The organism is Galbibacter orientalis DSM 19592, from assembly GCF_000260115.1.
Taxonomy (GTDB): domain Bacteria; phylum Bacteroidota; class Bacteroidia; order Flavobacteriales; family Flavobacteriaceae; genus Galbibacter; species Galbibacter orientalis.
In genome coordinates this window covers 288,357-519,042 of sequence record NZ_JH651380.1, presented here as the reverse complement: position 1 = coordinate 519,042, position 230,686 = coordinate 288,357, and the positions used below count along the sequence as shown (strand labels likewise).

The window sequence follows — 230,686 nt, the reverse complement described above, 5'->3', positions numbered from 1 at the left end:
ACACGAAATAGATGTGATAGCGCAAAAAGACAATAATCATTATATGATTGAATGCAAATACCATAGCGATCAAGGCCGAGTTTGCAACGTGAAGATTCCATTATACATCAATTCAAGATTTTTAGATGTAGAAAAAAATTGGGAACGCCAAAAAGGTCACGATACTAAACTTCACAAAGGAGGCGTCTATACAAATACACGATTTACAAGTGATGCGGTACAATATGGTAAATGCGTTGGGCTATTATTGACAAGTTGGGATTACCCAATGGATAACGGGTTAAAAGACAGAATAGATAAGTCGGGGCTACATCCATTAACAGCAATAACAACGCTTACTAAGGCCGAAAAAACGAAATTATTGGATAAAGGTCTTGTGCTCTGCAAAGAGCTTCACGAAAACCCAAAAGTTTTAGAACAAGTAGGAGTGCCAAAGTCAAGGCACAAAAAGATTCTCGAAGATTCAAGAGAACTATGTAGAATTCAATAAAGCACTACATACATTTTTAATTTAAAAATAGAACAAATGAAAACAGATGAACTGAAAGAAAAGGACAGTATAGATTTAGAGCCATTTTACCAAGCATTGGAAGATGACTCTAAACTACTTGAAGAAGCCCTTGAGATATTATTGGAAATGGTTCACTTTGAACCTAAATCAGTAAAGAAATTGGCTCTTTTTATTAAAGAGGATTCTCGTAATCTATATAAAGAAATAGTGGAATTGAGCAAATCAAAACAAGATAAAGGAAATACACCTTCTTGCTGTGGTGGACTCTAAATAAATACTATAAAGATGGATAACAATAAAATAAATATTCACTTTTTAGGTGCAGCAGGTACGGTAACCGGCTCAAAATATTTAGTGGACACAGGAGATAAAAAGATACTCATAGACTGCGGACTTTTTCAAGGGTTAAAAGAATTACGCCTTAAAAACTGGGAGTATCCACCCGTTAATGTTGCTGATATTGACGCTGTTTTGCTTACCCACGGCCATATGGACCATACAGGATATTTGCCGAGATTGGTAAAGCAAGGTTTCAAAGGGCCCATTTACGGCACCAATCCCACCTTGGACATCGCAAAAATCATATTGAATGATAGTGCCAAAATACAAGAACAGGAAGCCGAACGTGCCAATAAAGAGGGCTATTCCAAACACAGTCCCGCGGAACCACTTTACGATTTAAATGATGTAGAAAAAACAATCCCTTACTTCAAAGGAGTACCACCCTCGCAATGGTTACCCATTCTCAAAGATGTGAAAGCGAGGTTTCAATACAACGGACACATCCTTGGTGCCACATACATTGAGTTAGATTTACGCGGAAAACGTTTCGTGTTTTCTGGCGATATAGGCAGAACAAACGATTTATTACTGTTTCCGCCATTAAAGCCAAAAAAGGCAGATGTATTATTTATTGAATCCACCTACGGAGGAAGATTTCATCGTGATGAAGTAGAAGCACTTCCACAAATTGAAAAATTGGTCAATGAAACCATTAATAGAGGTGGCAGCTTATTTGTCCCAAGTTTTTCGGTAGAACGCGCCCAATTGATGATGCTTATTTTTTGGAGGTTACTCAAGGAGAACAAAATCCCCAAAGTACAAATGATTATGGATAGTCCAATGGGTGCCAACGTATTGGAACTGTTTCATAGAACTCGGGATTGGCACAGATTGGAAGACAACGAATGTGACGAAATGTGCTCACACTTTACAGTTGTTAGCAGTTATCGTGAAACAATGGAATTAAGAACAGATTACAAACCAAAAATCGTGATTGCAGGAAGCGGAATGCTCACAGGGGGAAGAATGCTAAACTATCTTGAAACACAGGCACAAAATCCAAATAACACCTTACTTTTTGTAGGCTATCAAGCTGAAGGCACTCGTGGCAGAAAATTATTGGAAGGTGAAAAAGAACTAAAAGTATATGGAAAATGGGTGCCGTTTAAAATGCAAGTAGTAGAAATTGAAGGGCTTTCGGCACACGCAGACCACGCAGAACTTATGGACTGGATGGATAAGATAAAAAACAAACCCGAACGTATTTTCATTGTACACGGTGAAAAAGAGAGTGCAGAAGCATTGCAAAAAGGCATCAAGGAAACCTATGGGTGGGATGCAGAAATTCCGCAATTATACACCATCGAAGAAATAGAATAAATCGAAAAATCACAACAACCAATAAAATATGGACACACACTCAAACATATTAAAATATAAACATCTCGGAATCTATACCCAAAACGAAAATGTAGTGTATATGCGCGAAGATTGCCACGTCTGTATTTCAGAAGGGTTTGAGGCACTTACCCGAATAAGAATATCCAATGCAAATACATCAATCGTAGCAAGTCTTAATGTCCTGAATTCTGATATTCTGTTGCCTAATGAAATCGGACTATCAGATGCTGCTGCGAAAAAACTCAATGTTTCCCCAAACGATACATTATATGTTTCCCATTTAGAGCCTATTGAATCCTTAAGCCACGTCAGGGCAAAAATCTATAACAAAAAACTGGATTATAAGGCCTATAACAACATCATAACCGATATCGTGGAAGGCGATTATTCCAACATCCACCTTTCGGCATTTATTACTGCCTGTGCTGGCGACCGAATGGATATTGATGAAATATCCGACCTAACGAAAGCAATGATTGCTTCCGGAAAGCAACTGAACTGGAACAAGGATATCGTGGTCGACAAACATTGTATTGGCGGATTGCCTGGCAATAGGACAACACCATTGGTAGTTGCCATTGTTGCCGCGTATGGGCTTACTATGCCAAAAACATCCTCACGGGCAATCACTTCGCCAGCAGGCACAGCAGATACAATGGAAGTACTGACCAATGTTACGCTCTCTTCCGAGGAAATAAAGACCGTAGTAGAAAAAGAAGGCGGATGTTTTGTTTGGGGCGGTACAGCGCAGTTAAGTCCTGCCGATGATGTGCTCATTAAAATTGAAAAAGCCTTGGATATTGATAGCGAAGGTCAGCTCATCGCTTCAGTACTCTCTAAAAAGGCAGCAGCTGGTTCTACTCACGTGGTCATTGATATTCCCGTGGGAGAAACCGCCAAGGTTCGCAGTACCGAAATGGCAGAAAAACTAAAAAATCATATGGAAACCGTTGGAACTGCTGTTGGGTTGAATGTAAAAGTTGTAGTTACGGATGGCACGCAGCCTGTTGGAAGGGGTATCGGTCCAACTTTAGAAGCCATAGATATATTAAAAGTTTTGAAAAATGAGGAAGATGCACCTAAAGACTTAACAGAAAGAGCATTGCTTTTAGCTACTGAACTATTAGAACTTTCTGGAAAAGTAGAAAAAGGAAAGGGACAGGAAACCGCACATAAAATTCTCAAATCTGGAAAAGCATATGAAAAATTCGTAGCCATTTGTAAGGCGCAAGGTCAATTTTCAAAACCAGTTTTAGCACCTTATAAAATTGAAATTAAAGCTGAAAAGTCAGGCGTTTTGCAACGAATTGATAACCGTAAAATTGCAAAACTGGCCAAGCTTTCTGGAGCACCACAATCTAAATCGGCAGGGATTCTTCTAAATGTGCATTTGGGAGAACAAATCGAAGAGAACCAACTGCTTTATACCATATATGCTGAATCCAAAGGTGAACTTAATTATGCCTTGGAATATGAAAACAACCATAACGACATCATAACTATAAATTAAAGAACATACTATGAAAACAATATTATTCAGTCTTCCCGGAAATGAAGAACTCACAGAACTAATGGCTACAAAAATGGATGCTGAAGTGGGTCAAGCCACATTAAGGAAATTCCCTGACGGGGAATCATACACGCGCATATTGTCTGATGTTAAAGATAAATGTGTGGTACTGGTATGCACCTTGCACGAACCGGACGAAAAACTGTTGTCACTATATTTTTTAAGCCACACAGCCAAATCATTAGGAGCTATGTGTACCTGTTTGGTAGCACCCTATTTGGCGTATATGCGGCAGGACAAAGTATTTAATGAAGGAGAAGGAGTGACTTCCGGTTTCTTCGGAAAATTGATTTCTGGTTTCGCCGATAGCATTACCACAGTTGACCCTCACTTGCACAGAATTAGTTCGTTGGGAGAAGTGTATCAAATTCCAAATAAAGTGATTCACGCTGCCGACGCAATTTCAGAATGGATTAAAGAAAATATCGAAAACCCGGTACTTATCGGACCTGATTCTGAAAGTGAACAATGGGTATCAGAAGTCGCCAAAAATGCAGGAGCACCATTTACGGTATTACAAAAGGTGCGTCACGGTGACCGTGATGTAGAAGTCTCTGTTCCCGATGTGGATATATATAAAGATGCTACACCCATTTTGGTAGATGATATTATTTCCACAGCCCGAACAATGATTGAAACCGTACAACATCTTAAAAAAGCAGGAATGAAACCACCTATTTGTGTAGGCATTCACGCCGTTTTTTCAGGAAACGCCTATCAAGATTTATTGGATTCCGGAGTAGAAAAAATAGTGACTTGTAATACCATCCCACACTCTTCAAATGGAATAGATTTAAGTGATATTATGGCAAAAGAGGTAAAAAAATTAATGCACCATATATGAGAAAACAAGGCTTTATAGTACTAATCACTTTATTCAGCATCACAATGACTGGACAAACTGAAATGCTCATTGGGCAGATTTCAGGCAGAGTTGTTATTCGGGAAAACTTTGATGAAAATGGTTCTTTTTTAAATAAACAAACTTTCAAAGCCAGTGAAACAATAAAGAAAAATGGATACTATGAAATTGAGGTAGTTACGGAATTGTTTGATAAAGACAAAAAATTGACCGATAAATACACCACAACCTATCGTTGCAAGCCTGATGAAGCAAGTGTAGTGGTAATGGCTTTCCCGTTTTCCAATCCAAAATCAAAGAAAACAGAAATCAACACCACTTCAAAGAAATTTAAAGAACTATACAATTTGGATAATCTGAAAAATATTGAATTGGAAATGAGTTTTGACTCGGGCTTGTTGAATTTTTTCGGTTCAAAAAGCATCATAAAAATTTACGATCGAAAATTAGAAGCTGGCAAAAACACTATTAAATCAAAAATAAATATTAAGGCCTATGCCTGGGGTATTCGCATCAAGCAATTCAATTATACTGTTATTGAAAAATTAAATGAAAAAGGATTATTGACTTTTCAGAAATTTTCAGAAGCAGATAACAGCTATTTTACAATAAACTATAAATAAAGACAGATGAAAAATTACGATACACTTTCTGAAGCCATAAACGATTTACAGGGAAATGGCTATACATATGATTTTAACCTAAAACCAGAATGTTTGGAGTGTGCCTCACTAAAAATTGAAATACACCCAGAAGATTTTAATGTTGACGAGATGCATCGTTTTGAGGGTATGAGCAGTACCGACGATAATAGTGTGCTTTATGCTATTTCATCAAAAAATGGGATTAAAGGACTTTTGGTAGATGCCTATGGCGTCTATGCCGAAAACATTTCGGAAGCTATGAGAAAAAAATTACGATAACACTTAAACAAGACAATAATGGAAAATCACGAACACCACAATCACGATGAAATGGACCATTCTAAAATGGACCATTCTAAAATGGACCATTCGAAGATGAAACACAAAAAAGAAGACCATTCTAAAATGAACCACAAAGGTGGGGACCATTCGGGTCACAATCCGGGTCACGGTCAAATGGGCCACGACCATCATAAAATGATGATTGCCGATTTCAGGAAACGGTTTTGGGTAACCTTAATCTTGACCATTCCCATCCTCATCATCTCCCCGATGATCCAAGGGTTTATTGGGTATGAGTTCCTGCTTCCCGGAAACCAATATATATTATTTGGCCTTTCTTCTGTAGTGTATTTCTATGGCGGCTGGCCATTTATTACCGGATTTTGGTCCGAAGTTAAAAAAGGTGCACCAGGGATGATGACCCTTATTTCTATGGCCATTACCGTGGCTTACGTTTATAGTTCGGCAACCGTGTTCGGCTTAGAAGGAGTTGATTTTTTCTGGGAACTGGCTACCCTTATCGCTATTATGTTGGTAGGACATTGGATAGAGATGAAAAGCGTCTTGGGAGCATCAAAGGCCTTACAGCTTTTGGTAAGTATGATGCCCGCAGAAGCCCATAGGGTAAAGGGTGATACCATAGAAGATATTCCGTTGGAAGATTTGTTAAAAGATGATGTCATATTAGTAAAACCAGGTGAAAAGGTGCCTGCTGATGGTATTATAACAGAAGGCACCAGCTACCTGAATGAATCTATGCTTACTGGGGAGTCCAAACCAGTTAAGAAAGAAATAGATGATAAGGTTATTGGAGGTTCGGTAAACGGTAATGGCAGCATAAAGGTAAAGGTTGAGCATACAGGAAAGGACAGTTATCTCAACAAGGTGATCACAATGGTTGAAGAAGCACAAAAGTCCAAATCAAAAATGCAAAACCTCTCGGATAGAGCTGCAAAATGGCTTACCTATATCGCATTAGGTATTGGATTTGGCACATTGGCGGTTTGGCTAATTTTAGGCTTCCCTTTTGTGTATGCTTTGGAGCGTATGGTAACGGTAATGATTATTGCGTGTCCGCACGCTTTAGGTCTTGCCATTCCATTAGTGGTCGCTATTTCTACTGCGGTTTCTGCACAGAATGGATTATTGATTAGAAATAGAACAGCTTTTGAAGAATCCCGAAAAATAACGGCATTATTATTCGACAAGACTGGAACATTGACCAAAGGTGATTTTGGTGTAACAAGGGTTGAGTCGGTCAATCAGAAATATCCACCTAAAGAAATTTTGAGGCTTTCAAGTGCATTGGAACAGAGTTCTGAACACCCTATTGCGGTTGGAATAATTAAAAAAGTAAAAGAAGATGAAGTTATTATTCCGAACCCTGAAAACTTTAACGCAATTACCGGTAAAGGAGTCGAGGCGAACGTAGAAGGGAAAGAAATAAAAGTTGTAAGTCCCGGATATTTAAGGGATGAAAAAATAACTATTCCAGAGGATGCCTATAGCGATGCCGCAGAAACTGTTGTTTTTGTCTTGATTGATGGAAAACTGGCAGGATACATAGCATTGGCGGACGAAATTAGACCGGAATCTGCCGATGCCATCAAAATTTTCAAAAAGAATAATATAAAAGTTTTAATGGCTACCGGTGATAATGAAAGAACTGCCAAAGCTGTTAGCGATAAACTCGGCTTGGATGGATACTACGCCGAAGTTTTGCCACATCAAAAAGTGGAAATAGTAAAAGAATTGGAAAGTAAGGGAGAGTTTGTGGCAATGACAGGAGACGGAGTGAACGATGCACCGGCTCTGGCTCAAGCCAATGTAGGTATTGCAGTAGGTTCTGGCACAGACGTAGCCGCTGAAACCGCGGATATTATTTTGGTAAACAGCAACCCACAAGATATTGCTAACTTGATTTTGTTCGGTAAGGCTACATACAATAAAATGATCCAGAACCTTGTTTGGGCAACGGGATACAACGTTATAGCCATTCCGTTAGCTGCTGGAGTGCTTTATTCTACCGGTTTTGTTTTGGGCCCAGCCGTTGGAGCTGTATTTATGAGTTTAAGTACGATTATAGTGGCTATCAATGCGCAATTATTAAAGCGAAAAATCGGTAAAAAATAAATGGACAAAAAAGAAAAACTCAACAGGATATTTTTAATCCTGTTGAGTTTATTTGTAGTGATGTTGGGCTATGGTATTTTATTGCCAACCCTTCCCTACTATACCGAAAGATTAGCTTTAGGAGATAACCTAGATACTGATTCGATTAACTTTCATATTGGTTTTTTGACCAGTATTTATCCGCTCTTCCAGCTTCTTTTCGTTGTACTCTGGGGCAGGCTATCCGATAAATACGGCCGTAAACCCATTATCATTGTTGGGCTAATCGGCTTTGTAATTATGCAATTACTTACCGGTCTTGCTACATCATTGACGATGCTATATGTTGCTCGCATCTTTGGTGGTATTTTCACGTCATCAGTTATTCCAGTTAGCAACGCATATTTGAGCGACATTACTTCTGAAAAACGAAGAACAAAAATAATGGGTTGGTCGGGTGTTGCCATTAGCTCTGGTGTTATTTTTGGTCCTGTCATTGGTGGCTTTCTGTCTCAAACTGACCTTCATTTAAAATATACGATAGGTCTGCTGCATTTAGACCGATTTTCAGTACCCTTTTTGTTTGCCGCTCTTCTAGGACTTATAGTCTTATTTGTAGTAGCAAAATGGTTAAAAAACACCACTCGCGTACATACGTTCACAACACAAAAAGCGAGCTTGCGATTCACATTTACCAAATATTTTGTCGTATTACTGGGTCTGTCGTTTGTCATCCAATTTGTAGTAACGCTGTTTGAAACTGTCTTTTCAATATATGGGAAAGATGAATTAGGATTTAACAGTAACCAAATAGGTATTGGTTTTATGCTATGTGGTTCAATAATGGCTGTTTTACAACCTTTGTTCGCTAATAATATTCCAATCTTAGAACATAATAGTTTATTTATGAGCAAAATATAACTGTAGAATGTTAAAAATGTTAAAGTTTATCCAATTAGGTGTCAGTCAATTTTCAACCCTCTTCAAGACGTTATAAACACTCAAAAATTGAAAAAAAGTATAGATCCTCTTTCTCCGCTGAGAGCGTAATAAGCTCCAACAAAATCCCGTAAACCATCAGTGTTTACGGGATTTTTCATTTTATACCATTTCATTTAAATTCAATTAATAGCAATAAAAAGTGGGGCAATTCGGTGTCTGTCCAATCCACAAAATAAGTGACACCGAATGAAGTGAAACCCCTTTATTTTAGCGCTATTTGGCGTTTTTTGGATTTTGTAATTCGATGTCTATTTTGTACCTTTTTTCAAAATTCGGTGTCACTTATGTAAATTCCTGTAAAGTTGACCCACCCATTCCTGTTTAAATTGAGCATAGTAAAACAGGTTCTAAAAAGAGCAGTTTTGTGCTTATAAAAATATAAAATTTATCATTGTTTTTTCTTTTTTTTCTCATGGATTCACCTTTAAGTTCCACTCTATGTGCTGCATGTACCAGTCGATCTAAAATAGCATCAGCAATAGTTTGTTCTCCGATAATTTGATGCCATCCCATAATTGGTAGTTGTGAGGCTATGATAGTAGCACGTTTTCCATGTCTATCTTCGATGATTTCCATAAAAGCTTGTCTTTTATTAGTATCAAGTTCTTGAAGTCCAAAATCATCAAGAATGAGCAAATCCTGTTTTTCTATTCTATCGATTTCTTTCATGTATGAACCGTCTGCTTTAGCTAGTTTGAGTTTAGCAAAAAGCTTATTGATATTGTAATATTTGACTTTATACCCTAGAGAACAAGCTTGGTATCCAATAGCTGAGGCAATAAAGCTTTTACCAACACCTGTGCTTCCTGTAATGAGTATGTTTTCCTTGTTTTTAATAAACTCGCACGATGTGAACCTAATTAATAGGTTTTTGTCAATCATTCGGCTGGATTCAAAAGATATCTCTTCTACAGAAGCTTTATATCTAAACTTGGCTGCTTTGGTTAATCGTTCTATTTTTCTATTGTGTTTATCATCCCATTCAGATTGTAATAAATACGCTACTAGCTCATCATTAGTATATGCTAGATGATTTGCTTCTAGTGTTGTCGTAAAGGCTCTATGCATGCCATATAGCCTTAGTTGTTTCATTTGTTGTAATGTTTGGTCATTCATAATTTATAATTAGTACTGATGCGTTAAGTTTTTGCATCAAATAAATTCCACAAATTTTGTTCTTTGACGTTTTGATTTTTTTGATCTTGAACTATTAGCTCTTTCAACGGTGTTTTATCGAAAGCTGACACCCCTAGTATTTGTATGATTTCGTAAATAGATAATGAGCTTTTCAGAGTAAGTTTGACCAGAGCTATAATCAGGTAGGTGCAGATCGCTGTCCAGATGTGGATATTAACTGCATTTTCCGAGTGTCCCCAAAGTGACTTAATGACTAGATTCTGTTTTATCCACTTAAAAAACACCTCTATCTGCCATCTATGGCGATAAAGTCGTGCAATTTCAAGTGCTGACACATCAAAATTATTGGCTAGGAAGAGCAGTTCGACCTCTTTTTCTTGGTCATAATATCGTACCAGTCTTAGCGGTTCAGGATAAAGTTTTTTAGACTTGTATCCGTTTAGTACAATAGTGTCATCCGCCAATAGCCCTGTCGAAGGATCGATGTTGAAATTACTTTCAATAATGGAGAAATCCATTGTGGATTTGGCTCTGGTGATAAAATATGCGCCACGAGTGTTTATGCCTTGTAATGCAGCAAAGTCAATATAGGCCCTGTCCATGATATAGATCGAATCGGGTGTCGTGATCAGGTTATCCAGCACGTTGCTGTCGTGATATTTACCATCAGTAACTAGAATAAATGCGGGAATACTACCTCTTAGATCCAACAAAGTATGTACTTTGACCGCTCCCCGGGAGTATTTACCGGGTGCCCAATTGAACAATTTGAGGCTGAGCGAAATGGTGGTGGAATCCAAGGCAAATACTTCACCTGCAATGTCTACTCCCGCAATACGTTCGTTACTGTACAGAGGTCTGATCTTACCGATCAGATAATTTCCAAAATCGGAGAAAATACGATAGTCACGGACTTCATTTGCCCTAGATAAAGTAGATTGATTTACATACTTGCGAATCCCTAGGTGATACAACTTATTCTGGTGTGCTTTCAAACATACGCAAATGTCCCGAAGCGAGTTGCGTGAAGTTAACTGCCCAAAAAACAGTTGAACAAACAGGTTCCAACAGTTAAATTCTCTTGTTCGGAAGTCTCCATTGTATTTTTCTACACATTTATCGAACTCGTATCTGTCAATAAACTGAAGAAGTTGAGAGAAAACATACTTTCCTGAATTCATAGCCACATTTTTAAAGTGACAAAGCTACAGGTAAATTCAAATCAAAAAATCAAAGAACGAATATAATATATTAATAAACAGATGATTATGTTAAGTTTTAAAAACTTAACGCATCACTAGTAATTTATAATGATTTAATTATTTATAATAATCGCCCCCTCTGATGTTTCCATGCTTAGGGATTGTAGATTCTGTATTGGTATCTTCCTGTATAAAATCCAATCCTTTTTCAAGAATACTTTTAACACTTTGATAATTGATGCGTTCATAATCTAAAGCTCGTTTACAAGCATTATCAAGACGTTCATTCCCAACTTTTTTAGCTAGCCCTAATACACCAGCACAAGATTTATAGGATTGTTCAGGATGTTGTCTTTTTCCTAATAATAAAGTGATGAAAGTTTTACAATGGCCTCCAATACCTTCAGCCCAATTTAAAAAGGTGTCAGGATTCCAATCAGCTACATAACGATGTGTTGAAGGCATATGCTCGCTATCGGTAGTGTAACCATGACGTTTTAAGCCTCTTTTATGAACAGCAATCCGTTTTTGCTTATAGTAAATTTCAACGGTGTCTTTTGTATAAATGATGCGAACCTTCTTTCCTATATAACGATAAGGAACGCTGTAATAATGCTTATCTTTATTAATGTGGATATGAGAGGTCTTATATACTGTTCCCATTAGGTAGGCACGTAGTTGATATTTATCTGTAGGCAATGGCAATAATTCTTCTTGCTCCAAAGATGTAAATAAATCTAACCTAGAACAGTCCCTTGCTTGAAAGTTAATTTTATTATGCTTCCCCGTGAGTTCTAATACAGCTTCATTTAAAGCACTTAAGGTATAATAATCATTCCCATTTAATGGAGCAAAAACTCTTGTGTAGATAATCTTTACAGCATTTTCTACTAGTGCCTTATCTCTTGGACGATAGGTTCTTGTTGGAAGTATCGTGGTATCATAATGAGTTGCCATAGCCAATAAACTCTCATTAAGGATAGGCTCATACTTGCTACTTTTTGTAACAGCTGACTTTAAGTTATCAGTTACTATTGCTCTAGGAACGCCTCCGAAAAAATGTAATGCACCTACTATGCACCCAATAAAATCCTCTCGTTTTGTGAACGACAAGCTTCTACATAGGTATAGCCGCTTGCTCCTAGTACAGCAATAAATACTTCCATTTCTTTTAGTAAACCAGTAGCGGGATCTATGATAGCTAATTTCTTTCCTGTGAAGTCCACAAACATTTTATCCCCAGCCTTATGGTTAAATCGCATGACTGGATTTTGAGTACGAGACCAAACTCTATACAAATGACAAAATCTAGAATAAGAGATAAATACCTTTTTATTTTGATAATAGTCCTCCCAGATCATGTAACGAGTAACTCCAACCTTTTAAGGCGTTTGCTTACCTCTGGGTATAACTTAAAAACATACTCATGACGAGTCGTTATGTGGGTCTCATCAATATGCAATAATATACGTAAATCTTCAAAACCAAGCTTATCAACCTCTTCACTTGTAAGCTTGCTCTTTAGTAATAATTCGATGTATTTGCGAACAGTATTCCTGGATATACCAAGTTGTTTACTGATGCTCCGCTTACTAACTCCTTGAGTATGTAAACGATATAGTTGTTTGATTTTTCGCATGTCTAAATGTATGTTTGCCATGGTTATTTTTCTTGATTATAACCATACAAGTTATTTAATACATGCTCTTTCTAGAGGTGGGTCAATTTAGACAGGAATACCCGGGTCACTTTAAATAGGATTCAGTGGGTCACTTTCGCAGGATTACATGGGTCAGTTTGGCAAGAATTTCCACTTTTCTTCTCTACAAACTTGGGAGGCTTTTTCTTGGGCTTCTTTTCCACAAACTTGGGTGTATCCTTGAGGGCTGCGCCTTCAAAAAGGGCTTTTAACATTGACAAAGTAGGTTTTGTCTGCGTCTTTTCTTGTTCTTTAATCACCGCAATCACATGATTGATTCTTTTTTTCACTAAGCTTTCTAAGGTCTGCATTTTAGAATCCATGCGTTCTTTTGGAGAGATCCCACTCGTTTCAAAAAATTCCAGCATCACTAATAAAGTCATGGATTGAGAACACCCCAATTGTTTGCAATAGCTCCTAAACTTCTTCATCACGGATTCCTTTATTTTAACCGTCACAAAGGGTTCTTTTTCGTATCCTTTATCCATTTTTTAGTAAAATTTGTATAGGTTTTACTGGGCTAAGCGGTTTTTTTAGTAAAAAACGAACTTTAGTCTCCCCCTATTGACATGTATTTTGATATGAATTCTAGGCAATCCCTATCAAATACTAACAATTCAAATCAGTAACCACGCGTCAGCGGGTTACCCTCTTGCTACTCCTTTTTGTCCCGCAGGGACAAAATTCATACATCCCACCATGGTGGGTGCCTTATTTCAATGGTGTTAAAATGGTCATATAAGGAAAGTCAAATCGTCCGTTTGGAAAGCTGTCAAAACGAACCTATTTTGATGACCAAAAAGGCTGTTACCTCATGTTTTAAAGATACTCATTTCAAGGGATTACGCATAAAAAATGCCCATCATAATTGATGGGCTTGATTGGTGTTATTTGCTATTTAGATACTGAAAACATACGTATAATTGTATAGATTTCGTATCGCTTCTTCTTCCAATAGGGATTCATAATTTACATAGTGTTCCCTAGCGTAGTGCTTTAATTGTTTCCCAAATCGACTTTCCACATCTTTTTTGGACATGGAAAGCAACCGATTTTGAGTTTCGTTATCGAGGTTATTGTAATTCAAATAAACCATAATCTTAAAATTTAGCCCTTACAAATCATATAAGTTGGGATCAAAATCATCTGGATAATTTCCTTGGTCTTGACATGCTTCCAGCCAAATTTCAAATTCTTTATTATTTTTTTCCATCATCTTTATTTTACAACAAACCATTATCCGCAAAACTGAAGTACTTCCCACAGGGGCTTAAAATAATATGGTCTAATACTTTCACATCAAGATACAAACCTGCTTTTTTGATTTTTTGTGTAATTTCTTTATCCTGTTCACTGGCTTTTAGCGTGCCACTGGGATGGTTATGACATAAAATTACAGCTGTAGATAGGCTTTTTAGAATAACAGCATATAAGATTCTGATATCCACTAAAGTGCCCGTGATACCGCCTATGGAAAGCGTATAGATTCCTTTTACCTTATTGCTATTATTTAACAATAAGACTTTAAAAGTCTCTTGTAAAGCGATGGTATTCATATCAAAGGATTGTAAAAGAATAGCAGCAGCTTTGCTACTACTGGAAATAGTTGTTTCACAACTGGTCAAAAAACTTTCTTTATACGAGAGTTGAATTTCATTAACTTTGTTTAACATAACTATTCAATTTTAAATTGATCCGAAATAGTTAAATACAGCAGGTCGGGGGACCTGCTGTTTTATTTTTTAACTTGCTTGGTTTCCACCAAGAAATAAAATCTCTGAGACGATAACCTCGGTTACATAGCGTTTTACACCTTCTTTGTCTTCATAGGAACGTGAGGATAGTTTTCCCTGTACGGCAATCTCTTTCCCCGTAAATACATAGTCTTCGATTAGGGAAGCTACTTTCCCCCAGGCTACCAATTGATGCCAATCGGTATTGGTTTGTTTCTCACCTTTGGAGTTTTTAAAGTTCTCATTGGTTGCTAGGGAAATTCTAGCTACTTTTTTGCCATTGTCTAAAACGGTTACTTGTGGTTCTTGCCCTACGTTTCCGATAAGTTGCACTTGATTTTTTAAAGTACTCATAATTAAAAAATTTAAAAGGTTCCTAAATGCCCTTTGTCTGCAAGCTTTTGAGTGAAGTACTTTATAAATGAAGTTTCTTGAATTTTTCACTAGACTAAAAAATAGTGTTCAACATTTCATTTAAAAGATTCATCCTATTAATAAGCTAACATTTTAAGGGGTGTTTGTTTGCCTTCTTGCGTGCATAGCACTTATAAAAGCAGTAGGTTCTGTCAAGACTTTTGAGCAGAAATCAGGAGTGTCTGCTGACGCCAGTAAATCCTAGGATTTACAAGGAAGTAGAAACCTTATTTCTAAGCAAAACTTGTTATAGTCTTGACAGGTTCTATAGGGGTTTAGGAATGCTTAGCCGATACATTTTTGCAGGCGTGTACGGGAAGTTAAACGCCTAAAAAAATGATTTCGGGTTAGCAATCCTTAGACCCACTACCGCTGTTTTTCGTTATCCCGAAAAACAGGTAACGGCTTCTTTTATTATAAAACCCTTAAAATGTGGGGAAGGCTCAATTTTTATTTTCAGGACTTTGCCGAGTAAATCCAAAAGAAGGATTTACCAAAAAGGCCTTTTTAGAAAATGAAAATGAGGAGCGCGGTGGATTTAAAAAAAATCTATCTTAAATAGACTGATTTATACTCTTAATTTTTTCAATAACGTATAGGATATTTTGAAACTTTCTCTAAAAGTTTTATATTCAAACTAAAATTAACAAACCATGGGAAAATTTGAAATAAACACCGATACATCTGATAAATATCGGTTTAATCTAAAAGCTACGAATGGACAAGTCATCTTAAGTAGTCAAGGGTACACTACTAAATCAGCTTGTGAGAATGGTATCGACTCTGTAAAGAAAAATGCTCAAGATGATGCAATGTTTGAACGGAATACCGCCAAAGATGGAAGTCCGTTTTTTAATTTAAAATCGAGTAATGGTCAAGTAATTGGCACTAGTGAGATGTATTCGAGTACTTCGGCCATGGAAACTGGAATCGCTTCTGTTAAATCAAATGCACCTGATGCAGCAATAGTAGATAATTCTTAACTATAAATACATAAACGCTCTCTTTTGCTATTACTATAATAGCGATCATGATAAGGCAGACTAACACCAATTAGTCTGCCTTTTTTGTTTACCTATTTTTTTCCTTCTTCAACGGATACTTTTCTAAACTCTTTAAAAAGCTTCGTAAGCTCTAATGAGGCTTTACGCGCTCTGGTTCCAGCTGCTTTATTTCCACTTTCTAGTTGCGAGTTTGCATCTTTTTGAAATGATTCGAATTCGGCTTCGATCTTTGAAATTAAATCTTTCATGGTACTTTTTTTAAATTCAGGATGCAATATAAATAGAAAAATGATTTTTTCTTACAGATCTTAAGATGTACATCAGTTACTATTTCTTAAAATTCTTAACGAAAAAGTTCAGTTTTACGAAGGGATGTTTTATAATCTCCTAACTGATTATTCCTCCACCCCTAATCCTAATAGAATTTCCAAAACGTAGGTATCCTTAAAACAGTTCCAATTGATTGCTTTGTTTTGCTTTCAGTTTTTGAGCCGCTATGTATTTTTTCCATTGCCTAGTTTGGCTCTCAAGGTTAAGGAATTCAAGGAGGTAGGCTACTGGGGTTGTACTGCTTAATTCTTCCTCATGCAACCACATAGACCGAAATTCAGATTTCACTTAATACTCCTTTGAGCGTTTAATTTTATAAAAATCATCCTACTATTTCTCTTTGTACATCCTAATCTATGGTACTATGATAAACTGAGTGCCATAGCTTACTCTATTTATACATCCTCGTAATTTGAGTTAAATTAATTTTTCAATATTGCTTCTTTCCCATAAATAAAATTATTTACTTGAGTTTCTTTTAGAACAGGATTGGCACCACTTTGAGCTGCAACTAAAGCTCCAATGCCACAGGCAAAGTCTAAAGCATGTTGCGGATTTTCTTCTTTCAATAACTTTATAATCAATGATGCCAAAAAAGAATCGCCAGCACCAACGGTATCTTTTACGGTAATTTTGTAACCACTATTGTAATAATATGTCCCTTTATACAACAATAACGCCCCGTGTCTTCCTTTGGTTACACAAAAAGAGGTTGCTTTTATCTGAGATCTTATATATTCCAAATTTTGTTCTAGTGAATTATAAGGTGATCCCATCATCGTACCAATTTCAAACAATTCATCATCATTAAACTTTATAAAATCGGCACTTTTTATTAATTCCAAAAGAACCTCTTGGTTGTAATATCCTTTTCTTAAGTTAACATCCAATACCTTATACTTGGATTTAGGAAGAAGATGCATTAAGGTCGCTCTGCTTTGCGTATCCCGACATATTAAACTCCCATAAATGAAAGCATCTGCCTGTTTCACAGATACGAGCATGGATGGGCTTAACGGTATTTTGTCCCAGGCCGCAGGGTGTTTAATTTTATAACTGGCAGATCCACTTTTATCCAACTTTACGTCTACAATACCTGTGGGGAGTTCGGCAGAGACTACAATGCTATTAGTGTTAATCCCTGCCGAATTTAAATAAGCTACAATCTTTTCTCCAAGAACGTCTTTACCTACACTACTGATCATGGTAGTGTCTGCACCTAAACTTTGAAGCCTCAAAGCTACATTTAGTGGAGCTCCACCAACTTTTTCACTGCCTGGAAATACATCCCATAACACTTCTCCAAAACATGTGATTTTCAAACTTCTATCCATTTGAAGTAATTTCTATTTTTATATATTGATTTTTAAAATCTTCCACTTTTCTATGTAGCAGTATAAAGCCATCAATAATGTTAGTATCCAGTGTTTTGTTTGTATACATTCCTACTAAAGTTAATCTGTGCTAATGGAATTGGGCAATACTCTTCCAAATTGGAGTCAAAATGTGCCTCTTCGTAATACCCTCTCTTTGATTTTTCAATTTGATAGTATGTATTAAGAACTTCATCGGCTATCCCCCACCTTACGAGATCAAAGAAACGGTTTCCTTCCATAGCAAATTCCAATCTTCTCTCAAAACGCATTGCCTTTCTGGCAAAGTCCTGTGTCCAATTACAGTTCACTCCATCTTCATATAACGCTACTTGTGTATTGGTAACATAACTGTCAATCAAAGTAGTACTTTGTCCGGCTCTTTGCCGAATCTGGTTCACGATCGGCAAAGCCTCCTTATGCCTACCTAGCTCAATAAGTGCTTCGGCTCGCATCAAGAGCACATCTGCATAACGGATTTGAATTCTATTCTTAGAATTGCCATAAAACGGATCGATGTTCACAAAACAATCACAATCCGGAGCTACATTTTCTTTTAAAGAGGCATAAAATCCGTAAGTGCTTGGGCTCCTGTTCCAACTCTCTTGATAAATATAAGAATCATTATATTTATACGGCAACCCAGGAATTGCTACCGTATGATATAGTCGTGGATCCACTGTGTTTGCATTCAGGTCATTATAATTCAAATCCGAATCATTAAAATTGTCGAGCATGGGAAGCCCATTTGAATTGGTCTTAAATGCATTCACTAAATTCTGACTTGGTTTTTGAAAATCACAACAGCCGAGTCCTTGGGGCGTGGATAGTACATCAGAGTAATTTAAACGTCCATGAAGTGTATTATCGTCATTTGAAAATTGAATAGAAAACACAGATTCAATACCATTTTCATAACTGCCAGGGAGAAAATTAAAACCATAGTCATCTTCCAATTGATGTTTTCCAATAACCTTGTCGGTAGCCTGAACAACTTTTTGCAATTTATCCTGATTGATGCTAACCACATTGTTATTCTCATCCTGTTCATAAGCTTGGTACAATCTCACTTTTGCCAAATAAGCATATGCTGCAGTACTATTTACCCTTCCTACCTGATCTTGGGTTGCAGGTAAGTTTGTCGCCGCACTCTCAAAATCTTGGGCTATGGCTTCCCATAATGCATCATTAGTGAGGGCTCGGTTTGATATATTTCCATATTCTTCAATAGAAACCTCTTCTGTTATATATGGTACGTATTTAAACATTTCCTTCAACATGAAATAAAAATGTCCTCTCAAAAAATGCATTTCGGCAATCCGGGTATCCTTTAATGGATATTCACTTTCATTAATCTGATCAAGTGCATTTAAAGCTTTATTGACACGAGAAATAGCGATGTATGAGTTGTACCAAAATTTGTCTAGTTCTCCAAAATCTGTTCGAATATTATTGGATACTTCAAAAAAGTGGAAAACCTGAATATCATTGGGCCCGCTTCCTCCTTTATAGGCATCGTCGGAACGCACATTTCCATATGGCCATAGACTGAAAGGACTGTCGTAATGATCATTTCCCAAGGCTGCATAAGCAGCAGTTACGAATCCATCAATATTATCGGGGTTTATCAATTCATTCTCTTCTAAGACTGCATTTGGGGTATTCTCCAAATAGTCTGAACAAGAAGAAACCAAAACCAAAGTCATTATACCTAAAATAGTAAAATATGTTATTTTCATAATGTTTATATTTTTTTAAAAAGTAAGATTCATTCCTATGGTTACTGTAAACGGCAATGGATATCCAAAGGCTGGATTTTCAGGATCTATTCCAGTGAACTTTTTACTATTTATGGTAAAAAGATTTTGTCCACCAGTATAAAACCTTATTTTACTTACCCCTATACGCTCAATGGTATTTTGAGGGAGCGTATATCCAATCTGTAAATTTCGAAGTTTAAAATAATCTCCGGGTTCAATATAATAGGTTGAAAATCTAGATTCTGCATTGTTGTCAATGGTAGTGAGTGCAGGTATATCGGAATCTGGATTGTTTGGTGACCAAGCATTAAGGAGTCTAGTTCCCTTATTGGATCCTACATCGTCTACACTCCAAAAATCGGTTTGGTATTTTCTTGAGTTAATGACATCCACATCGCCAACTCCGTCAAAAAACAAGTTCAAATCAAATTGTTTATACCCAAAACTCAAATTCAATCCATAGGTAAAACTCGGGTTTGGATTTCCTATCCAATCACGATCTTGATCGTCGATGACTCCATCTGAATTTAAATCCTTATATCGAATTCTGCCTAAGCCTTTTCCTTGTTGTTCGGCAGAATTTTGGAGTTCTTCTTCTGTTTTGAAAAGCCCATCAGTTACATAACCATACATTGAATTTATAGCTCGTCCAAGGATATTGTCGTCCGTACCGTTCCCACCATAATTGTTTTGAACCGCTATTGGTAGATAGGTAATCTTGTTTCTATTCAAGGCAAAGTTCCCAGATAGTTCATAGGTCAATCCATCCGTATTTCCTCCCCGATACAACAGCGCAAGCTCTATTCCTTTGTTCTCCATGGAAGCACCATTTACCCAACGATTGCCCCCTTCTCCGATTGCCCCTAAATAGGGTGGCAAAACTAAGATGTCTTCGGTTTCTTTGTAATATAAATCTAGCGAACCACTCAAACGTTGCTCAAAGAATCCAAAGTCCAGTCCTACATTGGTTTGTGTTGTTGTTTCCCATTTTAGATCGTCATTCCCTATTTGTATCGCCCTAAAACCAGATGGCAATAAGCCACTTCCAGCACCTGCGAGATCATAAGCTGTACCATATGATGTTTCCCAAGTAGGATTCCCTCCTGCATAATCGGCTATGTATAGGGAATAAATAGCGTTGTTATCTATTTCTTGATTTCCAGTCTGTCCCCACCCCAATCGTAATTTAAGATCGGATATCAAGGATGAGTTTTTCATAAAACTTTCGTTACTGATACGCCATCCGGCAGAAAAAGCTGGAAATGTCCCAAAGCGGTTATTGGCGCCAAATCGAGAAGAACCGTCCCTTCTTATGGTTGCTGAAAACAAATAACGGGCATCAAAATCGTAAGCTAGTTTACCAAAAAATGAAACCAAGCTATAACCTGTAGCACTACCACCAGTAAAAGATTCTCCAGTTCCGGCATCAGGATACATGTATTCGGGTGTTTCTAACAGAAAATCTTCCCTACGCAAATAGGTGCTTTCAAATTTCTCCCTGTACAATTCGGTACCTACCAGTACATTAAACTGATGCTTATCAAGAGTTAGGTCGTAAGTAGCCGTATTACTCCAGGTAATTTTATCGGTTTTATTTTGATCAATGGTTACCGCATTTTGATCATTCCTTAAATATCCGGAAACATAACTTCTTTGTAAGGTTCTTTTATAAAAATCCCCCTGGTCAATCCCCAAGTTTGTCTTTACATGCAAATTTTCAATAGGCTCTACATCAATATAAACATTTCCAAAAATTCGTTGAAATTCATACCCATTATCCTTATTGTATTCCAGCAACCGCACGGGATTCTGACGATCGTTCATCCCTCCTACAGGTCCTCCCCAGCCTTTTCCGTCAATTGTTCTAACGGGTATAATTGGCAAGGCTCTCAATGCTGGATCCAATACCCCAGGGTCTGATACTTCTTCGGTTCTATTGATAGTGAAATTCTCTCCAATAGTCAGTTTACCATTAAGAAGTTTATAAGAGCTGTTCATCCTTGCTGAAATCCTATTGAAGTTGGTCTCTTTAATAATCCCTTCATTATCGTAATAGCCCAGCGATAACAGATAATTCCCTTTTTCAGATCCATTGGATACCGACAAATTATAAGACTGGGCGATACCAAGTCTAGATATTTCATCGTACCAGTCCGTATTGGCTGACTTTAAAGTTTTTTCTCCGTCCAAATATTCTGGAACCATAATATTATTTAGAACTGGATTTCCTCCGTTTTCACTCCAATCAAATTGATAGCTCAAATTATTGGTATTGGGATCTATTCCGTCATTAATCATGGCCTGCCACAGTACCTGTCCATATTGATCTACATCCAACACATCCTGTCTATTGGCATATTGGGAAAAGGATGTATAATTTTGAAAATTCACCCTCATTTTTCCATGCTTACCTGTTTTGGTGGTAATTACAATAACGCCGTTGGATGCACGTGAACCATAAATACTTGCCGAAGCCGCATCTTTTAGCACCTGAATGGACGCTATATCGTTGGGGTTAAGTTCCTGCATCCCAGATTTGGTAGGTATCCCATCAATGATGTATAAAGGATCTAAATTGTTTAGGGTACCTACACCCCTGATTAATACTCTGGTATTTCCACCACTTGGAGATCCATCAGAAGTTATTTTCACTCCTGCTACCCTGCCCTGCATAGCCTGTATCGGATTGGCTTGTGGTTGTTTGCTCATCTCATCGATATCAACCACAGAAACTGCTCCAGTAATATCTGCTTTTTTCTGTGTTGTATATCCAGTCAGTACTACTTCATCCAGTTGTTGGGCGTCAATTTTCATAGCAATATCGATGGCATTACTGCCATTGATGGGTATTTCGACAGTAGAAAATCCTATATAGCTCATTACTAATGTAGCCTCTGTATTTACATTAGAGAGACTATAGTTTCCATCAAAGTCCGTTACAGTTCCCTTTTCTGTGCCTTTAACAATCACCGTAACCCCAGGCAAAGGCATTTGGTCTTCTTCAGAGGTAATAGTACCCCTTACTTCCATTTGTTGACTCCAAATCGACATAGATATCAACAAACAGAAGAACAATACTCCGTAATGTTTCATAAGTTTGAGTTTTAAAGTTTTAGTTCGCGTGCATTTAAATTATTTATGTAAAACGATTGGTTGGACAATGCTTTGAATTCTTGAAAGGGATTTTTGGGAAAAAATATTTCTGTCATAACGGATGCCCCATCATCAAAGAACAATTCTATGGAGGTTTTATCCAGTAGAAGAGTTACTTTTAATTTCTCTTCATTAGAAATTCTGGGGGCTATTGAAGTTTTTTCTGCAAATTGTTCATTGAAATTAACCCTCCCCGATTTCGACCTGTCGATATAGAATTGTTTCTGGGAGTGGTCGTATCCAAAAGTCAAACTATCCCCAATAGCATTGGTAAGTAAAAATTTATAGTCGTTATTTTTCAAGGTAGGGATCTCAAAAGACACTTCTGTTTTGGATAAGGAAATTTCATTTTTGGTAAGTATGACTTCACTATTTGACACTTCAATAGCTTCTTTTGATATACTTTTTTCAATATAGTTTTGCAACTCCTTTACGGGCGAAGAAAAAATCCTGTATTTTCCATCAAGTTTTTTTAATTTTAGCTCCCTAGCTATGGTCGAAGTACTTCTCCATGTTTCTGTTGGAACGACATTGGCATACTCCCAATTAGACATCCAACCTATAAAAAGAGTTCTGCCGTTCGGGGCATTATGCCAGGTAACACCGGCATAATTGTCCTTTCCGAAATCAATCCAAAAATCATGTTTCTCCCCTAGAGAGTTTACATAAGGCTCAGGGGTAAACTTGACCCCATCAAAATCGCCCACAAAATATTGCGTTCCTGACCCCCCGTTATATGCACCGGGATTTAAGCTTTGGATAAGCACCCATTTTTCATCATCAGTGCCAGCTACTTTCATTTTTATGAAATCGGGACATTCCCATACTCCGCCATGGGCTCCAATTCCTTCACCAAAATCTGAAACATGGTTCCAATCAATTAAGTTTTTGGAAGTGAAAAACATTGTTTTTTCATAAGTAGCCAAAACCAAAACCCACTGTTTATGAGCCTCATTCCAAATTATATTTGGGTCTCGAAAATCCTTTATCCCCGGGTTTTTTATAACAGGGTTGTTTTTGTATTTAGTCCATGTTTTTCCCTTATCAAGACTATAGGCCAATCCTTGGGTTTGGTAATCGTCTCTTCCATCTTTTTCGCCTTTAGGATCGTGGTAGGTAAACAAGGCCACAATAGGTGTCTCAGTGCCATCCCCAAAGCCGGAAGTATTATTTTTATCAACAACCGAATTCCCTGAAAATATATAACCTTTCTCATCTGGATACAGGGCTATGGACTCATAGTTCCAAGCAATCATGTCTTTGGAAGTGGCATGCCCCCAATGCATAGGTCCCCATGTATTTCCTTCAGGATAGTGCTGATAAAACAAATGATAGACACCGTTGAGATAGAACATACCATTTGGGTCATTCATCCAGTTTTTTTCAGGTGTAAAATGTAGGTTTGGACGGTAGTCCGTATCCTTCATTATGGAAGAAGTCTCAAATTTAGTTTCAGTTTTTGTTTGTCCGTTTTGACAAGCAATCAGTAAAATAACCAAACAAGTATACAATGTAATGGTTAGCATTTTAGTTTTCATATCCGATTAGATTTTAATTTAGTTTTTAAGGAAAGTTCCCCACTTAACTCTTCAAGTGTCTTGCCTTTAGTCTCAGGCATCATATATATAACAAAAAGAAGTTGTAGGAACATCATAAAGGCAAAAAATAAGAATACATATCCAGCTCCAATAGATGTAAACAATACGGGGACAATAGAAGGCACAATGGCGGCCAAAACCCAATGCACGGAAGATCCGAAAGCCTGACCAGAAGCCCTTAAATGGTTAGGGAAAATTTCAGATATAAAAACCCATATCACGGCTCCCTGTCCCACAGCATGAGATGCTATAAATAAAAACAGGAATATTGGTACCCAAATCCCTCCCCAATTAAAGAAAAATGCAAAGGCAACCAATAGGAGCGATATAATATAGCCTACAGAACCAACCAGCATCAATTGTTTCCTTCCGACTCTATCTATTAAAAAAACACCTATTAAGGTAAAAAGCAAATTGATTACCCCAACACCTATACTACTCAACAAAGAGGCATCCTGTTCTAATCCGGCTATTTCAAATATGCGGGGAGCGTAATATAGAAAAGCATTGATTCCAGACATTTGATTAAAAAATGCTATTAGAAATGCCAACATTAGTGGAAGTCCATATTTTTTCATAAATATCGACTCTCCCGTATTCTTCCTCTTATTCCCAGAATTAACCTCTAACCACAATTGGTCAACACTTACATCACTGCCAATAATATCCAATACTTTGGCCGCCTCTATTTTTTTAGATTTAGAAATTAACCAGCGTGGACTCTTTGGAATAATGACTACAAAGAGCATGTATAAAAAAGCTGGAATCGCCTCTACTCCTAGCATCCATCGCCAAGGTTGGCTTCCAACATCCTTTAGTAGGTAATTCGATAGAAAAGCCATTAATATTCCGAATACAATATTGAATTGATATAGGGATACCAAGCGCCCTCGGCTCTTTGGAGGAGCTATTTCCGATATGTATGCTGGAGCTGCAATGGTAGAAGCCCCAACTCCCAAGCCTCCTATAAATCTAAATACGGCGAAAGTTAAAGGGTCATTTGCAAGAGCAGAGCCTAGTGCCGAAACCAAGTATAAGGCTCCAATTATAAATAAGGTATTCTTTCTCCCAAATTTATTAGTCGGAATCCCACCAAATATAGCTCCAACTACGGTTCCCCACAAAGCCATCGCCATTACAACCGATCCGTGAAAAGCATCCGATGAATTCCATAATTCCTGTAGTTGTTTGTCCGCTCCTGATATAACTACTGTGTCAAAACCAAAAAGGAAACCTGCCAGTGCAGCACTAATTGACCAAACTATCAATTTATTCATATCATAATTTAAATGTTCGAAAACTAAACTATAACTAATAAACCAATAGCTATTTTAAGAAAAATTCAAAAACTTCTAAAATTGTTAATCAACAACACATTTAGGAGTAAGAATCTTATTTACAGTAAGTTAAAAGTTTTACATGCTTAATAACTATAACGTTATAGTTTTAACCATGTAACATCACTTTAGAAATTGATACATAAAAATAGGTAACTACAACGTTAAAGTAAACCGGTCGATTCTAGCCCCTATAGTGTTTTGGAGTCATTCCATATTTATTCTTAAAAGCAGTCGAAAAATAGCCAGGTGAAGAAAAACCAACCTCATAGGCTATTTCTGAAATTTGAAGCGAGGTATCTTGAAGAAGTTCTTGTGCTTTTTCCAAACGAAGCCCGTTTATATAATCACTCACAGAAACTCCTAATATAGCCTTTACTTTACGATAGAGTTGAACTCTTGAAATATGTAATCCCCTTGCCAATTCTTCTACAGAAAACTCTGGATTATTTAAATTATTAAGTAGATATTTATTCATTTTTTTAATAAAATCCTGTTCTTCCTTATCAAAGTCAGTGCTTGTAACGCTGTCTAATTTATTGGTATAGTAATACCGTAAACGTTCCTTATTGTATAAAACGGTCTTTAACACCTGTTTTAGTGCATCCATTTGAAACGGTTTGGTCATATAAAAATCTGCTCCAGCGGTCAATGCCTCTATATACGAATCTTCATCTGCCATTGCAGTCAATATAATTACTGGGATATGTGATGTTCTAAGATCCTCTTTCAGTTTCTTTGCCAATTCAAAACCAGAAGTTTCAGGAAGGTTTAAATCACAAATAATAACATCGGGTATTAAATCAAGTACTTTTTTAAACGCCCCATCCCCGTTGGATATATACATATTGAAATCATTTTTCAACTGTTTAACCAATAAACGACATAGGTCCATATTGTCTTCAATAATAAGTAAGTTGGGGAAATAATCCTGAACAACAGTAGGTTCCAACGCTAAGACCTCATATTCACTTCGCTTTAAAGGCTCTTGATCTCTAACTATGCTATTTATGTGATCAGTATATATTTCAACATGTTGTAAGTGTTCATACCCTTTAGGGATGGTAATAACGAATTCTGTTCCTTTTTGAGTATGTATATTTATAGTCCCTTTATGCAACTCTATAAATTGTTTGGCAATATATAGCCCCAATCCGGAACTTGGTCTTTCATTGTTACTGGCTTGTACAAAAGGGTTAAAAATGTTCTCTATATCTTCCTGTGGAATTCCAATCCCAGTATCCTTTATACTTATCTTTACTTTATCCACTTCCTCAATAGTCTCAACTTCAATCTTACCATGAGGTGGAGTAAACTTCATGGCATTGGAAAGTACATTGAAAAAAACTTTGTCCAATGCGTGAACATCAATCCAAAGAAAACAGGGATCTTTAGAATATTTTACCTTTAATTGGACTGAATTTTTGACTGCCTCTAATTTGAAATCATTAAGTACATGCTCTAAAATCTCTTTAACATCAATTTTTCGTGGTTTTAAGGTGATGGAGTCCGTCTCCAACTTTCTAAAATCTAATAACTCATTGATAAGCCTTATTAAACGTCTGGAATTGTTTAAAATAAGGTTAATTTCGAAAGAAGATTCACCTGCCAAAGCTTTATTTTGTTCAGAAATAGTTTCAATGGAACTGGTAATCAGGGTAAGGGGTGTTTTAAATTCATGCGACAATGCTGTAAAAAAATTAATTTTACTTTCATTGGACACTTTTAATTGTTGGGCAAATTTCTTTATCTGATTTCGCTGGGTTTTGATTTTTTCATTGATTATTTCTAATTTACGCTTGCCCCGACTGATCTTAATAGCTGAGTATATGCTCCATAGCGCTAAAGCCAACAACAAAATCAATAGCCCAATCATTAATTTGATCATACTGTTTTGTGATTGGTATGCTCTTACCTGTTCATCTATTACCTCTTGTTGTCCTTCAATGTCATTTTGTTGTTCTACGAGTTTATTAAACTGATTCTGCATCAAATCAACATTGACCGAATCGATTACTACTGTATTCAGCGTATTATTTTTGTTTACAAATTCCCCATTTACTATTTTTACGGCAAGATCAATGGCCTCGGCTCCTCCTGTTGGGTATAAAATAGTGGCTAATAGTATTTCATCCTTTACATACTGAATCCCTCCATTTGGTCCATACAACCCATCAACTCCTATAATTTTAACTTGATTCTGAATATTATGCTGTTGAAGTACTTCCCATCCACCTATCGCCATACGATCATTATGAGCAAATATATAGTCAGGATTCACACTGTCTAAAAGCTTATTCAAGGGGGCTTTTATAGAAGGTTTCTCCCAATCTCCATGTATGGTAGCTAACAGTTTTACTTTTTTTGAATGCTTCAGAACGGATTCAAACCCTAATTGACGCTCTTTTGCCGGGGAAGAAGCAATATCTCCAGTAATTTGTACCACCGTTGATTCTTCTCTAATTCCCGATAGGATGTACTTAGCTGCATCTTCTCCAATATCAACATTATTGGCTCCAATATAGGCAGTGTAATTGTTACTTTCTATCTTACGATCAATAACGATTGTAGGGATGCCAGCCTTTAAAGCGTTTTCAATTGCTGTAGTTACCGGTTTGGACTTAATAGGCGAAACAATAAGTACATCAACCTGCGCTTCCACAAAATCCTTGATTTGTTCGATTTGGCTTTTAACATTATTATTGGCGCTCTTGATCTCTAACTCAACACGGGGATATAACGAAGCTTGAACCTGCATGCTTTTTTCCATTTCCTTTCTCCAATTATCAGAACTCATAGCTTGAGAAAACCCTATATGAATTGTTTTTTTAGTTTCACGGGGAGTACAGGAAATAAATGATAGTATCAAAAATAAAAAGTAAAGTAAACAATGAATCCTCATACTTATGCCTTTAAAATGCCCAAGTTAATTAAACATTATGTAATTATTAAAAATAAATGTTATGTAGGATGATTTCCCTTTTAATGAAAAGTAATCAGGTTTCAATTTACTTCTCCTGTGTGGCAGCATATATTATAAAAAGCACATTTATACATATCAGCATCTTTGAAATTAATCTATGCCGAAAAAAGATCACAAATACATATGATAAGATACAAAATTCCAATATGGTATACAGATGTAACAAGGGCATATTATTAATTCCGTAGAAGGCAGTTAACATAGCAATTATATTAAAAAATAGGCGAAAAATCATATAAAAAACAACTCTTTGGGAGTGATTCCAAAAAGTCATTCTAAATATTCCTATGATTATTGGCAACAATACAATGCTAGGAGCAATTACTCCCATATACAGTGTTGACATATCAATCTATATTATTCTCGCTATAGAGTTCACCACCTTCATCACATTGCTGTGGACATGGGGTGCTAAAATTATAAATTGCTGAAGCAAGCTCAAGTTCGGCTTCATCTCCTAACTTTAGTATATCTTTCCCATATTGGGGTAAGGGAGTATTAGTATTTATTTCTCCTTCCATTTCCTCTTCTCCTGCTATTGGTACTAAGTAGACATGTATGTCACTAGCATCATGAGAATTCACATTACTTTTTGCCAAATACACCCTTAAGGAATGAATATTCTCTTTATTATCTTTAAGTGATTTATTATATAACTCTTTCCGCTCTAAAATATCTTTTATATCATCCAGTGGAATTCTAAACCCACGAAAATATTATTGTCTCTAACTTTTCTTTAGCTATATTTTTCTTATAGAATTAGCGCCAATTCTTAGTTTCATTTATGGCTTTTTTTAAGTTTACCGTTAAGATTCTAGCTTTATCCATAATGTTGTCTTAATAATTTAATTATTCATGATCTAGGTTAAAACTTAAAGTATAGCCATCAAAATAATAAATTTATTTAGTAAGGGGTTTTATAAACCTTATAGCTCTACACGCATCTGGATCACCAACAGGGATTACTACAACAGTGCTTTCTTCTTTTGAATAAATTTGCCAAGAGGTACCATAATTTTCAGCATGGGTTTGCTCTTCATTAAAGAACAGATTAACTGACAAAAAGGAAACGCTATCATGTGTTACTAATTTCCAATTTCCTTTAACATCTGTTAATTTTATTTTTTCTTTTTCATAAAAAGCGTCTAAATCCAATGTTCCAATGGGAACTTGTTTAATTTCAAAAGAACCATCCGACTTGATATTTAAAGATGCATTTTCTATAGTTTTATATTCTTTTAAAACTTCTTGAGTAAACATATCAGGGGTGTAATCTCCAGTTATAAAATTCTCTTTAGGTGCTATTCTTATAGGAGTTAAATCCGACTCTATATTGCATTTATTAACCCGCGAACAGCTAATAAAGAGTATACTAATTAGAAAAAATCGTAAAATAGCGAATCGATATAAGTCTGTTTTTTTCATACTATTTAATTTTTAATTTGAATTTAAATGTTTGTTTAATTGTTGACAATGGGCGATTTTTTCCGTTTTCGGATCTAGGATAATTCTCAGCAATATGTAAAATTAATGAACTTCTGCTAGTACCGTTACTTAATTCCACGTTGATCCAACCTACATCTGGGCTTGGAGAGTATTTAGCACTTGCGCCACCGATGAAGAACTGTACCCAATTGGCCTTAACATGTTTATTAAATGAATCTTGTACATTCGTATGATCGGGACTAAAAGCATATGATCCAGCAATAGTTTGATTTTGCTCAACAAATTCTTCAAAAGTAGCACCTCTTTTAGATAATTGATTTAGAAAATCTTTTTTTATATCAGAAGGAACATTACCCGCTAACATTTGTTTAGTCATGTCATAATCGAATGGAAAGTCTCTAATATTTGCTCCAGTTCCTGTGGCAAATTCATATAGCAAGATAGCCACGCCATTCTTACCATTATCTCTAAATTGCGTTATTTTTTCCGGTTCAGAGGTAATGTTGGCTTTTGGATTCATATATAGAGCCGTTTCTTTCAAGGCAAAAATAAAGGATTCATCAACTGCCTCCATCATTTCCTTTTCTAAATAATCTGGAATCTGGTCTTTTAGCTTATATACTTTTTCTGCATACTCTCTAGCTTTTTTAAGCCATGGTGAGTTTAAAGGATTAAAGTTTCCTGATTGTAGATAATCGTCGAAAGACTTGAGTTCGGAAAGGGTGATAGCTGTATTTGAAGGAGGGTTACCTATCATTTTACGAATTTCAGATTCTCTTAAATCCTCTAAAATTTTAGCCATATTTTCTGGACGGATATTTGGGATTAATCCAGCTGCAGCCATATTTATTAAATTTTGACAATGAATAGGATCAAAGGCTTTGATTGAACCTGAGATTTCAGCTGAATTCTGATTTGCGATTTGTAGTATATAAGAATTTGTTGCATAATTTGGAATACGGTATTGAGACAATATAGGTGGATATTCTAATATACTTTGTTGATTGTAAGAAATCAAATAGGCGGTCATAAGACCTATTTTATCTTGTGTTGAACGACTGTTATAATGAGAAATCCTATCTTGAACTAATTTATCAATAAGGATATCTGATTTCCAACCTACCTTCATTATACCTTTTTCGATTGCATAATTTTCACTACTTTTCAAATGGTGCTTTCCAAAACTAGAAACAGCTTTCACTCTTAATTCATCATGTTTAGCGATAGACCTAATATCTTTTATTCTAACTCCTTGAATCTTAAAATCTCCAATATCAGATTGATTAATCTTTCCTTGATTTATTTCAGCCTTTCTATACTTTAGCATCAGTAGTTCAGCAGTGTAATTATCCCGTAATCGAGCTTCTGTTGACGCCGTTTTATAGTAACTACTTGCTAAATCAGAAGCCTTATATTTTGTCCTCATTTTATTTTCTTCAAATGCTTTAAACATAGCTTTTTGCGCATTTCGAAACCCGCTAAAGCTTTTATGGAGTGTATTCTCAATAGCCTTCTCTAATGTGCCTTCTTGTTTTGCAAGCCATTCATTCAATGCCTTTTTTTGAGCCAATCTCATAGCATTATCAAGTGCCATTAAATCATTAATAGAATTAAATTTAATCGTATAATTAAAAGGTTCTTCTCTTGCAGCAGAAGATATTTTATGCTTTGTTTTCAATTTTTCTTCTACCGAAGTATTTTTATATTGTTTATATTGAGCCAAAAGGTTACTATTTTGTAAAAAACAGAAACAAATAAGAATAATGAAATTGTAGTTTTTTATCATGTGTTCGGGAGATTATTTCTTTATAATTTGTTTAGAATATTTTTCACCAGCTATCTGAATCTGAATAATATAAATTCCTGGAATTAGATTTTGACCTGGGATTATTAGAGTGTAATTTCCTTTTTGTTTTTCATCAATTACAGATGAACTATACTTTAACCTACCATAAAAATCGTATAAAGAGATGGATACCTCTGATGAGTTCTGTACTTGGTAAGTGACTAAAATGTCTTCAACAAAGGGGTTAGGGGATACTGTAATTGAAGGTGTTTCTCTTAAAGGTTCATCAGTGACACTTTCTATATTGATATCTTTATGAACAACCATAATTAGAGGAGGACCAGGTTCTGACCAATTCTTAATCCATGATTCTAAACGAGCGATCAAGAAGATATTCCCATTTAAGTTGTATGGTTTTAATGCTATGTAATTTATCTCGTATTCCAGTACTTCTTCATTGGGGTGGTCATAAAATTTTTTCTTCATTGGAATAGTCGCATTTGTTAATGAAAAAGAATTATCATCCCACAAAACTGGGCATTTAATTTGCTGATTGTCTATAGAAATATTTACTAAAGAAAGAGTTTCCTCGCCATCCTTTTTAATAAAGTTAATTGTTGTAGGTTGTACTTCCATTATTTCATTTCCAGAGAAATCCATTTCATATAAACTTCCCTTCCATTCTCCATAGAGAGAATCTAAATTGATTTTAATATTGGATACATCATTAATAATAAGAGTTTGATCTCTTACACTTTCTTTAGTTTCCACAATCTGATTTTGTAAACTTTTATTTCCTTCTCTTTCATATTCTTCCCATTGTTTAAGTAGTGTTTGACTATTATAAATTGGATTATCTCGAAGAATTGTTATAGCCTTTTCTTTATTTTCTTCTACTCCTAATCCAAAATAATAGCATTTCGAAAGCCAATGAATTGCCATCCCATAATTACTTTTTTCAAACCATTCAATGGCTTTTGAATAATCTTGTTCAACATCGCCCAATCCCTTTAAATATAGATATCCCAAGCTATATGCTGCTTTATCACTTCCCGCTGTATACGCAAAAGAAAACCATACCCGAGCCTTATTATAGTCTATAGGACATCCAATACCATCTTTATATAGTATTCCCATTATACAAGCAGCTTTAGAGTTTCCTTCAATTGCATAAGAGAGTACTTTGTTGAATACTTCTTTAGATTTCTCTACAGTTTGATTATTACTTTCTAAATAGTGTTCTATTTTCTTAAGTTCCCATATCATGCTAATCTTTTTCGATTGTTCAAATTGGGGAAATACAAATGGACTATACAATCCAAGGATTAATGTGATTAATAAATTCTTTCTCATGCTATAGTATTAAATGAAATTTATGGTTGTGAATTACTATTAAAAAATCAGTATAAATTATAAATAGGTAGTACTAATTGATTACTTATTTTTAAGTAAAAAATAGAAAATAAATAAATTCATAATAGAAGTTATTTGAAAGGAGTAATTGTAGTGAATTTGAATTTTTTTAAAATATTTCCTATGACCCTTATTAAGGATAGATCCTGAGAAATATTTTACAAAAAAAAAGATAATATGTATCGGGTAAAAATTGTGAATCCTCATATATTTATAATTTTAGCATATGAGGCTGAAGAAGTATATAATACTACAAATTACTCTAACAAATAGCAAGGTGTATATTATATCTAATTCTGGCTTCAATCCTCGAAAGCTCAATGAATTATTAAAATGGCAGGTCTTCTGACTTACTCCTTCCACCCAGCCTTCCCCTTTAAAAAAAAGTGGCCATTGAATGGGCTTCAGTATATGAGTTTACAGCTGCGGGACAGTTCCAGATTTAAACTGAATTCCCTTTTAATGTCTATACTTTACACAAGTAAGACAACCATTTTATATTCTTAAATTGAGAGCAAAAGTATTATTTTTAAGTTATATGTAAAAGATAAATTATAGAATTTATTTTACAAACACTTCATCTATTCCTTATTGACTTTATATATAATTGATACATAAAGTCATAACTATAAACTCAAGAAATGATTCATTATTATTTTAATGGTATCCCGACCTAAATCCCCTTCATTTTTACGGGGAAACCTCAAAAAAAGTACACTTCTCTATTATTACCATCTCTAAGTATATAAACTTACGTGAAATATGGAAAAGGTAAATTAAATAGAATGTCTTTTATCTTCCCTTTCAAGTTGCTATATCAAATATTTAAAAAGACTGAAAACCATCTACATATAAGTTACCATACAACTAAAAAATCATTTTATTAATGAAAAAAATTATAATCTTGGCTGTTATCTCTCTAATTATAGGTTGTAAGGAAAAAATAAGCAGTTGGTAGCGGCAGAACATAAAAATACAAGAATAAACAGGGAGAGTTAAGAACTTATAAAATCAAGAAAATCGAAGCCATTATTGATTCTTTTTTTGCTGGCGGAACTACTTCAAAAGAAACCAATAAGAAATTTAAAATAGTAAAAGACGTAATCCCTGTCCTTTACGCGAACTCTTCTTGAATTACCCTTTGGTGCGGAATTAACACATTACGAAGAATTTATCCGGATAAAGAAATTTTAAAACAACAAATTGAATTACAACTACAGCTAATCAATTAAAAAAATTTAATTATTTATTTAATAATCATTACAAAAATAAAATGGATTTAAAATTAAAAGGAAAAAGAGCATTTATTAGTGGCTCAACACAAGGCATTGGTTTTGCTATTGCACAACAATTATTAGAAGAGGGAGCTTCTGTGACAATTAATGGACGACAAAAATCAAAGACAGAACAGGCGAAAGAAAAACTACAAAAACAATTTCCTAATACTCAGGTTTCGGCAATTTCAGCAGATTTTTCAAAGAAAGAAGAAGTTGAAAACTTACTTAATCAATTAACTGATATAGCTATTTTGATAAACAATGTCGGAATCTTTGAAATTGAAGAATTTAAAAACATAAACGATCAAGATTGGTACAGATATTTTGAGATAAACGTAATGAGTGCTGTTCGTTTATCTCGAAAATTATTCCCGCAAATGCAAAACAATAATTGGGGACGAATCATTTTTATCAGTAGCGAATCAGGTGTAAATGTTCCTGAAAATATGATCCATTATGGAATGTCAAAAGCGGCTATGGCTGCCATTGCAAATGGCCTTTCTAAATTAACAAAAGGAACGGAGATTACGGTCAATACTATTTTGGGAGGACCAACCTATTCCGATGGCGTTGCAGCAACAGTAGCGCAAATTGCAGAAACACAAAACCTAGAATTAGAACAAATGAAAAATGCAATTGTACAACAGACCAATCCACACATTTTATTGCAGCGATTCATTGATCCAAGCGAAATAGCAAGTTTAGTAGCTTATTTAGCAAGCCCTCTATCCATTGCCACAAATGGAGCTTCTTTAAGAGCAGATTCAGGAGTATTGAAAACCATTTAAAAAGCAATAACAAACATTCAAAACGAAGTTCAGGTAAAAACTAATAGAATTTCCAAAACGTAGGTATCCTTAAAACAGTTCCAATTGATTGCTTTGTTTTGCTTTCAGTTTTTGAGCCGCTATGTATTTTTTCCATTGCCTAGTTTGGCTCTCAAGGTTAAGGATTTCAAGGAGGTAGGCTACTGGGGTTGTGCTGCTTAATTCTTCCTCATGCAACCACATAGACCGAAATCCAGTTTCGGTTATGGGCAACGGTTCAGGAGCTTTTACTGTTATATGCGAAATACCAGCAACTTTGTAATAATTTTTAGTATAGGTAATAAGTAGTGGAATTCCGTTCCATTGTGCATTAAACGTTATTGTTTTATCTACTGCTTTTCTAGTTGATTTTTTGTGAGATTCCATAGGTTACAAATGAAATAAAACTCCAGTTTTACAAGGCACTGGAGCGGCCTAACCGTGTATTTATACCATTGCATAAATTGCTTCAAACAGCGCCTTATCTAGTTTCTCTTGTTGGGAAAAACCCTTTTTAAGCTGTGTATGTAACACCCTATTAAAAGCATTGTAGCCAAGTCATAAATTTGGTGATTCACCAAGGCGTATGGATTCTTTATACAGGGTATCTAGTACCATTCTTGCTTTTTTTGAAGGATTATTGTTTTTAGCACTACACGCATATTGAAACAATTTTATACGATTCAGCACTTCGAAAACAAAGGCCTCTTCATCATTTATGGAAGCAGCGCTCATTTGTAGAAATTGATTTGAAATACTATAAAACTCATTATCCATAAACTTTTCAAAAAGCCATTCCAATTCAGGCATAATCAAATTCGTACTGTTTTTAGTGTGTCTAATGGAAAAGGCAATTTTTGACTGAGCTATATGAAGTCCATTTGAACAAATTTGTCTAAAAAATCCAAAATGTCCCGACGTTTTTTCACTCCCATCGTAAGAATTCTTAAAACGGAGCATGGGTAGTATTTGGTCTTGTTTATTTTTAAGTTCAAATAGATTGTCATTGTCGATGATAAAATCCATCACAAACGACCTGTCATTTCGATTGATGGTTCGTTTACGATACTTTAGATTGGCATCTACCAGAAGTTGTTCTGCTTTATGAAAAAATAGTTCATTGGGAATATGCCCATAACTTTTGGATACCACATTAACAATTTTGCCATTTGATACAATGACATTTTCAAGCCCTCTACGGGACTTAATTCCTGTAATACTTTCAAAAGATTTTATTGCTGATGGAATAAAAATCTCGTCCTGTTGTAAATGATTTAAATACATAATGTTAAAATTTTAGATTAAAAAAAGAAAAGCCCACTCTTGCGAGTAGGCTTTTTAATAAATAGAAAATTAAGTTTTACAACTCAAATTGAACAATCTGCTGTTCAATTTCCGCTTTACGCTGTTCTAAAGTGGATTGTAAATGCGAGGTCACCAATTTGATAAGATTTGAATTGGTGGTTTTAAATTCCAGATGACGGGAATCTCGAATAAAGAAACTACTCGAACCATCCTGATTGTAATTGAATTTGGTGAGTTCGGTTAAGGTCTCTGCCAAGCGTTCCCGCTGCGTTGCCAAACCTCGTAACTTTTCAAACTTCTGGATGCGATCATCCAGACTAATTTCAGGCTTTTGAGGAACAACCTTCGTTTCAGCTTTTACAGTTTTCTCAACTGCCTCTTGGGTCAATTTCTTTTGAACGTCCTTTTTAACGGTAGCACTTTGTTTTTTTGCTACACCGCTTGCTTTTGTTTTTGTTTCCATAATAATGAAATTTTTAGACCTGTCTACCGACAGGCAGGTTAAACAATATTTGAGCATAACCCAAACGGAAGGCAAAATTTTGGAGTGGAAAGGAAACGGAATAAAAAGAGACAACGGAACGGCTTTATGCCGTCCCTTTTCCGAGAAATATTTTGCGAGTTTAACTTTCGGAAATATTGGATAGATATATTTAATATGTTGTCATGTATAATTTGATGCTAAAAAGGAATAAGTGACCCACATCATAAGATTGGATGAATTTATATTAAACTAATATGTTAAATATATAGTATTGGTTTTAAATATTCTACCTTATTTATATGGCTAAATTGGTGTTAAAACTTATAATTAAATCCCAGTAATATGTTATCTCGATTGGAAGTAAATGTAACTTCCATATGTTTCTTTTGATATTCAGTCGTAAATAAATAACTACTTCCAACACCTATGACTGCTCCCGCTAAAACATCCAGTATATCATGCTGATCGGCGTAAATCCTACTAAATCCAGTGAACCCAGCTAATGCATAAGCAGGTATTCCATATTTCCAGCCATATCGTTTTTGAATAAAAGCCGCACTCTGAAATGTCGTGGAGGTATGCCCTGATGGAAAAGAATTATTATTAGCTTCATTGGGTCGTGGCTTACTAATGGCTAGTTTTAACCCAAAAGTCATGGCTTCGTTTACGGCAAAACCTTTTAGAAACTGCCAAGTTCCTTGTTTATCACCAATGACAAGGGTAGATCCTAATGAAATAGTAGGCATAGCATACAAAAGAATATCTCCTGAGATTTCAATCGCTTTTTCTTGTGAATACAATCTCAAATTCCAAAAGCAAATAAGACAAACAAAAAATATAAAGCACCTCTGAATTTTAAAATGGAAGGTTTTGGTAGGGGAATTAAAAAGAGAACACATAAATTTACGCTATCAGTTATGTAGTTTTAATAGTATAGGCATGAGTATTTCTTAGGATTAAGCTACTAAAAGTAAATCTTGATTCTAAAGACATTCTAAAGTTTAAGTGAATATTAATTGATTACTATAATTGAGTCTTTCAATAATTCAATAGATACCTCTATTTCTTCTAAAGTTTTATATTCACCATCCATTTGAGATTCAAAATACCTTCCTTCATTTCTTATTATATCTAGCTTATTTGTTTGATAACTAACCACTCCATTTAAACCTAGATGTCTTTTAAAAATTAACATTACCCCAAACCATACTAACTGTAGCTTCTGCATCTTTGGGATTATAAGAACATCCAAAAGACCATCTTGTAGTGATGCTTTTGGCGTAAGACTAAAATTATAGCCCAATTCATTGGAGTTTGATGCAAAAATTAAAAATGGGTCTTTATACTTTTTTGTTCCGTTAATGGTTACTACAAGAGAATCTTCATTCTTATTATTAAAAAAAGTAACAACACAAGCTTTTAAATAACTATTAAGGGTACGCCCAGTAAAACCTTCATACCTTCGTATTACTTTTGCATCAAATCCAAAGCCTGTATTACTAAAAAAATAAGTGCCATTGCAGCTTCCTACATCAATTCTGGTTGTTATCTCATGCTGAATCAGTAAAAGTGCCTTTTCAATATCTTTAGGTATTTTCAAATGAGAAGCCAATCCATTTCCAGAACCAATGGGTACAATCCCTAAGATGCATTGAGAATTCACTAAGACAGAAGCTACCTCATTAACGGTTCCATCACCACCACATGCTACAATAATAGTGGCACCTTGGCTAACAGATTCTTGGGTCAGCACTACAGCCTCACCTTTATACTTTGTACTCTTAACTCTCACCTCATAATGGTCTTTTGAAAAATAGCTGCTCAAAAGCGTTTCATCAATATGTTTATTCCCTTTTCCTGCAATTGGATTTACAATGAAATGAATTTTTTTCATTTGTTTAAACTTTTTAAAGTGAGCTTACCGCTGGTATATAAATCATCGGCAGTTTGATAAAAAGATATGGTCTGATTTAAATAGTCATTGGATAATGTTTGTTTCGTCAGTTCATTGGTTTTATCATCCCATGTATAAAAATTAGCAGTTTTTTGGTCTCCAAGGATCATTACATCATTTCCTTTTAAAAGTCCAAGTTTTCTATAATTTCCAATAAAAGCCCTTTCCCTATCTGAAGCTTTATTTGTGATATCCTGCCCAAAGAAGTTTGAACTATACTCCCAATTAAAATAACCGAATAGTGTTGGGAAAAGATCGATTTGAGAACAGAGTTTCTCAACCTTTTCTGAGTGTTTATTAGGCAGGTTGTAGATAATAGCAGGAATATGATAATTCTTAACATCTAATTCCCACCTTCCAGCACTACTGGCACAATGATCACTCATAATCACAAATACAGTATTTTTAAACCACGGCTTTGTTTTAGCTTTTTCAATAAACTTTCCAATCGCATAATCTGTATATTTAACGGCTCCATCGCGACCACTCCCCGACGGGATGTCTATTTTTCCATTAGGATAGGTATAAGGTTTATGATTAGAAGTAGTCATGATAAAGTCAAAAAAAGGTGTTCCATTAACAGTCTGCAAATCTGCTTGTTGTAAGACTTTACTAAAAAGATCCTCATCGCATACACCCCAAGCATTTTCAAAACTTACTTCTTCATCATTAATATTCGTCCTAATGGTTTCTATCTCATCTCCAATCAAAAAATTTCTTCCTCTATCTATAATATTAAAACCATTACCACTAAAATACGTATTCATATTATCGAAATAGCCATCTCCCCCATAATAGAAGTTACGGGTATACCCTTTATTTTTAAACACTTCACCAATAGTAAACATTCCCGTATTCCGTTCTCTTTTCACAATACTTCGTCCAGGTGTTGGTGGAATCGATAAGGTTATGGCTTCCATTCCACGAACCGTCCTGGTTCCTGTAGCATATAGATTTGAAAACAAAACCCCATCCTTAGAAAGCTTATCCAAGTTCGGAGTAAGCCCCTTTTCATTGCCAAATACTCCTAAGAATTTTGCACTTAAACTCTCCACACAAATAAATATAACATTGGGGGTTATTTCACTTTGAAGTGAATCATGCCGTGAAATATTTCTATATATTGGATTTTTTTTCGGATTAATCAATTTTCCAGAAGCTTCGTATTGTTTGCTAACCAAAGCATGAGATTCTTTTTCTGTAAGGGTTTTGTAAAATTCCGTGTAAGAAAGTGCATTATTTCTAAAGGCGGCAAAAAAGGAATAAATCCCCGCCTTAGAAAGTTCATTATTGTACCGGTTTCTAGACCAATCAGCACCTTCATTGGAAACAAACATGCTAAAACAAATGGCTATTACAATCCAAGGTAAAGAAAATAATACTTTCTTTTTAAATGTTATTTGCGTCAGAAATATATGTTTAAAAACCTTGCATTTATATATTAAATATAAGGTACCAATAGCCAATAACAAGATGCTAGAAATTAAAATCGGTAAGGGATAGGACTCATTTATATTTTGAACTACCTCATAGGTATAGATTAGATAATCTACTGCTATAAAATTAAATCTTCTATGGAATTCATCCCAGAATGTAATTTCTGCAAAAAATGAAAAATAGAGCATCAATATTCCTATGGTAAAACCTGTATAGGTAGCTATTCGATCAAATAAACTCCCAATCCATTTATTAGGAATAATCATTAAATACAGCAAATACGGAAGGGTAAAAAACGAAATTGTTCCCAAGTCATAAAACAAACCTGTTATAAAAATTCGTATTATATCAATAAAATGTACATCCACCTCACCTAAATTCCACAATAAAAAAATTGATCTTACAACAAATGAAAGGCTTATAAAAAAAAGAACAAAAACCTTCAATAATTCAAAACGTTTAGGGGGACAATACCACATAAAATTACTGCATCTAAATTTAAGCGGTAAAATTAGTACCAGAATCTAAAGGAAAATTAAAGTTTGTATTTCATTCCGATTATTGCAAAAAAATGGGATTTGAAAATAAATTCAAATCCCATCAATACGAAACAATCAAAACCTAATCTTCATCTTCTCCTGTTAACACTTCTTTTTTCTTTAATTCTCCTTTTTCATCAAAAGCTACTTCCAATTTGGATTTTCCTTTTTTAATTTCACATTCGTATAGAATACCATTAGTTGTTTCCGAAATTTCTTGCGCTTTAATTTTATAATTTTGGAACTTTTGAAATAAGGAAATTCGAACCCTGTCTGGTAATTGCTTCAACTTAATTTCATGTTCTGTTTCTTTCCACGTACCATCATCCATGAAATTGGCTGAATACCGATGTCCACCATATTTAAATGCTGCTTCCCATTCATGATCAGATTCCTGATCCCAATGTACGGCCTTAGCTTCAGGGAATTTTTTATTAAATGCTTCTTCTACTTTTTCTGGCACCTCTTTTTTAATGGCAAAGGCACTTAACCCTGTTACTGAGACCACCATAAATAATAACTTTAATACTTTCATTATAAGTTTTATTTTTAGTTAATAATATTAAAATTAGGAACTAATTCTAAAGGAATGTTTAAGTGGTTAGAACTTATATTTAAAAGATATTCTCGCAATCTGTGTCTCATAATAATTCTGATATAAGGCAGTAAAATCGCTTTCGTTTATTTCTTGTCGAATGCCATAAGTATTAAAAATATCACTCATTGAAAAAGCAACCTCTCCTTTTTTATTCCATACGACTTTCTTCACTCCAATATCTACCGAAGAACGAGAAAGCTCCTTTCCTTGCGGTATATTTTTTGGTGAATAATAAAGCCCTACCACTTGAAATTGTAACTCCCAAGGCAGCTGAAATTCATTGGTTAGTTTTAAAATAGTAGCATTTGCCTTAGATTCTTCTATATAAAAGGATCTTTCATAGGGAAACAAGACAGTTCCAGTATAAGCTGCTACCTTATTTCTAAAAAAATTTGCACTCATACCCAATTCCCAATAAGAGGAAATATCCTGATTAAAAAGTATTTCTATTCCGCTTGACAACGTCTTTCCTGTATTTTGATATATTCTATTGATAATATCATACGTTGGATTCGAATCATCAATACTATAAATTCTTCGATATTCATCGGTTATCTTTTTGTGATATAAAGCGGAAAATAAAGAACCTGTGGTCCATGAAAATTTATGTGCCAATTCTATAGATTCTGTGTATTGAGGACGTAAATAGGGATTCCCTACTTTTAAGAGTTCAGGGTCATCATACTTTGGAAAAATCCTGAGTTCTGCTTCTCCAGGACGATCAATTCGACGATTATAAAAAAGGGATATATTGTTATTTTGGTTCAGCTTTTGAGTATATCGTACACTTGGAAAAAATTTAAAATAGTCGTAATCGTCGTTGGAATTGTAGTAGATATTTGTAGGGTCGAGAGTATAAAAAACCTCGGTATACTCAGCTCTTAAACCTGCTTCTATTTCAAAATGTGCTCTTTCATATACAAAGTTTGCATACCCTGCAAAGAGATTCTCTCCCCAATCGGAATAATCCCCGAGCCCTTCATAAATAATTGAATTATTTCCTCTTTCAACAATATAATCCACAGGAAGACGGCGAACTCTAACTTTGGTGCCCACCTCCAACTTCCCAGCTGCTAGTGCCTGTGCGTAATTAGCTGACACTCCCAGGGTATGTTCTACCGCTTTTATATGCGTAACATCCCTCCCCAACCGAATGGAAGAACTATCATTCAAAAAATAACTTTCATCCTCCAAACCTCTTGTATATTGTAGGTTTGCATTAAAGGTTTGCCCAGGCTGCGAAAATGAATGTTCATAATCTGCTACCACATTAATGTTACTTGTTATCTCTTCTTCTTTCCAGTTATAATAGCGTTCTCTTTGACTGGAGGCTAGGTTGATAAAAGCTACTTGAGAGGTATCTATATGTTTTTCTCTATCGTACATCCCTGAAAAAGTAAACCTATTATTCTCATTAAAATTCCAATCAATACCTCCTTTTAAGATAACCCTGAACTGTTTTCTGTTCTCAGGAACTTGGGATGTAATCTTCCTTCCATCATTATAGAATCTAGTGGTATACTCATTATTGGGAAGCGCTTCTTGAATGATAAATTCTGACTGAAAAAAGTAATTGAACTTTTTAGTTCTATAGTTAAAATCTATGCTTGGAATTAATTTCGGATTCATATAATAAGAACCCAGATCGGTCGGGAGATCCTCCTTTCGCTTACTGAAAGCCCCTATCCCAGATGAAAGTCCTACAGTTCCATTTAATCCTCTTTCTTGCTCATCTTTATAGATGATATTAATAATTCCCGCCAAGCCATTGGCATCATACTTAGCCGAAGGATTATTAATGATCTCTATCCTATCAATATTTGAAACTGGAATATTTCCCAATCCTTTTTGGTTTCCAAACCCAGTTAAACTGGACTGTTTTCCATCTATAAGCACAGTAACCTTATCACTCCCTCTCAACAACACTTTTCCATCTTGATCAAAAGTAACCCCGGGCATTGATTTCATAGCTTCCAATACCGAGCCACCAGAATTAGCAATATTATCGGTAAGTGAAAAACTTTTTTTACTTAATGCAGCATTGGTCACTTCTCTTTTTACTGAAACCTCCACCGCTTCCAAAGTTTCGGATGTGGGATTCAACGGAATTACTCCTAGATTAAAAGTGGTATTTATTCCGCTTGCATAAATCATCCGTTGCGATTGCTCATAGCCTACAAAAGAGATGTTTATACTATAATTTCCCAATGCCAATCCTTCTATCTGAAAATTACCCGCTTCATCTGTAATTGTTCCTACTACAAACGTCTCAGAAGTTTCTTTATTTACTGTTACAGAAGTAAAAGGTAATACTTCATTGGTTTGATTATCTTTTACTTTTCCAGAAATTGTTATTTTTTCCTGCGCTTCGCAAACACCAAATATTGCCAAAAAGGAAGACAACAATCGTATCTTTATTTTATCCATTATGTCTGAATTTTGGATAAACTTAAAAAGCAAATTTAAAGATGGTTTAAAGTGGAAAATTAAATTATTACTTAGTGGTTAACACTTAGTTATTTATGAAAATTGAACTAAAAATATATGGAATCCTTTTTCGAATGTATAGGTAAGCTTAAAATTATACATATCGCAAATCTTCTTTGCAATGGCAAGCCCTAAACCAGTGGATTTCACACTCTCATTTTCTTTATAAAAACGATTGAATATCCGATCTGCATGTAAAATTGGTTTCTCCCCCTTATTACATACAGATAAATGCTCTTTAGTAATTTCAATAACTATATCCCCACTACCTATGTGATGCTTAATAGCATTGGAAATTAAATTATTACATAGAATTTCTGCCAAATGGTAATCCATAGTCACCAAAAGCTCATTTTCATTTACGAACTGAATATCTTGTTGGAATATCTCTTTAAAATTAGCAATATTCCCCTCTACGATAGAAGTCAATGAAACTTGTTTTGGGTTTATAAATTGATTGTTCTCTATTTTTGTAAGCAGTGTCAATCCCTTATTCATTTGAGTTACTCGCTTAATATCTTTTTGAATGGATGTCAACTGATCATATTGTTGGTTGCTTAATGGTGCATCATTTATAACACTCTCTATTTTAACCTGCATGATGGCCAAGGGAGTTTGTAATTCATGGGAAACATCCTCTGTAAATTGCTTTAGATTGTTATAATCTCCCCTTACTTTATCAGTAAGTATTTTTACTTGGGTATTCAGTTCACTAAACTCTCTAATATTAGAGATTGACAGTGCTACTGGTTCTTTAGTGGATAGAGAAAATTCTTTTATTTGTTCCAACGTATTAAAAAATGGTTTCCACAAATAGGAATTTCCTACTTTGTTAAAGTAATACAACACTACAAATACCGTTATAATAATTAATAAATAGGAAATAATTATGGCCATCAATATATTTTCAGATTCCACTACAAGATCACGCACTGTGATTTTATAATTAATATTATTGATTTTTTTAAAACTTGAAAGTTCCCTAAAAAGTTCTATCTCATCTTGTGAAGGGTCATAAATTAAGGTATCTTTCAAAATATCAGGAAGAGATTTATTGGAAGTAGCTACTTCTACTGCTGGCGGCAATGAATATGGATTTTTACCCGCTTCCAGTGAACTTTCAATCCTAGCAGCTGTAGAATACAACTGCTCCTCAATTTCCACTTCCAAAATATTTCGTAAATAAAAATAAAGCGCAATTGAACTTAAAGACATTAACAGTAAGCTTACCATTATAAAAATATTGGAAGTCTTTTGTATGAGACCTACCTTTTTCCTATTCTTATTCATTTAATCATCTATGAATTTGTACCCACTTCCATAGGCTGTTTTAATATATTTTGCTCCTTCTTTCGTGAGTTTTTTTCGTAAATTATTGACATGCACATAAATAAAATCAAAATTGTCAATTAAATCACTGTTGTCTCCCCAGAGGTGTTCTGCTATAATTTCCTTGGATAGTACCCTATTTTTATTGGTTACAAAAAAAAGTAACAAATCATATTCTTTTTTAGTGAGTACAATCACTTTTTCTCCCACTGTAACCACATGTCCATCAGTATCTATTTTAATCTCGTTAAAAACAACAATTGTACCTCCTCCAAACTTTTGCCTTCTTAAGATGGCCTTTACTCGGGAATTAAGCTCCGCTAAATGAAATGGTTTTGTTAAATAATCATCTGCTCCGAGATCCAAACCTTTTAATTTATCATCCAAAGAATTATTTGCAGATATAATAATAACAGCGGTATTAGCATCCTGTTCCTTCTTCAACTGCTTCAAGATATCAATCCCACTCCCAGTCAACAAATTGAGATCCAGTATAACAATATCATAATCATATAGTGACACCTTATAAGACGCTTCATTAAAATCTGAAGCCACTTCGCACACATTCCCTTGCTTTTCAAGATAAATGGCAATAGACTGCTGTAAAGAAAATTCATCCTCTGCAATTAATATTTTCATAGTATTAAAGTTAGTTCTTTCAATTTAAAAATCAATATTCCTTTTATCACTTTCTCTTTTTTTCAATGTATTCAAGCATTGTAGGCAATACCACTAATAAAAGTGGCAAAGCAAATAGTAGCCCTCCAATAACCGCAATAGCTAATGGTTGATGTAATTGTGCACCCGTTCCGATACCAAGTGCCAAAGGAATCAAAGCCATCATTGCGGCGGTAGTTGTCATTAGCTTTGGTCGCAACCTTTCAGCTATGGCATATTCGATCCTTTTTAAAACAGACCACTTTGTATCTGTCTCTAAAAACTGTAAATAGGTAAAGATGCTGTTCTCCCCTAAAATCCCAACAATCATGATAATCCCTGTATAACTTCCAACATTCAATGGGGTTCCTGTAATAAAAAGACTTAACAAACAACCTGCAACCCCGAGCACTCCTATAATGAGTATCATAATAGCAATAATAAGCTTTCGAAACAAACAGAGAATAATCATAAAGACTAATAAAAAAGCACTAATTAGAATTAATAACAATTCCTGAAATGCCTGTTGTTGTTCTTTATAAGCTCCCCCATAAGCTATGTGATATCCACTTGGAATACTGATTTTTTCGGTTATTAGATTCTTGATTTCCACTACGGCAGATCCTAGATCACGCTGATCCAATCGTGCAGTAATTACCCCCATGGATTTTTGGTTTTCTCTATTAATTTCAGCCACTCCTTTTCCTAAAGTTATGGAAGCTACTTTATCAATAGCAATTGATGATCCATTTGGTAATATTATTTTAGTATTCCTGATATTATCAATGTCTAAATTTTTAATATTGGAATATATCAAACGAATAGGCACTATTTGTTCGTTTTCATATATAGTACTCACTACCATCCCTTCTATTTGGGTTTGTAATTGTAATTGTAAATCATTTGCTGTAAGTCCCAATTGAGAAAGTGTATAGGTATTTGGTATTATTGAGAGCGTAGGTCCGGCAACAATTACTCCATCATTTACATCAACAGTTCCATCCACCTGTTTTATCTCAGCAGCAATTTGTTTTGAAAGTATTTGAAGTGTTTTCACATCCGATCCAAATACTTTTATTTCTATTGGTTGTACAGAACTCATTAAATCTCCCAACATATCACCAATAACCTGGCCAAAATCTACCGTAAGTTGCGGAATTGACATCTCTAATTTTTGTCTTATTTCATCGGCTACGGCTGTTGTAGTTTTATTTTTAGAATCTTTTAATTTTATGAGGTAATCCCCACGGTTTGGTTCCGTAATAAAAAAGCCCATTTGAGTTCCCATACGAGCAGAGTACGCCTCCACCTCTTCTTGATTGTTCAATATATGATTAACCTCTGAAAGCATTCGGTTGGTTTCCTCCAAGGTTGTACCAGGTGGACTATTAAAATCCAACACAATACTCCCCTCGTCCATTTCGGGTAAAAAACCCGTGGTTAATCTAGAAGGAACAGCCAGTAGAATTAAAACACATAAAAAAGCAAATAAAACTCCAATAATTGGACGCCTTAAAATAAAGTGTATCCATTTGGTACTTTGTCTCTTTATATTCTTTTTATGAGATCCCTTGGATAAAAAAATCGCTAAAACGGGTAACACCAACCACGAAACGACAAAGGAAGCAATGAGCGCAATAACCATTGTAAAGGCCATTACTTTGAAATAAGCCCCTGCTACTCCTGTCATAAGTATAAAAGGGATGAATATAACTAATGTGCTAAGAGATGACCCTATCATTGCTGGAAATAAATATTGAATACTTCTGTGAACAATCCCTCCAATAGATTCTTCAAGATTTTCCTCTCTAATTTTATGGATTTGTTCTATCACAATTACCACGTCATCTATCATCAGGCCTATTGCAGCTGCAATAGCTCCAAGGGTCATAATATTAAACGAGTAACCCATAATATCTAAACCAATCAAGGTAAGCGATAAAGAAATAGGAATGGAAAACAGCACCAATAAACTTGCTGAAATTGATTTTAAAAAATAAACAACAACAAACAATGCTAATAAAAGTCCAATCCATAGGACATCTTTTATACTACGAATGCTTTCACCTACAAAATCGGCTTGCTTATAGTAAGGTTTTAGATAAATTCCTTTGGGCAAAATGCTTGCCAATTCATCAATTTTTTTCTCTGTTTCAGTGGTAACCTCCATTAAATTGGCTGTTGATTGTTTCACTATGGCAATAAGAGGTGTATTTTTCCCATTGGCCAAAATTCTAACATATTCTTTTACCTCTTTAATATCAATAGAAGCAATATCCTTTAAGCGAATAAATCCACTGGAAGTATTAATAATTGGGATATTTTCCAAATCGGTTCTTTGAGTTATGGCATTATCAGTAAGTGTTAGATACAAACGATTATGATCTGCAATATACCCATTGGATTGAAGAATATTGGCATTGACAATAGCATTCTTAACTGTAGAAATACCAATTCCAAACTTATTGAACTTTACAGGATCCAATACCACCTGATACTCTTTTTCCTTCCCCCCAACCACCACCACATCTGCAACTCCTGGACTTGCAGCCAAATAGGGCTTTATTTGATATTTAGCTATTTTCTTTAAATCTACCAAAGAGTAATTATCTCCTTCCAAAGAATAGCCTATAACTGGCAATATGGAAGGGTTCATTTTCTCTACTAAAAAATTGGTGTTTGGGAGAATACTTCCCTGTGATTGATTAATATAGGATTCTATTTGAGATTTAGCTATATTAATATCCATATCCCAATCTAGAAATACGGAAATCTCACAACTTCCACGAGAGGTAGTACTTTTAATATATTGTAATCCTTCTGTTCGTCTCAATGCATTTTCTAGAGGAATGGTAACCGCTGTCATCATTTTATCCACTGGTTGTTGTCCTGCATCAGCAATTACTTTGATCTTTGGAAAAGTGATATCCGGAAACAATCCTGTTTTTAATTTTTGGTAAGAAAAAAGCCCACCAGCTAAGATGAGTATTGCCAAAATCAAAAAAGGATATTTGTATTTTACGAAGTTAACATTCATGGCGCTGGATTTTCAATACGGACTACAGTAGTATCTTGTAATTGATATGCTCCCTTAATAATAATAGTATCTTTATAATCTAACATAGTTGATTTTATTTGAACCAAAGAATCATTTTCCAATAATGGAATTACATTAATTTTTACAGCTAAAGAATCATTTAAAACTTTCATAACCCAAAACTTAGTTTGCAGTTCATTAGTCTGTATGGCAGATTTGGGAAGTACCATCGCATTCATAGCTATTTTTCCCAACATTCGAATCTGTACTTTTAAGCTTTCTGGTAAAACAATCTTTGGCATTTCAATTAAAAATTGTTGATTTTGGGTCAAAGGTTCAATTATGGGCAATTGTTGACTAATTTTAGCATTGATGGTGGTGTCTTTTAAAATAACCTCACAAGGCATTCCCTTGTTTATTTCTTTACTTTGATCGAAAGGAATACTTACTTGTATAGTCAACGAATTTGGTTGTGTAACAGTGGCTATAATAGCCCCTTCTGAAACATAACTATTCTCATTATAATTTATAATGGAAACTACCCCAGTCGCCTTACTTTTTATATCCATAGGAATGGTAAGTTTTGCCAGAGAACTATCTATTTTTACAGCAGCTCCAAGAGCTTGTTGTTCTTTTGTTCTTATGTAGCATAAAACTTGCCCTTTATTAATAGAATTACCAACCTCAAAATTGATTGTAGAAATATATCCAGTTACGTTGGCTCGGATAGCTTCCTTTCGCTGATATTTGGTAACTCCATTAAATAAACGATATTGATCAATAGTACCTTTTTTAACTGTTGTTGTTTGAACCCTAACAAAGGTCTTAGCTTTATTTTGAGGTACAGGAGGTGTATTGCATCCAATCGCTATTATCAAAAAAATGAATACCAAATAGAATTTTGAGATATCTATCTTCATAATTACCAATTTGTATAGTTAAACTGACTTTTTAAAAGCCATAAATTTGTTTGTGCTTGTAATTTGGTATACATGTTCGATTTATAATTCTGAATCACATTTAAATAATCAACAATAGAAACCTGTCCCTGCACGAACTTTTCTTTATAGATTTCTTGGATATGGGCATACTGATCCAATTGTTTATTAAGCAGAATCATTTGATTCTGTAAGGCGTCTACCTGATTATGCAATGCCTTTAGATCATTATTCAGCTTAACGGCATCATTTTTCTTATACCTTTCTAAATTTTCCTTTTTCAATTTATATTGATCCAGCATATACTTTCGCCTGTTCCCATCATAGATAGGAATGTCAAGATGTAAACCCACACTGGCTCCAATTTTATGATTAATATGTGAAAGTTCCACCGCATTAACACCTGTATTTGTAAATTCCTGTAAAGTTGACCCACCCATTCCTGTTTAAATTGAGCATAGTAAAACAGGTTCTAAAAAGAGCAGTTTTGTGCTTATAAAAATATAAAATTTATCATTGTTTTTTCTTTTTTTCTCATGGATTCACCTTTAAGTTCCACTCTATGTGCTGCATGTACCAGTCGATCTAAAATAGCATCAGCAATAGTTTGTTCTCCGATAATTTGATGCCATCCCATAATTGGTAGTTGTGAGGCTATGATAGTAGCACGTTTTCCATGTCTGTCTTCGATGATTTCCATAAAAGCTTGTCTTTTATTAGTATCAAGTTCTTGAAGTCCAAAATCATCAAGAATGAGCAAATCCTGTTTTTCTATTCTATCGATTTCTTTCATGTATGAACCGTCTGCTTTAGCTAGTTTGAGTTTAGCAAAAAGCTTATTGATATTGTAATATTTGACTTTATACCCTAGAGAACAAGCTTGGTATCCAATAGCTGAGGCAATAAAGCTTTTACCAACACCTGTGCTTCCTGTAATGAGTATGTTTTCCTTGTTTTTAATAAACTCGCACGATGTGAACCTAATTAATAGGTTTTTGTCAATCATTCGGCTGGATTCAAAAGATATCTCTTCTACAGAAGCTTTATATCTAAACTTGGCTGCTTTGGTTAATCGTTCTATTTTTCTATTGTGTTTATCATCCCATTCAGATTGTAATAAATACGCTACTAGCTCATCATTAGTATATGCTAGATGATTTGCTTCTAGTGTTGTCGTAAAGGCTCTATGCATGCCATATAGCCTTAGTTGTTTCATTTGTTGTAATGTTTGGTCATTCATAATTTATAATGATTTAATTATTTATAATAATCGCCCCCTCTGATGTTTCCATGCTTAGGGATTGTAGATTCTGTATTGGTATCTTCCTGTATAAAATCCAATCCTTTTTCAAGAATACTTTTAACACTTTGATAATTGATGCGTTCATAATCTAAAGCTCGTTTACAAGCATTATCAAGACGTTCATTCCCAACTTTTTTAGCTAGCCCTAATACACCAGCACAAGATTTATAGGATTGTTCAGGATGTTGTCTTTTTCCTAATAATAAAGTGATGAAAGTTTTACAATGGCCTCCAATACCTTCAGCCCAATTTAAAAAGGTGTCAGGATTCCAATCAGCTACATAACGATGTGTTGAAGGCATATGCTCGCTATCGGTAGTGTAACCATGACGTTTTAAGCCTCTTTTATGAACAGCAATCCGTTTTTGCTTATAGTAAATTTCAACGGTGTCTTTTGTATAAATGATGCGAACCTTCTTTCCTATATAACGATAAGGAACGCTGTAATAATGCTTATCTTTATTAATGTGGATATGAGAGGTCTTATATACTGTTCCCATTAGGTAGGCACGTAGTTGATATTTATCTGTAGGCAATGGCAATAATTCTTCTTGCTCCAAAGATGTAAATAAATCTAACCTAGAACAGTCCCTTGCTTGAAAGTTAATTTTATTATGCTTCCCCGTGAGTTCTAATACAGCTTCATTTAAAGCACTTAAGGTATAATAATCATTCCCATTTAATGGAGCAAAAACTCTTGTGTAGATAATCTTTACAGCATTTTCTACTAGTGCCTTATCTCTTGGACGATAGGTTCTTGTTGGAAGTATCGTGGTATCATAATGAGTTGCCATAGCCAATAAACTCTCATTAAGGATAGGCTCATACTTGCTACTTTTTGTAACAGCTGACTTTAAGTTATCAGTTACTATTGCTCTAGGAACGCCTCCGAAAAAATGTAATGCACCTACTATGCACCCAATAAAATCCTCTCGTTTTTGTGAACGACAAGCTTCTACATAGGTATAGCCGCTTGCTCCTAGTACAGCAATAAATACTTCCATTTCTTTTAGTAAACCAGTAGCGGGATCTATGATAGCTAATTTCTTTCCTGTGAAGTCCACAAACATTTTATCCCCAGCCTTATGGTTAAATCGCATGACTGGATTTTGAGTACGAGACCAAACTCTATACAAATGACAAAATCTAGAATAAGAGATAAATACCTTTTTATTTTGATAATAGTCCTCCCAGATCATGTAACGAGTAACTCCAACCTTTTTAAGGCGTTTGCTTACCTCTGGGTATAACTTAAAAACATACTCATGACGAGTCGTTATGTGGGTCTCATCAATATGCAATAATATACGTAAATCTTCAAAACCAAGCTTATCAACCTCTTCACTTGTAAGCTTGCTCTTTAGTAATAATTCGATGTATTTGCGAACAGTATTCCTGGATATACCAAGTTGTTTACTGATGCTCCGCTTACTAACTCCTTGAGTATGTAAACGATATAGTTGTTTGATTTTTCGCATGTCTAAATGTATGTTTGCCATGGTTATTTTTCTTGATTATAACCATACAAGTTATTTAATACATGCTCTTTCTAGAGGTGGGTCAATTTAGACAGGAATACCCGGGTCACTTTAAATAGGATTCAGTGGGTCACTTTCGCAGGATTACATGGGTCAGTTTGGCAAGAATTTCCACTACTAGAAAAATAACATACAATGATTATATCTCGTGGCTGGGGAATTCTAGCTTTTTTAATACCAATTACGATAATTCTTTTAGGCATAAGCTTTTTTGGAAAAAACGGTAATGCCACTCTATCCATATTATTTTATAGTTTAATTATAGCAGGAACTCTAACATTTCTTTTAGGGCTTATTTTTAAGAAAAAAAGCATCAAAAAACATGATTTATACTTTCTCCCATTACAAATTTGGGGAGTAATATGGGTAATTATTGGAATTATTGGAGCTATATACGCATAACTCCTAAGCTTTCCTTTAATCCCTCATAGAGAGTCTAATTGACGCTCTGTATCAAAATGAGTTAAATTTATTCCCTTTAAATACCTAGCGGACTTGCCTTTGTAGGCAGACAGGCTTACCCTGAGGTAATTGATTAAAAACCTAATAATAAACCCCTCTCTTCAAAAGATGTGAAGATTTATTGCAGGCATATGAGACAAGACCGCTTCGCTATAAGAACAAAGAACAAAGAACAAAGACTAAATCTTAACTATCATAAAATAAGTAAATCAACTACCTCAAGGCAAGCCTACAAGGCATTCAGGAGTATTTAATAAACCTTTAAAGAGTAGGAATAATAGGTAGTATCTCTCCTTTATCGTTAAATTTAAGTTTATCAATACAAACTTCCCGATGGTAACCTGCAGCATCTCCCATTAAAATACCATTAGGCCTTGAAAAACGATGATAAACAATATACCATTCATCTGTTTCTGGAACTCTTATTACAGAATTGTGACCTGTACCATAAATTCCTTCTTCAGGTCTTTTCTCTAAAATTAAATTGTTTTCTGGAATATCTAATGGTCCTGTGGGACTACTAGATGTAGCATACCTAACTCTGTAATTAGGGCTTCTAGTATCGTCTTCACTCCACATAAAATAATAAGTTCCATTTCTATAAAAAACTTCTGTTCCTTCTCTAAAAGTATTTCCAGGATTTAAAATTTTCAAAGTGTTCTCTTTAATAGAAACCATATCTTTATTTAACTCAACACAGGCCATATGCCCATTTCCCCAATACAAATAATTTTTACCACTTACTGGGTCTTCAAAAATATCAGGGTCTATTTCCTGCCCACCTTTTGTTCCAGCTGGTTGAGAGTCTATTAACGCCTTTCCACTATCTACAAATGGTCCTTCTGGATTATCTGAAACTGCAACTCCTATTTTTTGGGCAGCGGTAAAGTAATAGAAATATTTATAAATTCCTTTTATCTTTTTCTCAATAATACATGGTGCCCAAGCATTTCTATCTGCCCAGCTTACATCCTTTTTTAAGTCGAGAATTGTACCTTCATTTTTCCATTCCTTTAAATCTATAGAAGAGAAAGTTTCAAAATAATCTCCGCTCCAATGATCAAATCCATCGGAAGTTGGATATAAATAATACTTTCCAGTTTTATGAGAATATATAATTTCAGGATCGGCATAATAGCCTTCTAAAACAGGATTATTGTCTAGTGAAGGATAATCAACAGGACTCCCCCATTTATTTATTAAACTTTTTAATTCTTTGTTAGTTATAGGAATTACCGTTCCATGTCTTGGAGAAAAATTCATCGAAATTTCTTCATCAATCACTTCAAAGTTTTCTAAATCGTTGCTTTTGGTAAACTGGTATGCTCCCTTCATATATACATCATACATCAAAATATACTGCTCAGAGTTTTTCATTTTAAAAACAGACGATCCTTCCACACTTTCCTTTGTTTGTTGGAGATATCCTTCTTTTTCCTTCCATTCTCCTGAAGTTAGATTTGTAGTGGTAGCTACTTTTATCCCAGGTTTATCTGTTTCAGTTTTATAAAACAAATGATATACTCCATCTTTTAAAACAATATCTCCATCTATACATGCCTTTTTTGAGGTTGGAATAAATAAAGGTTTTGGACTTGCTTCTAAATCGGTGAAATCTTTATTTGCATATGCATAATAAATGATGTCTGCCTGATCTCCGTGTTTCATTGAGAAATAAACCATGTATTTTCCAGCTTCTTTATCATATATAGTTTGAGGTGCCCAAACACGTTTCAAGTCTTCATTACCAGAAAAACGTTCTTGAATATTTACCACACTGGAAGTCCAGTTTATAAGATCTTTGGACTTTAACAATACCATAGCTCGATTGGAACTCCATCCTTTGTATGAAGTCATATCTGTTACTACCATATAAAAATAACTCCCATCTTCGCTCCTTAAAATATGCGGATCTCTAACTCCTCCCGTAGAACTTATTTCTTTAGAGTTTAATACTGGTTTATTATTATTTAGGGCATAATAATTATATCCGTCTGGGCTAATGGCAAAATGAATAGCTTCATCTTCCACATTATTTCCAGTGAAATATGTAAACAAATATGCTTTGTAATCCTTTTCCAAAATTTGATGCTTTCCCTGAACAAATGTAATACAGGTAAAAAGTAACGACAGCACACTAAAAAGGTATTTTATCATGATTTGCATTTTATAATTAAGTCTAAAAATTAATTAGTGTAAAAAGAAAGTAACTGCGATTGATGTGGCTGAAGCGTTACTTTATATATACGTTCCTCTACTTTTGAAGTGACTCCAGACCAAAGGTTTTTAACCGTTTTAAGCTTATTAATCCCAATGCTATCCAAATCGATCTCTATAGTTTGCGGTTCATTATCGTCAATATTAAAAACAGCCAAATACTTATGGGTATTCTCTTTATTTGTTGCGCTTATAATTACTTCTTTTGAAGTATTTCGAATTTGCTTAACATCGGTTCCCTGTTGATGAACCTTCAACACTTCTGCATTAGTTAATAGCGACAAGGTAAAATCATCATTACTTGGTAAATCTCCTCCAAAAAATAATGGCGATTTAAAAATTGTAAAAAATGTCATTAAACTATATTGTTCATCCTTTGTTAGTCTTGTCATTCTATCAGAACCTCTTTCTCCACGAATGGATATTCTTCCCAAAGGAATCATATCACAATCAGGCCAAGTTCCATTTCCGATATAAGGATACCAATCTTTGCTTACTTTCATTAAATGAGTAAGATCGTCCCATTTGTCCCAAACATCATTCACCATTCGCCACATGTTTGCATGCTCACTCACATGATTGGCGCTTGCTACAGGAGTTTCTCCTGGAGAGGTACTTAATACTATTTCCCTTCCAGAGTTATCAATGGCATTTCGTATCAATTCTATTTCCTCTTTATGATAGATTGGAGCAGAAAGATCGTCTATCTTAACAAAATCTACACCCCAAGCAGCGTACATTTCAAATAGAGAATTATAATATTCTTGCGCTCCTGGTTTATTTGCAACAATGGTATAATTGTCTTTTAACCATTTACATTGATTTTCCGTAGAATAAATTTTATCGACTGTAACTCCATTAGTTCCTTTAATAGGCAATTTATCATGAACTGCTTTTGTAGGAATTCCTCTCATAATATATATTCCAAACTTGAGCCCTTTGCTGTGGATATAAGCTGCCAATTCTTTAAATCCCTTTCCATTTTTTGCAGAAGGAAACTTATTAACAGCAGGTTGATACCTACCATATTCATCTAAAACATAAATAGGATCGGTTTGATTATACCCATTTGCTTTGGTATTTTCTACAAACCATCTAATGTCTACAACAATATATTTCCATCCACTAGATTTTAAGTGTTCTGCCATATAATCGGCATTTGCTTTGACCTCTTTTTCTGTAACAGTAGGCCCATAACAATCCCAACTATTCCATCCCATTGGAGGAGTTACAGTCCATTTTTTAAACTCCTTTTCTTGTGCATTAATTATAGAAATAACTATAAATGCTAGCAATAAAATTATAGACCTATTTCTCATCATCCTTCTCATTAATTAAACTTATGGTATAAGAATATGTGTATTTTGTATCCAATAGTCTATAAGGTTTGTGTGGCAAAGCTCCCCAACTATTATCTCCTCCAAGTCCTCTTTGTTTGTAATCTAAATGTAAAAACACTTTGTCTTGTGGATGCACATCTGTAGTATGACGCTGATTTTTTGTTTTTCCTGGATCTAATGATTCTGTAGATACATTCAAAGCGCTAAATCCTAAAGGTTGTGCTCCAGTAAATTCAATTCCTTCCCCAGCATTATTAAGTAATTTTAACCAGCGAACATCTGTTTTATACCCGTTTTCTTGAGGTCTTATATATTCCCAAGTAAACTGATCTGCTACTTTTGCCTTAAAAACACCCAAAAAAGAAGAGGTATTTCTGTCGGAATAATTTTCCCATGGTCCGCGTCCGTAATAACTTAAACCATCATACAATCCAGCAAGTTCTAAACGCATTCCAAAACGTGGTAATTCTGGAAGTTCTTTATCTTTCATATCCATGGATGCTGTAACTTTTATAGCTCCAGAATTAAGAAGTAAGTATTCCACTGCATAAGAAACTTCAACATCTTTAAGCTGCATTTTCACTTCAATAGGTAACCCATTATCGGTTTGTTTTCCAACGGTAACTCCTGTGATTTGCGCTTGATGAGCATTTTTCCATACCGCTAATTTTTCCTGCATTTGATTTCCAAAATCATTATCTGTAGGAGCTCTCCAAAAGTATGGAGTTGGAAAAGATTCTATTATTTCTTTTTTATTTTTAAGATGATAAGAAGTTAGCTTTCCTTCTTTCAAATTAAATACACCTTCTATATTTGCTGCTTCAAATGATAATACATCCCCTTTCTGAGTATATTTTATTTTTTTCTGATGATTTAACTCAGTTTGCGTAAAATATGTTTGTTTTCCTACATTAAATTGAGCTCTCGCCAATTCATGATGCTTTGGAATAAGCGCACCAGCATTTTTGGTGTATGCAAAAACATTTAAGAAATACTCTCCTTTTTCTTCTATTTTATCAAGTGGTAATGAAATTAATTTTGATGAAGATGGTTCCACATCAATATTTAAAATATCCGATGCTATATTTTCTCCATTTTTTAATAATTCCCACTCAAAGGTAAAATTGTTTAGATTGGTATAGAAATACTTGTTCTTAATTTCAAGCTTTCCATTTTCTTTTAAAGTGAATTTAATATTCTGATAGACTTTTTTGACTTCATAAATTCCAGGATGTACTTTTCTATCGGCTGTTACTAATCCGTTTGCACAAAAATTCTCATCGTTCTGAAGGTTCTCGCCTCCTAAATCTCCTCCATAAGCCCAAAATTCTTCTCCGTTTTCTTCGGCTTTTAATCCTTGATCTACCCAATCCCAAATAAAACCTCCTTGCATATGCGGACTGTTATCAATAATATCAAAATACTCTTGAAAATTTCCGTTACTATTCCCCATAGCATGACTATACTCACACATTATATACGGACGAGTTTTATCTGTAGCTTCAGCATATTTTTGCATATTTTTCATGCTTGGATACATAGGACTCACAATATCGGTATCTTCATTTTCTCCTGCTTGCTCAAACATTACCAAACGAGACGAGTCAAAGTCTTTTAGCCATTTATATGCATCATAAAATACGGGGCCATTTCCACATTCATTCCCCATAGACCATATAATAATTGATGGGTGATTTTTATCTCGCGCTGCCATTCTTTTAATTCTATCCAAATGTGCGGGCGCCCATTCTGGAAGATACGCTGGATGTTTTGATTTGTCAAAATTACCTTGCCACTCTGCTCCCATTGCGTGAGTTTCAATATTTGCTTCGTCTACAACATACATTCCGTATTCATCACATAACTTATAAAGTAAATTTCCATGTGGATAATGACTCATTCTGATGGCATTTACATTGTGTTTTTTCATCAACTCAATATCTTTACGCATCATTTCCTCATCTGGCACATGCCCTTTTATACCATGGTGCTCATGCAGATTAACTCCATGTACATTAATGGCATTTCCATTTACTAACAACTGACTATTTTTTAACTCAACACTTCTAAATCCAGTTTTACCCGTAATTGTATTTTCATCAGTTTCGTTACCTTTAAATTGAATTATATAGGTGTATAAATTTGGAGTTTCATCACTCCATTTTGCAATGTTTTTTAGTGTTTTTTTGAAGGTAATATTAGTTTTATTGTCAACAAATTTTGTTTCTGAATAAACTTCATTATTCTCAACATCCAATAACGTAAATGATACTTTTCCTTTTATTTTAGTATTCTTAGTAAAAGATCTTAGGTTTATTGTTGCTTCTAACTCCCCATTGGTATAGGTTTTATCTAAATTGGCATTTACAAAATAATCCCAAACTGTTAATTTTGGCAATGCTTGTAGGTATACATTACGTTCAATCCCACTTAATCTCCAAAAATCCTGATCTTCTAAATAGCTTCCATCATGCCAACGGTAAACCTGTACTGCTACTAAATTTTTACCTTCTTGTAAGAATTTAGTTATATCAAATTCTGCTGGCGTTTTGGAAGCTTTTGTCATTCCTACTTCTTTTCCATTTAAATACACTTTTGCATATCCAGAAATAGATCCAAAATGTAATATCACTTCTTTATCACTCCAATTTTCTGGAATAGAAAATGTTTTTCTATAGCTTCCAACAGGATTATATTTATTATCTACAAAAGGAGGATTTTTAGGAAAAGGGTATGTTATATTGGTGTATATAGGAATATCAAACCCTTCGAGCTCCCAATTGGAAGGCACCTTAATTTCTTTCCATTGAGAATCGTCTAAATTAACTTCATAGTAATTCTCTGGTCTATTTTCTGGTTTCTTAACAAGATTAAATTTCCATTTCCCATTGAGGCTCTTGTAATAACTAGATGCCGTTTCCTTACCCGATAATGCAGTTTCTTTATTTTTAAAAACTATAAATTGGGCATGTGCAGCTTCTTTATTTCTATCAATTATAGTGGGATTTTCCCATTCATTTTGCTGTTGCTGTGAGCTCATCATATTTACAGTTAATAGCAATAAAACAACAAAAATATTTTTCATTTTAATCATGTATTATTTATTTAATTCTTTATATCTCAACATTGCTTCAATTAAGTAATAATCTCCATAAGAAAGCGGAGTGTCTACCTCTGTGTTATTTGGCATATTACCCACCCCGTGTTTTAATATAAAACCTCCATTTGTTTCTACTTCTGCAATATATTCTGATGAAAGTAAACTCTCTAACATCACTTTTGCATCGTTTAAATATTTAGAAGAAATTTCTCCTGTAGTATACGTACTAAGTTCTATTAATGCTGAAGCTATAATGGCTCCGGCAGAAGAATCTCTCAATGCATTTGGTATTTTAGGAGCATTAAAGTCCCAATACGGAATCTTATCTTTTGGAAGATTAGGATGGTTCAATAAAAAATTTGCAATGTTTTTGGCTTGTTCTAAGTATTTTTTGTCTTTAGTTTCTCTATACATTACCACATAACCATATAACCCCCATGCTTGTCCTCTAGCCCAAGCTGAAGAATCTGCTGCTCCTTGATTTGTGATTTTTAATTTAGCCTTACCAGTAAGCTCATCATAAATAACCTCATGATAAGAGCTATAATCTTTTCTAAAATGATTTTCTATAGTTGTATTAGCATGGTTTACTGCAATATCATAATATGTGCTATCTCCACTGTGCTTTGTTGCCCAAAACAATAATTCTAGATTCATCATATTATCTATTATAACCACTAGGTCGTCTTCTCCTGCTTTATTCCATGGCGCACTATTCCATGAGCGAATAGCTTGAACTGTATCATTGTATCGAGTTGATAACGATTTTGCGCTGTTCATCAATATCTCTTCATATTCTTTTTTAGGCGCTAAACGTTCTGCATTTCCAAAGCTACAATACATCATAAAACCAAGGTCGTGTGTAGAGGTATTGAACTGCTCCTTTTTTAAATCTTCTAATATTGCTACTCCTTCTTCTTTTAAATCTTGAGCGCCAACTGCTTCGTCTAAATAAAATAACGTTCCAGGAAAAAAACCACTACACCACCAACCTGAATTACTTGTTTCCAGTCCTTCTTTATCTTTATAAAAAGTTTTTGGATATTCACCTAATGTAACTTGATTACTTAAGTATCTGTATTGTTTAACAGCTGTTTGAAATGTAGAATCTATTTTTACATCAAGGGTGTCCTTTTCAATTTCTTCTTTTTGTGTTTTTTCTTTACATCCAGCAAGAGTCAGTATAGAAAGTACTGTAAATAATAATTTTTTCATGGCTTATTTTAGTTGTTAATAGTATTAGTCTGCAATATTTTTTATTTGAATTATTTTTATTGGTTGTGGTTCCGTTTCAGAAACCCCTTCTCCATCTAATTGGGTAACTTTTTGAGAAAAAATATGTAAAACCTTTTCTTTTTCCCATAAATCTACATCATAATTGGGTTCCCATTGTCCAACGGACTCTTTAGAAATTTCCTTTAAATTCCATTGGATTGAATTCTTTAATGTGGAAGCTAATAAAATTTTATTTCCTCTTTCTTCATCTCTAAATAATAAATGGATTCTTTCTGAATCTATAATAATTTTAGGTCGAGAAATAGGAATTCTTTTTGTTCCGCCGCCGCCTAAATAAAAACTACTTTTACGAAAATCTGTATTTAAAAGTTTCCATTGTTTATCTTTTAAATAGACTACTTTATATTGAGGAGATTTATCATTATTCCAATAAGTAGCAATATATGGAACTCCCTCTTTGTCTACTACCATGGAGGTTTGATTAATTAAGCTACTTTTTTGAGGTATTTCCCAAGCTATTTCTGCCGTTTCTTGAGTAATTGGAAGCTCGTATTTCTTTCCATTTGATTGCTCCCATGTTATCCCACCATCTCTTGATATGGCATAACACATATCATGATTAGAAGATACATCCCAAGTTTCTCTCCATACCCAAGACAAATGGATGTTTCCTAAACTATCTATTGCGGTTTGCCAATAGGCGCTCCTTTTCTCTTCTCCATCTAACAGATTATTTTGTAATTGTGTCCATTTATTAGTTTCAACATCATAGCTATTAATAACCATATTTCCACGACCAGATTCTCCCGACCGATAACAAAAAAGTAACTTTCCATTTGGTAAATTATGAAACTCAGGATAGGTTACTTTATCTTCCTGAAGCCCTGTCATAGATAATTCCTCTGTCAGCTCTAATTCTAAGGGGAACTTACTTCTTGCATAGCGGAGTTTTGTATTGTGTTGATCCCATGAAACATGCAAAAATCCATCGGCATCCATAGCAATACTAATGGTATTATGAGCATCTTTTACATTTCCTTTATAGGCAGTCTTCTTAATTTTCCATGTATTACTATTTAATCTTCGCTTTGCTAATATTAAATAACCCTCAGGATTGTAATATGCTGTAAATTGATACTCGTTCGTGCTCACCACAGCAGAATTTCTAAAAACAACTGTATTTACTGAATTATTACTCCAGCCCAATCCCACAACCGATTCTTCTACTTTTAAAGAGTTACAACCAATAAAAGTAAAACCTAATAATAAAACGATTAATTTATGAAGAGTTAAGAATGATGAATTCATTTTGCTGAAATTCTTTTTATAGTCACATTTTTACTGAAATAGGAAGCTTGTTCCAAACCATTTGCGTTCCCTGAAGATCCTTCCATCTGTAAATTTATAATTAACCAAAGAGGTTTATCAGTAAAATCTGTGTAATGAACTCCCGTCTGTTTTCCATCAATAAAATAGGTAATTGTTGTGTGTGTGTTGTCTACCCTTTTGAGTTTGGCAGTATATGTATGCCATTCTTTAGAAGCATCTGGAATTTTCTTTTTTATAGTAGTTACATTTTGCGGTGTTAAAAATGTATTTTGCCAATTGACATCATCACCTTTAAACTCCAAAATATCCGTTTCTGGCGGCCAACCATCTACTGCTGTTAACCAAAATGCTGGCCATGTCCCACTTGAGGTTGGGGCTTTAAATTCTCCTGTAACTTCATATTCTGGATATGCTTTATTCACCACAATTTTATGTTTTGCATGAATAGCACCAGATTTATATTTTATTTCTAAATGAGGAGAAGACTTACTTTTACCCTCATTTTTTGAAGTTCTTTCTGCTTTTAATTCCAATACTCCATCATTTAAAGAAACATTGGATTTATACATTCTAGCAGTACCGTTATGATCTGTTCCCCACGGATAAAAATAGTTCCAATGCTTGTTAAATTCTTTCTTACTTAAAAATGAACTACTGTCGGTTACAGTTTCCCAGTTATCTTCGTTTTTATGATAATTCCCACTATAGGCATGGTCTATTTTAGCTTCTTTTCCGCTCCAAATATTTTTTTGCGTCCAATTGGCAGAAGGTGCAGCCCAAAAAGGAGTTTGCTGTGGTAAGCCTAAAACTAAAAAAGCAGTACTACATAAATATAAACTTCCTGTAGAAATATAAGGTTCTGCTATCTCCTTTTGCTTTCCATAAAATCCAATTTGAAGCCATCCGTTTTCATCAAAAGTTCCAGGAGCCTCCATCTGATTTTTTATTACCGCTAATAAAGCCGATCGAACTTGAGCTGGATTAATATTTTTTGGTAATTTTTGCATCAACGCTACTTGCGACAATAGCTGAAATGCTCCACAACGGTATGCCAAAGACCTACCTATAGGAGGAAATGTCCCTTCGGGAGAAATAAGTCGTTCTTGTATGGCTGCATAACGCTGCGCTCTTTCTATAAATACATTGGCTCTATCAATAAATTTATTTTTATATCGCCAATACTTTAATTCTTCTTTTTTTTCTTCTAAAACTAAAAGAACATCTAATATCATAGGTTGAATTACATAGCTGTTGTAATAATCCCAATGAAAATCTGGACCATCTCCATACATCCCATCTCCTAGATACCATTCGTCATGCTTAAAAAGCGCATATTCCATTCGCATCATATCTGCTTCTCCACCAAATTTTAGCAAAGCAGCTTCTACGGTAGCGCTAAAAAGCAACCAATTCATATAAGGAGGAGAAATAGTTCTTGTTTTCTTTAATTCTCTTAATACATTTTGTTGAGTTTCTGCAGTTAAATTATCCCATAATTGATGAGGTGCCCTTATTAAAGCTTCAGCTAAAAAGGCAGCATCTACAAGGGGTTGTCCTCCTTCAGTAAAGTTCATATAATCTTTAGCAGAAGGGTTAGTAGCATTGTCTATTGCTTTTACGCATAATTGTATATACTCTTCTCTAAGCTTTCCTTCTTCGGTAGCATCGGGTCCTAATTCTAACCAAGGAGCTATTCCTACAAGCGTTCTCCCAAAAGCCTCTAAATATGTTACCTGTTCTCTTCCACCATAAGGATTTATAGCCTTTTCTACTGGCATTTTTTCTTTTAACTTATCTTCACTCAGACTTTTTATTACTGGATAGGCTATTTTATTCATCATTTGAACAAAATAAGCCCTATCTGTAGTGTCTTTTAATACCTCATTAGGCTTGACACTATTTGTCAAGCCTAAAAAAGGAATTATATAAATTATTAAAACTACAATGCGTTTTATCATTCTTGTTATGTATTTAGTATCCTGGATTCTGTTTTAAATCTCCGTCTTTATTTAATTGAATTTCTCTCAAAGGAATTGGAAACAAAAGATTTTTATCTGTTAGTCCTTGAATTTGCATTCCGCTAGGAGCATCGTTATTTAATCTATTTGCTCTTTCAACCAAAGTACCAGTTCTCATTAGCGTTATTCTTCTATTTTCTTCAGCTAAAAGTTCTCGAACACGTTCATCTAAAATAAAATCCAAATCAATATCCGAAGCACTTACCGTTGGCGCATTAGCCCGATCTCTAAGAATATTAATAGTTGTAGCAGCCCCTGCTAAATCTCCTTGTCTAAACTGAGCTTCAGCTTTTAACAAATAAGTTTCTCCTAAACGCATCAAAATAAAATCTTTCCACATCCCAAAACCAAAGGTGTCTCTTGGGTCAAAATGCCCCCATTTTAAAGTATATGGATTGATGATAAACAACGTATCAGGTCCTGAATAAGGCACATCTTCTCCATACAATTCAAAATCAGGATTGTTATATGTAAACCTTCTGTGAATATTGTATTTTGAATTTCTCATATCTGTATCATCATAAAGATTGTATAAAACCCAATTATTTAATCTAATCCGTGCTATTCCTCTTCCTCCAAGAGAATCGGCCGGTAACATCCCGTTTCTATTATGGTAACCAGCTCCCCATACACGTCTTTGTTGTGGATTCCCCGAGCTTCCTCCACGAACGTCGCTTGGATTCTCGTTTTCTAAAACCCAAATAGCTTCTGAATTTCCTTGAGAACGACGCTGATTTCCTTTATAGAACATATCTGCAAATGGGTCGCCAGGTTGATCGGCTTTTACACCATATCTTTCGTCTACCAAGTCAAATCTATCACTATTAATTATAAGATTTGTTTGATCTTCTGCTTTTTTTGCTTGTCCAATACGTAAATAAAATTCAGCAAAAAGCTGATTTGCAGCATATCTACTTACTCGCGATTCTTCAGGAGTGTTATCTATCTGCGGAAGATTTTGAGAAGCATACATTAAATCTTCTTCAATTAAAGCATTTATATCTTCTATTGGCGCCCTAACAAAATCTGTTTTAGGTTCCGAAAGTGGGTCGGTAACCAAAGGAACTCCTCCGTATAAAGTTGCCAATAAATTATATGCATACCCTCTAAAAAAGCGAGCTTCAGCACTTATTTTTTTCCGATCATCTTCAGCTATATTTAGTGCTTCCCCAGTTGGATTTTCAACATTGTAGATAATACTATTGGCATTTTCAATCATATTATATGCAAAATTCCATGTTTGGTAAGCAGCATTATCGTCTGCAGTTAACAAATCGTATTCATAATAAGGAACCTCTATTCCTTGTGGTTGTGTTGGCCAAACGATATCTGTTCCTACTTGCCATACTCCAACCCAACCTTGATCGGAACTTCTAGTATAAAGCGTACTCATTTGTTGGTATAATCCAATTATAGCCGATTCGAAACCTAGTTCATCGTTAAGAGACTCTGGGGTATAGGAAGATTCTACTTCTTCGTCTAAAAAAGAGTCACTACAAGAAGTAAAGACCAAGGTCAATACTCCTATTAAGAATAGTGTTTTATTGATATATTTTTTCATTTTATTGCCTTTTATAATGTTGTTCTTTGTGAAATTCATAACTCGCACTCTGTTTTAAAGTGAAAGGTTTAGACCTAATGATATGGTTCTCACTACTGGGTAATTATTTGTCCAGTTTTCGCTTCCTCTATACGTTTGGTCACTCTCAGGATCCCATCCAATCCAATCTGTAAAAGTATATAGGTTTCTTCCTGCTATATAAAACATCAAGTCATTAATTCCATATTTCTCCAAATGTTTCCTTGGAATTCTATAACTCAATCTCACATCTTTAATTCTAACATAACTGGCATCTCTAGGGTAACCATATCCTCTTGTGTTTCTATAGCCAATAGAAGGCCATTCGTTACTTTGGTTCTCTGGTGTCCAATATCCAACATCTTCTGGTGTATTTCTACGGCCAGCTTCATCTCCATAATTTATATCTGGATTCCCTTTAAACACTCCTTGAGACGTTTGAATAAAAAAGCTAAATGTTAAGTTTTTATAAGTTAAGGTATTAGTAATCCCTCCAGTCCAATCTGGTAAACTAGTTCCTAAATACGTTCTATCGTTTTCAGGGTCTATTACCCCATCTCCATTAAGGTCGGCAAATTTAATATCTCCAGGTTGTGCAGTAGGATCAACGCCAGAAGGATCTTCTCCTTCTTGCCAAATTCCGACCATTTTATAGTCGTATATTGCGTTTAGGGGTTTTCCTATAAACCATCTATTAGCTATATCATCTTCTCCATCTCCATAAATTTCCAACAATTCGTTCTTAAAAGTTGAAAAATTAATATTGGTTTCCCACTGAAAATTTTCATTTTGAATATTCTTTGTATTTAACGTAAATTCAAAACCTGTGTTTTGCATTTCTCCTAAATTATCCCAAATCTGATCGGAACCAGTAATTGCAGGAATACTTCTTCGCAATAAAATATCTCTAGTTTTACTTCTATAAGCTTCAATACTTCCTGAAATTCTATTACGGAATAAACCAAAATCAAGACCAACATTAAAAGAAGAAGTAGTTTCCCAATTTAAATTAGCATTTCCTAAACCATTTATATAGGTCCCTATTAAAGCGCTTCCTCCAAAAGGATATAAAACAGTACCCGCTGTTGTTACTGTTTGTCCAGCATCTACCGCCTGATTTCCAGTTTCCCCGTACGACAACCTCAGTTTTAACTGATTCAATGTTTTAGAGTCTTCTAAAAAATTCTCATTATGAATATTCCATCCTAATGCTACAGATGGAAACACCCCATATTTACTTGTATTTGCTCCAAATGCAGAATAACCATCTCTTCTGGCAGTTAATGTTAGTAAGTATCTGCTGTCATAAGAATAATTTATCCTTCCCATTTGAGACAATAAAGTAGATTCCCAACTTTGCGAAGAAGCAGAAATATTTTGTGCAGATTCTATATTGTTATAAGAAAGTTCATCATTTATAAATCCAACTCCAGTAGCAGAAGATTCGAAAAACTCATTTTTTTGCGCACTATACAATGCCGTTAAATCTATATGATGTTTTCCAAAATCTTTACTATAAGTTAATATGTTCTCAATTACCCAGTTAGTTTCTTCTGAATCGGTAATGGTGGCTGTCCCATTTTGGTCGTTAGCAGCCCTTCCTTCATAATTAGCATAATGATATGGATTGCTTGTATAAGAAGCATTTACCCTGTATTTAAGTCCTTTAACAAAACTAGGAGTAAGTTCGGCATATACTGTTCCAGAAAGGTTTTTATCTTTTTGAACTCTATCTGTTGTTAAACCAAGTAATGGATTTTCCCACAACTGCTCTGGAGCCATTGGGAAGATAACATAGTTTCCATTTTCGTCATAAGGAACCGAATAAGGGCTCATGGCAGAGCCGTTTAAAAGGTTTGCTCTACCCCCACCAAAATCATTATTAGCATAAAAGGCATTCATTCCTACTTTCAAGAAATCTGTTACGTCTAAATCCAAATTGGTACGTAAATTAACTTTTTGAAATTCGTATCCTTTTATCACCCCATCTTGATCCAAAAAGCTCCCTGATACAAAATATTTAGCGGTTTCAGAACCTCCTCGGATGCTTAAATTATGTTCTTGAATTGAACCAGCACGTGTAGTCTCATCAACCCAATCTGTAGTTCTTCCCGCATTATAATTATCAATTTCAGATTGGTTTAATAAAACCCCTGTTTGTTCCAAACCACGCGCTGTCATGTAATCTTGATACTTTTGAACATAAGCTTCTGGACTTCTAGGCTGTAAAACATGAGAGATACTCTCCAATCCTGTGTAAACAGAATAATTAATGGTTGGTTTCCCAGTTACCCCTCTTTTGGTTGTTATTAAAATAACCCCATTAGAACCACGTGTACCATAAATAGCCACTGCAGATGCATCTTTTAAAATTTCTATAGATTTAATATCTCGGGTATTAATATCGTTCATCGAGCCATAAAATGGAGTTCCATCTACTACTATAAACGGACTCGTATTGGCGTTAATGGAGTTAACCCCTCTAATTTGTATGGAACCAGTACTTCCTGGAACCGAAGAACCTTCTGTAATATTAAGTCCTGCTGTTGTACCTTGGATAGCTTGAGTAACGTTAGTAACAGGAAGATTTTCAAGCCTATCTTCTGGAACCGAAGAAACAGATCCAGTTACATCCGAACGTTTTTGGGTTCCGTAACCTACTACAACTACTTCGTCTAATTGTGCTAAATCTTCCTCTAATGTTACATTTAAAGTTGTTTTTCCATTTACCGAAATAGATTGTGTTTTAAAACCTATGTAAGAAAATTCTAAAATTGCATCTGGTGCTACCCCACTCAATTCATAGAATCCATCAAAATCGGTTACAACTCCATTATTGGTTCCTTTTACTACCACACTAACCCCAGGCAATGGGGCATTATCGGTACCAGAAGTTACAGTTCCACTAATTGGAGTTTGCATTAGATTAGAATTCCTTTCTGCCGCTGTTATAGAGGTTATCCCTATTAGTAAATAGAGAAAACAGCAAAAGAAATAACTTTTGTTAGTTTTTTTTGTTTTCATTTCTTAGTTAGTTTATTAATAATTATTTAACGTTTATTCGATTATACCTCAAATTCAATCGATTGAATTTTTTAATATAACAGAAATTTAACATCGTAGGTTTTGTAAATGTATAATTTACTTTTAAAAAAACAATAGAAATAATTAAAAAAGTGTTATTTTAACATTTATAATGTGTACGAACCTTATTTATGATGAATAATTAATTCCTAATTATTGTTGTGCGATAAAGGTTAACGAAATTTATTGAACGCTACTTATATCTAGGTTTAAATGAGGTTTTCAAAATAGCCCCTTGCTATTAATAAAAATGAATAAAAAGAAGATTGTAGGAATGTTATTTCTTTAAACTACTTATTTTATGATAGTTAATATTTAGTCTTTGTTTTTTCTTACAGCAAAGCGTTCTTGTATTTCTTACGGACATTAATGACTCCTATTAGAAATGCTGCCTATTAGTTGTAATAGATGTTTTATTTTATACTGAAAGAAATAAGGTAATTTCCTGTAAGAAAGAATTATAGCTATTGGAAAGAAATACCTGAATATAAGGGTTTAAAATCAAGAAAAAGTGGTCGTTTAAAGAGTAATTTGTAGTTGTCGAACTTGTCGAAGGATTTTATTGAGAGTTAGTAGCTAAACTTCGACAAGCTCAGTTTGACAACAGGACAAGCCCAATTTGAAAACAAAACAAGCTCAGCTTACAAAAAGAAAAAATTAGTTTGAAAACAAGACAAGCTCAGTTTACAAAAAGAAAAAATCAGTTTGAAAACAAGACAAACCCAGTTTTTGACGACAAAACATGCGCCTATAACAATATAAGTTAGATAACACATACAGCTTAGGTACTTTCTTATACAGCCATTTTTTTTAAGATAAAATTTCTGATACTCCTACAAACTAAGAAGTTCCATATATTTAGCATCATATTCTAAACTCTCTAATGAAGAGTTTGGATATTCTTCTTGTTCTACTATGTAGTATTTAATATTACTTTTTAAGGCAGCGTTTAAAGTGTCTTTAATATTTACAGTACCTTTTCCTAAATCGTTTTGCAACGGTTTCCCGTCTTTGATTGTATAATCTTTAATGTGACATAATTCATAACGATCGCCATATTTTTTTAAATGATCTTCTGTATCTACACCCGCTACATCAATCCAACAAAGGTCTAATTCAAACATTACGTAGTTTGGATCTGTATTTTCAATTAGATAATCTTGAGGAAGTTTTCCTTCTAAAGGTTTGAACGAATAATCATGATTATGGTATCCAAATTTTAATCCAGCTTTACTAACCTCTTCCCCTACTTTATTAAGGTTATCTGCAACTTGCTTCCACTCATCCCAATTTTTTTGAGGACCAAGATATGGGCAAAGCATATATTTTAGACCAGCACCTTTGGCCATTTCTATATTCTTTTTTAATGTATCTGAATTGTTAACCACATCAAGATAATTAAAATGGGTACTCACCATATCAACCCCAATATCTCCTAAAAAAACTTTCATTTCTTTTGGAGAAAGTCCCCATAAAAATCCTTTTTCTCCACTGTAACTTTCAAACTGTTTATACCCCATTTTCGCCAATTTGGTCATTACTCCTCTTGGGTCATCTGGCAATACATCTCTAACACTATATAGCTGCACTCCAAATGGATTAATGGATTTATTATTTACAATACTTGCCATTAAATTTGAAGTGCTCAAGGTATATACCCCAGCTGTTACAAGTCCAGTTTGTTTGATAAATTTTCTTCTGTTCATAATTAATTATAATAGGATGGTTTACTCATTTGGATTAAATATAGTAAAACTTACTAAATTGATTTAAACGAAAACTAAATTTGTCTAAAAATACCCACCATACAACCATATTCATTTAAAAAAATAAAAATATATATCACAATAAACTAACTCAAGGTGAGCCTAGGAGGTATTCAAAGGAAAATAATTTAATCCATTTCGACGTAGAACTTTTCAAGATACTCAGGACATGCTCTGGGAATAAAACCCACAATGCGGGATTTAAACATATTCTTTAAACAACAAAAAAGCTGCCTAAATATCTAGACAGCCTCATTTTATTTATATAAATGATTTTATTATTTTTCGGGAACTCCAATAACATTAACTTCTTTCCCCGCTTTAAATTCGATTGTTTTTAAACGGTTATCTCCTGGAAGCTTAAATATAAGAGCTGGAGTTGTACTAAACGATTGTTCTTCGCCTTCTGTAATTTCATATTCAATAACAGCTCCAGAACCTATTCTTTCTGTATCCTCAATATCTATAGTTGTTTGTTTATTGGTTTCTGGTAAAATAATAACCCCTACTCTATTCTTACTAAAATCAATTGGAGTTACTTTATTATTCATGGTTTTAGCTACCCCAAATTTTTGATTAAATTCTTTTTCATTGTCAATAGTATAAAATTGAATTACATTTGGTGTAATTTCTTTCTTTGGAAAATAATTTTCAACCACTTCTACTTCCATATTCTCTGGTTCTCCAACCCTAGTAAACTCACTTTCACTACTGTTTTTTTCTCCTTTTTTATCGCCACAAGCCACAATCATTGCTGTAGCAAATACAGCTAATACTATTTTTCTAATAATCATAATACTTTTTTTATTACTTAACACGCTTTATATCAATTATTTAAAAATAAATATACTGAATTTTATAATTTCTAACCTTCATAAATTTATTTAGTTCTTATAAAATCAATAGTAATGCCAAAACTATACATCTATTCTACCTTCTCATATGACATATATCATAATTATAATCATTGTATTAATTAATTGAGGAAACTCCTTAAAATTTATCGACAATCAATATCCTTAAAAATTAATGAATAACAGTTTATATATACTCTTGGAAAAGAAGATGAAGCTTTTAATATCCAATAAAAATCCAACCTGTTATTGGTTCAGTATCGCTTCCTAAATCTAAATTATAAAAATATACTCCTGGAGGCAGGCGTTCGCTTTTATTAAGCATTCCATTTACATTAATAAATCCATCCCAGCTATTATCGTACGTTTTTTTATGATATACTAACGTCCCATATCTGTTATAAATTTTAAGTACATTTTCTGGATAGTTATCTATAGAATCAATTACAAAAGTATCGTTCATTCCATCATTATTGGGAGTAAAAATATCATGTACTATTATGCCTAACGGATTTACAGAAGCAGTTGAAACATTGTTTTGTATTTCAAAATCTTCTGGTTCTGAATAAACTAAGCTTACTTGGTTCTGATAATCGCCTTTATTAGCAACCTTCACTTTTATCTTTAAATTTTCTTGTGCCTTGGATGCTAATTTTGGGATACTCCAAATACCTTCTGCAACCTTATAAATTCCCGCACTAGATTGATGTTCTTGATAAATATAACCAGATGGCAATTCTTCCTTAACTATAACATTTATAGCTGGAATATTGGTTGTATTAAAAACTGAAATAGTAAAGTTTACAATAGTTTCATAAGGAACTTTTACTTTATCTACTTCTTTCTGTATTGCTATGTCTATACAGGCATCCATAAATACCTCAACAGCATAGCTAACTTCTGAACTCAGACTTGAAGCATAATACATTTTACCATCTTCCAAAAGTGTGGTTGCAGGTAAACTTACATTCCGCTCTTTAGTTGAATGCCAAATCAAATCATTTACTCCAATATCCAACTCCATAATAGTTGGTTTTGCCTTCTCACAAAAATGAAGCGCTGTAAACTTTTCAGAAGTTTTGCTATACCTAACCTCAATGCTATTTGATAAAACAGACCCACAGTTATAATCGTTATACGCTATAGCCTTATAAATCCCTTCTTTTATTACTGAATAAACACTATTTGTTGCATTCTCAATAACTTCATTATTTCGTAACCATACATAATAAGTGGTGCCTTCTGAAAAAGCATTTAATTGCACAGATTCTCCAGGACTAATAGTTATTTGTTCATTTTCTGATTGCGCATACGCTTTCTCAAAAAAACTTGCAATAACCACTAGCATCCCCAGATATATTCTGAGATAATATAACGAATAAGGAGTTTGCATAAATTAATTCATTGTAAAACAATAGCAAAATCAAATTTTAATTTATGGAACTCTCTTAATTGGTAATGTTACCAATTGAAATAGTTGGAGCTCCTGGAACAGCTGTTATAGTAATTTCAAATGGATCCCCTGTAGAATCTTTAATATTTCCAACATAGGTTATATAACTTCTTGTGCCATCATCTGTTTTTACCACATACTTAACTTCCACATAAAAAGTATAGGTTCCAGGGTCTGTTATAGAAATATTATAGTTATTTACAGCGGTTCCAAGATTAATTGGATTAGCTGTTCCTCCTTCTAAAACTGCATACCAATTATAGCTAACTTCAAAATTACTCCCTAAAGGATTGCTATACCCGTTTGTATTTGCACTATAATCTGCTGTAATATTGGTTACTGAAAGATTTGTAGGGGTATCAAACACATTGTTTGCGCAATACTCTTGCGGATTATCATTTAAAGTTACAGTAGTAGTAATATCTAAAGGCGATAATACAAAAAGGATTATATCCTGATATTCTTCGGATTGACAAATAACGGTTCCTCCTTCATTATTTACCAAACCATATACTCTATATTTATGATATCCAGGAGCAAGCTGTGCTAAAGATAAATTTGCAGTTGTTTGGCCAGATACTATATTCTCAGTCCCATTTTGCAATACTAAATACCATTGATAAGAGTTGAATACATTCCCATTTCCATCATCTAAACTAGCAGTTAGTGTAATTGAAGGGCCACTTGTAGCAGGGTTGTAAAATAATACAGCGTCATTAATAACTGTTACGGTGGTAGCATCACTATTAATTGTTCCAACATCCAGATGTGTAGGTGTTGAAATGGACGCTTGTGGATTTGGCGCAGTTTGCGCATAACTCTGAAATGAGGTTAATAACCCTATTCCCAAAAGAGTTGTAAATAAAATTTTGTTGAACGTTTTCATTTTTTTACATTTTAGATTAATGCTTAATTATTTAATTCTGATTTATATTGATTTCTATAGCTGGATTCCCTGGTTTTAAATATTTTGTTATCTGAATAAGAGTTCTAGATGATGAAAAATTGGTGGCAGTTTCAACAGCTGCTACATAATAATTCCCACTCGTCAAATTTGCAGCGTTAAAAGAAATAACTTGACTAGTACTACTTCCTACAAGATTTCCACCTGTAAGAGAATCATATAATTTATAGGTATAGTTGGGTTGAAAATTATTTATTCCTACAGCTCCTATTTCTCCCTCACAAATAGCGATACTGGTATTTACAAGAATAGGAGGTGCTATGAAAAAAGCGTAATAAAGCCTAGCAGATATTGAAAATCGTGAAGAAGTACTTAATCTTAAACGCAAACCATCACTTTCTTCACTAGATCCAGAAATTGGTATTGAAACTTCTGTTGCGTTAGCGCCACCATTTGTGGTAATGAGGGCTGCCAATGGAGCACTTGTATAGGCGGTTCCTACTGTTCCATTAATTCCTCCATTGGTACGCTGAATAGCTATTTCGTCTGTCAGCTCTGAAAGCATTATAGTAGATCCAAACTTTATAATAATAGGTGAGGTAGGTCTTGGCCGAAGAACCCCCGTAAACTGAAGATTTTGTTGCGCAAAAAAAAGTCCACCAAAACCCACTCCAATATTTAGTGTAGAGTAGTTGGCGTAATCTGCATCTATTGCCCTGTTCTCATTACTTATACTCGCAGAAAGTGAATGGCTATTTTGTTGTGTAGTAGCATAAACCCTTTGCCCATATACGTTTGATGAATATATTACAAGCATCCAAATGAATAGTGTAATATACATTTGATGATAACGCAATAGATTATACAATGCGTTGACTATATATGTTCATAACCCGATTTTATATAATATTAATCTTCTTTTTATTAAAAAATTTAATCGTTTTTATATAATAATTCAGGTGTGGTTTATTACTTTGGTTCTGGCGACTAATTTAGTAAACAAAATCAATACTATCGTAAAAATTCGTAAGAATTTTACGATGGTTAGTTGTCTTTCAATTAAACCTATTTTTGGCGAATATACTTCATTACAAAAGAGATTCGACGTATTTTAGATTTTATATAATTCAAAAACGAGAAAGAAAATTGGGGAGTATGCAACATATTTATCAGAAGTTGTTCGAAAATATTCTTAAAAATAGAACTCCTAGTTTATACCTTATAAAGAATGAAAATGAAGTTCTGAAATTATTATAACATTCGTATTATTATCTAAAGCACATATGCATTTCACTCTTAGGATAAGTGATTAAAAAAAAGTGACTGTCATAAAAACATGCTTTTTTAGACAGTCACTTTCTATATTTTAGAGGATTTAAAAGTCTGGTTTATTCTCAACTATGATAAAATTGGACCTTCGGTTTAAGGAATGTTCTTCCTCACTGCAACTTACCCCATTTGAACATTTATTTTTTAATTTACTCTCTCCAAACCCTCTAGCACCTTCAATTCTATTTGCTTCAATTCCGTTTGCAATAATGTAACGTTTTGTATGCTCTGCTCTAGAATTTGAAAGGCTCATATTATAACTATCGGAACCCCTAGAATCGGTGTGAGATTCTATCATTATATGAAGCGTTGGAAATTCTTTCATAACATATAGCACTTTTTCTAGTGCTACTTGCGCTTGTGGGGTAATATCGGCTTTGTTATACTCAAAATAGATAGGATCTACATCTATTTTTAAATCGTTGCCCTCTTTAACCGTTAAACTTTTTAAAGAAGTTAGGTATACATCATTCCCTCTTAGCGCTACTTTAGGATCTTCTGTAGTCTTTGCATATATTTTTTCTGATGTATAATCTGGCTTAGAAAATGTTAACTGTTGTTCCATTTTAAATGGAAGTTCTAGTTCATAATATCCACTATCTCCTGTTTGTATAGTTTGTGTAACAGCATCATTAAGAATATCTTTAACTTCTACAGAAACTCCTTCAAGTGGCTCTTTTGTTTTTTCATCATATACATGCCCTGAAAAAGTTTGAAATAGTAAAGGTTCTTTTTTTCTGAAGTAATAAATATCATCATCTCCTTTTCCTAAACTTCTATTAGAAGCAAAATAACCTGTACGATTGGTAGGGTTATAAATCAAACTAAAATCGTCCATATTACTATTTAAACTCCCGCCTAAATTTAACGGAATCTCATAGCTGTTTTTCCCTTTAATCTTACTCTCAAAAATATCTAACCCTCCTAACCCATAATGCGCATCTGATGAGAAATACAACGTACTATCTGTAACAAAAGGAAACATTTCTCTTCCTGGGGTATTAATAGTTGGCCCTAGGTTTATTGGAGTATTTGTTTTTCCATCTTCAAAAATTTCAGTGTAGTAAATATCAGACGCTCCATAACCACCAGGCATATCAGATACAAAATACAAATACTTCCCATCTGGAGAAATTGCAGGATGCCCACAAGAATATTTCATACTATTAAAGCTTAGCGTTTCAATATTGGTAATATTATCTCCATTAATATACCCTCTAACAATTTCAAAATTTGAAACTCCTTCCTTATTAGTTTTTAGCTTTTTATTAGTACTATAATTTCTTGTAAAATAAACAAACTTTCCATCTTTACTAAAGCATAATGTGGCATCATGGAAATTGGATTTTGATTTTAAACTGAATTTTTTTGCGTCTTTCAGTTCTCCATTTTCCTTGTTTTTTTCAGCAATATAAAGATCCAAATACGGCTGATTATTCCATGGATATAATTTATCCTTTGTAACACTTGTATCTCTGGTGGATGAGAAAACAATATAATCTTTATAATATATCGGAGCAAAATCTGACATCTTGGAGTTAATAGACACATTCTGAATCTTGTAAAGAGAATCTGACACTTTTATTTCGTCAAGATTTCTTTTCTGAATGGTTATTGTTTCAATTCTACTGTAATCGTCGGCATAATAATCTTGAATAAGACGGTTTGCCTTCTCATAATCTCTACTGGATTTTGCGGACTGTAAATACTTTATAAAAGTACTTTCCTTCATCCGTTCGTTATTTAAATTATAAAGTTTATCATACCATACATACGCATTTTGGTAGTCGGCAATATTAAAATAGCTATTTGCCAAGCGTTCCAATGCATCCGGATTTAAGGTAGTGCTCTTATCTATAATTTTTTTATATTGATCTGCTGCTGCTTCAAAATGATATTCAGCATAAAGTTCGTCTGCTTTCCATGTATTATTCTGGGCATACATTCCAAAGGAAAGGAAAGCGATAAAGATTAGTATTTTTTTCATAATAGTAGTTGGTTTTGGTTAGAAAAATCTAGGTGATTTGGCTCTTCTATTCGAGTCTGGTAAGGTATATTTTAATATAATTTCGTGTGAACCATCATTATATTTATTAAGCTCTGTGGTTGCATAATCAAACGCATAACCCGCAAAAAAGCTTCTTGATATCTGAAAACCAAGCATAGCACTCATTGAATCATTAAATCGATACGCTGCACCAACACTAAATTTATCTTGGATAAGCGCATTTAATGATAAATCTACCGTTATTGGAGTTCCTTCACTGTATTTAAGCAACGTAGATGGTTTAAGTTTTACATCTCTACTTACCTGAAAAACATAACCTCCCATCAAATAAAACTGCGTTGTTTGGTCGATTACAAGTTCTTCATCGTCATTATATGTTTCGGTTTTTATAAAATTAGGAGTAGAAAGTCCCACATACCACTTATCACTATATAAATAAGCACCAGCTCCAATAATAGGTCTTATATTATTTACATTATTAGAAAGAATTGGATCTTGAGTATTGGCATATCTTCCTTCAGACCAATCCACGTTTAATATATCCAACCCAGCATTCATCCCAAAGGATAAACGAGCGTTGTAACTAATAGGAATATTGTATGAAAATACTCCGTTTATATCCAGTTCGTTAGATGGTCCAATATTATCGTTAACCATAGTAAGTCCAACACCTATACGCTGTCCTACTTTTCCACCTACCGTTAAGGACTGTGTAGAAGGAGCTCCATCGATACCAACCCATTGAGAACGATGAAGTAACCCTACCTCTAGCCTATTATCGGCAACATAACCAGAGTTTAATACGAGCGTATTATACATATATTGCGTATACTGTGGTTGTTGCTGCGCAGTTGCTTTTTCCGTTATTAAAAAGCCTAAGAGCGTTATAAAAATTAATTTATATTGAATTGAATTTTTCATGAAATTTTGTTTTGAGGTTTTTGGTTTATTTTGCGATGTATAACCATCCTGATTTATCTTCTCCCAATTCATCTATTTTAAGGGAATAAAAGTATACCCCTGCAGGAAGTTTTTTACCCTTATCTACAGCACCGTTAACATTTGCGGTTCCATCCCAATTGTTTGAATATCCAACGGTTTCATAAACTTTGTTTCCGTTACGATTAAAAACTCTCAGTTCGTTAGTTGGATATTTCTCAATACATTCTATTCTGAAATAATCGTTATAACCATCGTTATTAGGTGTAAATTCGTTAAAAACAGTCAAACAACTCAGTTCGATAATTACTTCCGAAGTATTATTATCAGTATTATCATCTATAGGCGTAGTAGTTCTAATTGATGCTACATTGGAATGAACTCCAGTAGGAACTACTTCAACACTAAGTGTTAAGGTTGCTGTCTGGTTTGCCTCTAATAAATCTATTTCCCAAACCCCATTTGAAGGATTGTAGTAACCTCTATCTGTAGTATGAGTTTTATATATAAATCCTGAATTTATAGTTTCATCAATATTAACATTAGTAAATTCAGTTTCTCCATTATTAGTTATAAGAATGGTAAACTCTATGGTTTCTCCCACTAACGGATTTATATTATTTACAGTTTTTAAAATATTGATATCCGATACAGGAAGACTTTCTATGGTTAACTCGTTCGTAGTGACATCGCTTTCTGTATTTCCTAAACCATCTGTAACGGTAGCTAAAACATCATAAACTCCTTCGGCTAATGCATTCGCATCTGGTACTTGTAACGTCCAGGTGTTGTCTCCATCATCGGTAAGATTCCCATCGCCTTCGGTATAGGTATTCCCATCTAGAACAACTACTAAATCATGTACAGAATCTGCAGTTCCTGTAATAGTTGGCGTAAGATCTGTAGTAGCAATTTGATCCACAGTTGGTGTAGTTGCAGGGGGAGCGGGTGGCGTAATTGAATTTAATGTTAACTCATCTGTAGTTACATCATCTGCAGTATTTCCTACACTATCCGTAACAGTAGCTTGCACATCATAAACTCCTGCGTCTAAAGCATTCTCATCTGGTACTTGTAACGTCCAAGTATCATCTCCATTATCGGTAAGATTCCCATCGCCTTCTGTGTACGTATTTCCATCTAGAACAACTACTAAATCATCTGCAGAATCTGCTGTTCCAGTTATAATTGGCGTAGGATCTGTAGTAGTTATTTCATTTATAGTAGGGATATTAGGATCTTCATCGTTATTCCCAACTATTATAGATAACTCATTAGTAGTGGCATCTGTAGAAGATCCACCAGATGTATTCATTGCGGTAGCTATAACATTGTATACATTAGGAGTTAATACATTACTTGTTGGAATTTGTAAAGTCCATGTATCATCTGTATTATCTACTAAACTTCCTGCTCCTTCACTATATGTAAAACCATTTACAGTAACAGTAAGTTCATCTGCAGAGGTTGCAGTACCCGTAATTACTGGTGTAGTATCATCTGTAGTTAATTTATTCACCGTAGGAACAACAGGCATTACAATTGTTGTATCTATAGACAACTCGTTAGTGGTATTATCTGTAGAAGTATTTCCCATATCATCTGAAGCCGTTGCAATAACATCATAAACTCCATCGGGTAGCTCATTTGCTTGCGGTATTTGAAGCGTCCAAGTACCATCCGTATTATCGGCTAAATCCCCATCGCCTTCCGTATAAACAATACCATTAACTTCCACGGTAAGATTATCTGAAGAATCTGCTGTACCAGTTATGGTTGGTGTGGAATCGTTTGTTGCCAATTCATTTACTGTAGGCATGGTAGGAAGTTCCGTATTAATAGTTAGCTCGTCTGTAGTGGCATCAACAGAAGTATTTCCTGCTAAATCCATAACAGATGCTAACACATCATAAACTCCATCTGGAATTGAGTTTGCAGAAGGAATGGCAAGCGACCATAAGTTTGTACCGCTATCTCTCAGTCTACCATCGCCTTCCGTATACGTAATTCCATTAACCGTAACACTTAATTGATCTTGAGAATCTGCAGTACCCGTTATTGTTGGAGTAGAATCGTTAGTCATTAAAGTATTCACTGTTGGTACTGTAGGCACCATAGTGTCTATAGTTACTTCATTAATTGTTGTATCTGAATTTGTATTTCCAAATTGGTCTGTTACAACTGCTTCTACATCATAAAAACCATCTGGAAGAATATTTGCATCTGGAATTTGTAATGCCCATGTATCATCTCCATTATCGGTTAAATCTCCATCCCCTTCCGTATACGTAATTCCATTTATTTTTACAGTAAGCACATCCCCAGAGCTTGCTGTACCTGTAATTATTGGAGTTGCATCTGCCGTCATTAATTTATCTACTGTTGGCACTGCTGGAAGACTTGTACTTATAGTTAATTCATCCACCGTAGCATCTGTGGCGGTATTTCCAACTTGATCTGTAGCGGTAGCAGCTACATCATACGTTCCATCTGGTAATGCATTCCCATCAGGGATTTGCAATGCCCAAGTGTCGTCTCCATTGTCGGTTAAATTTCCATCCCCTTCCGTATAAACAACTCCATTTACATCAATGGTTAAGTCGTCTTCCGAGCTTGCTGTACCAGTAATTAATGGGGTGGTATCATTTGTAGCTTGAGCATCTACAGTTGGCGTTGCAGGTGGTGTTGTATCTATAGAAAGTTCGTTTATAGTACCATCATTAGCCGATAAAGCGCCATCGCTTACAACAGCTTTTACATCATACATTCCATCTGGGATTAAATTAGCATCTGGAATCTGTAATGCCCAAGTATCGTCTCCATTATCGGTTAAATCCACATCGGCTTCTAAATAAATAACCCCATTAACTTCCACCGATAAATCATAAATAGATTCTGCGGTTCCTGTTAGTATAGGAGTGGCATCATTAGTTGTTAAAAAGTCTACCGTTGGAGCATTTGGAGCTAAAGCATTTATAATTAACTCGTCTGTAGTAGCATCTGTAGCTATATTTCCTGCAAGATCTGTTGCAGTGGCAACTACATCATACGTTCCATCTGGAATGGCATTGGCAGCAGGAATTACAAGTGTCCATGTATCGTTTGCATTATCGGTAAGATTACCATCGCCTTCCGTATAAGTAATTCCATTTAGTAGAATAGTAAGCTCGTCTTCCGAGGTAGCAGTTCCAGAAATAGTAGGGGTACTACTATTAGTTGTTAATGGAGTTACTGTTGGTATCTCTGGAGCTGTTAAGTCTATAGTAAGTTCATTGGTAGTGGCATCATTAGCCATATTTCCTGCGGAATCTGTAGCAGTTACTACTACATCATAAATCCCTTCTGGTAAATCATTCCCAGCAGGAATTTGCAAAGACCAAGTATCATCGGTATTATCTACAAGATTCCCATCTGCTTCAGTATAAGTTACTCCATTAACTACAATACTTAAATCGTCGGAAGAATCTGCCGTACCCGTTATAATAGGAGTGGTATCATTTGTTTGTTGAGAATTAACCGTTGGTACTGTTGGTAATGTAATATCCAACGTATACGTTTCTGTATCGGTAGCATTACTTGTACATGTACCATTATCTGTTTCTACAAAAGCTTCAATGGTTAAATCTGCATCTGCAATTAGATCACTTCCATTTACAGGAATACTAAAACTCAAATCTGTTTCAAGATTTCCAGTGTATTCCATTTTATTAATAATAAGTGTTATCATGTCTCCAGCTTGTGCATCGCCTCCAGCATTTCCAGAAATAGGAATGGTGGTTTGAGACTCCGAAATATTAATTACATCATCGGCAGTAATATTAGCATCTAGTGTAATGGTAGGATTTAATGTATTAGTAATATAATACTCCCCAAATTTAGGACAGGAAATTAAGTTGTAATTTTAACCCTGTCAATATGAAAACATCAAGAAGAAAATTCAGCGCATCCTTTAAGGCCAAAGTAGCCATTGAAGCGATAAAAGAGCAGACAAGTATACCTGAACTTGCTGCCAAATTTGAATTGCATCCAGCCCAAATATCCAATTGGAAGCGAGAGTTTTTAAAAAACGCAGAACTTGCTTTCGAGTCCAAATCAGAAAAAGATACTCCAGCTGTGGATACCGCACCGCTTTATAGTAAGATCGGTCAATTACAAGTTGAGAATGATTTTTTAAAGAAAGTCTTGGGCAAATGAGTACTACTGAAAGAAGACAAAAGGTAGTAAAATCTCATCCAAGGCTGAGTCTTGCACAACAATGTAAAATCCTTAACATTCATCGCTCTGGTCTGTATTATAAGCCTAAAAGTGAGAGTCCATTGAATTTAGAACTGATGAAGGCAATAGATGCGCAGTTCCTGGAACACCCCTATTATGGAGTCGAACGGATGACTGATTATCTCATCCTTGATCTTGGCTACCACGTAAATGTGAAAAGAATAAGACGGCTGTATAAAATTATGGGATTACAGACCATATATAGAAAACCTAAAACCACCATCAGGGATCCTAAAAACTATAAGTACCCTTATCTCTTGAAGGGCTTAGTAATAGACCGCCCTAACCAAGTATGGCAGACTGACATCACCTATATTCCTATGTTCCGTGGCTTTATGTATATGAATGCTATCATTGATGTATATAGTAGAAAAATACTTAATTGGAGTATTTCAAACTCAATGGACAAACAGTGGTGTATCGAGCTTCTTAGAGACACTATCGCTCAATATGGCAATACGGAGATCCATAACTCCGATCAAGGGTCACAATATACCAGCTCCGAATATATTGAAGTGCTTAAAGAACATGATATTCAAATATCTATGGACAGCAAAGGAAGAGCTTTGGATAACATTTTTATTGAGCGCTTCTGGAAGTCTCTTAAATATGAAAAGATCTATCTAAACCCACCAAACGGAGGTCTAGATCTCTATCAAATGGTCACGGAATATATTGAATTCTATAACACCAAAAGAAGGCATACTGAAATAGGAAAAGTACCACCTGATCAAATTTATAATACAAAAAGAATAGCATCATAAATAATTAGATATATATTTAAACTGTCTTACAGATGGGGAGTAGTGTATAATTACATTTACAGTTGCTGTAGCTAAATCGCCACTTGCATTACTACATCCAGTGTCTGGATCTGTAATACTTACAAAATAATCAATAGGAGTATCGGTAGCTGTTAGTCCTGCTATGGTGAGTTTTCCTTCATTATCTATTGAATAGGTTACAGTTCCTTGTGTTAAACCGTCTGTTATTTGTGTTGTTTTATTGGCATCAAAATACCAAGAATAAGTTCCATCAATACTACTAGCAGGAACTAAAATAACATTACTAGACTCACAAATATCATTTTCAGCGCCAACTATAGAAATAGCTGCAGCGGTAGGTCTTTCTATAGCTGATACAGCTACAGCTACCCTAGCAGATTCGGTATCACAACCCGGTGTTGCTGCGGCTACATAAAAAGTTGTATCTTCTGTAATTGCTGGCGTTGTAAATGTCTCTCCAGAATTTACTGTGCCAAGTAGATTTCCATTTGATGGCGCATCATACCATCTCAACTCCAAATTATTTGGTGTTGTGTTTGCCAATAAATCTGTAGTACTTCCTGTACAAACCATTTTATCTAGAGAAGCAGCATCTATAGTTGGTAAAGCAGGTGCTCTTGTTACTCCATAAAGATTTAAACTTTGTGCTAGTTCAACGTTTAATAAAGAGGTATATCTAACCGTTACCCTATCTATTGGTACACCTGGACTAAATGGAATGGTTGAAGGAAGATTTTTATTTGCTTCAAGCTGAATTAAAGATAGTAAATCAACATTTAATAAGCTTGAAAATGCAACATCTTGAACTACTTCTCCTTTATTACTAGCAATAATTCTAATGTTGTCTAAAGCACCTACAGAAATAAGTGATGGTGATAATTGTAATTTTATGCTATAACTATCGGTACTATTTGAAGAACCTTCAAAGTAAATAGATTGCTGAATGGACGCTAAAACACCCAGAATTCCTAAGTTGAGTTCTGAGTAGTTATCTGGATTATCATCAATAGCATTTCTTGGATTTACCACCCCTGCTTGTCCGAGATTTAATAGGTCTAATGTAATCCCGCTACCGTCAAACGAAGTAAAAGCAGCATCTGCACATACTGATGGGTTTGAAACGTAGTAGGTTTCAAACATTCTTAAACTTTTGGTATTTCCCAACCCTATAAGCGAGCCTAATCTATTGGTAAGTCTTACCCTATTATAAGCTTGAGCGGGAGTTATAGCAATAAAATATTCTCCTTGGCTATTAATTACAATTCTAAGTCTATCTCCTGCAAAATCATTATCAATTTCTGATTGACCTTGTAATATTGGAGTGGTTCCATTTAGCGCTTGTACCGTAAATTCTTGGTTTCCGATAAGCACTACCCCAAGTACATCCGATAAGAGTCCGCCTAAACTTCCTCCTAATAATGCTGGTAACAAATTGTCATCGGTAGCTATCTTTACATACGACGTGGTATTAGCTGGAACAGTTGTAGGAAATTGAACTTCCAAATTTCCAGAATACGCTCCAATTCCTATAAGTAATCCTGAACTTGCCCTTATGGACGCATTTGTTGAAAAATCTGTATCAATTGCATTAGTTGCATTGTCTACATTACTTTCATTCGTAATAGAATTGGTGAAATTTCTTGTTTGGGAATGGACATATTGGTTAAATAAAATAAGCAATAGCATCCCAAAGATAAGCTTTGAAATAGTAGTTTTTTTCATTGGTTTATAGTTTACGTTGGTTTATCGTAAATCTGAGGGAACACCAATTAATTCAATACTTAATAAAATGTAATCCGCTATTTTAATGACAATTTTTTAATATGACTTTTAAAAAATTATCACAAAATTGTAGTAAGATTTTTACTTGGGCTTTTAAGCAGCTAAAAAAACGTTGTTTAAGTCGGTTTGTTAAAATCTAAATGACTTTTGCTCGTAATAAAAGTGATGAAATTTCTAGTTTGGAAATAAACATATTGGTAAAAAAATAACCGATAGTCATCCCAAGATAAGTTTTGAAGTAGTAGTTTTTTTTTCATTGGTTTATGGTTTACGTTGGTTTATCGTAAATCTGAGGGAACACCAATTAATTAAATACTTAATAAAATGTTATTCGTTATCTCTTCTGATAATTCTTATACATACATTTTAGAATTATCACTTAAATCGTAGTAAGATTCCTACTTGGGCTTTGTAGTATATACGAAGTTCTATCTAAGTCGGTTTTGTTAAAAATTTGTTAATTTTATTCTGAATGAAATTGAAGAAATTTCTTGTTTGGGAATAATTGTATTGCTTAAACAAAATAAGCAATATCAACACCATAGTTAGATTTGAAGTAGTAGTTATTTTCATTGGTTTTTGGTTTAGGTTGGTATACGTAAAATATGAATAAACATCAATAAATTCAGTATTTTATATAATATTATTCGTTATTTCTACTGATAATTCTACAACATATATTTTTTAATGACTACAAAATAGTAGTAAGATTCCTACTCTAAATTTAAAGTATATCCGAAGTTCTGTTCATGTTTATTTTGTTAAAATAATGTTAAAATTAATTAATTTGGTTTTGAACATATAAATAAGTTTAATTAGTTACGTTTTTTAAATTAAGTAAAAAATGAAACACTCTAGAAATTAACGTATTACAAATTTATTAGGAATAATATTGTTAATATAATATTTAAAGTAGCGAAAAATTATTAAAGTAACAAGAGAAGTCGGAAGTTGGAAGACCGAAAAAGCAGTGTTCAGTGTTCAGTGTTCAGTGTTCAGTAGACAGTAGACAGTAGGGAGTCGTTGTATTTAGTAGTATGTAGGAATTTTTTTTCTTTATAACATCGTAACTCCATAACTTCTTAACTTTTTGACTCAAAGTGGCAGAGTTATAAATTTGAAGATTTCAAAATGAGGAAATGAAATGAAGACGGAAGTCCGAAGTCGGGAGACAGAATGCAGAAAAAGCAGTGTTCAGTAGACAGTAGGCAGTTTTTTTTCATTGTAACATCGTAACAGCATAACTCGATAACTTCTTAACTTTTTTGACTCAAAGTGGCAAAGTTATAAATGTGCTAATTTGGAAATGAGGAAATGAAATAAAGACCGAAGTGTTCAGTTGGCAGTTACAGTATGCAGTTTTTTTCTTTGTAACATCATAACAACATAACCCGATAACTTCTTAACTTTTTGACTCAAAGTGGCAAAGGTTCAGAGAAGTAAAGTTGTGATTGTGTAACATCGTAACTCCATAACAGCGTAAAATCTATAATCTTTTCTCTATATTCTTGTTTCCTGAACTTCAGACTTCAGGCTTCGGACTTTTCAATCTTTAAACTAAAAGAAAATCCCGTAAGCTATAAAGCATACGGGATTAATTACATACTATTTCAACTCCTGATCAAAAGGAGCTATTAATTATCAATACTAACTACTTATTTTTTCCATTTGTCATTCAATAACTTTATATAATATCCTCCTACAACACTTCTGGCTTGAAAACCTCTTTGATTACCGTTGGAAGTAAAATACCAATCGCTCATAGGAACTCTATCTTTTGTTTCTTTTGCATAGGTATATACAGGATCTGTCAATTCTTTAAACGTTTTCATATCATTACTTAAAGTTGCTGTCCATAAAATCCAATCAGATTTAGTATAATCTGCTCTACTATCCAACGAAATTCCATATTTATTTTGCTTGGTCAAATAATACGCTATTTCTTTTTTATAAACCGATTCTGGAAACAAATCAAGACCTATAACTTTATCCCACACTAAATTATATTTTTGACTCCAAGTGTCCATATTATCAAATGTAAGTGCGTAATGATCTCCTGCATCTGCCAATTTCATCCATTTACCTGCCATATCTTTAGCCATTTCTGTATATTTTTTAGCAATAGCATCTTTTCCTAATTGCTTTGCCATATATCCATAAGAACCTAAAGCTACAATAGCTTTAATAGATAAATTTGCATTTCTAGCCAAATGACCAGCAAAATCATCTGTACACAATTGATTTCCAGGATCAAAACCTTTTTCTGCTAAGTAATCTGCCCAAATTGTAAGGGTTTCCCAATGCTTTTCAGCATAAGAAATATCATTTTCAGCTTTAGTAATAGCAGCCGTAAGAATAATCATGTTTCCAGATTCTTCAACAGGCATAGGCTCTCCATATACCTCTCCATTTGCTTTTGGATAGGTTCCAATGTCATGAGCAGCAAAAGGTTCTGTGTGTCTTCCACTTTCAGAATAATAGAAAATTCCCGTTAACATCCCTTTTAAGAAATCTGGATTGTACAACAAATATAAAGGTGCAGAAGGATAAGTAACATCTACCGTATTGATACACCCATTACTAAAATTTTCTTTAGATAAAAACAATAATTCCCCCTTAGGACTTTCTACTAATTTATGTGCTGCAATACTCTGCCTATACGCTATTTCACATAATTTAGCATACGCTTCTCCTCCAGCATTTACTGCTTTTTCATGAAGATTTTGATCAAAAGTATTACATTGTGCTATAACTTCACTATAAGAATTTGCTGCTTTATTTAATTCTTTTTCTATTGAATTGCTCCCGTCTTTATTCCACCAAGGACGTAAATTCTCTCCAAAATATTGAATGGAGTACAAATCATCATATCCTAACATTATAACATGATCTTTAGTTTCTTTTACCGATTCTTCTGGAAAAATGGTGCTTAACATCAAATCTTTCCCCTCTGCTACAAACTCACTATTGTTTCCTGTTATAAAATCGGTTTTAGCATTAATAGCAGTACTTACATTTTGTGTAACCTTAGCAGATTTTGGAGTTGCTATATACAAACTCCCCCAGTCTATCCGTAAATTATCTCCTTTTTTTTCTAAAATGGGCTGCTCTACAGTTCCTGTTTTTATATAATCAACATCCGTAGTTTCGCCAGTTGAAGCAACCATTTTCTGACTCACTACATCTGATGCTAAAGCAGTGGATGCTCCAAAATAAACCTGTACTTTATGTGTATTTCCGTCATTAGATTTAGTCTTCATTGAAATATAAGAAACAGGTCTTGAAAACAACTCCAGATTATCCATAATTAATGGTGACGAAAATGTAAGATTTACATCCACAGCTCCACACTCTAAAACATAAGAAGTTTGGGTAGCAGAAACATTAAGAGATTTTTGTTTTGCAACAGTTGCAGTAGTTTCATCCTTTATTTTTTCTACAATTCCAGCGTCTAACGACTGTCCTCCTTGATTATTTTTAACATGAATAGCTAGTAAATTTCCTTTTGCTTTTAAGGCTTTAATAGCTTCTTTAGGAATATCATAATACTCATAGCTATCATTCCAACATTCACAAGTATATACCTCCACTCCATTTATATAAACTTCTACATTATCATCATGTCTAAGCTTTAAAAAAAGCTCCTCATAATTAGTGTTATTTAAGTCAAATTGTCGTCGGTACCAAATATGATCGGTTGTCCATTTTGTTTTTACTTGATCTCCATCGCCATAAGGTGCTGGTTTTGTTTCCCATGAAGAATCATCAAAATCATTAACTTGCCAATTATTATTCGGTTTGCTTTCTGTAATTTTTGCTTCATAAGTACTTTCTATCCCAGTAGGAACAATTGTTTTATAACTCGGTACATCATCCCCTAAAACTCGATACGAAACACCATCCACTTTAACCATTCCTATTAACGACTGGTTCGTTCCTGTCCAATGTTTAGTAGGAGATTGATTAATGTTGTCGGAAAAAGACCATATACTAAAATATGGATCGTGGGTTATTAAAGGATACGCTGAAGCTTGACGCGCATTATCTCCTTCTTTTGCTTGTGCTGTAATTACTGTTTTCTTTTCTTGTGTATTACAACTTGCAAGACATATTATTAAAATGATTAAAAAATTTTTATACATATACTTATTTTTAACTATTATACTAAACCATTCTGCTCTTAAAATAAAAAGTCTGCAGAAGACCGAAAGTCTGTTTACCTCAAATTCACTAATATATCTTTTTCCTCCCTTACCCTTCTAGCAAGACCTCCAAAGAAAAAGGAAAGATACATCCGTTAATCTGAGGCTAAAATTAATCCATTTCGACCTAAAACACTTCAAGATACTTAGAACAGGCTCTGGAAAATAAAACCCTCTATGGGGGAATCAAAACTACAGATCAATTTTCTCAACAGGAGAAAAAATCATATCCTCTACGCCTACCATTCTTACACCTATTCTGGCATATAATTGTTCCCTGTTTACAGTTGTTTCTGGAAGGTCAACACTTATATTTATGTTATTTAAATCGCTAAAATCTCCATCAGAAGCAATTATATTATAATCTCCATTGTCCGAAACAAACTGTGTTTTATTTACATACAAGGTAACACGCTCTATGTCTTTTGCATCGCTATCTGCAATTATTTTATTAATACTACATTTTCCTACAATGGTAGTTCCACTTTTAGTAAATTCAGCATTTTCAATTAGATAATAAGGTGTTACCTCTATATTCATTTCTGTATTTCCATTTAAATCAACAAAAATAGTATCCAATTGCTGCTCATTTATAATATTGGTTCTAAAAGGTCCTTGTCCTTTTACAAAAGCCAATCTATAATCTCCACTATACAATCTGGCACTAAACTTTCCTTCTTGATCTAAGGTCACTCCTAGAGGCGTTTCTTTCCCAAATCCAGATTGCCATAATTGAAAATCTACTTGGTTACTCCCCACTCTAATGGGCTCATTATTATAAACTACTTGCCCAGTAAAAAATGTATCGGGTTCCTCGTAATTATCTACTTTATCACAGGAAGCTAAAAAAGTAAGCGCTCCCAATATGAATATTGAATATTTTAATTTCATGTTTACAAGTTTATTTATTTTTCAAAAAATAGTAAGAATGTTCATTTCAATTTTACTCGATAATCGAGATTTTAATGCTCTGAAGCTTGTTTCGAAATGTTTTTTTAGTTTTTTCTTCTAATGCCTCGTGAGCTTGCTCCGAGGTAGTTTACTTCACATAATTAATAGACATTCCTCTTTTTTTCTAATTTCTATTACTGATTAGGATTTCTAATAATTTTAGGGTTGTTGTTAATAATATCATCTCCAATTTTAGAATAATAATTTCCAAGCCTAAAGCGGTCGGCTCCTGTTACCCTTGCTGGTTTTATAATTTTATAAATAAATTTTCCATCGTTTTCATTCCCTGGATTATATATTTTATAAGGCCAGATTCCATAAGGTTGGGTTTTACGTTTTAAAGGATCTCCAATGTTTTCTGTTACTTCGGAAGGACTAATAGGCGTTCCATCTAGTACTTTGTCTGCTATTCTCCATCTTTTGATATCAAAGAAAAAATGTCCTTCAAATGCAAGTTCTATATAACGTTCATGCACTATTTTATCAAAAGTTACATCTCCAGCTGTAAGTGGAGTTGTAATTCCGGCGCGACTCCTAATTTGGTTAAGATAATCTGCTGCTAATCCTCCTTGACCTAATTCAAAAGCAGCTTCTGCGGCATTTAATAATACCTCCGCATATCGGTAACGCATTTGCCAAACATCACTTTTAACCCCACGCTGACCAGAACCTGCTTTAGGATCTTGAAATTTACGAAGGTAAAATCCTGTTTGTGCAGTAAATTCTAATCCGTCTATTGGTCCATCAAAACCAACCACTTGCACAGTTCCTAAATTACCAACTTCTTTTTGTTGTCCTCTAGAATCTCCACTAATTATAGCTCCATCTGGCATTTGGTAACCTGCCCAAATATCGGTTTGTCGTCCTTTAAAAGACGAGCCTGGTAAAATAACTGTTCCCGCTAAACGGGCATCACGACCTTCAAAAATAGCTCCTACATTGTCATAATAAATAGGGTTTCCAGAAGCATCTACATTTGGTAAAGGCTGGTAAGTACCGTCTAAAGTTTCAAAAGATTGTACAAAGTTTAAAGAAGGATTTGTTCTGCCTCCAGACTCTTCTTCTGCTCCAAAAATAGGTTGATTTAATACTGTAAATTCATGTGTCTTACCACTCTGAAGTTTATAATCTTCAATAAAAATAACTTCAGGGTTTTCTACCTTATCCGTAAAAATACTGGCAAAATTTTCCGACAAATCAGGTTTCTTCTGATATAAAGCATACCCTCCTGCTTTTCCATCTATAATGTCTTTAGCAGCGGTTAATGCTTTTTGATAGTATGCATCTGCTTTAGCAGCAGGAATCCCAACTTCTCCTTCAGGTAAGGATACTTGAGGCGTACTTGCCCCATATTTAGCAATAGACCCTGCATACAATGCAGCTCTAGCTTCCATTGCCAGTGCTGCCGCTTTGGTAGCTCTAGATTTAGTTCCAACATTAGCTGGTAAGAAGTCTTTTATAGCTTCAGCTTCGCTAATTACAAAATCATAAATGGCAGCTTCCGTTTCTCTTGGATGCTGTAAATAAGATGGATCTCCATTGAAATCATATTCTTCAGCTTCCAAAATTAGTGGCACGCCCCCCATTCTTTTAACTAATTCAAAATAATAAGAAGCCCTTAAAAATCGCGCTTCAGCAATAAATCGTTGTTTATCGGCGTCGCTTAATTCTGTAGCTGGTTCACAACGTTCTATAAATAAATTAATATCTCTTATATATGCATAGTCCCAGGTACCCCAATCTCCATATCCAAATTCATTGTTTTGAAAACTACCATACCTTCCTGTTTCCGACCAAAAGGCAATATTGAATTGTGAAATAGATACCCAATCTTCAATATAAGCGAAATCATAATAACGGTTATACAAACCAGCAATAACCGATAATGTTACGGCTGGGTCTGAAAACACTTGCTCTTCAGTTAAAATATCGGTAGGCTCTCTGTCTAGAAAGTCTTCGTCTTTATTGCAACTAGTACTTAGTAGCGCTGCAGTAATTACTATATATAAATACTTTTTCATGTGTTTATTTTTATCATTTTTAACAGTCACATGGAACATCCAAATAATCATTTCAATGTGTGTCTAAAATTTAGACATGGATGTTTCATTATTATTATTTTTTATGTTAGATGGAAAGATTAATACCAACATTAATTACTCTATTTTGTGGGTATTGTAAACTATTGTCGTCCACAACTTCTGGATCTACTCCATACTCTTCCAAGTTGTCAAAAGAATATAAGTTGTAACCGTTAACATAAAGTCTCAGTTTTTGTAATCTTAATTTATCTAGTACCACTTGTGGGAAAGAATACCCAAGCTCCATTGTTCTTATTCTAAAAGATGTAATGTTATGCAACCAAAATGTAGAATTCCAATTGTTACTATGGCTACCATTATTATAGCGTAAGCCAGGGTATTTCCCAGCAGTCCACTCGCTGTTAGGATCAAAAGGGTCCTCTCTTTTCCATCTGTCTAAAAATATTTCTGCTAGAGCTCCTTCGTTTATAAATGGTCTTCTAGATTCCCAGTTTTGATTCCAAGAATAGCCTGAATTTCCAGAAAAATCTGCCGTAAAATCAAAGCCTTTGTAACCTAATGATAGACTCAAGCCATAGTTTATTAATGGTTGTGTTTGATTGTAGCCAATTGGAGTTTCATCATATCCATCTATTTTTCCATCCCCATTAACATCTTTGTACATTATATCTCCAGGATTCATAGAAGTATTCCCACGTCCATCATTATTAATTGGATAATTATCTATTTGTTCTTGCGATTCAAATTGACCTATTGCTGTATATCCCCAAAAAATATTATTATATCTTCCTTCTGATGAATTTCTGTACTCATCATAAGAATTACCAAACCTAGGCTTGTAACTCTCTAAGAATTTTGTTTTGGTATACGATGCATTTCCAGAAACCATTATTGATAAATCTCCAATATTTCCGTAATAAGAAAGCGAAGCTTCCGACCCATATACAGCATCACTATTAACATTTTCGTCTGGCAAAGAATATCCCAATTCATTAGGTACTAGCACATCATACTTTCTACCTCTTAAGCCAGAGCGCGCTCTATAGAAATAATCAAAAGTACCAGTTAACTTTCCGTCAAATAGTCCAAAATCTACTCCTATATCGGTAATTTCACTTTCAAACCAAGAAAGGTTATCTATAGGTTGCCCTCTATCTGTACTCGGTACTATTGGATTTCCGTCAATAATAACTGGAGTTCCTCCATAATTATATCCAGTTAAATAATCAAAAGATCCAATTCCAATATCATCATCTCCCAACACCCCATAAGAAGCCCTTATCTTAAAGTCGTTTACTATAAAATCATCTCCTACTAAATCCTTAATAAAAGGCTCTTCTGTAATTCTCCATCCACCAGAAATAGAAGGAAAAATACCTACACGCTTATCTGGAGCAAATTTCCAAGAAGCATCTCTTCTGATAGAAGAATTAATGTAATATTTATCTTTATAGTTATAGGTAAAGTTACCTACATATCCAATCCTAGCTTCTTCATATTCTGAATCGTCATATTGATCCATATCAGAAAAATATATTAATGGCAGTACATTTGTTCCTGGTACAGCATGTAAATATTGATTGGTTTCATTAATATCAATCCGCTCTATTAAGAACATAGCGCTTAAAGTATGCTCATCATTAATTACCTTATTATAATTTAAAGAACCTTGAAATACATTTTGGATTTTCTTGTGGGTAGTTCGCTCTCTAAAAGGATTGGTACTTCCTCCAGTAACTGTATATTCATCATTTTCTTGATCATACGTATAGGCATCATACGTATATTCATGTCCATTTTGCACTCTATCAGAAATAAAATAGGAATACATTCCTTTTGCTTTTAATCCATCTATAAAACCAAAATCGTATTCTGCAGTAAAGTTATTTTGCAATACTCTCCATGTATCTACATAATAGCCACCAACTTCAAAATTATGCAGTCCTGCATTTGTTTCATTATGACCAATATCATTTAAATATTCTGGATTATCGTTTGCATAAGGGCGCTCAAATGGTCTATTTCTTAAAATTGCAAAACGAGGTTGCCAATAATCATCATAACCTGGAATTCCTGGGTTTTTTCGTTCTTCTATTCTTCCATTTATCTGAACTCCAACTTTTAGATTATTAGTTATTTGAGCATCAACATTACTTTGGATATTATCTCTATTGAAAGTCCATTCATCTCCAAAAACTGCTTCCTGATTTAATTTTGTGTACGATAAATAGTAGTTTATTTTTTCTGATCCTCCAGAGGCACTTACATTAAAACTAGTAACTGGAGCATTTTTTTTCACTATAAAATCCTTCCAATTAAAAGATTGATACCCTTGTGCTTCTCCTATTCTATATTTTTCTAATTCTTCTGCTGTAATAGCTGTAGAACCAAACTCATTTACTTCCGCCTCTGCCTTACCAAGCATATATTCATAAGAGTCGTTTACAGTTTCAGGGAATCTAGTCCAGTTTTGCCAACCTGTATACGCATCAATATTTACGGTACTTCTAGCTCCTTTTCTTCCTTTCTTTGTGGTTACTACAACTACCCCATTTGCAGCTCTAGAACCATATATTGCAGCCGATCCATCTTTTAATACCGAAATACTTTCTATATCGTTTGGAGATAAATTATTAAACTGTCCTACATCTTGCTGTACTCCATCTATTACATACAACGGATTCCCCATATTTCTAATCTGTACATTTGCTGAAGCTCCCGGACGCCCATCTGGCATTCTAAAACTAACCCCAGGAAGCTTTCCTGCCAAAGAAGTACTTACCGTACTCCCTGCGTGTACATTCTGAATATCGCTGCTTGATACTGAAGAAACTGCCGCTGTTAAATCCTTCTTCTCCACTGAAGAATATCCTACTACAATTACTTCGTCCAAAGCTTCAACATCTTCTTTTAATTTTACATTTACTGTTGTACGGCCGTCTACAGATACTTCTTGGGATTTAAACCCTATAGAACTAATTACCAAAACTGCATCTGAAGCAGCTGAAATCTGATAATTACCATCAAAATCTGTGGTGGCTCCACTGCCTTCTCCTCCTTTTACCAATACATTTACATAAGGTATCGGGACTTGATTCTCATCGGTTACTTTACCATTAATTGTTACTTGATCTTGTCCATACAAATTAGACATCGCGATAAAGCAAAATGTTAAGGCAAAAACCAATTGTTTAATTTGATTTTTAAAAGTTGTTTTCATTGAATTTCATTTTTTTGAAACATTCATTTTAAGTTAGCTTGTAAGTAAATCTTGAATACAAAAGCTTGATAAGGCTTTTATCAGAATAAGAGTAAAAAAAACTTTAATTAAATTATCCAAAAAAAATAAAGTCGATTATCAATACCTCAATTAATTCTATTAAAAATTGATAATATTAAATTTTAAACTTTATTTTTTGCGATTTACTTAATTCAAAGTAGCGTATTATATGAATAATGTAGCTAGTGGTTTTGTTTCAATCTTTCGTACAAAATGTTCATTGTGTTAATTTTTCTTAAAATGAATGCAGAAATGAAACTATTTGCGGTATTGTGAGACAATTTGAACATGTCAAAAACACACCTTACTATACGGATTATCAGCTACTTATAAGCTAAGAATGTATTAAATATGCTTTTTAATTATCAACTAATTTATAATGCGCTAGAAAACGTCTAAAATTGGCTTATTAGACAAATAAAAACCTTGAAAAGTTAGCGTTATTTTTATAGGAATTTATAGGAGCAGAATCTAAACAAAATAACTCTTAAAACATACCGTTTAGAACCTAAAAAGCTCCTAAGAAAAATTCTTAAGAGCTTTTTTAGATCCCAAAACGGATGCTAATTTTATATATATGTATTATTAGTTAGTAAGTTCATTTATTACCTCTTGATTTATTTCACGAACTTTCTTAAAGTCCATTTTATCAACCTTCCTATCATAAGTCATAAACCCATTTACTTCTCCTTCAACATCGGTAGTTTGTGTGTAAACTGCTGCAGAAAATCCTGTTTTTACAAATCCTTTTAACTTCTTAGCATATTTAATATACTCCTCTGTTGTTTCTTTTGAATTTTTAAATTTTACATATCCCCAATTATTATCGGTTTTCCATAAATGTCCTTCTAATGGCAAGCCTATTCCTCCATACTCACCTAAAACAGTAACTCTTTGTGCATCATATAAATACATATCTGGCCCTGGGTAATTATGTAAATCTAAAATATCTCCTGTTTGAAAATGGTTACCTCCACTAGCAGAATTAATCAAACGTGAAGGATCATATTGTTGCGTCCATTCTGTAATTTCTACAGTTTTAAATTGTCCCCACGCTTCATTGAAAGGAACCCAAACTACAATGCTAGGATAAGAATATAAATAATCTATAATTTCTTTCCATTCTTTACGGTAAATCTGCTCAGATTTGGCGCTTCTTTTTAATGCTGTACCATCAAAATATTTTCTGTTTTGCCAAATTGGAGCAGCATCTCCGTTTGGCATATCTTGCCAAACCAAAATCCCTAATTCATCACAATGTGTATACCATCTAGCTGGCTCTACCTTTACGTGTTTACGAATCATATTAAACCCTAATTCTTTAGTTTTAACAATATCGTATTTTAAAGCCTCATCTGTTGGTGCAGTATACAGCCCATCTGGCCACCAACCTTGATCTAAAGGCCCAAATTGAAAATAATCTTTGTTATTTAACTGCATTCTAACAACACCATTTTCATCTCTCTTTTTAGAGATTTTTCGCATAGCAAAATAACTATCAACTGTATCTGTTGTTGTATCTCCACTTAAAAGTTTAACGGTTAAATCATATAAAAAGGGGGATTCAGGCGACCATAATTTTTGGTTTTCTATATAAATTTCAACTTCCTCATTAGCACTAGCTTTAGAAACCGCTATTACTTTGTTATTTTCTTTAATGGTTACCTCAATAATATCTCCATAAGAAGCATTGGTTAATAGCGGTTTAACTTTAATAGCACTATTATCTATATCTGGTGTAATTTTTAAATTTTTTATGCTTTTTTCTGCAACAGGCTCTAACCACACAGTTTGCCAAATCCCCGTTACGGGAGTGTACCAAATACCATCAGGATTTTTTACTTGTTTTCCTCTTGGCTGCGGACCATCACTTGTAGGGTCCCAAACTTTTACCGTTAATTTTTGTTCTCCGCTACTTAAAAATGGAGTAATATCAAACGAAAATGGAGTGTATCCTCCAGTATGAGAACCTATTTTTACACCATTCAGCCAAATATCCGATTTCCAGTCTACTGCTCCAAAGTGTAATAAAATATTACTTCCATCCCAATTGTCTGGTATGGTAAAAGTTTTATTATACCATAACTCATTTTCAGCACCTACTTCTTTCATTACACCAGAAAGACTAGATTCTACAGCAAAAGGTACTAAAATTTTTCCATCTCCTTTTTTAGGAGCTTCGCCTCCTTTTTTCTGAATACTATAATCCCATAAACCATTTAGGTTTTTCCATTCTTTCCTTACCATTATTGGCCTAGGGTATTCTCCTAAAACATTATTTACATCTATCTTCTCTGCCCACGATGTTTTTATTTTTTTTCCTGCGGGTTTCCATTGTTGCGCTACTGCCACAACACTAAACAGCAATGTTATCCCTAACAAAATGCTTTTTTCTTTAAATCTCAGTCGATTAATCATTTCTATTAAATATTAAAATAAGTTACAAAATTAGAAGGCTCTTTTCAATCCCTCATAGAGGGTTTAATTCCCCGACGTTCTACGTCGAAATGAGTTAAATTATTTTCCTTTGAATACCTCGTAGGCTTGCCTCGAGGTAGTTGATTTAATACCTTCACTATACAAATTCTTAACTTGTAACTCTTTTTTTATCAATTCCCGATGAAAGATTAAAAATTGAATGGAAAAGAGTTAAAATTTCAAATTCATAAAACCAAAGTGAAGAATTTTAATCTAGTAGACACTTCCCTTTTGTGTCAAAATTTCATATTTATTATTCAAAACCGACAAACTCAATGCTTTTAAGCTAAAAATTGCATCATAATGTTTAAAGAGGGAGATAAACCCACCAACGACAGATTATTGATTTGCTGTAATTCTTCCCTTATAAACACCTATAGAATAAAAGGCTATTAATAAAAAACAAACAGCTGGTAATATAAACGAAAAGTTAATTTCTGATACTCCTAAAATGCTAATATCATTTACTTCTGTTCCTCCTAAATCTATTAAAATACCTTGCAACTGCGGTAATAAAGCACCACCAACTATTGCCATAACTAAACCTGCAGCTCCTATTTTAGAATCTTCTTCACTTAAACCATTTAGTGCTATTCCATATATGGTAGGAAACATAATTGATAAAAATAAAGAAACCAATACCAAGCAATACAATCCTATTTCATTTTGAATAAACATAGTGGACAGACAGCAAAGCATTCCTAAAATTGCAAAATATAATAGCAAACGAGAAGAGCTTATAAATTTTAACAAATAGGTTCCTATAGCTCTTCCTATGGTGAATAAAATAAAGGCACACAATTGATAATTGGCTGCTACATCTGCAGTAATATTAATCCCTTCCGCATATTGGTATATGTATGTCCAGCACATAATTTGAGCTCCCATATATAAAACTAACGACAGAACGCCGTATACATAACGCTTGTTTTTAAATAATCCAGAAAAGGTTTTAGAGAGACTTACTTCCTCTTCTTTAGCCCGTACTTGCGGCATTTTACTTAACAAAATAAGAACTAATACTACTAAAACTACCAAGCCTAAAATTACATATGGATCTCTAATTACCATTAAATCTGAAGTTCTTATAAGTGCTTTTTTGGCTTCTGATAATGCTCCAAAATCATCAAAATCATCCGATTGAAGGTTTTCAAGGACAAAATACTTTGCAGCCAAAAGTCCGAGTACCAAGCCTACTGGATTAAAGGCTTGCGCCAGATTAAGACGCTGAATAGCCGTTTTACTATCTCCCATGGATAATATGTATGGATTTGCTGTAGTCTCTAAAAATGCTAAACCAAACGTAAGAACATATAAACCAAGGCAAAAAAACCAAAACTGCTCGTTAGTAGCTGCTGGATAAAACAATAATGCCCCAACTGCATAAAGAATCAAACCTATAATTATTCCTTTTTTATATGAATATTTACGTACAAAAAGTGCCGCTGGCAAAGCCATACAGAAATAACCTCCATAAAATGCCATTTGAACCCATGCCGCTTGAGAATTACTTAACTCCAAAACCTTCTTAAAGGCCTGTACCATAGGATCTGTAACTGCATTTGCAAATCCCCAAAGAGCAAAAAGAGACGTTATTAAAATAAAAGGTAGAAGTATTGCTTTAGATACTACTGGTGTTTTTTCTGTGGTTTTCATAGTGTAATATTAGTATTAAATTTCAGGAAGAATTGTTTTGATTTCATTCCAAAAAACATCGTTAAGGGTATAAGAAGCTCCTATTATATTTGCTACTTCAGTATTATCTATAATTTGAATTTTTAAGCTTGACTCTCCGTTCTCAAAAAGCTGTTCCAATCTAGGTATAAATAATTTTGAAGACTTGGCAATACTACCTCCTATGACTAATAAATCAGGGGTGAAATTATTAATATAGGGCAGCATATACTCATAAAAATTGTCGCTAAACTCTGTAAATATTTCTTTTGCCGCATCTTCATTCTCCTCAATAATGCTTTTTACCCCATGTATTGTTTTCACCCCGAATTTATCTTGATATTTACTTAGAAACCATCTGGTAGAGAAATAATCATCAGAAATCCCTTCTTTGTATTCTTTATCCCAAAGACATCCATTTTCTGGCACCCTATCTCCTGTTAATACAGGCATCATTCCATCAAAAAATGCAGCCCCAAAACCAGTTCCTAAAGTAACCGCTATTACTTTTTTATCTGAAGAAACACCCCCTGTTAAGATACTCCCCAAACCAAATGAAGAAGCATCATTTAAAAACCGAAGCTTTAAATCTTGTCTAGACAGGTATTTTGGTAATTCTTCTACAACAGAAACATTATAAAGCGCCTCATACTTATCGTTTATTTCAAACATAGCTATCCCTTCTTTATACTTAAATGGTCCAGGCATAGCAAAACTGATTCCTTCTACTGTTTCTTCTATAATGGAAGCGAGGGTTTTATTAATACAATTCCCCCAAGTTTTTAAGATGTTTTCCTTACTATCTTTGGAGTTTACCTCCTGTTTAAAGTATGTTTTTGAAAGTGTTTTGTGGGTTTTCATATCAACCGCTGCGCAGGAAATATGACTCCCCCCTATATCCACTCCAATTGCTATTGGCATTTTTTATTATTTAAATTTGATAATTCAGTTCTTAAATCCCTCATTGAGGGTTTTTATTCCCAAGAGCCTGTCCAGAGTATACCGAATGGCTCTACGTCAAAATGGATTAAAATATTTTCCTTTAACTACCTCGTAGGCTTGCCTCGAGGTAGTTGATTGGTAATCCGCACTATTCCGTTTCCAATTCTAGTGATCCTCCTTCTACAAAAAGGGAATGAGGAATAAAGTATCCATCTATTTTTTTTGTATTAACATTTATTGCTTTTAATTTTCTCTTTGCTGAATTTGCTTTGATCTTTAAAAGCTTATTGGTTGAAGTTTTTATACTTACTTCATCAAAAAGAGGAATGCTCACTAAATATTCGGCATCAGATGGTGAAAAAGGATAGAGTCCCATTGCACTAAAAACATACCATGAAGACATTTCTCCTGCATCATCCATTCCAGGCAATGCCAATCCATGTTCTCCCGTTCCGTAATAATCTTTTAAAAGCGCATCTATTACTTTTTGAGATTTATAGGGCTTATCTACAAAATAATATGAGAAAGGAGCCTCATGTCCTGGTTGATTTCCTTGACAGTATTGCCCCATAAAGCTAGATACATTTCTTGCAATATGCTCTGGATTCCAAGGAGTAGTAAATAAAGAATCTAATTTGGCTTCAAAAGGAGCTGCGCCTCCATACAATGCCACAAGTCCTTGCATATCATGAGGCGTATAAAAAGAAACCTGCCATGCATTTGCCTCTCTATACATATATTCATAATATGGATATTGCGGATCAAATGGAGTAATCCAATCCCCATTTTCCAAGCGCCCTCTCATAAAGTTGGTTGCAGTATCAAAAACATTTTTATAATTTTTGGAACGCGCCAATAAGTCTTTATAATGCGCTTCATCGTTCATTTCTTTTGCTAATTGTGCTAAGGAATAATCGTCGTAAGCATATTCTAAAGTTTTAGAAACTCCCGCCTTTGCTTTGGTCTCCACATGTGCATTTTCCACCTTAGGGTCAGAAATATATCCCTTTTCAATATATTCTGCTATAAAAGGTCTTGTTCCTCCTTCTTTGTAAGCATTGTTTAATAATAATTGATATGCTTTTTCAACATCAAAATTATTCAAACCTCTTTTATAAGCTCCTGTTATGTAGGAAGCAGCATGGTCTCCATGAAAGAAAGTAGGAATAAAATCTCGTATTTCTCCTCTATCAATTAATGAAGAAATAATATCGTTGCTTACTTTAGGGGAAAATAAATCTAATAAAACCACTTTATTTCGGTACGTATCCCATAAAGAAGGAATGGTATAATATTGAAAGTCTTTTTGTTGGGTTTTTCCTGCATCATCGGTAAACTCCCCATTGATATCGCTTCTAAGTGCTGGCCATAAAAAAGATCTGTAAAAAGACGTATAAAACATTTCCTTTTCCTTTTTACTCCCTCCAGAAACTTCAATTTTAGAGAGTAAGGTTTCCCAAACTGCATTTCCAGATTGTTTTATTTCTTCCAAAGTTTTATTTCCAATCTCTTGAGTCAGATTTTCCTTCGCGTTAGCTATACTTACAAAAGATAAACCTATTTTTAGAACAACAGGATTTGCATCGTCAGATACGCTTATTAACGCATAACCATTGCTTGCTCCTTCATTCTTTTTTTCTATTCCTGATGTTTGCTGACTCACTTCTGCATAAAAATAGATCTTTTCTCTTCCCATTTGTTGAAAGCCACTCACTCCATTTTTACCTACCAAATTAATCTCCCAATTATCTACATGATTATTAGAACGACCTAAGTCGAAAAGAAGCTTTCTCCCCTGATTATTCTCAAAAGTATATTGATGAATTCCGCTTCGTAAAGTGGAACTTAATTTTACATCCACTTTATAATCTTCTAGAAAAACCTCATAATAGGCAGGAGAAGCATTTTCTTTTTTATGACTAAAAGAAGATTTAAAAGGATAGGTAGCATTTGCTGCAACAGGTAAAATAGGAATATTACATAGATTCCAATGACCTTTATTGGTATGAGTAAACCCTATAATTTCTGTGTCTTCATACTCATACCCTGCTCCAGAACCGTATTTGGTAATAGGACTTAATTGCACCATAGCATTGGGTAAAGACGAGCCAGGATACGTTAATCCTGCCCATACTCGCCAATCTTTTGGAGGTGTATATCCAATAGCTTTAGGGTCTGTTAAAGGGGCTGTTCCTATAAAAGGATTTACATAGGAAGTATAATTTACTTGCTCTTGATCTCCTTTATTATCTTCCGCAGCTTGTTTATTACAAGACGCAAAAAAGAGAGAAACTAGGAGTATACTTCTCCATAGGTTTTTCACTTTTATAATTTTCATAGTAGGTTTATTTTAATAATTCAGGGTTGGTTTTGTAGGTTTCCCATAGTAACTCTCCAAATAAAGTATTTGCCCATGCAAACCAAGATCTAGAAAAGTCTTTTGGATTATCCTTGTGGAACGACTCATGCATAAAACCTGTATCTCCGTGTGTATTCTTTAAGGTCTGAATAGACTCTCTAATTTCTTCTGAATCGCTACTAGTTAATCCTTTCATTATAATCGACATTGGCCATACCATATCCATTCCTACATGAGGACCACCAATTCCTTCGGCTGCTTTCCCCTTAAAGAAAAATGGATTATCTAAAGACCATACAAAACGTCTTGTATTCTGATAGGTTTTATCATTTACATCTATGGCATCCAAATACGGTAGCGCTAGTAAACTAGGTACATTTGCATCGTCCATAAGTAAATGATTCCCATAACCATCAATTTCAAATGCATAAATATCTCCATGTTTTGGATGGTTAACAATAGCATATTTCTGCAAAGCCATTTCAACCTCTTTACTTAAAGCTATTAATTGATTTGCTAAATCTACATCCCCATGAATTTCTGAAACCATTTCTGCTGCTTGCTTTAAACTAACTACAGCAAAAAAGTTTGAAGGAATTAAAAAGGAAAATACGGTAGCATCGTCACTTGGTCTAAAAGCAGAACAAATTAAACCTATTGGTTTAACAGGGTAGCCATAACCTCTTAATGCTCTCGTATCTGTAGCATGTGGAGTTTCTCGCATAAAAGAATAAGGTCCAGGGTTTTCTTTTTGCTGCTGCTCCTTAAATGTTTTCAAGGTTGCTTGAATTGCTTTTTTCCATTCTGCTCCAAAAAGCGTTTTTTCGCCTGTTTTTTTCCAATAATTATAAGCTAATCTAATTGGATAACACAAAGAATCAATTTCATATTTACGCTCATGAACCCCAGGTTTCATATCGGTATAATCACTCGCCCATTCTCCTCTTTTATTTGGATCATCGTAAAAAGCATTCGCATAGGGATCCTTTATAATATAGCTGGTTTGTCTGTTAATTACCCCAGCTATTAAATCTTTTAAATGTGCATCTTCATCTATAAAAGCCATATAAGGCCATACTTGAGCAGAACTATCTCTAAGCCACATAGCGTCTATATCTCCAGTAATAACATACGTATCTGGCTTACCATTTTCATTAGAAAAAGTAACTGTAGTATCTAAAGTATTAGGAAAACAGTTGTTAAATAACCATGTTAATTCTTCATCTTTTACGTTTTTCGAAAACTCTTTTATTGCTTTTTCAATACTCTTACTCGTAAAGTTTCGCTGATTCTCTGCTACTCTAACTGTTGGAAATTGTTTTATTGGTGCAGCTGTTAAATCTATTGGGTTTAGAAAAGCTAAACTCCCTGCCATGGCGGTGTTTTGTATAAATTTTCTTCTTTGCATACTAAATATCCTTTATTAATCTAGACCTTCCCTCTCTTTAAGTCTTCTTACAACCTTTATAAGTATTACCTTACTTAATTGTATTGACATATAGGCTGCTTGTATGAGAGGTAGTTTTCTAGTAGATTAGTTGGTTTTTATTTTACAGTTAACATAAATTTTACAAACGCAATATACTAAAACGTTTTAGTTTTGAAAAAAATAATTTAATTTTTAATTATTTTCATTAATGTTCAGTAGGTAAAGGGGCAAAGTTGTAAATGAATCAATTTGGAAATTTGAAAATGAGCCAATTTGAAAATGTAAAATAAGTAATAAAAATACTGACTTCGGATTCCCGACCTTTCAGTATTCAGTTAGCAGTATTCTTCTAAAACTTCATAACAACGTAACATTGTAACTTCTTAACTTTTTTACATTCTACTATAATTTCTTTCCCCCGACCTTTTCAGTATTCAGTAGGCAGAGCTCAGTTAGCACTATTCTTCTAAAACTTCATAACAACGTAACATTGAACCTCTTAACTTTTTTTACTTTCTACTATAATTTCTTTCCCCCGACCTTTCAGTATTCAGTAGACAGAGCTCAGTTAGCACTATTCTTCTAAAACTTCATAACAACGTAACATTGTAACTTCTTAACTTTTTTACTTTCTACTATAATTTTCAGTCTCCCGACCTTTCAGTATTCAGTTAGCAGAGCTCAGTTAGCAGTACTCTTCTAAAACCTCATAACAACGTAACATTGTAACCTCTTAACTTTTTTACTTTCTACTATAGTTCCTGTCTCCCGACTTCGGACTTCTGCCCCCAACTTATTCAATCTTTCAATCTTTCAATCTTTCAATCTTTCAATCTTTCAATCTTTCAATACTTATTAATATACTCCGTTGGTGTCATATTAAATTGTTTTTGAAAATTTCTCCCGAAGCTAGTTTGAGAATTATAACCCACCATTTCAGAGACTTCATAAATTTTATAATCGCCTGTTTTTAAAAGCTCCGCAGCCTTTTTAAGTCGCGTAATATTTATTAATTCATTCGGACTTAAATTGGAGAGGTCTTTTATTTTTCTATAGAGGGTAGAGCGACTCATATTCATTATTTCTGCTAATACTTCAACACTTAAATTTGGATCTGAGAGATTGTCATAAATAACTTTATCCAGAGATTTTATAAAAGATTCATCTGGTTTTGCATGTCCAATGCTTTTTATATGTGCCAAAGGAGAACTCGAATAGTGTTTCATGATATGCTTTCTATTCTCCAAAATATTTTTAATTTGGATATGCACATATTCAATAGAAAAAGGCTTTTCTATATAGGCATCTGCACCACACTCTAGACCTTCTACCTTTGCATTTATAGCACTTTTTGAAGTAAGCAAAATAACTGGAATATGACTTGTTTCAAAAGAGGTTTTTATCTTTTTACACATTTCAAAACCACTCATTCCGGGCATCATAACATCACTAATAACTAGCTGAATGTTCTCTATTTGAATTGTTTCCAATGCTTTTTCGGCAGTATTAGCCTTTACAATGGAATAATCATTCTCTAAATCATTAGCTAAAAAATCTAGAAGATCTTCATTATCTTCAACTAAAAGAATTGTTGTTTGTTTAACTTCCTTCACTGCATTACTCTCTTTTACATCTTCAATTATATTTTCATTTAAAAGAGGCAATTTATTTTTTTCATAGAAATCAAATTTCCGTTCTTGATAAAGCGGCAGTTTTAGAATAAAAGTATTCATATAAACATCTATAGTATCCAATATTAGCGTTCCATTATGTAATTCTGTTAACGAATACGCCAAAGACAATCCGATCCCTGTACCTGTTTGATGATTTGCCTCTGGAAGCCTAAAGAATGGTTCGAATATTTTTTCTTTTAAATGATGAGGAATTAGCTCCCCATCATTCTTAACAATCAAAACAAACTCATTTCGATCCTTTTTAATTATTACACTAACCTTATTTTTAGCATATTTAATAGCGTTATTAAATAAATTACTCAAAATCTTTTTTAGAGCCTCTTCATCTGCATGTGCGTATACATCTTCATCTGGACAAGAAAGTTCAAAAAGCAATTCTTTTTCTTTTATAGCATTGCTAAAACGAGTGTACGTATTTTTAAGAATGTTTGTAATATTTACCTCTATAAAGTTTAGGTGTAGCCCTTCAATCTCCGTTTTCCTAAAGTCTAATAACTGATTTACTAAATCTAAAAGTCGTGATGTATTTTTAGACATAATATTTAGATTATCCTTCATAAAAGCATTCTGACTATCTACTTTTAATAGTTTTTCAAGCGGACTTTTAATCAATGTAAGTGGAGTTCTAATCTCATGAGCAATATTGGTAAAAAACTCTATTTTAGCTTGATATACCTCTTTCTCTTTTTTGTTATTAAGTTGTCTTATCTTCCTATCATTCTTCTCTACGGTAAGTTTATGATAATAGATAATAATAGAAATTACGAGTAAAGAAACAATCAAAATATAACACGCGTATGCAATAGTACTAGCCCAAAACGGCGGTGCTATGTCAATTTCCAAATCTCTACCCATACTCCAAGAGCCATTCCAATTAAGTGCTTTATATTTTAAGGTATAAGACCCTGGAGACAGCTTTGTAAAATATGCAGTATGACTTTTATTTAATTCGACCCAATCATTATTCAACCCTTCAAGTTTGTACCAATATTTTGTCATTTGGGGAGCATTATAGCTCAATGCAGCCACATCCACACTTATGGAAGATTGATTATGCTTTAAATTTAATTTCTCAATACTACTAATAGAACCTTGGATTGGTCCCTCTGGATCTGCTAAATTAACCTCCTTATTATTAATTTTTATGTCGGTAATATATAAAGGAGGGGTATAGGTATTCTTAACAAAGTTTTTCTGATTGAAAAAAATCATCCCATCAACACTTCCAAAATACATGTTTCCTTGTGCATCTTTATAAGCCGCATTGTAATTAAATTGATCGGTAGTTAAGCCATTTGCTTTGGTATAAACTTTAACATCTTCACTTACAGGATTAAATTCTACCAACCCATTGGAACTACTTATCCAAAGATTTTGTTTGTTGTCTTCCAAAATAGAATAAACCAAATTACTTGGAAACCCATTTTTTACGGTAAAGCGTTCAAAATTGCCTGTACTATGGTTGTATTTATTAAGTCCATTTTCCGTAGTAATCCAAACAGTTTCATTACTACTTATAAATACCTGATTGATGGCGTTGCTACTTATACTATTTTCATCTTGAGGATTGTAGGTAAAATTTTTCTTTGCACCAGAAGTTTTATCAATTAAATACAATCCGTTTCTATAAGAACCTACCCATAACTCATTCTTTTTTGAGGCTGCCATTGTTGTAAAAAAATACCTTTCTGGGAGCATAATGTAATCTTCAAAAAAGTCCTTTTCTTTATTGTATTTCTGAATTCCAGAGGTTGTTAAAATTAATATTTCTTTGTCAAGCGTTTTAAATATTGAATACACAAAATTACTGTGTAACCCTCCTTTACTTCTTAGTCCGTAATGTTTTATAACCAAACCGGTATCTTTATCCAAAGCATCCAATCCATGCTCAAAAGTTCCTACCCAAATTTTATCTTTATCTGGTAATATTCCATGAATGTTATAATAAGCTAGCGCTGTTTTATCATCATTTTTGGGATTAATATTTATAAACTTTTCTGTCTTCGGATTAAATTTATTAATCCCAGCGTCTTCGGTGCCAATCCATAAATTCCCGTCTTCATCTTCTTTAATTTCTCTTACAATATTTCCACTAATTGAATTTTCATTAAACTTTGGAAAATACTTTTTAAAGGGAGTATATTGTTTAGGATAATAGTTAATTCCGCCAAAATAGGTGCCCAACCAAACTCCTTGCTCATTATCTACCGTTACTGTATAAATAGCATTGTCTGATAAGGCATAATGATCTTTATAGTTTTTCTGTAAATGTGTAGATTTTTGGGTTTGCAAATTATAGATGTAGAGTCCGTTCTCCGTCCCTATCCACAATTCGTCTGCTCCTTTTTTTGCAAAATCCCTTACATAAATTGGTTCATTTTCATTTTCATTTTCAATGATGTTTTGCTGAGTTCCATTTTGAATATTAAATTGGATAGCTCCATGATTTTGAGTTCCTATAAGAATTTCTTTTGAGGATAGCGACTCAATGGTGGATATAATATAAGGAAACTCGGTATTTTCTATAGGCTTAACCCCTACCGATGTGAAATTTACATTATTAGCATCGTATTTATAAATTTGGTTGAAAGAAGCTATCCATAAAGTATTATCTGGACTCTTTGTAATACTAAGCGCATCAAAAAAATCTGCAGGATCAAAAACAACGTATTTATTAGTGTCAACCTCATATTTATAAAGCGTTCCCCCAGCTATAAACCATATATTTCCATCAATATCACTTTCTATATCTTGAATAGATTGGTTCTTTGTAATAGGTAACAGAGTAAATTTATCTTGGTCCTTATCAAACTTATACAAACCATTATCTGTACCAACCCATAAAAAGTTTTGATGCTCGTAGATAGCTTGTATAAAATTACTTCCAATGCTTGCATTATTTAATGATTCGTTTCTGTATAACTTATAATTATACCCATCAAACCTATTTAAACCATCCTTTGTTCCAAACCACAAAAAACCGTCCTTGTCTTGCAAAGAGCAAATAACAGAATTATGAGATAAGCCATCTTCAACTTGAAAATGTTTTAAATAATACTCTTGAGATCTAACAACAAAACTTACTTGTAGAATAAAAATTAAAAATAGCAGGCCTTTCTTCAATGTTTTAAAATTTTGTGAAAAAGTACTAATAATCTTTATACATATTGTTTCATCAATCCTCATTTTGATTCATTTAAAAGAAAAACAGCAATCCAAAAGTAACTTTGGATAGATTGGATGAAAAAATGAAACATTAGTTACAGCTATAAAACCTAATAAATGATCTAATTTGCTATTAGTTAAGAAATCAATACAAAATGAAGATTATTATTTTCTAATTACCAAAATAGGGGTTAAATAATTAACATATATCAAAATTACAGTATGCTATTTAACTCTCAAATCTATTTAAAAAATGTAATTTATATGCTGAAAAGCATTCCTCATTTTGAGTCAGAGATAACTATGAGACAAATAGCTAAATACATTACAGTTTAAAAGAATAAAAGTTCAATTAACTACCTCGAGGCAAACCTACGAGGTATTCAAAAGAAAATAATTTAACCCATTTCGACGTAGAGTCCTTAGGTATATTCAGGACAGGCTCTCGGGAAATAAAACCCTCAATGAGGGATTTAAAAAATAGATTTATCAACCCATGAAACTATACTATTTACAAATTATACTGCTATTTACATTATCATTAGGGGCACAAAACACTACGTTTACAAACCCTGTTTTACCTTCTGGTGCCGATCCTTATAGCACCTACCATAACGGGTATTACTACTACACAAATACTGTTGGTAATAAATTGATACTTTGGAAAACCAAAAATTTAGCAGAACTTGAAAATGCAGCGCACAAAACTATTTGGACACCTCCCGAAACAGGAATGTATTCTAAATCTATTTGGGCGCCAGAATTCCATATTATTAATGGCAAATGGTATGTTTATTTTGCTGCAGATAATGGCGACAATAACAACCATAGAATGTATGTGCTGGAAAACAACGCTGAAGACCCGTTTAAAGGCGAATGGGTTTTTAAAGGGAAAATTGCAGCCAATCCAGATAGGTGGGCTATTGATGGCAATGTTTTTGAATACAAAAAACAATTATATATGATATGGTCTGGCTGGGAAGGGACTGTAAATGGGCAACAAAATATTTACATTGCTCCTATGAAAAATCCTTGGACATTAGACTCCAATAGAGTTTTATTGTCTGAACCTACCTATGTGTGGGAAAAACAAGGAGATCTAAACGATGCTAATAACCCTCCGCATGTAAATGTTAATGAAGGTCCACAATATTTAGAACATAACGGGAAGATTTTTATTGTATTTTCTGCAAATGGATGCTGGACAGATTACTATTCTTTGGGACTTTTAAGCTTGGAAGGCGATGATGTTTTAGATCCATCTGCTTGGAAAAAACATTCAAAACCTATTTTCAAAAAATCGGAAGAAAATGGAGTCTATGCTCCAGGACATAATTCGTTTTTTAAATCTCCAGATGGTACAGAAGATTGGATTCTTTACCATGCAAATTCTAACCCTGGAGAAGGATGCGGATCTAAAAGGTCTCCGAGGATGCAAAAAATATCATGGAATAAAGATGGCTCTCCAAATCTAGGGATTCCCGTTTCAGAAGACACCACATTACAAATTCCTTCAGAATAAATTATTTATAAAGTCCAAAATGGGCATGTAATAGGCAATGACCAATACCAAACGAAAATAATAAGAATACTAGAAAATAATTAATTGTGAAAATGTAAATAAATGAAAAAGCAGCTTTTAACTACCAAAATTTTTACGTTTCAATTCCTGATAGCCTTCATTCTATCTTCTTGCACCACAAATACAAGTAAAGAGATCGATACAAAAAAAGAAAGCACCTTTGTAACTTCTATGTACCAAGAAGTTGCTTTAGGAGAAATTCAACCAAATGGCTGGCTCGAAGATCAACTTACTATAATGCTAAATAATTCTACAGGACATTTAGATGAAATTTATGATAAAGTAAAAATAGATAATGGTTGGCTTGGTGGAAATGGTGATGATTGGGAAGAAACTCCATATTGGTTGGATGGAGCAGTTCCATTAGCCTATCAATTAAATAATGAAAGACTTAAACAAAAAGTAAAAAAATATATTGATTGGAGTATTGATAATCAACGCCCTTCTGGATATTTCGGACCGATTACAGAATGGGAAAGAGAAACAGGAAATAAGGTAGATTTTGAAAATGCCGATAAAGGAGAAGATTGGTGGCCAAGAATGGTGATGTTAAAAGTAATCCAGCAGTATTATACGGCAACAAAAGACAAACGTGTAGTCCCATTTATGGAGAAGTATTTTGACTACCAATTAAAAACACTTGATAAATGTCCGATTGGAAAATGGACAGAATGGGCGCAATCTCGAGGAGTCGAAAATATAAGAATAGCTCAATGGTTGTATACAGTTAATGGCGATGAAAAGTTATTAACCCTTGCAGAAAAAATTAAGAAGCAATCTTTTGCCTGGAGTGAATGGTTAGGAAATAGAGATTGGGCAATTAACGCTACCGTAAATCCTGATGGAAAAACATGGATGCATCGGCATGGAGTAAATGTAGGAATGGCGATTAAGGAACCAGCAGAGAATTACCAAAGAACAGGAGACTCTACTTATCTAAAAGCTTCCAAAATAGGCTTTAATGATTTAATGACTTTACATGGATTACCAAATGGAATTTTCTCTGCAGATGAAGATTTACATGGAAATGCCCCCATTCAAGGTACCGAACTTTGTGCTGTTGTGGAAACAATGTTCTCTTTAGAAGAAATTATTGGAATTACAGGAGACCCATTTTATATGGATGCATTAGAAAGAGCTACATTTAATGCTTTGCCGCCTCAAACTACAGACGATTTTAACGAAAAACAATATTTCCAACTAGCCAATCAAATAGAAATTGATAGAGGAGTATATGCCTTTACGCTCCCTTTTAATAGAGAAATGAATAATGTTTTAGGCATTAAAAGTGGCTATACTTGTTGTTACGTAAATATGCATCAGGGATGGACAAAATTCACGCAACACTTGTGGTTTAAAAATAAGGAAGGAGGTTTAGCAGCATTAATTTATAGTCCGAATACAATTTCAACTAAAATAAAAAATCAAGAAATAGTCATAAAAGAGAATACCTCCTACCCTTTTGGAGAGGATGTGAATTTTGAGATAACAACTGGAAAAGAAATTGACTTTCCTATGGATTTTAGAATTCCAAAATGGTGCAATAATGCCTCTATTACTGTTAACGGAGAAAAAGTAATTTTTGAAAAAAATAAATCGATTGTCACAATTAATAGAACTTGGGAAAATGGAGATCTTATAAAACTTAGTCTTCCAATGGAAGTAAAAGTTTCTCAATGGGCAGAAAACTCTCGTGCAATAGAAAGAGGTCCCTTAGTTTATGGACTAAAAATGAAGGAAATATGGCAGCAGGAAACTGAAGAAACAGAAGGAAACTATTTTACGGTACACACCAATTCCGATTGGAATTATGGATTACTCCGTGAAGATATTGAAAACACTAATAAAAATGTGAAAGTAAGTAGCTCTCCTTTAAAAGGAGATTTTAAATGGAATATAGAAAACGCTCCCTTTGAATTAAAAATTCGTGCAAAGAAAATTCCAGATTGGCAAGCTGTTAACGGGCTAGCACATCTCCCGGTTTCTGGACGTGAAGGCATTTATAAAGGAAATGTAACAGATAAAATTGAAACCATAAGCTTAATTCCAGTAGGATTTACTAAACTGAGAATACAAGCTTTTCCCGTTGTTAACTAATTAAATATAAACACCATAAATAAATTTAAAAATGAAAAATATTTGCTCAATACTACTACTACTTTTAGTATGTAATCTAGGTTTTTCTCAGGAGAACCCTGTCTTAAAATCAAATAAATGGTCAGCTGAAAAAGCACAATCGTGGTACGACTCTCACAACTGGATATATGGAGCAAATTTTGTTCCAAGTACCGCTATTAATCAGCTTGAAATGTGGCAAGAAGATACTTTCGACTCAGAAACAATTGACAGAGAATTGGGGTATGCTGCTGGAATCGGTTTTAATACTATGCGAGTGTATTTACACAGTTTAGCCTATAAAGTAGATAAAAAAGGCTTTAAAAAACGTGTAGAGGAATACTTAAATATTGCAGACAAGAATGGAATCAAAACAATTTTTGTATTCCTAGACGATGTTTGGGATGCAAATCCTAAAATAGGGAAACAGCCCGCTCCAAAACCAGGAACACATAATTCTGGATGGGTACAAGATCCTGGGTATCCTGCCTCAAAAAACGAAGCTAATTTTCCAGAATTAGAAACCTATGTAAAAGACATTTTAAAAACTTTTGCTAATGATGAGCGCATCTTATTATGGGATTTATATAACGAACCTGGTAACAATGGAAAAAGTAATGAGTCGCTTCCGCTATTAAAAGAGATTTTTACATGGGCACGAGAAGTAAATCCGTCACAACCAATAAGTGCTGGAATATGGAAATGGGATGAAAAAGAACTAAATGAGTTTCAGGTAACAAATTCTGATATTGTAACTTATCACGACTACGAGGGACCGGAGTGGCATTTAAGAGTTATTCAATTGTTAGAATCTTTTAATCGCCCATTAATTTGTACAGAATATATGGCAAGAACCAGAAATTCTAGGTTCTCTAATACACTTCCTATGTTAAAAGAACATACTATTGGAGCAATTAATTGGGGATTGGTTAACGGAAAAAGTAATACCATTTATGCCTGGGATACCCCAATAGCTAATGGAGATGAACCTATAGAGTGGTTTCATGATGTGTTTAGAAAAGATGGAACTCCATATCGTGAAGATGAAGTTAATTTAATTAAAAAACTAAATAACAAATAATGTTCAATTCAATAAAACATATCTCACTTATAGCTATTTCTATACTTTGTTTTGTTTCTTGTAAAAAAGAAAAAAAAGAGAAAGTAGCTACAAAAGATGTTGTAGAAGTAGTCAAAAAAGACTCCATTGCTTCCTTATTAAAAACCAAAAATTTTGACACTATTGTCAACGGAAAAAAGGTACAATTATACTGGATTCAGAATAGCAATATAAAAGCAGCATTTACAAATTATGGAGGGCGAATAGTAGGATTATGGGTGGCAGATAAAAAAGGAAAGATGATAGATGTTGTTGCAGGAATGGATAGTGCAAAAGGATTTATAAATTCTACCGAACCTTATTTTGGAGCTACAATTGGACGTGTAGGAAATAGAATTGCTAAAGGAAAATTTACCTTAAACGGAAAAGAATATTCAATTCCAATAAACAATGGAGAGAATACCTTACATGGAGGAAAAAAAGGATTTCAAGATGTTGTTTGGGAGGCAAAAAAAGTAAATGAGCACACCATTGCATTAAAATATAGTGCAGCAGATATGGAAGAAGGTTTCCCTGGAAATCTAGATGTAACAGTTACCTATTCTATTACAGAAGATAACGCTGTAAAAATGGAATATAAAGCAACAACAGATAAACCTACGGTTGTAAATTTAACTAATCATGCTTTTTTTAACCTGAATGGAGAAGGAAGTGGTTCTATTTTGAATCATAAAGTTCAAATTTATGCTGATAAATACACCCCTGTAGATGCTGGTTTGATTCCTACAGGAACTATAGAAGACGTGGAAGGGACTCCATTTGATTTTAGAACTCCACATACTATTGGGGAACGCATAGAAGAAACCAATAAACAATTAACCTTTGGAAAGGGGTACGATCATAATTTTGTACTTAATGGGAGTAAGAAAAATGGGTTAAACCACGTAGCTACTATTGTAGGCGATAAATCTGGAATTATTATGGATGTAACAAGTGAAGAGCCAGGGGTACAATTTTATAGTGGAAATTTTATGCAAAGTAAAAACACTTTTAAATCGGGGGTTAAAGATGATTTTAGAACCACGTTTGCGCTAGAAACACAACACTTTCCAGATGCTCCAAATCAGCCTAACTTCCCTTCAATTACTTTGAATCCGGGGGAGGAATACCATACCGTTTCATTATATAAGTTTTCAGTAGAAAATAACTAAAGTACGCTGCACTATAAAGTGCAGCCCTCTATAAATCTATTTACCATAAATTCATAGCTATATCTTTTATTTCCTACCTATGCCCTACCAGCAACTCTTTACGGTATGAAAACGGTATAGCTGTGAATCTTTGGTAAAAATATGTGTACTTAAAAGTATGACAAAAAAATTTAGGCTTTGTTCAAACCATTGCTACAACCAATAACACTATTAATCGAGACCTATTAACGATGAATTATTTTAAAATAAGTTTACTTTTTATATTTATAAGCATTTATGCTTTTGGACAAGATCTCTCCAATGACCAAATATACTTAGCCGATCCTACTATATTTAAAGATAATAACACTTACTATTTATATGGAACTAAAAGCGATCCTAGAATTGATGGAGAAGGCTTTTTAGTATATACTTCAAAAGATTTAAAAACTTGGGAAGGTCCAAAAGGAGTACAAAATGGATATGCCTTAAAAAAAGGAGAAGCTTATGGTACTAAAGGTTTTTGGGCACCACAAATTTTTAAATATCAAGGCAAATATTATATGGCTTATACTGCCAATGAAAACATTGCAATTGCAACAAGTAACAGTCCGCTAGGTCCTTTTAAAAATAACATGGAAGCCATTAAAGCTCCTGTAAAACAAATAGATCCCTTTATTTTTTTTGATAACGGAAAGGCATATATGTACCATGTAAGATTGCAAAATGGGAATCGGATTTTTGTAGCTGAAATGAATAAAAATCTAAATCAAATAAAACCAGAAACCCTAAAAGAGTGTATCAATGCAAAAGAAAAGTGGGAAGATACTCAAAATGTTGAATGGCCAGTAGCAGAAGGACCTACTGTTTTTAAAAAGAAGAAGCTATACTATTTAATCTATTCGGCAAATGATTTTAGAAATCCAGATTATGCTGTAGGTTATGCTACAAGTAAAACCCCAATTGGACCTTGGAAAAAAGCTACAAATAACCCTATAATCTCTAAAAATAATATCGGGTCCATAGGAACTGGACATGGAGATATTGTTATTGATAATTCTGGGCAAACTTATTATGTTTTGCATACACACAACTCAAATAACAAAGTGCATCCTCGAAAAACTGGAATTGTAAAATTAAATACTCAAAATTCTAAACTATATATTGAACCAGATAGTTTTAATTGGATAAAAGTTATGCATTAAAAAAAAATGCTATTATTAATAGATAAGAAATATGAACCCTTAAATGTTTTAATGCTTTGCTAATATGAGTTTCTACAGTACGGACAGAAATATTTAGTTCCTCAGCAATTTCATGATTAGTATATTCTTCAATTCTACTCAAATAAAATACATTTTTACATTTTTCGGGAAGCGTTTGTATAGTTTTATGAACCTGTGTTTCTAGATCTTTGTATTCTATTGCATTTTTTACATAATCTTCAGAAGGAAGGAAATTTAAATGTTCGTTATTAATTTGTGTATACTTTTCATCTCTTAAAGCATTTGCTATTTTATATTTAAGAGCCCTAAAAAGATAAGATTCTATATTCTTTATTTTTGCAGTTGGAGCCTTCTCCCATATACTAATAAAAATATCTTGTAAAATATCTTCACAAAGCTGTTGGTGGTTTAAAACTTTGAGTGCATAGAGGTACATTTTTTTCCAATAAACATCATAGAGTTGTTTTAACGCCCGCTCATCTCTTTGTTCAAGCGATTTTATAAGTAAGAAGTTTTTATCGGATGGGGTCATGGCTTGTTATTGAGAAGTATAAATTTATGAGGTCTTAGGATTATTTAGATTTAATTTTCTTTATGCTATTGTTATGAAAATGTTTAAATAAAAAGATGCTTAGCAATAGTTGCTAAGCATCTTATGGAATTAAATCAACAAACTATTTTACAATAGCATTTACAATAATTGGGAAATGATCTGAAATATACTTGGCTCCACGTTGACCATCAATAACGTGGTGTTTGTTTATAGCAATATTTCCATGATAGAAAATGTAATCTATACGTTCTCTATTTTCATCTGGTTCTAAATTAAAACCATTAAAAGTATACTTTGGACCATAATTTTTTTGTGCATTATTATGGGTGTCTTTTAAAATATAATTTTCATTATTTTCTTTTGATATAACTGTATATGCTTCTACAGAAGGAGGGAAATTAAAATCTCCTGTTACAAAAAAAGGTGCTGCCCCAGCAATTTCTTGAGTCTTTTTTATAAGAAGATCTGCACTTTTTAAACGAGCTACTTCTCCTTTATGGTCAAAATGTGTATTGAAAAAATAAAATACTTTACTAGTATTTTTATCTTTTAATTTAACCCAAGTTACAATTCTTGGTAAAGCAGCATCCCAACCCTTAGAGTTCTCTTTTTCTGGAGTTTCAGAAAGCCAAAAGGTATTACTATCCAAAAGCTCATATTTATCCTTTTTGTAAAATACTGGACAAAATTCTCCTTCTTTTCCTCCATTTCTTCCTATTCCTACATAACTGTAGTCTGGTAATCTGGTAATCATATCTTGAAGTTGAGTATATATTACTTCTTGTCCTCCAAGAATATCTACTTCTTCAAAATTAATATGCTCACATAACCAGTCTTTTCTGTTATCCCAAATATTAATCCCATCGTTTGGACTAGCATATCGAATATTGGTAGTCATTACCTTTACAGGTGTTGCTTGTGCATAATTTTTTAGTGAAAAAACAGCTATAAAAAGTACACTAATTATTTTAAATATATGTTTCATACTTATCAATATTATTCCCATCCTGGGTTTTGTGTTAGGTTTGGATTTAATTGTAGTTCAACTCTAGGGATTGGATATAAATAATCTCTATTTTCATTAAAAGATCTATTATTAAAATCTGGTTGTGGATTCACTAAGTTATTTTCATCTAAATAAAGATCCGAACCTAATTTTATATACTGTACCCCTTCTCCACTTATATCTGGTGTTTCTCCTTCATATAAAACTACATCTGTGTTACCATCAGCATCAAGATCGTATTCCCCAACACCTGGAAAGTATAAACCACGTAAAGATTGCGTTATTGTTTGTCCAGATTTCCAACGTACAATATCATCCCAACGGAAGTTTTCCATATACAATTCAATACGTCTTTCTCTTCTAATTTCTAAAACCAAACCTTTATTAGCCCCAGAAACTGTAGGATATTGATCTTCCATAAAAGTATCTGGATTACTGTTTGCATCTGCCATGGATAAATTAGGCATTCCTACACGGTCTCTAAGAAGTTTAATTGAAACATCTAGATCTGCTTGCGCAATGGTTCCTAATTCTGCTTTTGCCTCTGCATAATTTAACAACACTTCTCCAAATCTTAAGATTGGTAAATCTGTAATCGATTCATCATTGGTATCATAAACAGGCTCTGTAACATATTTTGTTAGTTGATACCCTGTCATGGTTGCCCCTAAATTTGGAGCCAACTCGATACTTTCTCCTTTTCTAATATATCCAGGCGTACGGATTGTTTGAGATAAACGAGGGTCTCTATTTGCTACCTCATCTGTAAAGAAAATCTGATTGTAATTTGCTTGATCTGTAAAACGAGATCCATCTACCATTAAATAGCTATTTACCAAGGCTTTTGGCATTCCTGGACGCCCATAAGATGAGGTGGTTGTATAGTAATTTACATTATGATCTACCGCTACTGCTTGATCAAACTGTCGACTTAAAATCATTTCACTTGTTTGCGCATCATGCGAATTGAATAAATTCATATAATCATTCCTAGTATCTCCAGTACTATAAACACCATAAGGAGAATCGTTCATTAATACTAAAGAAGCACTTACAGATGCTTGTAAGTATTTTTCATAATTACTTACCCCTCTATATTTTTCAAAAGTACCTTCGTAAAGTCCTACTCTTGATTTTAAAGCCAAAGCACTGTATTTAGTAATTCTGTATGCTTGTACTTCTTCGTTTAGGTTTTCAATAGCATAATCTAGATCTTCAATAATCTTATCTACTACAAATTGTCTACTATCTCTAGGTTTTTGTAAACTTTCTGTATCTGTAGGATCTATGGTTTTTTCATACCATGGTACATCTCCAAAACGTTTCACTTTTTCAAAATAAAAATAGGCTCTAAAGAAACGTGCAACACCACTATAATGCCTTTTAGCACTTTCATCATCACACTTTTCATAATTATCTAAAAAATAATTAATGTCTCTTAAATAATCCCAATTCCATCCTCCTCCACTAGTAGGAATTAGGCGGGCACTTCTTACTTCTTCACTTAAAGTAGTAGTAATAATCTCCCCAGCTCTTTCATCTCCATTATAAATAGATGCTTCTGGAAACATTCTGTAAAAACCATTGGTATAAAGCTCTAGATCGCTTGCTTTTAAAAAGAAACTATCTTCTGTGACTTCAGAGAGAGGTTCCTTGTTTAAATATTCATCGCTACAGCTTATAAATAATAAGCTAATTATGAATGATAGTATGTAAATTTTATGTTTCATCTTTACTATTTATTATTTTATTATTTATTAAAACTGAAGTGAAACTCCTAAGGAATAGATTTCTGAAAATGGTACAGTTTGCGCTGTACTTCTATTAGTAGAAGTTGAAGGAGCATTTAAATTCACTGAATTACTTGCTGCTTCTGGATCAATATAATCTGTTAATTTTGAGAATGTTAACAAGTTCTCTCCACTAAAATAAATTCTGAATTTTGTAAAAGGTAGCCTGTCGATAATATTTTTAGGAATAGTATATCCAACAGTCAAGTTTTTGAGTCGCAAATATGAAATATCCTGAATATATCTATCGTTTACAGCACCTAAAGCATCATTGTCTGAAAGTGCAATGTACCCGAACATTCTTGGAAAGTATGCATCTGGATTTTCTGGACTCCAAATATTATTTGCTAAATCCTTACGTATAAAAGAATCGTATGGACGGTTATACATAGCCCAAAATGTTCTTGAATCGGTATTTGGATACCAATCTTGTTGCCCTACTCCTTGGAAAAAAGCAGAGATATCAAACCCTTTCCAAGAAGAACTTACTTTAAAACTATATAAATAATGAGGAGCTGAATTTCCAATAATTCGTCTATCTCCAGGATTATCTACAGTATTTTCTCCTTCGTTAATAACACCATCTCCGTTTAAATCTACATATCTAACATCTCCTGGTTGCAATCCTCCAGCAGCCATAATTCTGTTTGAAACACGAGTTTGATCGGCATGTCCTACTATTTCTTCTTCCGATTGAAACAATCCATCTATATGATATCCCCACAACTCTCCAATAGTCATTCCTTCATAAAAATCTAATAAACTATTACTTGGATTGTCAAAACGAGTAATTATGGTTTCAGAATCTGAAAGCGTTCCTGTTATAGAAAAATTAAAAGGAGAATTTGCTACCTGAAATGTTTTATTGTACCCTAATGATAATTCAAATCCGTGAGTTCTTAAATCGGCTGCATTTTCTTGAGGAGAAGAAGTTCCTAGAACACTTGGTAAGGTAGCTCCAGCAGTTAACATTCCATCTGTATCTCTTTGAAACCAGTCAAAACCAGCCGTTAAACTATTATTAAAAAATCCAACGTCTACCCCCAAGTTGAGTGTTTTTACTTCCTCCCAAGTAATTTCGTTTGGATTTAATCCTGGAGATTCAATATAACCTAAGGTTGAGCCATCTATAGCATATCCTGTATTAATCCCTTTGTTTAATGTTGGAATGTATGCATAATCGGATATATTTTGATTTCCTAACGAACCGTAAGATGCTCTTAATTTTAAAAGGCTAAAAGTATCGTTTATTCCATCAAAAAAATCTTCTTTACTAACAATCCATCCTGCAGATACAGAAGGGAAGAATCCCCACCTATGTTCCTCTGGAAATCTTGAAGAACCATCATAACGACCATTAAATTCTATTAAATATTTCTTTTTAAAATCGTATGAAAATCTGTAGAACAATCCTTGTAAAGCCCATTCAGAAGCACTCCCTGTTGTTTCTGCATTAGAAGTTGCTAAGCCTAACGAGTTTAAATCATCAGAAATACTGTTTTGTTTACTAGCCTCAATACTCTTTATTTGATAATTCTCTTGGTTAAAACCAACCATTCCAGTTAAGGAATGATTTCCTAATTGCTTTTTATACTCTCCAAAAATATTAAACGCATTATAACTAGAACTGTTATTGTATTCTGTTAACTTATCACTTCCGAAGGTATTAATATCATCCACAAAAATAGAATAAGGAATTCTTGTTGAGCGTTGGTAACGATTAAATGTAACCTTACGAATAGCGTAACTTGCCGTTATATCAAAACCTGGAAGCGGATTTAACTTTGCGGTTGCAATATTAGAAAACTCAGTATCATCTGTTACCTGTTTTGATTTACCTTGTAATAAAGAGGCATAAACTCCATCTCCTACAGTATAATTATTTAGTTCTGTTCTCCACAAAGCAGAACCATCTGGATTGGTAGGCATATAAGAAGGTAAAGCATGTACCCAAATTAAACTTCCCCAAACATCTCTCCATCCATATTGACTTCCACCATGCTCTACATCATTTGCGCTATTGTATTGCATATTATTAGAGAATGTCAACCAATCATTAACTTCAACATCAATTTTTCCTCGTAAATTATATTGTTTGTACTGATCGTCTTGAACTTTTAAAATTCCAGTAGCTTGATAATTTCTATAAGAAAAATAACTTTTTACTTTATCTGAACCTCCAGAAATGGATACATTTGTAATATTTGAAGGGTATGAATCTCTAAAGAAAGTATCCCACCAATCGGTTGCTCCATAATGTACATATTGTAACTTTCCGTTTCTATAATCGCTTATTACTCTAGCTTTTGAAGGATCTTTTGAGACTTCTAATAATGCTGCATAATCTGCCTCTGTATATCCAGTATAATTTCTACCAACTGCAGTTCTAAATGCTTCATCAACCAGCGTTACCGCTTTATATGGGTCTGTAACAAAGTCTGTATTAATAGTAGGCGAACTTATTACCGTGGTATTACTAACATCTACAGTAATATTTCCTTTTTTAGCTTTTTTTGTAGTTACTAAAACCACCCCAAAAGCTCCTCTAGCACCATAAATAGCAGAAGAACCCGCATCTTTTAAAACACTTATCGATTCAATATCGTTTGGATTTAAACTATTAATATCTCCTTCAACTCCATCTACAATAATAAGAGGAGAACCACCATTGATAGAAGTAAATCCACGAATGTTTAATCGAGGTTCACTTCCTGGCTTTCCAGAAGACTGTGTTACGTTTAACCCTGGACTAACACCTTGCAAAGCATTTGCTGCATTAGATACAGGGCGCTCTTCTATAGATTTTGGATCCACCTTATTTACCGCATCAATCAAAGTTTCCTTACTGGTTTCTCCATATCCAATTACCACAACCTCATCAAGCATTTCTTGATCTGCCTCCATGGCAACCGACATAGTGTTTGTAGAAGATTTTACAGCAATATTTATAGTTTTCATTCCTACATAAGTAAACACCAATGTACTTCCAATAGGTGCATTGATTGTAAAATTCCCATCAAAATCGGTAGTAACTCCATTAGCAGTTCCTTCTTGCATTACACTTACTCCCATTAATGGTACCCCAGTGTTATCTGTTACTGTACCTTTAATTTGCTTTTCTTGAACAGCCACTTTATTTGTACTAATGGCAATGGTTTTATTAATTTTTTTATAGGAAACTTGAAATTTTTTTGCAATGTCATTTAAAACCATTAGAAGAGGCTCATTACTATAATTAATAGAGCGCTTTAAATGAAGTTGTTTTACATCATCTCCATAAACAAAAGAAACAGAGGTTTGATTTTCTATGGAAGACAATATATTTATTAAAGTCTCATTAGATGAATCTAGAGTTACTTTTTCGTCTTCAGAAATATTTGCGTAGCTACTCCAAACTGATAAGATGGTTAGCAAACTCAAATAAATAGTGCGTGTAAAAGAAAGTTTTTTTTCTCTTTTTTGTATTTTTGATTTCATGTGTTTGTTTAATTGTTTTTAACGATCACATAGAACATCCAAATAACATATAGTTATGTTTGTTATTAAAGTATGGATGTTTCATTATAAATTTTCTATTAGGTTAGTTGATAACTTTTTTAGACGATTTTCGCCCTTTTCTGTGCCAGCAGAAAGGGCTTTTTTATGCTTTTTTATTTCATATCAAGGTTTCTTTTTTATTATTAATTCATTTTCTTTAGTATGCTCTACGGAAAATTGTAAAGAGAATTGTAAGCCTTCTAGTACCTCTTCTAAGCTTGAATCTTTAAACTTCCCGTTAATATGTTCCTTTTTTAGATTTTCATCAGTAACTACAATACTAACATTAAACCACTTTTCTAATTTTTTGAAAGCACTATCAACAGAGATGTCATTAAACAAAATGATATTGTTTTTCCATGCAATATCATTTACAGAATTGTAATACTCCTTTTTATAAGTATTGTTTAATGGATTGAATCTTAATTGCTCATTTTTTATTAAATATTCTTTCTGATTATTCGCTACAGAAACTTCAACTTTTCCTGTAGCTACACTAACTTTAACCTCCTTATTTTCCTTATAAGAGTTGATATTAAAAGACGTTCCAAGTACTCTAGTTTTTAAATGCGTAGTAGTTACTATAAAAGGTTTTTCTTTATTATGCGAAACTTCAAAAAAGCCTTCTCCATTTAAAAGTACTTCTCGCTTTTCATCATTAAAACTTGAAGTGTACTGTAATGTACTCCCTGCATTTAAAGCCACTTTTGACCCATCGGGTAGATATACTGTTTTTCTTTCGCCCAAAGCAGCCATTTCAGTATAAATAGTTTCCTTAGTTAATAATTGAAATAAAACGCCTATTCCAATAATAGCAGTAATGGCAGCAGCAATATTGATAAAAACTTTTCGATTTCGATGTTGTCTATGTTTGTGCTTTTTAGCTTCAATAGACATCTGAATTTTACGGTAGATTCGTTGCTTTATAGCTTGCTCATTTTCTATACTTTCTATTGTGGTATCCTGAAAACTATCAAGGTAATGATCTACAATTTTTTCTTCTTCCGATGTACATTTCCCTTTTGAAAACTTTTCTAATAGCTTATCAATGTTTTTATCTTCCTTCAACGGTGCAAACTTTATGTGTTTACCTATAAGTCACATAAATTGACACTTACACGTAGTGAAAAATTCAAAAAAGAAGCTTCTTAACAATTTGTTTAAATTCAGAATTGTAGTTAACATTTAAGAGAAGTCTAGCTAACATTCAACTTATTTCTAGAGATTTATAAAGATTTTTCATCTTATATGAAGGAAGATATGAAAGAAAAGATTCTTTTAACGCCCAAAATTGCCTATTAACGATTAAAAATTATAAAACTCATCCGACTTTATAAATTTACTTCAAATAAACCTCCTCCACTCCTCTATATATTATTTAGTTAATTTTTAATAGAGTCTACTATTCTCTAAAACCAACCAATATGAAAGTTAAATTAAGCTACTACTTAATTTTGCTATTAAGTATATTTTGCAATTTTTTTATGCTAAATGGAGCTAACGCTCAAGCTACGGTAAATCTCAGTGTTAGCCCTAGCTCTAGGAGTGAAAGTGTTAATGTAGCCGTAGCTATAGAAGCTACTTTAAGTGAAACGCAAACGTTACCAGTTACGGTTTACTTAAGTTTCTCTGGAACTGCTACAAATGGCGTGGATTACACGCTTAGTTCTGAGAATATAGTTATTAATCCAGGGGAATTATCGGGGTCTATTAGCTTAAATAATATTTCAGATGTTTTAAATGAAGGAAATGAAACTGTAATTATAGATATTCTAGATATAACCAATGCTTCTGAAAATGGAAATCAACAAAAAACATATACAATTATTGATAGTAATAATACTCCTACAGTTGAATTAATACTAAAGGATATTTATAACCCTATTGTAGATGAAAATGCAGGAGAGGCTTATGTTGTTGCAGAAATTAGAGAACCCTCTCAATTTACAGTTACCGTTCCCTTACAATTTAGTGGTACAGCTACAGGGAACGGAACAGATTATACAACCTCATCAAATGCTATTATAATTCCCGCAGGAAAATTAAAAGACAGTCTTAAAATAACGGCAGTTCCTGATGGAATTCTAGAAGGCGATGAAACCGTTGTTATGGAAATGCTGCCGCCAATTCATACGCTAGAAAACGAAGGGAGTCCTGTAAAACTTACCATTGAAAAAATAGAAGGAGGTTATAAAGTTACTACAAGTATTGAAGGAATTATACAAGCGGAAGAAATTGTTACCATGGACTTTGAATATTCTATTCACGCTATTAAAGATGGTTTTCAGCAAGAAACGCTTATAATAACCGACAATGGTATTACTCCTCCAGAAGGATACGCTGTTTCTATTGACCAAGATCCTATAAATGAAGGCAATGAAAGTAATGTTAGCTTTACTTTTGCAAATGCAACAATAGGAAGTGCTTACAATTATACATTTTCTAGTTCTGGTGGAGGAACTCCAATTAATGGAACTGGTGTTATTACAGAAGAAAATCAACAAATAACTGGAGTTGATTTAAGTGGCCTTCCTGTAGGAATAATTACCTTATCGGCCACCTTAACCAATGCTATTGGTATAGCAGGAGCTCCCGCTACAGATACTGCAAATAAAATAAAAGTACTTAGCATTACTGCCAATACTGGTCAAGCAAAAGTTTATGGAGATCCAGATCCCGTATTTACATATACTGCAACTGGTTTTGATGGAAATGACGATGTTTCTATTCTTACCGGAGCGCTTACTAGAACTCCAGGAGAAACTATTGGAAGTTACCCTATTCTTATTGGTACGCTAAGTGCTGGGCCTTATTATACTATTGATTATACTGGAGCCGATTTTATTATTTCTAATAACTTATTAACTGTTGTTGCAGATGCAAATCAGGCTAAAGTATATGGAGATTCAGATCCTACTTTTACATATACAGTAGCTGGTTTTACGGGAACTGACGATAAGAGTATTCTTACAGGAAGCTTAACTAGAACCTCAGGAGAAAATGTAGGAACTTATCCTATTCAATTAGGAACACTTTCTGCTCCAGGCTACGATATTAATTTTATAACTGAAACTTTTGAAATTACTCATAAAGATTTAAACATTATTGCAGATTCTAATCAATCTAAAGTATATGGAGATTCAGACCCAGAACTTACCTATTCGGTAAATGGATTTGTAAATTCAGATGATGCTTCGCTTCTTACAGGAAACCTCACTAGAGAAATTGGAGAAAATGTAGGAAACTATAACATTCTTCAAGGAACAGTAACTGCTGGAAATAATTATACTATTTCTTATTCTGGTTCGGTATTTAATATTTCTCCTCGGAATATAATAATAACAACCCATTCAGGTCAAAATAAACAATACGGAAATCCAGAACCTACCCTTACTTATACAGTTGAAAATCTTGCAGAAAACGATACCGAAAGTATCTTATCTGGTAACTTAACAAGAACTAATGGAGAAGCTATTGGTTCCTACCCTATTACACAAGGTACTTTAACCACAAATAGTAATTATATTATCGACTTTAAGGGCGCCGATTTTTACATCACTCAAAGAATTCTAACAATTAGTGCAGATTCCAATCAATCTAAAGTATATGGAGAAGAAGATCCTGAGTTTTCCTATAGTGTAAATGGACTTGCTCCTACGGAAGATACTAGTATTCTATCTGGTAAATTAACTAGAGAGACTGGAGAAAATGTAGGTAGCTATGCTATTTTACAAGGAGATTTAACAGCTAATGATAATTATTTAATTAATTTTTCTGAAAATACTTTCAAAATTACTCCTGCTTATATTAACCCAGCTCCACCAACTCCTAGTATTATTTTTAATAATAAAACTTTTGTTTTTAATGGCTCACCAAAGTCAATTTTTATTAATGGTACTATTCCTGTTGGAACCTCTGTTATCTATATAAATAATGAGCAAATTAATGTTGGTGCGCATGAGGTTAAAGCTATTATTACAGGGCCAAATCATTATGATTTAGAATTAACGGCAGAACTTACTATTACTCCAAAAGAATTAAATATTACTGCAGATAATGGACAAAATAAAATGTATGGGCAAAAAGATCCAATATTTACATATACTGCTACAGGATTTGAAGGAACAGATGATGAATCTATCATAACAGGAACGCTAAGTAGAGCTACTGGAGAAACTATTGGCTCTTATCCAATTGAACTTGGAACCTTAGGTGCAGGTTCAAATTACTCCATAACATTTAACGATGCTTCTTTTGAAATTATAAAAGCAGACCAATTAATTACTTGGGATCAAGAATTAATATTTGGATGCGACTCCAATTCAGAACTAGCCTTAACTGCAACTTCAAGTAGCGGACTCCCAGTATCTTATTCGTCTACAAATAATAACGTTGCTTCAATTTCTAATAATATACTTGTTAAAAATACCCCTGGAACTGCCAGTATTACTGTTTCTCAAGATGGGAACGAAAATTACAATCCTGCCACAGTTATTGTCAAGCCTATAATTATTAATACTCCCGGACTTATTAGTCAGTATTGGGAAGATGTATTGGTGTTTGATAATAGTAGTAAACAGTATGTTTCCTACCAATGGTTTAAAAATGGAGTTGCCATAGATGGAGCCACTAAGCAATATTATTCTGAAAATAATCCGTTAAATGGAATCTACCATGCAGAAGCCATTGATGTAAACGGAAATACAATAATTACATGTCCGCTAGAAATTGATGGAGGAGATTTTTCTAGGAAAGTTAAAATTATCCCGAATCCAGTAGATGCTTCTTCACAATTTACTGTTCAATGTAGTTTTGAGGAATCAGTTCTTAACGGTGCGGTAATACATATCTTCGATTTAAACGCGAGACTATTACAAACAGTTGCAGTTACTGGAACACGCACTCAGCTAACCGCTCCAAGAGAAATAGGAATGTATATTGTTTCTGTAACATTTACCAATGGAAAAAGAAAAACAGCAAATCTTGTAGTAAAATAAACCAATAATAACCACCAATAAAATCAACATGAAAGTAACATATTTTTTAATCATTTTAATACTCTGTATGCTTTCTACAGAAGCTCAAGAAATTACCATTAAAGCCACTGGAGGCATTTCTGGTATTGATTATCAAAGTCCTATTGGAAATGGAGAGGAAAAAGCTGGTTTTGGACTTGGTGTAGGATATACTTATTTTTTTAATGACCATTGGGGGATTACGACTGGTATAGAAGCTAGCTTAAACAGAAATACATTTGAGTTATTTAATGGAACTACTATTACTACTTTAGAAGTAGATGACCAAGCTTCTGCTTTTGAATATAGCGTTGCTCCAACTGGATATGAGGAGGATCAATATTTTTGGTCTTTTGCAATTCCAGTTATGTTACACTATAAAACGCACATTTCCACAAATACAGGAATTTATATTGGCGCGGGTGTAAAATCTATGATTCCTACAAAGCAACATATCGATGCAAGTGCAGATAAACTAACTGTTACAGGTTATTATCCAGATCTAAATTTGGTGTTTGATGATTTATCAGTGCATGGTTTTGGAGATGTTAATAATTGGCAAGACGAAACAAAAGTGTCTCTTAAACCTAGCTTTTTAGCAAGTGCCGAAGCTGGATTATTTTTTAAACTGAAAAAGAAAATGAACCTCTACACTGGACTCTATTTTGATTATGGAATGTCTGATCTACAAAAAGATAATCAAACAAAAAATCTAGTAACCTATAGTAATAATGGCATGAGTTCTATCAAAGCAAATGGTGTGATGTCTACTGAAAATAGCATCGATAAAAACAGATATTTTGCATTAGGGTTTCAAGTAAAATTAGGTTTTGATTTAAGAAAAGAAGTAGTTGTTCCAGAAACCGTTATTGAGAAAGAAATTATTGAAGAACCAGAAGAAACAGCTCCTATTGAAATTGTAGAGGATACTGTTGTTATAGAAGAAAAACCCATTTATACAGATGCAGAACTAGAATATATTCAGAAACCAATAATTTTTAACGTTATCAATAACACAGTCATTCCTTCTTCTTTAGATGAAAGATTAGATACAATTGCTGAGCTCCTAAAGAGAGATGAAGGCATTGATATTACTATTATTGGTCATACATGCGATCTAGGAAGTGAAGCCGTAAATATGAGAGTTGGAATGCAAAGAGCGCAGGCTGTAGCTAATAATTTAAAAGCAAATGGAATAGCAGAAGAACGTATGGAGGTTATCTCTAAAGGAGAATCTGAACCTTTGGTTCCAAATACATCAAGTCAGAATCGAGCTAAAAACAGAAGAGTTTCTATTGTAGTACTTATAGAAGAATAAAAACCTTTTATTATCAGTAATAGGTAGAGGGGCTGGCTTATGCCAGTCTCTTTTTTTAATAAAACTTTAAATGATTCTTCTAAAAAATAATGTAAGTTTGAAGTAATTCCTTTTGGGCAAAAGCCATTAGGCATTTAACTAAACTAGTTTAATAATAATCAACTACCTCGAAGCAAGCCTACGAGGTATTCAAAGGAAAATAATTTAATCCATTTCGATATAAAGCCCTTCGGTAAACTCTGGATAGGCTTTGGGGAATAAAACCCTCAATGAGAGAATCAACTACCTCGAGGCAAGCCTACGAGGTATTCAAAGGAAAAATATTTTAATCCATTTCGACGTAGAGCCCTTCGGTAAACTCTGGACAGGCTTTGGGGAATAAAACCCTCAATGAGGGATTTAATTCAAAAGTTCTTCGGTTTATTAAGAAAAGGTTTTGGAGCATTTAAATCTCGATTATCGAGTAAACTTATTATTTCAAATGAAAAAAACACTAATTATATTTTGCATTATGATATCTTTTTTTGGAAAAGCACAAGAGCCTGTAAACCCTTCAGCATCTATTTATGATATTTCCATTAATAATATTGATGGAGATAAAATAGACTTAGGCACTTACAAAGGCAAAAAAATTCTATTTGTAAATGTAGCTTCCGAATGTGGTTTTACAGGTCAGTATGAAGATCTTCAGAAATTATATGAAACATATCAAGAAAATTTAATGATTATAGGGGTTCCATGTAATCAATTTGGAGGTCAAGAACCAGGTACAGCAGATGAAATTAAAACATTTTGTGAGAAAAACTACGGAGTTGAATTTCTAATTACCGAAAAAGTAGCTGTAAAAGGAGAAAACCAACATCCTTTGTATGCATGGCTTACCAAAAAATCTATAAACGGATTAAAAGATTCTACTGTAAAATGGAACTTTCAAAAATATCTTGTAGATGAGCAAGGTAGATTTATAGATTATTATATGTCTACTACAAAACCTATGAGTAGCAAAATAACTAAATATCTATAAGTGTTAAATCCCTATTCTTTGTGTAAATCCTAAATAGATATTTTGTAACATATCTGTTAATACATAGGTAGGGTAAGAAGTTGTCTCTTCAGGAAAGGTATTTTTTAATAACATAATTGAGCCTTCATTTAAGGTTGCCTCTATAGATGAAAATGAAATATTTTTAGCTTGTATTTTATATGTCGGTTTTAAATTTTTAAGATTAGAAACTATAAGGATGGGTACTTCTTTAATTTTTTTAATTATTTCTCTGGCATTGCGTCCTAATTTATAACTCTTTTTATTAGAATTTTCTTTTGCAGCTATTAAAACTTGCTCAATATTTAATTCTGCAATAAGGCATTTAGTAGCCGATAGTAATCCTTTAGCCTCTCCAATTATAAAGAATTGATGCTCTTTATTGGAGTCAAAAAAAGTAATTCTTTGCAGGAGTTTAGTTAATTTACTTTTAGATTCAATTTCTGAAACCTTATGAAACGCTTCATATGGATCTAAATAATCTATAGTGTTTAATCCATATTTGTCTCTCGAATAAGAGTTTAAAATATAAAATTCGCAAGCTACATCTTTATATAACGAAGTGGTATATTTTAAAGCGTTCCAAGCATTCTCGGAGAAATCTGTTAAAACTAATATCTTTTTCATCGTTATATAATTTAAATTAATAGCTAGACTACATACTTTACATAGCCATATTTCACAATCTCGTATAAATCAACATTTTTGAATAAAAAGTAATTTTAAAAGATTGAAGTATTTCTAAGAAACCAAGATAAATTTTTCTACTTTTTTCATGATTGCTTAAAAAAAATGTATCACAATCTACTGTATCACATTCGGTTCTATTTCCTAAGCTTACATCATATCGATATAAATCTTTTAAAGCTATAGCATTCTTCCTTCTTAAATCATTTAATTCTTTACTTATAACTGGATCTTTAATTAACTGACTTTCAATTTTTATAAAGAAATTAAGTTCATTATTTATAAATTCTAAATGATTAGTCCAGTTTTCAACTTCTTCTTTGTCTTTCCTTATCATTATTTGGGAGTCATTATCATGACTATAGAATAATTTTCCTCTCATTACAGATTGTTTATATTAGATAGCTGTTCCTGAGCAACATAAGCTATTTTTATTAATTGCTTTCCAGAAGGAAATTCCCACTGAAAAATATCTTCTAATGCATGACCAATTACGGCTGTTCCCATTGGGGATAATACCGAAATCTTATCATTCTGCACATCGCTTTTATTACCTACTACTAACTGAAATTTTTTTGTCCATCCGCCTTCTAATTTTACTTCTACATAAGAATTAAAACGAACCACATCTTCTGGCATCTCATTTTCATCAATAATTATTGCTGTTGCCAACTCATCCATTAATTGTTTGATGGACTTTTTAAAAACCACATCTCTATTATAATTAGACAAGCTCAACATTTGCTTTAAAAGCACATATTCTTTTTTTTCTATAACTAACTGTTTGTATTTCATTTTTACTTTCTTAAGTAGAAAAGCAAATTGCTAAAACGCTATGAACGCTTGGCGTAATAGCAACTGCTTTTCTTCAATCAATAAATAATCCTATTTTTAAGCTTATTATGGAAAAATCCCTCTTTGAACATAGGCTTCTTCAAGTCTTTCAATAGCAATTATAAATGCGGCCGTTCTTTTATCAACACCTCTTTTTTGAGATACATCGATTACTTTTCTAAACGATTCATAAAGCTTTTTTTCTAACTTTTGCATCACCTCTTCTAAAGACCAAATCTCTCCATTTCGATTTTGCAACCACTCGTAATAACTTCCTATTACTCCTCCAGAATTACATAATATATCTGGAAGAATCTCCACCCCTCTTGCCAATAGCATTTCTTCTGCTTCTACATCTGTAGGTCCATTTGCTCCTTCAGCTATAACTTTAGCCTTAATATCTGGGGCATTGTTAACAGTTATTTGGTTTCCTAAAGCTGCTGGAATACAGATGTCGCAGTCTAATGAAAAGAAATCCTCAGAAGGTAAACTTCTACTCCCTTTAAATCCTGCTATGTTCCCTTGACTTTTATTGTATTCAAAAAGCATAGTTACATCAATCCCTTCAGTATTTGAAATACTTCCAAATGCATCTTGAACCCCTACCATTTTGGCTCCTTCTTTTTCTAAAAAGTATGCTGCCCAATAGCCTACATTACCGAAGCCTTGTACTATAAACTTTTTATCTTTTAAAGGCAGTTCATTATGGTCTGCCCAGAATTTTATACATAAAAACACGCCAAATCCAGTTGCTCGGTCTCTTCCTTCAGACCCCCCTGCTCCAATTGGCTTTCCGGTAACAACATGCATATTTGTAGAACGCTCATTTGGAGATTTAGTAGACATATAAGTATCTAAAATCCAAGCCATTGTTTGCGGATTTGTATTAACATCTGGAGCAGGAATATCTAATTCAGGTCCAATATTATCTCCTAAGGCATAGGTAAATCTTCTTGTAATTCTCTCCAATTCTGAGGTTGAGTATTTTGATGGATCCAATTGGATTCCTCCCTTAGCTCCCCCATAAGGTAATCCTGCTAATGAGGTTTTCCATGTCATCCACATAGCCAAAGCTCTCGCAGCATCAATATCTACCGTTGGATGGTATCTCAATCCTCCTTTATATGGTCCTAAAGCATTGTTGTGTTGTACTCGGTATCCCGTAAAAACTTCTACCTCTCCATTGTCCATTTTTACAGGAAAATGAACAACCAATTCATTATTTGTAATACTTAATATTTTGCGAATGTTTTTATTCAAATCAATAATATCTGAAGCATTATTGAATTGTCGCATTACATTATTTAACATCCCTTGTTTCTGAGGTGTCTTTTTTTCTAATTCTTTTGTAATCATTGTTTGCTGTTTTTTAGCTTAACATTAGTCCACTTAATGGATTTTAAAACTAACTTGCCAAAATTGTTTTAAGTTCATTTCTATTTTCATGTTCACTACATGTTATCACAAACTTTTTGTTCAGTGTAAGAACACAGTTATTTATAAAATGACATGTAGAACAGATACTTTTACTATAGTTTTTCATTACTTTTAATTTTTCTATAACTAGATAGACAATAGCTGTGCCAAGAGAAAATACAAAAAGAACAATAACGCCAATGAATTAATAATCAATAAGTTATTGTTTTATTTTAAATGAAGTAAGAAATATTAAATGAGGAGAAAATACCCAGCTGAAGCAAAACACCCCAATATATTTTATTGCTGAAACATGGTATTATAATGCAGCTTAAAAAACAGAGGTTTATAATAAACTTAAAGTCCATTTGTTATAAATTCTAAACTAAGTTATAAATTCTAAACTAAGAAGGCTTGTTGGAATTATAGGATTTTAAATCCTTTTCAGGGTTTAATACACACGGTAAACCCTGTTTAATCACTCATTTTATTGCGTAGTGTTTTTCTGTCGATTCCTAAAATTTCGGCAGCTTTTGTTTTATTATTTCCAACCGTATCAAGTACTTTTTTAATATACTTTTTTTCCATTTCTGCCAAAGAAACTAATGCTTCTTCTGGGAAATCTATTTGGTATTTTAAAGCATCTGGAATATGAGACAATTCTATACTTTTATCACTCATAATTACCGCCCTTTGGATACAGTTTTCTAATTCTCTAATATTACCAGGCCATGAATATCTAAGAAGTAAATCTAATGCTTCTGGACTTACTTTTAGGAATCTATCTTTATACTCCAGTCCATATTTCATTACAAACTTATCCACCAATAAGGGAATATCTGTTTTTCGGTTTCGTAAGGGTGGAGCTTTTATTTCTACTACTGCCAATCTATAAAACAAATCTTGCCTAAATTTATCTTGAGTCACCAATTCCAATAAATTACTATTGGTAGCTGCAACCACTCTTATATCTATAGGTTGTGCTTTTTGAGCGCCTACTTTTATAATTTCCTTTTCTTGTAAGACCCTCAAGAGGATATTTTGAACTTTTGCAGAAGCATTTCCTATTTCATCTAAAAAAATAGTGCCTCCATTTGCAGCTTGGAAAAATCCGTTTCTAGATTCATTTGCCCCCGTAAACGCTCCCTTTTCATATCCAAAAAGTTCTGCTTCTAAGAGATTTTCTGGTATTGCGCCACAGTTTACTGCAATAAATGGTGCTCTTGCATATTTTCCATTATAATGAATTGCTCTTGCAATAAGCTCTTTTCCTGTACCACTTTCTCCTTGAATAAGTACCGTTGCTTTAATGTCTTTTACGCGTTCAATAATATCTTTTACAACATTAAAAGCCTCCGATTCTCCTATTAATTCATCAAATTTTGAAACCGATTTAGAGACCTTTACTTCTTTCTTTGAAGTGTTATTGACCAACGATTTATCTATTGCATTTTTTAATTCTTCCTTAGTAAAAGGCTTCACTAAATAATCTACCACCCCAGATTTCCCCATTTCTAAAGCGCCTTTAGCAGAAATATAACCAGAAACAACTAAAACTGGCATTTTAGAATAATGCTCAGAAACATATTGAATTAACTGAAACCCATCTACCTCTGGCATTTGTAAGTCTGTAACCAGTAAATCAATAGTATTTCCTTTTAAAATAGTTACCGCTTCTTTTACAGAAACTGCCTTAAATGTATAATAATTTAAAGCCTCTAACTGCCGTTGTAGTAACTCTAAAATATGAATATCATCGTCTACTATTAATATATTTTCTTTTTTATATGCCATTTTTTAATTTTCAGGGAAATTAATAGTAAAAATAGTTCCTTTTGGAGAGTTTTTAGAATGTTTTATAGTTCCTTTATGACTTGAGATAATTCCATGAACCACACTTAACCCTAAACCCGAACCGTCTCCTGTGGGTTTTGTAGTAAAAAAAGGTTCATAAACTTTGTCTTCAATAGTAGATGCTATTCCAGATCCTTCATCTATAATTTTAACCTGAATATTTCCTTTTAGCTTTTTAATACTAATTTCCACTTTACTGTGCTCTGGAGAAGCATAAATAGCATTCATTATAATATTAAATAATACTTGCGTAATCTGTATCTCATCGGCTCTAATTTGAAGATCTGGAGATTCTATATCAAAAATACTTTGGATATTTTTATTCTTAAAAGAAGGCTTTAATAAATTAAGGACATTATCTACAATAGGTTTTAAAGTAACTTTTTGCATTTGTTGAGGAACTTCACAAGCAAAAAACATAAGTTTCTTTACTATTTCTCTAGAAAAGATAGCGCTTTCTTTAATCCTACCTAAATCGCTAAGCTGCTTTTTATCTTTAATTTCATCTTCCAAAAGTTCGGTAAATCCTAAAATATTGGTAAGCGGAGTATTGAGTTCATGGGCAATTCCAGCAGTTATTTCTCCTAAAATATTTAAACGATCGGTGCGTTCCATCTGCTTTTTTATGTACGCTTCATTATCTCTAATTTGCTTTCTTTCAATTAGATTCCCTATTTCTAAACATACATTTTCAAGCAATTTTTTTTCTTCATCTAAAAAATCATCTTCCGAGAATTTATCAGACGGATAACCTATTAAAATAGTGCCACTTACTTCATTAAATACTTTTATATTCGACTTTATACAACAGAGACTTTCCTTAAAACTCCCGTCTTCTAAAACATAATTATTAGTTGTAATTTTTACATAACTCTCGGTTTCGTATTGCACAGCACCCTTTAAACAATGCGCAATTGCTTGCAATGAGAGTTCAAGCTGACTATAATCACAATTAACTATAATAGATGTAACCTCGTATAAACAAGTTAATTCTTTTATGCGTTCTCTTAATTTATCTTCAGTAGTATTCATAAACAAAAAATTTAATCAACGCTTCAATTTTAACCTTATGCAGAAAAAATGAGAAATTGAACTATTTACAAAAAAAGTATCTCAATAATAAACAATTAATAATTTATCCGCTATAAAAAAACTACTTATAAAGTTATTTTATACTTTTGAAAGAATAGAACTCATTAAAATGAGTCTACTAATTACTAACTATTTACGTAACAACATGAAATTTAAGTATTTAAAAAGTACTGTAAAAGTACTTGCAATTGCATCAATTATTTTTTTAACATCTTGCCAAGGAACTTCTAAAGATAAATTTGGAGGTTTGGCGCTCTATACCGTTAGAGATGATATGGGAGCAAATACAGAAGCTACCTTAGACTCGGTAGCTAAAGCTGGATATGTAAACATTGAAGCCGCAGGATATAGTAATGGAAAGTTCTATAATATGGCTCCAGAAGATTTTAAAAAGCTTTTAGATGAAAAAGGTCTAAAAGGAATAAGTACGCACCAAGGAAGCGCTACGCTTGATAATATAGATGAAGAAATTGCTGCTGTAAAAGCTGCTGGATTTACCTATTTTGTAATTCCAGTTCCTCCTATGGGGCATTTTAAATATTATCCTGAAACTCAAACAATGGGAATGGATCCTGATCTGGACTTTATGATTAATTTCTTAAATACTGTAGGAAAAAAATGTAGTGATGCTGGATTGCAATTACTTTACCATAACCACGATTTTGAATTTAAAGAAAATGAAAACGGAATTGTTCCAATTGAATATTTCTTGGAAAATACAGATACTAAATATGTAAATTTCCAAATGGATCTTTTCTGGGTAACAAAAGCAGGTGCTAGCCCTATTGAATATTTTGAAAAATATCCTGGGCGTTTTAAATTATGGCATGTAAAAGACATGAGTAAAGATGGAAAGTTTGCGCCTGTTGGAGAAGGAACTATAGATTTTAGTAAAATTTGGGAGAAAAGAGAGCTTTCAGGTATGAAATATTATATGGTAGAACAAGATCAAACTTTTCACCACACACCACTTGAAGCAATTAAAATAAGTCACGACGGACTTAAAACATTTGGTTTTAACTAAAAATATTAGTGTATACTACTAAAAAGAGGCTGTCTAGAAAGTATCTAAACTCTAAATGTCATCCTGAGCTCAGTTCGACAACTATGAATTACTTTTTAGACAGCCTCTTTTTTATACAATTTCTGCTACGTTCCTACTGTTAAAAACGCAATTATATTTTATAGATTTAAGCATAGAATAATCTCTTATTCACTAATTAACTAACTAACTTTTCTATCATTTGAATAACTCTTAATTTTAAAAGTCTTCCATATCTAGCGCTCCCTCCTACACGGTATCCTACATAAAATAAAGAACCGCTACCACTTCTTGAAGTCGAGGTTTGAAGTAATTTTGCTTTATTAGCTGGAATTGATAAAAAATTGTTCCTTCTATTTTGAAAATTATATATGGCATAACAGGGAAATTCTAAATTTGTATTCATAAATAAATTATCCCAATCAGCATTACTACTACCACTTAAAATAGCCTCGGTGCTTAAACTTTGCCATCTTGTTTTATACGTATTTAAGGTAAAATTATTTCCGTTATAGCTTTTTATAAATCCTAAAAGTCTAGAATAAGTACTTCTAAAAGTTGTTTGTATCAAACCTCTACCTCTAAATTTGTAAAAATCGGCCTCCGATATAATTCCTGCATTTACTGGATTATTAGGAAATGTAGAAGGATAAATCTCTCCTCTCCACACACTATTAGTTGTATTTGCAATTTGTGTATAATAAGGTTTTTGCTGATGTGCGCATAGAAAAGTGGGATCTCTAAATAGTTCGTAAGCACTTTTATTCCCAGAAGCCGTGTTGTACGACCGTTTCCTACCAGAATTTGTACCAAACATATAAGCTAGATTTCCAATTTCACTAATAGGAACAAACTTCCCTCCTGTTTCATTTATAATAATACTAACTAAAGCGAAGAATTGAAATATATTAATCGATTGATTTCCTGCTATCCCGAAAAAAACAAGAGGAATATTATTCCATACGCGATTAAAATTTTGTTGATGTGTTGAAAAATTACCACGAGGAATACTCCTACCATGTCTGCTTCTCCCTTCAAAAGTTATACTGCCCCAATATCCTTTATTACCTATTTCATCTTTAAACCAAGAACAAAAATCCTTTCCAGTCAACTGCGAAAAAAAAGCATTGATTTCTGCACTATTTCTAAAAGTTTTAGTGCCATGGGCTGTAATAAATCTATCTAATTTTGATGTCCCCGAAGGTGGGGTTACAGGAGGCGTTACTGGAGTAGGAATTGGTGCGCCACCTATTTGCGTTTTAAAATAGTTGTACAAAGCCGATTTTGTTTTTCTACCTAGTTTGCCATCTACACCATAACCCCCTAGATCAAACCCTTTAGTGTGTAAAAATTCTTGCACTTCCCTTACTTGATTAGAAGTATTAAGTTCTGCTAAAAAAATTTCATCAATGTTTTGATATGTATGTGTTGTTCTCATCTTTCATGTTTTTATAAAATAGCTACCCCTCTTTTTTCTAATAATGTGTATGTAAATTTAGTTCCTGCTCCAAGTGTTGATTCCGACTTTTTACATAAATTAATAAATTCATTAAAGTCCACTTCACGCTTAAAAACCTGGCAACCAGCAGACCACTTATTTACATTGGTTGAATTTGCACCCGCTTTATGAATATTTATTCCAAAAAAACCTGTATCGGTACTACCTGTCATAAAATCAAGACTCCCATTTTTGTTATTATCTCGATAAACAGTAACGGGACCATTACGTTGTACTAACGCCAAATATTGACCTCTGTGTAAACCAAGTTTATACGCATTTCTATATTGACCAGCTTTCAAAATAGCTGTCCCTTTTGGGTTAATCATAACATTTTGAAGATATCCTTTTCCAGGATCGGTAGTAACTGGGTATCTTTTTACATTATTGATGTTGTTCTCCTTCCAAATAACTACCAATTCATCATCAAAAAAATCAGCATTAGCGTCTAAATTTCTAATTCCAATAATATTTAGTTGAAGATTTTCATTTAGGAAAATATAATTTTTACGTCTAAAAATAGCTTTAAACTCTTCAATTAATGTATTATTTGCAGGCATGGTTGGATTTGTTGGAATGCTATTCTCTCCATTAGATTGAGCTGTTATATAATTATAAATAGCTTGCTTGGTCATTCTCCCCAAATCTCCATCGGCGCCCCAGTGTCCTAAATTATACCCCTTATTAATCAAGAATTGCTGTATTTCTCTAACTTCATTTGAAGTATTTAATTCTGGGAAAGCTTCTTGAAAACGGTTATGACATATATGTTGTGTTGCGGTTCTCATATTGTATCTTTTTTTGGGTTATTAACTCATTTAATTTTTGTGCATTAATTACTCCATATCCAGATTTGTTAATAGTAGACTCGTTCATAGATTTTAAAGGCTCGCAACTGCTAAATAAGAGATGACGCAATTCGTATATATTCATTTTAGGAAACTCTTCTAATATTTTCACCGCTAAAGAAGCGATGTAAGGAGAAGCCATACTTGAACCACTTTTAGCTGTTAACTGATTTTTAGATTTCCTTTCAAACTTACTAGCAGATTTTGCAGCCATAATCTTATTTCCTGGGGCTAAAACTTCAGGTTTTTTTCGCCTATCAATGGTTGGTCCTGCACTACTAAACGACATAGGTGCTTTTAACAAATCTTCTTGATTGTATGCTCCAACAGCAATTGTTAAAGGAGCGTTACAAATAGAGCCAACAGTAAAATTTGTATTTACATCTTGAGTTGCAAATCTTGATTGCCCAATATCGTCTCTCTCAATATAGGCATGGTACTCTCCATTTGTTATTTCAATACCCTTAAGACGTACTATTAAAACTCTAGAATCTGGTCTTTTGGATAGAATAATATTAATATGGTTTTTGGTTGAATTAGGCTCCTTATATCTATGAAAAATGATTCCATTTTGTACCCCATCATAATTTACTATACTATCTTTAAAAGGTTCTGATGTACCTAAAACCTCCCCATCTGTATCAAGAATTTCTACTCCTATTCTGTCTTGGTTTTCATACCAAATTTCTATTTCATTTGGCGATTTATCTATGGTATTAAACAACCACTCTATTTCTTTAATTCCATCTTGCTCTATTATCCCTGCATGATGGCAATTTGCCATAAAGTAATTACCAGTACTTTGTATGATTGCCGTGCCTCCACGCTTTTTTAAAACATTATTTAAAGCAATTTCTACTAAAGTATTCCCTGTATGATCACTACAATGTCCGCCTAAACTCAAATTAATAACACAAGGACGTTGCCCTGCTTGTTGCAATATAAAATCGATTCCTTCTATTAATTTTACAGAATCTCCAAGCGATAAATCGGAACCATTTACATAGCTAGAACCCATATCTACCGCAATAATAGGACTATTGCCTGCCAAACTTTTTTCTCCTATATTTCCAGAAGATGCAGCTATGCCTAACACATGAGTGCCATGCATTCCTCTCCCCATAAAATCATTTTTTCCAGGATGATAGCCTAATGTTTTAAAAGGCGCTGTGGTATAAAGAGCCACATTAATCTCTTCTTCTGTATAAATTCTTCCATACCCATATTTAGAATCATTTTTTTGTTTTGAGGGCTGTACCCATATTTTTTCAAACCTTGTTTTATTACTGTGATTTAAAAAGTCGGAATGTGTAAAATCAAAACCAAAATCGATGATTCCAAAAACTACTTTACTTTTTTGAGAAACTGAGTAGTTACTTTTTTTTCTTTTTATAATTGATGTTGAATCTACCGAATTTTCATAAAACTGCGCTGGAATTACCTGAGGAGCTTTTACACTTCTCGTGGCAGGATCATCATAAATAGATAGTAAATTTTTTCTCAAAATTCGACAGCTAATAATATCGTGAAATTGAGATATAACTATACAATGTTTAGGATAAATATCTGGATGCTTTAGCCTCAACAATAATTGAAGTTCCTCACGCGGATCTCCTTTTACGATAAGTTTTAAATTCGGATCCATACTACATCATTATGCTTTTGCTGATTGTGATTCGTGTTTTTCAGACATCCTTTTTATAGCTGATGTTAACGAATATAACTCATTAATAACCTGACCAATAAAAACATTATCGGTATATGTTTCTACTTTAAGTTTTTTGATGTTTTCTAAAAAAGGTTCTGTAGCAATACTTTTGTATTGGTTGTAATTACTTTTTAACTTTTCGTCATTACACTTTGTTATGAGCTTTACATTTTTCTTAAAATCATCACTCTGTATATTTTGAATTATTAAATCTATCTCCTTTTCATTCTTATAAGCTACAACACTGTTAAAATCAAACTTATATTTAGTAAATATTTCATTTAACTCATTGGATGGTTCTATCCTTTTAATCGTGTTAATTTGACTTAAAACCTCTTCTTGTTTCTTACTTATATGTTCTAATTTTTCTTCAGTATTTTTATCACTTTTAATAACTTCATTTCTTACCAATTCGAATTCTTTCTTTAATAAATCTGTGAATTCAATGTTGCTAGTGTTACTATTTAGCTCCTTATACTCTCTTTTCTCTAATATTGTAATAATATCATCTATTTCTGCGGAATCTTCTTTCTGTATTGATTTTTCCTTTGCTTCAAGGATTTTTATTAGATTATCAATAGTAGATATATTATTTGGTGTACTAGTTTTCTGTACTTTCTCTTGTGTTTTCATTATCATTAATTTTATAAAAAAAGGCTAAAGCTAATATCTCTAGCCTTTTAGGTTAGAAACAATTATTTCATTAAAAGCATCATCGGTAGTAGCATACTATTATCTGATGAGTTACCATTTTGAGTTAACATCAACATTAAAGGAATCATCATATCATTAGATTTACTAGATCCAGAATCTCCTTGCGTTGCTAAGAGTGGTAATAGTAAGCTCATGGTTTGGTCAAAAGTTACCGTTTTGTCATTTTCTTTTTCTACAATTGTAACATCGGTAGCATTCCCAGAGTTATCTTTAACTAGCTTCAAGCTTAAGTTTTCTTCAGCAAATTTTGGTTTATTAAGGAACGAACCTAACATATTCATCATTTGCATATTCTTTAAAACTTTAGTCTGATTTGCATCTTTTCTAGCAATGTCTTTTACAATAGAAGAATACTTACCATCTACAGCCTTTAAAGTCTTACCATTAGAAATTACTGTGCTTTTAAGTCCATTAACATCTTTTGAGATTGTGTTTAAAGCTACTTTTAAATCGGCTTTAGTAACATAATTTTTAGAGCCTCCTGCAATAGATCTCCCAAAATTAGAACGTTTTTTTACGCTGCTATTAATACGAGGAGACACTCTTTTAAAGCGTCTTCGCTTACGTCTTCGTTCTGAAAAATCTTCTCCATAACCATCGTCTAGGAGGTCGTCGTCCAATAAGTCTTCGTCGTAATAATCTTCGTCAAAAACTCCATCGTCTAATAAATCTTCGATTAATAAACTGTCATCGTACAAATCTTCTGTGTAATACATAATTTTAAATTTAAAAAGTTAATAATTGGTCTTTGCATTAAAGTGTAAATTGAATTTTTTTATGGCTGGTAAAATGAGTTCCTTATAATGAATATAATCTGGCACAAAAAAACCTGGTGCTCCTTCGCCATGGCAATTATTACAATCATCATCACAACCAAAGCAATATTTACAAGCGCCTATGGCTAGAGCCAAATCGTGATTTAACTGAGATTCGTTATAAACTTCTTGTTTTAAGACTTTAACAAGCTGTCTCAGTTTTAAAATTTCTGATTTCAGCTTTTTCATTTGAATAGCTTCTGGTTTTACTTTTGACTCTTCATCAAACAACTCCACAGCATCTTCATCTTGCATATCTTCTAAAACAGTAGCTTCCTCTTGATCTTTAGTTTGCAGGGTATCTATAACTGTTATAAACTCTGCTAATTCAGGTTTTTGTGTTTTTATATACTCTAGTATAGGATTCATCTTTTCGATTTTTTTAAGCCATTGCTTCTATATAGCTTTCTACTCTTTCCATTCTATCTTCAGGATAATTTACAACTAACTCCCCCTGTTCATCTATAAAATAGGTATCGTCATCAAGTAAATCGTCTTCGTAATATTCAGCAATAATATCCTCTGTCAGATAGTTAACTACTTCAACCATATCCAAAAAGTCCAAATCATTTTCTGAAATTTCTTCTGGTAGATACTCCCCTTGTCCATTAGCTCTACCAAATAAAAGTGCTTGAAACTGTGGATTGTTCATAATACTAGATAACGCAGCCGAAGAAGTCCTACCAAGTAAAGGTCCCGTGGGGGTATTTGTAGGAGTCACTGGATTATTTGTAGCATACCTTGCTGCTCCTTGAAGTGCTGCCCGACCTGCTCCAACAGCATATTGCTTAGTTTGATTCCATGCTTGGCGTAATTCTGGATTGGTATTGGTTCTTTTATTTCTTTGTCTACTAGGTCTACGTCTTCTTCTAGTACTTCTAGATCTAGATTTAAAATCTGGCACCCTATCCAAAGCCTTTGCTCCCGCTCCAGCTAGATTTCCTGCTAACCCGCCAATAGCTGCACCAGCAGGCCCTCCCACAACTGTTCCTACTATTGGAGCTGCTACAGAAGCTACTTTTAAAGCTCCAGAGCCTACTTTTTTAGCAATATTTCCTAAACTACTCCAAAAACCTTCTGCCTCTTCTGCAGTCATTCCGCTAACACGCTCAATAAGGTAATTATCTATTTCTTCAGGAGTGGCTTCAGATAATTCCTGATGAAATGCATAACGTGCAGCATTGTAAAAATCTTCTTCATAGAAAGATTCTCCATGATAAATTTCTTGATACAAATTCATTTTAATCAGATTGTAATTTTACCTACTCTATTTAAGTTTTTCGGTTTTCACTTCTGCACTTTCACTTAAAGTACCTTACAAAAGTGATTACATATCAAAAAAGAATCCCTAGGATAAAAACGGAAAATAAAAACACTTGTTCCTGAAAATTTTGAAAGAAAAAGAAGAATAATCATCATGTTTTTCCCTCTATGGTTAAAAGGAAAAACACCTAATCTGCTGGAAGATAAAATATATAAACAATTGAAATACAGTTGGTTAATTTTAATTTTTAATTCTTCAAAAACTATAATCTGTTTAAGTGATACATAAAAACCTTAATTTTGTAGTAAATCAATTCTAATATATTATGAAAAAAATCACAACTCTTAAAATCGGTATTTTAACATTGCTTTCAGCATTTATGTCTTGTATTGAACCTAATAAAAAACAAGACGAGACTGTAAAAACACCGCAGCAGATAATTAATATAGAAACTGCTATTGAAATGTATCAAGAGGACTTAAAAATTAAAGATAAGGTTATAAACCCTTCTCTAAGAGATTTATATCAAGACAATACCTTTGAAGACACCCAATTTGCGTGGTTTTCTATAGACGAAATGAGAGATTATATAAAGTACATAGATGCCATACAAAAAGAAAACCCAAAGCAAGACATATCTGGAATTCGCATTTATTTTGGGAGATATTCTAGAAATAATTCTAAAAAATATGTAAATCAGCAAACAGTTTTCATGGTACCAACAGTTAGTAACAAAGGTGTTAACTCTAAATACGAAAACTTAAATCACTTACCATTTGCAATTCTTCCAGATGAAGGTAACAACCCTATTAAAGGAGAGTACTCCATTATTGAAGAACTATTGTTGAACGTTGGTAAAAAAGATCGAATTAAAAATTTCATGAAAAGTACTACCAATAAGCAACAGGCAGCGTTTAGCCTTCCTGCACTTAATTACAATCCAGTACTACAATTAACAAGCGTTATTCTAAACGAAGGAGAAATGGCGCCACCTCCAAAAAAAGAACAATAATAAATTATGTTTGTAGAAATATCATTTTTAGATATAAAATATCTCATTAAATATATTGAACTTATTACAGCAATTATAGGTTCAATATATCTATTTAAACCCGTTGTGCATTTAGGCAATATTGATTTTTAGGTTATTGATATTTCTGTTGAATTCAAATATGTTTATATATTGAATGACCGTCATAGCCGTAATCTTAGATAATATTCTGTTTTTGAATCCCTCAAAAGATTTAGCATAATTCCTTCGAATCATAAATTGGTCGCAAAGTTGAGAAAACAATGTTTCAATACGCTTTCTGGATTTCTTAAAAACGTACGGCTGCTCCCTATAGTTATGCTGGTTTGTTCTCATAGGGGTTTCAAGTCTAATATTATGATATTCAAATAAATTCAATTGATATTCAGCCGACAAATACCCTTTATCACCAAGTAATATGCAATCACTTAATTGATGCTTTATATCCTTTAAATAATTAATATCGTGCACAGAGGCTGGACTAATATCCATACTTTCGATAACACCCTGAGCAGAACAGACAGCATGTAATTTATATCCATAATAATGGCTTGATTGACTTGCACAATATCCTTTTTCGGGCAGACTGTAGTTTTGTTCTTTACATATCTTACTTCTAGCGCTTCTTGATAATTTACAGACCTCTAACGGCATACTGTCAACAATATAACAATGCTCAGATTTATTCAACTTTCTCACTAATGCCTTGCGAAGTGATTCTCTAAAAGAAAACAACTTACGCTTTCTTCTATTGTAGACACTGCGCTCTATTTTGCTGGATAGACCAGCAGGTAACATTCGAAAAAGCTGGCATTCACTATCAACACTCATATATTCTGATGTTAAATCAATAGCTATAAGCTCTTTATCTCTTAATTTAGGTTTACGGATTTGATGTAAATAATCCATTTTACAATCCAATTCTTTTAAAACCTTGAGGATTTTGTCGTAATTTGCTTGAAAGTTGTGCATATAAATTATAGTGTGGTTACTACAATTTACTGCATTTTAGCAGTTTGCACAACTTTTTCTAAATGCACAACGGGTTATTTAAGTATAAACATACCTTTTTAAAGTATTTTTTAGTGTTGTTATGGTTTATTGTAATTATTGAATTTCTTGGAAAGTATTATTATCAATTTTTTGGTGCTAATTATATTATTTACAATATATACCATTTAATTAATTTTTGTTTTTTGTTATTTCTTTATAAAAATTATGTAGAAAGTAATAGGTATAAAAAATTAATTTCTTGGTTTTTCTATTTGTATTTAGCTTTCTTTTTTGGAAATCTTTTATTTCAAAATTATTTCACCCAAATCCAAACTGTGCCATTTATAATGGGCGCCCTATTTGTAATTATTAGCATTCTTTTTCTTTTTATAGAAATATTACGAAGTGATAGAGTACTGTATGTAACTAAAAATCTGTTGTTTTGGATAAGTGTCGGACTATTATTGTATTTTGTAGGTAGAATTCCAACTAGAATTATAAAAAATTATTGGGAAGAAATCTCTTACTATAAGAGCATCTACATTGTAGAATATATCTTAAGTATTATTATGAATGTTTGTTTTATTATTGGTTTTATATGCAGCGAGAAGAACAAGCAATATTAATAGCAGTTTTTATACTATTTTTTTTAAGTATTATTTTGATAGTCCTTTTTGTTGTCTTTCAAAAAAGAAAGAATGTTCTTTTACTTGATAAAAAAGAATCTGCAAAACGTTTTAAACAAGAAATAGCTAAAACACAAATAGAGATAAGAGAAGAAACTTTTAGAAATATAAGTTGGGAATTGCATGACAATATAGGACAGCTTATAACATTAGCAAAAATACAGCTTCAAACAGATACTAATAAAGAAGATATCATGGAAGTATTAAACAAAGGACTTAAAGAATTGAGAGCACTATCTAAATCTATAAATCCAGATGTTTTAAATAGTATTACATTGATTGCTGCAATTAAACAAGAATTAGAAAGACTAAACAAACTTCAATACCTTAGAGCTACCCTAACTGTAGAAGGAAAAGAATTTAATGTAAACAATGATGCACAAATAATTTTATTTAGAATTATACAAGAATTTTTATCTAACACAATTAAACATGCTAAAGCTACCGAACTAAATATAAGCTTAAAATTTGAAGGAAACACATTACGCCTCTTTGCTAAAGATAATGGAAAAGGAATTCCTAAAGACAGAGAGCGATTTGACGGAATGGGATTAAAAAACATCGTTAAAAGAGCTCAATTAATTAATGCTGAAGTATTAATAGACTCCGAAGAAAATAAAGGAACACAATTATCTATTCTTTATAGAAACCCCTAAAAATGATTACTCATAAAGTTGTTATTGTTGAAGATTACGTGCTTATTTCTCAAGCAATGAAAGAACTTGTTAATTCTTTTGAGAATTTTAATGTGCTATATTTATGTAGAAACGGAAAAGAATTAGTAACAAAGCTAAAAACTCCTAAAAATGTTCCAAATATAATTTTGATGGATGTAAACATGCCTATTATGGACGGAATAGAAACCACGCAATATTTAAAAGATAATTTTCCAGACATTAAGGTTATAGCGTTATCTGTTGATGAAAACGACGAGACAATTATAAAGATGCTAAAAGCTGGCGCTAAAGGATATCTGTTAAAAGATGTAGAAAAACAAACATTAGAATACGCATTGGAAGAAGTTGTAAAAGCTGGTTTTTACCACACCAAAAGTGTAACAGATATTTTAATAAGTTCTTTAAATGAAGAAAATAAGAAACTCCCAGTACTAAAAGAACGAGAAATTGAATTTATTAAACATGTCTGCACAGAACTGACCTATAAAGAAATAGCAGAAAAAATGTTTTTAAGTCCGAAAACTATTGATGGATATAGAGATACGTTATTTGAAAAATTAGATGTGAAAAACAGAATAGGTTTGGTGGTCTACGCTATTAAACATCAAATTTTTAAGGTCTAGTTAAAATTTATATTACTCATAAAATACTGAGTAACAATAATAGCTCGGAGTTTTGTATACAATTAATTCTGTATATTTAAACTTACAAACCATCCCTTTAGAATATATCTCAAATGAAATATACCTTTTTACTAATTTCCTTCTTTATCCTTAATACCACTCACGCTCAATCTATTAAAGATTCTATCTTTAAGGAAGATATCGTGACTTTAGTAGAAGAAATGGAGTTCATGTATGGTTATGACCAAATGCTTCGTGAGTATACTTTATATCAAACTTTTGATAAGTCGGACACTGACAGAATAGAAAGCCTCCCAGATAGCTTAAATGTAATTGAAATAGAGAAAAGAAAATTTAAATCTGATAGTACAGTGAAATTCATCTGGCAAAAATATATTTTACCAAAAGATATTGAGCATACAGAAAGGATGATTGAAATTACCGAGAAATATGGGTTTCCATCAACTAAAAGAATTAAAATGTACTATGAGGAAGAATTTAATGATCCAGAGTTTAATCCATACATACTTTTAATTCATGCTCCTAAAGAATATTGGAATGAATTAATAACTTTAATGAAAAACGAGTTAGATAATAACCGAATTAGTAAATGTACCTACGGACATATGCTCTGGCATTTTACAGGACGGAAAAGTTTTCAACCAATGTTAGATAATGGCTATGAAATGGTCGAAGAAAATGGAAAAACTATTTTAAAATCAACCTGTCAATAATTTAACCTAAAATACATCTTTATGGAAGTTGCTATACAAATCCTCATAGCTATTATTGCCCTTCTTCATTGCTATATTATGTGGTTTGAAATGTTTGCTTGGGAAACTAAAGGGAAGAAAAATTTTAAAACATTCCCTTCAGATTTATTTCCAAAAACAAAGACAATGGCTGGTAATCAAGGCTTATATAATGGCTTTTTGTCCGTTGGTTTACTTTGGACTTTTTTTTATTAATGATGTGGTATGGAAAAGTAATATTGCCTTATTTTTTCTTTCTTGCATTGCTGTTGCGGGAATCTATGGAGCATTCACTGCAAGTAAAAAAATCCTTTTTGTACAGACTATTCCTGCCTTAATTACAATTGTTTTGATTTTGTTTTACCTCCAAATCCCTTAAAAAGGATATCCAAAAGCAAAGTTTAAAATAGGTTCTTTTAAATCAAAATTATAGCGCTTTTCATATGGTTTATGGATTGGAGCTGCAAGATCAAAACGGATTACAAAACTTTGGATATCTATTCGGACACCAGCGCCAACACCAACCCCTAATTCTTTCATAAATCCTGATGAAATTTCATCACCTTCAATAGCTGGGTTGTCTTTAAGCAACCATACATTTCCTGCATCGGCAAATAAGGCTCCTTTTAGAAAGGAAACAATAGGAAAACGGTATTCCAGATTTGCTTCCAACCGAATGTCTCCTGTTTGGTCTAAATACGAACTATTCTCATCATCAGATAATCGATACGTTCCAGGTCCTAAAGACCTAATTCTAAAAGCTCGTACACTAAATGGTCCTCCAGCATAATATTGTTTTGAATAAGGCATCGTGGTAGAGTTTCCGTAAGCATACCCTATTCCTCCAAAAAGGCGTGCCACCAATGCTTGTTCTCGGTCAATTCTATATCGATATCTAAAATCTACATCTAATTTTGCAAATTGCGCATACTCAAGTCCCAATACTTTTTTTACTCCATCCTCATTGGGTTCTCCACTAATTAAATCTAAAATATTACCCGCAATTTCAAAATTGGTGGCAAAATAAATTGGATGTCGCTTTTCCATATCCGAAGTTTCATTATATATAAAACTATATGTAAGTCCAGCTATAAATTTCTGTTCAAAACTATTGGCTAGAAATTGATTCTCGGCCAATAAATCTTCAAATTCTTGAGAAGTATTAGACAAGCTACTGTAGTTAAAACTTAGAGGCGCTAATTCGTGATACACATATTTATTAGCATTCCAAGTATACCCATAAGACGCTAATAAAGTAGTAGATGTATAAAGGTCTTCTCGATCTAAATATTCGATTCCTGCAGTAATTTTAGTCTTTGGCACCTCATACCCATATCCCAAATCAAATTTAAATGGAAAGATTATTCTAGGAAAAATAAGGTTTGTTTGAAATCCTAATTGCGTACTAGAAAGTCCTGTATCATCACTCCCTCCTGCAATTTGCTTTTCATAACCTACTCTTGCAGAGACATTAAATATTTCACCTCCTCTAAAAAAATTTCTATTTGTATACGCAAGGGCTAAGGCTGGTCCTACATAATTATTAGACTTTGAATTTGCTTGAATTTCTGCTCGTACAGAATGTTTATTTAAAGGCGATAAATATATTTTTGCATCCAAAAGTCCAATAGAATCTCCTTCTTGGAATTCTTTAACTTTATCATAACGGATGGTTGTGTATTTATAAGACCCTATTTTTGCCAAACGATTGCTGGTAAACTTAGAGCGCTGAGGATTGTAATATTGTCCCTTTTCAAATAATACAAATGGAGCTAACCGTTCTACTTTAAAATAATCTGTACTTTGGATATAATTTATCCCTTTGTAATGGATAGTATCTTTCGGAACACTATCATTTTCAACGGAATAATCGGAATAAACCGATACTGAATTTAACTTATATGGTATCTTAGATTTTGCTGGAGTTTCTGTTTTTAAACGTAAAAATAAATCAAACTTTTTTTCTTTATATTGATTTGTATCCGCTTCAAAAATTAAAAAATCTTCATTAAAATTATAATATCCTCTTGCCTTTAAATAATCATCTATTCTTTCTCTTTCTTCTTTAAATTTAGCTAAATCAAAACGGGTTTTATCTGTTAAAACTGTTTGTGAGATTGATTGCTGAATAGAATCATATATTGATAAACTATCTTTATCCAATTCATAATTAGCCAGTTTATAAGGTTCTGCTAAACTAACTTCATAGTGTGTTGACCCAGTTTTTTTCTTTTTTTCTACTGAAGAAGCAATTGCATTTTTAAAGAAACCTCTATTTTCTAATCGATTATTTATAAGCTCTTCGGTACGAGTAACATCTACATCTGATAAATATATTGGCTCTTCTCCTATTTTTTTATTCAAAAATCTATTGATAAATCCTGGATTCTCTTTTTGAGATTTATAATGTGTAAGTAATCCCCAACGAACTCCCAAAAATTTAGAATTAGGTACTGGTCGTAACAAACCATCTAATTCATCTTTAATTTCTCCTAAATCCTTAATTTTTTCTTCTGCCTCTACATCTATAGCTCCTCCAGTATATAACACTTCATTTTCCGGAATATATTTTTTAACACTACAGGCTGTTAAACCTAGTGCTATTAGAAAGAATACTATTTTTTTATATGTTTTTATTTTACTCTTCAATTAGTCTTCTTTTAACTCTTTTTCCTTTTCTTCTTTACTTTCTTTTGCTTCTTCCTTTTTCAATGCATTCTCTTTAGCTACTTCTTCTCTTACCTTTCTTTCCCAAAGTTCTTTAAACTTATTAAACTCCTTATTAAAAATAATTGAAATTCCAGTAACTATAAGCTCTCCATCAATAACACTTTCAAATTTATTTTTTCGATAACCTCGTAGACGATATCTTCCATCTTCGGTAATTAAATATTCCAATCCTACATTTCCTATAACAGGCGCATTTCCATCAGAATTTTGATTACTCCCTTGGATATCTACTTCACTTCCAACCTGCACCACCAATCTATCGTTAAACAAACTTTTGCTTGCATTTATATCTAATTCTGTACGGTCTTGCGGGGAAGCCGATTGATAATCGGTATAACTATCTAAACCAAAATCCAACTGTACACCTGTATTTCCTAATATTTTATCTGAAAACGCATTTAATTGATCTGAAAGCACATCATTTACATTATCTCTAGCAATAGAGGCTGGTCCACCAGCACTTCCATCGCTTCCAGATGATGGGAAAAAACGATTCATTACTAATAGTGAAAAAACTTGTTTATTTAATTCTTCTTCTTGATTATTTAACTGTTGAACAGAACTATAAACATCTCCTCCAGCGGCACTTTGCTCATCTTCTGGCATGTCTAATTTAAACGATAACTCTGGACTTAACAGCTCTCCTTCCACATTTAAATATACTAAGAACGGGTATTTTTGTCGGTAAGTATTTAAATCGGTTGTACTAGCATTGGAGATTTGAGTAGCCATTAAAGCAGATGCTGAAGTTTCAACATTATAAATAGCTTTAATATCTAAAATAGCATCCAACGGATCGCCATTCCATGTAATTTTACTTCCTTGAGAAATATCAAACCTCCGTTTTACAATATTATAAAGACTCGCCTCATAATGTCCATTATTAACTTCATATTGTCCAGAGAGGGTTGTTCTTCCATTAGGTTCCATTTTAAAGTTAAACTCTCCAGTACCAGAAACTTGTAAATTATCTCCTGTCCTTTCGTTTATTACAATTCGGAAAACAGAATTTTTATCTACCGAAATTAAAGCATTAATATCTAAATTATCTAGAATTTCTGTGGGAGATGCATGCGCTTCTTTTCTTGTTAGGATCTCATTTTCGTTTTTTCTGTTGACAAAAATTACCACTCCTTCTCTTTCATTTAAATCCAATTCAGATTCTGGAACAATTACTGTAAATTTTGAATCTTCTTTAATTTTTAGTTTTCCATCAATTTTAGGAACTTCCAGATTTCCTTTTATAGTTATATCTGTATTTAAGCTTACATTTCCGAAAAACAAATCGTTATCTTCTCGGGTAGAGTTCAATACCTTAAAGTTAGACGCTTTTAAACTTAAATCGAAAGTTGGATTTATAAAGTCTTCTGTTAAAATACTTCCATCTAAAACAAAGTCATTATTATCTTCATCCTTAATAGAAAAATTATCTAGACGAAAACCTTTGTTATCGAATGTAAGGTTTTGCTGATCAATTTTAAATATAGAATTTAACTGATTAACAAGCATTTCAACGCCATTAAAATTTAAGTTTCCATTGTAAATAGGATCAGAAGTTGTTCCTGTAAGCTTGGCTTTCCCTGTAATATTTCCTTTAGCATTTGAGATCTCTCCTTGCGCAAAACCTTCAATAGCTTTCATTTTTAAATCGTTAATCAGTAATTCTAAATCCAATTTAGAATTATTTTGAGAGGCTATATAATTTCCTGTAAGGTCTAAATCGATATTCCCTTCTTTAAGTCCTAAATCAAAAACATAATCTTTATAGTTTTCTGAAGAAGCATTCAACGCTAGTTTCCCTAATGGCACTTTTAAGGCTTCAAATTCATCAATTGTTAAATCTGCTTGTAACCCAGCATTATTAAAAGGATCTTCAATATTTAAAACTCCTTTAACCACCCCTTTAACAATAGGCTCTTCAGGGTTTAGAAAACTCAAAATGGTATTTAATTTAAAGTTATCAAAAGACAAACCAACAATAGGTTTTGAGTCTGCTGATGTTGTTTTTACTATCGCTATTTTCTGTCCATTATTTGTTAAGGTAAAGTCTTGAACCTCTATATATTTTGGAGCATACACAAGTTCATTACTGTTGGGGATTGTCCAATTTTTCCGATTAACAACTAAAGTATTAGGATTAATATGGTAATGAATGGTATCTCCAACAAAGTTTACTTCAGAATTTACTTGAATTAAAGTCTCCCCTGCTGTATTGCTATTAAAATCGAGCAATAATTTCTTAGCCTTTAAAGTTCCCTTAAGCGTGGTTTTATCAATTAAAAAAGGAGAAGATTCAATTCCACTCCACCCTAAATTAAAATCTAAATCTTCCTGAGTTCCATAAAAATCTAAATATAAACTATCTACTACACTTGTATTATATTTTATGTAAGGGGCGCTTATTTTTGCATTCAGTTTTTTCTGAGATTCATTAAAATCTATCGCTACATTTATAGAATCCATCTCTTCTAACCCTGGAAGGTAAACCTTACTCAATGCAGTAGTGTGCCTTACTAATACATTCATTTTCATAAGAGTATTAGTATTTCTTTTAAGAGTAGTAGTGTCTACAGCTATAGTATCGTTTACATCTTTCCAATACCCAGAAAATTGCTCTTGCAAAGCTTCAATTAAAATAGATGGCTTAGCATTTGCCTTTAAATCGGCTTCTAAAATATCGCTGTTAATCTTTAAAAGGGTACTATCGTTTTGAATAGCCGTTTCAAATTTAAAATCGCCAATAGTATATGATTGATTTTTATAAACTGCCACCCCTTCTGTTATTCCTCCATCTAGTTTAAAGTTGGATAAATCTCCAGTATAATCTGCATTTAGTTTAAGTCCAATGCGGACATCATTATTTGTAATTCCCAAATTGTATAAATCGGCTCCATTTAAATCTAGTAAGATTTTGAATTTTGATTTCAACGTATCCAAAATCATATGCGTATTAAGGTCTAAATCTAAATTATCATCTTTAAAAGCAATATTTACATCTCCTTCTCCATTTTTTATATTTCCATTGAATTTCAACTTCGAAAAATCATAACCGCTATATGTTAAAGAATCAAATTTAGATTCTAAAACAGCATCTAACGTATTTAAATTATTACCTTTTCCTGAAGTTTTTATAGCAAAAGATAAGATTCCTATTTTATCATTTTTAAGAATTTTCCCTAGGTCTAATTCTTCTACATCAAGATTAGCATTAAATACTAATTTTTGTTGGTTGTTGAAAGTTCCATCTAATGTTACAGTTCCATCAGACGACTTTAGAATTGTATTTGCTTTTATATTATTTAAACCTCCCTGAAAACTCCCAACAAGCTCAAGTGAGTCTGGCACTGAAATTCCCAACGAATCTTCACTAATAAAATTAACAATATCGCTTTTACGAGTATTCATTTTAAAATTGGGGATATAGAGCTTTAAACTGTCAGGATTAGTTACCGATTTGGCACTTCCCGATAAGGATATAGAAGTGCTTTCTCCCCAATTTAGATTGCTTTTCTGAAGATTAAGACTGTCTAAACTCCCTCTTAAATTTAGGGTTCCATATAGATTTTTTGTAGCGAGAGAATCCAAATATGCATTTGCTTCTAAATCTGGCTGAAAATAATAAGCATCTTGAATGTTAACTCTAAAATTTGGGAGCTCAATGTCCATTATGGCCGACTCAAAACTATTTATAAAGCTATCCATGGAAGCATACCTTATTTTTGCCGAACCTGATAAATTGCTCCTTCCTGTTACAGCATGTAGGGAGCTTAATTGTAAAGAATTATCATCCAGATCTAATTGAAAATTTAAATCTTTAAGCTGAAATTTATTATGTTCTAAAAAAGATAATTCATTTAATTTCAAACCTGCCTTTGCGGGTTCATACAAAATATCTTCCGAAGAAAAATTAAATTGTTTTAACTGGATATCGTTTGGATTAAAACCACTGGAAACCACCGCATTTGAAGGAGTCTTGAAATTAATTTCATTATTTTGAAACACAATGCTATTCACTTTTATTTTCCAATCTGGCCAGTTAAAAGCGGATTCCTTTTGAATTGAAAGTGTGTCTATAGGTTTAGGAATACTCGAGTCTATATATGAAAATTTGGTGTTTGATAAATTAAATTCATCCACCTCTATTTCGTTATTACTCAAATCAGTTTTAGGAAGTTCTAACGCTAATTTTCCTAAATCAATATTCATCAACATAGCATCTACTTCCGAATTATATTCAGCTTGAATATTTTCAAAGGCTATATTTGAAAAACGCAAATAAGGTAATGTGCTTGTTGATGTTGTATCTTCTTCTTCCTGAAAAGCTTGGTGTTGTATATAGCTGATTTTACTATTAGAAAACTCAAAATTATCCACTTCAAAACGCAATGTTTCCAGATCAAAAACATCCACATCTAAGAACAGATTCCCAATAGTAGTTCTTAAATCGATTCCCGAAAATTTATCATCATAAACTACTTTTAAAGTTTTTAGATCTATATTTCCTAAAGTAATCTTAATGCTTTGAGAAGTAGTGTCTACAGTTGTAGAGTCTGAAGAAGCAAAAGCATTTACAATAAAATCAAAGTTAAATTCTCCCAAAGTATCACGCTTAATATTAGCGTGTAAACCAGTCCAATCTATATGCTTTAAATCTACCTCTGTGCCTCTAATTAATGGCAATAAAGCAGTAGCAACCTCCAAGTTTTTAGAATATATTAATGTATCCCCTTTTTCATCTTCAATATAAAGTCCGTCTAAAGAAACATTTCCAGAGAACGTTATATAAAGCCTGTCTATAGAAACTTCTGTCTTTATTTTATTGGATAAATACGTTACTGCCTTTCCTACAATTAAGTTCTGCCCCCAAGGGGTTCTTACCAAAAGAACTAACACAAAAAATAAAAATAATAAACCCACAAAAATTCTTAGTAAAATTCTAAGAAAACGAGACTTTATAAATTTTTGTTTTTTTGGCATAAGTAGTTTCCCTCATTTCTATATTTTGAGGTTGATTAACAAAGATACATTGTTGTATGTATAATTTTTATAAAAGTATTTAAAAATAGTATTTAGAATTAAGTACTAAGTAGCTAGACAGTTTATTATAAAATAATAGGTAATCTTTTTGCCACGAATTCACTAATACATTTTTTTAAAAATAGTATTTAGAATTAAGTACTAAGTAGTTAGACTTTTTAGTATAAAATAATAGATAATCTTCTTGCCACGAATTCACTAATACATTTTTTTTTAAAAAATAGTATTTGGAATTAAGTACTAAGTAGTTAGACAGTTTATTATAAAATAAAGGATTCCCTTCTTGCCACGAATTCACTACTATTTTTTTGAAGAAAAATAGTATTTAGTTAAATTTATGCTGACTTGAAGAGGTTAAACTTATAACATTATTCCAAATAGAAAAGAAGTAAGTCGCATTCTCAAGCTTTTTAAGGCATGAGAAATATGAGTCTCTACAGTACGCTTGGAGATATTAAGCTGATTTGCTATTTCTTGATTACTCAAATTTTCTTCGCGACTCAGTTGAAAAATTTCACGACAACGATCTGGTAATTCATGAATTGTATTGGTAAGCATATTGTTTGTCTGACTATAAATAAGATGATCGTCGGTAGCAGTTTCTGCTGCTATTTCTTGGAGATATTCTTTATGCTCATTACTCAAAACTGAATTTCTAAGTTCTTTATAAACGCTAAACTTAATGGCTTGTTTTAAATAGGCTTCAATATTAGTACTCTCTATTTTTTTTCTTCGCTCCCAAAAATTTATCCAAACTTCTTGTACTAAATCTTTGGCTATAGCTTCATCATTTAAAATAGACTTTGCCAATACAAAAAGAACTTCCCAATAACGATTAAATAACAAATGAAATGCTTTTTCATCATCGTTTTTTATACGTTCCATAAGTTGGTTAGCAGAAAGTGGAGCGGTGTTATTCATGGTTTTCAAAATAAAGAAAAACACTTCCTTTTTGAGTTAACTTAAGGTAAACTGTAGGCTATTTTAGCGTTATTAAATTTATTATTTGAAGGGAAAAGATAATATATGGCCTTTCGAAAATTACAGTAGACTACCTCACTTCTCCCATAAAAAACCCTGCAGAAATTCTACAGGGTTTATTGGAAAAAAAATCAACTACTTTTTTGGATTGCCTCCAAAAAGTACACAAATGAAACTCCTTAGTGATGGAGTTTTAACTATTAATTAGCATTCACTGCTGATTGAGCTGGCAAATCTAATCTGTAACTACTTGTTCCTGTATATGTATTTCCATACATATCGGTTGCTTTCACTTCAATTTTGTGAGTTCCTGTTTTTAATTTTGTAGGAATTTTACCCTTCCATAGATGTTTAGAATCTATTGGATTAGACGACCTTCTTCCTGGCATTAATTTATCGGTTAAATCCCATTCATACACTAAAACCTCATACGAAGGATCTTGCTCTTCAACATATTCCATTGGTTTCCAATCTCCTTCATCTATTCGGTATAAAACCTCATCATTTTCACTTCCTATAAAAAAGTTTACATAAATCCCAGCTTTAGTATTTCTTCCTTCAGCAACAACTTTAGGAACAAAAATGTTCATTTGATAGTCTGCTGGTTTTCCTGCTACTTTATATTTTACTTCATATTGATTTCCTTTAAAATTAATAAAAGCATATCCTTTTGGAGTTCCGTCTCGCATTACAGAAATTGGGATTCCATTTTCATCTAATTTCCCAGAATACCAATCGCCTGAAGTAGTTCCTACATTATAATGATGATGTGGTTTTTCTTGATGCCATCCAGATTCTTTATCAAAAAAGTCTTGACGTTGAATATGGGTATGCGCCGATAAAGAAAGAGTATTTGGATAATCTTTTAGTAAATCGAATAATTGCTGACGGTCTTCATCTCTATAAGAATCTCCTTCGGGTTCACTAATAGGAATATGAAAAGCCAAAACTATTAAATGGTCTTTAGGTACATATTTTAAATCGTTTTTTACAAAATCCAATTGGTCTTTTCTAAAACCACCCCAATACCCTTTCTCATCGCGTGGGTCTGGGTATAAAACATCATCTAAAACAATAAAATGCACTTTTCCTTCATTAAATGCATAATTTGCTGGTCCAAAATGTGCCTCATAAGTTTCATCTGCTAATTGGTCTTTATTAGCATCAAAGTTTAAATCGTGATTCCCTAATAAATTATACCAAGGAAGTCCCAATTCTTTAACTGCTTTTATATACGGATTAAACAAACTCAAATCGTTTCCTACCAAATCCCCCATACTCAAACCAAATGACACATCCTCCGTTTTGGTAACATCTTCAACAATTCCACGAGCAAAATAATTTACTTCCTCTAGTGTATACGGTTGTGGATCTCCAAAAATAAGTGCAGTAAAATCGTTTTTTTCTTCTGAAGAAATTAACGGAAAATTAATCTCTTTTGGTAATCTTCCTGTAGGAGAAACTCCCTTGAACTTAGCCTCTGGAGAACCTTCTGGCTTATGGATATAGAAAAATTGAGATAAGTTATCTTCATTTACATTAATAGCATAATAAGATGGTTTGATAACAGAAATAATGGCGTCGTTACTAACCGGAAGTTTATATGCCCCTTTTTTATCGGTTTGTACCACTTCCACTCCATTGGTTACAGAAACTCCTTCTATTCCGTTTTCCTTTCTATCTTTTTTTCCATTTTTGTTGGTGTCGTTAAACACGTATCCCTTTACGGTAGATTGCCCGTATGTAAAAGATGCAAAGAGAATTACTCCTGTAGTTAAAATTATTTTTTTCATATCTATTTACGTTTATTATTTATCCCACCATACTTTTACATTAATATCATCACCGCCCATTTGTTCTACAGCTTTTTTATAGTTCGCACTATTCATCGTACTTGCCGAAATTGGATAGTAAAAACGTGAAGGCATTTCTCCATCATTTAACATATCTGGAGATTTTGGTAATTTTGGAAATCCTGTTCGTCTATATTCAAACCACGATTGATAATCGTTAAAGTAAAGCGCATAATATTTTTGAAGTATAATACGCTCCAAAGTACCGTTGTACATTGTGAATTCATTATCAAAATATCCATCAGGAACCTCAGCTCCCCATAATTCCATCGCTGCTTTTGTTCCATTTTCATAATGAATTTTCCCATCTGAAATATACCCACGCTGAGCTAGTTCTGCTTTAATTAACTCAACCTCCCCATAAGTTAGGATTGGAATAATCATAGGTGCTATAACTTGATTATTATTCACTCCAGAAGGTGTTGCTATACTATCTGGCAACGGATTATTTCTTTGATCAATAGGCTGACCTATATATCCGTAGTTTTCATCATTCAATCCTCGAGCTACAGTTGCAAAAATTTGAAGTCTTGGGTCGTTGAAATTATTCATATTATCAACAAAAAACTCGCAATAATATCTAAATACACTAAAATCTGATGGCCTATCCCATGGAGATAGGTTTGGTGCTACACCAGTAATTTGTAGAACTGCTGCATCATCATTGGAAGTGAATACAGGATATTTAGTAGGATTATTAATTATATTTTTCATTTTATCAAAAACATCCATTTCTGTCCTTTTAGAAAGTCTCAGTAATAAACGTAAGTGTAAAGAATTAGTAAATTTCTGCCACTTAGAAACATCATTAAAAAATAAAATGTCTTCTGTATAAACCATCCCTTCTGAGATATCATAAAGAGAATTCGCCCTCTCTAAATCTTCTAAAATGGTTTTATATATGTCTTCTTGCTTTGAGTATTCTGGGAAGAAAATATCTTCTTCTCCTCTAGCAGCTTCTACCATTGGAACATCTCCAAATACATCGGTAAGCATAGAAAAAGCATACGCTTTTAACGTAAGAGCAATAGCCTCATAATTTACTTTTTCTTCCCCGATAGCTGCATTCTCCATTTCTATAATATTAGGAATCCATTGGTAATATTCATTCCAAAAACCAGCACCTACATCTTGACGCAAATCGTATAAAAATGGTTGATCTGTTGTTTGGTCTGCACCATAAAACACTTGCATCAAACCAAAGTTTTTATCTCTTGCTTCCTTTGCATTTTCATAAGCCAACCCATAAATAGTAGGATTTAAAGTACTTCCTGCAGTAATCTCTTCTAGTTGATTAGGATGTGTATTGATTTCTTCGAAATCACCAGTACATGAAACTGCTAACATTAATACAAATACAGTTATTATTGTTGATATATTTTTCATTATTCTTTCGTTTTAAACTTAAAAATCAAATTTAACATTGAATCCAAACTCTGTAGGAACAGGCATTTGTCCTACTTCTACTCCTTGATATAAATTAGTACCTCCTGCCTGACCTGCAACTTCGGGGTCGTAAATTGGAAAATCTGAAATTACTGCCAAGTTTCTTCCATAAATAGAAAATTTAGCAGCCTGCAAAAATGTTGGAGTCAAAAATCTTCTAGGAATGGAGTACTCTAAACTTACCTCTCGTAGTTTGATAAAAGAAGCATCAAAGGAGTTTGATTCGGTATTAGCAAGTTTGTAATGCTCATCGTAATAATTAGCTATTGGGAGCGCTACAGTATTTGGAGAATAAGTTCCATCTCCATTGGCTACGACTCCATTTCCTACCAATTCTCCCTCTTCTCTCCCTCGAAGTGTGTGTTCAAGTTTTCCTTGTTGTGTTAATTTATGGTGTGTATGCGAATAGATTACTCCTCCATAACGACCATCAATAGTAATATTCATTCTAAAGTTTTTATACTTTAAATTATTTATAAAACCAGCAGTCCACCTTGGCGTTGTTTCTCCTATATAAATATCACTATCTGTCATTAAAGGATGACCATTAGCATCATACAAGACCTCTCCATCTGGAGAACGCTCATAACCTCTTCCATAAAGTGCATTGGCTGAACCTCCTTCTACACCCACTAAACGAGCACTAGATGAGCTTAACATTTGAAGCTTTCCTTCTAACCTAGGGTCTAGACTAATAACCTTACTATCGTTTGTTGACCAGTTAATGATACTCTCCCATTCAAAACTTTCGTTTTTAATAGGTTTAAAACTAAACATTACTTCAGCTCCAATATTTCTAACTTCTCCAGAATTAATCCATGCAGTACTATATCCAGTAGAATGTGTTAATGGCACTCGTAAAATTTGATTAACCGTAAGTGTTCTATATACTGCTGCATCTAAATTAAATCGGTTTTTAAACATTCTAACATTAAACCCTGCTTCTAAACTTTTGGTAAGTTCTGGCTTTAAGTCTGTATTGTATAAAGTTGTTGGAGCCACTGCCGAGCTTGGAAAAGGATATGGTCCTTTTCCATAATATTTTTTAGTACTGTAACGCGGTGCATCGTTTCCTACTTCTGCATAAGAGAATCTAAATTTTGTGAAGTTAATTTCTTCAGGGAAATTAAACACATCGCTTAATATAATACTTGCATTTGCCGAAGGATAAAAGAAAGACCAATTGTGTTCTGGAAGGGTGCTCGACCAATCGTTACGTCCTGTAAAATCAAGGAAAATAAAATCTTTATAACCAAAAGAAGCCATTCCATATAAACTATTTACTTGTTCATTACCATCATAAGCACTGGTAAAAAGATTAGTTCCATTTGCAAGGTTATAAATACCTGGCGTTTCTAAACCTTCAGTCCAAGAGTCCAATCTTCTATATTTATACTTCATTACATTTCCTCCTATAGAACCAGAAACATCAATATCTTTTCCGAATTCATTTTTATAGTTTAAAAGGAAATCGGTGTTTATTTCTTCACTATAAATACTTGTTTTCTTAAAAAAACCTGTTGCATACCTATTTATATCGTATGGCCGTTGTTGCTCTGTTCCTTTAGAATAGCTATTTAAAGCCCCACGTAACATTAAGTTTAACTTTGGGGTAATTTCAATATCAGCTTTTACATTTCCTGTAACAGAGTTTTGGTCTAAAGAATTTGTAATTTCATAAGCCATTGCATATGGATTATCTATATAACCACTAAATGGGCGAATCATATCTACCTGTTCTTTTCCCTCTTTCCAAATTGGCTCATACCAAGCTAAATCTACATTTGGATTTTGAAAAATCATAAAGTATGCTATTGAATGGTTGTTATAACCTTGCCCGGGTAGATTATCACTCTGTCGCTTTCTATAATTTACAACCGAACTCAGTTTAATAGCATTGGACACTTGGTAATTTCCATTTAAAGAAACCGCCATTTGTTCATAACCAGTATTTGGCATAATCCATTCATTTTTTAAATGTGTAAGAGACGTTCGCATGGATCCTTTTTCTCCTCCTCCTTGAATAGATACATTTTGTGTATATGTTGTTCCTACTTGCCAAAAATCTTTACGATTGTCTTTATATGGTTGCCAAAGTTGACGCTCTGCAGATTGCCCTTCTATAGTTGGATCGTATTGGTAGTAATATTGTCCTTCAAATTTAGGTCCAAACGCTGAACTACTTCCCCCTGTACTTTTACCATCTTCTGAAGCTCCATAAGAATAATAAAGACTTCCATCTGGCTTTACATAACTTCCTTTTCCGCTTCCCTGTCCATATTCGTATTGCCAATCTGGCCAACGTGTAATTACATCAAACTTTGTATTAGAACTAAACGATACTCCTAACCCTTTTTGATTTTTACCAGATTTAGTAGTAATAATAATTACCCCATTAGCAGCTCTACTTCCATATAATGCTGCTGCTCCTGCTCCTTTTAATACAGAAATATTATCAATGTCTTCAGGGTTTATATCTGCAATTCCATTACCAAAATCTACTGGAGTATCATTAGAAGCATCTCCCCCCATATAAGAATTTGAAGCACCAGAAGTTGGTAAGTCACTATTTACAGGAACTCCATCTACTACAATAAGTGCAGCATTTGCACCAGGATTTAATGAATTATCTCCTCGAAGTTTTATTTGTTGAGAATTTAACGGCCCTCCTAACGATTGAATTGAAAGCCCAGGAACTTTACCTCTTAATGCTTCAGACCAATTATTAGTACGGGCATCAGTTAATTGCTCTGACTGTACCGTTTGCTGAGCATATCCTAGCTTTTTCTCTTCTCTTTTTATCCCTAAAGCAGTAACAACAACCTCGTCCAGTTCTGATACATCTTGCTCTAATTTAATTTCGTAAAAAGTTTTATCTCCTATGATAAAGGTAGTTGGTAAAAATCCTACATAAGTAATTTTTACTTCGTCTCCTTTTTTAGCTGTTATGCTAAAATTCCCATTAAAATCGGTTACAACCCCAATGGCTTTATTATTTACTTGAACACTTGCTCCTGGTAATGGTACGCCTTCTTGGTCTACCACCAATCCTGTTACAGTTACTTGTTCCACAACTTGTACTCTTTCTCTAATTGGAAAGCTCTTTATTTTTGAAACACTTATTAATTCGTTTACTCTGTAAAAACGTAACTGTTTTTCTTTTGAAATAGATTCTAATAAATACAATAAATTAACCTTTCCAGAAGCGGTTAAAATAGTAGTATCCGTATTAAGGTAATCTTCAGAAATTACAAAATTATAGGCTGTTTCTGCTTCTATAATTTCAAATAACTCTTCAAGTTTATAGCTGTTCTTTTCTAAAAGAATATTAGAACTCTTTAATGCCTGTCCGTTTATTTCGGTAGCAAATAAACTATGCAATCCTAAGACTATTATGATGTAAAAGGTGGAAATACGCATAATTAATTTATGACATTTACTTGCGTTTTTTTTCATATTTTTATTGCGGTTTAATCAATTACAATAATTTGATTTGTGTTTGACTGATACATTTTAAATTTGACATGATTCTACTGTTGAAGGGAGTGTTGGCGCACTTCCTTTTTTTTATTTCTTATGTTTTCATATTGATTTCTGAGGGTTATAGATTAGTATTTGGTTTTTAGTTGTTCGTTTAAAACTTAAATCTGTTGCCTTTGTTATAGTTACTAAAATAGATGTAAGACTCTGATTGGTAAAGGTTCCGCTAACTTTTACCTCATTTAAAGTTGGAGAATCTAAATCAATAGAAACCTCAAATTTTTTCTCCAAAAGCTGAATTATCTCTACTAAAGAAGTGTTATTAAACGTCAGTTTCTTTGTCATCCATAACAGTTCCTCATCAGGATTAAATCTGACAGTTTCTATTTCTTTATTTTTTAAATTGAAGTTTATTTTTTCCTTCGGTTTTAAAATTTTTGAAGTTTGTAAGCCTTTTACATCAACAGATCCTTCTACCAAAGCCACCGAAATATTAGTACTATCCATTTTTATATTGAACTGGGTTCCTAAAACCTTAGTAGTAATGTTATTTGCTATAACAGTAAAAGGACGTTTTTTATCTTTCGAAATTTTAAAATAGGCTTCCCCTTTTAGAATAACATGCCGACTAGTAGAGGTAAAATGATTTGGGAATTTTAAAAAACTATTCTCATTTAAAGTAACTACACTACTATCTTGTAAAACAATATTTTTAATTTCATTCTCATTTGTCGCTATCAATGTGTAAGAAATAGTTCCCTTAGGATTAAAAACAAACCATACAGAAATTCCCACTCCAAGCAATACAATAATACTGGCTGCTATTTTGTACCAATTAGTAGGACTCTTAGCTGTTGAACGTTTTACAACTCGGTAAATATCGTTCTGTACTTTATTTTTATGAGATGCTGATTGAAAAACAGTAGCTTCATTCTTTTTAAGAAAATGATTCTCAAATTTTTCGAGAAGTTCTTTTTCTTCTGAAGTAGTTTCTCCCTTTTCATATTTCTTTAAAAGGTATTTAAATGTTGATTCCTTCATGCTTTTGTTATCGGCTTTCAATAGTAAATACCAGAAATAACATAACACACGTAGTGGAAAAAATAGAAAACAACACCATTTAACCTTTTGTTTAAATAGTGTTGTTTTTGTTTACATTGAATTAACTATTTGGATAAGTGGAGGTAAATTGAAGGAGTTGGAAGATTGAAGTCCGAAGTTCAGATTTTATTTATTACACATTTAAAAATTGAAAGATTGAAAGATTGAAAGATTGAAAGATTGAAAGATTGAAGAAGACTGAAGTCAGGAGTCAGGAGTCAGGAGTCAGGAGTCAGAAGTTGTACTTTGTACTTCCCTGATATAGGTTGACCACTTAAAGTCAATTTATATGAAAGCAACTATAAAATTAATTAAGAAATCCCGTAAGTTTTCTGAAGCGTATAAAAAATCTATTGTTGCAGATTTTGAAAGTGGTAAATTTAGCGTGTCCCAATTGGAGCGATTGCATAAGATCAGTAATCGTTCAATCTATCGTTGGATTTATAAATATTCCCCTTCAAGTTCAGGTGTCATTTTACACATTTTCAAATCTTCAAATTGACACATTTTCAAATTAGCACATTCAAAACTTTGCCCCTCTGAACCTTTGAACCTAAGTTGAAAAAACAGAATAGCCCAGAAACCAGAAAATTTCATTTATTCAACAATTCCATATTTAAAAATTGAAAGATTGAAGGATTGAAGAAGACTGAAGTCAGAAGTCAGAAGTCCGAAGATTTCATTTATTACACATTTAAAAATTGAAAGATTGAAAAATTGAAGGATTGAAGGATTGAAGAAGTCAGGAGTCAGGAGTCGGGAGTACGAAGGTGTCATTTTACACATTTTCAAATCTTCAAATTGACACATTTTCAAATTAGCACATTCAAAACTTTGCCCCTCTGAACCTTTGAACCTAAGTTGAAAAAACAGAATAGCCCAGAAACCAGAAAATTTCATTTATTCAACAATTCTATATTGAAAAATTGAAAGATTGAAGTCAGGAGTCCGAAGATTTCATTTATTACACATTTAAAAATTGAAAGATTGAAAAATTGAAAGATTGAAGGATTGAAGAAGTCAGGAGTCAGGAGCCGGGAGTCCGAAGGTGTCATTTTACACATTTTCAAATCTTCAAATTGACACATTTTCAAATTAGCACATTCAAAACTTTGCCCCTCTGAACCTTTGAACCTCTGAACCTTTGAACCTAAGTTGAAAAAACAGAATAGCCCAGAAACCAGAAGATTTCATTTATTCAACAATTCTATATTGAAAGATTGAAAAATTGAAAAAGTCAGGAGTCAGGAGTCAGGAGTCCGAAGATTTCATTTATTACACATTTTCAAATCTTCAAATTAACACATTCAAAACTTTGCCCCTCTGAACCTTTGAACCTTTGCAACCTTTGCAACCTTTGCAACCTTAAAGTTGAAAACTGCCTACTACAAACTGAACACTCCTCCCCCATTAACGTTTCCGATTCCTTCTATTTTTTCGCCACACAAAGTAAAATACAATTAAAAGTATAGGAATAAGAATGTAGATAATTACTTCCGACCACGATTGTAAGTCTAAAGGTTCGTTATTGCCTGGTTTCGGAATTCCGTCGGGCGATTGTAATAAAAGCGATGTAATGTATACAAAATTCATCTTCGGGTTGATTTAAGGTTATTGTTATAAGTTACAATTAATCTTATAGAAAAGTAGGGTGTTTTACATCATTTTAACCTTTATTTAGTAGTCTCTGTGTATACTAATAAGTCATTTTAAACGCTATAATTGGAAGTAGTTTCTATATTTGCATAACTAAATAGCAAAACATTATACGCTACTTTAGTTCATATTAATTTGGTTTCAAAATAATACGTGTGAAGAAAATAAATAAAATCTGTTGTATCGGAGCTGGATATGTTGGCGGACCAACTATGTCGGTTATAGCCCATAAATGTCCAGAAATTAAAGTTACAGTGGTAGATATCAATGCGAATAGAATAAAAGCATGGAACGATGAAAATCTAGATAAGCTCCCCGTTTACGAACCAGGATTAAAAGAAATTATAGCCGAGACCCGCAATAAAAATCTATTCTTTTCTACTGAAGTTGATAAAGCTATTGATGAGGCAGAAATGATTTTTATATCGGTAAATACGCCTACCAAAACCTACGGAAAAGGAAAAGGACAGGCAGCCGATTTAAAGTTTATTGAGCTTTGTGCACGTAATATTGCTAAGGTTGCTAAAGATGATAAAATTGTGGTAGAAAAATCTACCCTTCCTGTAAGAACAGCGCAGGCTATTAAAAATATCCTTGACAATACTGGTAACCATGTAAATTTTGAGATTCTTTCTAATCCAGAATTTCTAGCAGAAGGAACCGCTATAAACGATCTTCTGCATGCAGATAGAGTACTAATTGGTGGCGATGAAACTCCAGAAGGGGAAGCAGCTAAAGAAGCTTTGAGTGCTATTTATGAACATTGGCTTCCTAAGGAAAACATCTTAAAAACAAACATCTGGTCGTCGGAACTCTCAAAATTGGTTGCAAATGCCTTTTTAGCGCAACGTATTTCGTCTATCAATTCTATTTCTGCCTTGTGTGAAAAAACCGACGCCAATGTGCAAGAAGTTTCTAAAGCTATTGGTTTAGATAGTCGGATTGGTTCTAAATTTTTAAATGCTTCTGTTGGGTTTGGAGGCTCTTGCTTTCAAAAAGACATCTTAAACCTTGTATATATTGCCAAAAGCTATGGCTTGCAGGAAGTGGCAGATTATTGGGAACAGGTAATTATTATGAACGATTATCAAAAATCTAGGTTTGCCAATAATATTATTAGTACCCTTTATAATACTGTTTCTGGTAAAAAAATTGTTTTCTACGGATGGGCATTTAAAAAAGATACTAATGATACCCGTGAATCGGCCGCTATTTATGTTGCCGATGCCCTTTTAGAAGAGCAAGCAGAAATTGTAATTTATGATCCTAAAGTTTCTGAAGAGCGAATTTATGCCGATTTAGATTATTTAAATACCCGTTCTGAAGAAGAAAACAGAAAACTCGTTACCGTTGTAAAAGACCCTATAGATGCGTCTAAAGATGCACATGCTATTGCCGTTTTAACAGAATGGGATGAGTTTAAAGCCTACAATTGGGAAACTATTTTTAAGCAAATGCTTAAACCTGCTTTTGTTTTTGACGGAAGGAGAATTCTAGATAAAGAAAAAATAAATAGCATAGGTTTTAACTATTATAGAATAGGAGAAAACGCCTAAAGCTAATTTTTATAAACTTAAAAATCCTGATAAGACTATTTTAATAGTTTTATCAGGATTTTTTTATGCTAAATACTATAAATAACACGCTGACTTTCAATAACTATCATTTTTTCTTACAATTTTTTTGCTTCAACTGTAACATTCTTCAAGTAATCTTATCTTTATTACAAACAATCCTTAAAAGGATAAAAACTCACTAGTGAGAAACGAATAACTTTTTGAGCCAACAAGAATTACATATTGACCAGCTATTAGCATTATGCGCAGAAGGAAAACAATCTGCTCAACTATCGCTTTACAATCGCTATTACAAAGCAATGTACAACACGGCGTTTCGCATTGTAAAAGATAGTTTTGAAGCCGAAGATATTATGCAGGAATCGTTTTTAAACGCGTTTACGAAACTGGATACTTTTAAAGGCGAAGTAACTTTTGGAGCATGGTTAAAACGTATTGTTATTAACAACAGTATTCATCATTATAGAAAGCAGCAAAAACAAAATAATGTTGCCTTAGATGATGTAATCTATAGGGTTGAAGATGATAATGGAATTAATTCTGATCATGAGTTGACCAATATAAAGGCTCAAAAAGTGTTGCAAACCATGAGTATGTTGAAGGATAATTACAGAGTTGCTTTGACCCTTCATTTAATAGAAGGATACGACTATGACGAAATAGGAACTATTATGGAGTTAAGCTATGCAAATTGTAGGACTACAATTTCTAGAGCGAAGGAGAGTTTAAGAAAAAAATTACAAGCTGAAGTTTATGAAACAGAATAATAACATAGATAACTTGTTTGAAAATTTAAAAGACGAGTGGGATATTGAAACTCCACAAGAAGGACATGAAAATCGTTTTTTAGAGAAGTTGCAAACGCAAAAAAAAGTGGTTTCCATCCATAAAAAGAAGTCGAATAACTTTCCATGGAAATTACTCACTGTTGCTGCCTCTATTGCTGTTTTATTTATTGTTGGGTTTCAGTTTCTAAATACTGAAAGTGTAATAGAACAACAAGTAGCCGAAGAACCTACACAAATTGAAAAGACCGAGTTCTATTTTGCCTCTTTAATTAATGAAGAAGTTGAAAAGATTAAGGCAGAATCAACACCAGAAACTAAACAAATTATTGCAGATGCTATGCTTCAGCTAAAAAAGTTAGAAAAAGATCATGAAAAATTAGAAGAAGATTTAGCAAATGAAGGTAATAGCAAACAAATTTTGCATGCCATGATTATTAATTACCAAACAAGAATTAATTTATTACAAGACGTACTCACTCAAATTGAAGAAATTAAACAATTTAAAACTACACAAGATGAAAATCAAATTATATAAAATCGCATTATTATTCTTATGTTTTCCTTTATTCGGTATCGCTGCTGGTCCTGGATGGAATGGAAAATACACCAAAGAGAAAAAAATAAAGAAAGAATTTAATGTAAGTCCGAAAGCGCTTTTAAAACTTAATAATAGCTACGGAAATTTACATATTACTTCTTGGAATGAAAACCGAACTGTTATAGAAGTTCATATAAAAACCAATAGTAATAGTGAAGAAAAGGCACAAAAGAAACTCGATGAAATTGATATAGAATTTCAAAATTCAAGTTCTATGGTTTCTGCCAAAACAATTTTTTCCAAAAGTGGTTGGGGATGGAGTAATAATAATGTGAGTATGGAAATAAACTATACTGTAAAAGTCCCTATAGGAAATACAGTAGATTTAAATAACGATTACGGCGGAATTTATTTAGATGAAATCAATGGGGTTGCTAATATTAGTTGTGATTACGGCCGTTTGGAACTCGGAAAATTAAATGCAGATAACAATGTATTAACCTTTGATTACACTTCAAAATCAACCGTTGAATACATGAAAAGCGGAAAAATAAGTGCCGATTATTCCTCTTTTGAAATTGAAAAAGCAGGCAATCTAGTTATCAGTGCAGACTATACCACTTCTGAAGTAAACAATGCTAAAAATGTAAAATACTCTTGTGATTATGGAAGTATCAAAATAAATAACACTGCTAATATTGAAGGTGTTGGAGATTACCTAACTACTCGTTTTGGAGTTGTACACGGAAATGTAGATATAACATCCGATTATGGTTCTATTCGTATTGAAGAAATGGCAGCAGATGCTGGTAATCTTCAAATAAGAAGTGATTATACGGGAATTAAAATTGGTTATAATAGTGGTTATCATTTTGACTTTGAAATGAATCTTGAATATGCCGGATTGAGTGGCGACACCAATTTTGAATACAATATCAAAAGAGAGAAATCAACAGAAAAATATTACCAAGGATATTATGGAACTAAAGGTAAAAATAAAGTAAGCATTACCTCAGATTATGGAGGAGTGAGTTTTAGTAAGAAGTAGAGAAGTTGAATGTTGAATTTTGAATGTTAAATGTTGAAAAATACAAAATGTAATACATAGCTCTAGGCTCTAGGCTCTATAAAATAAATATACTAAATACTTTGTACTAAGTACTAAAATAACAATCAACTAAAAATTAAAACAATGAAAAAAATTATCTTATTATGTATTGCTGCAACAAGCTCTATGACTGTTAATGCGCAATGGTTTGGCAGTGAAAATGTAAAAGGAAACGGAAATGTAATTACCGTAGAAAGGTCTACAGAAAATTACGATGCAGTAGGTGTGGCAGGCTTTTTTGACGTAGAACTAATTGCAGGAACGGAAGGAAAAATTACGATTACTGCGGAAGAAAATTTAATTCCGCATATTGAAACAGAAGTTAAAAATGGAGAACTTCAAATAAAAACTGAAAAAGGATATAATTTAAGTACAAGTCGTAGAAACAGTATTTTAATTATAGTACCATTTGAAAGTTTAGATGCAGTTTCTTTAGCAGGTTCTGGAGATGTAATTACTAAAAACACTATCAAAACAAATGCTTTTAAAGCTAATTTAGCAGGCTCGGGAGATTTAACCTTGGATGTAGAATCCACAAGCGTTGAAAGTCATTTAGCAGGTTCTGGAGATGTGGTTTTAAGAGGAAGTACAGGAGATTTTGAATGTGCCCTTTCTGGTTCTGGAGATATTTCAGCAAAACAATTAAAAGCTAAAAATGTAGACGTAAGCATCTCTGGTTCTGGAGATGTAGATGTACACTGCAACGGTGAGCTAAAAGTAAGAGTTTCTGGATCTGGAGATGTAGAATATTATGGTAACCCTACCAAAGAAGATAGTAAAGTATCTGGTTCTGGAGATGTTTCTAGAGGATAACATTAACCACCCATAGTTTATATAAAAAGAAGCCATTTGGAAGATTAACTTTCAAATGGCTTCTTTTATTATTTAAAGATATAGTTAAGACTCTTCAATCTATTACAACATCTTTATGTTATAGAGTTATTTTATTAGAACACTAAAACAATATTTTAAAAAGTACCAATAAAGTGACTACCAGCATTATTTTGCAATTGAGCCCCTTTTGTTACGTTTCCAGTTTCTGTATCTATAACATAAATATTTCCATCCTGTCCAACAGGAGCTTCAGTTACAAATACATCAGTTCCATCAACTGCAAAACCTTGATATTGGAATAAATAGAAATCTGTATTATATGGGATATCATCAATTTTTTGTGCAGTTCTAGCATTTAAATCGGCTAAGGCAAAAAATCCTTGAGGTCCTGCTACTCCTTCTTGAGAACCTGCATGACGATATGCTATCACTGCTTTTCCATTACTTACATATCTCCAAGCAAGAATATAAGCATCTTGAACTCCCAATGCATCATCTAAATTAAACACATAAGAATCATCATATTGGTTATTTGCATTAATCTTTAAAATATGAGAACCATTAGGGTCGCTTTGATTTGCTTGGTAAACGCTATTATTTTCAGCAAGAAATGCATTGATACTACGGTATCCATTTGTGTTTCCATGCCCTACAGTTGAAGTAATAACAGAAGGATTTAGTAAAGAAGGATAATCTAGTACTATTGTTTTAGACCCTAAAGCCTCAAAATCTCTATCGCTTTCTGCAGTAGCAGGATCAACTTTACTTAAACGAGCACCGATATATAATTTATCTCCAGAAGCATTTAATACTGGCATATCAATTCTAGAGATATAAAAACCTTGTGCCTCTTCTTCGGCACTTAAGCGTACCACGTGCTCTTGGAAATTATTTATAGATGAATTCACTAAATCCAAAGTTACTACTCCAATTTTAGCTTCAGTATAAGCATACTTTTCATCATCACCAAATTGATGCTCTGTAGATACATATACTGCAGCTCCAGTTTTATCTCCATCAAATAATTTTATCCATCTAGGTGCGGTTCCTACATAAGGAGCAATACTTACTTCTGTACCTGTTTTTTGAAAATCTTGACCTCCATTTACGGTATACTTAGTGTAATTCCCGCCTGTATCTCCAGCGTAACTAATATTAAACATAGTATTTCCATCTTCAGAAGATTGCAATCTCGCAGTTCTATTAGAAGGTACTATAAATCCGTTATCAAAAGGAGCTAATACCTTGTTTGGGTCTTTAGCATCTTCGCTACTAACAGAGTATATCAATGTTCCTCCATTTCCATCGCCTGGGTTGTCTCCCATTTTAGCAGCGGCAACGGTAATCCATCTACTATCTTCCGTGTTTTCTTCAATTATATCTGTAGAATCATCATCACTACAACTTACAGTAAGTAATAAGGCACTTAAGGCAAGGCTTAATGTTTTAAGATTTAAAAGTTGTTTTTTCATTTTGATTATAGTTAAAAGTTATTAATAAAATAATTTAGTTTTAAGTAAAAAGCTCTTCCTGGTTTCTGTACCGAAAGGTTGTCGTACACAGGCTTATCGAATATATTTTTAATATCGAAACTCATCACAAAATTGTTATTTGGAAACGTATAGCTTAGTCCAAAGTCTTGTACTAATTGTTCAGGCACTCTAAAAAATTCATCTCCAACTGTATTTTCTCCTTGTGGAGGTAAGTAGGAGAAATCCTCTGTAAAGTATACATTGTAAAACAGGTTTAATTGGGAGTTATTCTGAAGTAAGTTTTTAATTGTATAACGCCCTCCCCCGTTCATAGTAAAAAACGGAGTATTAGGCACATCTATTTCCAATCCTCTATTCTCTACCTTTAAGTTGAAACGAGAAGCATTAAAATTAAAGGTTAGATTGTTATTATAGGTGTAGTTTATCTGAGCATCAATCCCTTTAGATGTCCCACTTCCTTGATTAACATATAAAATTGTTTCATCATTAACATTCAAAGAATTTTCAATAGGCAATCCTATTCTATCCTTAATGTTTCGTGTAAAAAAATTAGTAGCTATTGTAAAATCGTGTTTTTTAATTCTAAATGTTCCAAACTTAAATCCGAAATTAAGGTTATTACTACGCTCTGGTTGAATGCTTGGGTTTGCCACCACATTATCTCCATCGTTCCCAAAAACCTCAGTCTCATTGGGTAAACGAACGGCTTTTTCTGCCGATACTAATAGTGTAACCGTTGGTTTAATTGCATAAGAAAGCGCAAAACCATAGCCATTATCTGTATTGTTACTACTTATTTCATCGTCAACAATAACTTGATTCCCGTTAGAATCTGTTTCAATAGCGGGGTCGATGTATATTGTTTTTTGCTGATAATATTTCCCGAATAAACTTGTCCTGAGTCGCTCATTAAAAGCATTTAACTCATAGGTAAACGAGAGTATATTTTTTTGTAAATCTCTTGTTCCAACAAATGTGTTCTCTAATACCGATTTTAGTTCGTCGCTATCTTCTCTATCGATACCACTATACACATGATTAAATAATATTTTATGATTATTGTTAATTTCATAAGAAATTCCCGTGCGTATAGAAGCAACATTTCTATCTATTTTGCTTAATGTTGGACCACCCTCTTGTTGAGAACCCCATGAATATTTATATTCGTCTCCCTTAAAATCAATAGCTCTCTCTCCTAACCAATTGTAAGCCCACGCTACAGTATCATTTACCATCCGGTTTCGTTTTCCATATAAACCGTGAATATTAACATCAAGCCCCTCAGTAAAAAGATTTTCCTTTTGATATGTTAAATTAGCCAATTTTGCATCCGACTCCATAAATCTTCCTTTATAAGGAGTAATTGTCATAAAAGCTCCATGCTGAATTTCTTTATAATCATCTGAACCTGTAAAACCCACTAAAAACTGATCTGCCCATTTTACATCTGTAAAACCAACTTCTACAACGCCACCAGTAGATCTATAAGCATCATTAAATCTTTTAGCGGTAACTGGAGTTTGCACCCCACCAATACCTGTTACCACTACACTTCTACCAGAAACCTCATAATCATTGTCAGAATAATTGTGAAAAAGAGAACCTTTAACAGTAAAACCAGACTTTTTAAAACGATATAAACCATTAACACTTGCTTGTAAGGTGTTGAATGAACCATAGGAAACCGAGGCATTCAAATTGGATTTAGCTCCTTTATGAAGCACTACATTAATGGCTCCCCCTAGAGCATCATCTGCTAAATACCCTGGAACTACTCCTTTATATACCTCTATTCTTTTTATCATTGAAGGAGGAATACTGTTTAAACTAAAAGAAGAACCATACACAGAAATTGGAATTCCGTCTATAAAAATACGTACCGCACTTCCCGATAATCCATTTAAGCTATACTGTACTTCTGAACCCAACCCACCATTTTGACGAATCTTAACTCCTACAGTTGTATTTAACAACTCATTAGTTTGAATATTTCTAAGTCCAGCTTCCTTGGTATCTACTACATTTACAGCAAAACCTTCTGTTTCTATCTCCGTTTTTTGTGATTTCCCGTGAAGCATTACCTCATTTAATTCATGATGGTCTGAGCTTTCAAGGGTGCTATTTTTAACAACTTCTTCTGTATATAGCGCTACCTCTATAATTTGGGTTTTTGCATCTATTGAATGTACTTCTAATACGTAATCTCCATAAGGAATTTCTTTAAATACATAGTTTCCTCTAGGGTTTGTAGCTGCATCCTTTTGGACTCCATTACCTTTAAGGATTAGGTAAATTCCTTCGGCTATAGTATTATCATCATATTTTATATTTCCACGAAGCGTTGCTTTTTGGGCAAAAGTGAAACCGCCAAACATTAAAAATAGTACTATTAAAAACCCCTTATTTTCGAACATTTTCTAAATTTTGATGCAAATATATATTTATTTAGATTTAATTAAAATAAAATACTATTTATTTTTAGTCTAAATAAATTTAAAAATGTTATAATTAAAACAGAAGAGTTTATTTATTATTAACTACATCGGGGAAGCCTAAAGCCATGGTTGAATAAAGAAAATTTAATTTAGAGATAGGCTTATCTAACAAATCAACTACCTCGTGGAAAGCCTACGATGTATTCAAAGGAAAAATATTTTAATCCATTTCGACGTAGAACCCTTCGATATACTCAGAACAAGCTCTGGGGAATAAAACCCTCAATGAAGGATTCAAGACAAGCTATGGGTAATTAAAGCTTATATGAAGGATTGAGGGGGAAGTTTAATATTGATATGAATAATTAAAAAAAGTGCAACCTCAATTTTGAGGTTGCACTCTATATATACTATTGTAAAACGATTATTAAATCAACTACCTCGCGATAAGCCTGTTTGCCGACAAAGGCAAATCCACGAAGAATTCAAAGGGAACAAATTTAACTCATTTCTACCCAGAGCCCTCCGATAGACTCAAAACAGGCTCTGGGGAATTAGACCCTCTATGAGGGATTAAGCTTCTACTTCTTCCTTGCTTTCTACAGCAGCCAAGTAACGTTCTGCATCTAAAGCTGCCATACACCCAGTTCCTGCGGCTGTTATTGCTTGTCTATATTCTTTATCTTGAACATCTCCACTTGCAAATACACCAGGTTTATTGGTTTTAGTAGATTTTCCTTGAGTTATTATGTACCCTGTTTCGTCCATATCTAATTGACCTTTAAAAATATCGGTATTAGGTTTATGTCCAATTGCTATAAATAGTCCAGTTACTTCTATTTGTTCTTTTTCTCCTGTTTGATTATTCACCAAACGTAATCCTTCTACTACTTGCTCTCCTAAAACTTCTTCTATTTCTGTAAAGTATTTTACAACAAGATTGGATGTATTGTTTACTCTATGTTGCATTGCTTTAGAAGCTCTCATTTCTCCTTTTCTAACAAGTAAAGTAACTTTCTTACAGATATTTGCTAAATAAGTAGCTTCCTCAGCAGCGGTATCTCCTCCTCCAACTATAGCTACTTCTTGTCCTTTAAAGAAGAAACCATCACAAACAGCACAAGCAGATACTCCACCTCCTCTTAGGCGTTGCTCGCTTGGTAATCCTAAATATTTTGCAGTTGCTCCAGTAGATATAATTACAGATTCTGCCTCAATAGGGGTTACACTATCTACAACTGCTTTATGGATTCCTCCCACTTCTTTACTTAATTCAATAGAAGTAATCATTCCAATTCTTACTTCCGTTCCAAAACGTTCTGCTTGTTGTTGAAGTTGTACCATCATTGATGGACCATCTATTCCTTCTGGATACCCAGGGAAATTATCAACCTCTGTAGTAGTTGTTAACTGCCCACCTGGCTCTAATCCTGTATAAATTACTGGTTTCATATCTGCTCTAGCTGCATAAATAGCCGCAGTGTAACCTGCAGGGCCAGAGCCTATGATTAAACATTTTATTCTTTCTACTTTTTCAGACATGGTAAATCCTTTCTATTTAATTACATAACAAAAGTAGTTTTTTTATAAAAAAGCTTACACTTAAACCATGAAAAGTTATTATCAAACAATAAACAAAGCTGATGATGAATTAAAATCATTAATGTCCGAGTAAAAATGCAAGATCGCTTTGCTATAAAAAAGAAGAAAGACTAAATCTTAACTATCGCAAAATAAGTGGTTTAAAGAAATAACATTACTAAAATCCTATTTTAATAATTTTATTAATAGTAAGGAATCTATTTTGGAAACCTCATTTAAATCTTGATATAAGTGGAGTCCAATAAATCCCGCTAACCTTTATCAGGTAACAATAAATTAAAATATACATTTTTTAGTTTAAATTTTACTCTTTCTAAAGCTTTACTCTCCTTTTATAAAACAACCTATTTTGAAGCAAAATATGAAGCCAAGAGTACTAAATTTTAAACCATTTTTGTCCAAAAATTGAAGCCTTAAAACCTTAATTATCATGCAGAATGAATTTTAATTAAGGATTTGATAATTTATTTCATTAATTGATTGAATATTCGTAACTTAACATAAGTATTATTATTAACCTTTAAAAAAATTAGCTGTTATGAAAACAATTTTATATCCTCTCGTGTTTCTATTAGCATTGACACTTCTCTCTGGAAGCTCAAAAGAAAAGGTTCAGAAAAATTCCCTACAGGGTGTATGGGAACTTGTTAGTAGATATTCTTACGATAACAATACTGTAATTGATACCGTTCAAAATACCGATGGTTACCGTCAAATTAAGATGTACAATAACGATAAAGTGATGTGGACTCGTTTTGTACCAAAAGATTCTGTAGAATGGTTTGGTTATGGTTCCTATCATATAACAGACAGTTCTTTGGTAGAACGTTTAGAATATGGCTCTGAGTCTATGATGCAAATTATAGATACCATGAGAGTTTTTTCTTTTAAATTGGAAATAGACAAAGAATCTTTTAGTCAGATTACTTTAGACGGCGAAGGAAACTCTATGTTTTCTGAGAATTATAAACGTATCGAGTAAAATACCTCGAAGCAAGCTATAAGTATATTAGATAGAATAATGTAAAAAATACTTCTAATACTAACACCTAGTATATTTAAACTTTTTATTAAACTATTGTTGTCCGATAAAAGTTAACGAAATTTATTGGACTCCACTTATATCAAGGTTTAAGTTTTCAAAATAGCCCCTCGCTATTAATAAAAATGAATAAAAAAAAGATTTCACTAAAGCTGTTTCTTCAAGCTATTCATTTTTAGGTAGTTAATATTTAGTCTTTGTTCTTTTCTCTTATAGCGAAGCGGTCTTGTATTTTTACTCGGACATTAATGTTATTAAATAAAAAATCCTCTTACTAAAATTAGAAAGAGGATTTTTTTATGCTGAATATCATAACTATTGTTCGCTATAATGTATTTCTGAAAGTTTACGTAAATTTTCAGCAGCAGATTCTGCGGTAATATCTCGCTGTGGATTAGCAAACATTTCGTAACCTACCATAAATTTTTTTACTTCTGCTGAACGTAATAATGGCGGATAAAAAGACATATGAAAATGCCACTCTTCATGGGCTTCTCCATCGGTTGGGCGCTGATGAATTCCTGAAGAATATGGAAACGAAGTCTCAAAAAGGTTATCAAACATAATAGTTAATTTCTTAATTATGGAAGCAAAAGCAATCTCTTCCGTTTCGTTTAACTGACTAATATCTTGATAATGCTTTCTCGGAACTATCATAGCCTCATAAGGCCAAACCGCCCAATACGGAATAAGAGCTACAAAATGCTCATTTTCAACTAAAATACGTTCCTTTAATTCTAATTCTTGTTTTAAATAATCTTGCAGAAGACTTCTCTTGTTAGTATCCCAATATTCTTTTTGATGTTGTTGTTTTTTTAAAACTTCTTGTGGAATAGACGATTGCGACCATATTTGTCCATGTGGATGCGGATTGCTACATCCCATAATTGCGCCTTTGTTTTCAAAAATCTGCACATGATTAATTGCTGGGTTACCTCCCAATTCTTTATACTCCTGCTTCCAAAGCTTTACTACATTGGTAATTTCTTCAACCTCCATTAAAGGAAGCGTTAATGCGTGGTTTGGAGAAAAACAAACTACTTTACAAATCCCCATTTCTGTTTCAGCTTTTAAGAGTCCGTTGTCATAAGTTTCGCTCTCAACATCTGGTAATAAAGCTGCAAAATCGTTTGTAAAAGCGTAAGTTCCTTTATAGTCTGGGTTAACATCTCCACTTGCTCTTTCGTTAGTTGGGCACAAATAACAACTAGCATCGTATGTTTCCTTTTGTAATTCACTCTTTTGATCCTTTTTACCTTGCCAAGGACGTTTTGTTCGATGTGGAGAAACTAAAACCCACTCCCCTGTTAATATATTATACCTTCTATGCGGCTTATTATTAATTGTGTTTTTCAAACGAATAAATTTAAGTTAAACATTTAATTTTATATATAACTAAGTAAAGAATCACTCCCTTTTAAAAACATTCTCTTTATTCATTTACTTTTATGGAGGCGATTATACATTAACTTAGCTCAGCATTTTGCTATGCTTAATCCCTTAATGAGGGTTTCATGCTTATATTTTTGATACCCCATTGCTAATTTTTACTTCAATTGGGCTTAATTCTATCTTGAATTTTTCTTGGTATGCTTTTGCAATGCTTTCAATATATTCAGCTACAAAATCTTGATGTACAATATTTATAGTACAACCTCCAAAACCGCCGCCCATCATTCTAGACCCCAAAACATACTCAAACTTTTTAGAGAAATCCACCATAAAATCTAATTCTGCACAGCTTACTTCATACATTTCACTTAATCCTTGATGCGACTGATATACTAATTTCCCAAATAAATCAAACAAATCATCTTCCAATGCATTGGCAGCCATTAGAGTACGCTTATTTTCTTGAATTACATACAAAGCTCTGTTATATGTTTTCTCCGGGAGTTTCTCTTTGAATTCATTTAAAACTTCTTCAGAAACATCTACTAAATACTTAGATGAAGGGTATTTTTGTTGAATTATTTCCAAAGCTTCTTCACATTCTTTTCTTCTCGTATTGTATTCGCTACTGGCCAAATTATGTGACACATTGGAGTTTAAAAGCACCAATTGATATGGTTCAATATCAGATTGGATTAACTCATAATTTAAATTTTGACAATTCAATAAAAGTAAATGGTTTACTTCCCCTCTAACTACAGCAAACTGATCCATAATTCCACATTTTGTTCCCACAAAATTATGCTCAGCATCTCTAGAAAGAGTTATTATTTCTTCAGAAGTTAAACCTATTCTGAAGAGTTCATTAAGTCCTTTTGCCATTCCACATTCTAATGCTGCGGAAGAACTCAATCCAGACCCCATAGGTAAATCGCTTTCAATAATACAATCAAACCCTTCTATACTACCCTTTTTTATTTCTTCTATAAAATGAACAACTCCTAAAATATAATTTTGCCATTCTACCTTACTAGGATTTACTTCAGATAAATTAAAACTAAACCCTGTATTGTAATTTTGAGACCAAATAGTACACGTATTTGAGGTATTCTTCCTAAAATACATTTTAATTTTTCTGTCAATTGCAGCAGGTAAAACATGTCCGCCATTGTAATCTATATGCTCACCAATTAAATTAATTCTTCCAGGAGAAGCTATTTTTACTTCGCTTTTAAAATCTTTTAAATTCAAAAAGTTTTCTTGCCTATTAACAGATTGCGTTGTATTTTTCAAATCATATATTTTTCTTTAACAAATATAATAAAAGTGATATGCACTTTTATTATATTTAATTAAAAAATTAAAAAAATTTGTAAATGACTTCATCAACTAGTAATTTTTACGCTGAAGAAAACAAAATATTTGTAGCAACAGACTGCATTGTATTTGGTTTTGATGATGGCGAATTAAAACTTTTAATCTTTAAAAGAAGGGTAGCACCACATGAAGGCGATTGGTCTTTAATAGGTAGCTTTGTTAAGCCTAGTGAAGATGTAGATGAAGCTGCTCAAAGGGTTTTAAAAGAAATTACTGGACTTGATAATGTGTTCTTTGAACAATCTAAAACCTATGGAAAAGCAGATAGAGATGAAGGTGCTCGTTGCATTTCTGTAGCGCAATTTGCACTTATTCGGATTGATGAATACGATAGAAAACTCACAGAAAAACACGGCGCTTATTGGTATAAACTTGAAGATCTACCAAAGCTTGTTTTAGATCATGACCAAATGGTAACCGATGCGCTAAGCAAATTAAGAAGTCGCGCCAAACACCAACCTATTGGTTTTGAGCTACTTCCAGAAAAGTTTACGATTCCACAATTACAAAGTTTATACGAAGCTATTTTTCAAAGAAAACTAGATCCAGGAAATTTCAGAAAAAAAGTACTCTCTTTTGAAGTTCTAAAAAAACAAGCTGAAAAAGATAAAAGTGCCTCAAAACGTGGCGCATACTATTATATGTTTGATCATGAAAAATATCAAAACCTATTAGAATCTGGTTATAACTTTGAAATTCTATAAAAGATAACTTTTACAGCATACTTCTTTTAATTACTGTAAATTTGCTACTGAAAAAGTAAGTTTAAAATGAACAAGCAACTTCTATTGTCTATTCTATGTCTTAGCTTTAGTGTTTTTTTAAGTGCTCAAGAAATAGCTTTATTAAAGTACAATGGTGGTGGAGACTGGTATGCAAACCCTACAGCGCTTCCAAATTTAATTGCTTTTTGTAATACTAATATTCACACTACCATAAAAAGTAAACCTGCTACTGTAGAAACTGGAAGTATCGATATTTTTCAATATCCGTTTATACATATGACTGGGCATGGAAATGTTTTTTTTTCGGAAGAAGAAGCTATAAACCTTAGAAAATACCTTCTTTCTGGTGGGTTTTTGCACATTGACGACAATTACGGAATGGCTCCTTATTTAAAAAAAGAATTAGTTAAAGTTTTTCCTGATAAAGAACTAACAGAAATTCCTACCTCCCACCCTATCTTTAACGAAACTTATAAATTCCCAAATGGACTCCCTAAAATACATGAGCACGACGGAAAACAGCCACAAGCATTGGGAATATTTGATAACAACAGACTAATTCTTCTTTTTACCTTTGAAAGTGATCTGGGAGATGGATGGGAAGATGAAGAAGTCCATAACGACCCTCAAGAAATCCGACAAAAAGCATTAAAAATGGGGGCTAACATAATACAATACGCTTTTGAACATTAAAATGACAACACAACTGGAGCATACTAATACTAACTTCTCGGAAAAACAATTTCCAATCACCATTATATGCGACCATATTACCAGCGCTGCAAACATAGGTGCTATTTTTAGGCTAGCAGATGCTTTTGGTGTAGAAAAAGTTATATTTGTAGGAAACGAGCCTGTTTTTACAAGACGTATGGAAAAAACAGCTAGAGCAACTCATAAAACCGTTCCTTTTGAGCATCTTACAGAAGAAAATGATTGTATTGAATTTTTAAAAAAAGAAAAATATACCATTATAGCTTTAGAAATAACAAATAATAGCACTCCTATTAATAACCTAAAAATTTCTAATAAGAATAAAACTGCTATTATTATCGGAAATGAAAATTATGGAGTTTCTAAAAACCTCCTTTCTATTGCTAACCATACTACTCATATTGAGATGTTTGGAAAAAATAGCAGTATGAATTTAGCACAAGCTACAGCCATTTGCTTATATGAAGTAACCAATAATTATCAACTATAAATAATAAGACATTTTCCTTAATTTTATATTGAAATTGCTATTGTTTTAACAACTAGCAACACAACTAAAAACTAACCTTTTCGATATTAAATATCGGATAAAACCCTAAAAGGGAACAACGTAATTAAAATGGATTCTAAAACTATTTCTAACGGGATATTAAGAGCCCTAGCAACCATAATAGGAGTTTCGCTATTGCTCTTTTTTATATACAAAATCAAAGCAATAATAGCCTATATTATTATAGCCTTGGTAATTTCTTTAATTGGAAGGCCAATTGTAAGGTTCTTACGAAAGAAATGTAAATTAAACGACAACGTTGCAGTAATTATTACCATGGTTATCATGATTTTATTTACCGTTGGAGTTATAAGCCTATTTGTACCTTTAATTATAGAGCAAGGAAAAAATCTTTCTTTGCTAAATATTGATAATTTAAGAGCTAGTTTACAAGACGTATATAGAGAGATTTCAGATTATTTCTCTGTTAGTAGATACAAAGTTGAGCAATCTATAGAAGAGTCTATAAAAACTTCAGAGTTTATTTCTAATATAGATTTATCTGCTATTCCAAATATGTTTAAATACATTGTTGGAGGAATAGGATCTCTTAGTGTTGCAATTTTTACGGTTATCTTTATATCATTTTTCTTTTTAAAAGATAGTCGCTTATTTCAAAACGGACTCTTAACTTTCATTCCCCCAGAGAACGAACAAAGCGTAATAAATTCCCTAGAAAAAATAAAAAATTTACTCTCACGATATTTCATAGGATTATTACTTCAAATAGCTATATTATTTGTTATTTATACAGCCGTTTTAATCATCTTAGGAATAGACGATGCCATAGTAATTGCATTCCTTTGTGCGCTTTTAAATTTAGTACCATACATAGGTCCTTTAATTGGAGGGGTATTAATGATATCTTTAACGATGTCTAGTAATTTAGGAGCAGATTTTAGCACCGTTATTTTACCAAAATCCATCTATGTTTTAATCGGATTCATGATAGGTCAACTTATAGATAACTTCTTTAGTCAGCCGCTAATTTTTTCTAATAGTGTAAAATCACATCCTCTAGAAATCTTCTTAGTTATTATTATTGCAGGAATGATTTTTGGTGCTTTCGGAATGGTATTAGCTGTACCCATATATACCGCTTTAAAAGTGGTTTTAAAGGAGTTTTTATCCGAAAATAAGATTGTTGGTAAGCTTACAAAAAACTTATAGTTTTACTTTGAATAAAGAAATATTAAATACTGGTACACAATATTTTATAAATAAAAATATTAATACTGACATTTCGTCACTTTTACTAAAAGGTTTCGATTTAGAGGGAGTTGACACAAAAGAGGTTGTAGAACAAATTGAAGCTAAGAAAAAATCAGAAAAAAAACTTCCTACCTGGTTTAAAACTGACAAGATTTACTATCCTAACAAACTAAATATTGAACAAACCTCCTCAGAAATTACTGCTCACTACAAAGCCAGTTTAGTGAACGGAAAAAAACTAGTAGATCTTACTGGAGGATTTGGAGTCGACTCTTATTATTTTTCCAAACGTTTTAAAGAAGTTCTTCATTTTGAAATCAATGAAAATTTATCAAAAATAGCCACTCATAATTTTAAAGTTTTAGGTCAAAAAAACATCTTCACTTTTGCAGAGGACGGCATCTCTTTTCTTGAAAAAACAAAGGATAATTTTGATTGTATTTTTGTGGATCCTTCAAGAAGAGATAATAAAAAAAATAAAGTATTTTTACTACAAGATTGTGCGCCTAATATGCAGCTTGTTTTACCAGTACTATTAAAAAAATCTCCTACTATAATTGTAAAAACCTCTCCTCTACTCGATATTTCTAAAGGAATTGAAGAACTAAAAAAGGTAGTGGAAATTCATGTTGTTGCTGTTAATAATGATGTAAAAGAACTTCTTTGGATTATAAAAGACAAGAAAACTACCACCCCTTTGATTAGAACCATCAATTTTTCAAAACATATAACAGAAGAATTTGATTTTCATTTAAATGAAGAAAGTAATACAAATACTGAGTTTTCGCTCCCAAAAAAGTATTTATACGAGCCCAATTCTGCAATTTTAAAAAGTGGCGGTTTTAATTCAATAGCAACAAAACTAAACCTCTCTAAGCTCCACCCAAATACTCATTTATACACTAATGACGAGCTAATTAACTTTCCAGGACGCTCCTTTATAATTAAAGACATTATTCCATACAACAAAAAAGCACTGAAGAAAATTCTTCCAGAAAACAAGGCCAATATTACCACTAGAAATTTCCCTGAAAGCGTTGATCAAATTCGCAAAAAGACTAAAATTACAGATGGAGGAAACACCTACCTCTTCTTTTGTACTAATATTAATAACGAAAAAATTATTATTCATTCTGAGAAAACAACATAATTGACTTCAAAATAAACAGCGTTAACGTACCTTATTCAATATTTTTGCTATTTTAGCAGATAAAATAGAAAGAATTTGACAATTAAAGAAATAGCTAAGCTAGCAAATGTTTCTCTAGGAACCGTAGATAGAGTACTGCATAAACGAGGAAAAGTATCTAAAGAGACTGAAAAAAAAGTGCTTGATATTATCGAAAAAGGTAATTACAAGCCAAATATATATGCTCGTGGTTTGGTTTTAAACCGATCTTATAAAATAGCCGCACTTGTACCAAACTATAATAATGGAGAATATTGGGAGATGCCCTCTAAAGGCATTAAAATGGCGGAGAAAAATTTAAGTCAGTTTGGAATAAACCTAAGTATTCTATACTTCGATCAAAACTCAGTTTCCTCATTTACAGAAAAGGCAGAAGAACTTTTAAAACTCAAACCAGATGGGGTTATCCTAGCTCCAGTTATAAATTTTGAAGCAGTAAAGCTTACCAAAAAACTAGACGAAGCTAAAATCCCTTTTAGCCTTATTGATTCTAACATCCCTAACAGTAACGCTTTGAGTTTTATTGGTCAGGATGCATTTCAAAGCGGGAAATTAGCTGCCAAACTATTATGTTCAGAAATTAATTCAAAAGGAACAATATCAATCATTTCCATTAAGAATAATGAAAACCATAATAAAACTTTACAACAACGAATTGAAGGTTTTAAAGATTATATCTACAACAGCAATTTTATAGCAAATATTACTTTAATAGAACACAACATTCATTTAGGAACTGCAAATTGGGAAGAAAACCTCACCCAAGCTTGTGCCCCAACCAATAATACTGTTGGAATATTTGTTCCCAGCTCCATGATACACCATGTTGCTAAATGTATTGAAAGTAATTTTGATACCATGAGCACTATAAAATTAGTAGGAAACGATTTAATTGCTAATAATGTAAAGTACTTAAAAAAGGGTATTATAAATTATCTAATTGGACAAAGACCTGAAAATCAAGGATATTTAGCTCTGGAGAGTTTCTATAAATATTTAGTGTTAGAGAAACAAGTTCCTCAAAAAAAATACCTCCCATTAGATATTATCACGCAAGAGAATTTAATGTATTACAATGATGATGTAGTTTCTAGTTAATTATGGCTCGTTTATCTTTTATATACATTATATGATAATCTCAACTTTTTACCCTTATTTTTAATTAAGTAATAAAATATCTGTCAGTTTATTATATATTAAAAAATGTTGTACGTACCTTATTTTAACATTCAAATTTATTTTTTTTCAAAAAAAACATTAACTTGGTCGATGTTTTCATATTAAAACTGATATTAATTTCATCTAATCATTAATTTAAATCACATAAAATGAACTTTGTTTAAAAAAATGTGTACGTACACACAAAACTAACTTTAATAAAACTTAAAATTATGAAACACTTAAAACACCATGCATTGTATAATTCTAGTCCCTTTTTTAGGTATAAGAATCTATCTTTGCTATTTTTTATTATTAGTATAGGAATCGCCACACCCCTATCCGCATCTCCGCTTCAAGAGATTGATGTAACAGGAACCGTTATGGATGCTGAGGGCTTCCCGCTTCCTGGTGCTACTATTATTGAAAAAGGAACTCAAAACGGAACTCAAACAGATTTTGATGGTAATTTTCAATTATCCGTTTCCAATGAAAATGCTACACTAGTTGTATCGTTTGTTGGTTTTTCTACTAAAGAAGTTCCCCTTTCAAACCAAAAAAATCTAACAATTACTTTAGAAACAGATGCAGCAGCTTTAGATGAAGTAGTTGTAATAGGTTACGGAACTCAAAAGAAAACAGATGTAACAGGCGCTATCTCTTCAATTTCTGGAGAAGATATAAATTCTACCAAAGAAGGAAATGCTTTTAACGCCATGGCTGGTAAGGTTGCTGGTTTAGATGTTGGCGTAACAAATGCTTCGCCAGGATCATCGCCAAGCTTATTGATTAGAGGAAGAAGTTCCCTTAATTTTTCTAATGAGCCTCTAATTGTTGTAGATGGAATTCCTATGGAAGGAAGTTTAAACGACATAAACTCTGCTGATATTGCTTCTATGGAAGTATTAAAAGATGCCTCTTCTACTGCTATTTATGGAGCAAGAGGAGCAAATGGGGTTATCTTAATTACAACAAAAAGAGGGAAAACTGGAAAAGCCAAATTTACTTATGATACTTATTACGGTTTTGCAGAAGTACCAGAAAATTACAAACTTCTTGATTCCGATGGTTATGTAAGTCTAAGACGTGAAGCAAGAAGAGCTGGACAAGAAGAAGAACAAGGACTTATTCCGGGCACATTACCTTTACCCTCTATTGAAAGCTCTCTAGAACCGCTTCAATTAGCTGCATATCAAGATGGAGTAAATACAGATTTCCTTGATTTAGGAACTCGTGCAGGACAACAGGTTAATCACCAATTAGGCGTTTCTGGGGGTTCAGAAAAAATAAGATACAACCTTTCCTTAAGTTATTTTGATCAAAATGGGGTTTATAATTTAGCAGATTATGAGCGTTACACTTTTAGAGCCAATCTCGATATAAATGCTACCGATAAATTAAAAATAGGTTTATCTCAACAGGCAAATTTTTCAAAAACAAACAATTACAATCCTTTAGCAGGTTTAATGAGCCAGCCTCCTCTTGTTACTCCTTTTGATGAAGATGGGGTTGCCACACTGGATCCATTAGCTGACGGACTTAATTGGAATCCTTTGAGTAATGAAACTCCTGGAAATTATATTGATGAAACTATAAATTACCGCTACTTTGCAAATATTTTTGCTAGTTATCAAATTCTAGATGGATTAAAATATACCTTAAATGTTCAACCTCAGTTTGAATCGCTTACCGATAATGATTTCCGCGCTTCTCTTTCAGATAGCCGTACAGGCGGACTTTCACAAGCTTCAAAAGCAACAAGGGTAAATACAGCTTATACTATTGAGAATATCTTAAATTATTCAAAAATGATTGGCGACAATCATTCTATTGACGCTACCTTCCTTTACAGTTTTCAAGAAACTAAAAGAGATTATTTATACTTACAGGTTTCTGGACTTGCAAACGACAGTCAGACATTTAACAATTTAAGTGATGGCTCTCAAGTAGACAATCGTGATAGTTCTTTACAGACCGAAGGTTGGGTTTCTTACATGAGTCGTGTTAATTATGGTTTTAAAAACAAGTACCTCCTTACACTTACTGGTCGTTATGATGGTTCTTCAAAATTGTCTAAAGGAAAAAAATGGGGCTTCTTCCCTTCTGCTTCTTTTGCATGGAGAATTATTCAAGAGGATTTTCTAAAAAACCAAACTGTTCTAAGCGATCTTAAACTTAGAACTGGTTACGGGCAGGTAGGTCGTAATCCAATTGCTCCCTACGCTACCTTTGGAAGCATTAAAAGATTAGAAAACTCTTTTGGTGGAAATCCTGCTTTTGGTTTTCAACCAGAAGACATTGCAAATCCAGATCTTAAATGGGAAACCACTACCACTTTTGACATCGGTTTAGATTATGCTTTTGCTAAAAATAGAATTGCGGGGAGTATTGATTATTACACAGGAAAAACAACCGATTTATTATTAAATAGAGTTTTACCTTCTACTTCTGGATATTCTTCTATTCTTCAAAATGTTGGAGAAACTAAAAACTCTGGGATTGAATTAACATTAAGTACTGTTAATATTGAAACTGATAAGTTTAGATGGACAACCGATTTTAATTTTTCAGCTAATAAAAGTGAAATCGTAAAACTTCTGGATAGCCAATCGGATGATGTTGGAAATGGTTGGTTTATTGGGCAGCCATTAAGTGTTTATTACGACCGAGTTTTTAACGGAATCTGGCAGCTTGATGAAAATGATGTTGCAAACAGCTACGGAAGAAGACCAGGAGATATAAAACTTGCCGATTTAAATAACGATGGAATGCTTAATGATGATGACCGAAAAATATTAGGGCAATTAGACCCAAAATGGATTGGTGGTTTTACCAGTAAAATGGAGTATTCAGGTTTTGATTTTTTAGTAACACTTTATACACGCCAAGGAAACTTAACTCGCTCACGAGCATTAGAAAATGTAACAATTTTTGGTAGAAATAACGATTTAGACCTTAATTATTGGACTCCAGAAAACCCAAGTAACGAATATCCACGTCCTAATATTAACAGAGAAAGACCATTGGATAATGGTGTGTTAAGTTATGTAGATGCTTCATTTGTAAGAATCCGAAACATTACATTTGGTTATACACTTAACAAAGAAGTAAGCGAGATTTTAGGTTTGGAAAGATTGCGTTTTTACGCTTCTGCACAAAACCCATTCCTATTTACAAAATCTAATCTGAAAGGTTTTGATCCTGAACTTGGTAGTGGTGATAATTTTATAGCATCACCAAGAACCATTTTATTTGGTTTAAACGTTGCTTTTTAAAGAAATTAAATAAAATAGTCATGAAAAAAAATATACTATACATATTCGCATTAATCTCACTCATTTCTTGTAGTGATATTTTAGATGAAGAACTTACAGGCGACCTTACGGGCGATGGAGTTTTTATAGATGAAGAAGGAATCAACTTCGCCTTAAACGGAGCATATGCATCCCTTGGGCTCTTTATAGGAAACAGCCCAGATGGCAGAGACGGCACTAACAGAGAAACCGGATGGACGCTTATTGCCTTTGGAACAGACACCTATACAAACGCATCAGACGGTGGCTTTAAATATTTTAATACCTATGATTCCGACCTCAATGCTAGCTCCCAAATTGTAAGTGAGTCTTGGAATGAATTCTATAAAGGAATTAATGCTGCCAATACAGTCATTAGCAGAGCGCCAGAGGCAATCCCTAATAACCAGCAAAAACTCACAGAAGTTCTTGCTGAAGCTCGTTTTTTAAGAGCCTACTATTATTATTGGTTGGCTCGTATATGGGGACCTGTTCATTATACTGATGAAGAAACCACAACAGCCGAAACAGAAGCTCATAGAATGGCTTTAGATGAATTGTATCCAAAAATAATTGAAGATTTGGAGTACGCAGAAGCAAATTTACCAGGAGTTCAAGACGATTTTGGAAGGGCTACTTCTTGGGCAGCAAAAGCTACTTTAGCCGATTTGTATCTTACTCGAAAAAATTACGATCTTGCAGCTAGTTATGCTGAAGATATTATAGATAAAGGACCATTTTCTTTGGTAAGTACGTATGCAGAACTATGGAATCTTGAAAATGAAGAAAATAGTGAAGTAATTTGGTCTACACAATTTGCAGACGAATTAGAGTACGATAACGGCGGAAACCCTGCACATCTTTTCTTTCTAATGGAGTACGACAAATTACCAGGAATGCAAAGAGATGTTGTTAACGGAAGACCATGGAAAAGGTTTAGACCTACAAATTATTTATTAAATTTATACGATATGGAAGATCAAAGGTACGATGGCACATTTACAACGGTATTTTATGCAAATAATTCAGATTCTGCTCCTTCAGGAGTAGCTGTTAGAGATACTGCTGTATACCTACCTCGTGTACCTTTATCTCAAGCTGAAAAAGATACTAAACCTTATGGAGCAAGTATTTATAATCAAGATGAATATACCGAGAAAATATATCCTTCTAGTAAAAAGTGGGTACAACCAAACAGAGTCTCTACAAATGAAGAATCTGGAGGTAGAGATTTTATAGCATATCGTCTAGCGGAGATCTATTTAATTGCTGCTGAAGCATATGCTTTAAAAGCAACTCCCAATCAAACTAAAGCTCTTTACTATCTAGACGAAGTACGCAAAAGAGCTTATGGAGTAGATAACGTATCCGATTTGCCAGTTATTTCTGCAGTAGACCTTAATGTTATTCTTGAAGAAAGAGCAAAAGAGTTGGCTCAAGAAGGAAAAAGATGGTTTGATTTAGTGCGTACCGGAAAACTAGTAGAACGCGTAAAAATGCACAACCCACAGGCCGCTTCTTTTATTCAAGAGTATCATAGTTTACGACCTATACCTTTAACACAAATAGATAGAACCTCTAACGAATTTCCACAAAACCCCGGATATTAATAATCTACTACCTCGAGGCAAGCCTACGAGGTATTCAAAGGAAAATAATTTAATCCATTTCGACGTAGAACGTAAGAGAATAAAACCCTCAATGAGGGATTTAAAACATGAAAATTTAATGAAACATCCATGATTAACAATAAAACTTACTATAACTTGGATGTTTCATTAAACCATTAAAAACAATAAATACAAACAAATGAAATTAAGAGTTAAAAATTACCAACTTTATGCCTTAGCTATTGGCCTTACCATTGGATTATCAAGCTGCCAAGAGAGCGCCCCAAAAGACAACACTCCTTGGACTCCATTGTTTAATGGAGAAAATCTAAATGGCTGGACTCAAAAAGGAGGGGAAGCTAAATACAGAGTCGAAGACGGAAAAGTTATTGGTAGTACAGTCCATAATACTCCAAACTCGTTTATGACTACCAATAAAATGTATGGCGATTTTATATTAGAACTCGATTATAAAGTAGATTCTACTATGAATTCTGGAATTCAAATCCGCAGTAACAGCACTCCTCAATATCAAAACGGACGCGTACATGGGTATCAAATAGAAATAGATCCTTCAGATAGAGCATGGAGCGCTGGTATTTATGACGAAGGTAGACGTGGTTGGCTTTTCCCTATTGAAAATGATAAAAATGCACAACAAGCATTTAAACAAGGAGATTGGAATCATTACCGAATTGAAGCTATTGGAGATACTATAAAAACATGGATTAATGGAGTTCCGGCAGCACATTTAATTGACGGGAAAACACACTCCGGATTCATAGCATTACAAGTACATTCCATTGGAAAAGATGCTAAAGAAGGTACAGAAATTATGTGGAAAAATGTAAATATTCTTACCGATAGTTTAAGTAAATACAGTACAAAAACTCCTGTAGAACCTGTAGTCACTAAAAATAATTTAACCATAGACGAAAAGAAAAATGGTTGGGAAATGCTTTGGGACGGAAAAACTTCTAATGGATGGAGAGGCGCAAAACTTGAAGAATTTCCAGATAAAGGTTGGGTTATTGAAAACGGTATCTTAACTATAATGGAAAGTGATGGAAAAGAATCTGCTGCAGCAGGAGATATTGTAACAAAAAAACTATATCAAGATTTTGAGCTTAAAGTAGATTTTAAACTTACAAAAGGAGCTAATAGCGGTATTAAATATTATGTTGATACTGAAATTAATAAAGGGCCAGGCTCCTCTATTGGTTTGGAATATCAAATTCTTGACGACGATAATCATCCAGATGCTAAATTAGGAAATCACGACGGAAGTAGAACTGTGGCTTCTTTGTATGATTTAATTCAGGCAGATCCAAACAAACCAATCCACCCTGTTGGAGAATGGAATACTGCTAGAATTGTTTCAAAAGACAATCATGTGGAGCATTGGTTAAACGGAGTAAAAGTGCTTGAATATGAAAGAGGAAGTAAAGAGTATCGTAAACTGGTTTCAGAAAGTAAATATAAAAAATGGAAGAAATTTGGAGAGCTTGAAAAAGGAAGTATTCTTTTACAAGATCATGGAAATCGTGTTTCATATAAAAATATTAAAATTAAATCCTTATAAACCCTAAATAATGACAACTAGAAGAAACTTTATAAAAAACACCGTATTAAGTAGTACTGCTATTGCTGTTGGAAGTTCTGTAATGGGAATGCCTGCAAGTAGTTACAGAAGAATTATTGGATCCAACGACCGCTTAAATGTTGCTATTGCAGGTTTAGGGAGAAGATTAGGCGCTTATTATGATCCGATTGCACAAAAAGAGAGTAATGTAAACTTGATGTATTTGTGTGACGTTATGGAAAGTCAGAGGCTTAGAGCTAAGGAGAATTTTTCTAAAATAATTGACTATACACCAAAACTAGAAAACGACATCCGAAAAGTTATTGACGATAAAAAAGTAGATGTCCTCATAAATGCAACACCAGACCATTGGCATGCACCAGGCTCCATAATGGCGTTAAAAGCTGGAAAAAATGTATATGTTGAAAAACCATGTAGCCATAATATGAATGAGAATGAACTTCTGGTAGAAGCTTCTAAAAAATTCAATAAAGTGGTACAAATGGGGAATCAGCAGCGCTCTTCTCCTCACACCATTGAAATTATTAAAGAAATTCATAATGGAGTTATAGGAAATCCATACAAAGCTGTTGCTTTCTATAACAATTCAAGAGGAGAAGTGCCTCTTCAAACAAAAGCTGCCATTCCACAAGGTTTAGATTGGGAATTATGGCAAGGACCAGCAGTGCATAGAGAATATACAGATAATACATGGGACTATAACTGGCATTGGTACGGATGGAATTACGGAACTGCAGAAACAGGAAATAATGCTACCCATGAGCTAGATGTTGCACGCTGGGCATTACAAGTAGATTTTCCAGAATATGCAGAAGTAGAGGCCGATAAAAGACATTTTGTAAACGACGGTTGGGAAATGTATGATACCATGGAGGCTACTTTTAAATTTTCTGACAATAAAGTTATTCAATGGGATGGTAAAAGTAGAAATGGATATAGCACCTATGGAGGTGGACGTGGAACTCTTATTTACGGAAGTGAAGGAACTGTTTATGTTGACCGTGAAAAATATATGTTAATGGATAGAAGTGGAAAATTAGTTAAAGAAGTTAATTCTAATTCTAATGAAGCTGGAACTGCTCTTGGAGGAGGCGGAAGCATGTCCACTATGCATGTGGTAAACTTCTTTGAAACCATCCGCGGAAAAGAAAAATTGAACGCTCCAATTGACGATGCTAGTATAAGTATGGCTATGGTACATTATGCTAATGTTGCTTATAGAATTGGAAAAGGTTTCAAGATAAACAATAAAAACGGCCGTATGCTCGACGAAAATGCCATGAAATTATGGGGTCGAGAGTATGAAAAAGGCTGGGAACCTACCTTATAATTAGAAATTGCACAAAAATAAAAATTGCTTATGAATGATTTTTTTATAACGAAAGAAAACACTTGGGAGGATGTAGACAAAGGGATTAGTAGACAGATAACCAATTATAATAAAGACTTAATGATGGTAAAAGTTAAGTTTGAAAAAGGAGCTATTGGATACAAACATCACCATATACACTCGCAAGCATCTTACGTAGCTTCAGGAAAATTTGAGGTTACTATAGATAATAACACCAAAACATTAGAAACCGGCGATACTTTCTTTGCCAACCCTAATTTAGTCCACGGTGTAGAATGTATAGAAGCAGGCGTTCTCATTGATGTTTTTAACCCTGTTCGTGAAGATTTTTTATCACAATAAATAATAAATAAATGGATCAACTCAAAAATAAAGTTGCTATAATAACTGGAGGGAATGGAGTTTTAGGAGGCGCAATAGCCAAAGGCCTTGCATTACAAAAAGTAAAAGTTGCAATTCTAGGAAGAACAGAAAAAACAGTTTTAGATAGCGTAAAAGAAATTAAAGAAAACGGTGGAGAAGCCATTGCGCTTATTGCAGATGTTTTAAACCAAAAAGAGTTAGAAATTGCTAAAACAAAAGTTCTTGATACTTGGGGAAGCATAGATATTTTGGTAAATGCTGCTGGTGGAAACCGAAAAGGAGCCACCATAGCGCCAGATGAAAACTTTTTTGATTTATCGTTGGAGGATTTTGACAAAGTAAACGATCTTAATTTTAAAGGAACTGTGCTTCCTAGTTTTGTTTTCGGTAAAATAATGGCAAACAATGGTAGAGGAAGTATTATTAATATTTCATCTATGGCAGCACAACAAGCTATTACCCGTGTGGTAGGTTACAGTGCAAGTAAAGCAGCTGTAGATAATTTTACAAAGTGGCTTGCTGTTGAAATGGCTTTAAAATATGGAGATAAAATTCGGGTAAATGCTATCGCTCCAGGCTTTTTTATTGGAGAACAAAACAGAGCCTTGCTTTTAAATACAGACGGAACTCTTACTCAACGCGGACAAACAATTGTTGCTCAAACTCCTATGAAACGCTTTGGAGAACCCGAAGAATTACAAGGAGTAACAAATTGGTTAGCTGGAGATAATTCTTCCTTTGTAACAGGTGTTGTAATTCCTATTGATGGCGGATTTAGCGCTTTTAGCGGAGTGTAATAAAGTTATTTTGAATGTTGAATGTTGAATTGTTGGGTTTGCATCTTTTTGAAGTCGCAAAACTGTTTTTTGCCAAATCGCTTATTCATTGAACTTTCAACACTAAACTTTAAACCTTCAACATTTAAACTTTTAACTTTTAACTTCTTAACTTTCAACTAACAATAAATGAATACCAAATTAGAACAGACATGGCGTTGGTATGGGCCAAAAGACCCAGTATCGCTATCAGACATAAAGCAAGCAGGGGCAACAGGCATTGTTTCTGCCTTACACCATATTCCCAATGGAGAAGTTTGGACTGTAGATGAAATAATGGCACACAAAAAAACAATTGAAGCTGCAGGTCTTTCTTGGTCTGTGGTAGAAAGTGTTCCTATTCATGAAAGTATAAAAACTCAAAGTGGAGATTATATAGAGTACATCAATAATTACAAGCAAACTATTACAAACCTAGGGGAATGTGGCATAGATACTGTTTGTTATAATTTCATGCCTGTTTTAGATTGGACCCGTACAGATTTGGATTATTTATTAGAAGATGGGGCTACGGCACTTCGGTTTGATAAAACAGCTTTTGCTGCCTTTGAACTTTTTTTATTGAAAAGACCAGACGCTGAAAAAGATTATACCGAAGCCGAAATTGCTGCTGCTAATTCCTGTATAAATAATTTAACTTCAGAAGAAAAAAAACTACTTGTTACTAATATTATTGCAGGACTTCCTGGTGCTGAAGAAGGATATTCACTGGAAGAATTTAATGAAATATTAGCAACTTATAAAGATATTGATGCTGAAAAACTAAAACAACATCTTTTCTTCTTTCTAGAAAATATAATTCCTTCCGCAGAAAAAGCAGGAGTTAATATGTGTATCCATCCAGACGACCCGCCCTACCCTATCCTTGGACTTCCAAGAGTGGTTAGTACAGAACAAGATATTTTAGCTATTTATAAAGCTGTTGACAGTAAGAATAACGGACTCACATTTTGTACCGGATCTTTTGGAGTTAGAGCGGATAATAATTTAGCTGAAATGATAAAAAATCTTGGAGATCGTATTCACTTTACTCATTTAAGAAGTACTAAAAGAGATGAGCAAGGGAATTTTCATGAAGCAAATCATCTAGAGGGAGATGTTGATATGTTTAGTGTAATGAAAGCATTGATTGCGCAACAACAACAAAGAATTTCTGAAGGAAGAAAAGATATTAGAATGCCTTTTCGACCAGATCACGGACATAAAATGTTAGACGATTTAAAGAAACACACAAACCCTGGTTATTCTGCTATTGGAAGACTCCGCGGCTTAGCAGAATTAAGAGGTTTAGAATTAGGAATAAGAAAAACCTCTTAATAGAGTTACTCAAAAAAATCAACTACCTCGAGGCAAGCCTACGAGGTATTCAAAAGGAAAAATATTTTAATCCATTTCGACGTAGAACCCTTCGGTAAACTCTGGACAGGCTTTGGGGAATAAAACCCTCAATGAGGGATTTAATACAAAGAATTATTTATAATTTATTAGCAATATCTCCTTTATAGAACATGATATTAACGAATAACAAAAATTTTGTCAAGGTTTTTTTAATAAAATACAATTTTTAAAAAAATAAATTTATATTTGTGCAATCGATTACACAAATACCTGTTCAAGGTAAAAATATGAATCAAGTTAAAATATAAAAACAAATTAATACAAAGCTAGTTTCTTAAGTAGTTAAGAATAATCATAACTCAGTAAACTCCCTTGGAGCATGCTTAGGAAGCATTAAAAGGAAGGGCTAAAAGTATTTCGACGCAATCCCTTCGGGAAACTCAGGACAGGCTTTGGAGCATTCAAATCTCGATTATCGAGTAACATAAAATAGCTATAAACTCTCTTATGAGAGATTAAAATGAAGATTAAAACATTATGAACACTACTAAATTTATAAACGATAATTTTTTACTTCGTAACAAATATGCAGAAGAGCTTTATCATAACCATGCGAGTAAAATGCCAATTATTGATTACCATTGCCATTTATCTCCAAAAGATATAGCAGAAAATAGAGTTTTTGAAAATATTACGAAAGCATGGCTTGATGGCGACCATTACAAATGGAGAGCAATGAGAACCTTAGGTATTAATGAAAAATACATTACTGGAAATGCTTCCGATGAAGAAAAATTCCAACAATGGGCAAAAACTGTACCTTATACACTTCGTAACCCCCTATTCCATTGGACTCAATTAGAACTTGCTCGTTATTTTGATGTGTATGAGCTTTTAAATGAGAAAAATGCCAAGGAAATTTATAAAATCACTTCTGATAAATTAAATTCATCAGACTATAGTTGTCAACAATTACTTTCTAAAATGAATGTAAAAGTTGTTTGTACTACTGAAGATCCTATTGATACTCTAGAGCATCATCAGCAATTAGCAAAAAGTAATTTCGATACGCATATAAGCACTTCTTTTCGTCCAGATAAAGCTATCATGATTGGAAATGATGGTTTTATTGAATATTTAGGTAAGTTAGAAAAGGCTGCAGATATTAGTATTACGTCTTATCAAGATTTATTGGACGCTCTTGTAAAAAGAGTTCAGTATTTTAATGAGAATGGATGTAAAGTTTCCGACCACGGATTAAATAGCATTCCATTTGCTCCTTATTCTGAAGCTGAAGTAGATCAAATTTTAAAGAAACGTCTTAAAAATGAACAACTTTCATTCCTAGAAATAGAAAAATTTGAAAGTGCTGTTTTACAATTTTTAGCAGAACAATACCATTCGCTCGGTTGGATTCAACAATTCCACTTAGGAGCACTTAGAAATAATAACACCAGAATGTTAGCTAAATTAGGTCCTGACACAGGATGGGATTCTATTTCTGACTATCCACAAGCAGAGAAATTATCTAAATTTTTAAATAGTCTTGACGGAAAAGATAAACTTTCTAAAACTATTATCTACAATCTAAACCCTGCCGATAATGAGGTTATGGCAACTATGATTGGTAATTTCAATGATGGTTCTGTAAAAGGAAAAGTACAGTTTGGTTCTGGATGGTGGTTTCTAGATCAAAAAGACGGAATGACAAAACAAATGAATGCTTTGTCAAACATGGGACTTATAAGTTGCTTTATTGGAATGCTTACAGATTCTAGGAGTTTCTTATCTTACCCACGACACGAATATTTTAGAAGAATTTTGTGTAACCTCTTAGGAGAAGAAATTGAAAACGGTGAGCTTCCAAACGACATGGAATGGATTGGAAAAATTGTTGAAGATATTTCTTACAATAATGCTCAGGAATATTTTGATTTTTAAAAATAAATAACCTCGTTACAAAGTCCGCTGTGGATTTAAACGAAACAACATTAACCTACTTCGACATGAGTTGGAGATAAAAACCCTTTTTTGAGGGATTAAACAAAAAACTAAAACTTTAAATATTGAAAAAAGTAGTAGCCTTAGGAGAAGTTTTATTAAGATTATCAACCAAAGATCATCTTAAATTTTCGCAAGCGATAGAAATGAATGCCGATTATGGCGGAAGTGAATTAAATGTGCTTACGGGTCTGTCTAATTTTGGGATGAAGTCTGAAATGATTACGCGTCTCCCCGCAAACGATATAGCAGAAACTGCACTGATGCAAATGCGTAAATATAATGTTGGTACCAATTTTATCGCAAAAGGTGGCGACCGACTAGGACTTTATTTTCTAGAAAAAGGAGCCTCTGTACGAGGGAGTAAAATTATATACGACCGCGCTTATTCTTCTTTTGCACACATAGAAAAGGGAATGATTGATTGGAAAGCTGCTTTTAAAGACGCTACTTGGTTTCATTGGTCTGGTATTACGCCTGGCGTATCTCAAGGAGCTGCAGATGTTTGTATGGAAGCCATTGAAGTAGCTTCAGAGATGGGACTTACTATTTCTACAGATTTTAACTACCGTGCCAATCTTTGGAATTATGGGAAAACTCCTGGAGAAGTTATGGAAAAAATGGTTGCTAAATGTCAGGTTATTCTAGCAGGAGATTATGCTTCCAAACAATATTTTGATATTGATCCAGAGGGGGCTACAGAAAAAGAGCTCCAACAATCGCTTTGCGAAAAACTAAAAGAACGTTTTCCTTCATCAGAAAAAATAATTATTACCAACCGAAAAAATATAAGTGCTATGCACAACACATGGTCTGCTGTTTTATATGATGGAAAAAATCTTTTAGAGTCGGAATCTTATAATATTACCGATATTGTTGATAGAATTGGTGCTGGAGATAGTTTTATGGGAGCTTTGATATATGGTCTCAATTATTATGAAGATCAGAAAGCATTAGATTTTGCAGTAGCAGCTTCTTGTTTAAAACATACTATTTATGGAGATGCAAACTTGGTTTCAAAAGAAGATGTAGAAGATTTAATGGGAGGGAATGTTTCTGGAAGAGTGAAAAGGTAATTTTATTTTAAAATATACAGATGAAACCCTCATAGAGGAATTTATAATACCTCCACAAAAGGAGCTGAACAAATCAAAGGCTTTTAAAGGGTATTGACTTGTTACTTAATTATATAATGACATAAAAATCAATCGTTTAACTTAAATTTATTCATGTGAAAACATATACAAGAATAGAAGTGGCAACTAAAATGAAAGAAACTGGTTTAGTACCACTTTTCTATCATGAAGATGTAGCTATTGTAAAACAAGTTGTAAAAGCTTGTTATGATGGAGGTGCCCGCTTATTTGAGTTTACTGCTAGAGGAGCTTTTGCCCATGAAGTATTTTCAGAATTAATTAAATTTTGTGCTAAAGAATGTCCAGATTTAATTCTCGGTGTAGGTTCTGTAACAGATGCGGCAGCCGCTTCTTTATATATGCAAATGGGCGCTCAATTTATTGTAACCCCGGTACTTAGAGAAGATATTGCCCTTGTGTGCAATCGTAGAAAAGTATTATGGTCGCCAGGTTGTGCTACCCTTACAGAAATTGCAAAAGCAGAAGAACTTGGTTGTGAAGTAGTAAAATTATTCCCTGGTGGAATTTACGGACCAAAATTTGTTAAAGCAATAAAAGGCCCTTGTCCATGGACAAGCATTATGCCTACAGGTGGTGTTTCTCCAACTAAGGAAAACCTTAGTGAGTGGTTTAAAGCAGGCGTAACCTGTGTAGGAATGGGATCTCAACTTATTTCAAAGGAAATTATAGCAAATAAAGATTATAACCTTTTAAAAGAAACAGTAGCAAATGCCCTACAAATTATAAAAAAACTTAAATAAACGCTCTTTTGGTAAGTCCATAAGGGATTAAGAATAACCAACCAAAACTTAACATATTTTAAAAAAGAGCTTTAGTAAACTACCTCGGGGCAAGCCCTTGAGGCAAGTTCTCGAGGTATACAAACACAACAACCTTAATTCATTTCGATGCAGAGCCCTTCGACAAACTCAGGGCATGCTTCGGAGAATTAAGCCCTCTGTGAGGGATTAAAATATAATTAATAATACATGAAAGCTACCTTAAAAATCTCCCTAACACTGCTTACTTTTTTGATTTGCATTTCTTGCAATCAAATTAGTTCTCACAAAACCATTAAGCTAGCGCATGGTTTGGATGTAAACCATTCCGTACACAAAGCGATGCTCCAAATGGGAAAAGACTTAGAAGAAATTTCTGGCGGAAAAATGAATATCAAGATTTATCCCAATCAGCAATTAGGTTCTGAACGAGAATGTTTAGAACTTCTGCAAATTGGTAGTTTAGATATGACAAAAGTTTCTGTTGGAGTTTTAGAAAATTTTGCTCCTAAAATGAAGGTTTTAGGACTTCCATTTCTATTTAAAAGCAAACAACATTCTTTCAATGTTTTGGATGGTCCAATTGGAAAATCGCTCCTTAATGAAGGAACTCAATTTTGGCTCAAAGGCCTTTGTTATTACGATGCTGGAAGTCGTAGTTTCTACACTAAAGAAAGACCCGTAAATTCTCCTTCAGATTTAGAAGGAATGAAAATTCGAGTTATGGAAAGCGCAACTGCTATGAATATGGTTCGTAGTTTAGGAGGCTCACCTACTCCAATTTCATGGGGAGAATTATACACATCATTACAACAAGGCGTTGTAGATGGAGCAGAAAACAATCCTCCAAGCTTCTATTTATCAAAACATTACGAAGTGTGTAAATACTATTCTTTGGACGAGCATACTGTATTACCAGATGTTTTGGTAGTAGGAACCCATTTATGGAATAGTTTGAATGAACAAGAACAAGAATGGCTTCAAGAAGCAGCCGATAGATCTGTTGTAAATCAGCGTAAACTATGGGCTAAGTCGGAGAAAGAAGCTTTGGAAGCTGTGCAAAAAGAAGGCGTTGAAGTAATCTATCCTGATAAAGAGCCATTTGCAGAAGAAGTTCAAAGTATATATGACGCATATAAAAGCAATAAAGAAATGTATTCCCTAATCCAAGAAATTAGAAACACTAAATAAAATGAATTTTAGAAAGAAAGTAGACTTCGTTTTAAGTAGAGCATTAGTTTTTATAATGAGCCTGATGGTAATTAATGTTTTATGGCAAGTTTTCACACGCTATGTTACTGGTACTCCTAGCTCTTTTACAGACGAATTGGCACGATACTTAATGATTTGGGTTGGTATTTTAGGAGCAGCTTATGTATCTGGAAGAAATATGCATGTTGCCATTGATGTACTTCCTTCAAAATCTAGCGCAAAAACTCAAAAGAAATTAGCAGTAATTGTGAATGCACTCATCATTATATTTTCATTATTAGCTTTTGTTATCGGAGGTATCCGACTTGTATATATCAGCTACATTTTGGGTCAGCATTCTCCTGCTTTAAATATGCCGCTCTTTGCAGTATATCTAGTTATTCCTATTAGCGGATTGCTTATTATTTATTACAAAACCTCAGATATTTTAAAGAAATAATTATTATGGAATATATCCCAGTTCTCGTATTAGTCATAAGTTTTATATGCCTTTTAGCAATTGGTACTCCAGTTGCTTGGAGTATTACCATTTCATCCTTATTAACCATGCTGGTAACCATTCCAGCTATGCCAGCTTTTACCACTGTTTCGCAACGAATGGCTACTGGTCTCGATAGCTTTGCTCTCCTTGCCATTCCGTTTTTTGTCCTCTCTGGAGAGCTCATGAATAAAGGAGGAATAGCCCATCGACTCATTGCATTTGCTAAAACATTGGTAGGATCATTTCCTGGCGGACTAGCATTAATAAATGTAATTGCTGCAATGCTAATGGGAGCTATTGCTGGTTCTGCAATGGCATCTGCATCTGCTATGGGAAGTATTTTAGGACCTGAAATGGAAAAAGAAGGCTATTCAAAAGAATTTGGAGTAGCAGTAAATATTACCTCGGCAACAACTGGACTAATAATCCCTCCAAGTAATGTGCTTATTGTTTACTCGCTAGCTAGTGGTGGAGTTTCTATTGCCGCCCTATTTTTAGCAGGATACATTCCTGGTATTTTAACAGGTTTATTCTTAATGATAGTAGCCGCTATTTGGGCAAAAAAGAAAAAATATAATGTAGGAAAGAGAAGTACATTAAAACAAGTTTTTAGCACTTTTATAGATGCTGTTCCTAGCTTGCTTTTGTTAGTTATAGTTATTGGAGGTATTGTAATTGGAATTTTTACAGCTACAGAAGCTTCTGCAATTGCTGTTTTATACACCCTTATTCTAGGATTTATATACAGAGAGATTTCCTTTAAAAACCTCCCCGAAGTATTGCTTAATTCTGCTTCAACCACAGCTATTGTAATGCTTTTAATTGGCGCTTCTATGAGTATGTCTTGGGTAATGTCTTATGAGAATATTCCTCAAAATATAAGTAGCTTGCTTTTAGGATTAAGCGACAATCCTATTGTTATCTTATTAATTATAAATCTACTCTTACTTTTTGTAGGAATCTTTATGGATATGACGCCAGCAGTGCTCATCTTTACGCCTATCTTTTTACCTGTAGTAACTAAGCTTGGAATGGATCCAGTTCAATTCGGAATTATTATGGTTCTTAATTTATGTATTGGACTTTGTACCCCACCCGTTGGCTCAGTCCTCTTTGTAGGAGTTGGAGTAGCCAAAACGAGTATTCAAAAAGTAATAAAACCATTAATCCCTCTATTTCTAGCTATGATATTCGCCTTATTTTTGGTGACATATTTTCCACAACTTACATTGTGGTTACCTAGTTTGTTTGGGTTTTAATATATACTCTTGAAATTTATATAGTTTTTTTATAGCTATCTAAAAAGTAATTTATAGTTGTCAAAACAGAGCTTGTCAAAGTAGTGTCAAACTGAGCTTGTCAAAATAGTTGTCAAACTGAGCTTGTCGAAGTTTCTCTTAATGTTAGAAACTTCGACAAGCTCAGAACAACACTTACAGTTTAGGTACTTTTAAAAAAACTCTTATATAAAAACTTTGAAAATAAAAAAATAAGGTTCTTACCTTTTTTTTAAAATCGAATGTAATCGATTACCTTTGTTTCAGTGTTGTTTAAAATCAACTACCTCCGGGCAAGCCCACAAGGTATTCAAAGGAAACAAATTTAATTAATTTCGACGCAGAGGGTCGGGAATCAGACCCACTATGAGGGATTAAAGGTTTAAGATTTTAGAACAAAAGAAGAACGTATGCTAAATCCGTTAAGAAAACACAATAAAAAATGAAAAATCTAAACAGAGAAAATACAAATTTGAAAGATACTCCCCCTATAAAAATTATACAATTTGGAGAGGGAAACTTTTTAAGAGCTTTTGTAGATTATGCAATCCAAGCGCTTAATAACTCGGCCAATTTTAATGCGGGAGTAGCTGTTGTACAACCTATAGACAGAGGTTTAATCTCACTTTTAAATGATCAAGATGGTCTTTATACATTATTCATGAAAGGAATATATAAAGGCGAAGAAATACAAGAAAAAGAACTTATTAGCAGTATTGTAAAAGGAATTAATCCTTATTCTGATTATGACCAATACAAAGCATTGGCCAAAGAAGAAGAACTCTCTTTTATTATCTCTAATACTACAGAAGCTGGAATTTCTTACAACGAGACTGACACGCCAAATATGCAGCCTCCCTCCTCATTTCCTGCTAAATTAACCATTCTTTTATATGAAAGATATAAGCATTTTAATGGTGCTTCTGATAAAGGATTAACAATCATTCCATGTGAATTGATTAATTACAACGCAGATAATTTAAAGAAAATCATCTTAAAGTATTGTGGTGATTGGAAACTTGAAGACGGCTTTAAAGACTGGTTATTAAACAGTAATAGTTTCCATAACACCTTGGTAGACCGTATCGTTCCTGGTTATCCAAAAGATGAAATTGAAGATTATAACCAACAGCTATCTTACAAAGACAACCTCATTGTTACCGCAGAAAAATTCTTTTTATGGGTTATAGAAGGGAATGATGAGTTGAGAGCAAAACTTCCATTTGATAAAACAGATTTGAATGTTTTAGTGGTTAAAGATATGCAACCTTATCGTACACGTAAAGTTAGAATTTTAAATGGTGCACATACGGTTATGGTTCCATTTTCTCTTCTCTACGGAAATGAAACGGTAAAAGAAACTATTGATACAGATTTTACAGGAAACTTTGTTAAAGACACTGTTTTTAACGAAATTATTCAAACGCTAGAACTCGACAAACAAGAATTAGAAACTTTTGCAAATGAAGTTTTTGATAGGTTTAGAAATCCGTTTATAAAACATCAACTCTCTAGTATTGCTTTAAATTCTGTTTCTAAATTTAAAGTTCGAGTGCTGCCTAGTTTATTAGAATACCAAAAAGGAAATAAGACATTACCGCTACATTTAACTTATGCTTTTGCTTGTTTAATACGGTTTTATAAAGGGAGTTGGAACGGAGTTTCGTTACCTGTTCAAGATGACGAAGCTATTGTTGCTACATTTAAAAAAGCATGGGAATTGAACGATTATGCTGAAACAGCAAGTACAATTCTTTCCAATGCATCCTTTTGGGACGAAGACCTTACCCAAATAGAAGGACTAACAACAGCTATTACTCTTGCTTTAGAAAAAATTGATACGAATGGTGTAGAACAAGGATTCAAAAATTTTAAAGCTGAAATTTAAAACCAATTTCGGTTTAAAATACTAAATTGTTTATTATGGAAAAAGAATTAATAAAAGTACATCCTGAAGATAATGTTGCGGTTGCTTTAAAAAATTTAAAAAGTAATACTACCGTTTCATTTGAAGGGGAAGATATTGTTTTAACTACGGATGTAAAAGCCAAACATAAAATTGCACTTACAACACTACATAAAGACGAAAAAATCTATATGTATGGAGTTCTTGTAGGAAGCGCAAGCGAAACAATTGAAAAAGGCGCTGTTATTACAACAGAAAATGTAAAACATAAAACAGAAAAAGTTACTGGTAAAACAGAAACTGTAAACTGGAATATTCCAGATGTAACTAAATGGAAAGACAGAACTTTTAATGGCTACCACAGAGAAGATGGACAAATAGGAACCCGTAATGTTTGGTTATTTTTTCCACTTGTATTCTGTGAAAACAGAAATATTGAAGTTCTAAAAGAAGTTTTCGAAAAGGAACTTTTAAATGAAGATGTAAACAAACATCGTTTATTATTAAGATCTCTTGTTAATCGGGATGGAACAACCGACAATTCAGATATTACTGGAGATACAGTTCCTGTTTTTGATAATATCGATGTAAAATTTATAACCCATCAAGGAGGCTGTGGAGGGATTCGTCAAGATTCAGAAAGTTTATCACAACTTTTGGCTGGTTACGTAAATAACCCCAATGTTGCTGGAGCAACTGTCTTGAGTTTAGGGTGTCAGAATCTACAAATCCAAATTTTAAAAGACGCTTTAAATAAAGTAGCTCCTAACCTAAATAAGCCTGTTTTAATCTACGAGCAGCAGAAAATGGGTACGGTTGAAGAAATGCTTAATACAATTATTAAGGACTCTTTTGCTGAAATAAAAAAGGCAAACCAAATAAAAAGAAAGCCTGCACCACTTTCAAAATTAAAAATTGGATTAGAATGTGGAGGTTCCGATGGATTTTCAGGAATTTCTGCCAACCCTACTTTAGGACAAGTTTCAGATATTATTACTGCATTAAAAGGGACAGCAATCCTTTCTGAATTCCCCGAGTTATGTGGGGTAGAGCAAGAACTTGTTAACCGTTGTGTAGACGAAAAGCAAAGTAGTAGATTTCTTCAATTAATGCAAGATTTTGAAAAATCTGTAGTAGATGCAGGCTCAGGATTTGATATGAATCCTTCTCCTGGAAATATTAAAGACGGACTTATTACCGATGCAATGAAATCTGCTGGGGCAGCAAAAAAAGGAGGCACATCCCCTATAGTAGAAATTTTAGATTACGGGGAATATGTAACTAAATCGGGGCTCAATCTTTTATGTACTCCCGGAAACGACGTGGAAAGTACCACTGCAATGGCTGGTTCTGGTGCCAATATTATATTGTTCACTACTGGTTTAGGTACTCCAACTGGAAATCCTATTACCCCAGTTATTAAAGTAGCTTCAAATAGTGAACTAGCTCTAAAAATGCCAGATATTATTGATATTGATACAGGTGCAATTATCCGCGGAGAAAAATCAATTGAAGAAATGGCCGATGTTCTAATGGAATATATTGTAGACATTGCTAGTGGGAAGAAAACCAAAGCTATGGAATTAAATCAAAACGATTTTATTCCTTGGAAACGAGGTGTTTCTCTTTAATTACAGTAATATTCTAACATTCTTTGTTTTAAGATTTTTTAAATTTTAGCCACAAATTCACGGATATATGATACTTCCCCTCCCTTCAGGAGATTGTTATTAAACGTAGGAAATAAAAATATATTTGTGAATTTAGTGGTAAACCTACATTAAATCTGTTAGAAATAGCTCTACCCCCTAGAATGGTTTAGATAACAACCATGAAACATTAGAAAACTAAAAATAGGTCGAAACCTATCTTCAGTATATTCAAGATAAACTTAAGTTTATTATAATCTCGTTGAGTAAATAAAATATTATTTTTTTGTAGAAGTAGCTCTAATTTTTAAATTGGGAGCTAAAACTACCTTCTTTTCAATTTTAACATTCGATTCTTTTACCTGCTCTAAAAATACCTTTGCCGACATTTTCCCCATTTCAACCGGTAATTGGTCTACAGTACTCATAGAAAGCTCCATAAACTTAGTAAAAGGCTCATTACTAAAACCTATCACACAAAAATCGTCTGGGATTTTAACTCCCATTTTTTTTAATTGCTGAATTGCGCCAAGTGCCACATAATCACTTGAGGAAAATATTGCATCAGGGGGAGTTTCTAAAGTCATCAATTTCTCAACCGATTTATGACCCGCTTTAATATCACTCTTCGTTTTAATAACATAATCTTTATTAAATGTTATTCCGTTATCCAGCAATGCCTGTTTATATCCTTTATATCTATTTTTATAAATCTCTAAAGCCCAGTCTCCAGAAAGGTGTGCTATTTTACTACACCCCTGCTCTATAAGATGTTTAGTAGCATTGTAACCCGCTTGATAATCGTCTATAGTAACCGTACTAACTCCCTTAACATCTTTTTTTCTATCAAAAAATACTAAAGGAACATTTTTATTTAAAACATGTTCAAAATGAGAGGTTTGTGTAGATAATTTAGAAACCGACATTAATATTCCGTCTACTTGCGCGTTTAAAAGTGCATTGATATTATCTATCTCGGCACTCTCTTGTTCATGCGTTTGGCAAATAATAACATGATAGCCCAATGGATATAACTCTTCTTCTATCCCTCTAATAATAGCAGAAAAGAAATTCCTATCAATATAAGGAACCACAACACCTACATTATTACTCTTCCCACTTTTAAGGGCTAATGCTAATTTATTTTGCTTATAATTCATTTTAGCAGCAGTTTCCATTACTAGTTTCCTAGTAGCTGCGCTAATTTTAGGATTATTATTTAATGCTCTTGATACTGTTGCTGCTGTTACATTTAACGCTTTGGCAATATCATAAATGGTAGTTTTCTCGTTCATTAAACTTTTCTTGGCTGTTGAATATTCTACAAATGTAACTAATTTAAAAAAACCTAAATTTCAAAGTGTTATCGATTACAATAACACTACTTTTCTTCAGATTGAATCCTAAAACCTATTGCAAAATAGTAAAAAATACTATAAACCTATTAAAAATTACGGAAAACAGTACTATTATGTTAAAATTCCTATGCTTAAATTGTCAATTTGGTATTTTTTTATATTAAAAATTTGTTTTTTAATAGTTATTGTTTAGATTCGTGCAATCGATTACAAAAATTAATTTTTAATGATTAAAAGTCAACTAACTGTATTTAAGAATTCAATCTAACAATTATTATGAAAACCAAACTATTGTTTAAAACAAAAAATTATTACTTGCTTTCAGTATTATTTATTTGCTGTTTTGCATTTAGTAACTTTAGTTACGGACAACAAAACACTACAATAACAGGTGTTATTACTGAAGCGGAAACTAGCACTCCGCTACCCGGTGTAAATGTTGTTGAAAAAAATACTTCAAACGGAACTACAACAGATTTTGATGGGAACTTTACTTTAAATGTAGCTTCACCAGATGCTGTATTAGTAATTACTTATATAGGTTTTAAGACTCAAGAGTATAGTCTTAATGGAACTTCCAATATAAATATTACTTTAGAACCAGATACGCAATCGTTAGATGAGGTTGTTGTTATTGGTTATGGAACTCAGAAAAAATCTGATTTAACAGGAGCTGTTGGGAGTTTAGATTCTGAATCGCTTACCGAGAGAAGCATGAATAATCCATTGGAAGCATTGCAAGGAAATGTTCCTGGGGTACAAATATCTCCATCTACAGGACGTATTGGAGATGGTTTTGACATTACCATTAGAGGTAAAAACTCTTTAAGCGGAAATACAAATCCGTTATTTGTTGTAGATGGAGTTCCTACAGACAATATAGATTTCTTAAACCCACAAGATATCCAAAGAATGGATATTTTAAAAGATGCATCTTCTACTGCTATTTATGGTTCTAGAGGATCCAATGGTGTTGTTATTGTAACTACAAAAAGTGGTGCAAATGCACCCTCAAATTTTACTGTAACCTTAGATAGTTATATGGGAGTAAAAGATGTTGCAAGACTTCCTGAAATGATGGGTGGGCAAAAATGGTGGTATTATCATCAATCGGCTTACCTAGCAACTGCAAGTAATGGTCCTAACGGATATGTTACCCCTGAGACATTATACGATGCAGTTATTGGAGACGCTAATTCTGAATTAGAAAGAAGAGCTTTAAACAATGAAACCTTTGATTGGTATGACGCTGTATTAAAAACAGGAATTCAACAAAACAATTATGTAAATGTTTCTGGAAGAACAGACGATGGGATGGGATATAACTTAGGAATAGGTGCCCAAAAGGAAACTGGAAATATTCAAAATGAAGAATTAAAAAAGTATACTTTTAAATCTGGATTGGATAAAAAAATAAACGATAAATTTTCAATTGGAGCAAATTTCACTGTCGCTTTAACAGAACAACAAGATGGTAGTGATAATGCCATGCAACAAGCTTTTAGGTTAAATCCATTCTTAGATCCTTATGGCTTGAACGATAATGAATTATTTCCATTACCAGGGAAACTTACCGATGCAAATGGAGATTTTGTTATTAACAAAACAAGTACCTATAATCCACTTTTAGAAATTGCAAACACTACTAATGAAACCAGAAGATGGACAGGGGTTGGAAATGTATACTTTCAGTATAATATTTTAGATTGGTTATCTTTTAAAACTACCTACTCTGCTGGATATTCTAGCTATAGAAACGGGCAAGCCTGGGGTGCTATGACTAGTGTTGGTGTAGATAATAATGACCTCCCTTCAGCAGAAATGAGTAAAGGAGAAAACTTCAATGGAACTTGGGATAATCAATTTAATATTGATTACACTTTCAATGATGCACATACTTTTAACTTCCTTGCATTACAAAGTTTGTATTACAGTAGAACCGAAACTTCTTTCCAAAGTTCTAGAAATATGCCTTTCGACACTGGTTTCTACAATATTGGCTCTGGAGAACAGGGTACATTTAACCTAGGTTCTAATTATTCAAAGCAGACACTTAGCTCTTATGCGTTACGTCTAAACTATTCTTATAAAGATAAGTATTTACTTACGCTTTCTAACAGATGGGATGGTTCTTCCCTCCTATCTCAAGATAAACAATGGGACACTTTCCCTTCTGCAGCTATTGGTTGGAGAGTTAGTGAAGAAGGTTTCTTAAAAGAATCTAATACCGTTTCTAATTTAAAATTAAGAGCTAGTTACGGTTATACTGGAAACAATAATGTTTCTCCTTATTCTACACAAAACAGTTTAGACAGACAATTATACTACGATTTTAACGGAACTTCTGCCAATGGATGGCTTCCTAGCGCTTTAGCTAATAAATCTTTAGGATGGGAAAAAACACGTGAAATGAACTTTGGTATTGACTACGGATTCTTTAACAACCGATTAAATGGTAGTGTTGATGTTTATGACAGATTATCTGATGATTTAATTCTTGAACAAAGACTTCCAATCGAGTCTGGCTGGTCTTCTATCAATGCAAACGTAGCTTCTGTAAAAAATACAGGAGTTGAGGCAAGTTTAACAGGAATACTTATTAATAACCAAAAAGTTACTTGGTCTACCACACTTACCTTCACTAAAAACAATAATTCTATTGAAGAATTATATGGACAAGATGAAGTTGATGATGTTGGAAACGGATGGTTTATTGGGGAAGATATTGATGCTATTTATAATTATGACTTTGACGGGATCTGGCAAGGAGATGAAGTTGCAGAAGCTACATCGTACAACCAAACAGAAGGTCAGGCTAAAGTTAGAGATATTAATAATGATGGTGTAATTGACCCCGCAGACGACCGTATTATTTTAGGAACTCCAAATCCTGATTGGTCAGGAAGTTTATTTACCAAATTAACCGTTGGAAATATCGATTTATCTGCTTCGCTTATTACCAACCAAGGAGTGTATGTTTATAGTCCTTTTCACGCAAATTTTACAAATACAGAAGATCGTGGGCGTCAAAAGTTAGATATCGATTGGTATGTGCCAGAAAATCAAGCTGGTGTTCCTGCTCAAGCTTCAAACAACTATCCACAACCACGTAATATGGGGACATTTTGGAGAAATGATGGCGTAGGGTATTACAGAGATGCTTCTTTTGTTAAAGTGAAAAACATTTCTTTAGGATACACTTTTGGTCAGAATATAATTGAAAAACTAAATATTAAACATTTTAGAATCTACGCAAATGTTTTAAATCCATTTGTATTTACAGATTATGATGGATACGATCCTGAATGGGCTGGAGCTGGTTTAGGAGTAGGACGAGTAAGTAATATTACGTATCAATTAGGAATCAATTTAAAATTTTAATCAATCATGAAAATGAAAAACATATTATTCGGTTTAGCTATTCTAAGCATCACATTATTTTCATGTGATGATTACTTAGAAGAAGATAATCTATCAAATGTAACTGCAGAAAGTTTTTATAATACTGCGGAAGGGTTTGAAACACTTGTAAATGCAAACTATGCACAATTAAAAGATATATATGGTGGTGATGCTTGGTTATTTGCTGCTGGTACAGATTTATATGCGGAAGGGCGTGACCAAGAACCGCCTGGATTAAGTCAATATACACAACTTACTCCTTCTTCTCAAGGAGTTGGGCAATTGTACAGCACTTGCTATAAAGCTATCCAAAGTGCAAATATGGCAATTTATTATAGTGATCTAACAGAACAAACTTCAGACCTTAGTAAGAGAATTGGAGAAGTTAAATATTTAAGAGCCAATGCTTATTTCTTATTAGTTCAAACTTATGGTGGTGTTGGTTTAGTAACAGACTATATTGATAGTCCTGTGCTAACATTCGACAGAAATTCTGCTGAAGAAGTGTACGCTTTTATTATTTCAGAACTAGAACAATCTCTATCTCTTGTTGATGGAAGTTCTTACAACGGAAGAGTAAACAAAAGAGCTGTACAACACTTATTAGCTAAAGTACACTTAACAAGAGCTTATGAAAGTTTTGCCGCTTCAGACGATTTTAGTAAAGCTGCTAGTTATGCAGATGATGCTATAAACGGACAAGCATTATCTATTCCTTTTGAAGAATTGTGGAGACCTGGAAATGAAATGAATGCTGAAACTATTTTTTCTGTACAGTTTAGTGAAGCAGCCAACAGTACTAATCCTACAGGATTAGGAAGTAAGCAACACTACTATTTTAGTTCTTATTTAGGCGGTTCTGAAGTTGCTGGAGACGCTCCATACCGCTCTTATACCCTATGCCCTACTGCATTTGCTGTAGGTTTATTTGAAGAAGGAGATGAGCGTTGGGAAGGAACTTTTATGACAGAGGTTTTTAATAGATATTATGACTATTTTGATGTTGATGACCATAGTGGCTTAACTGTTGCAGAATATTACGCCCCTAAATGGGCTAGCTCTGATGCAGATTTAGCTGCCTATGCAGCAGCAAATCCAGAAGCTACTATTCATCCATATGGAGAGTATGTACCTTCTCAAAATAGAAACTTTGATTACGAAACTATCCCAGTTAAAAAGTTTGACGATCCTAAAGCTCCATTTAGCAGTAATAGATCTAGTACGAGAGATCTTATTTTATCTAGACTAGCAGATACCTATTTAATTGCTGCGGAAGCTTATTTACAATCAAGTCCAGCAACTGCGCTGCAACGTCTTAATGCCGTAAGAGAAAGAGCTAATGCTACTCCTGCAACAGCAGCAGATTTAGATATTGATTATATTTTAGACGAAAGAGCTCGTGAACTTTTAGGAGAATACCACCGTTGGTTTGATCTTAAACGTACAGGGAAATTAGTAGAAAGAGCTTCTATGTATCATTATTTAATTAATGAAGGAAATTTTGCTGGCGCAAATGGAGAATTAAAAATATTAAGACCGATACCACAAGATGCTATTGACTTAAATCAAAATAAAGATTTTCCACAAAACCCTGCATACAATTAATCCACTTTAATAAAGCAACGAAGGTTGTAGTTAGCAATTATGAACTTGGTATCTTTAACGGTTATCAAGTTCATTTTTTTAAAAAATATCACTAATTAATCTTCAGAAAATAAAACTATGAAAGCAACTAAATTTATTATTCCGTTATGCTGTTTAACTCTTACTTTATCATGTAAAAAAGAAGTAGATAAAGAAAAAACAACCTCAGAAACTGTCATTGAAACATCTAAAGAAGATAAAATTACAGGCACATCTTATGCAGAAATTTCTATTGCTCAAGGTGGTAAATGGATAGATGGTTCTAGAAACCATAAAGAATATAGTAATGGAACTTCTTTTAAAAATGTTTCTGAACTAACTGTTCCTAAAGAACATACAGACCATTCTTGGTATATTAGATATGAAGGCCCAGGATGGGAAAGTAATAAAGTTGGTTATAGACTGTATTTAGATTGGAGAAATGCTATCGATATTTTTGGAAAAACTACAGAAGAAATTATTTTACCAAAAGTAGGGCAAGACAATTTTGATTCTTATCACGAAATGAACGATTGGGGAATGGATATCCTAAAAGCTGGGAAATCTATGGGGATTGGTTCTATTGGAAGGTATCTTGATGGAAAGGTTTTGCATTTTGAAAACGTAGATCAAACCAACGCAAAAATTGAGAATACAAATTCCTCTTCTTCTGTTAACATAGATTACAAAGGATGGAAAACTGGAAATGATAAAATTAACCTTCATTCAAAATTAACTATTACCCCCAACCATAGATATACAAAACATGATGTAACTCCCTCTAAAGCAATTGAAGGTATTGCCACAGGAATTGTAAAGTTTGACAACATTGAATTAACTAAAAAGACTTCAGAAAATAAAAAGTGGGCATATATTTCTACTTATGGGGAACAAACATTAGTTCCAGACAAATTGGGTATGGCTCTTTTTTACAAAACTGATGAGGTAGCACAAGCTGTAGAAGGAACAGATGATCATTTATTAGTATTTAAACCTACTACCAATACAATATCTTATTACTTTTTAGGTGCTTGGGAAAAAGAAAAAGACGGGATTACTAATAAAGAAGATTTTACAAATTATATAAACTCCCTATTAGAGCAGCTTAATAAAAATAACCAGTTAAATTAACTCTACCAAAACTATAATATTTTTAAAATGAAAATTAATAAAGTAAGTATATACACACTTTTTTTGGCAACAACATTTACGTTTACAACGAGTTGTAAAGAGCAAAAAAAGGAAAACACCAATGAAGAAACAACTCAGGAATTAGCTGTAGATAGCACAAAAAAATGGTCGGAACGCATGGCGCTTTCCATTATTCATAGAAATCCTGAAGCTTGGCAAATTGATCATGCTAAAAGGCCAAAATGGGATTATGTGCATGGCTTAGTTTCTCTTTCTATGCAGGCTTTGTATAAAGAAACATCTAATGATATTTATTATAATTATGCCAAGCAATATGCTGACGAATTAATAGATAGCACCGGAAAAATAATAAACTATGATTTGCAGAAGTATAACATAGACATGATTAATGCAGGAAAAATCTTATTCGATTTATATGCTAAAACGGAGGATGAAAGATATCGGATTGCTATGGACACCCTTCGTTTACAACTTAAAGGGCAGCCAAGAACAGAGTCTGGTGGGTTTTGGCACAAAAAAAGATATCCAAACCAAATGTGGCTAGATGGTTTATACATGGGAGCTCCTTTTTATGCTGAATACACTACTACTTTTGAAGATGGAAAAGCATTGGATGATATAGCAAAGCAATTTGAACTCATCCAAAAAAATGCCAAAGACAACGAAACAGGCTTGCTGTACCACGGATGGGATGAAAGTAGGGAAATGGAATGGGCTAACAAAAAAACGGGTACTTCTCCAAACTTTTGGTCGCGCTCCTTAGGATGGTATGGAATGGCGCTGGTAGATGTTTTAGATTTCTACCCAGAAGAACATCCAAAGAAAAAAGAACTTATAGAATACCTAAATGAACTAGCAGTTGCTGTTGTTAAAGTTCAAGATAAAACTGGATTATGGTACCAAGTTACAAACATGGGAGACCGAGAAGGAAACTACTTAGAAGCTTCTGGTACTGCCATGCTTACCTATATGCTTGCAAAAGGTGTTAATAAAGGGTATTTACCTAAAAGCTTCCAAAAAAATGCTGATTTAGGGTTTAACGGACTCACAGAAAAACTAATTAAAGTTGATGAGAAAGGTGTTGTTACTATTACAGAAGTTTGTGCTGTTGCTGGCTTGGGTGGGAACCCGTACAGAGATGGCTCTTATGAATATTATATCAACGAAACAAAAAAAGATAACGACCCTAAAGCCACTGGCCCCTTTATATTGGCGGCAATAGAACTAAATAAATAAAATGAAACAACAAATTCATTATACAATTTTACTCTCATTGTTTTTTTGTTTACTATTAAAAGCACACGCATTACCTAAAAATGATGTGTGCTTTTTTAATGATTTTGATATGATTGTTGCTAAAGATGGGAGCGGAGATTACAATTCCATCCAAGAGGCTATAAACAATACAAAATCGTATCCTTATGATAAAATAACAATTTTTGTCAAAAAAGGAGTTTATAATGAGAAAGTAAAGATTTATCAATGGAATCCAAAGGTTACCTTAATTGGAGAAAATAAGGAAAATACCATTATTAGTTTTAACGATTACTTTGACGGAATTAACCTTGGTAGAAATAGTACTTTTCATACTCCTACCCTACAGATTAATGGAAATGACTGTACTATAAAGAACTTAACTATTGAAAATACTGCGGGGGAAGTTGGGCAAGCTATTGCATTAACGGTTAACGCAAATCGTGTTCTCATTGAAAATTGCAATATAAAAGGGAATCAAGATACCGTATTCCTTTCTGGAGAAGGTTTTAAACAATACTTTAAAAACTGTTATATTGAAGGAACCACCGATTTTATCTTCGGACAAGCAACAGCCGTTTTTGAAGACTGTACTATTCACTCAAAATCCGATTCTTATATTACAGCAGCTTCTACAGACAAAAATACTAAATACGGTTTTGTTTTTATTAATTGTAAACTTACTGCAGATAAAGATGTTACTAAGGTTTATCTAGGAAGACCATGGCGAATCTATGCTAAAACTGTTTTTTTAAATTGTACTATGGGAAGCCACATTTTACCTATAAGATGGCACGATTGGAATAAAAATGAGAGTCACAAAAATAGTTTTTATGCTGAATACCAAACAAAAGGAGCTTCGGCTTCCAGTAAAAATCGTGTTAAATGGTCTCATTTATTAACCTCCTCGGAAGCTAAAAACTATACATTAGAAAGCATTTTAAAGGACAGAAACAGTATTCAGCCTTGGTACACTACTAATTAATAAATAATAGAAATTATAATATGAAACATCCATCCAAGTCTAATTTATAGACACACCACTAAATAATTATTTGGATGTTCCATATGGCTATTAACAAACAATAAAAATAAACATATGAAACTCAAATTATTCCTCATAGCACTTTCTTTTACCTTTAGTATAAACGCACAAGATATTACAATTTATACCATAGGAGATTCTACTATGTCCGATAAAAAAGATCCAGAAAACAATCCAGAACACGGATGGGCACAAGTATTACCCAATTATTTTAAAGATAATGTAACCATAATAAATAAAGCAGTTAATGGGAGAAGTTCTCGTAGTTTTATTACTGAAGGAAGATGGGACTCTATTTACAAAAAACTTGAACCTGGAAACTATGTTTTTATACAATTTGGGCATAACGATCAAAAAGTAAAAGATCCATCTCGTTACACCAACCCACATACAGCTTATAGACATAATTTAATGAAATTTATTAAAGAAAGTAGAGAGAAAGGCGCTATTCCAATTCTTTTCTCTTCTATTGTAAGACGTAATTTTAATGAAGAAGGAACCTTAGTAGACACTCATGGAGAATACCCATTAGAAGCTCGTTTAGTGGCACAGGAGCAAGAAGTTACCTTTATAGACCTTCAATATTTAACAGAACAATTGGAAGAATCTTATGGTTTGGAAGAATCAAAGAAACTACATCTGCATTTTGAACCTCAAGAAATTGCTTACTATCCAAAAGGCAAACACGACGATACCCACCTCTCTAATAAAGGAGCAAATGAAGTATCAAAACTTTTTATAAAAGAGTTACAGAAACAAAATAATGAGTTAGCAACTTATTTAAAGTAAGGAATTTATATTTTAAAAGGCATACAGAAATTGAGTATTTTAACTAAAAGTTTTTAACCACAAATTCAAATACATACCCTTTATTCCATACATAAGATGCTACTAGCGCAGAAAAAAATGAGATTTATATCTCTAATTTGTGACTAGAATTACTAAACCATAAAAAAAGCACCGTAATTACGGTGCTTTTTTATACAGTATTGAAAGATTTTTTATTGCTCTAAAGTAGCAAGTTTATCTTTCATTGCTTTATATTTTTCTGGCTCTCCAATTGTACCATAGATGTTCATAAGTGTTCTTACAGCATCTATATTATCTGGATTTACAGTAAGTAATTTTTCAAGATAAGGAACTGCAGATTTGTATAAACCTTCACGTTGAGCTTTTAACTCATCATAACGTTTGTTATCTGTAGAAGAATTCCCTAATCCATTCATTTCTTCAACAATTGATTTCTCATCAGAAAGAATTAAAGAAGCCATGTTTAAATAAACATTTTCATTTTCTGGATCCAATTCTAAAGCTTTTTCATAATATTCTTTAGCTTTTTCTTTATTTCCTTGTTCAGCAAGAATAACTCCTAAGTTGTAGTATAATGTAGGGTTATTAGGATCTTTTTGAATAGCTTCTTCCATTAAAGATTGGAACTTAGCTTTGTCTCCCATTTTGATATACATATTTGCTTCTGTAAGCAATAAGTTCATATCATCTGGATTAGCAGCACGCGCTTCTTTAATTGCAGCAGCAGCTTTATCTGTTTCTCCTTTTTCGTTATAAATTAAAGCTATATTTTTAACGATTTCTGGCATTCTAGATTCAGTTTTCTCCTCCGTAGGGTCTGAATATCCTCCAGTTTTAATCATTAAATCACGGTTTTGTTCAGAACCAAGATTTTCAACTTCTCCTGTTTCTTTATTTACCGCCAAATAAGAAGTAGATTCTCCTGTATATCCAGAATCTTTTAATTGCTCATAATATGTTAAAGCATTATCAAAATCTCCTCCGTTTACAGCACTAGATGCAGCAAAATAAAGATAATCTTCATTTCCAGTCATTTCATATGCCATATGCAGTTTATTTGCTGCACCAGCAAAATTCTCATTTTTATTATCTTCAACAGCAGCATTAACTACGTCTCCAGATAATTTTTCAAGAATTTCTTTTGCTTCATCGGTATACTTTGTTTTGTACCCTTTTTCAAATTCTATAAGTTCATTTAAAGAACTTACAGCTTTCTCATAATCGCTATCTGCGCCTCCTTTTTTAGCAAGGTCTGCATATGTTTTTCCTGTTAGAAAATAATATTCTGCTTTGTATTTGTCATCAGCAGATTCTATACTAGATGATAAACTTTCTAAAGTACTCTTTGCTTCTGCAGCACTTCCTTTATCTAAGGCTTTTTCAGCATCTCTAAGTTCGCTTTTCTGCCCTATAGCAAAAGAAGATACTAATATTGCAGATGCTAATAAAACTTGTTTTTTCATTGTTATAAATAATTTGTGTTAAGTATTATTCGTTATTATTTGGTTCCGTATCAGAATCGTTTTGTTCAATATCTGTGCCATCTTCAATAACATCGATATTTTCAACATCGTCAATTTCATCTTCTTCCTTCATCACTTTTGCAACTGCTGCAATAGAATCATTCTTAAGATTTATCAACTTAACTCCTTGTGTAGCTCGTCCCATAACTCTTAAATCCTCAATTGCCATTCGGATAGCAACTCCAGATTTAGTAATAATCATTAGGTCGTCTTCATCAGAAACATTTTTAATAGCTACTAATGCACCCGTTTTTTCGGTAATAGACATTGTTTTAACCCCTTTACCTCCACGGTTTGTAATACGGTAAACTGCTTCTCCATCTTCTGGATCGTCTAGGTAAGTACGTTTTCCATAACCTTTTTCTGAAACCACTAATATGTTTTCTTCCAAGTTATGAACAGAAACCATTCCTACTACCTCATCATTATCGTCTGCTAAAGTAATCCCTCTAACCCCAGAAGCATTTCTTCCCATTGGGCGGGTTTTACCTTCTTCAAAACGAATAGCCTTACCAGATTTAACAGCTAATAGTATTTGACTGTTTCCTGTTGTTAATTTAGCCTCTAAAAGCTCATCCCCATCTCGAACCGTAATGGCATTAATACCATTTTGACGTGGACGTGAATATTGTTCTAAAGAAGTTTTCTTAACAACACCCTTTTTGGTTGCCATTATGACAAAATGACTGTTTATGTACTCTTCATCTTTTAAATCTTTTGTGCAAATAAAGGCTTTCACCTTATCGTCTTGCTCTATATTTATTAGATTTTGAATAGCTCTTCCTTTAGAAGTTTTACTTCCTTCTGGAATTTCATAAACACGCATCCAGAAACATTTTCCTTTTTGTGTAAAGAACAACATGTATTGGTGGTTGGTTCCCACAAATAAATGCTCTAAGAAATCTTCAGTTCTTGTTGAAGTTCCTTTTTGACCAACACCTCCTCTATTCTGAGTTTTATATTCTGTAAGTGGAGTTCTTTTAATATAACCTGCATGAGAAATAGTAATTACCACTTGCTCATCTGGAATCATATCTTCTATACTTACATCTCCACCTGCATATTCTATTTGAGAACGTCTTTCATCACCATATTTTTCTCTTACTTCCTGAAGCTCTTCTTTAATGATATTCATTCTACGCTCTTTATTCGCCAAGATATCTTTACATTCTTGAATAAACTGCATAATATCATCATACTCAGAACGAAGCTTGTCTTGTTCCAGACCTGTAAGTTGTCTCAATCGCATTTCTACGATTGCTTTGGCTTGAATCTCACTTAATTTAAAGCGTTCAATCAACTTAGTACGTGCTTCATCAGCATTGTTAGAACCACGAATAATGGCAATTACCTCATCTATATTATCCGAAGCAATAATTAATCCTTCTAAAATATGAGCCCGCTCTTCTGCTTTTCTAAGCTCATATTCTGTTCTTCTAACTACTACTTCATGACGATGCTCCACAAAATGATGGATCATGTCTTTCAAATTCAACATTTCTGGTCTTCCATTCACCAATGCAATATTATTTACACTGAAAGAAGATTGAAGCGCTGTATATTTAAAAAGAGTATTTAAGACAATGTTTGGAATTGCATCTCGCTTAAGGATATAAACAATTCGCATTCCATTTCTATCCGATTCGTCTCGGATGTTAGAAATTCCTTCAATTTTCTTATCATTTACAAGGTCAGCAGTTTTCTTAATCATATCTGCCTTGTTAACCTGATAAGGAATTTCAGTAACAACAATACATTCCCTTCCGTTAACCTCTTCATTATGAGCTTTGGCACGCATTACAATACGTCCTCTCCCCGTTTTAAAGGCTTCTCTAACTCCATCATAACCATAAATAATCCCTCCAGTTGGAAAATCTGGAGCTTTTACATGTTCGATAAGTTCATCAATTTCTATATCGTTATTTTCTATATAGGCTATTGTTCCATCCACCACTTCTGTTAAGTTGTGAGGAGGCATATTTGTAGCCATACCTACAGCAATCCCTGATGCTCCATTAATTAATAAATTAGGAACTCTTGTAGGAAGTACTTTAGGTTCTTTTAAAGTATCATCAAAGTTTAACTGATGGTCAACAGTATCTTTGTCGATATCCGCTAGCATATCTTCAGATATTTTACGCATACGTGCTTCCGTATAACGCATTGCTGCTGGACTATCTCCATCTATAGAACCAAAGTTACCTTGGCCATCTACCATCATATACCGCAAGCTCCAACTTTGAGCCATACGCACCATGGTATCATAAACAGAAGTATCTCCATGTGGGTGATACTTACCTAATACCTCTCCTACAATTCTTGCAGATTTTTTATAAGAACTGTTAGATCTAACTCCCAATTCATGCATTCCGAACAAAACGCGTCGGTGAACTGGTTTTAATCCGTCCCTAACATCTGGAAGAGCACGTGACACAATGACCGACATTGAATAATCAATGTAAGCAGATTTCATCTCGTCCTCTATATTAATAGGGATCAGCTTTTCTCCTTCTGCCATATTTAATATATATTATGTATGTTTTAATTATAAATCGTGCCAATATACGCATTTTAAAGACGCTTTAGTACCATCCAAAAAGGTTTTTTCATGTTTTTATCAACAAATATAAGCCCTTAAAAGGTTAATAAAATACCTGTTAATTTTTTTGAATTTGAAAGTTTTTTTTGTCTATTAGCTAAAACTACTCCTTAACAGAAGAAAATAAGGTATAGTTTTTGCCTACTTATAGTTGTTTTACTATTTTTAATTGAAGAAAGGAAAAAGTATGGATGATAATTTTTCACCAAGAGTAAAAGATGTAATTGCCTACAGTAAAGAAGAAGCCCTACGTTTAGGACACGACTTTATTGGGACGGAACATCTTATGCTCGGACTTTTGCGTGATGGAAACGGAAAAGCAATAGATATATTAACAGCATTAAGTATAGACCTTGAACATTTAAGAAGAAAAGTAGAAATTTTAAGTCCGTCTAATCCTATAAGTGGTATTGCTGCAAACGACAAACGCAACTTACACCTTACTAGACAAGCAGAGCGTGCCTTAAAGACTACTTTCCTTGAAGCTAAATTATTTCAAAGTTCCTCAATAAATACTGCGCATTTATTACTTTGTATTTTAAGGAACGAAAACGACCCTACAACAAAGCTACTTAATAAGCTTAAGATTGATTACGATAATGTTAAAGAACAATTCAAGCTTATGATAACAAGTGACGACGATTATATAGATGCTCCTTCCGCTGAATCATTTTCTGATGAAACTGGTGCTGGCGATGAAGGAAGAGAGAATCCGTTTGGAAGCACAAGTAGTACTCCAAAATCTAATAAAAAATCTAAAACTCCTGTTTTAGACAACTTTGGAAGAGACCTTACACAGCTTGCCGAAGAGGATAAACTAGATCCTGTTGTTGGAAGAGAGAAAGAAATTGAACGGGTTTCTCAAATTTTAAGCAGAAGAAAGAAAAATAATCCGCTCTTAATTGGAGAGCCTGGGGTTGGTAAAAGTGCTATTGCCGAAGGGTTAGCATTGCGAATTATTAAAAAGAAAGTATCTAGAATTCTTTACAACAAAAGAGTGGTTACACTAGATCTTGCTTCTTTAGTTGCTGGCACAAAATACCGTGGCCAGTTTGAAGAACGCATGAAAGCGGTAATGAATGAACTCGAAAAGAATGATGATATTATTCTTTTTATTGATGAAATACATACTATTGTAGGTGCTGGCGGCGCTACCGGAAGCTTAGATGCTTCAAATATGTTTAAACCTGCACTTGCACGTGGAGAAATTCAATGTATTGGAGCCACCACTTTAGACGAGTACAGACAATATATTGAAAAGGATGGAGCCCTGGAAAGAAGATTTCAAAAAGTAATTGTAGAACCTACTACCGTAGAAGAAACAATTGAAATTCTTCATAATATAAAAGATAAATACGAAGAACACCATAATGTAACTTATACAGACGAAGCAATTAAAGCATGCGTTAAGCTTACAAATAGATATTTAACAGACAGATTTTTACCAGACAAAGCTATTGATGCTTTAGACGAAGCTGGCTCTAGAGTACATATAACTAATATGGAGGTTCCTAAACAAATTTTAGAACTCGAAAAACAATTAGAAGACGTAAAAGAGCTCAAAAATTCGGTCGTTAAGAAACAGAAATATGAAGAAGCTGCTAAATTAAGAGACGATGAAAAGCGACTTGAAAAAGATTTAGCTATTGCTCAAGAAAAATGGGAAGAAGACAGTAAGCTCCACAGAGAAACTGTTACAGACGAAAGTGTAGCCGATGTTGTTTCTATGATGAGCGGCGTTCCTGTTACTAGAATTGCTCAAGCCGAAAGCTCTAAATTAGCCAAATTACCAGAACTTATTAAAGGAAAAGTAATTGGACAAGATCAAGCGGTAGCCAAAGTAGTTAAAGCCATCCAAAGAAACAGAGCTGGATTAAAAGACCCAGACAAACCAATTGGTTCTTTTATCTTTTTAGGACAAACTGGAGTTGGAAAAACACAATTAGCAAAAGTATTAGCTAACAAATTATTCGATTCTGAAGATGCTTTAATCCGTATCGACATGAGCGAATACATGGAAAAATTTGCTGTTTCCCGATTAATCGGAGCGCCTCCAGGATATGTAGGTTACGAAGAAGGTGGACAACTTACCGAAAAAGTAAGAAGAAAACCTTATGCCGTAATATTATTAGACGAGGTTGAAAAAGCTCATCCAGACGTATTTAATATGCTTTTACAGGTTTTAGATGATGGTTATATTACCGACAGCTTAGGAAGAAAAATAGATTTTAGAAATACTATTATAATTATGACTTCCAACATTGGAGCGCGTCAATTAAAAGATTTCGGACAAGGTGTAGGTTTTGGAACTTCTGCCAAGAAAGCTCAAGCTGACGAACATTCTAGAAGTGTTATAGAAAATGCTTTAAAGAAAGCTTTTGCTCCAGAATTTTTAAACCGTATTGATGATGTGGTTGTCTTTAATCCATTAGAAAAAGAAGACATTCATAAAATTATTGATATTGAATTAGAAAAACTATACTTGCGTATTGAAGGTCTAGGTTATAATTTAAAATTAACCGATAAGGCTAAAGATTATATTGCAGACAAAGGTTTTGATAAACAATACGGCGCTCGACCATTAAAAAGAGCTATTCAAAAATACGTTGAAGATGCTTTAGCTGAAGAAATTATTACTTCTAAATTAACAGAAGGCGATAGCATTTTTATGGATTTAGATTCTGAAAAAGAAGAGCTTATCATTTCTATAACTAAAGCAGAGCAGTCTACTGAATCATAAATTATAGATTTAATAAAATATTAAAGCGCGCGACATAATAATCGCGCGTTTTTTTATTTAATTTTATTCCCTTAAAAATTCTTCTTAACTTAGAAGGGTTAGGCTTACCCTCTACGGAAAACATAGAGGTTTATTTTTAATATTTTTTTTCATTTGTCTCTAATTTAGAGTTACATTGATAAAGTATTCATAAAAATAAATTTAAGTTAAGCATTGAAATAAATAAATCTCGATTATCGAGCAAACACCTCGGAGTAATATCCTGAGGCATTAAAAAGAAAACTAAAAAATATTTCGGTGTAAAAGTCGAAATAAATAAATCTCGATTATCGAGCAAACACCTCGGAGTAATATCCTGAGGTATTAAAAAGAAAACTAAAAAATATTTCGGCATAAAAGTTGGAATAAATAAATCTCGATTATCGAGCAAATTCACTTTGTAGCACTAAAAAATTTTAAATGAGCAACAAAACTATTATAGGTAGCCAAGAATGGGTATCCTTGCCAGAATTAGATATATCAACCATTAAAGTACGTGTAGATAGTGGCGCTAAAACCTCTGCCTTACATGCTGTAAACATTCAACCTTTCCAAAGAAATAACGATACTTGGGTAACCTTTGATGTATACCCTATTCAGCATAATGGAAAAAAAGTAATTCATTGTGAAGCTGTTGTTGTTGATAAAAGAGTTATAAAGAGTTCTACTGGAAACCGAGAAAACAGGTATATCATTAAAACCAGCCTTAATATCAACGACACTTCGTGGGATATTGAAGTCTCTCTTACCAACAGAGACAGTATGGGCTACCGTATGCTTTTAGGAAGAGAAGCAATGATGGGAAGACTTATTGTGGATCCTGAGAGCAGTTTTATGCTTGGCGATTTAAGTGATGAAGATGTTAATAAAAGATATAAAGCTAACGTACAAATTCAAGGTGGATTAAAAATAGGGTTACTTGCTAGCAATCCAAATTTATACAGCAACCGAAGAATTATAGAGGCTGCAGAACGTATGGGACATGAAGTTGAATTTTTCAATATTCGCCAATGCTATATGAAGCTCGATGCTGAAACTCCCGAAATACATTATCGAGGCGGAAGAATTCTAAACGATTTAGATGCAATTATTCCTAGAATACGTCCTAGTATGACCTATTACGGCTGCTCCCTAGCCCGTCATTTTGAGTCTATAAATATTGCATGTTTAAATAAAGCAGAAGCCATTCGTCAATCTAGAGATAAGCTTTTTTCGCTTCAACTTTTATTAAAAAATGGTGTAAGTATTCCTACAACAGGCTTTGCTAATTCCCCATTAGACACCAACGACCTCATTAAAATGGTTGGCGGTTCTCCCCTTATTATAAAACTTCTTGAAGGAACTCAAGGGAAAGGAGTTGTTTTAGCTGAAACTAAGAAAGCTGCGGAAAGTGTTATCAACGCTTTTAAAAGCTTAAATGCCTATATTCTTGTTCAAGAATTTATAAAAGAAGCCGACGGAAAAGACCTTCGTATTTTTGTAATCGACGGAAAGGTTGTTGCTGCTATGCAAAGAGAAGCCCCTCCGGGAGAATTTAGAGCAAATATGCATTTAGGAGGAACTGCATCTCTTGTAAAATTAACTGCAGCCGAAAAGAAAATTGCTATAAAAGCCACTAAAGCCATGGGACTTGATGTTGCTGGAGTTGATATTATTCGTTCTTCAAAAGGACCTCTTTTATTAGAAGTGAACTCATCTCCTGGTTTGGAAGGAATAGAAACTGCAACAGATATTGATATTGCAGGACTAATGATTAAATCTATTGAGAAAAAATTAAATTGGAAACCTCAGAAATAGCATAATCAACTACCTCGAGGCAAGCCTACGAGGTATTCATTGGAAACCTCAGAAATAGCATAATCAACTACCTCGAGGCAAGCCTACGAGGTATTCAAAGGAAAAATATTTTAGAACGTCGGGGAATAAAACCCTCAATGAAGGGTTTACTTTAAAAAAGCTATTTTTTGGTCATAAAAAACTCAAGGCTTATCTCTAAAAAGAGATAAGCTTTTTTATTTCAATACAATTTCCTTCTATACGCTCAAAATAAACACTGGAAAATCTGCCATTCCCTTACGGGGAAATCAAAATTTAAAAAAATAAAAAACATCAATTTAACTAACAATTAATGTAGTTAATCTAAAATTAAGCTTAAAAATAAAAAAAGAAATGGATTAGATTTACTTTTGCCGCATGACAGCGTTAGACACTACACACACTTTAATCAAAGCTTATGAGCTTGATTTTGGATATATAGAAATATATCCAAAGTTTGCTATTGGTGTAATTAACGATAGTATCGACCTCTCTCTTGAAAATTTATCCGATCTAACATCTATAGCCGATATGCATTTTCGAAATAAAGATTTTGCATATATCTCCCTTCGCAAAAATTCTTATGCAATAAATCCTGTCCTTTATAACTACATTAGAGAAATAGACAACCTTACAAAAATGGCTATTGTTTCTGACAAAGAATTATATAAACACAATTTCAAAATTGAAAAATATTTTTACGGAAAAGAAATGAAATTTTTTAAAAGTATTGAAAGTGCTGTAGAATGGGTTATTGATTAAATTTTATTCGATAATCAAAATATCACTACTCCAAAACTTCTACCTAAGTCGATATCTTATTTTCTTCTAATAAATAATTCCCCGCTTACTTAATCCTTATACATATCTGAAGTTACAACGGTAGTTTCCATAAACTTAATAGTTTTCATAATATCGTTATGAAACACTCTATCTTTATCTACAAATGGAACTTCTTTAGTATATGCTTCAAAGTAATTTTCAATAATAGAAGAAGACTTTACAGGGTGCCTAAATGCTAATGCCTGTGAAGCATTTAATAATTCTATCGCTAAAATAGATTTTAAATTCTCCATAATTTTAAAGCATTTGGTAGCCGCATTAGCTCCCATACTTACATGATCTTCTTGTCCATTTGAAGAAACTATTGAATCTACACTAGCTGGCGTTGCTAATTGCTTATTCTGACTCACAATACTTGCTGCGGTATATTGAGGAATCATAAATCCGGAATTCAAACCAGGATCGTTTACCAAAAAGGAAGGCAATCCTCTTTGCCCAGATATTAATTGATAGGTTCTTCTTTCCGATATACTCCCCCATTCTGTCAAAGCAATCCCCAAATAATCTAAAGCCATTGCCAAAGGCTGTCCATGGAAATTTCCTCCGGACAGTATTTCGTCTTGTTCAACAAAAATATTAGGATTGTCGGTTACCGAATTAATTTCAGTTTTAAACACCTTCCGCACATGCGCTAACACATCTTTGGATGCGCCATGCACTTGCGGCATACATCTAAAAGAATACGGATCTTGGACTTGTGTTTTTGGTTGCACCGCTATCTCGCTCCCTTCAATAAACTCAAGAATTCTGGCCGCTGTTTTAATTTGCCCTCTGTGAGGACGCACTAAATGGATTAGTTTATTAAAAGGCTCTGTTAGACCATTAAAAGCATCTAAAGACATTGTCCCGACTAAATCTGCCAAATAAGAAAGCCTATAACCATTTATAATACACCATACTCCATAAGCACTCATAAATTGAGTCCCGTTTAGTAAAGCCAAACCTTCTTTAGACTGTAAAATAATAGGATTCCAGCCTTTCTCTTTAAGTACTTTCTCTGAAGCTACTTTTTTTCCTTTATAATTTACCTCTCCTTTTCCTAATAATGGCAATGCTAGATGAGCTAAAGGAGCTAAATCTCCAGAAGCCCCTAAAGAACCTTGCGTAAAAACAACAGGAAGAATATCTTCATTATAAAAATCTATTAACCTACAAACGGTGTCTAGCTGCACCCCACTATGCCCATAACTCAAAGACTGAATTTTAAGCAACAACATCAACTTAACTATTTGCTCTGGAACCTGTTCTCCTGTTCCACAAGCATGAGACATCACCAAATTTTCTTGTAGTTTACTTAGGTGACTATCGGCTATTTTTACATTACATAAAGACCCAAAACCAGTGTTAATTCCATACACAGGCTTTTTATTAGTCGTAATTTTATGATCTAAGTACTTTCTACAATTTTCAATATTAACTTTAGCTTCATCAGAGAGTTTCAGCTTTAGTTTATTATCTATTACATTAGAGATTGTTTCAATATCTAATACATCGGCACTTATATAGTAAAAATTATCCATTCCTTTTTAAATAGTTAAAAACACCCAAAAATCTGCATTACAAAATACTTATACAAGTAAATACAAATAATTAACCTAATCCTTATTCTTTATGAAGCATTATCAGGTTTTTCTTGATAATCTTTTTTGTTTTTTTTCAATAAATCAAGAAAAGCATCCCCTGTAAAATCTATAATATCGGTAGCTGTTAAAGCCTCTACCCCCGATCTAAGTACTGCCAAATCCCCTGCACGACCGTGAATATAAACTCCTACAAAAGCCGCGTCAAAAAGACTATAGCCTTGTGCTATTAATCCTGCTATAATTCCCGTTAACACATCGCCACTACCTCCAGTTGCCATCCCTGGATTACCTGTAGAATTAAAAAATACTTTGTCATGATATACTGTAGCGGTATAGGCTCCTTTTATCAAAATAACTACATCATTTTCTTTTGAAAACAGTTTTGTTTTCTTCAATTTATCAAAATCATCCTTCCAGCTCCCTATAAGTCTTTCCAATTCTTTTGGATGCGGCGTCAATACAGCTCTTCCTTTTATGTAGGGGAGTAATTTTTTATTTTCTGAAATAATATTTAAAGCATCCGCATCCACTACTAAAGGTTTTTCATTCTGAAGTAAAAATTGATGGAAAGCATCAACTGTTTCTGCATGTTTCCCCATCCCTGGTCCAATTGCAATTACAGACGGATTAATATCAAATTTAATATCCGAAACATACGCTTCATTTTTATCTGTCACAACC

The 230,686-nt window shown here is 33.4% G+C and carries 164 protein-coding genes, 1 pseudogene and 1 riboswitch (2 of these 166 only partly in view); of the genes and pseudogenes, 66 read left to right on the top strand and 99 right to left on the bottom strand.

Annotated features, from left to right (window positions below; translation table 11 throughout):
• The 9 genes in view from JOOMADRAFT_RS19360 to JOOMADRAFT_RS19320 are tightly spaced (at most 36 nt apart) and all read left to right on the top strand, a layout consistent with a single transcriptional unit that may run on beyond the window.
• Positions 1–490: the 3' portion of a restriction endonuclease gene (locus JOOMADRAFT_RS19360; RefSeq protein ID WP_008616403.1), read on the top strand. Its footprint begins 353 nt before the window's first position; only the last 490 of its 843 coding nucleotides appear in the window; its start codon lies off the left edge, out of view; its stop codon occupies positions 488–490.
• A 36-nt stretch (positions 491–526) separates the two neighbouring features.
• Positions 527–781 carry a hypothetical protein gene (locus JOOMADRAFT_RS19355; RefSeq protein ID WP_008616402.1) on the top strand — a complete coding sequence of 85 codons (255 nt, stop codon included), beginning with the start codon at positions 527–529 and terminating at the stop codon, positions 779–781.
• Positions 782–796: 15 nt separating this feature from the next.
• Positions 797–2,173, top strand: a complete 1,377-nt coding sequence (locus tag JOOMADRAFT_RS19350; RefSeq protein WP_008616400.1) for an MBL fold metallo-hydrolase RNA specificity domain-containing protein — start codon at positions 797–799, stop codon at positions 2,171–2,173.
• A gap of 28 nt (positions 2,174–2,201) precedes the next feature.
• On the top strand, positions 2,202–3,704 hold the full coding sequence (locus JOOMADRAFT_RS19345; protein WP_008616398.1) for a thymidine phosphorylase family protein: 1,503 nt from the start codon (positions 2,202–2,204) through the stop codon (positions 3,702–3,704).
• A gap of 10 nt (positions 3,705–3,714) precedes the next feature.
• Complete coding sequence (locus tag JOOMADRAFT_RS19340; protein WP_008616396.1) at positions 3,715–4,608, top strand: ribose-phosphate pyrophosphokinase; 894 nt, start codon at positions 3,715–3,717, stop codon at positions 4,606–4,608.
• Positions 4,605–5,249 carry a hypothetical protein gene (locus JOOMADRAFT_RS19335; RefSeq protein WP_008616394.1) on the top strand — a complete coding sequence of 215 codons (645 nt, stop codon included), beginning with the start codon at positions 4,605–4,607 and terminating at the stop codon, positions 5,247–5,249. Before JOOMADRAFT_RS19340 ends, JOOMADRAFT_RS19335 begins: the two co-directional genes overlap by 4 nt.
• Positions 5,250–5,255: 6 nt before the next feature.
• Entirely contained in the window at positions 5,256–5,549 is a 294-nt protein-coding gene (locus JOOMADRAFT_RS19330; RefSeq protein ID WP_008616393.1) for a hypothetical protein, read from the top strand.
• 18 nt (positions 5,550–5,567) lie between these two features.
• Positions 5,568–7,685, top strand: a complete 2,118-nt coding sequence (locus tag JOOMADRAFT_RS19325; RefSeq protein ID WP_008616392.1) for a copper-translocating P-type ATPase — start codon at positions 5,568–5,570, stop codon at positions 7,683–7,685.
• Positions 7,686–8,585 (top strand): MFS transporter, encoded by a 900-nt coding sequence (locus JOOMADRAFT_RS19320; protein ID WP_008616391.1) that lies wholly within the window; start codon positions 7,686–7,688, stop codon positions 8,583–8,585.
• A gap of 402 nt (positions 8,586–8,987) precedes the next feature.
• Here JOOMADRAFT_RS19320 and istB (JOOMADRAFT_RS19315) read toward each other — a convergent pair whose 3' ends face one another.
• The 9 genes from istB (JOOMADRAFT_RS19315) to JOOMADRAFT_RS19290 form a co-directional block, all read right to left on the bottom strand.
• Complete coding sequence (gene istB / locus JOOMADRAFT_RS19315; protein WP_008616390.1) at positions 8,988–9,782, bottom strand: IS21-like element helper ATPase IstB; 795 nt, start codon at positions 9,780–9,782, stop codon at positions 8,988–8,990.
• A gap of 23 nt (positions 9,783–9,805) precedes the next feature.
• Positions 9,806–10,984 carry an IS4 family transposase gene (locus JOOMADRAFT_RS19310; RefSeq protein ID WP_008611204.1) on the bottom strand — a complete coding sequence of 393 codons (1,179 nt, stop codon included), beginning with the start codon at positions 10,982–10,984 and terminating at the stop codon, positions 9,806–9,808.
• Between the two features lie 138 nt (positions 10,985–11,122).
• Complete coding sequence (locus JOOMADRAFT_RS20605; RefSeq protein WP_245547724.1) at positions 11,123–12,118, bottom strand: Mu transposase domain-containing protein; 996 nt, start codon at positions 12,116–12,118, stop codon at positions 11,123–11,125.
• Positions 12,079–12,267, bottom strand: a complete 189-nt coding sequence (locus JOOMADRAFT_RS20600; protein ID WP_245547723.1) for a hypothetical protein — start codon at positions 12,265–12,267, stop codon at positions 12,079–12,081. The genes JOOMADRAFT_RS20605 and JOOMADRAFT_RS20600 overlap by 40 nt, the downstream gene beginning before the upstream one ends.
• Positions 12,268–12,362: 95 nt before the next feature.
• Entirely contained in the window at positions 12,363–12,665 is a 303-nt protein-coding gene (locus JOOMADRAFT_RS20595) for an HTH domain-containing protein (protein WP_245547722.1), read from the bottom strand.
• Between the two features lie 101 nt (positions 12,666–12,766).
• Positions 12,767–13,192, bottom strand: a complete 426-nt coding sequence (locus tag JOOMADRAFT_RS19300) for a BfmA/BtgA family mobilization protein (protein ID WP_008616389.1) — start codon at positions 13,190–13,192, stop codon at positions 12,767–12,769.
• Positions 13,193–13,602: 410 nt separating this feature from the next.
• The gene (locus JOOMADRAFT_RS20045) at positions 13,603–13,800 is read right to left on the bottom strand and encodes a hypothetical protein (RefSeq protein ID WP_008615211.1); all 198 of its coding nucleotides are present in this window, start codon (positions 13,798–13,800) and stop codon (positions 13,603–13,605) included.
• Positions 13,801–13,927: 127 nt separating this feature from the next.
• Positions 13,928–14,377: a JAB domain-containing protein gene (locus JOOMADRAFT_RS19295; RefSeq protein ID WP_008616387.1), complete on the bottom strand. Its 450-nt coding sequence runs from the start codon at positions 14,375–14,377 to the stop codon at positions 13,928–13,930.
• Positions 14,378–14,446: 69 nt separating this feature from the next.
• A complete protein-coding gene (locus JOOMADRAFT_RS19290) occupies positions 14,447–14,791 on the bottom strand; it encodes a single-stranded DNA-binding protein (RefSeq protein ID WP_008610593.1) in 345 nt (114 codons plus the stop codon).
• 713 nt (positions 14,792–15,504) lie between these two features.
• Between JOOMADRAFT_RS19290 and JOOMADRAFT_RS19285 the strand changes: the two genes are divergently transcribed.
• Positions 15,505–15,834 (top strand): YegP family protein, encoded by a 330-nt coding sequence (locus JOOMADRAFT_RS19285; protein WP_008610594.1) that lies wholly within the window; start codon positions 15,505–15,507, stop codon positions 15,832–15,834.
• Between the two features lie 92 nt (positions 15,835–15,926).
• On the opposite strand, the gene JOOMADRAFT_RS19280 is transcribed toward JOOMADRAFT_RS19285, so the two are convergent.
• The 11 genes from JOOMADRAFT_RS19280 to JOOMADRAFT_RS19770 all read right to left on the bottom strand — a co-directional run bounded on the left by JOOMADRAFT_RS19280 (position 15,927) and on the right by JOOMADRAFT_RS19770 (position 32,887).
• On the bottom strand, positions 15,927–16,103 hold the full coding sequence (locus tag JOOMADRAFT_RS19280; protein WP_008615214.1) for a histone H1: 177 nt from the start codon (positions 16,101–16,103) through the stop codon (positions 15,927–15,929).
• Between the two features lie 504 nt (positions 16,104–16,607).
• Positions 16,608–17,519 carry a carbohydrate kinase family protein gene (locus tag JOOMADRAFT_RS19275; protein WP_008616386.1) on the bottom strand — a complete coding sequence of 304 codons (912 nt, stop codon included), beginning with the start codon at positions 17,517–17,519 and terminating at the stop codon, positions 16,608–16,610.
• Between the two features lie 80 nt (positions 17,520–17,599).
• Positions 17,600–19,297 (bottom strand): RagB/SusD family nutrient uptake outer membrane protein, encoded by a 1,698-nt coding sequence (locus tag JOOMADRAFT_RS19270; RefSeq protein WP_008616384.1) that lies wholly within the window; start codon positions 19,295–19,297, stop codon positions 17,600–17,602.
• A gap of 15 nt (positions 19,298–19,312) precedes the next feature.
• Positions 19,313–22,411, bottom strand: a complete 3,099-nt coding sequence (locus tag JOOMADRAFT_RS19265; protein WP_008616382.1) for a SusC/RagA family TonB-linked outer membrane protein — start codon at positions 22,409–22,411, stop codon at positions 19,313–19,315.
• A gap of 11 nt (positions 22,412–22,422) precedes the next feature.
• The gene (locus tag JOOMADRAFT_RS19260) at positions 22,423–24,009 is read right to left on the bottom strand and encodes a glycoside hydrolase family 32 protein (RefSeq protein WP_008616380.1); all 1,587 of its coding nucleotides are present in this window, start codon (positions 24,007–24,009) and stop codon (positions 22,423–22,425) included.
• Positions 24,006–25,346, bottom strand: a complete 1,341-nt coding sequence (locus tag JOOMADRAFT_RS19255; protein WP_008616379.1) for a sugar porter family MFS transporter — start codon at positions 25,344–25,346, stop codon at positions 24,006–24,008. The genes JOOMADRAFT_RS19260 and JOOMADRAFT_RS19255 overlap by 4 nt, the downstream gene beginning before the upstream one ends.
• Before the next feature lie 244 nt (positions 25,347–25,590).
• Positions 25,591–28,203, bottom strand: a complete 2,613-nt coding sequence (locus JOOMADRAFT_RS19250; RefSeq protein ID WP_245547721.1) for a substrate-binding domain-containing protein — start codon at positions 28,201–28,203, stop codon at positions 25,591–25,593.
• 533 nt (positions 28,204–28,736) lie between these two features.
• Complete coding sequence (locus tag JOOMADRAFT_RS19245; RefSeq protein WP_008616377.1) at positions 28,737–28,973, bottom strand: hypothetical protein; 237 nt, start codon at positions 28,971–28,973, stop codon at positions 28,737–28,739.
• A gap of 316 nt (positions 28,974–29,289) precedes the next feature.
• Positions 29,290–29,814: a hypothetical protein gene (locus tag JOOMADRAFT_RS19240; protein WP_008616376.1), complete on the bottom strand. Its 525-nt coding sequence runs from the start codon at positions 29,812–29,814 to the stop codon at positions 29,290–29,292.
• 1 nt (position 29,815) lies between these two features.
• Positions 29,816–31,558: a hypothetical protein gene (locus JOOMADRAFT_RS19235; protein WP_040880314.1), complete on the bottom strand. Its 1,743-nt coding sequence runs from the start codon at positions 31,556–31,558 to the stop codon at positions 29,816–29,818.
• Positions 31,559–31,633: 75 nt separating this feature from the next.
• The gene (locus tag JOOMADRAFT_RS19770) at positions 31,634–32,887 is read right to left on the bottom strand and encodes a T9SS type A sorting domain-containing protein (protein WP_050989731.1); all 1,254 of its coding nucleotides are present in this window, start codon (positions 32,885–32,887) and stop codon (positions 31,634–31,636) included.
• 465 nt (positions 32,888–33,352) lie between these two features.
• Positions 33,353–33,544, bottom strand: a riboswitch (cobalamin riboswitch).
• Between the two features lie 763 nt (positions 33,545–34,307).
• On the opposite strand from JOOMADRAFT_RS19770, the gene JOOMADRAFT_RS19225 reads away from it, so the two are divergent.
• Entirely contained in the window at positions 34,308–35,099 is a 792-nt protein-coding gene (locus tag JOOMADRAFT_RS19225; RefSeq protein ID WP_008616370.1) for an SDR family NAD(P)-dependent oxidoreductase, read from the top strand.
• 69 nt (positions 35,100–35,168) lie between these two features.
• Here JOOMADRAFT_RS19225 and JOOMADRAFT_RS19220 read toward each other — a convergent pair whose 3' ends face one another.
• The 15 genes from JOOMADRAFT_RS19220 to istA all read right to left on the bottom strand — a co-directional run bounded on the left by JOOMADRAFT_RS19220 (position 35,169) and on the right by istA (position 52,684).
• Positions 35,169–35,504 (bottom strand): hypothetical protein, encoded by a 336-nt coding sequence (locus JOOMADRAFT_RS19220; protein ID WP_008616368.1) that lies wholly within the window; start codon positions 35,502–35,504, stop codon positions 35,169–35,171.
• Between the two features lie 171 nt (positions 35,505–35,675).
• On the bottom strand, positions 35,676–36,401 hold the full coding sequence (locus tag JOOMADRAFT_RS19215; RefSeq protein WP_317133736.1) for a DUF932 domain-containing protein: 726 nt from the start codon (positions 36,399–36,401) through the stop codon (positions 35,676–35,678).
• A 76-nt stretch (positions 36,402–36,477) separates the two neighbouring features.
• On the bottom strand, positions 36,478–36,885 hold the full coding sequence (locus tag JOOMADRAFT_RS19210) for a hypothetical protein (RefSeq protein ID WP_008616367.1): 408 nt from the start codon (positions 36,883–36,885) through the stop codon (positions 36,478–36,480).
• Between the two features lie 335 nt (positions 36,886–37,220).
• The gene (locus JOOMADRAFT_RS19200) at positions 37,221–37,712 is read right to left on the bottom strand and encodes a phosphatase PAP2 family protein (RefSeq protein ID WP_040880312.1); all 492 of its coding nucleotides are present in this window, start codon (positions 37,710–37,712) and stop codon (positions 37,221–37,223) included.
• A gap of 206 nt (positions 37,713–37,918) precedes the next feature.
• Positions 37,919–38,800, bottom strand: coding sequence for a diacylglycerol/lipid kinase family protein (locus JOOMADRAFT_RS19195; protein ID WP_008616362.1), 882 nt, complete (start codon positions 38,798–38,800; stop codon positions 37,919–37,921).
• Positions 38,797–40,683 (bottom strand): LTA synthase family protein, encoded by a 1,887-nt coding sequence (locus tag JOOMADRAFT_RS19190; protein WP_317133735.1) that lies wholly within the window; start codon positions 40,681–40,683, stop codon positions 38,797–38,799. The genes JOOMADRAFT_RS19195 and JOOMADRAFT_RS19190 overlap by 4 nt, the downstream gene beginning before the upstream one ends.
• Positions 40,684–40,918: 235 nt before the next feature.
• Positions 40,919–41,371, bottom strand: a complete 453-nt coding sequence (locus tag JOOMADRAFT_RS19185) for a PepSY-like domain-containing protein (RefSeq protein ID WP_008616360.1) — start codon at positions 41,369–41,371, stop codon at positions 40,919–40,921.
• A 66-nt stretch (positions 41,372–41,437) separates the two neighbouring features.
• Complete coding sequence (locus tag JOOMADRAFT_RS19180; RefSeq protein ID WP_040880310.1) at positions 41,438–43,861, bottom strand: TonB-dependent receptor domain-containing protein; 2,424 nt, start codon at positions 43,859–43,861, stop codon at positions 41,438–41,440.
• A 93-nt stretch (positions 43,862–43,954) separates the two neighbouring features.
• Entirely contained in the window at positions 43,955–45,211 is a 1,257-nt protein-coding gene (locus JOOMADRAFT_RS19175) for a sensor histidine kinase (protein WP_157136799.1), read from the bottom strand.
• Positions 45,212–45,889: a response regulator transcription factor gene (locus tag JOOMADRAFT_RS19170; protein ID WP_008616351.1), complete on the bottom strand. Its 678-nt coding sequence runs from the start codon at positions 45,887–45,889 to the stop codon at positions 45,212–45,214.
• A gap of 46 nt (positions 45,890–45,935) precedes the next feature.
• On the bottom strand, positions 45,936–48,944 hold the full coding sequence (locus JOOMADRAFT_RS19165; protein WP_008616348.1) for an efflux RND transporter permease subunit: 3,009 nt from the start codon (positions 48,942–48,944) through the stop codon (positions 45,936–45,938).
• Positions 48,941–49,864, bottom strand: a complete 924-nt coding sequence (locus JOOMADRAFT_RS19160) for an efflux RND transporter periplasmic adaptor subunit (RefSeq protein ID WP_008616342.1) — start codon at positions 49,862–49,864, stop codon at positions 48,941–48,943. The genes JOOMADRAFT_RS19165 and JOOMADRAFT_RS19160 overlap by 4 nt, the downstream gene beginning before the upstream one ends.
• 2 nt (positions 49,865–49,866) lie before the next feature.
• A complete protein-coding gene (locus JOOMADRAFT_RS19155) occupies positions 49,867–50,322 on the bottom strand; it encodes a TolC family protein (RefSeq protein ID WP_040880307.1) in 456 nt (151 codons plus the stop codon).
• Positions 50,323–50,375: 53 nt separating this feature from the next.
• Positions 50,376–51,122 carry an IS21-like element helper ATPase IstB gene (gene istB / locus JOOMADRAFT_RS19150; RefSeq protein ID WP_008610832.1) on the bottom strand — a complete coding sequence of 249 codons (747 nt, stop codon included), beginning with the start codon at positions 51,120–51,122 and terminating at the stop codon, positions 50,376–50,378.
• A gap of 17 nt (positions 51,123–51,139) precedes the next feature.
• Complete coding sequence (istA, locus tag JOOMADRAFT_RS19145; RefSeq protein WP_008610833.1) at positions 51,140–52,684, bottom strand: IS21 family transposase; 1,545 nt, start codon at positions 52,682–52,684, stop codon at positions 51,140–51,142.
• 174 nt (positions 52,685–52,858) lie between these two features.
• Between istA and JOOMADRAFT_RS19140 the strand changes: the two genes are divergently transcribed.
• A complete protein-coding gene (locus JOOMADRAFT_RS19140) occupies positions 52,859–53,125 on the top strand; it encodes a hypothetical protein (RefSeq protein WP_008616341.1) in 267 nt (88 codons plus the stop codon).
• Positions 53,126–53,446: 321 nt separating this feature from the next.
• Here JOOMADRAFT_RS19140 and JOOMADRAFT_RS19135 read toward each other — a convergent pair whose 3' ends face one another.
• The 16 genes from JOOMADRAFT_RS19135 to JOOMADRAFT_RS19060 all read right to left on the bottom strand — a co-directional run bounded on the left by JOOMADRAFT_RS19135 (position 53,447) and on the right by JOOMADRAFT_RS19060 (position 82,200).
• Entirely contained in the window at positions 53,447–55,342 is a 1,896-nt protein-coding gene (locus JOOMADRAFT_RS19135; protein WP_008616340.1) for a family 43 glycosylhydrolase, read from the bottom strand.
• Between the two features lie 29 nt (positions 55,343–55,371).
• Entirely contained in the window at positions 55,372–56,724 is a 1,353-nt protein-coding gene (locus JOOMADRAFT_RS19130; protein ID WP_245547720.1) for a glycoside hydrolase family 27 protein, read from the bottom strand.
• On the bottom strand, positions 56,711–59,827 hold the full coding sequence (locus JOOMADRAFT_RS19125) for a glycoside hydrolase family 2 TIM barrel-domain containing protein (RefSeq protein WP_040880371.1): 3,117 nt from the start codon (positions 59,825–59,827) through the stop codon (positions 56,711–56,713). The genes JOOMADRAFT_RS19130 and JOOMADRAFT_RS19125 overlap by 14 nt, the downstream gene beginning before the upstream one ends.
• A 12-nt stretch (positions 59,828–59,839) precedes the next feature.
• Entirely contained in the window at positions 59,840–61,057 is a 1,218-nt protein-coding gene (locus tag JOOMADRAFT_RS19120; RefSeq protein WP_008616336.1) for a glycoside hydrolase family protein, read from the bottom strand.
• Between the two features lie 24 nt (positions 61,058–61,081).
• The gene (locus JOOMADRAFT_RS19115; protein ID WP_008616334.1) at positions 61,082–62,386 is read right to left on the bottom strand and encodes a BNR repeat-containing protein; all 1,305 of its coding nucleotides are present in this window, start codon (positions 62,384–62,386) and stop codon (positions 61,082–61,084) included.
• Positions 62,383–64,365 (bottom strand): DUF2264 domain-containing protein, encoded by a 1,983-nt coding sequence (locus JOOMADRAFT_RS19110; RefSeq protein ID WP_008616333.1) that lies wholly within the window; start codon positions 64,363–64,365, stop codon positions 62,383–62,385. The genes JOOMADRAFT_RS19115 and JOOMADRAFT_RS19110 overlap by 4 nt, the downstream gene beginning before the upstream one ends.
• Before the next feature lie 13 nt (positions 64,366–64,378).
• Positions 64,379–65,986 (bottom strand): RagB/SusD family nutrient uptake outer membrane protein, encoded by a 1,608-nt coding sequence (locus JOOMADRAFT_RS19105; protein WP_008616331.1) that lies wholly within the window; start codon positions 65,984–65,986, stop codon positions 64,379–64,381.
• Positions 65,987–66,040: 54 nt separating this feature from the next.
• The gene (locus JOOMADRAFT_RS19100; RefSeq protein WP_008616328.1) at positions 66,041–69,028 is read right to left on the bottom strand and encodes a SusC/RagA family TonB-linked outer membrane protein; all 2,988 of its coding nucleotides are present in this window, start codon (positions 69,026–69,028) and stop codon (positions 66,041–66,043) included.
• 893 nt (positions 69,029–69,921) lie between these two features.
• On the bottom strand, positions 69,922–70,794 hold the full coding sequence (locus JOOMADRAFT_RS19095) for a sugar phosphate isomerase/epimerase family protein (RefSeq protein WP_008616327.1): 873 nt from the start codon (positions 70,792–70,794) through the stop codon (positions 69,922–69,924).
• A 338-nt stretch (positions 70,795–71,132) separates the two neighbouring features.
• Positions 71,133–71,648: a hypothetical protein gene (locus JOOMADRAFT_RS19090; RefSeq protein WP_008616326.1), complete on the bottom strand. Its 516-nt coding sequence runs from the start codon at positions 71,646–71,648 to the stop codon at positions 71,133–71,135.
• Between the two features lie 280 nt (positions 71,649–71,928).
• Positions 71,929–73,101, bottom strand: coding sequence for a T9SS C-terminal target domain-containing protein (locus JOOMADRAFT_RS19085; protein WP_008616325.1), 1,173 nt, complete (start codon positions 73,099–73,101; stop codon positions 71,929–71,931).
• Between the two features lie 55 nt (positions 73,102–73,156).
• On the bottom strand, positions 73,157–74,047 hold the full coding sequence (locus JOOMADRAFT_RS19080) for a hypothetical protein (RefSeq protein ID WP_008616324.1): 891 nt from the start codon (positions 74,045–74,047) through the stop codon (positions 73,157–73,159).
• A gap of 31 nt (positions 74,048–74,078) precedes the next feature.
• The gene (locus tag JOOMADRAFT_RS19075) at positions 74,079–74,882 is read right to left on the bottom strand and encodes an immunoglobulin domain-containing protein (protein WP_040880305.1); all 804 of its coding nucleotides are present in this window, start codon (positions 74,880–74,882) and stop codon (positions 74,079–74,081) included.
• Positions 74,883–75,440: 558 nt separating this feature from the next.
• On the bottom strand, positions 75,441–77,381 hold the full coding sequence (locus JOOMADRAFT_RS19070; protein WP_008616322.1) for an OmpA family protein: 1,941 nt from the start codon (positions 77,379–77,381) through the stop codon (positions 75,441–75,443).
• A gap of 18 nt (positions 77,382–77,399) precedes the next feature.
• Complete coding sequence (locus JOOMADRAFT_RS19065; protein ID WP_040880368.1) at positions 77,400–78,323, bottom strand: PorP/SprF family type IX secretion system membrane protein; 924 nt, start codon at positions 78,321–78,323, stop codon at positions 77,400–77,402.
• A 25-nt stretch (positions 78,324–78,348) separates the two neighbouring features.
• Positions 78,349–82,200, bottom strand: coding sequence for an Ig-like domain-containing protein (locus JOOMADRAFT_RS19060; protein ID WP_280985330.1), 3,852 nt, complete (start codon positions 82,198–82,200; stop codon positions 78,349–78,351).
• A 56-nt stretch (positions 82,201–82,256) separates the two neighbouring features.
• Here JOOMADRAFT_RS19060 and JOOMADRAFT_RS19055 point away from each other — a divergent pair, with 56 nt between their 5' ends.
• Positions 82,257–82,535, top strand: a complete 279-nt coding sequence (locus JOOMADRAFT_RS19055; RefSeq protein ID WP_008611014.1) for a transposase — start codon at positions 82,257–82,259, stop codon at positions 82,533–82,535.
• Positions 82,532–83,380, top strand: a complete 849-nt coding sequence (locus JOOMADRAFT_RS19050; protein ID WP_008611013.1) for an IS3 family transposase — start codon at positions 82,532–82,534, stop codon at positions 83,378–83,380. The genes JOOMADRAFT_RS19055 and JOOMADRAFT_RS19050 overlap by 4 nt, the downstream gene beginning before the upstream one ends.
• On the opposite strand, the gene JOOMADRAFT_RS19045 is transcribed toward JOOMADRAFT_RS19050, so the two are convergent.
• The 11 genes from JOOMADRAFT_RS19045 to JOOMADRAFT_RS18995 form a co-directional block, all read right to left on the bottom strand.
• Positions 83,375–85,123 carry an immunoglobulin domain-containing protein gene (locus tag JOOMADRAFT_RS19045; protein ID WP_008616318.1) on the bottom strand — a complete coding sequence of 583 codons (1,749 nt, stop codon included), beginning with the start codon at positions 85,121–85,123 and terminating at the stop codon, positions 83,375–83,377. The genes JOOMADRAFT_RS19050 and JOOMADRAFT_RS19045 overlap by 6 nt on opposite strands.
• A 1,715-nt stretch (positions 85,124–86,838) precedes the next feature.
• Positions 86,839–89,325 (bottom strand): glutaminase family protein, encoded by a 2,487-nt coding sequence (locus JOOMADRAFT_RS19040; protein ID WP_008616317.1) that lies wholly within the window; start codon positions 89,323–89,325, stop codon positions 86,839–86,841.
• Positions 89,326–89,577: 252 nt separating this feature from the next.
• A complete protein-coding gene (locus JOOMADRAFT_RS19035; protein ID WP_008616316.1) occupies positions 89,578–90,276 on the bottom strand; it encodes a DUF3823 domain-containing protein in 699 nt (232 codons plus the stop codon).
• Between the two features lie 194 nt (positions 90,277–90,470).
• Positions 90,471–92,357: a RagB/SusD family nutrient uptake outer membrane protein gene (locus JOOMADRAFT_RS19030; protein ID WP_008616315.1), complete on the bottom strand. Its 1,887-nt coding sequence runs from the start codon at positions 92,355–92,357 to the stop codon at positions 90,471–90,473.
• A gap of 106 nt (positions 92,358–92,463) precedes the next feature.
• Positions 92,464–95,598, bottom strand: coding sequence for a SusC/RagA family TonB-linked outer membrane protein (locus tag JOOMADRAFT_RS19025; RefSeq protein ID WP_008616314.1), 3,135 nt, complete (start codon positions 95,596–95,598; stop codon positions 92,464–92,466).
• Positions 95,599–96,243: 645 nt separating this feature from the next.
• A complete protein-coding gene (locus tag JOOMADRAFT_RS19020; RefSeq protein ID WP_008616313.1) occupies positions 96,244–98,076 on the bottom strand; it encodes a glycoside hydrolase family 2 protein in 1,833 nt (610 codons plus the stop codon).
• A 399-nt stretch (positions 98,077–98,475) separates the two neighbouring features.
• On the bottom strand, positions 98,476–99,792 hold the full coding sequence (gene fucP / locus JOOMADRAFT_RS19015; protein ID WP_008616312.1) for an L-fucose:H+ symporter permease: 1,317 nt from the start codon (positions 99,790–99,792) through the stop codon (positions 98,476–98,478).
• 15 nt (positions 99,793–99,807) lie between these two features.
• Positions 99,808–100,731 (bottom strand): ROK family protein, encoded by a 924-nt coding sequence (locus JOOMADRAFT_RS19010; protein ID WP_008616311.1) that lies wholly within the window; start codon positions 100,729–100,731, stop codon positions 99,808–99,810.
• A 169-nt stretch (positions 100,732–100,900) separates the two neighbouring features.
• Positions 100,901–103,090: a GH92 family glycosyl hydrolase gene (locus tag JOOMADRAFT_RS19005; protein WP_008616310.1), complete on the bottom strand. Its 2,190-nt coding sequence runs from the start codon at positions 103,088–103,090 to the stop codon at positions 100,901–100,903.
• Positions 103,091–103,097: 7 nt separating this feature from the next.
• Positions 103,098–104,519 (bottom strand): glycoside hydrolase family 125 protein, encoded by a 1,422-nt coding sequence (locus JOOMADRAFT_RS19000; RefSeq protein WP_008616307.1) that lies wholly within the window; start codon positions 104,517–104,519, stop codon positions 103,098–103,100.
• A gap of 866 nt (positions 104,520–105,385) precedes the next feature.
• Positions 105,386–109,357, bottom strand: a complete 3,972-nt coding sequence (locus JOOMADRAFT_RS18995) for a hybrid sensor histidine kinase/response regulator transcription factor (protein WP_040880363.1) — start codon at positions 109,355–109,357, stop codon at positions 105,386–105,388.
• A 538-nt stretch (positions 109,358–109,895) separates the two neighbouring features.
• Between JOOMADRAFT_RS18995 and JOOMADRAFT_RS18990 the strand changes: the two genes are divergently transcribed.
• From JOOMADRAFT_RS18990 to JOOMADRAFT_RS18970, 5 genes are all read left to right on the top strand, one after another.
• Positions 109,896–110,921, top strand: a complete 1,026-nt coding sequence (locus JOOMADRAFT_RS18990) for a glycoside hydrolase family 43 protein (protein ID WP_008616305.1) — start codon at positions 109,896–109,898, stop codon at positions 110,919–110,921.
• A 102-nt stretch (positions 110,922–111,023) separates the two neighbouring features.
• Positions 111,024–113,078 carry a beta-L-arabinofuranosidase domain-containing protein gene (locus tag JOOMADRAFT_RS18985; protein WP_008616304.1) on the top strand — a complete coding sequence of 685 codons (2,055 nt, stop codon included), beginning with the start codon at positions 111,024–111,026 and terminating at the stop codon, positions 113,076–113,078.
• Between the two features lie 31 nt (positions 113,079–113,109).
• Complete coding sequence (locus JOOMADRAFT_RS18980; RefSeq protein ID WP_008616303.1) at positions 113,110–114,177, top strand: cellulase family glycosylhydrolase; 1,068 nt, start codon at positions 113,110–113,112, stop codon at positions 114,175–114,177.
• On the top strand, positions 114,177–115,367 hold the full coding sequence (locus JOOMADRAFT_RS18975; protein ID WP_008616302.1) for an aldose epimerase family protein: 1,191 nt from the start codon (positions 114,177–114,179) through the stop codon (positions 115,365–115,367). Before JOOMADRAFT_RS18980 ends, JOOMADRAFT_RS18975 begins: the two co-directional genes overlap by 1 nt.
• 230 nt (positions 115,368–115,597) lie before the next feature.
• Entirely contained in the window at positions 115,598–116,551 is a 954-nt protein-coding gene (locus JOOMADRAFT_RS18970; RefSeq protein ID WP_008616296.1) for a glycoside hydrolase family 43 protein, read from the top strand.
• Here JOOMADRAFT_RS18970 and JOOMADRAFT_RS18965 read toward each other — a convergent pair.
• The 5 genes from JOOMADRAFT_RS18965 to JOOMADRAFT_RS19765 form a co-directional block, all read right to left on the bottom strand.
• Positions 116,541–117,104, bottom strand: a complete 564-nt coding sequence (locus JOOMADRAFT_RS18965; protein WP_008616295.1) for an RNA polymerase sigma-70 factor — start codon at positions 117,102–117,104, stop codon at positions 116,541–116,543. The two genes, JOOMADRAFT_RS18970 and JOOMADRAFT_RS18965, sit on opposite strands and share 11 nt — an antisense overlap.
• 142 nt (positions 117,105–117,246) lie before the next feature.
• Complete coding sequence (locus JOOMADRAFT_RS18960) at positions 117,247–118,110, bottom strand: endonuclease/exonuclease/phosphatase family protein (RefSeq protein WP_040880359.1); 864 nt, start codon at positions 118,108–118,110, stop codon at positions 117,247–117,249.
• Positions 118,111–118,121: 11 nt separating this feature from the next.
• On the bottom strand, positions 118,122–119,861 hold the full coding sequence (locus tag JOOMADRAFT_RS18955; RefSeq protein ID WP_008616293.1) for a RagB/SusD family nutrient uptake outer membrane protein: 1,740 nt from the start codon (positions 119,859–119,861) through the stop codon (positions 118,122–118,124).
• Between the two features lie 27 nt (positions 119,862–119,888).
• Positions 119,889–123,398 carry a SusC/RagA family TonB-linked outer membrane protein gene (locus JOOMADRAFT_RS18950; protein ID WP_008616292.1) on the bottom strand — a complete coding sequence of 1,170 codons (3,510 nt, stop codon included), beginning with the start codon at positions 123,396–123,398 and terminating at the stop codon, positions 119,889–119,891.
• A gap of 183 nt (positions 123,399–123,581) precedes the next feature.
• Positions 123,582–124,526, bottom strand: a complete 945-nt coding sequence (locus JOOMADRAFT_RS19765) for a FecR family protein (RefSeq protein WP_008616291.1) — start codon at positions 124,524–124,526, stop codon at positions 123,582–123,584.
• 356 nt (positions 124,527–124,882) lie between these two features.
• Between JOOMADRAFT_RS19765 and JOOMADRAFT_RS18940 the strand changes: the two genes are divergently transcribed.
• The 3 genes from JOOMADRAFT_RS18940 (at position 124,883) to JOOMADRAFT_RS18930 (ending at position 130,815) form a co-directional block, all read left to right on the top strand.
• Complete coding sequence (locus JOOMADRAFT_RS18940) at positions 124,883–128,455, top strand: MBG domain-containing protein (RefSeq protein WP_008616290.1); 3,573 nt, start codon at positions 124,883–124,885, stop codon at positions 128,453–128,455.
• A gap of 28 nt (positions 128,456–128,483) precedes the next feature.
• The gene (locus JOOMADRAFT_RS18935) at positions 128,484–129,791 is read left to right on the top strand and encodes an OmpA family protein (protein WP_008616289.1); all 1,308 of its coding nucleotides are present in this window, start codon (positions 128,484–128,486) and stop codon (positions 129,789–129,791) included.
• 511 nt (positions 129,792–130,302) lie between these two features.
• Positions 130,303–130,815: a glutathione peroxidase gene (locus tag JOOMADRAFT_RS18930; protein WP_008616288.1), complete on the top strand. Its 513-nt coding sequence runs from the start codon at positions 130,303–130,305 to the stop codon at positions 130,813–130,815.
• Positions 130,816–130,818: 3 nt separating this feature from the next.
• On the opposite strand, the gene JOOMADRAFT_RS18925 is transcribed toward JOOMADRAFT_RS18930, so the two are convergent.
• The 6 genes from JOOMADRAFT_RS18925 to JOOMADRAFT_RS18900 form a co-directional block, all read right to left on the bottom strand.
• Positions 130,819–131,460 carry a universal stress protein gene (locus tag JOOMADRAFT_RS18925; protein ID WP_008616287.1) on the bottom strand — a complete coding sequence of 214 codons (642 nt, stop codon included), beginning with the start codon at positions 131,458–131,460 and terminating at the stop codon, positions 130,819–130,821.
• Between the two features lie 52 nt (positions 131,461–131,512).
• Positions 131,513–131,902: a hypothetical protein gene (locus JOOMADRAFT_RS18920; protein WP_008616286.1), complete on the bottom strand. Its 390-nt coding sequence runs from the start codon at positions 131,900–131,902 to the stop codon at positions 131,513–131,515.
• On the bottom strand, positions 131,902–132,315 hold the full coding sequence (locus JOOMADRAFT_RS18915) for a GreA/GreB family elongation factor (protein WP_008616285.1): 414 nt from the start codon (positions 132,313–132,315) through the stop codon (positions 131,902–131,904). Before JOOMADRAFT_RS18915 ends, JOOMADRAFT_RS18920 begins: the two co-directional genes overlap by 1 nt.
• Before the next feature lie 105 nt (positions 132,316–132,420).
• The gene (locus JOOMADRAFT_RS18910; protein ID WP_008616284.1) at positions 132,421–133,710 is read right to left on the bottom strand and encodes a Glu/Leu/Phe/Val family dehydrogenase; all 1,290 of its coding nucleotides are present in this window, start codon (positions 133,708–133,710) and stop codon (positions 132,421–132,423) included.
• Between the two features lie 534 nt (positions 133,711–134,244).
• On the bottom strand, positions 134,245–135,564 hold the full coding sequence (locus tag JOOMADRAFT_RS18905; RefSeq protein WP_008616283.1) for a sigma-54-dependent transcriptional regulator: 1,320 nt from the start codon (positions 135,562–135,564) through the stop codon (positions 134,245–134,247).
• Between the two features lie 3 nt (positions 135,565–135,567).
• Positions 135,568–136,656: a sensor histidine kinase gene (locus JOOMADRAFT_RS18900; RefSeq protein ID WP_008616282.1), complete on the bottom strand. Its 1,089-nt coding sequence runs from the start codon at positions 136,654–136,656 to the stop codon at positions 135,568–135,570.
• A gap of 205 nt (positions 136,657–136,861) precedes the next feature.
• Between JOOMADRAFT_RS18900 and JOOMADRAFT_RS18895 the strand changes: the two genes are divergently transcribed.
• Positions 136,862–137,740 (top strand): sugar phosphate isomerase/epimerase family protein, encoded by an 879-nt coding sequence (locus JOOMADRAFT_RS18895; RefSeq protein WP_008616281.1) that lies wholly within the window; start codon positions 136,862–136,864, stop codon positions 137,738–137,740.
• A 196-nt stretch (positions 137,741–137,936) separates the two neighbouring features.
• Here the strand turns inward: JOOMADRAFT_RS18895 and JOOMADRAFT_RS18890 are convergent, their stop codons facing one another.
• The 7 genes from JOOMADRAFT_RS18890 to JOOMADRAFT_RS18860 form a co-directional block, all read right to left on the bottom strand.
• Positions 137,937–139,196, bottom strand: a complete 1,260-nt coding sequence (locus tag JOOMADRAFT_RS18890; protein ID WP_008616273.1) for a peptidoglycan-binding domain-containing protein — start codon at positions 139,194–139,196, stop codon at positions 137,937–137,939.
• A gap of 11 nt (positions 139,197–139,207) precedes the next feature.
• The gene (locus JOOMADRAFT_RS18885; RefSeq protein ID WP_008616272.1) at positions 139,208–140,044 is read right to left on the bottom strand and encodes a peptidoglycan-binding domain-containing protein; all 837 of its coding nucleotides are present in this window, start codon (positions 140,042–140,044) and stop codon (positions 139,208–139,210) included.
• Positions 140,013–141,749 (bottom strand): S8 family serine peptidase, encoded by a 1,737-nt coding sequence (locus tag JOOMADRAFT_RS18880; RefSeq protein WP_008616271.1) that lies wholly within the window; start codon positions 141,747–141,749, stop codon positions 140,013–140,015. Before JOOMADRAFT_RS18880 ends, JOOMADRAFT_RS18885 begins: the two co-directional genes overlap by 32 nt.
• 9 nt (positions 141,750–141,758) lie before the next feature.
• A complete protein-coding gene (locus tag JOOMADRAFT_RS18875; protein WP_008616270.1) occupies positions 141,759–142,445 on the bottom strand; it encodes a hypothetical protein in 687 nt (228 codons plus the stop codon).
• A gap of 62 nt (positions 142,446–142,507) precedes the next feature.
• Entirely contained in the window at positions 142,508–143,242 is a 735-nt protein-coding gene (locus JOOMADRAFT_RS18870) for a hypothetical protein (RefSeq protein WP_008616269.1), read from the bottom strand.
• A gap of 18 nt (positions 143,243–143,260) precedes the next feature.
• Positions 143,261–143,710, bottom strand: a complete 450-nt coding sequence (locus JOOMADRAFT_RS18865) for a hypothetical protein (protein WP_008616268.1) — start codon at positions 143,708–143,710, stop codon at positions 143,261–143,263.
• A 13-nt stretch (positions 143,711–143,723) separates the two neighbouring features.
• On the bottom strand, positions 143,724–144,581 hold the full coding sequence (locus JOOMADRAFT_RS18860) for a hypothetical protein (protein ID WP_008616267.1): 858 nt from the start codon (positions 144,579–144,581) through the stop codon (positions 143,724–143,726).
• A gap of 349 nt (positions 144,582–144,930) precedes the next feature.
• Here JOOMADRAFT_RS18860 and JOOMADRAFT_RS18855 point away from each other — a divergent pair, with 349 nt between their 5' ends.
• Positions 144,931–145,617: a hypothetical protein gene (locus JOOMADRAFT_RS18855; protein ID WP_008616266.1), complete on the top strand. Its 687-nt coding sequence runs from the start codon at positions 144,931–144,933 to the stop codon at positions 145,615–145,617.
• Between the two features lie 111 nt (positions 145,618–145,728).
• Here JOOMADRAFT_RS18855 and JOOMADRAFT_RS18850 read toward each other — a convergent pair whose 3' ends face one another.
• Positions 145,729–146,607 carry an IS982 family transposase gene (locus JOOMADRAFT_RS18850; protein ID WP_008610872.1) on the bottom strand — a complete coding sequence of 293 codons (879 nt, stop codon included), beginning with the start codon at positions 146,605–146,607 and terminating at the stop codon, positions 145,729–145,731.
• 62 nt (positions 146,608–146,669) lie between these two features.
• On the opposite strand from JOOMADRAFT_RS18850, the gene JOOMADRAFT_RS20375 reads away from it, so the two are divergent.
• From JOOMADRAFT_RS20375 to JOOMADRAFT_RS18825, 5 genes and pseudogenes are all read left to right on the top strand, one after another.
• Positions 146,670–147,254 carry a hypothetical protein gene (locus tag JOOMADRAFT_RS20375; RefSeq protein WP_040880298.1) on the top strand — a complete coding sequence of 195 codons (585 nt, stop codon included), beginning with the start codon at positions 146,670–146,672 and terminating at the stop codon, positions 147,252–147,254.
• Entirely contained in the window at positions 147,227–147,970 is a 744-nt protein-coding gene (locus tag JOOMADRAFT_RS18840) for a sensor histidine kinase (RefSeq protein ID WP_008616261.1), read from the top strand. Before JOOMADRAFT_RS20375 ends, JOOMADRAFT_RS18840 begins: the two co-directional genes overlap by 28 nt.
• 2 nt (positions 147,971–147,972) lie before the next feature.
• Positions 147,973–148,614, top strand: a complete 642-nt coding sequence (locus tag JOOMADRAFT_RS18835; protein WP_008616260.1) for a response regulator — start codon at positions 147,973–147,975, stop codon at positions 148,612–148,614.
• Between the two features lie 113 nt (positions 148,615–148,727).
• Positions 148,728–149,348 carry a hypothetical protein gene (locus JOOMADRAFT_RS18830; protein WP_008616258.1) on the top strand — a complete coding sequence of 207 codons (621 nt, stop codon included), beginning with the start codon at positions 148,728–148,730 and terminating at the stop codon, positions 149,346–149,348.
• Positions 149,349–149,369: 21 nt separating this feature from the next.
• A pseudogene (locus JOOMADRAFT_RS18825) lies at positions 149,370–149,745 on the top strand (DUF1304 domain-containing protein).
• Here the strand turns inward: JOOMADRAFT_RS18825 and tamL are convergent.
• The 7 genes from tamL to JOOMADRAFT_RS18785 form a co-directional block, all read right to left on the bottom strand.
• Positions 149,742–152,015, bottom strand: a complete 2,274-nt coding sequence (gene tamL / locus JOOMADRAFT_RS18820) for a translocation and assembly module lipoprotein TamL (protein WP_008616248.1) — start codon at positions 152,013–152,015, stop codon at positions 149,742–149,744. The pseudogene JOOMADRAFT_RS18825 and the gene tamL sit on opposite strands and share 4 nt — an antisense overlap.
• The gene (locus tag JOOMADRAFT_RS18815) at positions 152,016–157,073 is read right to left on the bottom strand and encodes a translocation/assembly module TamB domain-containing protein (RefSeq protein ID WP_008616246.1); all 5,058 of its coding nucleotides are present in this window, start codon (positions 157,071–157,073) and stop codon (positions 152,016–152,018) included. It abuts the gene before it with no gap.
• A 420-nt stretch (positions 157,074–157,493) separates the two neighbouring features.
• Positions 157,494–158,054, bottom strand: coding sequence for an RNA polymerase sigma-70 factor (locus tag JOOMADRAFT_RS18810; RefSeq protein ID WP_157136797.1), 561 nt, complete (start codon positions 158,052–158,054; stop codon positions 157,494–157,496).
• Between the two features lie 260 nt (positions 158,055–158,314).
• The gene (locus tag JOOMADRAFT_RS18800; protein ID WP_008616243.1) at positions 158,315–159,907 is read right to left on the bottom strand and encodes a calcineurin-like phosphoesterase C-terminal domain-containing protein; all 1,593 of its coding nucleotides are present in this window, start codon (positions 159,905–159,907) and stop codon (positions 158,315–158,317) included.
• 15 nt (positions 159,908–159,922) lie between these two features.
• Positions 159,923–161,353, bottom strand: coding sequence for a SusD/RagB family nutrient-binding outer membrane lipoprotein (locus JOOMADRAFT_RS18795; RefSeq protein WP_008616228.1), 1,431 nt, complete (start codon positions 161,351–161,353; stop codon positions 159,923–159,925).
• Between the two features lie 18 nt (positions 161,354–161,371).
• Positions 161,372–164,869, bottom strand: coding sequence for a SusC/RagA family TonB-linked outer membrane protein (locus JOOMADRAFT_RS18790; RefSeq protein WP_008616227.1), 3,498 nt, complete (start codon positions 164,867–164,869; stop codon positions 161,372–161,374).
• Positions 164,870–164,995: 126 nt separating this feature from the next.
• Positions 164,996–165,934: a FecR family protein gene (locus JOOMADRAFT_RS18785; RefSeq protein ID WP_008616226.1), complete on the bottom strand. Its 939-nt coding sequence runs from the start codon at positions 165,932–165,934 to the stop codon at positions 164,996–164,998.
• Positions 165,935–166,283: 349 nt separating this feature from the next.
• Between JOOMADRAFT_RS18785 and JOOMADRAFT_RS20785 the strand changes: the two genes are divergently transcribed.
• Complete coding sequence (locus JOOMADRAFT_RS20785; protein WP_008616225.1) at positions 166,284–166,496, top strand: transposase; 213 nt, start codon at positions 166,284–166,286, stop codon at positions 166,494–166,496.
• Between the two features lie 908 nt (positions 166,497–167,404).
• Here the strand turns inward: JOOMADRAFT_RS20785 and JOOMADRAFT_RS20035 are convergent.
• The gene (locus JOOMADRAFT_RS20035; RefSeq protein ID WP_008616224.1) at positions 167,405–167,587 is read right to left on the bottom strand and encodes a hypothetical protein; all 183 of its coding nucleotides are present in this window, start codon (positions 167,585–167,587) and stop codon (positions 167,405–167,407) included.
• A 218-nt stretch (positions 167,588–167,805) separates the two neighbouring features.
• On the opposite strand from JOOMADRAFT_RS20035, the gene JOOMADRAFT_RS18775 reads away from it, so the two are divergent.
• The 5 genes from JOOMADRAFT_RS18775 to JOOMADRAFT_RS18755 all read left to right on the top strand — a co-directional run bounded on the left by JOOMADRAFT_RS18775 (position 167,806) and on the right by JOOMADRAFT_RS18755 (position 172,474).
• Positions 167,806–169,206: a nucleotide sugar dehydrogenase gene (locus JOOMADRAFT_RS18775; RefSeq protein ID WP_008616223.1), complete on the top strand. Its 1,401-nt coding sequence runs from the start codon at positions 167,806–167,808 to the stop codon at positions 169,204–169,206.
• Between the two features lie 221 nt (positions 169,207–169,427).
• On the top strand, positions 169,428–169,994 hold the full coding sequence (locus tag JOOMADRAFT_RS18770; RefSeq protein WP_008616221.1) for an RNA polymerase sigma factor: 567 nt from the start codon (positions 169,428–169,430) through the stop codon (positions 169,992–169,994).
• Entirely contained in the window at positions 169,981–170,550 is a 570-nt protein-coding gene (locus JOOMADRAFT_RS18765; RefSeq protein WP_008616219.1) for a hypothetical protein, read from the top strand. Before JOOMADRAFT_RS18770 ends, JOOMADRAFT_RS18765 begins: the two co-directional genes overlap by 14 nt.
• Positions 170,531–171,601: a DUF4097 family beta strand repeat-containing protein gene (locus tag JOOMADRAFT_RS18760; RefSeq protein WP_008616217.1), complete on the top strand. Its 1,071-nt coding sequence runs from the start codon at positions 170,531–170,533 to the stop codon at positions 171,599–171,601. Before JOOMADRAFT_RS18765 ends, JOOMADRAFT_RS18760 begins: the two co-directional genes overlap by 20 nt.
• 144 nt (positions 171,602–171,745) lie before the next feature.
• The gene (locus JOOMADRAFT_RS18755) at positions 171,746–172,474 is read left to right on the top strand and encodes a head GIN domain-containing protein (RefSeq protein ID WP_040880294.1); all 729 of its coding nucleotides are present in this window, start codon (positions 171,746–171,748) and stop codon (positions 172,472–172,474) included.
• Positions 172,475–172,629: 155 nt separating this feature from the next.
• Here JOOMADRAFT_RS18755 and JOOMADRAFT_RS18750 read toward each other — a convergent pair whose 3' ends face one another.
• The 3 genes from JOOMADRAFT_RS18750 to trxB all read right to left on the bottom strand — a co-directional run bounded on the left by JOOMADRAFT_RS18750 (position 172,630) and on the right by trxB (position 177,965).
• Complete coding sequence (locus JOOMADRAFT_RS18750; protein WP_008616216.1) at positions 172,630–173,967, bottom strand: hypothetical protein; 1,338 nt, start codon at positions 173,965–173,967, stop codon at positions 172,630–172,632.
• A gap of 11 nt (positions 173,968–173,978) precedes the next feature.
• Positions 173,979–176,402, bottom strand: coding sequence for a TonB-dependent receptor (locus tag JOOMADRAFT_RS18745; RefSeq protein WP_008616215.1), 2,424 nt, complete (start codon positions 176,400–176,402; stop codon positions 173,979–173,981).
• A 594-nt stretch (positions 176,403–176,996) separates the two neighbouring features.
• Entirely contained in the window at positions 176,997–177,965 is a 969-nt protein-coding gene (gene trxB / locus JOOMADRAFT_RS18740) for a thioredoxin-disulfide reductase (protein ID WP_008616214.1), read from the bottom strand.
• A 598-nt stretch (positions 177,966–178,563) separates the two neighbouring features.
• Here trxB and JOOMADRAFT_RS18735 point away from each other — a divergent pair.
• Positions 178,564–179,007 (top strand): hypothetical protein, encoded by a 444-nt coding sequence (locus JOOMADRAFT_RS18735; RefSeq protein WP_008616212.1) that lies wholly within the window; start codon positions 178,564–178,566, stop codon positions 179,005–179,007.
• A gap of 375 nt (positions 179,008–179,382) precedes the next feature.
• Here the strand turns inward: JOOMADRAFT_RS18735 and JOOMADRAFT_RS18730 are convergent, their stop codons facing one another.
• Together JOOMADRAFT_RS18730 and galK are read right to left on the bottom strand one after the other, a co-directional pair.
• Positions 179,383–180,423, bottom strand: a complete 1,041-nt coding sequence (locus JOOMADRAFT_RS18730) for a UDP-glucose--hexose-1-phosphate uridylyltransferase (protein WP_008616210.1) — start codon at positions 180,421–180,423, stop codon at positions 179,383–179,385.
• Positions 180,424–180,585: 162 nt separating this feature from the next.
• Entirely contained in the window at positions 180,586–181,752 is a 1,167-nt protein-coding gene (gene galK, locus JOOMADRAFT_RS18725) for a galactokinase (RefSeq protein ID WP_008616208.1), read from the bottom strand.
• Positions 181,753–181,835: 83 nt separating this feature from the next.
• On the opposite strand from galK, the gene JOOMADRAFT_RS18720 reads away from it, so the two are divergent.
• From JOOMADRAFT_RS18720 to JOOMADRAFT_RS18620, 21 genes are all read left to right on the top strand, one after another.
• On the top strand, positions 181,836–182,540 hold the full coding sequence (locus JOOMADRAFT_RS18720; protein ID WP_008616207.1) for an NUDIX hydrolase: 705 nt from the start codon (positions 181,836–181,838) through the stop codon (positions 182,538–182,540).
• A gap of 66 nt (positions 182,541–182,606) precedes the next feature.
• On the top strand, positions 182,607–183,254 hold the full coding sequence (locus JOOMADRAFT_RS18715) for a DUF4159 domain-containing protein (protein ID WP_008616206.1): 648 nt from the start codon (positions 182,607–182,609) through the stop codon (positions 183,252–183,254).
• A 1-nt stretch (position 183,255) separates the two neighbouring features.
• A complete protein-coding gene (locus tag JOOMADRAFT_RS18710; protein ID WP_050989728.1) occupies positions 183,256–183,765 on the top strand; it encodes a TrmH family RNA methyltransferase in 510 nt (169 codons plus the stop codon).
• A 129-nt stretch (positions 183,766–183,894) separates the two neighbouring features.
• Positions 183,895–184,995, top strand: a complete 1,101-nt coding sequence (locus tag JOOMADRAFT_RS18705) for an AI-2E family transporter (protein ID WP_008616204.1) — start codon at positions 183,895–183,897, stop codon at positions 184,993–184,995.
• Between the two features lie 7 nt (positions 184,996–185,002).
• Positions 185,003–186,187: a class I SAM-dependent methyltransferase gene (locus JOOMADRAFT_RS18700; protein WP_040880355.1), complete on the top strand. Its 1,185-nt coding sequence runs from the start codon at positions 185,003–185,005 to the stop codon at positions 186,185–186,187.
• Between the two features lie 75 nt (positions 186,188–186,262).
• Positions 186,263–187,324 carry a LacI family DNA-binding transcriptional regulator gene (locus JOOMADRAFT_RS18695; RefSeq protein ID WP_008616202.1) on the top strand — a complete coding sequence of 354 codons (1,062 nt, stop codon included), beginning with the start codon at positions 186,263–186,265 and terminating at the stop codon, positions 187,322–187,324.
• Between the two features lie 293 nt (positions 187,325–187,617).
• Positions 187,618–190,659 carry a SusC/RagA family TonB-linked outer membrane protein gene (locus JOOMADRAFT_RS18690; protein ID WP_008616201.1) on the top strand — a complete coding sequence of 1,014 codons (3,042 nt, stop codon included), beginning with the start codon at positions 187,618–187,620 and terminating at the stop codon, positions 190,657–190,659.
• 20 nt (positions 190,660–190,679) lie between these two features.
• On the top strand, positions 190,680–192,287 hold the full coding sequence (locus tag JOOMADRAFT_RS18685) for a RagB/SusD family nutrient uptake outer membrane protein (protein WP_008616200.1): 1,608 nt from the start codon (positions 190,680–190,682) through the stop codon (positions 192,285–192,287).
• A gap of 199 nt (positions 192,288–192,486) precedes the next feature.
• Positions 192,487–193,869 carry a 3-keto-disaccharide hydrolase gene (locus tag JOOMADRAFT_RS18680; RefSeq protein WP_008616199.1) on the top strand — a complete coding sequence of 461 codons (1,383 nt, stop codon included), beginning with the start codon at positions 192,487–192,489 and terminating at the stop codon, positions 193,867–193,869.
• Positions 193,870–193,879: 10 nt separating this feature from the next.
• Complete coding sequence (locus JOOMADRAFT_RS18675; RefSeq protein WP_008616197.1) at positions 193,880–195,220, top strand: Gfo/Idh/MocA family protein; 1,341 nt, start codon at positions 193,880–193,882, stop codon at positions 195,218–195,220.
• 30 nt (positions 195,221–195,250) lie between these two features.
• Positions 195,251–195,583, top strand: coding sequence for a cupin domain-containing protein (locus tag JOOMADRAFT_RS18670; RefSeq protein WP_008616195.1), 333 nt, complete (start codon positions 195,251–195,253; stop codon positions 195,581–195,583).
• Positions 195,584–195,594: 11 nt separating this feature from the next.
• The gene (locus tag JOOMADRAFT_RS18665) at positions 195,595–196,401 is read left to right on the top strand and encodes an SDR family oxidoreductase (RefSeq protein WP_008616193.1); all 807 of its coding nucleotides are present in this window, start codon (positions 195,595–195,597) and stop codon (positions 196,399–196,401) included.
• A 168-nt stretch (positions 196,402–196,569) separates the two neighbouring features.
• Positions 196,570–197,757, top strand: a complete 1,188-nt coding sequence (uxuA, locus tag JOOMADRAFT_RS18660; RefSeq protein ID WP_008616184.1) for a mannonate dehydratase — start codon at positions 196,570–196,572, stop codon at positions 197,755–197,757.
• A gap of 558 nt (positions 197,758–198,315) precedes the next feature.
• Positions 198,316–199,719, top strand: coding sequence for a glucuronate isomerase (gene uxaC / locus JOOMADRAFT_RS18655; protein WP_008616182.1), 1,404 nt, complete (start codon positions 198,316–198,318; stop codon positions 199,717–199,719).
• Between the two features lie 125 nt (positions 199,720–199,844).
• The gene (locus JOOMADRAFT_RS18650) at positions 199,845–200,855 is read left to right on the top strand and encodes a sugar kinase (protein ID WP_008616175.1); all 1,011 of its coding nucleotides are present in this window, start codon (positions 199,845–199,847) and stop codon (positions 200,853–200,855) included.
• 155 nt (positions 200,856–201,010) lie between these two features.
• Positions 201,011–201,676 carry a bifunctional 4-hydroxy-2-oxoglutarate aldolase/2-dehydro-3-deoxy-phosphogluconate aldolase gene (locus tag JOOMADRAFT_RS18645; protein WP_008616174.1) on the top strand — a complete coding sequence of 222 codons (666 nt, stop codon included), beginning with the start codon at positions 201,011–201,013 and terminating at the stop codon, positions 201,674–201,676.
• A gap of 228 nt (positions 201,677–201,904) precedes the next feature.
• Complete coding sequence (locus JOOMADRAFT_RS18640) at positions 201,905–202,885, top strand: TRAP transporter substrate-binding protein (RefSeq protein WP_008616173.1); 981 nt, start codon at positions 201,905–201,907, stop codon at positions 202,883–202,885.
• Between the two features lies 1 nt (position 202,886).
• Entirely contained in the window at positions 202,887–203,345 is a 459-nt protein-coding gene (locus JOOMADRAFT_RS18635) for a TRAP transporter small permease (protein ID WP_008616171.1), read from the top strand.
• Positions 203,346–203,350: 5 nt separating this feature from the next.
• Positions 203,351–204,646 (top strand): TRAP transporter large permease, encoded by a 1,296-nt coding sequence (locus tag JOOMADRAFT_RS18630; RefSeq protein ID WP_008616169.1) that lies wholly within the window; start codon positions 203,351–203,353, stop codon positions 204,644–204,646.
• A gap of 460 nt (positions 204,647–205,106) precedes the next feature.
• Positions 205,107–206,552, top strand: coding sequence for a tagaturonate reductase (locus JOOMADRAFT_RS18625; protein WP_008616154.1), 1,446 nt, complete (start codon positions 205,107–205,109; stop codon positions 206,550–206,552).
• A gap of 35 nt (positions 206,553–206,587) precedes the next feature.
• Complete coding sequence (locus JOOMADRAFT_RS18620; protein WP_008616152.1) at positions 206,588–208,201, top strand: UxaA family hydrolase; 1,614 nt, start codon at positions 206,588–206,590, stop codon at positions 208,199–208,201.
• Positions 208,202–208,497: 296 nt separating this feature from the next.
• Here the strand turns inward: JOOMADRAFT_RS18620 and JOOMADRAFT_RS18615 are convergent, their stop codons facing one another.
• Positions 208,498–209,514 (bottom strand): LacI family DNA-binding transcriptional regulator, encoded by a 1,017-nt coding sequence (locus JOOMADRAFT_RS18615; protein WP_008616150.1) that lies wholly within the window; start codon positions 209,512–209,514, stop codon positions 208,498–208,500.
• A 339-nt stretch (positions 209,515–209,853) separates the two neighbouring features.
• Here JOOMADRAFT_RS18615 and JOOMADRAFT_RS18610 point away from each other — a divergent pair, with 339 nt between their 5' ends.
• From JOOMADRAFT_RS18610 to JOOMADRAFT_RS18585, 6 genes are all read left to right on the top strand, one after another.
• Positions 209,854–212,958 (top strand): SusC/RagA family TonB-linked outer membrane protein, encoded by a 3,105-nt coding sequence (locus JOOMADRAFT_RS18610; RefSeq protein ID WP_008616148.1) that lies wholly within the window; start codon positions 209,854–209,856, stop codon positions 212,956–212,958.
• A 12-nt stretch (positions 212,959–212,970) separates the two neighbouring features.
• The gene (locus tag JOOMADRAFT_RS18605; RefSeq protein WP_008616146.1) at positions 212,971–214,584 is read left to right on the top strand and encodes a RagB/SusD family nutrient uptake outer membrane protein; all 1,614 of its coding nucleotides are present in this window, start codon (positions 212,971–212,973) and stop codon (positions 214,582–214,584) included.
• Between the two features lie 117 nt (positions 214,585–214,701).
• On the top strand, positions 214,702–215,733 hold the full coding sequence (locus tag JOOMADRAFT_RS18600) for a DUF4861 family protein (protein ID WP_008616144.1): 1,032 nt from the start codon (positions 214,702–214,704) through the stop codon (positions 215,731–215,733).
• A 27-nt stretch (positions 215,734–215,760) separates the two neighbouring features.
• Complete coding sequence (locus tag JOOMADRAFT_RS18595; RefSeq protein ID WP_008616143.1) at positions 215,761–216,990, top strand: glycoside hydrolase family 88/105 protein; 1,230 nt, start codon at positions 215,761–215,763, stop codon at positions 216,988–216,990.
• 1 nt (position 216,991) lies between these two features.
• A complete protein-coding gene (locus JOOMADRAFT_RS18590; protein WP_008616142.1) occupies positions 216,992–217,993 on the top strand; it encodes a pectinesterase family protein in 1,002 nt (333 codons plus the stop codon).
• 114 nt (positions 217,994–218,107) lie between these two features.
• A complete protein-coding gene (locus tag JOOMADRAFT_RS18585) occupies positions 218,108–218,842 on the top strand; it encodes a rhamnogalacturonan acetylesterase (protein ID WP_008616141.1) in 735 nt (244 codons plus the stop codon).
• 212 nt (positions 218,843–219,054) lie between these two features.
• On the opposite strand, the gene JOOMADRAFT_RS18580 is transcribed toward JOOMADRAFT_RS18585, so the two are convergent.
• Together JOOMADRAFT_RS18580 and gyrA are read right to left on the bottom strand one after the other, a co-directional pair.
• Positions 219,055–220,326, bottom strand: a complete 1,272-nt coding sequence (locus JOOMADRAFT_RS18580; protein WP_008616140.1) for a tetratricopeptide repeat protein — start codon at positions 220,324–220,326, stop codon at positions 219,055–219,057.
• A 25-nt stretch (positions 220,327–220,351) separates the two neighbouring features.
• The gene (gene gyrA / locus JOOMADRAFT_RS18575; protein ID WP_008616139.1) at positions 220,352–222,904 is read right to left on the bottom strand and encodes a DNA gyrase subunit A; all 2,553 of its coding nucleotides are present in this window, start codon (positions 222,902–222,904) and stop codon (positions 220,352–220,354) included.
• Positions 222,905–223,172: 268 nt separating this feature from the next.
• Here gyrA and JOOMADRAFT_RS18570 point away from each other — a divergent pair, with 268 nt between their 5' ends.
• From JOOMADRAFT_RS18570 to JOOMADRAFT_RS18560, 3 genes are all read left to right on the top strand, one after another.
• Positions 223,173–225,725, top strand: coding sequence for an ATP-dependent Clp protease ATP-binding subunit (locus JOOMADRAFT_RS18570; RefSeq protein ID WP_008616138.1), 2,553 nt, complete (start codon positions 223,173–223,175; stop codon positions 225,723–225,725).
• A 459-nt stretch (positions 225,726–226,184) separates the two neighbouring features.
• Positions 226,185–227,561 (top strand): 30S ribosomal protein S6--L-glutamate ligase, encoded by a 1,377-nt coding sequence (rimK, locus tag JOOMADRAFT_RS18565; protein ID WP_008616135.1) that lies wholly within the window; start codon positions 226,185–226,187, stop codon positions 227,559–227,561.
• 396 nt (positions 227,562–227,957) lie between these two features.
• On the top strand, positions 227,958–228,341 hold the full coding sequence (locus JOOMADRAFT_RS18560) for a SpoIIAA family protein (protein ID WP_008616133.1): 384 nt from the start codon (positions 227,958–227,960) through the stop codon (positions 228,339–228,341).
• 89 nt (positions 228,342–228,430) lie between these two features.
• On the opposite strand, the gene hutH is transcribed toward JOOMADRAFT_RS18560, so the two are convergent.
• Positions 228,431–229,942: a histidine ammonia-lyase gene (gene hutH, locus JOOMADRAFT_RS18555; RefSeq protein WP_008616130.1), complete on the bottom strand. Its 1,512-nt coding sequence runs from the start codon at positions 229,940–229,942 to the stop codon at positions 228,431–228,433.
• An 89-nt stretch (positions 229,943–230,031) separates the two neighbouring features.
• Positions 230,032–230,686, bottom strand: partial view of a bifunctional ADP-dependent NAD(P)H-hydrate dehydratase/NAD(P)H-hydrate epimerase gene (locus tag JOOMADRAFT_RS18550; RefSeq protein ID WP_008616129.1) — the end only. 893 nt of this gene lie beyond the right edge of the window; the window shows 655 of its 1,548 coding nt (coding positions 894–1,548); its start codon lies off the right edge, out of view; its stop codon occupies positions 230,032–230,034.

What these genes read in the sequence shown, in the direction of transcription:
- JOOMADRAFT_RS19355 (WP_008616402.1), top strand. Translation starts at nt 527, where the DNA reads ATGAAAACAGATGAACTGAAAGAAAAGGACAGTATAGATTTAGAGCCA.
- JOOMADRAFT_RS19350 (WP_008616400.1), top strand. Translation starts at nt 797, where the DNA reads ATGGATAACAATAAAATAAATATTCACTTTTTAGGTGCAGCAGGTACG.
- JOOMADRAFT_RS19345 (WP_008616398.1), top strand. Translation starts at nt 2,202, where the DNA reads ATGGACACACACTCAAACATATTAAAATATAAACATCTCGGAATCTAT.
- JOOMADRAFT_RS19340 (WP_008616396.1), top strand. Translation starts at nt 3,715, where the DNA reads ATGAAAACAATATTATTCAGTCTTCCCGGAAATGAAGAACTCACAGAA.
- JOOMADRAFT_RS19335 (WP_008616394.1), top strand. Translation starts at nt 4,605, where the DNA reads ATGAGAAAACAAGGCTTTATAGTACTAATCACTTTATTCAGCATCACA.
- JOOMADRAFT_RS19330 (WP_008616393.1), top strand. Translation starts at nt 5,256, where the DNA reads ATGAAAAATTACGATACACTTTCTGAAGCCATAAACGATTTACAGGGA.
- JOOMADRAFT_RS19325 (WP_008616392.1), top strand. Translation starts at nt 5,568, where the DNA reads ATGGAAAATCACGAACACCACAATCACGATGAAATGGACCATTCTAAA.
- JOOMADRAFT_RS19320 (WP_008616391.1), top strand. Translation starts at nt 7,686, where the DNA reads ATGGACAAAAAAGAAAAACTCAACAGGATATTTTTAATCCTGTTGAGT.
- istB (WP_008616390.1), bottom strand. Translation starts at nt 9,782, where the DNA reads ATGAATGACCAAACATTACAACAAATGAAACAACTAAGGCTATATGGC.
- JOOMADRAFT_RS19310 (WP_008611204.1), bottom strand. Translation starts at nt 10,984, where the DNA reads ATGAATTCAGGAAAGTATGTTTTCTCTCAACTTCTTCAGTTTATTGAC.
- JOOMADRAFT_RS20600 (WP_245547723.1), bottom strand. Translation starts at nt 12,267, where the DNA reads ATGCGATTTAACCATAAGGCTGGGGATAAAATGTTTGTGGACTTCACA.
- JOOMADRAFT_RS20595 (WP_245547722.1), bottom strand. Translation starts at nt 12,665, where the DNA reads ATGGCAAACATACATTTAGACATGCGAAAAATCAAACAACTATATCGT.
- JOOMADRAFT_RS19300 (WP_008616389.1), bottom strand. Translation starts at nt 13,192, where the DNA reads ATGGATAAAGGATACGAAAAAGAACCCTTTGTGACGGTTAAAATAAAG.
- JOOMADRAFT_RS20045 (WP_008615211.1), bottom strand. Translation starts at nt 13,800, where the DNA reads ATGGTTTATTTGAATTACAATAACCTCGATAACGAAACTCAAAATCGG.
- JOOMADRAFT_RS19295 (WP_008616387.1), bottom strand. Translation starts at nt 14,377, where the DNA reads ATGTTAAACAAAGTTAATGAAATTCAACTCTCGTATAAAGAAAGTTTT.
- JOOMADRAFT_RS19290 (WP_008610593.1), bottom strand. Translation starts at nt 14,791, where the DNA reads ATGAGTACTTTAAAAAATCAAGTGCAACTTATCGGAAACGTAGGGCAA.
- JOOMADRAFT_RS19285 (WP_008610594.1), top strand. Translation starts at nt 15,505, where the DNA reads ATGGGAAAATTTGAAATAAACACCGATACATCTGATAAATATCGGTTT.
- JOOMADRAFT_RS19280 (WP_008615214.1), bottom strand. Translation starts at nt 16,103, where the DNA reads ATGAAAGATTTAATTTCAAAGATCGAAGCCGAATTCGAATCATTTCAA.
- JOOMADRAFT_RS19275 (WP_008616386.1), bottom strand. Translation starts at nt 17,519, where the DNA reads ATGGATAGAAGTTTGAAAATCACATGTTTTGGAGAAGTGTTATGGGAT.
- JOOMADRAFT_RS19270 (WP_008616384.1), bottom strand. Translation starts at nt 19,297, where the DNA reads ATGAAAATAACATATTTTACTATTTTAGGTATAATGACTTTGGTTTTG.
- JOOMADRAFT_RS19265 (WP_008616382.1), bottom strand. Translation starts at nt 22,411, where the DNA reads ATGAAACATTACGGAGTATTGTTCTTCTGTTTGTTGATATCTATGTCG.
- JOOMADRAFT_RS19260 (WP_008616380.1), bottom strand. Translation starts at nt 24,009, where the DNA reads ATGAAAACTAAAATGCTAACCATTACATTGTATACTTGTTTGGTTATT.
- JOOMADRAFT_RS19255 (WP_008616379.1), bottom strand. Translation starts at nt 25,346, where the DNA reads ATGAATAAATTGATAGTTTGGTCAATTAGTGCTGCACTGGCAGGTTTC.
- JOOMADRAFT_RS19250 (WP_245547721.1), bottom strand. Translation starts at nt 28,203, where the DNA reads ATGAGTTCTGATAATTGGAGAAAGGAAATGGAAAAAAGCATGCAGGTT.
- JOOMADRAFT_RS19240 (WP_008616376.1), bottom strand. Translation starts at nt 29,814, where the DNA reads ATGAAAAAAACAGACTTATATCGATTCGCTATTTTACGATTTTTTCTA.
- JOOMADRAFT_RS19770 (WP_050989731.1), bottom strand. Translation starts at nt 32,887, where the DNA reads ATGATATGGGAACTTAAGAAAATAGAACACTATTTAGAAAGTAATAAT.
- JOOMADRAFT_RS19225 (WP_008616370.1), top strand. Translation starts at nt 34,308, where the DNA reads ATGGATTTAAAATTAAAAGGAAAAAGAGCATTTATTAGTGGCTCAACA.
- JOOMADRAFT_RS19220 (WP_008616368.1), bottom strand. Translation starts at nt 35,504, where the DNA reads ATGGAATCTCACAAAAAATCAACTAGAAAAGCAGTAGATAAAACAATA.
- JOOMADRAFT_RS19215 (WP_317133736.1), bottom strand. Translation starts at nt 36,401, where the DNA reads ATGTATTTAAATCATTTACAACAGGACGAGATTTTTATTCCATCAGCA.
- JOOMADRAFT_RS19210 (WP_008616367.1), bottom strand. Translation starts at nt 36,885, where the DNA reads ATGGAAACAAAAACAAAAGCAAGCGGTGTAGCAAAAAAACAAAGTGCT.
- JOOMADRAFT_RS19195 (WP_008616362.1), bottom strand. Translation starts at nt 38,800, where the DNA reads ATGAAAAAAATTCATTTCATTGTAAATCCAATTGCAGGAAAAGGGAAT.
- JOOMADRAFT_RS19185 (WP_008616360.1), bottom strand. Translation starts at nt 41,371, where the DNA reads ATGAAAGTATTAAAGTTATTATTTATGGTGGTCTCAGTAACAGGGTTA.
- JOOMADRAFT_RS19180 (WP_040880310.1), bottom strand. Translation starts at nt 43,861, where the DNA reads ATGGATAAAATAAAGATACGATTGTTGTCTTCCTTTTTGGCAATATTT.
- JOOMADRAFT_RS19175 (WP_157136799.1), bottom strand. Translation starts at nt 45,211, where the DNA reads ATGAATAAGAATAGGAAAAAGGTAGGTCTCATACAAAAGACTTCCAAT.
- JOOMADRAFT_RS19170 (WP_008616351.1), bottom strand. Translation starts at nt 45,889, where the DNA reads ATGAAAATATTAATTGCAGAGGATGAATTTTCTTTACAGCAGTCTATT.
- JOOMADRAFT_RS19165 (WP_008616348.1), bottom strand. Translation starts at nt 48,944, where the DNA reads ATGAATGTTAACTTCGTAAAATACAAATATCCTTTTTTGATTTTGGCA.
- JOOMADRAFT_RS19160 (WP_008616342.1), bottom strand. Translation starts at nt 49,864, where the DNA reads ATGAAGATAGATATCTCAAAATTCTATTTGGTATTCATTTTTTTGATA.
- JOOMADRAFT_RS19155 (WP_040880307.1), bottom strand. Translation starts at nt 50,322, where the DNA reads ATGGGTGGGTCAACTTTACAGGAATTTACAAATACAGGTGTTAATGCG.
- istB (WP_008610832.1), bottom strand. Translation starts at nt 51,122, where the DNA reads ATGAATGACCAAACATTACAACAAATGAAACAACTAAGGCTATATGGC.
- istA (WP_008610833.1), bottom strand. Translation starts at nt 52,684, where the DNA reads ATGGCAAACATACATTTAGACATGCGAAAAATCAAACAACTATATCGT.
- JOOMADRAFT_RS19140 (WP_008616341.1), top strand. Translation starts at nt 52,859, where the DNA reads ATGATTATATCTCGTGGCTGGGGAATTCTAGCTTTTTTAATACCAATT.
- JOOMADRAFT_RS19135 (WP_008616340.1), bottom strand. Translation starts at nt 55,342, where the DNA reads ATGATAAAATACCTTTTTAGTGTGCTGTCGTTACTTTTTACCTGTATT.
- JOOMADRAFT_RS19130 (WP_245547720.1), bottom strand. Translation starts at nt 56,724, where the DNA reads ATGATGAGAAATAGGTCTATAATTTTATTGCTAGCATTTATAGTTATT.
- JOOMADRAFT_RS19125 (WP_040880371.1), bottom strand. Translation starts at nt 59,827, where the DNA reads ATGAAAAATATTTTTGTTGTTTTATTGCTATTAACTGTAAATATGATG.
- JOOMADRAFT_RS19120 (WP_008616336.1), bottom strand. Translation starts at nt 61,057, where the DNA reads ATGAAAAAATTATTATTTACAGTACTTTCTATACTGACTCTTGCTGGA.
- JOOMADRAFT_RS19115 (WP_008616334.1), bottom strand. Translation starts at nt 62,386, where the DNA reads ATGAATTCATCATTCTTAACTCTTCATAAATTAATCGTTTTATTATTA.
- JOOMADRAFT_RS19110 (WP_008616333.1), bottom strand. Translation starts at nt 64,365, where the DNA reads ATGATAAAACGCATTGTAGTTTTAATAATTTATATAATTCCTTTTTTA.
- JOOMADRAFT_RS19105 (WP_008616331.1), bottom strand. Translation starts at nt 65,986, where the DNA reads ATGAAAAAATATATCAATAAAACACTATTCTTAATAGGAGTATTGACC.
- JOOMADRAFT_RS19100 (WP_008616328.1), bottom strand. Translation starts at nt 69,028, where the DNA reads ATGAAAACAAAAAAAACTAACAAAAGTTATTTCTTTTGCTGTTTTCTC.
- JOOMADRAFT_RS19095 (WP_008616327.1), bottom strand. Translation starts at nt 70,794, where the DNA reads ATGAACAGAAGAAAATTTATCAAACAAACTGGACTTGTAACAGCTGGG.
- JOOMADRAFT_RS19090 (WP_008616326.1), bottom strand. Translation starts at nt 71,648, where the DNA reads ATGATTATTAGAAAAATAGTATTAGCTGTATTTGCTACAGCAATGATT.
- JOOMADRAFT_RS19085 (WP_008616325.1), bottom strand. Translation starts at nt 73,101, where the DNA reads ATGCAAACTCCTTATTCGTTATATTATCTCAGAATATATCTGGGGATG.
- JOOMADRAFT_RS19080 (WP_008616324.1), bottom strand. Translation starts at nt 74,047, where the DNA reads ATGAAAACGTTCAACAAAATTTTATTTACAACTCTTTTGGGAATAGGG.
- JOOMADRAFT_RS19075 (WP_040880305.1), bottom strand. Translation starts at nt 74,882, where the DNA reads ATGCTTGTAATATATTCATCAAACGTATATGGGCAAAGGGTTTATGCT.
- JOOMADRAFT_RS19070 (WP_008616322.1), bottom strand. Translation starts at nt 77,381, where the DNA reads ATGAAAAAAATACTAATCTTTATCGCTTTCCTTTCCTTTGGAATGTAT.
- JOOMADRAFT_RS19065 (WP_040880368.1), bottom strand. Translation starts at nt 78,323, where the DNA reads ATGAAAAATTCAATTCAATATAAATTAATTTTTATAACGCTCTTAGGC.
- JOOMADRAFT_RS19055 (WP_008611014.1), top strand. Translation starts at nt 82,257, where the DNA reads ATGAAAACATCAAGAAGAAAATTCAGCGCATCCTTTAAGGCCAAAGTA.
- JOOMADRAFT_RS19050 (WP_008611013.1), top strand. Translation starts at nt 82,532, where the DNA reads ATGAGTACTACTGAAAGAAGACAAAAGGTAGTAAAATCTCATCCAAGG.
- JOOMADRAFT_RS19045 (WP_008616318.1), bottom strand. Translation starts at nt 85,123, where the DNA reads ATGAAAAAAACTACTATTTCAAAGCTTATCTTTGGGATGCTATTGCTT.
- JOOMADRAFT_RS19040 (WP_008616317.1), bottom strand. Translation starts at nt 89,325, where the DNA reads ATGTATAAAAATTTTTTAATCATTTTAATAATATGTCTTGCAAGTTGT.
- JOOMADRAFT_RS19035 (WP_008616316.1), bottom strand. Translation starts at nt 90,276, where the DNA reads ATGAAATTAAAATATTCAATATTCATATTGGGAGCGCTTACTTTTTTA.
- JOOMADRAFT_RS19030 (WP_008616315.1), bottom strand. Translation starts at nt 92,357, where the DNA reads ATGAAAAAGTATTTATATATAGTAATTACTGCAGCGCTACTAAGTACT.
- JOOMADRAFT_RS19025 (WP_008616314.1), bottom strand. Translation starts at nt 95,598, where the DNA reads ATGAAAACAACTTTTAAAAATCAAATTAAACAATTGGTTTTTGCCTTA.
- JOOMADRAFT_RS19020 (WP_008616313.1), bottom strand. Translation starts at nt 98,076, where the DNA reads ATGATTAATCGACTGAGATTTAAAGAAAAAAGCATTTTGTTAGGGATA.
- fucP (WP_008616312.1), bottom strand. Translation starts at nt 99,792, where the DNA reads ATGAAAACCACAGAAAAAACACCAGTAGTATCTAAAGCAATACTTCTA.
- JOOMADRAFT_RS19010 (WP_008616311.1), bottom strand. Translation starts at nt 100,731, where the DNA reads ATGCCAATAGCAATTGGAGTGGATATAGGGGGGAGTCATATTTCCTGC.
- JOOMADRAFT_RS19005 (WP_008616310.1), bottom strand. Translation starts at nt 103,090, where the DNA reads ATGAAAATTATAAAAGTGAAAAACCTATGGAGAAGTATACTCCTAGTT.
- JOOMADRAFT_RS19000 (WP_008616307.1), bottom strand. Translation starts at nt 104,519, where the DNA reads ATGCAAAGAAGAAAATTTATACAAAACACCGCCATGGCAGGGAGTTTA.
- JOOMADRAFT_RS18990 (WP_008616305.1), top strand. Translation starts at nt 109,896, where the DNA reads ATGAAACTATACTATTTACAAATTATACTGCTATTTACATTATCATTA.
- JOOMADRAFT_RS18985 (WP_008616304.1), top strand. Translation starts at nt 111,024, where the DNA reads ATGAAAAAGCAGCTTTTAACTACCAAAATTTTTACGTTTCAATTCCTG.
- JOOMADRAFT_RS18980 (WP_008616303.1), top strand. Translation starts at nt 113,110, where the DNA reads ATGAAAAATATTTGCTCAATACTACTACTACTTTTAGTATGTAATCTA.
- JOOMADRAFT_RS18975 (WP_008616302.1), top strand. Translation starts at nt 114,177, where the DNA reads ATGTTCAATTCAATAAAACATATCTCACTTATAGCTATTTCTATACTT.
- JOOMADRAFT_RS18970 (WP_008616296.1), top strand. Translation starts at nt 115,598, where the DNA reads ATGAATTATTTTAAAATAAGTTTACTTTTTATATTTATAAGCATTTAT.
- JOOMADRAFT_RS18965 (WP_008616295.1), bottom strand. Translation starts at nt 117,104, where the DNA reads ATGACCCCATCCGATAAAAACTTCTTACTTATAAAATCGCTTGAACAA.
- JOOMADRAFT_RS18960 (WP_040880359.1), bottom strand. Translation starts at nt 118,110, where the DNA reads ATGAAACATATATTTAAAATAATTAGTGTACTTTTTATAGCTGTTTTT.
- JOOMADRAFT_RS18955 (WP_008616293.1), bottom strand. Translation starts at nt 119,861, where the DNA reads ATGAAACATAAAATTTACATACTATCATTCATAATTAGCTTATTATTT.
- JOOMADRAFT_RS18950 (WP_008616292.1), bottom strand. Translation starts at nt 123,398, where the DNA reads ATGAAATCAAAAATACAAAAAAGAGAAAAAAAACTTTCTTTTACACGC.
- JOOMADRAFT_RS18940 (WP_008616290.1), top strand. Translation starts at nt 124,883, where the DNA reads ATGAAAGTTAAATTAAGCTACTACTTAATTTTGCTATTAAGTATATTT.
- JOOMADRAFT_RS18935 (WP_008616289.1), top strand. Translation starts at nt 128,484, where the DNA reads ATGAAAGTAACATATTTTTTAATCATTTTAATACTCTGTATGCTTTCT.
- JOOMADRAFT_RS18930 (WP_008616288.1), top strand. Translation starts at nt 130,303, where the DNA reads ATGATATCTTTTTTTGGAAAAGCACAAGAGCCTGTAAACCCTTCAGCA.
- JOOMADRAFT_RS18925 (WP_008616287.1), bottom strand. Translation starts at nt 131,460, where the DNA reads ATGAAAAAGATATTAGTTTTAACAGATTTCTCCGAGAATGCTTGGAAC.
- JOOMADRAFT_RS18920 (WP_008616286.1), bottom strand. Translation starts at nt 131,902, where the DNA reads ATGAGAGGAAAATTATTCTATAGTCATGATAATGACTCCCAAATAATG.
- JOOMADRAFT_RS18915 (WP_008616285.1), bottom strand. Translation starts at nt 132,315, where the DNA reads ATGAAATACAAACAGTTAGTTATAGAAAAAAAAGAATATGTGCTTTTA.
- JOOMADRAFT_RS18910 (WP_008616284.1), bottom strand. Translation starts at nt 133,710, where the DNA reads ATGATTACAAAAGAATTAGAAAAAAAGACACCTCAGAAACAAGGGATG.
- JOOMADRAFT_RS18905 (WP_008616283.1), bottom strand. Translation starts at nt 135,564, where the DNA reads ATGGCATATAAAAAAGAAAATATATTAATAGTAGACGATGATATTCAT.
- JOOMADRAFT_RS18900 (WP_008616282.1), bottom strand. Translation starts at nt 136,656, where the DNA reads ATGAATACTACTGAAGATAAATTAAGAGAACGCATAAAAGAATTAACT.
- JOOMADRAFT_RS18895 (WP_008616281.1), top strand. Translation starts at nt 136,862, where the DNA reads ATGAAATTTAAGTATTTAAAAAGTACTGTAAAAGTACTTGCAATTGCA.
- JOOMADRAFT_RS18890 (WP_008616273.1), bottom strand. Translation starts at nt 139,196, where the DNA reads ATGAGAACAACACATACATATCAAAACATTGATGAAATTTTTTTAGCA.
- JOOMADRAFT_RS18885 (WP_008616272.1), bottom strand. Translation starts at nt 140,044, where the DNA reads ATGAGAACCGCAACACAACATATATGTCATAACCGTTTTCAAGAAGCT.
- JOOMADRAFT_RS18880 (WP_008616271.1), bottom strand. Translation starts at nt 141,749, where the DNA reads ATGGATCCGAATTTAAAACTTATCGTAAAAGGAGATCCGCGTGAGGAA.
- JOOMADRAFT_RS18875 (WP_008616270.1), bottom strand. Translation starts at nt 142,445, where the DNA reads ATGAAAACACAAGAGAAAGTACAGAAAACTAGTACACCAAATAATATA.
- JOOMADRAFT_RS18870 (WP_008616269.1), bottom strand. Translation starts at nt 143,242, where the DNA reads ATGTATTACACAGAAGATTTGTACGATGACAGTTTATTAATCGAAGAT.
- JOOMADRAFT_RS18865 (WP_008616268.1), bottom strand. Translation starts at nt 143,710, where the DNA reads ATGAATCCTATACTAGAGTATATAAAAACACAAAAACCTGAATTAGCA.
- JOOMADRAFT_RS18860 (WP_008616267.1), bottom strand. Translation starts at nt 144,581, where the DNA reads ATGAATTTGTATCAAGAAATTTATCATGGAGAATCTTTCTATGAAGAA.
- JOOMADRAFT_RS18855 (WP_008616266.1), top strand. Translation starts at nt 144,931, where the DNA reads ATGAAAAAAATCACAACTCTTAAAATCGGTATTTTAACATTGCTTTCA.
- JOOMADRAFT_RS18850 (WP_008610872.1), bottom strand. Translation starts at nt 146,607, where the DNA reads ATGCACAACTTTCAAGCAAATTACGACAAAATCCTCAAGGTTTTAAAA.
- JOOMADRAFT_RS20375 (WP_040880298.1), top strand. Translation starts at nt 146,670, where the DNA reads ATGCACAACGGGTTATTTAAGTATAAACATACCTTTTTAAAGTATTTT.
- JOOMADRAFT_RS18840 (WP_008616261.1), top strand. Translation starts at nt 147,227, where the DNA reads ATGCAGCGAGAAGAACAAGCAATATTAATAGCAGTTTTTATACTATTT.
- JOOMADRAFT_RS18835 (WP_008616260.1), top strand. Translation starts at nt 147,973, where the DNA reads ATGATTACTCATAAAGTTGTTATTGTTGAAGATTACGTGCTTATTTCT.
- JOOMADRAFT_RS18830 (WP_008616258.1), top strand. Translation starts at nt 148,728, where the DNA reads ATGAAATATACCTTTTTACTAATTTCCTTCTTTATCCTTAATACCACT.
- JOOMADRAFT_RS18815 (WP_008616246.1), bottom strand. Translation starts at nt 157,073, where the DNA reads ATGCCAAAAAAACAAAAATTTATAAAGTCTCGTTTTCTTAGAATTTTA.
- JOOMADRAFT_RS18810 (WP_157136797.1), bottom strand. Translation starts at nt 158,054, where the DNA reads ATGAATAACACCGCTCCACTTTCTGCTAACCAACTTATGGAACGTATA.
- JOOMADRAFT_RS18800 (WP_008616243.1), bottom strand. Translation starts at nt 159,907, where the DNA reads ATGAAAAAAATAATTTTAACTACAGGAGTAATTCTCTTTGCATCTTTT.
- JOOMADRAFT_RS18795 (WP_008616228.1), bottom strand. Translation starts at nt 161,353, where the DNA reads ATGAAAAATATATCAACAATAATAACTGTATTTGTATTAATGTTAGCA.
- JOOMADRAFT_RS18790 (WP_008616227.1), bottom strand. Translation starts at nt 164,869, where the DNA reads ATGAAAAAAAACGCAAGTAAATGTCATAAATTAATTATGCGTATTTCC.
- JOOMADRAFT_RS18785 (WP_008616226.1), bottom strand. Translation starts at nt 165,934, where the DNA reads ATGAAGGAATCAACATTTAAATACCTTTTAAAGAAATATGAAAAGGGA.
- JOOMADRAFT_RS20785 (WP_008616225.1), top strand. Translation starts at nt 166,284, where the DNA reads ATGAAAGCAACTATAAAATTAATTAAGAAATCCCGTAAGTTTTCTGAA.
- JOOMADRAFT_RS20035 (WP_008616224.1), bottom strand. Translation starts at nt 167,587, where the DNA reads ATGAATTTTGTATACATTACATCGCTTTTATTACAATCGCCCGACGGA.
- JOOMADRAFT_RS18765 (WP_008616219.1), top strand. Translation starts at nt 169,981, where the DNA reads ATGAAACAGAATAATAACATAGATAACTTGTTTGAAAATTTAAAAGAC.
- JOOMADRAFT_RS18760 (WP_008616217.1), top strand. Translation starts at nt 170,531, where the DNA reads ATGAAAATCAAATTATATAAAATCGCATTATTATTCTTATGTTTTCCT.
- JOOMADRAFT_RS18755 (WP_040880294.1), top strand. Translation starts at nt 171,746, where the DNA reads ATGAAAAAAATTATCTTATTATGTATTGCTGCAACAAGCTCTATGACT.
- JOOMADRAFT_RS18750 (WP_008616216.1), bottom strand. Translation starts at nt 173,967, where the DNA reads ATGAAAAAACAACTTTTAAATCTTAAAACATTAAGCCTTGCCTTAAGT.
- JOOMADRAFT_RS18745 (WP_008616215.1), bottom strand. Translation starts at nt 176,402, where the DNA reads ATGTTCGAAAATAAGGGGTTTTTAATAGTACTATTTTTAATGTTTGGC.
- trxB (WP_008616214.1), bottom strand. Translation starts at nt 177,965, where the DNA reads ATGTCTGAAAAAGTAGAAAGAATAAAATGTTTAATCATAGGCTCTGGC.
- JOOMADRAFT_RS18735 (WP_008616212.1), top strand. Translation starts at nt 178,564, where the DNA reads ATGAAAACAATTTTATATCCTCTCGTGTTTCTATTAGCATTGACACTT.
- JOOMADRAFT_RS18720 (WP_008616207.1), top strand. Translation starts at nt 181,836, where the DNA reads ATGACTTCATCAACTAGTAATTTTTACGCTGAAGAAAACAAAATATTT.
- JOOMADRAFT_RS18715 (WP_008616206.1), top strand. Translation starts at nt 182,607, where the DNA reads ATGAACAAGCAACTTCTATTGTCTATTCTATGTCTTAGCTTTAGTGTT.
- JOOMADRAFT_RS18710 (WP_050989728.1), top strand. Translation starts at nt 183,256, where the DNA reads ATGACAACACAACTGGAGCATACTAATACTAACTTCTCGGAAAAACAA.
- JOOMADRAFT_RS18705 (WP_008616204.1), top strand. Translation starts at nt 183,895, where the DNA reads ATGGATTCTAAAACTATTTCTAACGGGATATTAAGAGCCCTAGCAACC.
- JOOMADRAFT_RS18690 (WP_008616201.1), top strand. Translation starts at nt 187,618, where the DNA reads ATGAAACACTTAAAACACCATGCATTGTATAATTCTAGTCCCTTTTTT.
- JOOMADRAFT_RS18685 (WP_008616200.1), top strand. Translation starts at nt 190,680, where the DNA reads ATGAAAAAAAATATACTATACATATTCGCATTAATCTCACTCATTTCT.
- JOOMADRAFT_RS18680 (WP_008616199.1), top strand. Translation starts at nt 192,487, where the DNA reads ATGAAATTAAGAGTTAAAAATTACCAACTTTATGCCTTAGCTATTGGC.
- JOOMADRAFT_RS18675 (WP_008616197.1), top strand. Translation starts at nt 193,880, where the DNA reads ATGACAACTAGAAGAAACTTTATAAAAAACACCGTATTAAGTAGTACT.
- JOOMADRAFT_RS18670 (WP_008616195.1), top strand. Translation starts at nt 195,251, where the DNA reads ATGAATGATTTTTTTATAACGAAAGAAAACACTTGGGAGGATGTAGAC.
- JOOMADRAFT_RS18665 (WP_008616193.1), top strand. Translation starts at nt 195,595, where the DNA reads ATGGATCAACTCAAAAATAAAGTTGCTATAATAACTGGAGGGAATGGA.
- uxuA (WP_008616184.1), top strand. Translation starts at nt 196,570, where the DNA reads ATGAATACCAAATTAGAACAGACATGGCGTTGGTATGGGCCAAAAGAC.
- uxaC (WP_008616182.1), top strand. Translation starts at nt 198,316, where the DNA reads ATGAACACTACTAAATTTATAAACGATAATTTTTTACTTCGTAACAAA.
- JOOMADRAFT_RS18640 (WP_008616173.1), top strand. Translation starts at nt 201,905, where the DNA reads ATGAAAGCTACCTTAAAAATCTCCCTAACACTGCTTACTTTTTTGATT.
- JOOMADRAFT_RS18635 (WP_008616171.1), top strand. Translation starts at nt 202,887, where the DNA reads ATGAATTTTAGAAAGAAAGTAGACTTCGTTTTAAGTAGAGCATTAGTT.
- JOOMADRAFT_RS18630 (WP_008616169.1), top strand. Translation starts at nt 203,351, where the DNA reads ATGGAATATATCCCAGTTCTCGTATTAGTCATAAGTTTTATATGCCTT.
- JOOMADRAFT_RS18625 (WP_008616154.1), top strand. Translation starts at nt 205,107, where the DNA reads ATGAAAAATCTAAACAGAGAAAATACAAATTTGAAAGATACTCCCCCT.
- JOOMADRAFT_RS18620 (WP_008616152.1), top strand. Translation starts at nt 206,588, where the DNA reads ATGGAAAAAGAATTAATAAAAGTACATCCTGAAGATAATGTTGCGGTT.
- JOOMADRAFT_RS18615 (WP_008616150.1), bottom strand. Translation starts at nt 209,514, where the DNA reads ATGAACGAGAAAACTACCATTTATGATATTGCCAAAGCGTTAAATGTA.
- JOOMADRAFT_RS18610 (WP_008616148.1), top strand. Translation starts at nt 209,854, where the DNA reads ATGAAAACCAAACTATTGTTTAAAACAAAAAATTATTACTTGCTTTCA.
- JOOMADRAFT_RS18605 (WP_008616146.1), top strand. Translation starts at nt 212,971, where the DNA reads ATGAAAAACATATTATTCGGTTTAGCTATTCTAAGCATCACATTATTT.
- JOOMADRAFT_RS18600 (WP_008616144.1), top strand. Translation starts at nt 214,702, where the DNA reads ATGAAAGCAACTAAATTTATTATTCCGTTATGCTGTTTAACTCTTACT.
- JOOMADRAFT_RS18595 (WP_008616143.1), top strand. Translation starts at nt 215,761, where the DNA reads ATGAAAATTAATAAAGTAAGTATATACACACTTTTTTTGGCAACAACA.
- JOOMADRAFT_RS18590 (WP_008616142.1), top strand. Translation starts at nt 216,992, where the DNA reads ATGAAACAACAAATTCATTATACAATTTTACTCTCATTGTTTTTTTGT.
- JOOMADRAFT_RS18585 (WP_008616141.1), top strand. Translation starts at nt 218,108, where the DNA reads ATGAAACTCAAATTATTCCTCATAGCACTTTCTTTTACCTTTAGTATA.
- JOOMADRAFT_RS18580 (WP_008616140.1), bottom strand. Translation starts at nt 220,326, where the DNA reads ATGAAAAAACAAGTTTTATTAGCATCTGCAATATTAGTATCTTCTTTT.
- gyrA (WP_008616139.1), bottom strand. Translation starts at nt 222,904, where the DNA reads ATGGCAGAAGGAGAAAAGCTGATCCCTATTAATATAGAGGACGAGATG.
- JOOMADRAFT_RS18570 (WP_008616138.1), top strand. Translation starts at nt 223,173, where the DNA reads ATGGATGATAATTTTTCACCAAGAGTAAAAGATGTAATTGCCTACAGT.
- rimK (WP_008616135.1), top strand. Translation starts at nt 226,185, where the DNA reads ATGAGCAACAAAACTATTATAGGTAGCCAAGAATGGGTATCCTTGCCA.
- JOOMADRAFT_RS18560 (WP_008616133.1), top strand. Translation starts at nt 227,958, where the DNA reads ATGACAGCGTTAGACACTACACACACTTTAATCAAAGCTTATGAGCTT.
- hutH (WP_008616130.1), bottom strand. Translation starts at nt 229,942, where the DNA reads ATGGATAATTTTTACTATATAAGTGCCGATGTATTAGATATTGAAACA.